Annotated in this window: 211 protein-coding genes and 1 pseudogene (2 of these 212 only partly in view); 101 read left to right on the top strand and 111 right to left on the bottom strand. The window is 60.7% G+C overall.

Features of this window, described 5'->3' with window-relative positions; translation table 11 throughout:
• The 3 genes in view from pcaF to MRBLRC7O_RS21865 are tightly spaced (at most 10 nt apart) and all read right to left on the bottom strand, a layout consistent with a single transcriptional unit that may run on beyond the window.
• Positions 1 to 367 carry the 5' end (the start) of a 3-oxoadipyl-CoA thiolase gene (gene pcaF, locus MRBLRC7O_RS21875; RefSeq protein ID WP_020810194.1) on the bottom strand. 839 nt of this gene lie to the left of the window's left edge, so only the first 367 of its 1206 coding nucleotides appear in the window; the start codon lies at positions 365 to 367; its stop codon lies off the left edge, out of view.
• 10 nt (positions 368 to 377) lie between these two features.
• Positions 378 to 1073 carry a CoA transferase subunit B gene (locus MRBLRC7O_RS21870; protein WP_003505518.1) on the bottom strand — a complete coding sequence of 232 codons (696 nt, stop codon included), beginning with the start codon at positions 1071 to 1073 and terminating at the stop codon, positions 378 to 380.
• A complete protein-coding gene (locus MRBLRC7O_RS21865) occupies positions 1070 to 1777 on the bottom strand; it encodes a 3-oxoacid CoA-transferase subunit A (protein ID WP_223569069.1) in 708 nt (235 codons plus the stop codon). Before MRBLRC7O_RS21865 ends, MRBLRC7O_RS21870 begins: the two co-directional genes overlap by 4 nt.
• Positions 1778 to 1913: 136 nt before the next feature.
• Here MRBLRC7O_RS21865 and MRBLRC7O_RS21860 point away from each other — a divergent pair, with 136 nt between their 5' ends.
• Positions 1914 to 2675 (top strand): IclR family transcriptional regulator, encoded by a 762-nt coding sequence (locus MRBLRC7O_RS21860; protein WP_003505516.1) that lies wholly within the window; start codon positions 1914 to 1916, stop codon positions 2673 to 2675.
• Here MRBLRC7O_RS21860 and MRBLRC7O_RS21855 read toward each other — a convergent pair.
• A complete protein-coding gene (locus tag MRBLRC7O_RS21855) occupies positions 2645 to 3568 on the bottom strand; it encodes a helix-turn-helix domain-containing protein (RefSeq protein ID WP_367727623.1) in 924 nt (307 codons plus the stop codon). The genes MRBLRC7O_RS21860 and MRBLRC7O_RS21855 overlap by 31 nt on opposite strands.
• A gap of 117 nt (positions 3569 to 3685) precedes the next feature.
• On the opposite strand from MRBLRC7O_RS21855, the gene pobA reads away from it, so the two are divergent.
• Positions 3686 to 4858: a 4-hydroxybenzoate 3-monooxygenase gene (pobA, locus tag MRBLRC7O_RS21850; protein WP_080864503.1), complete on the top strand. Its 1173-nt coding sequence runs from the start codon at positions 3686 to 3688 to the stop codon at positions 4856 to 4858.
• A gap of 128 nt (positions 4859 to 4986) precedes the next feature.
• Here the strand turns inward: pobA and pcaQ are convergent, their stop codons facing one another.
• The gene (gene pcaQ, locus MRBLRC7O_RS21845) at positions 4987 to 5928 is read right to left on the bottom strand and encodes a pca operon transcription factor PcaQ (RefSeq protein WP_080864504.1); all 942 of its coding nucleotides are present in this window, start codon (positions 5926 to 5928) and stop codon (positions 4987 to 4989) included.
• 94 nt (positions 5929 to 6022) lie between these two features.
• On the opposite strand from pcaQ, the gene pcaD reads away from it, so the two are divergent.
• The 12 genes from pcaD (at position 6023) to aroQ (ending at position 15291) form a co-directional block, all read left to right on the top strand.
• On the top strand, positions 6023 to 6820 hold the full coding sequence (pcaD, locus tag MRBLRC7O_RS21840; RefSeq protein ID WP_111798243.1) for a 3-oxoadipate enol-lactonase: 798 nt from the start codon (positions 6023 to 6025) through the stop codon (positions 6818 to 6820).
• 3 nt (positions 6821 to 6823) lie between these two features.
• Positions 6824 to 7243 (top strand): 4-carboxymuconolactone decarboxylase, encoded by a 420-nt coding sequence (pcaC, locus tag MRBLRC7O_RS21835; RefSeq protein ID WP_003505509.1) that lies wholly within the window; start codon positions 6824 to 6826, stop codon positions 7241 to 7243.
• Positions 7240 to 7980 (top strand): protocatechuate 3,4-dioxygenase subunit beta, encoded by a 741-nt coding sequence (pcaH, locus tag MRBLRC7O_RS21830; protein ID WP_003505508.1) that lies wholly within the window; start codon positions 7240 to 7242, stop codon positions 7978 to 7980. Before pcaC ends, pcaH begins: the two co-directional genes overlap by 4 nt.
• 2 nt (positions 7981 to 7982) lie before the next feature.
• On the top strand, positions 7983 to 8603 hold the full coding sequence (gene pcaG / locus MRBLRC7O_RS21825; RefSeq protein ID WP_080864506.1) for a protocatechuate 3,4-dioxygenase subunit alpha: 621 nt from the start codon (positions 7983 to 7985) through the stop codon (positions 8601 to 8603).
• A gap of 12 nt (positions 8604 to 8615) precedes the next feature.
• On the top strand, positions 8616 to 9677 hold the full coding sequence (locus tag MRBLRC7O_RS21820) for a 3-carboxy-cis,cis-muconate cycloisomerase (RefSeq protein ID WP_112960029.1): 1062 nt from the start codon (positions 8616 to 8618) through the stop codon (positions 9675 to 9677).
• 364 nt (positions 9678 to 10041) lie between these two features.
• The gene (locus tag MRBLRC7O_RS21815; protein ID WP_003505505.1) at positions 10042 to 10710 is read left to right on the top strand and encodes an amino acid ABC transporter permease; all 669 of its coding nucleotides are present in this window, start codon (positions 10042 to 10044) and stop codon (positions 10708 to 10710) included.
• 10 nt (positions 10711 to 10720) lie between these two features.
• Positions 10721 to 11371, top strand: coding sequence for an amino acid ABC transporter permease (locus tag MRBLRC7O_RS21810; protein ID WP_020009039.1), 651 nt, complete (start codon positions 10721 to 10723; stop codon positions 11369 to 11371).
• 40 nt (positions 11372 to 11411) lie between these two features.
• On the top strand, positions 11412 to 12251 hold the full coding sequence (locus MRBLRC7O_RS21805) for a transporter substrate-binding domain-containing protein (RefSeq protein ID WP_003505503.1): 840 nt from the start codon (positions 11412 to 11414) through the stop codon (positions 12249 to 12251).
• A 30-nt stretch (positions 12252 to 12281) separates the two neighbouring features.
• Positions 12282 to 13121: a transporter substrate-binding domain-containing protein gene (locus MRBLRC7O_RS21800; RefSeq protein WP_111791401.1), complete on the top strand. Its 840-nt coding sequence runs from the start codon at positions 12282 to 12284 to the stop codon at positions 13119 to 13121.
• 29 nt (positions 13122 to 13150) lie between these two features.
• Entirely contained in the window at positions 13151 to 13909 is a 759-nt protein-coding gene (locus MRBLRC7O_RS21795) for an amino acid ABC transporter ATP-binding protein (RefSeq protein ID WP_026363367.1), read from the top strand.
• Between the two features lie 72 nt (positions 13910 to 13981).
• Positions 13982 to 14851 carry a shikimate dehydrogenase gene (locus tag MRBLRC7O_RS21790; protein ID WP_135521769.1) on the top strand — a complete coding sequence of 290 codons (870 nt, stop codon included), beginning with the start codon at positions 13982 to 13984 and terminating at the stop codon, positions 14849 to 14851.
• A complete protein-coding gene (aroQ, locus tag MRBLRC7O_RS21785) occupies positions 14848 to 15291 on the top strand; it encodes a type II 3-dehydroquinate dehydratase (protein WP_367727620.1) in 444 nt (147 codons plus the stop codon). The genes MRBLRC7O_RS21790 and aroQ overlap by 4 nt, the downstream gene beginning before the upstream one ends.
• On the opposite strand, the gene MRBLRC7O_RS21780 is transcribed toward aroQ, so the two are convergent.
• On the bottom strand, positions 15263 to 15958 hold the full coding sequence (locus tag MRBLRC7O_RS21780; protein WP_367727619.1) for a TetR/AcrR family transcriptional regulator: 696 nt from the start codon (positions 15956 to 15958) through the stop codon (positions 15263 to 15265). The two genes, aroQ and MRBLRC7O_RS21780, sit on opposite strands and share 29 nt — an antisense overlap.
• A 119-nt stretch (positions 15959 to 16077) precedes the next feature.
• Between MRBLRC7O_RS21780 and MRBLRC7O_RS21775 the strand changes: the two genes are divergently transcribed.
• Positions 16078 to 17979, top strand: a complete 1902-nt coding sequence (locus MRBLRC7O_RS21775) for a bifunctional sugar phosphate isomerase/epimerase/4-hydroxyphenylpyruvate dioxygenase family protein (RefSeq protein WP_080865047.1) — start codon at positions 16078 to 16080, stop codon at positions 17977 to 17979.
• Positions 17980 to 18041: 62 nt separating this feature from the next.
• Here the strand turns inward: MRBLRC7O_RS21775 and MRBLRC7O_RS21770 are convergent, their stop codons facing one another.
• Entirely contained in the window at positions 18042 to 18344 is a 303-nt protein-coding gene (locus MRBLRC7O_RS21770) for a putative quinol monooxygenase (RefSeq protein ID WP_111791398.1), read from the bottom strand.
• A gap of 327 nt (positions 18345 to 18671) precedes the next feature.
• Here MRBLRC7O_RS21770 and MRBLRC7O_RS21765 point away from each other — a divergent pair, with 327 nt between their 5' ends.
• From MRBLRC7O_RS21765 to MRBLRC7O_RS21740, 6 genes are all read left to right on the top strand, one after another.
• Entirely contained in the window at positions 18672 to 18809 is a 138-nt protein-coding gene (locus tag MRBLRC7O_RS21765) for a hypothetical protein (RefSeq protein WP_162993086.1), read from the top strand.
• Positions 18810 to 18947: 138 nt separating this feature from the next.
• Positions 18948 to 20768, top strand: a complete 1821-nt coding sequence (locus tag MRBLRC7O_RS21760) for an ABC transporter ATP-binding protein (protein ID WP_111835005.1) — start codon at positions 18948 to 18950, stop codon at positions 20766 to 20768.
• A 41-nt stretch (positions 20769 to 20809) separates the two neighbouring features.
• Positions 20810 to 22345 carry an ABC transporter substrate-binding protein gene (locus MRBLRC7O_RS21755; RefSeq protein WP_367727618.1) on the top strand — a complete coding sequence of 512 codons (1536 nt, stop codon included), beginning with the start codon at positions 20810 to 20812 and terminating at the stop codon, positions 22343 to 22345.
• 88 nt (positions 22346 to 22433) lie between these two features.
• On the top strand, positions 22434 to 23357 hold the full coding sequence (locus MRBLRC7O_RS21750) for an ABC transporter permease (RefSeq protein WP_003505487.1): 924 nt from the start codon (positions 22434 to 22436) through the stop codon (positions 23355 to 23357).
• Between the two features lie 6 nt (positions 23358 to 23363).
• Positions 23364 to 24212, top strand: coding sequence for an ABC transporter permease (locus MRBLRC7O_RS21745; RefSeq protein ID WP_112539310.1), 849 nt, complete (start codon positions 23364 to 23366; stop codon positions 24210 to 24212).
• A 5-nt stretch (positions 24213 to 24217) separates the two neighbouring features.
• Entirely contained in the window at positions 24218 to 25951 is a 1734-nt protein-coding gene (locus MRBLRC7O_RS21740) for a M14 family metallopeptidase (RefSeq protein WP_367727617.1), read from the top strand.
• A 27-nt stretch (positions 25952 to 25978) separates the two neighbouring features.
• On the opposite strand, the gene MRBLRC7O_RS21735 is transcribed toward MRBLRC7O_RS21740, so the two are convergent.
• On the bottom strand, positions 25979 to 26350 hold the full coding sequence (locus tag MRBLRC7O_RS21735; protein ID WP_112539306.1) for a hypothetical protein: 372 nt from the start codon (positions 26348 to 26350) through the stop codon (positions 25979 to 25981).
• Between the two features lie 377 nt (positions 26351 to 26727).
• Between MRBLRC7O_RS21735 and MRBLRC7O_RS21730 the strand changes: the two genes are divergently transcribed.
• From MRBLRC7O_RS21730 to MRBLRC7O_RS21680, 11 genes are all read left to right on the top strand, one after another.
• Positions 26728 to 27900: an ABC transporter substrate-binding protein gene (locus MRBLRC7O_RS21730; protein ID WP_060727298.1), complete on the top strand. Its 1173-nt coding sequence runs from the start codon at positions 26728 to 26730 to the stop codon at positions 27898 to 27900.
• Positions 27901 to 27988: 88 nt separating this feature from the next.
• Positions 27989 to 28852: a branched-chain amino acid ABC transporter permease gene (locus MRBLRC7O_RS21725; RefSeq protein ID WP_087746786.1), complete on the top strand. Its 864-nt coding sequence runs from the start codon at positions 27989 to 27991 to the stop codon at positions 28850 to 28852.
• 1 nt (position 28853) lies between these two features.
• A complete protein-coding gene (locus MRBLRC7O_RS21720) occupies positions 28854 to 29861 on the top strand; it encodes a branched-chain amino acid ABC transporter permease (protein WP_111791786.1) in 1008 nt (335 codons plus the stop codon).
• Positions 29858 to 30622, top strand: coding sequence for an ABC transporter ATP-binding protein (locus tag MRBLRC7O_RS21715; RefSeq protein ID WP_367727616.1), 765 nt, complete (start codon positions 29858 to 29860; stop codon positions 30620 to 30622). Before MRBLRC7O_RS21720 ends, MRBLRC7O_RS21715 begins: the two co-directional genes overlap by 4 nt.
• Positions 30603 to 31319, top strand: a complete 717-nt coding sequence (locus MRBLRC7O_RS21710; RefSeq protein WP_111791785.1) for an ABC transporter ATP-binding protein — start codon at positions 30603 to 30605, stop codon at positions 31317 to 31319. The genes MRBLRC7O_RS21715 and MRBLRC7O_RS21710 overlap by 20 nt, the downstream gene beginning before the upstream one ends.
• 253 nt (positions 31320 to 31572) lie before the next feature.
• The gene (locus tag MRBLRC7O_RS21705) at positions 31573 to 32388 is read left to right on the top strand and encodes a MurR/RpiR family transcriptional regulator (RefSeq protein WP_003505477.1); all 816 of its coding nucleotides are present in this window, start codon (positions 31573 to 31575) and stop codon (positions 32386 to 32388) included.
• 203 nt (positions 32389 to 32591) lie between these two features.
• Positions 32592 to 34508: a bifunctional 5-dehydro-2-deoxygluconokinase/5-dehydro-2-deoxyphosphogluconate aldolase gene (locus tag MRBLRC7O_RS21700; RefSeq protein WP_080864515.1), complete on the top strand. Its 1917-nt coding sequence runs from the start codon at positions 32592 to 32594 to the stop codon at positions 34506 to 34508.
• A complete protein-coding gene (gene iolD / locus MRBLRC7O_RS21695; protein WP_223569072.1) occupies positions 34505 to 36331 on the top strand; it encodes a 3D-(3,5/4)-trihydroxycyclohexane-1,2-dione acylhydrolase (decyclizing) in 1827 nt (608 codons plus the stop codon). The genes MRBLRC7O_RS21700 and iolD overlap by 4 nt, the downstream gene beginning before the upstream one ends.
• A 1-nt stretch (position 36332) precedes the next feature.
• Complete coding sequence (gene iolE / locus MRBLRC7O_RS21690) at positions 36333 to 37241, top strand: myo-inosose-2 dehydratase (protein ID WP_112278616.1); 909 nt, start codon at positions 36333 to 36335, stop codon at positions 37239 to 37241.
• A 95-nt stretch (positions 37242 to 37336) separates the two neighbouring features.
• Positions 37337 to 38149: a 5-deoxy-glucuronate isomerase gene (iolB, locus tag MRBLRC7O_RS21685; protein WP_111791387.1), complete on the top strand. Its 813-nt coding sequence runs from the start codon at positions 37337 to 37339 to the stop codon at positions 38147 to 38149.
• A gap of 237 nt (positions 38150 to 38386) precedes the next feature.
• Positions 38387 to 39517 (top strand): Gfo/Idh/MocA family protein, encoded by a 1131-nt coding sequence (locus MRBLRC7O_RS21680; protein ID WP_111791780.1) that lies wholly within the window; start codon positions 38387 to 38389, stop codon positions 39515 to 39517.
• A 232-nt stretch (positions 39518 to 39749) separates the two neighbouring features.
• Here the strand turns inward: MRBLRC7O_RS21680 and MRBLRC7O_RS21675 are convergent, their stop codons facing one another.
• From MRBLRC7O_RS21675 to MRBLRC7O_RS21665, 3 genes are all read right to left on the bottom strand, one after another.
• Complete coding sequence (locus tag MRBLRC7O_RS21675) at positions 39750 to 40712, bottom strand: 2-hydroxyacid dehydrogenase (protein WP_111791779.1); 963 nt, start codon at positions 40710 to 40712, stop codon at positions 39750 to 39752.
• A 498-nt stretch (positions 40713 to 41210) separates the two neighbouring features.
• Positions 41211 to 42233 (bottom strand): LacI family DNA-binding transcriptional regulator, encoded by a 1023-nt coding sequence (locus MRBLRC7O_RS21670; RefSeq protein WP_003505469.1) that lies wholly within the window; start codon positions 42231 to 42233, stop codon positions 41211 to 41213.
• Positions 42234 to 42366: 133 nt separating this feature from the next.
• The gene (locus MRBLRC7O_RS21665) at positions 42367 to 42876 is read right to left on the bottom strand and encodes a MarR family winged helix-turn-helix transcriptional regulator (RefSeq protein ID WP_003505467.1); all 510 of its coding nucleotides are present in this window, start codon (positions 42874 to 42876) and stop codon (positions 42367 to 42369) included.
• A 79-nt stretch (positions 42877 to 42955) separates the two neighbouring features.
• Here MRBLRC7O_RS21665 and MRBLRC7O_RS21660 point away from each other — a divergent pair, with 79 nt between their 5' ends.
• The 3 genes from MRBLRC7O_RS21660 to MRBLRC7O_RS21650 all read left to right on the top strand — a co-directional run bounded on the left by MRBLRC7O_RS21660 (position 42956) and on the right by MRBLRC7O_RS21650 (position 46226).
• Entirely contained in the window at positions 42956 to 43756 is an 801-nt protein-coding gene (locus MRBLRC7O_RS21660; protein WP_223569073.1) for a creatininase family protein, read from the top strand.
• A gap of 113 nt (positions 43757 to 43869) precedes the next feature.
• Entirely contained in the window at positions 43870 to 44985 is a 1116-nt protein-coding gene (locus tag MRBLRC7O_RS21655; protein WP_080864522.1) for a CobW family GTP-binding protein, read from the top strand.
• Positions 44986 to 45233: 248 nt separating this feature from the next.
• Positions 45234 to 46226 (top strand): WD40 repeat domain-containing protein, encoded by a 993-nt coding sequence (locus tag MRBLRC7O_RS21650; protein WP_080864523.1) that lies wholly within the window; start codon positions 45234 to 45236, stop codon positions 46224 to 46226.
• 188 nt (positions 46227 to 46414) lie between these two features.
• On the opposite strand, the gene MRBLRC7O_RS21645 is transcribed toward MRBLRC7O_RS21650, so the two are convergent.
• From MRBLRC7O_RS21645 to MRBLRC7O_RS21635, 3 genes are all read right to left on the bottom strand, one after another.
• On the bottom strand, positions 46415 to 47596 hold the full coding sequence (locus MRBLRC7O_RS21645) for an MFS transporter (protein ID WP_223569074.1): 1182 nt from the start codon (positions 47594 to 47596) through the stop codon (positions 46415 to 46417).
• Between the two features lie 323 nt (positions 47597 to 47919).
• A complete protein-coding gene (locus tag MRBLRC7O_RS21640; RefSeq protein ID WP_003505461.1) occupies positions 47920 to 48567 on the bottom strand; it encodes an outer membrane protein in 648 nt (215 codons plus the stop codon).
• A gap of 523 nt (positions 48568 to 49090) precedes the next feature.
• Positions 49091 to 49378, bottom strand: a complete 288-nt coding sequence (locus tag MRBLRC7O_RS21635; protein ID WP_003505460.1) for a hypothetical protein — start codon at positions 49376 to 49378, stop codon at positions 49091 to 49093.
• A gap of 269 nt (positions 49379 to 49647) precedes the next feature.
• Between MRBLRC7O_RS21635 and MRBLRC7O_RS21630 the strand changes: the two genes are divergently transcribed.
• The 3 genes from MRBLRC7O_RS21630 (at position 49648) to MRBLRC7O_RS21620 (ending at position 52618) form a co-directional block, all read left to right on the top strand.
• Positions 49648 to 50826 (top strand): hypothetical protein, encoded by a 1179-nt coding sequence (locus tag MRBLRC7O_RS21630; protein WP_112495364.1) that lies wholly within the window; start codon positions 49648 to 49650, stop codon positions 50824 to 50826.
• A gap of 107 nt (positions 50827 to 50933) precedes the next feature.
• On the top strand, positions 50934 to 51575 hold the full coding sequence (locus MRBLRC7O_RS21625; RefSeq protein ID WP_003505458.1) for a DUF1007 family protein: 642 nt from the start codon (positions 50934 to 50936) through the stop codon (positions 51573 to 51575).
• On the top strand, positions 51569 to 52618 hold the full coding sequence (locus tag MRBLRC7O_RS21620) for a nickel/cobalt transporter (protein WP_111821020.1): 1050 nt from the start codon (positions 51569 to 51571) through the stop codon (positions 52616 to 52618). Before MRBLRC7O_RS21625 ends, MRBLRC7O_RS21620 begins: the two co-directional genes overlap by 7 nt.
• Here MRBLRC7O_RS21620 and MRBLRC7O_RS21615 read toward each other — a convergent pair.
• From MRBLRC7O_RS21615 to MRBLRC7O_RS21600, 4 genes are all read right to left on the bottom strand, one after another.
• Positions 52609 to 52839 (bottom strand): hypothetical protein, encoded by a 231-nt coding sequence (locus MRBLRC7O_RS21615; RefSeq protein ID WP_112495365.1) that lies wholly within the window; start codon positions 52837 to 52839, stop codon positions 52609 to 52611. The genes MRBLRC7O_RS21620 and MRBLRC7O_RS21615 overlap by 10 nt on opposite strands.
• Entirely contained in the window at positions 52832 to 53518 is a 687-nt protein-coding gene (locus tag MRBLRC7O_RS21610) for a GNAT family N-acetyltransferase (protein ID WP_003505455.1), read from the bottom strand. The genes MRBLRC7O_RS21615 and MRBLRC7O_RS21610 overlap by 8 nt, the downstream gene beginning before the upstream one ends.
• A gap of 296 nt (positions 53519 to 53814) precedes the next feature.
• Positions 53815 to 54510, bottom strand: a complete 696-nt coding sequence (locus MRBLRC7O_RS21605) for a tellurite resistance TerB family protein (protein ID WP_020812108.1) — start codon at positions 54508 to 54510, stop codon at positions 53815 to 53817.
• Positions 54511 to 54618: 108 nt separating this feature from the next.
• On the bottom strand, positions 54619 to 55257 hold the full coding sequence (locus MRBLRC7O_RS21600) for a 2-dehydro-3-deoxy-phosphogluconate aldolase (protein ID WP_003505453.1): 639 nt from the start codon (positions 55255 to 55257) through the stop codon (positions 54619 to 54621).
• Positions 55258 to 55427: 170 nt separating this feature from the next.
• Between MRBLRC7O_RS21600 and MRBLRC7O_RS21595 the strand changes: the two genes are divergently transcribed.
• The 3 genes from MRBLRC7O_RS21595 to trhO all read left to right on the top strand — a co-directional run bounded on the left by MRBLRC7O_RS21595 (position 55428) and on the right by trhO (position 57967).
• Entirely contained in the window at positions 55428 to 55916 is a 489-nt protein-coding gene (locus tag MRBLRC7O_RS21595) for a CYTH domain-containing protein (RefSeq protein WP_020812106.1), read from the top strand.
• A complete protein-coding gene (locus tag MRBLRC7O_RS21590; protein WP_087746769.1) occupies positions 55900 to 56808 on the top strand; it encodes a CHAD domain-containing protein in 909 nt (302 codons plus the stop codon). The genes MRBLRC7O_RS21595 and MRBLRC7O_RS21590 overlap by 17 nt, the downstream gene beginning before the upstream one ends.
• A 214-nt stretch (positions 56809 to 57022) precedes the next feature.
• Positions 57023 to 57967 (top strand): oxygen-dependent tRNA uridine(34) hydroxylase TrhO, encoded by a 945-nt coding sequence (gene trhO / locus MRBLRC7O_RS21585; protein ID WP_111794687.1) that lies wholly within the window; start codon positions 57023 to 57025, stop codon positions 57965 to 57967.
• 118 nt (positions 57968 to 58085) lie between these two features.
• Here the strand turns inward: trhO and MRBLRC7O_RS21580 are convergent, their stop codons facing one another.
• The 12 genes from MRBLRC7O_RS21580 to MRBLRC7O_RS21525 form a co-directional block, all read right to left on the bottom strand.
• Positions 58086 to 60329, bottom strand: coding sequence for a bifunctional diguanylate cyclase/phosphodiesterase (locus MRBLRC7O_RS21580; RefSeq protein ID WP_162696745.1), 2244 nt, complete (start codon positions 60327 to 60329; stop codon positions 58086 to 58088).
• A 197-nt stretch (positions 60330 to 60526) separates the two neighbouring features.
• A complete protein-coding gene (locus MRBLRC7O_RS21575; RefSeq protein ID WP_003505446.1) occupies positions 60527 to 61306 on the bottom strand; it encodes a MetQ/NlpA family ABC transporter substrate-binding protein in 780 nt (259 codons plus the stop codon).
• 33 nt (positions 61307 to 61339) lie between these two features.
• Complete coding sequence (locus MRBLRC7O_RS21570; RefSeq protein WP_003505445.1) at positions 61340 to 62008, bottom strand: methionine ABC transporter permease; 669 nt, start codon at positions 62006 to 62008, stop codon at positions 61340 to 61342.
• Entirely contained in the window at positions 61998 to 63038 is a 1041-nt protein-coding gene (locus tag MRBLRC7O_RS21565) for a methionine ABC transporter ATP-binding protein (RefSeq protein WP_111817987.1), read from the bottom strand. The genes MRBLRC7O_RS21570 and MRBLRC7O_RS21565 overlap by 11 nt, the downstream gene beginning before the upstream one ends.
• 368 nt (positions 63039 to 63406) lie before the next feature.
• A complete protein-coding gene (locus MRBLRC7O_RS21560) occupies positions 63407 to 64036 on the bottom strand; it encodes an NAD(P)H-dependent oxidoreductase (protein ID WP_020009083.1) in 630 nt (209 codons plus the stop codon).
• A gap of 364 nt (positions 64037 to 64400) precedes the next feature.
• Entirely contained in the window at positions 64401 to 65780 is a 1380-nt protein-coding gene (locus MRBLRC7O_RS21555; protein WP_111782072.1) for a GH1 family beta-glucosidase, read from the bottom strand.
• 710 nt (positions 65781 to 66490) lie between these two features.
• Positions 66491 to 67801 carry a xylose isomerase gene (gene xylA, locus MRBLRC7O_RS21550; RefSeq protein WP_060724546.1) on the bottom strand — a complete coding sequence of 437 codons (1311 nt, stop codon included), beginning with the start codon at positions 67799 to 67801 and terminating at the stop codon, positions 66491 to 66493.
• A gap of 238 nt (positions 67802 to 68039) precedes the next feature.
• Positions 68040 to 69494, bottom strand: a complete 1455-nt coding sequence (xylB, locus tag MRBLRC7O_RS21545; protein ID WP_112495461.1) for a xylulokinase — start codon at positions 69492 to 69494, stop codon at positions 68040 to 68042.
• 105 nt (positions 69495 to 69599) lie between these two features.
• Positions 69600 to 70622: a LacI family DNA-binding transcriptional regulator gene (locus MRBLRC7O_RS21540; RefSeq protein ID WP_020812095.1), complete on the bottom strand. Its 1023-nt coding sequence runs from the start codon at positions 70620 to 70622 to the stop codon at positions 69600 to 69602.
• Positions 70623 to 70739: 117 nt separating this feature from the next.
• Entirely contained in the window at positions 70740 to 71390 is a 651-nt protein-coding gene (locus MRBLRC7O_RS21535; RefSeq protein ID WP_162697685.1) for a pyridoxamine 5'-phosphate oxidase family protein, read from the bottom strand.
• 232 nt (positions 71391 to 71622) lie between these two features.
• The gene (locus tag MRBLRC7O_RS21530) at positions 71623 to 73206 is read right to left on the bottom strand and encodes a DHA2 family efflux MFS transporter permease subunit (protein WP_003505432.1); all 1584 of its coding nucleotides are present in this window, start codon (positions 73204 to 73206) and stop codon (positions 71623 to 71625) included.
• Between the two features lie 34 nt (positions 73207 to 73240).
• Positions 73241 to 74455 (bottom strand): HlyD family secretion protein, encoded by a 1215-nt coding sequence (locus tag MRBLRC7O_RS21525; protein WP_111792703.1) that lies wholly within the window; start codon positions 74453 to 74455, stop codon positions 73241 to 73243.
• A gap of 159 nt (positions 74456 to 74614) precedes the next feature.
• On the opposite strand from MRBLRC7O_RS21525, the gene MRBLRC7O_RS21520 reads away from it, so the two are divergent.
• The 6 genes from MRBLRC7O_RS21520 (at position 74615) to MRBLRC7O_RS21495 (ending at position 83886) form a co-directional block, all read left to right on the top strand.
• On the top strand, positions 74615 to 75295 hold the full coding sequence (locus MRBLRC7O_RS21520) for a TetR/AcrR family transcriptional regulator (RefSeq protein ID WP_111834945.1): 681 nt from the start codon (positions 74615 to 74617) through the stop codon (positions 75293 to 75295).
• Between the two features lie 182 nt (positions 75296 to 75477).
• On the top strand, positions 75478 to 76239 hold the full coding sequence (locus MRBLRC7O_RS21515) for a TerC family protein (protein ID WP_112495459.1): 762 nt from the start codon (positions 75478 to 75480) through the stop codon (positions 76237 to 76239).
• Between the two features lie 287 nt (positions 76240 to 76526).
• Positions 76527 to 78299, top strand: a complete 1773-nt coding sequence (locus MRBLRC7O_RS21510) for an SLC13 family permease (protein ID WP_099087096.1) — start codon at positions 76527 to 76529, stop codon at positions 78297 to 78299.
• Positions 78300 to 78544: 245 nt separating this feature from the next.
• Positions 78545 to 80002, top strand: a complete 1458-nt coding sequence (gene gltX, locus MRBLRC7O_RS21505) for a glutamate--tRNA ligase (RefSeq protein ID WP_080865049.1) — start codon at positions 78545 to 78547, stop codon at positions 80000 to 80002.
• A gap of 252 nt (positions 80003 to 80254) precedes the next feature.
• A complete protein-coding gene (gene lysS / locus MRBLRC7O_RS21500; protein WP_112495428.1) occupies positions 80255 to 81754 on the top strand; it encodes a lysine--tRNA ligase in 1500 nt (499 codons plus the stop codon).
• Between the two features lie 428 nt (positions 81755 to 82182).
• Complete coding sequence (locus MRBLRC7O_RS21495; RefSeq protein WP_409338806.1) at positions 82183 to 83886, top strand: patatin-like phospholipase family protein; 1704 nt, start codon at positions 82183 to 82185, stop codon at positions 83884 to 83886.
• 53 nt (positions 83887 to 83939) lie between these two features.
• Here the strand turns inward: MRBLRC7O_RS21495 and MRBLRC7O_RS21490 are convergent, their stop codons facing one another.
• On the bottom strand, positions 83940 to 84851 hold the full coding sequence (locus MRBLRC7O_RS21490; protein WP_162696747.1) for a hypothetical protein: 912 nt from the start codon (positions 84849 to 84851) through the stop codon (positions 83940 to 83942).
• 314 nt (positions 84852 to 85165) lie between these two features.
• On the opposite strand from MRBLRC7O_RS21490, the gene MRBLRC7O_RS21485 reads away from it, so the two are divergent.
• From MRBLRC7O_RS21485 to MRBLRC7O_RS21465, 5 genes are all read left to right on the top strand, one after another.
• The gene (locus MRBLRC7O_RS21485; protein WP_162696743.1) at positions 85166 to 86056 is read left to right on the top strand and encodes a metal ABC transporter substrate-binding protein; all 891 of its coding nucleotides are present in this window, start codon (positions 85166 to 85168) and stop codon (positions 86054 to 86056) included.
• On the top strand, positions 86053 to 86961 hold the full coding sequence (locus MRBLRC7O_RS21480) for a manganese/iron ABC transporter ATP-binding protein (protein ID WP_162696742.1): 909 nt from the start codon (positions 86053 to 86055) through the stop codon (positions 86959 to 86961). The genes MRBLRC7O_RS21485 and MRBLRC7O_RS21480 overlap by 4 nt, the downstream gene beginning before the upstream one ends.
• Positions 86942 to 87802, top strand: coding sequence for a metal ABC transporter permease (locus MRBLRC7O_RS21475; RefSeq protein ID WP_003505419.1), 861 nt, complete (start codon positions 86942 to 86944; stop codon positions 87800 to 87802). The genes MRBLRC7O_RS21480 and MRBLRC7O_RS21475 overlap by 20 nt, the downstream gene beginning before the upstream one ends.
• Positions 87799 to 88653 (top strand): metal ABC transporter permease, encoded by an 855-nt coding sequence (locus MRBLRC7O_RS21470; RefSeq protein ID WP_112489091.1) that lies wholly within the window; start codon positions 87799 to 87801, stop codon positions 88651 to 88653. The genes MRBLRC7O_RS21475 and MRBLRC7O_RS21470 overlap by 4 nt, the downstream gene beginning before the upstream one ends.
• A 109-nt stretch (positions 88654 to 88762) precedes the next feature.
• Positions 88763 to 88936, top strand: coding sequence for a DUF1328 domain-containing protein (locus MRBLRC7O_RS21465; protein WP_003499086.1), 174 nt, complete (start codon positions 88763 to 88765; stop codon positions 88934 to 88936).
• A gap of 57 nt (positions 88937 to 88993) precedes the next feature.
• Here the strand turns inward: MRBLRC7O_RS21465 and MRBLRC7O_RS21460 are convergent, their stop codons facing one another.
• Positions 88994 to 89725 (bottom strand): SDR family oxidoreductase, encoded by a 732-nt coding sequence (locus MRBLRC7O_RS21460; RefSeq protein WP_003499083.1) that lies wholly within the window; start codon positions 89723 to 89725, stop codon positions 88994 to 88996.
• Between the two features lie 199 nt (positions 89726 to 89924).
• Between MRBLRC7O_RS21460 and MRBLRC7O_RS21455 the strand changes: the two genes are divergently transcribed.
• Positions 89925 to 90698 (top strand): IclR family transcriptional regulator, encoded by a 774-nt coding sequence (locus MRBLRC7O_RS21455; RefSeq protein WP_087746748.1) that lies wholly within the window; start codon positions 89925 to 89927, stop codon positions 90696 to 90698.
• A 106-nt stretch (positions 90699 to 90804) separates the two neighbouring features.
• Here the strand turns inward: MRBLRC7O_RS21455 and tal are convergent, their stop codons facing one another.
• Positions 90805 to 91770 carry a transaldolase gene (gene tal, locus MRBLRC7O_RS21450; protein ID WP_003505415.1) on the bottom strand — a complete coding sequence of 322 codons (966 nt, stop codon included), beginning with the start codon at positions 91768 to 91770 and terminating at the stop codon, positions 90805 to 90807.
• A gap of 205 nt (positions 91771 to 91975) precedes the next feature.
• Between tal and MRBLRC7O_RS21445 the strand changes: the two genes are divergently transcribed.
• Positions 91976 to 92950 (top strand): sugar-binding transcriptional regulator, encoded by a 975-nt coding sequence (locus MRBLRC7O_RS21445; protein ID WP_367727613.1) that lies wholly within the window; start codon positions 91976 to 91978, stop codon positions 92948 to 92950.
• Between the two features lie 264 nt (positions 92951 to 93214).
• Here the strand turns inward: MRBLRC7O_RS21445 and MRBLRC7O_RS21440 are convergent, their stop codons facing one another.
• Positions 93215 to 94087 (bottom strand): methylated-DNA--[protein]-cysteine S-methyltransferase, encoded by an 873-nt coding sequence (locus MRBLRC7O_RS21440; RefSeq protein WP_003505411.1) that lies wholly within the window; start codon positions 94085 to 94087, stop codon positions 93215 to 93217.
• 94 nt (positions 94088 to 94181) lie between these two features.
• On the bottom strand, positions 94182 to 94664 hold the full coding sequence (locus MRBLRC7O_RS21435) for a DUF2244 domain-containing protein (RefSeq protein WP_060724565.1): 483 nt from the start codon (positions 94662 to 94664) through the stop codon (positions 94182 to 94184).
• 37 nt (positions 94665 to 94701) lie between these two features.
• On the opposite strand from MRBLRC7O_RS21435, the gene nth reads away from it, so the two are divergent.
• A complete protein-coding gene (nth, locus tag MRBLRC7O_RS21430) occupies positions 94702 to 95484 on the top strand; it encodes an endonuclease III (protein WP_080864545.1) in 783 nt (260 codons plus the stop codon).
• Here nth and MRBLRC7O_RS21425 read toward each other — a convergent pair.
• A complete protein-coding gene (locus MRBLRC7O_RS21425) occupies positions 95446 to 96183 on the bottom strand; it encodes a sulfate transporter family protein (protein WP_020809871.1) in 738 nt (245 codons plus the stop codon). The genes nth and MRBLRC7O_RS21425 overlap by 39 nt on opposite strands.
• A 298-nt stretch (positions 96184 to 96481) precedes the next feature.
• Between MRBLRC7O_RS21425 and MRBLRC7O_RS21420 the strand changes: the two genes are divergently transcribed.
• Positions 96482 to 97315: a MurR/RpiR family transcriptional regulator gene (locus MRBLRC7O_RS21420; RefSeq protein ID WP_031233768.1), complete on the top strand. Its 834-nt coding sequence runs from the start codon at positions 96482 to 96484 to the stop codon at positions 97313 to 97315.
• 211 nt (positions 97316 to 97526) lie between these two features.
• Here the strand turns inward: MRBLRC7O_RS21420 and MRBLRC7O_RS21415 are convergent, their stop codons facing one another.
• The 11 genes from MRBLRC7O_RS21415 to MRBLRC7O_RS21365 all read right to left on the bottom strand — a co-directional run bounded on the left by MRBLRC7O_RS21415 (position 97527) and on the right by MRBLRC7O_RS21365 (position 110836).
• Complete coding sequence (locus tag MRBLRC7O_RS21415) at positions 97527 to 99101, bottom strand: FGGY-family carbohydrate kinase (RefSeq protein WP_162697679.1); 1575 nt, start codon at positions 99099 to 99101, stop codon at positions 97527 to 97529.
• 60 nt (positions 99102 to 99161) lie between these two features.
• Positions 99162 to 99881: an HAD family hydrolase gene (locus MRBLRC7O_RS21410; RefSeq protein WP_020811795.1), complete on the bottom strand. Its 720-nt coding sequence runs from the start codon at positions 99879 to 99881 to the stop codon at positions 99162 to 99164.
• A gap of 7 nt (positions 99882 to 99888) precedes the next feature.
• Positions 99889 to 101373: a mannitol dehydrogenase family protein gene (locus MRBLRC7O_RS21405; RefSeq protein ID WP_111821126.1), complete on the bottom strand. Its 1485-nt coding sequence runs from the start codon at positions 101371 to 101373 to the stop codon at positions 99889 to 99891.
• Positions 101374 to 101434: 61 nt separating this feature from the next.
• Positions 101435 to 102211, bottom strand: a complete 777-nt coding sequence (locus MRBLRC7O_RS21400) for an L-iditol 2-dehydrogenase (RefSeq protein ID WP_003510470.1) — start codon at positions 102209 to 102211, stop codon at positions 101435 to 101437.
• On the bottom strand, positions 102208 to 103206 hold the full coding sequence (locus tag MRBLRC7O_RS21395) for an ABC transporter ATP-binding protein (protein WP_367727610.1): 999 nt from the start codon (positions 103204 to 103206) through the stop codon (positions 102208 to 102210). Before MRBLRC7O_RS21395 ends, MRBLRC7O_RS21400 begins: the two co-directional genes overlap by 4 nt.
• A 12-nt stretch (positions 103207 to 103218) precedes the next feature.
• The gene (locus MRBLRC7O_RS21390) at positions 103219 to 104043 is read right to left on the bottom strand and encodes a carbohydrate ABC transporter permease (protein ID WP_111782392.1); all 825 of its coding nucleotides are present in this window, start codon (positions 104041 to 104043) and stop codon (positions 103219 to 103221) included.
• Between the two features lie 12 nt (positions 104044 to 104055).
• Positions 104056 to 104928, bottom strand: coding sequence for a carbohydrate ABC transporter permease (locus tag MRBLRC7O_RS21385; protein ID WP_111791367.1), 873 nt, complete (start codon positions 104926 to 104928; stop codon positions 104056 to 104058).
• A gap of 172 nt (positions 104929 to 105100) precedes the next feature.
• Entirely contained in the window at positions 105101 to 106414 is a 1314-nt protein-coding gene (locus MRBLRC7O_RS21380) for an ABC transporter substrate-binding protein (protein ID WP_003518078.1), read from the bottom strand.
• Positions 106415 to 106558: 144 nt separating this feature from the next.
• The gene (locus tag MRBLRC7O_RS21375) at positions 106559 to 107512 is read right to left on the bottom strand and encodes a sugar-binding transcriptional regulator (protein WP_020813245.1); all 954 of its coding nucleotides are present in this window, start codon (positions 107510 to 107512) and stop codon (positions 106559 to 106561) included.
• Between the two features lie 261 nt (positions 107513 to 107773).
• Positions 107774 to 109624 carry an ABC transporter ATP-binding protein gene (locus tag MRBLRC7O_RS21370; RefSeq protein WP_367727609.1) on the bottom strand — a complete coding sequence of 617 codons (1851 nt, stop codon included), beginning with the start codon at positions 109622 to 109624 and terminating at the stop codon, positions 107774 to 107776.
• A 48-nt stretch (positions 109625 to 109672) separates the two neighbouring features.
• Positions 109673 to 110836, bottom strand: coding sequence for a M20 aminoacylase family protein (locus tag MRBLRC7O_RS21365; RefSeq protein WP_020813243.1), 1164 nt, complete (start codon positions 110834 to 110836; stop codon positions 109673 to 109675).
• Between the two features lie 305 nt (positions 110837 to 111141).
• Here MRBLRC7O_RS21365 and MRBLRC7O_RS21360 point away from each other — a divergent pair, with 305 nt between their 5' ends.
• The 3 genes from MRBLRC7O_RS21360 to MRBLRC7O_RS21350 all read left to right on the top strand — a co-directional run bounded on the left by MRBLRC7O_RS21360 (position 111142) and on the right by MRBLRC7O_RS21350 (position 114851).
• Positions 111142 to 112851 carry a peptide ABC transporter substrate-binding protein gene (locus tag MRBLRC7O_RS21360; protein WP_003504788.1) on the top strand — a complete coding sequence of 570 codons (1710 nt, stop codon included), beginning with the start codon at positions 111142 to 111144 and terminating at the stop codon, positions 112849 to 112851.
• A gap of 76 nt (positions 112852 to 112927) precedes the next feature.
• Positions 112928 to 113938 carry an ABC transporter permease gene (locus MRBLRC7O_RS21355; RefSeq protein WP_003504786.1) on the top strand — a complete coding sequence of 337 codons (1011 nt, stop codon included), beginning with the start codon at positions 112928 to 112930 and terminating at the stop codon, positions 113936 to 113938.
• Positions 113931 to 114851 (top strand): ABC transporter permease, encoded by a 921-nt coding sequence (locus MRBLRC7O_RS21350; protein WP_060724435.1) that lies wholly within the window; start codon positions 113931 to 113933, stop codon positions 114849 to 114851. Before MRBLRC7O_RS21355 ends, MRBLRC7O_RS21350 begins: the two co-directional genes overlap by 8 nt.
• A 130-nt stretch (positions 114852 to 114981) precedes the next feature.
• Here MRBLRC7O_RS21350 and MRBLRC7O_RS21345 read toward each other — a convergent pair whose 3' ends face one another.
• The 14 genes from MRBLRC7O_RS21345 to MRBLRC7O_RS21280 form a co-directional block, all read right to left on the bottom strand.
• Positions 114982 to 115332 carry a ribbon-helix-helix domain-containing protein gene (locus MRBLRC7O_RS21345; RefSeq protein ID WP_003504781.1) on the bottom strand — a complete coding sequence of 117 codons (351 nt, stop codon included), beginning with the start codon at positions 115330 to 115332 and terminating at the stop codon, positions 114982 to 114984.
• Between the two features lie 70 nt (positions 115333 to 115402).
• The gene (locus tag MRBLRC7O_RS21340) at positions 115403 to 115969 is read right to left on the bottom strand and encodes a DJ-1/PfpI family protein (RefSeq protein WP_162686199.1); all 567 of its coding nucleotides are present in this window, start codon (positions 115967 to 115969) and stop codon (positions 115403 to 115405) included.
• Between the two features lie 97 nt (positions 115970 to 116066).
• Entirely contained in the window at positions 116067 to 117464 is a 1398-nt protein-coding gene (locus tag MRBLRC7O_RS21335; protein WP_080864552.1) for an amidase, read from the bottom strand.
• Positions 117465 to 117517: 53 nt separating this feature from the next.
• Complete coding sequence (locus MRBLRC7O_RS21330; RefSeq protein WP_020813237.1) at positions 117518 to 118339, bottom strand: ABC transporter permease; 822 nt, start codon at positions 118337 to 118339, stop codon at positions 117518 to 117520.
• Positions 118336 to 119286, bottom strand: coding sequence for an ABC transporter permease (locus MRBLRC7O_RS21325; protein ID WP_080864553.1), 951 nt, complete (start codon positions 119284 to 119286; stop codon positions 118336 to 118338). Before MRBLRC7O_RS21325 ends, MRBLRC7O_RS21330 begins: the two co-directional genes overlap by 4 nt.
• A gap of 194 nt (positions 119287 to 119480) precedes the next feature.
• On the bottom strand, positions 119481 to 121016 hold the full coding sequence (locus tag MRBLRC7O_RS21320) for an ABC transporter substrate-binding protein (protein WP_367727608.1): 1536 nt from the start codon (positions 121014 to 121016) through the stop codon (positions 119481 to 119483).
• Between the two features lie 183 nt (positions 121017 to 121199).
• On the bottom strand, positions 121200 to 122102 hold the full coding sequence (locus tag MRBLRC7O_RS21315; RefSeq protein ID WP_035212791.1) for a LysR family transcriptional regulator: 903 nt from the start codon (positions 122100 to 122102) through the stop codon (positions 121200 to 121202).
• 162 nt (positions 122103 to 122264) lie between these two features.
• On the bottom strand, positions 122265 to 123014 hold the full coding sequence (locus MRBLRC7O_RS21310; RefSeq protein WP_111821089.1) for an ABC transporter ATP-binding protein: 750 nt from the start codon (positions 123012 to 123014) through the stop codon (positions 122265 to 122267).
• A complete protein-coding gene (locus MRBLRC7O_RS21305) occupies positions 123011 to 123847 on the bottom strand; it encodes an ABC transporter ATP-binding protein (RefSeq protein WP_112495725.1) in 837 nt (278 codons plus the stop codon). The genes MRBLRC7O_RS21310 and MRBLRC7O_RS21305 overlap by 4 nt, the downstream gene beginning before the upstream one ends.
• Positions 123844 to 124776, bottom strand: a complete 933-nt coding sequence (locus tag MRBLRC7O_RS21300; protein ID WP_003504757.1) for an ABC transporter permease — start codon at positions 124774 to 124776, stop codon at positions 123844 to 123846. Before MRBLRC7O_RS21300 ends, MRBLRC7O_RS21305 begins: the two co-directional genes overlap by 4 nt.
• Complete coding sequence (locus MRBLRC7O_RS21295) at positions 124773 to 125840, bottom strand: ABC transporter permease (RefSeq protein WP_003518099.1); 1068 nt, start codon at positions 125838 to 125840, stop codon at positions 124773 to 124775. The genes MRBLRC7O_RS21300 and MRBLRC7O_RS21295 overlap by 4 nt, the downstream gene beginning before the upstream one ends.
• An 18-nt stretch (positions 125841 to 125858) precedes the next feature.
• The gene (locus tag MRBLRC7O_RS21290; RefSeq protein ID WP_020813230.1) at positions 125859 to 127499 is read right to left on the bottom strand and encodes an ABC transporter substrate-binding protein; all 1641 of its coding nucleotides are present in this window, start codon (positions 127497 to 127499) and stop codon (positions 125859 to 125861) included.
• Between the two features lie 50 nt (positions 127500 to 127549).
• Positions 127550 to 128605 carry a dipeptidase gene (locus tag MRBLRC7O_RS21285; protein WP_060726726.1) on the bottom strand — a complete coding sequence of 352 codons (1056 nt, stop codon included), beginning with the start codon at positions 128603 to 128605 and terminating at the stop codon, positions 127550 to 127552.
• A gap of 207 nt (positions 128606 to 128812) precedes the next feature.
• Positions 128813 to 129520 (bottom strand): phosphoribosyltransferase, encoded by a 708-nt coding sequence (locus MRBLRC7O_RS21280; RefSeq protein WP_020810855.1) that lies wholly within the window; start codon positions 129518 to 129520, stop codon positions 128813 to 128815.
• 210 nt (positions 129521 to 129730) lie between these two features.
• Between MRBLRC7O_RS21280 and MRBLRC7O_RS21275 the strand changes: the two genes are divergently transcribed.
• Entirely contained in the window at positions 129731 to 130903 is a 1173-nt protein-coding gene (locus tag MRBLRC7O_RS21275) for a M20 aminoacylase family protein (RefSeq protein WP_367727607.1), read from the top strand.
• A gap of 29 nt (positions 130904 to 130932) precedes the next feature.
• On the opposite strand, the gene MRBLRC7O_RS21270 is transcribed toward MRBLRC7O_RS21275, so the two are convergent.
• Entirely contained in the window at positions 130933 to 132180 is a 1248-nt protein-coding gene (locus MRBLRC7O_RS21270; RefSeq protein ID WP_003504745.1) for an MFS transporter, read from the bottom strand.
• 92 nt (positions 132181 to 132272) lie between these two features.
• On the opposite strand from MRBLRC7O_RS21270, the gene MRBLRC7O_RS21265 reads away from it, so the two are divergent.
• Positions 132273 to 133196 carry a LysR family transcriptional regulator gene (locus tag MRBLRC7O_RS21265; RefSeq protein WP_003504744.1) on the top strand — a complete coding sequence of 308 codons (924 nt, stop codon included), beginning with the start codon at positions 132273 to 132275 and terminating at the stop codon, positions 133194 to 133196.
• Between the two features lie 27 nt (positions 133197 to 133223).
• Here the strand turns inward: MRBLRC7O_RS21265 and MRBLRC7O_RS21260 are convergent, their stop codons facing one another.
• The 8 genes from MRBLRC7O_RS21260 to MRBLRC7O_RS21225 form a co-directional block, all read right to left on the bottom strand.
• Entirely contained in the window at positions 133224 to 135017 is a 1794-nt protein-coding gene (locus tag MRBLRC7O_RS21260; protein WP_020810853.1) for an adenine deaminase, read from the bottom strand.
• The gene (locus tag MRBLRC7O_RS21255) at positions 135014 to 135934 is read right to left on the bottom strand and encodes a nucleoside hydrolase (RefSeq protein WP_020810852.1); all 921 of its coding nucleotides are present in this window, start codon (positions 135932 to 135934) and stop codon (positions 135014 to 135016) included. The genes MRBLRC7O_RS21260 and MRBLRC7O_RS21255 overlap by 4 nt, the downstream gene beginning before the upstream one ends.
• Before the next feature lie 2 nt (positions 135935 to 135936).
• Positions 135937 to 136962, bottom strand: coding sequence for an ABC transporter ATP-binding protein (locus MRBLRC7O_RS21250; RefSeq protein WP_003504741.1), 1026 nt, complete (start codon positions 136960 to 136962; stop codon positions 135937 to 135939).
• The gene (locus MRBLRC7O_RS21245) at positions 136955 to 137734 is read right to left on the bottom strand and encodes an ABC transporter permease (protein ID WP_003504740.1); all 780 of its coding nucleotides are present in this window, start codon (positions 137732 to 137734) and stop codon (positions 136955 to 136957) included. Before MRBLRC7O_RS21245 ends, MRBLRC7O_RS21250 begins: the two co-directional genes overlap by 8 nt.
• On the bottom strand, positions 137731 to 138558 hold the full coding sequence (locus MRBLRC7O_RS21240; protein ID WP_003504739.1) for an ABC transporter permease: 828 nt from the start codon (positions 138556 to 138558) through the stop codon (positions 137731 to 137733). Before MRBLRC7O_RS21240 ends, MRBLRC7O_RS21245 begins: the two co-directional genes overlap by 4 nt.
• Positions 138559 to 138727: 169 nt before the next feature.
• Positions 138728 to 139750 carry an ABC transporter substrate-binding protein gene (locus tag MRBLRC7O_RS21235; RefSeq protein ID WP_020809003.1) on the bottom strand — a complete coding sequence of 341 codons (1023 nt, stop codon included), beginning with the start codon at positions 139748 to 139750 and terminating at the stop codon, positions 138728 to 138730.
• Positions 139747 to 140808, bottom strand: a complete 1062-nt coding sequence (locus MRBLRC7O_RS21230) for a LacI family DNA-binding transcriptional regulator (protein WP_080864557.1) — start codon at positions 140806 to 140808, stop codon at positions 139747 to 139749. Before MRBLRC7O_RS21230 ends, MRBLRC7O_RS21235 begins: the two co-directional genes overlap by 4 nt.
• A 135-nt stretch (positions 140809 to 140943) precedes the next feature.
• Positions 140944 to 141864: a LysR family transcriptional regulator gene (locus MRBLRC7O_RS21225; RefSeq protein ID WP_020809004.1), complete on the bottom strand. Its 921-nt coding sequence runs from the start codon at positions 141862 to 141864 to the stop codon at positions 140944 to 140946.
• Positions 141865 to 141960: 96 nt separating this feature from the next.
• On the opposite strand from MRBLRC7O_RS21225, the gene MRBLRC7O_RS21220 reads away from it, so the two are divergent.
• On the top strand, positions 141961 to 143148 hold the full coding sequence (locus MRBLRC7O_RS21220; protein WP_020809005.1) for an acyl-CoA dehydrogenase: 1188 nt from the start codon (positions 141961 to 141963) through the stop codon (positions 143146 to 143148).
• A 222-nt stretch (positions 143149 to 143370) separates the two neighbouring features.
• On the opposite strand, the gene MRBLRC7O_RS21215 is transcribed toward MRBLRC7O_RS21220, so the two are convergent.
• A complete protein-coding gene (locus tag MRBLRC7O_RS21215; RefSeq protein ID WP_077998773.1) occupies positions 143371 to 145437 on the bottom strand; it encodes a TonB-dependent receptor in 2067 nt (688 codons plus the stop codon).
• Between the two features lie 295 nt (positions 145438 to 145732).
• Here MRBLRC7O_RS21215 and MRBLRC7O_RS21210 point away from each other — a divergent pair, with 295 nt between their 5' ends.
• Positions 145733 to 146509 (top strand): IclR family transcriptional regulator, encoded by a 777-nt coding sequence (locus tag MRBLRC7O_RS21210; protein ID WP_020809007.1) that lies wholly within the window; start codon positions 145733 to 145735, stop codon positions 146507 to 146509.
• A 2-nt stretch (positions 146510 to 146511) separates the two neighbouring features.
• On the opposite strand, the gene MRBLRC7O_RS21205 is transcribed toward MRBLRC7O_RS21210, so the two are convergent.
• The gene (locus tag MRBLRC7O_RS21205) at positions 146512 to 147813 is read right to left on the bottom strand and encodes an NtaA/DmoA family FMN-dependent monooxygenase (RefSeq protein WP_020809008.1); all 1302 of its coding nucleotides are present in this window, start codon (positions 147811 to 147813) and stop codon (positions 146512 to 146514) included.
• A 214-nt stretch (positions 147814 to 148027) separates the two neighbouring features.
• Between MRBLRC7O_RS21205 and MRBLRC7O_RS21200 the strand changes: the two genes are divergently transcribed.
• The 7 genes from MRBLRC7O_RS21200 to MRBLRC7O_RS21170 all read left to right on the top strand — a co-directional run bounded on the left by MRBLRC7O_RS21200 (position 148028) and on the right by MRBLRC7O_RS21170 (position 156100).
• The gene (locus tag MRBLRC7O_RS21200) at positions 148028 to 148828 is read left to right on the top strand and encodes an ABC transporter ATP-binding protein (RefSeq protein ID WP_367727606.1); all 801 of its coding nucleotides are present in this window, start codon (positions 148028 to 148030) and stop codon (positions 148826 to 148828) included.
• Positions 148825 to 149838: a FecCD family ABC transporter permease gene (locus tag MRBLRC7O_RS21195; protein ID WP_367727605.1), complete on the top strand. Its 1014-nt coding sequence runs from the start codon at positions 148825 to 148827 to the stop codon at positions 149836 to 149838. The genes MRBLRC7O_RS21200 and MRBLRC7O_RS21195 overlap by 4 nt, the downstream gene beginning before the upstream one ends.
• Entirely contained in the window at positions 149835 to 150899 is a 1065-nt protein-coding gene (locus MRBLRC7O_RS21190) for a FecCD family ABC transporter permease (protein WP_020809011.1), read from the top strand. The genes MRBLRC7O_RS21195 and MRBLRC7O_RS21190 overlap by 4 nt, the downstream gene beginning before the upstream one ends.
• 23 nt (positions 150900 to 150922) lie before the next feature.
• Entirely contained in the window at positions 150923 to 151876 is a 954-nt protein-coding gene (locus MRBLRC7O_RS21185; RefSeq protein ID WP_020809012.1) for an ABC transporter substrate-binding protein, read from the top strand.
• Positions 151877 to 152098: 222 nt separating this feature from the next.
• Entirely contained in the window at positions 152099 to 152938 is an 840-nt protein-coding gene (locus MRBLRC7O_RS21180) for a siderophore-interacting protein (RefSeq protein ID WP_020809013.1), read from the top strand.
• Entirely contained in the window at positions 152931 to 153209 is a 279-nt protein-coding gene (locus MRBLRC7O_RS21175) for a phosphopantetheine-binding protein (RefSeq protein WP_020809014.1), read from the top strand. Before MRBLRC7O_RS21180 ends, MRBLRC7O_RS21175 begins: the two co-directional genes overlap by 8 nt.
• A gap of 62 nt (positions 153210 to 153271) precedes the next feature.
• Entirely contained in the window at positions 153272 to 156100 is a 2829-nt protein-coding gene (locus MRBLRC7O_RS21170; protein WP_111821091.1) for a condensation domain-containing protein, read from the top strand.
• Positions 156101 to 156401: 301 nt separating this feature from the next.
• On the opposite strand, the gene MRBLRC7O_RS21165 is transcribed toward MRBLRC7O_RS21170, so the two are convergent.
• Positions 156402 to 157748, bottom strand: a complete 1347-nt coding sequence (locus MRBLRC7O_RS21165; protein WP_111821092.1) for a condensation domain-containing protein — start codon at positions 157746 to 157748, stop codon at positions 156402 to 156404.
• Positions 157749 to 157809: 61 nt separating this feature from the next.
• Positions 157810 to 162267 carry an amino acid adenylation domain-containing protein gene (locus MRBLRC7O_RS21160; protein ID WP_111821093.1) on the bottom strand — a complete coding sequence of 1486 codons (4458 nt, stop codon included), beginning with the start codon at positions 162265 to 162267 and terminating at the stop codon, positions 157810 to 157812.
• Positions 162268 to 162348: 81 nt separating this feature from the next.
• On the opposite strand from MRBLRC7O_RS21160, the gene MRBLRC7O_RS21155 reads away from it, so the two are divergent.
• The 6 genes from MRBLRC7O_RS21155 (at position 162349) to MRBLRC7O_RS21130 (ending at position 169684) form a co-directional block, all read left to right on the top strand.
• A complete protein-coding gene (locus tag MRBLRC7O_RS21155; RefSeq protein WP_020809018.1) occupies positions 162349 to 163524 on the top strand; it encodes an isochorismate synthase in 1176 nt (391 codons plus the stop codon).
• A gap of 18 nt (positions 163525 to 163542) precedes the next feature.
• Positions 163543 to 165168 carry a (2,3-dihydroxybenzoyl)adenylate synthase gene (locus tag MRBLRC7O_RS21150; protein ID WP_020809019.1) on the top strand — a complete coding sequence of 542 codons (1626 nt, stop codon included), beginning with the start codon at positions 163543 to 163545 and terminating at the stop codon, positions 165166 to 165168.
• Between the two features lie 90 nt (positions 165169 to 165258).
• Positions 165259 to 166128 carry an isochorismatase gene (locus MRBLRC7O_RS21145; protein WP_367727604.1) on the top strand — a complete coding sequence of 290 codons (870 nt, stop codon included), beginning with the start codon at positions 165259 to 165261 and terminating at the stop codon, positions 166126 to 166128.
• A 13-nt stretch (positions 166129 to 166141) separates the two neighbouring features.
• The gene (dhbA, locus tag MRBLRC7O_RS21140; protein WP_020809021.1) at positions 166142 to 166897 is read left to right on the top strand and encodes a 2,3-dihydro-2,3-dihydroxybenzoate dehydrogenase; all 756 of its coding nucleotides are present in this window, start codon (positions 166142 to 166144) and stop codon (positions 166895 to 166897) included.
• Between the two features lie 30 nt (positions 166898 to 166927).
• Positions 166928 to 167641, top strand: a complete 714-nt coding sequence (locus tag MRBLRC7O_RS21135; protein WP_020809022.1) for a 4'-phosphopantetheinyl transferase family protein — start codon at positions 166928 to 166930, stop codon at positions 167639 to 167641.
• 129 nt (positions 167642 to 167770) lie between these two features.
• A complete protein-coding gene (locus tag MRBLRC7O_RS21130) occupies positions 167771 to 169684 on the top strand; it encodes a PhoX family protein (RefSeq protein WP_060726724.1) in 1914 nt (637 codons plus the stop codon).
• A 106-nt stretch (positions 169685 to 169790) separates the two neighbouring features.
• Here the strand turns inward: MRBLRC7O_RS21130 and MRBLRC7O_RS21125 are convergent, their stop codons facing one another.
• The 14 genes from MRBLRC7O_RS21125 to ubiT form a co-directional block, all read right to left on the bottom strand.
• Positions 169791 to 170486: a cytochrome c3 family protein gene (locus tag MRBLRC7O_RS21125; RefSeq protein ID WP_031233457.1), complete on the bottom strand. Its 696-nt coding sequence runs from the start codon at positions 170484 to 170486 to the stop codon at positions 169791 to 169793.
• 2 nt (positions 170487 to 170488) lie between these two features.
• Positions 170489 to 170980: a nitrate reductase cytochrome c-type subunit gene (locus MRBLRC7O_RS21120; protein WP_077998774.1), complete on the bottom strand. Its 492-nt coding sequence runs from the start codon at positions 170978 to 170980 to the stop codon at positions 170489 to 170491.
• Entirely contained in the window at positions 170950 to 173454 is a 2505-nt protein-coding gene (gene napA / locus MRBLRC7O_RS21115) for a periplasmic nitrate reductase subunit alpha (RefSeq protein WP_020809024.1), read from the bottom strand. Before napA ends, MRBLRC7O_RS21120 begins: the two co-directional genes overlap by 31 nt.
• Positions 173429 to 173716, bottom strand: coding sequence for a chaperone NapD (locus MRBLRC7O_RS21110; protein WP_003504694.1), 288 nt, complete (start codon positions 173714 to 173716; stop codon positions 173429 to 173431). The genes napA and MRBLRC7O_RS21110 overlap by 26 nt, the downstream gene beginning before the upstream one ends.
• A complete protein-coding gene (locus MRBLRC7O_RS21105; protein WP_031233459.1) occupies positions 173709 to 174209 on the bottom strand; it encodes a ferredoxin-type protein NapF in 501 nt (166 codons plus the stop codon). The genes MRBLRC7O_RS21110 and MRBLRC7O_RS21105 overlap by 8 nt, the downstream gene beginning before the upstream one ends.
• 7 nt (positions 174210 to 174216) lie before the next feature.
• Positions 174217 to 174402: a periplasmic nitrate reductase, NapE protein gene (napE, locus tag MRBLRC7O_RS21100; RefSeq protein ID WP_003504689.1), complete on the bottom strand. Its 186-nt coding sequence runs from the start codon at positions 174400 to 174402 to the stop codon at positions 174217 to 174219.
• 201 nt (positions 174403 to 174603) lie between these two features.
• A complete protein-coding gene (locus MRBLRC7O_RS21095) occupies positions 174604 to 175791 on the bottom strand; it encodes an NnrS family protein (RefSeq protein ID WP_367727603.1) in 1188 nt (395 codons plus the stop codon).
• On the bottom strand, positions 175788 to 176540 hold the full coding sequence (locus tag MRBLRC7O_RS21090) for an ATP-binding cassette domain-containing protein (protein ID WP_020809027.1): 753 nt from the start codon (positions 176538 to 176540) through the stop codon (positions 175788 to 175790). The genes MRBLRC7O_RS21095 and MRBLRC7O_RS21090 overlap by 4 nt, the downstream gene beginning before the upstream one ends.
• Positions 176537 to 177346 carry an ABC transporter permease gene (locus MRBLRC7O_RS21085; RefSeq protein WP_020809028.1) on the bottom strand — a complete coding sequence of 270 codons (810 nt, stop codon included), beginning with the start codon at positions 177344 to 177346 and terminating at the stop codon, positions 176537 to 176539. The genes MRBLRC7O_RS21090 and MRBLRC7O_RS21085 overlap by 4 nt, the downstream gene beginning before the upstream one ends.
• 5 nt (positions 177347 to 177351) lie before the next feature.
• A complete protein-coding gene (locus MRBLRC7O_RS21080) occupies positions 177352 to 178338 on the bottom strand; it encodes an ABC transporter substrate-binding protein (RefSeq protein ID WP_020809029.1) in 987 nt (328 codons plus the stop codon).
• Between the two features lie 139 nt (positions 178339 to 178477).
• Positions 178478 to 178861: a hypothetical protein gene (locus MRBLRC7O_RS21075; protein WP_020809030.1), complete on the bottom strand. Its 384-nt coding sequence runs from the start codon at positions 178859 to 178861 to the stop codon at positions 178478 to 178480.
• The gene (gene ubiV / locus MRBLRC7O_RS21070) at positions 178858 to 179796 is read right to left on the bottom strand and encodes a ubiquinone anaerobic biosynthesis protein UbiV (RefSeq protein WP_080865053.1); all 939 of its coding nucleotides are present in this window, start codon (positions 179794 to 179796) and stop codon (positions 178858 to 178860) included. Before ubiV ends, MRBLRC7O_RS21075 begins: the two co-directional genes overlap by 4 nt.
• A 5-nt stretch (positions 179797 to 179801) precedes the next feature.
• Positions 179802 to 180779, bottom strand: coding sequence for a ubiquinone anaerobic biosynthesis protein UbiU (ubiU, locus tag MRBLRC7O_RS21065; RefSeq protein WP_003504676.1), 978 nt, complete (start codon positions 180777 to 180779; stop codon positions 179802 to 179804).
• A complete protein-coding gene (gene ubiT, locus MRBLRC7O_RS21060) occupies positions 180770 to 181285 on the bottom strand; it encodes a ubiquinone anaerobic biosynthesis accessory factor UbiT (RefSeq protein WP_020809032.1) in 516 nt (171 codons plus the stop codon). Before ubiT ends, ubiU begins: the two co-directional genes overlap by 10 nt.
• Before the next feature lie 149 nt (positions 181286 to 181434).
• On the opposite strand from ubiT, the gene MRBLRC7O_RS21055 reads away from it, so the two are divergent.
• Genes MRBLRC7O_RS21055 through MRBLRC7O_RS21045 form a run of 3 tightly spaced genes read left to right on the top strand, consistent with a single transcriptional unit; the run spans position 181435 to position 183955 of the window.
• A complete protein-coding gene (locus tag MRBLRC7O_RS21055; RefSeq protein WP_367727602.1) occupies positions 181435 to 181785 on the top strand; it encodes a DUF488 domain-containing protein in 351 nt (116 codons plus the stop codon).
• A 56-nt stretch (positions 181786 to 181841) separates the two neighbouring features.
• Positions 181842 to 183368 (top strand): UbiD family decarboxylase, encoded by a 1527-nt coding sequence (locus MRBLRC7O_RS21050; protein ID WP_020809034.1) that lies wholly within the window; start codon positions 181842 to 181844, stop codon positions 183366 to 183368.
• Positions 183365 to 183955 (top strand): UbiX family flavin prenyltransferase, encoded by a 591-nt coding sequence (locus MRBLRC7O_RS21045; protein ID WP_031233462.1) that lies wholly within the window; start codon positions 183365 to 183367, stop codon positions 183953 to 183955. Before MRBLRC7O_RS21050 ends, MRBLRC7O_RS21045 begins: the two co-directional genes overlap by 4 nt.
• A 4-nt stretch (positions 183956 to 183959) precedes the next feature.
• Here the strand turns inward: MRBLRC7O_RS21045 and MRBLRC7O_RS21040 are convergent, their stop codons facing one another.
• Positions 183960 to 184637, bottom strand: a complete 678-nt coding sequence (locus tag MRBLRC7O_RS21040; RefSeq protein ID WP_020809036.1) for an NnrU family protein — start codon at positions 184635 to 184637, stop codon at positions 183960 to 183962.
• A gap of 12 nt (positions 184638 to 184649) precedes the next feature.
• Positions 184650 to 184805 (bottom strand): hypothetical protein, encoded by a 156-nt coding sequence (locus MRBLRC7O_RS21035; RefSeq protein WP_003504656.1) that lies wholly within the window; start codon positions 184803 to 184805, stop codon positions 184650 to 184652.
• A 137-nt stretch (positions 184806 to 184942) separates the two neighbouring features.
• Here MRBLRC7O_RS21035 and MRBLRC7O_RS21030 point away from each other — a divergent pair, with 137 nt between their 5' ends.
• The 8 genes from MRBLRC7O_RS21030 (at position 184943) to MRBLRC7O_RS20995 (ending at position 191687) form a co-directional block, all read left to right on the top strand.
• Entirely contained in the window at positions 184943 to 185476 is a 534-nt protein-coding gene (locus MRBLRC7O_RS21030) for a cytochrome c oxidase subunit 3 (protein WP_020809037.1), read from the top strand.
• A gap of 4 nt (positions 185477 to 185480) precedes the next feature.
• A complete protein-coding gene (locus MRBLRC7O_RS21025) occupies positions 185481 to 185771 on the top strand; it encodes a hypothetical protein (protein WP_020809038.1) in 291 nt (96 codons plus the stop codon).
• A gap of 178 nt (positions 185772 to 185949) precedes the next feature.
• Entirely contained in the window at positions 185950 to 186402 is a 453-nt protein-coding gene (locus MRBLRC7O_RS21020) for a c-type cytochrome (RefSeq protein WP_003504650.1), read from the top strand.
• Positions 186403 to 186426: 24 nt separating this feature from the next.
• Positions 186427 to 187773: a nitric-oxide reductase large subunit gene (locus tag MRBLRC7O_RS21015; RefSeq protein ID WP_003504648.1), complete on the top strand. Its 1347-nt coding sequence runs from the start codon at positions 186427 to 186429 to the stop codon at positions 187771 to 187773.
• 66 nt (positions 187774 to 187839) lie between these two features.
• A complete protein-coding gene (locus MRBLRC7O_RS21010; RefSeq protein WP_031233464.1) occupies positions 187840 to 188652 on the top strand; it encodes a CbbQ/NirQ/NorQ/GpvN family protein in 813 nt (270 codons plus the stop codon).
• A 72-nt stretch (positions 188653 to 188724) separates the two neighbouring features.
• The gene (locus MRBLRC7O_RS21005) at positions 188725 to 190623 is read left to right on the top strand and encodes a nitric oxide reductase activation protein NorD (protein ID WP_020809040.1); all 1899 of its coding nucleotides are present in this window, start codon (positions 188725 to 188727) and stop codon (positions 190621 to 190623) included.
• A gap of 146 nt (positions 190624 to 190769) precedes the next feature.
• Positions 190770 to 191075: a DUF2249 domain-containing protein gene (locus MRBLRC7O_RS21000; protein ID WP_020809041.1), complete on the top strand. Its 306-nt coding sequence runs from the start codon at positions 190770 to 190772 to the stop codon at positions 191073 to 191075.
• Between the two features lie 78 nt (positions 191076 to 191153).
• The gene (locus MRBLRC7O_RS20995) at positions 191154 to 191687 is read left to right on the top strand and encodes a DUF2249 domain-containing protein (protein ID WP_020809042.1); all 534 of its coding nucleotides are present in this window, start codon (positions 191154 to 191156) and stop codon (positions 191685 to 191687) included.
• Between the two features lie 82 nt (positions 191688 to 191769).
• Here MRBLRC7O_RS20995 and MRBLRC7O_RS20990 read toward each other — a convergent pair whose 3' ends face one another.
• The gene (locus tag MRBLRC7O_RS20990) at positions 191770 to 193002 is read right to left on the bottom strand and encodes an NnrS family protein (protein WP_020809043.1); all 1233 of its coding nucleotides are present in this window, start codon (positions 193000 to 193002) and stop codon (positions 191770 to 191772) included.
• A gap of 236 nt (positions 193003 to 193238) precedes the next feature.
• On the opposite strand from MRBLRC7O_RS20990, the gene nirK reads away from it, so the two are divergent.
• The 3 genes from nirK (at position 193239) to MRBLRC7O_RS20975 (ending at position 196261) form a co-directional block, all read left to right on the top strand.
• On the top strand, positions 193239 to 194381 hold the full coding sequence (gene nirK / locus MRBLRC7O_RS20985) for a copper-containing nitrite reductase (protein ID WP_020809044.1): 1143 nt from the start codon (positions 193239 to 193241) through the stop codon (positions 194379 to 194381).
• A 111-nt stretch (positions 194382 to 194492) separates the two neighbouring features.
• Positions 194493 to 195410 (top strand): SUMF1/EgtB/PvdO family nonheme iron enzyme, encoded by a 918-nt coding sequence (locus MRBLRC7O_RS20980; RefSeq protein ID WP_003504636.1) that lies wholly within the window; start codon positions 194493 to 194495, stop codon positions 195408 to 195410.
• A gap of 149 nt (positions 195411 to 195559) precedes the next feature.
• Entirely contained in the window at positions 195560 to 196261 is a 702-nt protein-coding gene (locus MRBLRC7O_RS20975; RefSeq protein WP_020809046.1) for a Crp/Fnr family transcriptional regulator, read from the top strand.
• A gap of 70 nt (positions 196262 to 196331) precedes the next feature.
• Here MRBLRC7O_RS20975 and MRBLRC7O_RS20970 read toward each other — a convergent pair whose 3' ends face one another.
• The 11 genes from MRBLRC7O_RS20970 to MRBLRC7O_RS20920 form a co-directional block, all read right to left on the bottom strand.
• Positions 196332 to 196727, bottom strand: coding sequence for a c-type cytochrome (locus MRBLRC7O_RS20970; RefSeq protein ID WP_031233466.1), 396 nt, complete (start codon positions 196725 to 196727; stop codon positions 196332 to 196334).
• Between the two features lie 69 nt (positions 196728 to 196796).
• Positions 196797 to 197357 (bottom strand): gluconate 2-dehydrogenase subunit 3 family protein, encoded by a 561-nt coding sequence (locus MRBLRC7O_RS20965; protein WP_031233468.1) that lies wholly within the window; start codon positions 197355 to 197357, stop codon positions 196797 to 196799.
• Positions 197357 to 199042 carry a GMC oxidoreductase gene (locus MRBLRC7O_RS20960; RefSeq protein ID WP_060726721.1) on the bottom strand — a complete coding sequence of 562 codons (1686 nt, stop codon included), beginning with the start codon at positions 199040 to 199042 and terminating at the stop codon, positions 197357 to 197359. The genes MRBLRC7O_RS20965 and MRBLRC7O_RS20960 overlap by 1 nt, the downstream gene beginning before the upstream one ends.
• A gap of 148 nt (positions 199043 to 199190) precedes the next feature.
• Positions 199191 to 200045: a sugar phosphate isomerase/epimerase family protein gene (locus MRBLRC7O_RS20955; RefSeq protein ID WP_060726720.1), complete on the bottom strand. Its 855-nt coding sequence runs from the start codon at positions 200043 to 200045 to the stop codon at positions 199191 to 199193.
• 124 nt (positions 200046 to 200169) lie between these two features.
• Positions 200170 to 201339 (bottom strand): Gfo/Idh/MocA family protein, encoded by a 1170-nt coding sequence (locus tag MRBLRC7O_RS20950; RefSeq protein WP_060726719.1) that lies wholly within the window; start codon positions 201337 to 201339, stop codon positions 200170 to 200172.
• 11 nt (positions 201340 to 201350) lie between these two features.
• Positions 201351 to 202400 carry a sugar phosphate isomerase/epimerase family protein gene (locus MRBLRC7O_RS20945; protein ID WP_060726718.1) on the bottom strand — a complete coding sequence of 350 codons (1050 nt, stop codon included), beginning with the start codon at positions 202398 to 202400 and terminating at the stop codon, positions 201351 to 201353.
• Between the two features lie 38 nt (positions 202401 to 202438).
• The gene (locus MRBLRC7O_RS20940) at positions 202439 to 203461 is read right to left on the bottom strand and encodes a LacI family DNA-binding transcriptional regulator (protein WP_060726717.1); all 1023 of its coding nucleotides are present in this window, start codon (positions 203459 to 203461) and stop codon (positions 202439 to 202441) included.
• A 3-nt stretch (positions 203462 to 203464) separates the two neighbouring features.
• A complete protein-coding gene (locus tag MRBLRC7O_RS20935; protein ID WP_003504616.1) occupies positions 203465 to 204433 on the bottom strand; it encodes an ABC transporter permease in 969 nt (322 codons plus the stop codon).
• Position 204434: 1 nt separating this feature from the next.
• Positions 204435 to 205379 carry an ABC transporter permease gene (locus tag MRBLRC7O_RS20930; protein WP_077998776.1) on the bottom strand — a complete coding sequence of 315 codons (945 nt, stop codon included), beginning with the start codon at positions 205377 to 205379 and terminating at the stop codon, positions 204435 to 204437.
• Positions 205376 to 206869, bottom strand: a complete 1494-nt coding sequence (locus MRBLRC7O_RS20925; RefSeq protein ID WP_077998777.1) for a sugar ABC transporter ATP-binding protein — start codon at positions 206867 to 206869, stop codon at positions 205376 to 205378. The genes MRBLRC7O_RS20930 and MRBLRC7O_RS20925 overlap by 4 nt, the downstream gene beginning before the upstream one ends.
• Positions 206870 to 206972: 103 nt before the next feature.
• Positions 206973 to 207995 carry a substrate-binding domain-containing protein gene (locus tag MRBLRC7O_RS20920; RefSeq protein WP_035212759.1) on the bottom strand — a complete coding sequence of 341 codons (1023 nt, stop codon included), beginning with the start codon at positions 207993 to 207995 and terminating at the stop codon, positions 206973 to 206975.
• Between the two features lie 307 nt (positions 207996 to 208302).
• Here MRBLRC7O_RS20920 and MRBLRC7O_RS20915 point away from each other — a divergent pair, with 307 nt between their 5' ends.
• From MRBLRC7O_RS20915 to MRBLRC7O_RS20895, 5 genes and pseudogenes are all read left to right on the top strand, one after another.
• The gene (locus MRBLRC7O_RS20915) at positions 208303 to 208698 is read left to right on the top strand and encodes a (R)-mandelonitrile lyase (RefSeq protein ID WP_060726714.1); all 396 of its coding nucleotides are present in this window, start codon (positions 208303 to 208305) and stop codon (positions 208696 to 208698) included.
• 146 nt (positions 208699 to 208844) lie between these two features.
• Positions 208845 to 209327: a hypothetical protein gene (locus tag MRBLRC7O_RS20910; protein ID WP_223565235.1), complete on the top strand. Its 483-nt coding sequence runs from the start codon at positions 208845 to 208847 to the stop codon at positions 209325 to 209327.
• Positions 209328 to 209393: 66 nt separating this feature from the next.
• Positions 209394 to 209576: a glucoamylase family protein gene (locus MRBLRC7O_RS20905; RefSeq protein ID WP_223565234.1), complete on the top strand. Its 183-nt coding sequence runs from the start codon at positions 209394 to 209396 to the stop codon at positions 209574 to 209576.
• A 56-nt stretch (positions 209577 to 209632) separates the two neighbouring features.
• Positions 209633 to 209972, top strand: a pseudogene (locus tag MRBLRC7O_RS20900) (helix-turn-helix domain-containing protein); the annotation flags it as partial.
• Between the two features lie 39 nt (positions 209973 to 210011).
• A complete protein-coding gene (locus tag MRBLRC7O_RS20895) occupies positions 210012 to 210386 on the top strand; it encodes a VOC family protein (RefSeq protein ID WP_367727599.1) in 375 nt (124 codons plus the stop codon).
• A 68-nt stretch (positions 210387 to 210454) separates the two neighbouring features.
• On the opposite strand, the gene MRBLRC7O_RS20890 is transcribed toward MRBLRC7O_RS20895, so the two are convergent.
• Positions 210455 to 211351 carry a LysR family transcriptional regulator gene (locus MRBLRC7O_RS20890; RefSeq protein ID WP_060726712.1) on the bottom strand — a complete coding sequence of 299 codons (897 nt, stop codon included), beginning with the start codon at positions 211349 to 211351 and terminating at the stop codon, positions 210455 to 210457.
• A gap of 125 nt (positions 211352 to 211476) precedes the next feature.
• Here MRBLRC7O_RS20890 and MRBLRC7O_RS20885 point away from each other — a divergent pair, with 125 nt between their 5' ends.
• The 4 genes from MRBLRC7O_RS20885 (at position 211477) to MRBLRC7O_RS20870 (ending at position 215903) form a co-directional block, all read left to right on the top strand.
• Positions 211477 to 212448, top strand: a complete 972-nt coding sequence (locus MRBLRC7O_RS20885; protein WP_060726711.1) for an MBL fold metallo-hydrolase — start codon at positions 211477 to 211479, stop codon at positions 212446 to 212448.
• A gap of 35 nt (positions 212449 to 212483) precedes the next feature.
• Positions 212484 to 213053 carry a pyridoxamine 5'-phosphate oxidase family protein gene (locus MRBLRC7O_RS20880; RefSeq protein ID WP_060726710.1) on the top strand — a complete coding sequence of 190 codons (570 nt, stop codon included), beginning with the start codon at positions 212484 to 212486 and terminating at the stop codon, positions 213051 to 213053.
• Positions 213054 to 213397: 344 nt separating this feature from the next.
• Positions 213398 to 214642 (top strand): MFS transporter, encoded by a 1245-nt coding sequence (locus MRBLRC7O_RS20875; RefSeq protein ID WP_020010259.1) that lies wholly within the window; start codon positions 213398 to 213400, stop codon positions 214640 to 214642.
• Positions 214643 to 214994: 352 nt separating this feature from the next.
• Positions 214995 to 215903: a helix-turn-helix domain-containing protein gene (locus MRBLRC7O_RS20870; protein WP_060726709.1), complete on the top strand. Its 909-nt coding sequence runs from the start codon at positions 214995 to 214997 to the stop codon at positions 215901 to 215903.
• Between the two features lie 199 nt (positions 215904 to 216102).
• Here MRBLRC7O_RS20870 and pyrF (MRBLRC7O_RS20865) read toward each other — a convergent pair whose 3' ends face one another.
• From pyrF (MRBLRC7O_RS20865) to pyrF (MRBLRC7O_RS20835), 7 genes are read right to left on the bottom strand one after another with little or no spacing between them, the layout of a single operon-like run.
• Positions 216103 to 216756 (bottom strand): orotidine-5'-phosphate decarboxylase, encoded by a 654-nt coding sequence (gene pyrF / locus MRBLRC7O_RS20865; protein WP_020010257.1) that lies wholly within the window; start codon positions 216754 to 216756, stop codon positions 216103 to 216105.
• On the bottom strand, positions 216753 to 217061 hold the full coding sequence (locus MRBLRC7O_RS20860; RefSeq protein WP_060726708.1) for a hypothetical protein: 309 nt from the start codon (positions 217059 to 217061) through the stop codon (positions 216753 to 216755). The genes pyrF (MRBLRC7O_RS20865) and MRBLRC7O_RS20860 overlap by 4 nt, the downstream gene beginning before the upstream one ends.
• Positions 217058 to 218182: an aminotransferase class V-fold PLP-dependent enzyme gene (locus MRBLRC7O_RS20855; protein WP_060726707.1), complete on the bottom strand. Its 1125-nt coding sequence runs from the start codon at positions 218180 to 218182 to the stop codon at positions 217058 to 217060. Before MRBLRC7O_RS20855 ends, MRBLRC7O_RS20860 begins: the two co-directional genes overlap by 4 nt.
• Positions 218166 to 219101, bottom strand: a complete 936-nt coding sequence (locus MRBLRC7O_RS20850) for a radical SAM family protein (RefSeq protein WP_060726706.1) — start codon at positions 219099 to 219101, stop codon at positions 218166 to 218168. The genes MRBLRC7O_RS20855 and MRBLRC7O_RS20850 overlap by 17 nt, the downstream gene beginning before the upstream one ends.
• Positions 219102 to 219155: 54 nt before the next feature.
• Positions 219156 to 220382, bottom strand: a complete 1227-nt coding sequence (locus tag MRBLRC7O_RS20845) for an aminotransferase class III-fold pyridoxal phosphate-dependent enzyme (RefSeq protein WP_060726705.1) — start codon at positions 220380 to 220382, stop codon at positions 219156 to 219158.
• Position 220383: 1 nt separating this feature from the next.
• Positions 220384 to 220944, bottom strand: a complete 561-nt coding sequence (locus MRBLRC7O_RS20840; RefSeq protein ID WP_060726704.1) for an NUDIX hydrolase — start codon at positions 220942 to 220944, stop codon at positions 220384 to 220386.
• Entirely contained in the window at positions 220944 to 221801 is an 858-nt protein-coding gene (gene pyrF / locus MRBLRC7O_RS20835) for an orotidine-5'-phosphate decarboxylase (protein ID WP_223565233.1), read from the bottom strand. Before pyrF (MRBLRC7O_RS20835) ends, MRBLRC7O_RS20840 begins: the two co-directional genes overlap by 1 nt.
• Before the next feature lie 369 nt (positions 221802 to 222170).
• Between pyrF (MRBLRC7O_RS20835) and MRBLRC7O_RS20830 the strand changes: the two genes are divergently transcribed.
• Positions 222171 to 223361, top strand: coding sequence for an ATP-grasp domain-containing protein (locus MRBLRC7O_RS20830; RefSeq protein ID WP_162266709.1), 1191 nt, complete (start codon positions 222171 to 222173; stop codon positions 223359 to 223361).
• A gap of 14 nt (positions 223362 to 223375) precedes the next feature.
• Positions 223376 to 224662: an aminotransferase-like domain-containing protein gene (locus tag MRBLRC7O_RS20825; protein WP_060726702.1), complete on the top strand. Its 1287-nt coding sequence runs from the start codon at positions 223376 to 223378 to the stop codon at positions 224660 to 224662.
• A gap of 299 nt (positions 224663 to 224961) precedes the next feature.
• On the opposite strand, the gene tmk is transcribed toward MRBLRC7O_RS20825, so the two are convergent.
• Positions 224962 to 225524 carry the 3' portion of a dTMP kinase gene (tmk, locus tag MRBLRC7O_RS20820; protein ID WP_129565275.1) on the bottom strand. Its footprint extends 199 nt past the window's final position, so only the last 563 of its 762 coding nucleotides appear in the window; its start codon lies beyond the right edge, outside the window; the stop codon is at positions 224962 to 224964.

The following is a 225524-nucleotide window of genomic DNA, read 5'->3' as shown; positions in this document are numbered from 1 at the left end:
CGCGGCTCATGCTTTCGACGCCGCCGGCGATCATCAGTTCCGCCTCGCCGGATTTCACGGCGCGCGCGGCCGCGATGAGGGCGTCCATGCCCGAACCGCAAAGGCGATTGATGGTGGTTCCGGTCACCGAAACCGGCAGGCCAGCCAAGAGCAACGACATGCGTGCAACGTTGCGGTTATCCTCACCCGCCTGGTTGGCGCAGCCGAAGATCACGTCTTCGACGGCTTCCCAGTCAACGGACGGGTTGCGCTCAACAAGCGCCTTCAGGGGAATTGCACCGAGATCGTCGGCCCGCACCGGGGAAAGCGCGCCGCCGAAGCGGCCGATCGGCGTGCGGATATAGTCGCAGATGAATGCATCGGTCATCGGTTTTTCCTCACAGTTCCGGGGCGACGAGATCAACGACCTCGCCATCGACCGCCAAAGGCGCGCCGGTCATGGCCTGCAATTCCTCAAACGTCATAGACGGCAGTTTTTCACGCAGCACGAAACGGCCATCCACCACGTCGATGACGGCATGGCTGGTATAAATGCGGGTGATGCAGCCGACGCCGGTCAGCGGGAAGGCGCATTTTTCAACGAGCTTCGGCTCGCCGTTCTTGGTCACATGTTCCGTAATGACGAAGACCTGCTTGGCGCCATGCACCAGATCCATCGCCCCGCCGACGGCCGGCACACCCTTGGAGCCGACACGCCAATTGGCGAGATCGCCATTCTGCGCCACCTGGTAGGCGCCGAGGATCGCCACATCCAGATGCCCGCCGCGCACCATGGCGAAGCTGTCGGCATGGTGGAAGAAGGCGGCGCCGGGCTTCAGCGTCACGGCCTTCTTGCCGGCATTGATGAGGTTCCAGTCCTCTTCGCCTTCCGGCGGCGCTTCGCCGAAATTCAGGATGCCGTTTTCAGTGTGGAAAATCGCCTGACGGCCGGGCGGCTGGTAACGCGCCACCATTTCCGGAAAGCCTATGCCGAGATTGACGTAAGCACCGTCCTCGATGTCCTGCGCCGCACGCCAGGCGATCTGGGCGTTGGAAAGCTTGATGTCTTCGCGGGTGTCGATGGTCGTGGTCATGCGTAGGCTACTCCCGCGCGAATGAGGACTTCTTCCTGTTGCGGATCGGGGATTTCCACGACGCCGTTCACGAAAATACCGGGCGTGACGACCTGCTCCGGATCGATCTCGCCGGCGGCGACGATCTTCGAGACCTGCGCGATGGTGGTCTTCGCGGCCATGCACATCAGCGGGTTAAAATTGCGGCCAGCCTTGTTGTAGGTGAGGTTGCCATAGGTATCGCCAAGCTCGGCCTTCACAATCGCGAAATCCGCCTTCAGCCAGCGCTCCTGTACGTAGGATCGCCCGTCGAATTCCGCGATGACCTTGCCTTCAGCCAATTCCGTGCCGAAGCCGGTGGGGGTGTAGAAGGCCGGAATGCCGGCACCGCCGGCGCGGATGCGCTCGGCAAGCGTGCCCTGCGGCACCAGTTCCAGCTCGATTTCGCCTGCCAGATAGCGGTCGGTGAAGGCGCGCGGATCGGACGAGCGCGGGAAGGAGCAGATCATCTTCCTGACCATGCCCGCGTCGATCATCGCGGCGATGCCGATACGACCGTTGCCGGCATTGTTGTTGATGACCGTCAGGTTCTTCGGGCCCTTGTCGATCAGCGAATGGATCAGCTCGATGGGCGCGCCGGAGCCGCCGAAACCGCCGATCATGATCGTCGCACCATCACCGATGCCGGAAAGCGCCTCTTCAGCGCTCTTGATTGTCTTGTCCATTAAAACCTCCATCCAGCCGGACGGATGGAACCCGCAAGGCTGCCTGACCGTGAGGTAAATCCGAAACCACCTCGACGGCAAGGATTTTGTGCGTTATATGATTTTTGTTCGTATATCGCACAAATGGAGCCGAGACATGGCCGTCAACGAAAGAGACATGATGGGCGGTCTCGCCAAGGGATTGCGGGTTATCGAGGCCTTCAGCGCCGAGCGGCCGCGCCTGTCGATTTCCGATGCCGCAGAGATTGCCGGACTGGACCGCGCCACGACGCGGCGCTGCCTGCTCACGCTTTCTGAACTCGGTTATGCGGCTTACGACGGCAAGTTCTTTACCGTGACGCCGAAGGTGCTGCGGCTCGGCACCGGCTGTCTTGCCACCATGCCGCTGCCGCGCATCGTGCAGCCGCTGCTCGACCGACTGTCGGAAGAGATCGGCCAGAGCACTTCCGTCTCCATTCTGGACGAGACCGAAATCGTTTATGTGGCCCGCGCCGCGCAGCAGCGGGTGATGTCGATTGCGCTGATGCCGGGTTCGCGCCTGCCCGCCTATTGCACCTCCATGGGCCGCGTTCTGCTTTCGGCGCAGACAGCCGAGCGGCAGCGCGACATTCTCGAAGCCTCCCGGCTGGTGGCGCGCACGGAAAAGACCATTACCGGCATGGACGCCCTGCTCGCCGAAATCGAGGCCACCGGCCATCGCGGTTATGCGCTGATCGATCAGGAGGTCGAGATCGGCCTTCGCTCCATCGCCGTGCCGCTGAAAAGCGTGCGTGGCCAGACGGTTGCCGCGCTCAATGTCGGGCTTGCCGCCTCGGTCGCCTCAATGGAGGATCTGGTGGAGCGATACCTGCCCGCCCTTCTTGCCGTTCAGCGCGAACTGGCAAGAATGCTGGTCTGAGACGGCACCTGCCGAACGCCGGAATCCCCCATTTTCCGCTGCTCCGCCAGCCGCCAGGCGCGCGGCGTCATGCCGGTCTCGCGCTTGAAGAACCGGTTGAAATAGGCCGGATCGGCAAAGCCCAGTCCCTCGGCAATCATCTGCACGCTCGAGACCGTGAAGATCAGTTCCTGCTGGGCAATCTCGATCTGGCGTCTGGCGATCAGCCGCTGCAGGCTGAGGCCGGAAACGGAACGGACGAGGCGATTGAGATGCGTCTCGGAAAGACCGAGCTTTTTCGCATAAAACTCCGCTTTTTGCGGCTCGCGAATATGGCGCGCAATCAGTGACAGCAGCAATTCGAAACGCTGTTCCGCAAGACCTTCGCCGGTTCCCTCAAGCAGAGGCCGCACCGCCCGCGCCAGAAGCGCCGTCACGATGGCCAGCTGACCTTCGATGATGGCATCCCGGCCTGTTTCACGGGTTTCATATTCGGCGGAAATCTGTTCGAACCCGCTGCGCAGGCGTTCACCATCGGTAAAATCCCGCAGGGGAAACAGGACCGGCCGCTGAAAATTCCGCAGCAACAGCGCCTGCACCGATGCCGGCAACGCGCCCGGCAGCACGGTGACGATCACCCCGCCAATATCACGAGAAAACCGGAAGCCGTGTTCGAAACCCGGCGGGACGACAATGGCGACCGGCGGGTGGATCGCCTCGATGCGACCATCCAGCAGCGCATCGCCCTCACCACCCCAAATGTACAAGATTTGTTGAAAGGCAGCGTGACGGTGCAGGCCGATTTCAAACCGGTGAAGGCTGCTTCTGGAAAAAAGCGTCTCGCAATGAAAGCGGAAATCAGTGCCTTGCACCGCTTCTTCGCCATACAAACCCTCACTTGCAGCAAGCCGCATGTTCCTTCGCTCCTCCTCACAATGGTCGGATTGTGCAATTTGCGGATCAGAAAGTCCATTGAGCTTTCCGCATCCCCTCGGCAATTTGTTGATAGGAGACAAGTTCGGGAGGAAACAATGCGCACCCAGGTCGTCATCATCGGCTCCGGCCCATCAGGGCTTCTGCTTGGCCAGCTTCTGGCCAGAGAAGGCGTCGAGACCGTCATTCTCGACCGGGTCAGCAAGGAGTACATCCTCGGCCGTGTCCGCGCCGGCGTGCTGGAAGAAGGCACGGTGCAGCTCATGGAAAAGGTCAGCGCGGATAAGCGCCTGCGCCGCGAAGGCCTGCCGCATGACGGTTTTTCTCTCACCTTCGACGGCCGCGACCACCGTATCGATCTCTTCGACCTGACCGGCGGCAGCCATGTGATGGTCTATGGCCAGACCGAGGTGACCCATGACCTGATGGATGTGCGCGACGCAGCCGGCCTCGTGACCATTTACGATGCATCTGATGTCGAGCCGCATGATTTCGATGGCGCCAGCCCCTATGTCACCTATCAGAAAGACGGCGTAACCCACCGTATCGATTGCGATTTCATCGCCGGCTGCGACGGTTTTCACGGGGTCAGCCGCAAATCGGTGCCTCAGGGCGCGATCAAGGAATTCGAGAAGGTCTATCCTTTCGGCTGGCTCGGCATTCTCGCTGACGTGCCCCCCGTCAACCACGAACTCATCTACGCCAACCATCCGCGTGGTTTTGCGCTCTGTTCCATGCGGTCGCACACGCGCAGCCGTTATTACATCCAATGCTCGCTGGACGACCGGCCGGAGGACTGGAGCGACGAGCGTTTCTGGGACGAAATCCGCCGCCGCCTGCCGGAAAACCATGCGGACGCGATGGTGACGGGCCCGTCCTTTGAAAAGTCCATCGCGCCGCTCCGCTCCTTCGTCTGCGAACCGATGCGGTTCGGCCGACTGTTCCTTGCCGGAGACGCCGCCCACATCGTGCCGCCCACCGGCGCCAAGGGCCTCAACCTCGCCGCCAGCGACGTGCATTATCTGAGCGAGGCGCTGATCGAATTTTACCGCGACCGGTCAGAGGCCGGCATCGACGGCTATTCGCAGAAGGCGCTGTCCCGCGTCTGGAAGGCCGTGCGTTTCTCGTGGTGGATGACGACGATGATGCATCGTTTCCCCGATACCGGAGATTTCGGCCAGCGCATACAGGAGGCGGAGCTGGATTACCTCGTGCAATCGCGCGCGGCGTCGACCGCGCTTGCGGAGAATTATGTCGGGCTTCCCTATTAGGAGGTCCACCAGACACGCGGCTTTTTATCTGCACCGTTTCCACACCCGTCACGCCGGGGCTGGATGCCGGATCAAGTCCGGCATGACGGAGGAAAGCTTCTCAGACTTTTCCACCCCCGCCCCTCGTATCAGGAACCAGCCTCCGGCCTCCCATCCAGCAACTCGCCCGCCGCCTCGCGGATGGCCTGCATCAGCAGCGAAAGCGGCAGCGTGGGCTGCGTATCGGCCCTCACCGTCAGCCCCACCGGGCCGCTGGTATCGCCGGTCTCAACAGGCAGGATTGCGAGAATACCATCCGCCACATCCGCCGCCACCACACCCTCCGAGATGATCCAGATCGCATCGCTGGTGCGCAGGAAGGCGCGGCCGAAGGCGTCCGATACGGTTTCGATGCGGATCGGCAGGGCCGGAACGCCGTTGGCGATCAGGAACTGCTCGACGACGGGGCCGATGACCGATTGCCGTGTCGGCATCAGCACCGGATATTCATGCAGGTGATCGAACACCGAAAGGCCGGGCGATAACAGCGGGTGGCCGGTGCGCACCACGAAGCGGACCTTTTCCGAATAGAGATGCTCAAAGGAAAAGCCCGCCATTTTCTGCGGCGCGGCCAGACGGCCGACAACAAGATCGAGATCGCCGACCCGCAACTGTTCCAGCAGCACGGCGTTTTCACCCGTGACGATCTTCACCGGGCTGCCGGTTTTCTCCGCCAGAAACCCGGCCATCGCCTTCGGCATGATTCGCACCGAAACCGTAGGCAGAGCGCCGACCCGCACCGGCGGACCGGCGCGCGCCGCCTCCTGCGAAACGGAATCAACCGCCTGCCGCAGCGCCGTCATTGTCGCACCGGCATGGCGCAGGAAGACCTCGCCATAACGGCTGATGCGGATGCCGCGCCCCTCCCGGTCGAACAGCGAGACACCGAGAATATCTTCCAGCTCACGGATCGTCTTCGTCACCGCCGGCTGGCTGACATGCAGGATTTCCGCAGCCCGGATGACGCTTTTCTGCCGCGCCACCTCCACGAAAGTCTGCAGGTGGCGGAACTTGATACGCTGATCGACCATCGCTCATATAATCCACAGGTTATGATTTTCATCGATAATGTCATTTTACTTAACCGGAACACGCTTGCAATATCCCTGACAGGAGGAGCACATCATGCATTTTCTGCGCTGCGGCGAGACCGTGATCCATTATCGCGTCAAGGGATTGGACACAGGCAAGCCGGTCATCGCCTTCATCAATTCGCTCGGCACCGATTTCCGCATCTGGGATGCGGTAATCGAAGCGCTCGGTGATGATTATGCCTATGTGCTGCATGACAAGCGCGGCCACGGGCTTTCCGATGTCGGGCACGCTCCCTATTCAATCGACGATCATGCCGGTGACCTGATTGCGCTGCTCGATCATCTCGGTGTGAAAAACACCGTCATCTGGGGCCTGTCCGTCGGCGGCCTGATTGCGCAGGGGCTTTATGCCCGCCGTCCCGATCTCGTCCACGCGCTTGTACTCAGCAACACCGCTCACAAGATCGGCACGGCCGAGATGTGGAATGCCCGCATTGAGAAGATCGCCGCAGACGGCCTTGCTTCGCTTATCGATCCTGTCATGGAACGCTGGTTCACACCCGCCTTCCGCCAGCCTGAGAATGCCGCCTATGCCGGCGCGCGTAACATGCTTTCGCAACAGCCGGAGGCCGGTTACAGCGGCACCTGCGCCGCCATCCGCGATGCGGATTTTACCGAAGAGGCCGGGCGCATCGCCGTGCCGACGCTTTGTGTGGCGGGCGATCAGGACGGCTCGACACCGCCGGAACTGGTGCAATCGCTGGCGGGTCTCATTCCCGCAAGCCGCTTCGTCACCATCGCCGGCTGCGGCCACATTCCCTGCCTTGAACAGCCGCTGGCCTACGCGCAGGCGGCCTGCATTTTTCTCAAGACCTTGCCGGAGCATTGACCGATGGCGGACCATATCGACAAGAACGAACGTTTCGAACAGGGCATGAAAACCCGCCGCTCCGTGCTCGGCGACGCCCATGTCGACCGGGCGCAGACCATGACGTCCGGCTTCGACCAGCCTTTCCAGCAGCTCATCACCGAAGCCGCCTGGGGAACGGTGTGGTCCGGCAACCACTGGACGAAGCGCGAGCGCTCGATGGTCACCATCGCCCTGCTCGCTACGCTCGGTCAGGATGAGGAGCTGGCCATGCATGTGCGCGCCACCGCCAATACCGGCGCCACCGAGGCGGATATTCGCGAGGCGCTGCTGCATGTGGCGATCTATGCCGGCGTGCCCGCCGCCAACCACGCTTTCAAGATCGCCAAGCTTGCCCTGGCCGGTATGAAAGCCGATAGTTCCAGCGAGGAGGAGACGAAATGAGCAACCAGCCGCCCGAAACCGGGCCGTTCTTCGCACGCAACCGCGATATTCACCCGCTGGCCTATGCGCCCGGATACAAGACCTCCATCCTGCGTTCGCCGCAACGCGCGCTGATTTCGCTTGAGGGCACCAAGAGCGAGATCACCGGGCCGGTCTTCGGCCATGGCATGCTGAACCCGCTGGATAACGATCTCATCCTCAACTATGCCCGCCCCGGCGAGATGCCTGTTGGCCCCCGCATTCTGGTGCACGGCCGGGTGCTGGACGAACGCGGCCGCGGCGTGGATGGCGCACTGGTGGAATTCTGGCAGGCCAATGCCGGCGGCCGCTACCGCCACAAGAAGGAAAGCTACCTCGCCGCCATCGATCCGAATTTCGGCGGCGTCGGCCGCACGATCACCGATGAAAACGGCTATTACTGGTTCAAGACCATCCAGCCGGGCGCTTATCCTTGGCCGAACGGCGTCAATGACTGGCGGCCGGCCCACATCCATTTCTCGGTCTTCGGCCACGGTTTCGCCCAGCGTCTGATTACCCAGATGTATTTCGAAGGCGATCCGCTGATCTGGAAATGTCCGATCGTCAAGACCATTCCGGATGAGGACGCGATCAGAAGACTGATCGCGCCGCTGGACATGAATGCGACGCTGCCGATGGATATGCTCGCCTACAAGTTCGATATCGTCCTGCGCGGCCGCCGCTCGACCCTTTTCGAAAACCGCATGGAGGGCAACTGACCATGGTTCAGCCGCTCAACTATTTCAAGGAAACCGCCTCGCAGACGGCCGGCCCCTATGTGCATATCGGCTGCACGCCCAACTTCGTCGGCATCGAAGGCGTGTTCGAAAAAGATCTCGGTTCCGGCCCGCTTTATAACGACAAGGCGCGCGGCGAACGCATCAGCGTGCGCGGCACGGTCTATGACGGCGCGGGAATGCCGCTCAAAGACGCGCTGATCGAAATCTGGCAGGCCGATACCGATGGGTATTACAACAGCCCCAGCGAAACGCGCGGCAAGGCCGACCCGAATTTCATTGGCTGGGGCCGCTCGCCCGGCGACATGGATACCGGCGAATTCGTTTTCGAGACGATCAAGCCTGGTGCGGTGCCGTTCCGCGACGGCCGGCCGATGGCGCCGCACATCACCTTCTGGATCGTCGCACGCGGCATCAATATCGGCCTTCAGACCCGCATGTATTTCCCGGAAGAACAGGAGGCCAACGCCGCCGATCCGGTTCTTGCCCGTGTTGAGCAGAAGAGCCGCATCGCCACGCTTGTCGCCCAGAAGGAGCAAGGTAACGTCTATCGTTTCGATATCCGCCTTCAGGGCGAAGGCGAAACCGTGTTCTTCGATATTTGAGCGAGACGGAAGATGAGCCTTTCCCCCTTCGAGCATCCGTTTCTGTCCGGCCTTTTCGGCGACAGTGAAATCGTCGAACTGTTTTCGGCAAGAGCGGATATCGACGCCATGGTCCGTTTCGAGACGGGGCTGGCGCAGGCGGAAGCGGAGGCAGGCATCATCTCCGAGGATGTGACGGAAGCGATCGTCTCGGGGCTTTCCGACTTTGCCGCCGATATGACCGGGCTTCGCAACGGCGTCGCAAAGGACGGCGTTGTGGTTCCCGAACTCATCCGGCAGATGCGGGCCGCGGTCGCCGGTCAGGCGGCGGACAAGGTGCATTTCGGTGCAACGAGCCAGGATGTCATCGATACCAGCCTGATGCTGCGGCTGAAAATGGCGGCGGAAGTCATTACTGCCCGGCTCGGTCACCTCATCGATACGCTGGGAGATCTCGCCTCCCGCGACGGCCATAACCCGTTGACGGGCTATACCCGCATGCAGGCCGCCATCGGCATCACCGTGGCCGACCGGGCGGCAAGCTGGATCGCGCCGCTGGAACGTCACCTGCTGCGTCTGGAAACCTTCACGCAGGGCGGTTTTTCCCTGCAGTTCGGCGGGGCTGCCGGCACGCTGGAAAAGCTCGGCGACAGTGCCGCAGCCGTGCGCGCCGATCTTGCAAAACGGCTCGGCCTTGCCGACAGACAGCAATGGCAAAGCCAGCGCGACGGCATCGCCGAATTCGGCAATATTCTCTCGCTTATCACCGGTACGCTCGGCAAGTTCGGGCAGGATATCGCGCTGATGGCCGAACTCGGTGGGGAAATCCTTCTCTCCGGCGGCGGCGGCTCCTCTGCCATGCCGCACAAACAGAACCCGGTCAATGCCGAAACGCTGGTAACGCTCGCACGCTTTAATGCCGTGCAGATATCGGCGCTGCACCAGTCGCTGGTGCACGAACAGGAAAGGTCGGGCGCAGGCTGGATGCTGGAATGGCTGTCGCTTCCGCAAATGGTGACGGCAACGGGCGCCTCGCTGCTGATCGCCGAGCGATTGGCGGGGCAGATAGACAGGCTGGGCGCAGGCAAAAACTAGCCGCAAGGCGGTCGATTTGGTGTGCAGACAGGGCTTCCGGGTGCTGCCGAACGGCAGGCCGGAGGCGGCGCGACGACGCGTGGAAAGCGCTTGCGCTTTCTCGCATTAGTCATTGATAAAAAAGACTTTATTCAGAAATACAGAGAATGAAAAAACAGCGCGGAAGCTGCTTTTTAACCGGACATATCGCTTGACACAAAAATGAACTAACTGGTACAAACATTAAGATTAAGAGGACGCCGCCGACAAGGGTTTGAAGCCTGCAGCGGCACCGACAAATGGAGGGCTTTGGCACCGTAAGGTTTCCAAAGCGATGCGGACAAGGCGAAACGCCTGTCCGGACCCGAACGGGTTGGGAGGAAGAATGTCTTACAGTCTCGATTTTTCGGCGGTCATAGACCGCCTGCCCGAGCTGCTTTTGGCGTGTCTGGCGACGATCGGCCTTGCGATTGCGGGCATGTCACTCGCCACCGTCATCGGCGTTCTGGGCGTCGTTGCCCGCCGTTCGCGGTTCAAGCTGCTGCGCGGGCTCGTCATCGGCTTTGTGGAAGCCATCCGCAACACGCCGTTTCTGGTGCAGATATTCTTCATCTTCTTCGCCCTGCCGCAGATCGGTATCAAGCTCAACCCGACGGTGACGGCCATCATCGCGCTGGCTCTGAACGGCGGCGCCTATGCGATTGAAATCATTCGCGGCGGTGTCGATTCCATTCCCAAGGGCCAGGTTGAAGCGGGACTGGCGCTCGGTCTTCACCGCACGCAGATCTTCCGCCATATCATCCTGAAGCCGGCGCTGCGGGCAGTCTACCCGTCGCTCACCAGCCAGTTCATCATGCTGACGCTGACCACCTCGGTCTGCACCTCGATCGCGGCTTACGAACTGACCTCGGTGGCGCAGAAGATCGAGGCGGATACGTTCCGGTCCTTCGAGGTCTATTTCTCGATCACGCTGCTTTATCTGGTCATTTCCTCGCTGATGATGGGCATTTTCTCGCTCATCTCCCGTGCATCCTTCAGCTATCCGGTCAAGTGAGGAAAAGACAATGGCATCCATCGGCCCCAACGAACTCTTCTTCCTGCTGCAAGGCCTGAAATGGACGCTTGCGCTGACCATCATCGGCTTTATCGGCGGCGGCGTTTTCGGCCTTTGCGTGGCGCTTGCCCGCGTCGCCGACAGCCCGGCAATCCAGCGCGCCAGCACCGGTTACATCGCCGTTTTCCAAGGCACGCCGCTCCTGATGCAGCTTTTCGTGGTTTATTACGGCGTGGCGCTTGCGGGCTTTAATGTCGATGCCTGGATTGCGGTCGCCATCGCCTTCACGCTGCATGCCAGCGCCTTTCTTGGCGAAATCTGGCGCGGCGGCATCCAGGCGGTGCCGAAGGGCCAGACGGAAGCCGCCAATGCGCTTGGCCTGCATTATATATCGCGCATGAAGGACGTGGTCCTGCCGCAGGCATTCAAGATTTCGCTGCCGGCCACCATCGGTTTCCTCGTGCAGCTCATCAAGGGCACCTCGCTTGCGGCCATTGTCGGCTTCGTCGAGCTGTCGCGTGCCGGCCAGATCGTCTCCAACCAGACGTTCCGCCCGCTCACCGTCTTCGCCCTCGTCGGCATCATCTATTTCCTGATCTGCTGGCCGCTTTCCCTGTGGGGCGCCAGCGTTGAAAAGCGGCTGCAGACCGCAACCCGCTAAGTCGTGAAGAACTCATCAGCTTTGTAAGGAGGAGCCAAAGATGAAAACCACCAGCATGAAACTCTCTCGTCGCGCCCTGCTCGCGCTCGCCGCGGCAACGGTTGCCCTGCCCTTCGTCGTACCGGTCGATGCTTTCGCCGGCACGGTGGAAGAGGCCAAGGCCAAGGGCAAGGTCGTCATCGGCATTCAGGGCGACAACTCGCCGTGGGGCTTCGTCAATTCCAGCGGCGTGCAGGACGGCCTCGATGCCGATATCGGCAAGGCCTTTGCCGACTATCTCGGCGTCAAGGTGGAATTCGTGCCGCTCGCCGTGGCCAACCGCATTCCCGCACTTCTGACCGGCAAGGTCGACCTCCTGTTTGCGACCATGGGCATGACGGCCGAACGCGCGAAGACCATTCAATATTCCAAGCCCTATGCCGGCAACGTGCTCTCCGTCTACGGCCCCAAGGACAAGAAAATCGGCGGCTATGACGATCTGACCGGTATTGACGTCGGCGTGCCGAAATCCAGCGCCATGGATACGGCGATTACCGCCGGCGCCGGCTCCAAAGCCAATATCCTGCGCTTCGATGATGACGCCGCCAATATTCAGGCGCTGATTTCAGGCCAGGTCGAGGTCGTCGGCGGCAACCAGTTCTACGGCGACCGCCTGAACAAGGCTGCCGAAGGCAAATACGAACCGAAGTTCGACCTGACGACGCTTTACAACGGCGCCGGCACCCGCCCGGGTGAAAAGGACTGGAACGAAACCGTCAACGCCTTCCTCGACAAGATCAAGTCCGACGGCCAGCTCGCCAAGATCTACGACAAGTGGATGAAGCGCGAAGTTCCGGCCTTCCCGGACAGCCTGCCCGACATCCCATTCACCGTGAAGTAACGGCTGTCTGGATTTGGGAGGAGAAAAGCAATGAGGATCTTGAAAGCCCTCACGGGTTGGCGAGCAACCGTTGCGGCGGGACTGGCGGCAGCTTTGCTGCCGGTTCTGACGCCCGCAGCGGCGGATGCCAGAACCCTTGACGAGGCAAAAGCCAGCGGCAAGGTCGTAATCGGTATCCAGGGCGATAATTCGCCCTGGGGTTTCATCAATTCCACCGGCGTTCAGGAAGGCTATGATGCCGATCTGGCGAGGGGGTTTGCAGATTATCTGGGGCTGAAGGTGGAATTCGTGCCGCTCGCAGTCGCCAACCGCATTCCTTCGCTGCGCACCGGCAAGGTCGACGCCCTGTTCGCATCGATGGGGATGACGCCGGAGCGCGCGAAGAACGTGCAATATGCGCAGCCTTACGCGCATAATGTCATGTCGGTCTATGCCACCAAGGACAAGAAGATCGCCAGTTTCGACGACCTGACGGGCATGACCGTCGGTGCGCCGAAATCCAGCCCGATGGACACGGCCTTGACCGCCGGCGCGGGTTCGAAAGCGAATATCCTTCGTTTCGATGACGACGCCGCCACCATTCAGGCGATCCTGTCGGGCCAGATCGAGGCGATCGGCGGCAACCAGTTCTATGGCGACCGGCTTTCGGCCGCCGGCGGGAAGGATTACGAGGTGAAGTTCGACCTCGTGACCCTCTATAACAGCGCCGCCACGCGCCCCGGCGAAAAGGACTGGAACGAAGCGCTGAACGCCTATCTGGACAAGATCAAGGCCAATGGCGACCTCGCGAAAGTCTACGCCAAATGGATGAAGCGCCCGGTGCCGCAGTTTCCGGCCTCGCTTCCCGACATTCCCTACACCGTCAACTAAAACTGATGCCAAGCATGAAGGAAAGTTCCATGCCGCAATCCGCCGCTCAGGCTCCGCTGATCGCCCTTGAAGGGGTAGGAAAGTGGTATGGAGCCTTCCACGCGCTTAAAAGCGTCAATATGACGGTTCGCAAAGGCGAAAAAATCGTCCTTTGCGGCCCGTCCGGTTCGGGTAAATCCACGCTCATCCGCTGTATCAACCATCTGGAGGAGATCCAGGAGGGCAAGATCACGGTCGAGGGAACGACGCTGTCGGATTCCAGCCGCGCCATCGATGCGGTTCGCCGCGAAGTGGGCATGGTGTTCCAGAGCTTCAATCTCTTTCCGCACAAGACCATCATGGAAAACTGCACGCTGGCACCCATGCGGGTGAAGGGTCTTTCCAAGGCCGATGCGGAGGCGACGGCGCGCAAATATCTGGAACGCGTTCGCATTCTCAACCAGGCCGACAAGTACCCGGCCCAGCTTTCCGGCGGCCAGCAGCAGCGCGCGGCAATCGCCCGGGCGCTGTGCATGGAACCGAAGGCCATGCTGTTCGATGAGCCGACCTCGGCGCTCGACCCGGAAATGGTGAAAGAAGTGCTCGACACCATGATCGGCCTTGCCCGCGACGGCATGACGATGATCTGCGTGACCCATGAAATGGGCTTCGCACGGCAGGTGGCCGATCGGGTGATCTTCATGTCGGAAGGAGAGATCATCGAGGAAGGCCCGCCGGAGGAATTCTTCCGCGATCCCAAGCACCAGCGCACGCGCACGTTCCTCGGCGAAATTCTCGCCCACCACTGAGGTTCGCGCGCTCTTAAGGCGGGCGGGAATAATCCCGCCTCTCCCACACCGTCCGATGAGCGACACGTGATCATGACAGAGAAAACATCCTTCAAGGTCGGCCTGATAGGCGCCGATATACAACTTTCCAAATCGCCCGCGCTGCACATGCGCGAAGGGGCGGCCCATGGTCTCGACTATTCCTACGAGCTTGTCGATGTCACCGCCCGCAAACTGCCGGCCAGCGCCCTTCCCGACCTGCTGGACGAGCTGGAGGCGTGCGGTTTTGCCGGCACCAACATCACCCATCCCTTCAAGCAGGCCGTCATACCGCATCTGCACGAACTGTCGGACGATGCCCGCATGCTGGGCGCGGTCAACACCGTCGTCTTTAAGGATGGACGCCGCATCGGCCACAATACCGACTGGTACGGCTTTTACGAAAGCTTCGTTCGCGGCCTGCCGGATGCCAAGCGTGACCGGGCGCTTCTGGTCGGCGCCGGTGGCGCGGGTGTGGCGGTCGCCCATGCCGCGTTGAAGCTCGATATTATCAGTCTCGACATTTTCGACCGGGATTTCCCGCGGGCGCAACAACTGGCCCGGGAGCTCAATGCCCGTTTCGGCGAGGGCCGCGCGCATGCCGTGAACGATCCCGCCGCCTCGCTGCCCTTTGCCGATGGCCTGATTCACGCCACGCCTATGGGCATGCCCGCCCATCCCGGCATGCCGGTCGCGGCCGATCTCATCGAACAGCGGCACTGGGTGGCCGATATAGTCTATATGCCGCTCGTCACCGAGCTGCTGGCGACGGCGGCGAAAAAGGGCTGTCGCACCCTGCCCGGCGGCGGCATGACGGTGTTTCAGGCCGTCGGTGCGTTCCGCCTCTTCTGCGGCCGCGAACCGGATGCCGGGCGCATGACCGCGCATTTCACCGAGCTTTGCATGGCGGAGGGCGTAGCATGAGCCTTTTCACCATCCTCAACGGCCCAAACCTCAATCTGCTCGGCCAGCGCCAGCCGGAAATCTACGGCTACGAGACGCTCGCGGATATCGAGGCCAACTGCCGCAGTATCGCCGAAGCCGCCGGTCACACGCTGTTTTTTGCCCAGAGCAATCGGGAATATGAGCTGATCGACTGGATTCATGAAGCCCGCGGCAAGTCCGCGGGCATTGTCATCAATCCCGGGGCCTTCACCCACACTTCGGTGGCCATCCTCGATGCGCTCAATGCCTTTGAGGGGCCGGTGATCGAGGTTCACATTTCCAACATCCACAAACGCGAGGTCTTCCGGCACCATTCCTATATCTCGACCCGCGCCGAAGGCGTGATCGCCGGTCTCGGCATCGAAGGTTATGACGTGGCGCTGCGCCACCTCATCGGCAGTCTTTCGCATCCGTCGTGATATGGCCGGGCGTCAGCACATAACGCAACACCATGTCGCTGACATGCCGCGACAATGTCTCCTGACCCTTGTCCGTATAAAGGCTGTCGCCGAAGATGAACGAGAAGGTCGCGACGTTCGACACGTTGAAAAAGGACAGCGCGCTGATCTGCCAGTGCAGTTCCAGCGCATCGATGCCCTCACGAAAGATGCCGCGCTTCTGGCCGCGCAGCAGCACGCCTTCCAGCGCGACGATGGCCGGGCGGTTCAACTGGCGGATCGTTTCGGAAGACTGCATGTGCCGGCCGTGATGGATGTTCTCGATCATCACCATGCGGATGAAGGCCGGATTACGCCTGTGGTGATCGAAGGTGAACCGACAGAGCTTGTCGAGCGCCGCCGCCGGCTCCAGATCGTCCAGCTCCAGATCGCTTTCGCCGCCGCGCACCTTGGCATAAGCCTCCTCCAGCACGCGCTGGTAAAGGCTCTCCTTGTCGCTGAAATAATAATAGATCATGCGCTTGGAGGTTCGCGTGCGGGCCGCGATCTCGTCAATGCGCGCGCCCGACAGGCCGTTTTGCGAAAACTCTTCCATCGCGACCGAAAGAATGTCCCGGCGCACCCCTTCCGGGTCACGCTTCGCCTGCCGGGTATCGCGGGCGCCGCTCAAGGTCGTGCTTTTGCTCATGCTTCATTCCCTGGACGGGGCTGCCATCCGGCGGCGTCCCCTTTATTAACCAATTAGTACATAAGGCTGAAAAGGAAGGCAATATGGCGAGCTATGACACAACAGGACACGGCATGCCAATGCGCACATCCATCGCAACCGTGTCGATCAGCGGAGAGTTCCCGGAAAAACTGGCGGCCATCGCCAAGGCGGGCTTTTCCGGCGTGGAAATTTTCGAAAATGATTTCCTGACCTATGACGCCTCGCCGCGCGAGGTGAAGGCGCTGGCCGCCGATCATGGTCTGGATATCACCCTTTTCCAGCCTTTCCGCGATTTCGAGGGCATGCCGGAACCACACCGCGCCCGCGCCTTCGAGAGAGCACAGCGCAAGTTCGATATCATGGGCGAACTCGGCACCGATCTGATGCTGATCTGCTCGAATGTCTCGCCGGTCTCGCTCGGCGGCATCGACCGCGCCGCCGCCGATTTCCATCAACTGGGGGAGCTTGCGGCGAAACACGGCGTGCGCGTCGGTTACGAGGCGCTGGCCTGGGGCCGCCATATCAGCGATCACCGCGATGCCTGGGAAGTGGTGCGCCGCGCCGACCACGCCAATGTCGGCATCATCCTCGACAGTTTCCATACGCTGTCGCGCAAGATCGACCCGAATTCGATCCGCTCCATTCCCGGCGACAAGATATTCATCGTGCAGCTGGCCGATGCGCCGCTGATCGACATGGACCTGCTCTATTGGAGCCGCCATTTCCGCAACATGCCGGGCGAAGGCGACCTGCCGGTCGTGGACTTCATGCGCGCCGTCGCCGCAACCGGCTATAGCGGCCCGCTGTCGCTCGAAATCTTCAACGACCAGTTCCGCGGCGGCTCCGCGCGCCTGCTCGCCGAAGACGGTCACCGCTCGCTCATCAACCTCATGGATCAGGTGCGGCGTCTCGAACCCGATATCCGCATCGATGTGCCCGCCATGCCGGAACGGGTTGAGACGCAAGGCGTGGAATTCGTGGAATTCACCACCGCGCCGGAAGAAAAGGCCAATCTGGAGGCTCTGCTTGCCACGCTTGGTTTTGAGAAAACCGCACGGCATCGCAACCGCAGTGTCGATCTTTATACGCAGGGTGACATCCGCATCGTCATCAATACCAGCGATGACGGCGACAGTTTCGCCGGTGCGTCCTATTCCATCCACGGCACCAATGCCTATGCCTTCGGCCTGAAGGTGGATGATGCCGGGGCGGCGCTTGCCCGGGCCGAAGCGCTCGGCGCACCCACCTTCGCCGAGCCGCGCAAATCAGGCGAAGTCGCCGTTCCCGCCATTCAGGGTGTGGGCAACGGCGTCATCTATTTCCTTGATGCTTCGCCGGCGCTCGCCTCCATCTGGGGCAAGGAATTCGTCTCCACGGGCATCCCGGAAGGGGAAAGCGATGCCGGATTAACGCGCATCGATCATCTCGCGCAAACAACGCATTATGATGAGATGCTGACCTGGCTTCTGTTTTACACCTCGCTGTTTTCCACCCGCCGCACGCCGATGGTCGATGTGGTCGATCCGGGCGGGCTGGTACGCAGCCAGGCCATCGAAAGCGTTCCCTCGCCGCATTTCCGCCTGACCATGAACGGTGCGGATAATCGCAAGACCTTCGCCGGCAAATTTCTGGCCGAAGGTTTCGGCACCAGTATCCAGCACATCGCCTTCGCCACCGACGATATTTTCGCGACGGCCAAGGCGATGCAGGCGCGCGGTTTCCACGCCCTGCCGATCTCACGCAATTATTACGACGATCTGGAAGCCCGTTTCGGGCTGGAGCCGGAGTTTTCCGATGCGCTCAGGGCGGCAAGCATTCTTTATGACCGCGACGACAATGGCGAATATTTCCAGATCTACAGCCGCACCTTCGGCGAGGGTTTCTTCTTCGAAATCATCGAAAGGCGCGGGGCCTATGGCGGTTATGGCGCGATGAACGCGCCCTTCCGTATTGCCGCACAACGACGGCTTGCCCCGCCGGTCGGCATGCCGAAGGAATAAGTCCCGGCGCAGAATCGGAACAGGCCGCAGCCGGCAGGAATGCCGCTGCGGCCTGTTTTCATTCACGCCAATGTCGTTATCTCGTAGTCGCGTGGAATGGCGGAAGTCATTGTGAACCACTCCGACGCCCGCGTCCGCTGCTGATGAAAATCGAAGGCGGCACGATCGGCAAAAAGCTCCTCCACCTCCCAGATCAAGGGATCGTCCGTCTCGGACACGTCGAAGGAGATACAGCCGGGTTCCGCTCTGGTCAGGCGAAGATGTTCGGGAAGATGGCGCCGGACAAGTTCGACATCATCCGTGGACAAACACCGTAGAAAACCCCTCAGCCTGACTGCGCCTGCCTTGTTGTTCACGCCCGGCATTTCATTCTCCGTTGCTCTTCATCCATTTTGTCAGCGGCGGCCGGCTCGTCACGATCGGCCGGGACGGCGCGCGAATACCGCCACACTCCCCAGCTTTGCAAGCTCACTATAGGTTTATCCGCCTGACTGCGCCTGGCCACACGGTTTTTAACGACAATTATCCTGGAATACACGCATCATTGCGAAGCATTCTTCAGGAACCCGCGCTCAAAATCGATGCAGCTGCGCATTTGTAGAGCAGTACACAAAAATTGTTCAACACTCTGGACATGATTGTTCGGTTTTGTTAGCTTTTTCGGCAAAACAAGGGTGGGGAATTTAAGTTTCATGCGCATCGTCGAATCTGCGGCCGACGCCAATCATCCGGCCGGTACTGATGAGGTTGCCTTCGGCGCTTCGGTGACATCGAATGTGCCGCGTCTGCGGGCGACGGCCTATGTGCATTCCGCCGACAAAACGGCCTGAAGACATGCAGCTCCTCGCGACATCCCCGTCCTTGCCCATGGCGTCGTCCAGCACCCGCCTGCCCGAGACATTTTACCCTTCCCCATTTTCAGATGGCCGCGCCAGCTTTGCCGCGTGCGCCACGCCGGAGACGCTGACATGACTGCCGCACACGCAAACGCCCTCCTCTCGGTCGAAGGCCTGAGCGTCGAGTTCGGCAATAGCCGCGTCGTGGACGATATCTCCTTCAGCGTGAAGCCCGGCCGCACGGTCGCGGTCGTCGGCGAATCCGGATCGGGAAAATCGGTCACATCGCTGTCCACCATGCGCCTTGCGGACATGATGGGCGCGACCTACCCCACCGGCAAAATCCTGTTTGAAGGCAAGGACTTGCTGAAGGCTTCGCAGAAAGAGATGCGCTCGATCCGCGGCAAGGAGATCGCCATGATCTTCCAGGAGCCGATGACCTCGCTCAATCCTGTCTTCACCATTGGCGACCAGATCTGCGAAGTGCTTGTCCTGCATGAGAAGATGGGCAAGCAGGCGGCGATGGCGCAGGCGCAGGAACTCCTCGAAATGGTGCGCCTGCCCGACGCGGCCGAACTTCTGAAACGTTATCCGCACCAGCTTTCCGGCGGCATGCGCCAGCGCGTGATGATCGCCATGGCGCTCGCCTGCCGGCCGAAGCTTCTGATCGCCGACGAGCCGACCACGGCGCTTGACGTCACCATTCAGGCGCAGATCCTCAACATCATGCGCGACCTGCAGAAAAAGCTCGGCATGGGCATGGTCTTCATCACCCATGATATGGGCGTGGTGGCGGAAATGGCCGACGACGTCGTCGTCATGTGGAAAGGCAAGAAGGTCGAGGAAGGTCCTGTAAAAGATATCTTCGCCAATCCGCAGCATCCTTACACGCGCGCCCTGCTTTCCGCCGTTCCGCGCCTCGGCAGCATGGAAGGCGAGGAGTTTCCAAAGCGCCTGCCCCTCACGGTGCTGCAGGACGGCCAGCCGATCGTGGTTGGTGAGGAGCGCGTGCAAAACACCGCGAAATACGACGCCAAGCCGCTGCTGTCGGTCAAGGACCTGTTTGTCCGTTTCGATATCCGCAAGAACCTGTTCGGCAAGGCGACCCACCGTTGCAGCGCCGTACAGAAGGTGAGCTTTGATATTCATGCCGGCGAAACGCTGGCGCTGGTCGGCGAATCCGGGTCGGGCAAATCCACCATCGGCCGCACCATCCAGCAGCTGCAATCGGCGGTGTCAGGCGAAATATCCTTCAACGGCCGCAGCTATTCGCAGATGTCGGCGGCGGAGCGCTTCCGCATGCGGCAGGAAGTGCAATATATCTTCCAGGACCCCTTCGCCTCGCTCGATCCACGCAAGACGGTCGGTTTTTCGATTGCCGAGCCGATCAACACCCATGGTTTGATCAATGATCAGAAGGCCGTAAGGCGGCGTGTGGATGAATTGCTGGAGCGTGTGGGCCTGAGCTCCGAGCACGCATCGCGTTATCCCCACGAGTTTTCCGGCGGTCAGCGCCAGCGTGTCTGTATTGCCCGTGCGCTGGCTTCCGATCCGAAGCTCATCATCGCCGACGAGGCGCTGTCGGCGCTCGACGTCTCCATTCAGGCGCAGATCATCAATCTGTTCATGGACCTGCAGGCCGAACGCGGCCTCGCCTATCTCTTCATCAGCCATGACATGGCTGTCGTGGAAAAGATGAGCCACCGCGTCGCCGTGCTTTATCTCGGCCAGATCATGGAAATGGGCAGCCGCCGGCAGGTGTTCGAAACGCCGACGCATGATTATACCCGCCGCCTGCTGTCGGCCGTGCCGGTCGCCGATCCGACCATCGAGCGCCGCATCGCCATGATCGAGGGCGAAATCCCCAATCCCGTGCGCCGTGTCGGCGACGAGCCGGCCATTCTCGCCCATGAGGAAATCAATCCGGGCCACTTCATCGCGAAGAGCGCCTGAATAACAACCAGAACCACAACCATCTGAAGAGGAACAGGTAGATGACAATAATCAAGAAGGGGATGACGACAACGTTCGTCGCGCTTGCCATGGCCGCCACGGCCTTCACCGCCGCACCGGCTCTTGCCGCCGGCAAGATGACCATTTCCAGCCCGCAGGATCCGGGCAGCTGGGATCCGATCGACACCTTCCTCGTGCAGTGGGCGGCTGTCGCCACCAACATCTTCGACGGCCTGACCTATCGCGGCCCGGATCTGAAGGTTGTGCCCGGCCTTGCCGAATCCTGGGAAGAGCTGGATGAAGGCAAGCGCATCCGCTTCAAACTGCGCCAGAACGTCAAGTTCCACAATGGCGAGCCCTTCAACGCCGCCGCCGTCAAGTTCACCTTCGAGCGCCTTCTCGGCGAACAGGGCGCCAAGGGCCCGCAGCGCTCCAACTATGTCGCCATCGAAAGCGTCGACGTCATCGACGACTACACCGTCGACATGAAGCTCAAGGCGCCCGATCCGGTGCTTCTGACCAAGCTTGCCGGTTATGGCGGCATGATCGTTCCGCCTGAATACATCAAGGAAAAGGGCGAGGATAATTTCAACCTCAACCCAGTCGGCACCGGTGCGTTCAAATTCGTTTCCTACGCACCGAAGACCAACATCAAGCTGGAAGCCAACCCGGATTACTGGGGCGGCGCGCCAAAGCTTTCCGAACTGGAATACCGCTTCATCGCCGAGCCGGCGACCGCCGTTGCCGAGTTGCAGGCCGGCCGCGTCGATCTCGTCATTCCGCCCACCATCCCGATCGGCATGATCCCGGTTATCGAGGGCGATTCCAAGCTTGAGATCGTCAGCGTGCCTGGCCCGACGGTCGATGCGCTGCGTTTCAACACCCGTGACGGCATCACCGCCGATCCGAAGGTGCGCAAGGCCATCATCATGGCCGTCGACCGCGGCACCATCGTCAAGTCGATCCTTGCCGGTCAGGCCTCGGAGATCGCAAGCTTCCAGAGCGCGCTGTCCTTCGGTTACGACGCCGATCTGAAACCGCTGCCTTACGATCCCGAAGGAGCAAAGAAGCTGCTCGCGGAAGCCGGCGTCAAGCCGGGTGCGGCGCTGCAGATCGATATCCGCGGCAATGACGCGACGATGAACGAAGTGGCGCAGGTCATTTCCAGCTATCTCTCCATGGTCGGCATCACCGCCACCATCAAGCCCTATGAAACCAACGTTCTCCTGAACGACATCATCCCGCAGGGCAAGACCGGCGCGATGTTCCAGCAGAAATGGGGCGGTTGGACCTTCGATTACGACAACACGGCCTATTCCATGTATCACTCGGGTGAAAAGTGGAACCCTTACGACAAGGACGAAAAGCTGGACAAGCTGCTGGAATCCCAGCGTCCGCTGACCGACCGTGCCGAGCGCGAAAAAATCCTCAAGGAAATCGGCAGCTATACCTCCGAACGCGCGCTGGAAATCCCGCTTTACAACACCAATGCCATTTACGGCATCAACAAGCGGGTCAAGGGTTTCGTCGCGCCGCCGGATAACCGCCTGAAGCTTACCGACGTGACAGTCGAATAAGCGGGTTGATCCTCTGACACGCCGCCTTGTCCGCCTCTCGCGGGCAAGGCGGGATTTCTCTTCCCCGTTTCCTCGCAAGGTAAAAAACGTGGCCGGTTTCCTCATCAAGCGATTGCTGCAGGCGATTTTTGTCGTCATAGCCATCACCCTTCTCGTTTCTTTCGCCATCCGCCTGACGGGCGATCCGGCTGTCACCATGTTCCAGGGCGGCGGCAGCATGACGGAAGACGATCTGGCGCGCATCCGCGCGGCGCTGGGCACCGACCGGCCGTTCTTCGTGCAATATTTCAGCTTCCTGAAGGGCCTTGTGACGCTGGATTTCGGCCGCAGCTTCACCGGCAGCACACCGGTCTCACGCCTCATCGCCGATGCCCTGCCCGCGACGCTGCTGCTCGCCTTCATCTCCATGGCGGTGTCGATTGCGCTTTCCATCCCGCTCGGCATCAAGGCCGCGACCTCGCGCGGCAAGACGGCCGATCAGGTAATCCGCATCTTTTCGCTCGTCGGCCTGTCCTTCCCGAATTTCTGGCTCGCCACCATGCTGGTGCTCTTGTTCTCCATCACGCTCGGCTGGCTGCCGCCCAGCGGCATGGGCGGTTTTGCCAGCTACATCATGCCGTCAGTCACCATGGGCGTGATCCTGACAGCCACCAATGTGCGTCTGGTGCGCACGGCCATGCTCGATACGCTGCGCTCGCAATATGTCATGGTGGCGCGCGCCAAGGGCCTGAGCGAAAGCAAGGTTCTCTACAAACACGCGCTGCGCAACTGCGCCATTCCGCTCATCACCTATTTCGGCCTGCAATTCGGCGGACTGCTCGGCGGTATCGTCGTCATTGAGCGTGTCTTCAACTGGCCGGGCCTCGGCACGCTCGCCTTCGATGCGGTGGGCGCGCGCGATTATCCCGTGCTTCAGGCCGTCATCACCGTGCTGTCGCTGATGATCGTCGGCATCAACCTTCTGGTCGATATCGCCTATGGGCTTGTCGATCCGCGCATTCGCACGGAGTAAGTGACGATGGCTGCCAAAACCTCGCGCCTGTCGCGCTTCACCAATCTCGAATTCGTTCTCGGCGCGTTCCTCACCACCGTCATCTGCCTTGCGGTCGTTTTTTCCGACGTGCTGTTTCCCGGCGGCGCGGACAAGATCGACCTGATGGCGCGCCTTGCCAAGCCCTTCGCCAATGCCGCCCATCCGCTCGGCACCGATCCGCTCGGGCGTGACGTGCTCGCCCGCGTCGTCGCCGGCGGCAAGATTTCGCTGCTTGTCGGTTTCACCTCGGTCATCGGCGCGGTCATCTTCGGCGTCGCGGTCGGCCTGGTGGCCGGATATTATCGCGGTTTCTGGGACATGCTGGTCATGCGCTTTGCCGATATCCAGCTCGCCATGCCTTTCATTCTGCTTGCCATCACCTTCATCGCCATTGTCGGCGGCAGCCTCACCAACACCATCATCCTGCTGATCGTGTCTCAATGGGTGCAATATGCCCGTCTCGTACGCGGCTCAGTGCTGACGCTACGGGAACGGGAATTCATCCTGTCCGCCCGCGCCATCGGCGTGAAGGACTGGCGCATCATTCTCCAGCACCTTCTGCCGAACCTCATCGGCCCGGTCATCGTGCTGATGACGCTCAATGTCGCCAACAATATCCTGCTGGAAAGCAGCCTCACCTTCCTCGGCCTCGGCGTTGATCCGACCATTCCGAGCTGGGGCGGCATGCTGGCGGATGGACGGACATATTTGCAGACGGCATGGTGGGTCAGCGTTTTCCCCGGCCTTGCCATTCTGCTCACCGTGCTTGGCCTCAACCTTCTTGGCGACTGGCTGCGCGACAGCCTCGACCCCACCGGCAGAACCTCGAGGTAACAGCGATGAGCCAGATTTTCGACCAGACCTTCGAACGCACTCTGGATGCGCTTCTCGCCAATGCCGAGCCCGGCCAGTCCTTCGAGGCATGGACCTTCGATGACGCCAAAAGCCGCCGCGACGCCGAAAACAGGCTGAAGAAAAAGGGGGTCAGCGCCCGCATCCGCAGCGCCTACAAGCCGCTCCTCTTCACCTTTCTGGAAGAGATCAATCTGGATGGCGTCGACACCATCGAGGTGCGTTACCCGGTGCACGCAAATGCACCCGCCAACCGCTTCCGGCTGGAAGCCTATCCGCTGGCGGCTCTGGTGGGCGATGCGAAGATCGATTTCATCGGCCGCGAGGACGACGCCTTCCACTACGACGTTACGCTGAGCCGCAACGGCAAGAAGGAAACCCTGAAGGTTCTCGCCCCAAACCGGGTTCACGCCGATATCGTCGGCGAAACCAATGTCTCGCCCACCGGCTGGTTCCGGCTTGCGGGCGATGCTGCGGGCGAGCGGCTGGAGACGGACTACGAGCGGTTGTTCGAAGCGGCGATCGATGCCGTCGCCAGCCACGGCTGGGGCGATGAAGAACCCTATTTCGAAGAGCTGAACATCCGCGTCGCACACCCGGCCGAAGATCTGCCCCTCTCCGTCGGCGATGAGGTCATCAGCCTGCGTGAAGCGCTGCATGAGGATTTCTATTTCTCGCTGCTGGAATTCTTCCAGAAGAAGTCCGGCCGGACGCTGGGTGACCGGGGCCTGAAGCCCGGCCAGATCGTGCCGGAAATCGTGAAAAGCCAGGGCGAAGTCTCCGTCCGCATCGAGACCCGCGCGCTGACCACCGCCTTTCTCGATGGTGGCGAGCAGCGGATCGATACGGCCCGCGAACCGGTCGCGGCAGGCCAGCTGGCGGCGCTGCTGGCGGATATCGGCGGCGAGGCCTTCGAGGCCCGCTCCCGCTCCGGTCGCATTCTTGCCGCCCGTTATCTCGCCGGCAGCGATGCCGCCGTGATGATCAGCGGCGGTCAGCACCCCAACGAGACGACAGGCATCGTTGGCGCCATCCGCGCCGCCCGCAGGCTTGCAGAGCGTAAGGGCGCGCATTTCACCATTTCGCCGCTGGAAAATCCTGACGGTTACGCGCTGCACCAGCGGTTGCGCGTCGATAATCCCCGCCATATGCACCATGCGGCGCGTTACACGGCGCTTGGCGACGATCTCGAATATCGCACGCAGGAAAATTCCGGCAGGCATATCAACGAGAAGGAAATCCGCTTCAAGGCGCAGGAGATGAGCGGCGCCAGCCTGCATGTGAACCTGCACGGTTATCCCTCGCATGAATGGACCCGGCCACTATCAGGTTATGTACCGCGCAATTTCGCCATGTGGACGCTGCCGAAGGGCTTTTTCCTCATCATCCGCCACCATGCGGACTGGGAAAGCCAGGCCGAAGCCCTGCTCGACCGGGTGACCCGCCATCTTGGCGCCATTCCCGGCCTGCTCGATTACAACAACCGCCGGATCGCACTTTACGGGACCCATGCCGGCGAAACCGGTTTCCGCATCATCAACGGCTTCCCGTGCCTGTCCTCGATCGACGACCGCCACACCGTGCCGATGACGCTGATCACCGAATATCCCGATGAAACGATCTATGGCGACGATTTCATCACCGGCCACACGGCGCAGATGGAAACGGTTCTTTCCGCCTATGAGGCATGGCAGGAGATTCTCGTCGGGGAAGTGGCCTGATATTGCAGGCCGCCCTCGATGGGCGGCCTATTTTCCCACCGTGCCGGCGAGTTTTTGGTCCCGCTGCTTCTGCAAAAGCCTCTTGCCCTTGCTCAGAATATGCAAATTAGCGGCGTCAAGCTTGTTGTACCCGGCCTGAATAATATCGAGATCGGCAACGTGACCGATTGCTGCCAGTTCATGCATTACGTCGCCAATAGCGACATCGACACTCGGCTTTTGCAGGTTGACCACATCCTCCACCGCAGCGTGCATGCCTTGCGCGTCTCCGCCCATGACGTGATACAGCGTCAGCGCCTTGCGAAGAAATACTTCGCGGCGCTCGATCTTATTGTTGAGTATACTTTCGCCAACGCGATCTCGCATCAACTCAACAACTCTATTTTGATATTCGCCCATCAGACACCAAATAAAGTTCACAATATGCTTCGCGAGGCTACAAACAATCCCCTTAGAACTGGTTAAGGCACGAGGCTTGCGCGGGTATGACCGTTATTTTCGAAACATGTTACAAAAGCTGGTTTTCATGAGGAAGCATTTCGATACCACCTGCCGCGAAAACACCGGTCATGATGGCTGGGGCGGCGCTATACATTGAGAATCACGGGATGATCACTATTGTGCGATCTCGCATGAGACAAACCCTGCGGGACGGGTATTGATAACCGTCAGGTTATTTATCACCCCCCTTATTTCATTTTACTTTGGCCACCGCACTCATCAATCTGGCAGCCTGGATCGGTGGATGGGAGCCACGGATCAATTGGGAGGAATTCATGAAATTACGGATCACCGCCGCCATCGCGGCCATTTGTTTTAGTTCCGTTGCCTATGCCGATACGATCAAGGTGGGCGTGGTCGGTCCGTTCTCCGGCCCCTTCGCGCTGCAGGGCAAGAACTTCAAGGCCGGCATAGACGCCTGGTTTGCGCTTCACGGCAACAAGATCGGCAACGACACGGTCGAAGTCGTTTATCGCGACGTGCCGCAGGCCGATCCGGCGCAGTCCAAGGCGCTGGCGCAGGAACTGGTGGTCAAGGAAGGCGTGCAATATCTCGCCGGCTTCTATTTCACCCCCGACGCCATGGCGGTTACGCCGCTTCTGAAGCAGGGCAATGTGCCGATGGTCATCATGAACGCCGCGACATCGGCCATCGTGACCAAGAGCCCCTATGTGGTGCGCACCTCATTCACCACCTGGCAGACCTCCACCCCCATCGCCAAGGTGGCCTTTGATGGCGGCGTGAAGAAGGTCATTTCGCTGGTCAGCGATTACGGCCCGGGCGTCGATGCGGAAAATGCCTTCAAGGCCGCCTTTACGGCCGCCGGCGGCGAAGTGGTGGAAACCATCCGCATGCCGCTTTCCACCAATGATTTCAGCCCGATCATGCAGCGCGTGAAGGATTCCGGCGCTCAGGGCGTCTTCGCCTTCCTGCCGTCGGGCCCGACGACGCTCGGCTTCGTCAAGGCCTTCAACGATAACGGCCTGAAATCTTCAGGCGTCAAGCTCTTCGCACCGGGTGATCTGACGCAGGAATCCGACCTGCCGGCGCTTGGCGAAGCCGCACTCGGCATGCAGACGACCTTCCATTACGCCGTCTCGCATGATTCGCCTGAGAACAAGACCTTCGTGGAAGCCGCCACCAAGGCGATCGGCAATCCGAAGGAACTGTCCTTCCCTTCCGTCGGCGCCTTTGACGGCATGTATGTCATCAGCAAGATGATCGAGGCCACCGGCGGCAAGCAGGATGCGGAAAAGGCAGTGGACGCGGTGAAGGGTCTTTCCTGGACAAGCCCGCGCGGCCCTGTCAGCATCGATCCGGAAAGCCGCCACATCACGCAGAACATCTATCTGCGCGAAGTGGCCAAGGCCGATGACGGCGCCTATTACAACAAGGAAGTCCAGACCTTCGAAAAGCAGGGCGATCCGGGCCTCGCCGCCGCGAAGTAAACGACAGCTTTGACGACGTTGTCGGGCCGCCAGTAGCGGCCCGTCTCCGGCCCGGATGGGCATTGCAGCACCGGGAGGGTTTTTCAGCATGCAGACGGTCTTCAGCATCCTCATCGATGCGCTTGCCTATGGCATGGTCCTGTTCATCATCTCCATCGGCCTTTCGGTCACGATGGGGCTGATGCGGGTGGTCAATCTGGCGCATGGCGCCTTCGCCATGATCGGCGGTTATCTCGCCTCTTATGCCGCCCACGGCCTCGGTCTCGGTTACGCCGTGGCGATCATCGTCGCCATTGTCGGCACCATCGTCATCGCCATTCCGCTCGAACGTTTCCTCTATCGCCGCATCTATGGCGCACCGGAGCTGACACAGGTGCTGATGACCATCGGCATCACCTTCTGCATCATCGGCATCGCCAATTTCGTCTTCGGCCCAACGCTGAAGACCATTCCGCTGCCGCAGCAGCTGGCTGGCCCCACCGATCTCGGCTTCCGCACCATCGCCACGCATCGCATCTTCGCCATTGCCTGTGGGCTGGCCGTGGCCGGCGCATTGTGGTTCACCTTCGAAAAAACGGCCTTCGGCATCAAGCTGCGCGCGGCCGTCGACAATGCCGCCATGGCGGCCGCACTCGGCGTGCGCACCGAAATCATCTATGCCGTCAGCTTCGCCATCGCCGTCGGCCTTGCCGCCATGGGCGGCGTCATCGGCGCGGAACTTTTGCCGGTCGAACCCTATTATGCGCTGCGCTACATGGTCACCTTCCTGGTGGTGGTTTCGGTTGGCGGCGCAGGCTCCATTCCCGGCGCGCTGATCGCCTGTCTGCTGCTCGGCGCGATCGACACGACCGGGCGGTATCTTGCCCCCGAATATGGCGAATTCTTCTTTTATCTGGCGGTCATCGTGATCATCACGCTGTTCCCGCGCGGCCTTCTCGGAAGGGCGAAATGAGATGGCGGTGCTCATGAACGACGTGACTGAAACGGCAGAAATCCCGAAGACGCGTTCGCCGCTGCGCGCGCTCGCAGGGCCGCTCCTCATCATCGCCGCCGCTGTCGCCGGTTATTACCTGTTTCCGGATAATCTGGCGCTGCTCACCCGCATCATCGCCATCGCGCTGCTGGTGCTGTCGATCGATCTCGTCACCGGTTATTGCGGCGTCGCGACACTTGGCCATGCCGCACTCTTCGGCGCGGGCGCCTATGCCGCCGGCATTGCCGCGGCCCATTTCGAGATCACCGATCCGCTGCTGATGACCGCCATCGGCGCGGCGGCGGGCGGTGTGGCCGGGCTGGTCTCCGGCACCGTTCTGCTGCGCGCCCACGGCCTGCCGCAGCTCGTTCTCTCCATCGCCGTCATCCACCTGTTCCACGAGGCCGCCAACAAGGCCTCCGGCTGGACCGGCGGCAGCGACGGGCTATCGGGCGTCTCCCCCGACGCCCTGTTCGGCACTTTCGAATTCGATCTTTTCGGCCGCACCGCCTATATCTATGGCGTCTGTCTGCTGCTTCTCGTCTTCCTCGCCCTTAAGGTGGTGGTCAATTCGCCCTTCGGCATGTTGTGCCGCGGCGTCAAGCAGGACAGCACTCGCATCCAGGCCATGGGCGGTTCGGTCAACGGCACTATTTTGAAGATGTTTGTCATATCAGGCATCGTGGCCGGTATTGGCGGCGCGCTGAACGCCATCTCCACCCAGGTCGTCGGTCTCGACAGCCTCAGCTTTACGCTCTCTGCCGAAGGGCTGGTCATGCTGGTGCTCGGCGGCGCGGGCGCGCTCTACGGCGCGCTGATCGGCACCGTCACCTTCATGTGGTTCGAGGACGTGGTTTCCGCCGCCAACCCGTTCCACTGGCTCACCATTGTCGGCCTGCTGCTGATCGCCGTCGTGCTTTTTGCGCCGCGAGGGCTTTATGGCGCGGGTGAGCAGATCATCACGCGCATCCGCGGAGGCCGCAAATGAGCGCCATTTTCGAAGTCTCCGGCCTGCAGAAGAATTTCGGCGGCCTCGTCGTTACCAATAATGTGTCGCTGTCGCTTTCGCCGGGAGACCGCACGGTGCTGATCGGCCCCAATGGCGCCGGCAAGACAACCTTCGTCAATCTCGTCACCGGCAACCTCAAGCCCTCGGCGGGCACAGTACGCATCGCCGGTGAGGACGTGACAGGCCTCAGTTCCAGCCAGCGGGTAAAGCGCGGCCTCGTCCGTTCGTTCCAGGTCACCCGGCTGTTTCAGAACATGACGCCGGAGGAACATGTGGCCCTCGCTATTCTCCAGCGTGAAGGCAAGACGGGCCGGATTTTCGGCCGATACCGCGCCATGCCCTCGGTGATGAGCGAAGCACGCGACATTCTCGGCACGCTGGGTCTGCTTGGCCTTGCCGAAACCCGGGTGCGCGAAATCGCCTATGGCCAGCAGCGGCTGATCGAGATCGCGCTCGCCATGGCGCTCCGCCCGAAAATCCTGCTGCTGGACGAACCGGCCGCCGGTGTGCCTTCCACGGAGACGGCGCGGATCGAACAGGCGCTCGACCGGCTGCCGGCCGATCTCGCCATATTGATGATCGAACACGACATGGATCTGGTCTTCCGTTTTGCCAAACGTGTGGTGGTGCTCGCCGCAGGCGCAGTCATCTTCGACGGTTCGCCGGATGAAGTGACCAGCAATGCGCAAGTCCGCCAAGCCTATCTGGGAAGTTACGCCGATGCCCGCAGCGCCGCTTGAAATCACCAATCTCACCGCCGGTTACGGCCCGACAAGGGTCATCGAGGGCCTGTCGCTTTCCGTGCCATCGGGCTCGCGTTTCGCCGTGCTCGGCCGCAACGGCGTCGGCAAGACCAGCCTCTTCGCCACACTGGCCGGCCAGACGAAACGCTTCGCCGGCGATATCCGCCTCGGCGGACAGGATATCGCCACCCTGTCGAGTGCCGCCCGCGCCAAAGCCGGTCTCGGTTACGTGCCGCAGACCCGCGATGTCTTCCCCACACTGACCGTTGAGGAAAACCTCTTCGTCGGCCTCAAGGGCAGGCCGAAATCGGCCATCGAGGAAGCCTACACGCTGTTTCCGCGCCTGAAGGAACGGCGCCGCAATCTCGGCTCGCAGCTCTCCGGCGGCGAACAGCAGATGCTTTCCACCGCCCGCACCATTCTCGGCCAGCCGCGCGTGCTGCTGCTCGACGAACCGCTCGAAGGCCTCGCCCCCGTCATCTGCGAAGAACTGATGGCGGCCTTCTCCAAGCTCGCCCAATCCGGCGAAATGACCATTCTTCTTGTCGAACAGCGCATCCAGATGGCCATCGACTTCGCCGACCACGCCATCATCATGGAACGCGGCCGCATCGTCTGGGAAGGGCCATCAAGCGATCTTGCGGAGAACCCTGGTATTATCGATACGCACCTTGGGGTTGGCGGGCTGCACTGAGTCCCCCTCACCACCCTCATTCCTGTGCTTGTCACAGGAATCCTTCCAGCCCAAGTCCTTGGCCTGGAAGGACTCTCTCGCCGCGCGGACGCGCGGCGGCTGGATCCCTGTGACGAGCACAGGGATGAGGAGAGTATGCTGCCCATTCCTGCCCCAAATCCCGTCCATCACTCATACCTTAAAAAACCCAATGGAATAAAAATTCCATTGCAGTTAAAGTGCACACGATTTCAGTCTGCATGAGGGAATGACAATGACGGCAATCGAGGCGCCAGACTCCGTAAAGGCTTTTGAGGAGCGGCTGCTCCAGGTCGCGGAGGGTTTGCCGAAACGATTGCGGCAATGCGCCGATTATGTCGCTTCCAATCAGGATCGCATCGCCGTTTCCACCGTTGCCGAAATGGCCGAAGGCGCCGGCGTACAGCCTTCAGCCTTCATGCGCTTCTGCCAGATCATGGGTTTTTCCGGTTTTTCGGAAATGCAGCGCCTGTTCCGTGATTCCTATGTCGGCGGCTGGCCGGATTATGCCACGCGGCTCGACCATCTGCGTGAAAAGGGTGATGAAAGCGCCTCCGGCCTGCTTGCGGAATTCGTGGAGGCCGGCCGTTCTTCTTTGGAAATGCTGCTGAAATCGGTCGATACGCGGCAGCTTGACGAGGCGGTTGCAGCACTGGCAAAGGCGCGTACCGTGCATATCATCGGTTTGCGGCGCTCTTTCCCCATCGCCAGCTATCTGGCCTATGCCTTCGAGAAGATGAAGGTGCCGGCGGTTCTGCACAGCGCCGTCGGCGGGCTTGGCAATATCAGCGCAATTTCCCGCGACGACGCCCTGATCGCGATCACCTTTTCCCCCTATTCCGCGGAAACGCTGGAACTGGCGGAGAACGCCCGCGCCAACGGCATTCCGGTTGTGGCGCTTTCCGATTCCGCCGTCAATCCGCTCCGGAAGTCGGGCGCAACGCTGCTGACCGTCACGGAGATCGATTTCGGCGCGTTCCGCTCGCTTTCCGCCACGCTCTGTCTCGCCATCACGCTGGCGGTTGCTGTGGGAACACGCAAGACGGCCTGAATATTTTTATTGAAAACGGAAAAAATAGAATTTATGATCCAAATCCATGAAACGGGCGTTCCATAATCGTCCGTCTCGTGACGGGATATGTGAGCGGAGGAGGCTCACCGAAACGGGATGGAGATAGGTGGCGGCATGATTGCCTGATCCGCCCGACACCATGAGGCACACCGCGCAAAAGCGCGGTGCTAAGGAGGAAGCTTTTGAAAAAACTTGATCTTATCACGATCGGGCGCTCGTCTGTCGATCTGTACGGCTCGCAGGTCGGCGGCCGTCTGGAGGACATGGCCTCCTTTGCCAAATATATCGGCGGCTCTCCCACCAATATTGCCGCCGGCGCTGCGCGCCTGGGACTCAACAGCGCCGTCATCACCCGTGTCGGCGACGAGCATATGGGCCGCTTCATCCGCGAACAGCTGGTGCGTGAAGGCGTCGACGTGCGCGGCGTGAAGACGGACCCGGAGCGACTGACCGCGCTGGTGCTGCTCGGCATTCGCGACCAGAACCAGTTCCCGTTGATCTTCTATCGTGAAAACTGTGCCGACATGGCGCTCAGCGAAGACGATATCGATCCCGCTTTCATTGCCGAGGCAGGCTGCATCTGCGCCACCGGCACGCATCTGTCGCATCCGAAAACGGAAGCGGCCGTGCTGAAAGCACTGAAACTCGCCCGCGAAAATGGCGCAAAGACCGCGCTCGATATCGATTACCGCCCCAATCTCTGGGGTGTGGCCGGCCATGGCGATGGCGAAAGCCGTTTCGTGGAATCGCAGAAGGTTACCGCCAAGCTGCAATCCACCCTGCATCTGTTCGATCTGATCGTCGGCACGGAAGAGGAATTCCACATCGCCGGCGGCTCCACCGATACGCTCACGGCACTCAACGCCGTGCGCAAGGTCTCGAATGCGACGCTGGTGTGCAAGCGCGGACCGATGGGCGCCGTCGTCTTCACCGGCGCTATTCCCGATAGCCTCGATGATGGCGAGACGGGCGAAGGATTCCCGATCGAGGTCTTCAACGTTCTGGGTGCGGGTGACGGTTTCATGGCCGGGCTGTTCCGCGGCTGGCTGCGCGGCGAAGACTGGCCGACGACGCTGAAATACGCCAATGCCTGCGGCGCTTTCGCCGTCTCCCGCCATGGCTGCACCCCGGCCTATCCGAGCTGGGAAGAACTGCAATATTTCTTCAAGGCCGGCATTCGCAACAGGGCGCTGCGCAAGGACGAGGCGCTGGAGCAGGTACACTGGTCCACCAACCGCAAGGGCGACTGGGAGACGATGCGCGTCTTCGCCTTCGATCATCGCATGCAGCTGGAGGCCATCGCCGACGAGCTTGGCGTCAAGCACGAGCAGATCGGCGCCTTCAAGAAACTCTGCCTTCAGGCCGCACAGCAGGTTGCCGGCGGTGAGGCGGGTTATGGTATACTCTGCGATGGCCGTCTTGGCCGCGATGCGCTGTTTGCCGCCAGCGGCTCCGGCCTGTGGATCGGCCGTCCGGTGGAATGGCCGGGCTCGCGCCCGCTCACGCTGGAACCCGATCTCGGCAAGGATTTCGGCGGCCTTTCGGAATGGCCGCTTGAAAATGTCGTCAAGGTTCTGTGTTTCTATCACCCCGATGATACCGAGGAGATGCGCGCCGCACAGGAAGAGACCGTGATGCGCCTGTTCGAGGCGGCACGTCGCAACCGGCTGGAAATGCTGCTGGAGGTCATTCCCTCCAAGGTTGGCCCGACCGACGATTTGACCGCCGCCCGCATCATCGAGCGCTTTTACGAGATCGGCGTCTATCCTGACTGGTGGAAGCTTGAGCCGATGAAGACCCGCGCCGCGTGGAAGAACGCCTGCGACGCCGTGCATCGCAACGATCCTTATGTGCGCGGCATCGTCGTTCTCGGCCTCGACGCACCGCAAAGCGAGCTGGAAGAAAGCTTCCGCCTTGCGGCCGGTTTCGATCTGGTCAAAGGTTTCGCCGTTGGCCGCACGATATTTGCTGACGCCGCCCGAGGCTGGCTTTCCGGCAAGATGACCGACGAGGATGCGGTCAGGGATATGGCGCAGCGTTACACCAGCCTGTGCCGTATTTGGGATGAGGCGCGCGCCAAAAAGGGAGAGGCAGCGTGAAGACAATCAGATTGACGGCTGCGCAGGCCATGGTTCGTTACCTGGCAGCGCAGATGAATGAACATGGCGAAACCTATATCGCCGGCATGTGGGCCATTTTCGGCCATGGCAATGTCGCCGGCATCGGCGAAGCGCTTTATGGCATCAGGTACGAACTGCCGACCTATCGCGGCCAGAACGAGCAATCCATGGCGCATGCAGCCATTGCCTACACCAAGCAGCTGCGCCGCCGTCGCGCCATGGCGGTCACTTCCTCCATCGGCCCGGGTGCGGCAAACATGGTGACGGCGGCAGCGCTCGCTCATGTCAACCGCCTGCCGGTTCTCTTGATCCCCGGCGATGTCTTTGCCAATCGCGGCCCCGACCCTGTGCTGCAGCAGCTCGAAGATTTCGGCGACGGCACCATGACGGTGAACGACTGCTTCCGCCCGGTCAGCCGTTATTTCGACCGCATCATGCGGCCGGAACAGTTGCTGACAGCCCTGCCCCGCGCCATGCGCACCATGACGGACCCGGCCGATTGCGGCCCGGTCACGCTCGCTTTCTGCCAGGATGTGCAGGCGGAAGCCTATGATTACCCTGAAAGTTTCTTCGAAAAGCGGGTCTGGCGTCAGCGCCGTCCTGAGCCGGATGTCGTGGAATTCGAAGAGGCAGTCGCCGCCCTGAAGGCGGCGAAGAACCCCATCATCGTTGCCGGCGGCGGCGTGCATTTTGCCGGCGCAACCGAGACACTGAAACGCTTTGCCGAAACCCACTCCATTCCCGTCGTTGAAACGCAGGCCGGCAAATCGGCGATTGCGTGGGACCATGATCTCAATTTCGGTCCCGTCGGCGTCACCGGTGCGGAAAGCGCCAATATCATCAGCGAGAAGGCCGATCTGGTCTTCGGCGTCGGCACGCGTTTTCAGGATTTCACCACCGGTTCCTGGGCGCTGTTCAAGAACCCCAACCGCAAGATCCTAGCGCTCAACGTTCAGCCCTATGACAGCGCCAAGCACGATGCGATCAGCCTGACGGCGGATGCGAAAATCGGGCTTGAAAAGCTCTCCGCCGCCCTCGGCAGCCACCGTTTTGCAGCGCCGGATGCCCGCCTCAAGGCTGCATGGTTCGAAAAGGCCGATGCCGATACGGCAGCGCCGGGCGAGGACAACGCCAACAGCCTGCCCACCGATATGCAGGTGATCGGCGCGGTGCAGCGCCAGTCGCGTGACAACACCGTCGTCATGTGCGCGGCCGGCACCATGCCGGGCGAGCTTCACCAGCTGTGGAAATCCAAGCTGCCGCTCTCCTATCACATGGAATACGGCTTCTCCTGCATGGGTTATGAAGTGGCCGGCGGCCTCGGCATCAAGATGGCGGAACCGGACCGCGACGTGATCGTCATGGTCGGCGACGGCTCCTATATGATGATGAATTCCGAGCTTGCCACATCGGTCGCCATGGGCGTCAAGATCACGCTCGTCATCACCGACAACAGGGGTTACGGCTGCATCAACCGGCTGCAGATGGAAACCGGCGGCGCGGAGTTCAACAATCTCTACGCCCACACCAACGTCAACCCGATCGCCATCGATTTCGTGGCCCATGCCGGCTCGATGGGGGCGGATGCTCGCAAGGTCTCCACCATTTCCGAGCTGGAAGCAGCGCTCGCCAGCGCCCGGGAATCCACCCGCACGACCGTGATCGTCATCGATACCGATCCCTATCCGACGCCGCAGGCCGGCGGTCACTGGTGGGATGTCGCGGTGCCGGAAGTGTCCGACCGCGCCGAAATCGGCCCGGCCCGCGCACGTTATGAAAACCATGTCAAGGAAAGACAGTAAGATGATCCGTTACGGAACCAACCCGATCGCCTGGTCGAACGACGACGACCGCACGCTGGGTGCGCATATCAGCCTCGAACAGTGCCTTGATGAAACCGCCAAAATCGGCTTCGACGGCATCGAGAAGGGCCACAAGTTCCCGACCGACCCGGAAGGCCTGAAGGGCGTGCTTTCGCCGCGCGGCCTCTCTTTCGTCTCCGGCTGGCATTCGCTGAACCTTCTGACCGACGACATCGAATCCGAAAAAAAGGCCATGCAGCCGGCGCTTGATCTCTTGAAGGCCATGGGCTCGAAGGTCATCATCGTCTGCGAGACCTCCAACGCCATCCACGGCGATGACGGGAAGGCGCTGGTCGACCGTCCGCGCCTTGCGACCGAGAACTGGGCGAAATTCGGCGCGGGCGTCGAGGCGCTGGCCGCCTTTGCCGCCGAACAGGGCATCACCCTCGTTTATCATCACCACATGGGAACGGTGGTGGAGAGCGAAGAGGAAATCGACCTGTTGATGAAACACACGGGTCCGAAGACTCACCTGCTGCTCGATACCGGCCATTGCCTGTTCGGCGGCGGCGATCCCGTGCGCGTCGCGCAGAAATACATGGGTCGCGTCGGCCATATCCATGCCAAGAACGTGCGCCCTGCCATTGCCGATCAGGTACGGGGCGAGCGGCTTTCCTTCCTCGAAGGCGTTCGCCGCGGCGTGTTCACCGTGCCGGGTGATAGCGAAGGCGGCGTGAACTTCCCGCCGGTGCTGAAAGTGGCAGCCGAGCATGGTTACAGCGGCTGGCTGGTCATCGAGGCAGAACAGGATCCTGATGTGCGCAACCCGTTCGAATATCAGAGCCTTGGACTGAAATCGCTGAAGGCGTTTGCGCGCGAGGCGGGGCTGGACAAGGCCGAGGCTGCCTGAAGCCTTTCCTCATTCCTGTTCCCCGGGACAGGAATGAGGGAACGTCGGAACAGCCGCCCGATAAATTGTACGACTGACCAAAAAGGAACACCACCATGACCTCACTTCTGCGCAAGCCGGTCGCGACCAGCGGCAAGGTGCACGATATCACGCCCCAAAGCGCGGATTGGGGTTATGTCGGTTTCGGCCTCTACCGCCTGAAGCCGGGCGAAACGGCGGCGGAGAAGACCGGCGATACGGAAGTCATCCTCGTGCTGGTCGAAGGCAAGGCGACGATTTCCGCAGGCGGCAAGGAGTTCGGCGAACTTGGCGACCGCATGAATGTGTTCGAGCGCAAGCCGCCGCATTGCGTTTATGTTCCCGCCGGCTCCGAATGGTCGCTGACGGCCACGACCGACTGCACCGTCGGCGTCTGCACCGCACCCGGCGAAAAAGGCAGCCGTGAGGCGCAGCAGATCGGCCCAACCGGTGTGCAGCTGACCGAACGCGGCAAGGGCGCCAATACCCGTTATATCTTCCCCATCGCCATGGAAGAACGCGACGTGGCCGACAGCCTGCTGGTAACGGAGGTCTTCACGCCATCAGGCAACTGGTCATCCTATCCGCCGCACCGGCATGACGAGGATAACTACCCCGACATGACCTATCTGGAAGAGACCTATTATCACCGGCTGAACCCGGCGCAGGGTTTCGGCTTCCAGCGCGTCTTTACCGAAGACGGCTCGCTGGACGAGACCATGGCGGTGTCGGATGGCGATGTCGTGCTCGTCCCGAAGGGCCATCACCCCTGCGGCGCGCCCTATGGTTACGAGATGTATTATCTGAACGTGATGGCGGGGCCGATGCGCAAATGGCGCTTCAAGAACCACCCGGATCATGACTGGATTTTCAAGCGGGATAACCCGTAAGGCATTTTAGGCAAAAACCGCAGCCTCCTCATCCCTGTGCCTGTCACAGGGATCCAGCCAGCCCAAGTCCTTTGGCTGAAGGGATTCTTTCCGTCGCGCAGACGCGCGTCGGCTGGATTCCTGTGACAGGCACAGGAATGAGGGAGTGCGCGAAGATACGTCTTGAGACTGTCTCGGCACACAACAAACGCAATTAACGAATTGAATTAATTAATATAATTTCGGGAGGAAAATACCATGGCCGCTCTTGGCGTGGGCCTTATCGGCACGGGATACATGGGCAAATGCCACGCGCTCGCGTGGAACAATGTCACCAGCGTCTTCGGCGATGTGGAGCGCCCGCGCCTCGTGACGCTGGCGGAAGTCAATTCCGAACTGGCAGCAAAAAAGGCGGCCGAGTTCGGTTTTGCCCGCTCCACCGGCAATTGGCGCGATCTGCTTTCCGATCCCGAGATCGACGTCATCTCGGTCACCACGCCGAATGCGTTCCACCCGGACATGGCGATTGCCGCCCTTGAGGCCGGCAAGCATGTCTGGTGCGAAAAGCCGATGGCGCCCGCCTTTGCCGATGCGGTAAAGATGCGCGATGCCGCCCGCCGTTCCGGCAAAGCGGCGGCCATGGGCTACAACTACATCCAGAACCCTGTCATCCGCCACATGCGCCGCCTGATCGACGAGGGCGCGATCGGCAGGGTCTATCACGTCCGCGCCGAAATGGACGAGGACTTCATGGCCGACGCCACCCAGCCCTTCTACTGGAAAAGCGAGGCGTCCTCGGGTTACGGCGCGCTGGACGATTTTGCCGTGCATCCGTTATCGCTGCTCTTTGCCCTGTTCGGCCATGCCGAAAGCGCCATCACCGATATGGTGAAACCCTATGAGACCCGCCCGCTTGCCGGCGGCGGCGGCGAGCGCGCCGTCGAGACGCATGATCTTGCCAGCGTTCTCTTGAAGCTTGAGGGCGGCATTTCCGCCGTGCTCATCGCCAACCGCTCCGCCTGGGGCCGCAAGGGCCGCATCGCCATCCAGATTTATGGCTCCACCGGCTCGATCCTGTTCGACCAGGAGCGGATGAACGAATTCCAGCTCTACACCACGGACGGACGCCCCGAGGAGCAGGGTTTCAGAACCATCCTCACCGCCCCCCACCACAAGCCCTATGACCGCTTCATCCCCGCCCCCGGCCACGGCCTCGGCTTCAATGATCTGAAGGTGATCGAATGCCGCGAACTGATAGCGGCGATCGAGGGAAAGAAGGCCCATATCATCGATTTCGAGGAAGGGCTGAAGATCGAGCGCAGCATCCACGCCATGGCCCGGTCGTTTGCCGAAGGGCGCTGGGTGACGGCGGAGGAGATTGCGGAATAGGGACGGGTATGAGGTGAGCGCCAAGTTTCACCTCTTTCGTCATGCTCGGGCCTGTCCCGAGCATCTGCAACGCCTTGATTTTATTCGACGTGATTAGATCCTCGGCACAGGGCCGAGTATGACGTCGAGAGAATGTGCACCCCTCACCACCGACTTCAAGGGGACTGCAGCCTGTCTGGAAATTTAAACCGGACAGCAGTGGGACAAGCCCGAGGATGACGCTGGAAAAGGATTACCCCTTGACCGGCGTTTCCGGCACCGGCGTCAGCACCTTGCCATCCCTGAACCAGCCGAGAATATTATCCGCAACCAGATCGGCCATCGCATTGCGCGTAGGAACCGAGGCGGAGGCGACGTGCGGCAGCAGGGAAACATTCGGCAGCGACAGGAAGGCTTCCGGCACCTTCGGCTCGGCATAGAACACGTCGAGGCCGGCAGCTCCCAAAGCACCGTTTTTAAGCGCCTCAAGCAGCGCATCCTCATCGACGCTGGAGCCGCGCCCGACATTGACGAATACGCCCTCAGGCCCAAGCGCCGTCAGGATTTCGGCGTTGATCGCCTTATGCGTTTCCGGCGTGCCGGGCACGATGCAGATCAGGATGTCGACAGCCTCCGCCATCTCCTTCAGCGAACCGTAATAGGTATAGGGTAGGCCATCCCGCTTGCTGCGGGTGTGGTATCCGATCTCCACCTTGAAGGGCTCCAGCCGCTTGGCGATTTCCTGGCCGATACGGCCCATGCCGAACAGACCCACCTTGCGGCCGCGCAGCGAGAAGGGAGAGAGGGCAAACGGCCCTTCGCCAACCCATTTGCCGTCACGCAGCCAGGTCTCGGCCTGGTAGAGCCGGCGCACGGTATTGATCAAAAGCGCAATCGTCGTATCCGCCACTTCATCGTTCAGCACGTCGGGCGTATTCGTCACCACGATGCCGCGTGTGGCGGCATGTTTGGCATCCACGCCATCATAACCCACACCGAAATTGGCGATGATCTCCAGCTTCGGCAACGCATCGATCCATTTGGCGTTGACGACGCCGGAAACGGCGACGGCATTGATGCGCTCCGCCGCACCTTCAGGCAGAACCGGCTCGGCACCGGCAGGCACTGTCACGATCTCGACCTTGCCTTCGAGGCGTTCAAGAACGCGCGGGTTTATCTTGCCGGGAACGAGAACGACGGCCTTTTTGTCAGACATGAGCGGATATTCCTCCTGATAACATTCCGATATCAGGAGTGGGTTTCAGGCGAACCGCTCGCCATCCCACTCCTATGGGCGGCGATCTTTTCAAACAACGGCGGCCATGAAAAGGGCAATAAGGGGATGCTATGGGGGCAGACGGAAGTTTCATGCTGATTTTTTTGCGACACATGCACGTCCGTCATGCCGACCTGATCTGCCGGTATTCGGTATAAATCTCGAGAGAGGTTGCGCCTGAATGGAGGTCAAGCGCGAAGGATATGGTTTCTCGCGACGTCATCCTTGGGCTTGTCCCAAGGATCTAATCACGTCGACAAAATCAAGACGTTGCAGATCCTCGGGACACGCCCGAGGATGACGTCGGCGCAGGTGGCGGGACCATCTTCCTAAAAAAGAGTCCTTTCCGCCGCGCGGACGCACCTCGGCTGGCTTTCGGGTCAAAGCGTGAGACGGGGAAGTGCGACGCCAAGACCACTTCTGCGCATCAGGTCAGGCTCACACCCGCGGCCGCACCGGCCCGGTCGATTGCCGGATACGCATTTCCGGCTTGATGAGGTGAATGCCGTCAGGCTCATGGCTGCCCGCCAGCCTGTCGAGCAATGCGCGGGCCGCTAAGCGCCCTACTTCGGCCTGGCCGTTGGAAACGGTGGTCAGCGCCGGGGTGGCGATCGCGGCTTCTTCCAGATCGTCGTAGCCGGTTACCGAGATATCGACACCCGGCACCAGACCCGCACGGGAAATGCCGTTCATAAGACCGATGGCGACGAGATCGTTCCAGCAGACGGCGGCGGTCGGCTTCTGCGGCAGCGACAGGAAATGCACCGCCGCCTCAAACCCGCCCTGCTTGGAGCGCGGGCCGGGAATGCGCAGGTTCGGATCAACCTCGATGCCCGCCTTGCGCAGCGCATTGACATAACCCTGGTAACGGTCACGGCCGGTCGAGGTCTGGTCCGTGCCGCCGACCATGGCGATGGTGCGGTGGCCGAGGCTGATCAGGTGGTTGGTGGCAAGCGAAATGCCGTAGCTGTCATCGCCGCGATAGGTCGGCATGTCGACGCCGTCCATCGAGCGCGCCACCAGAATGGCGGGCATGCCGTTTTCTTCGGCCAGCGTCATGTCCTCGATCGGCGTGCCGATGGCGGGCGACATGATGATGCCGTCGGAACCGAGCTGCAGCAGCGTCTCGATGAAGGTGCGCTGTTTTTCCACCGAATCATAATGGTTGGAAAGAATGAAGGTCTGGCGGCTGCGGTCCAGCTCGCTTTCGATGGCTTTGAGGATTTCCCCGTAAAACGGGTTCATCACATCATGGAATACCACGCCGACAATGCCGGAGCGCGAGGTGCGCAGGCTGGCGGCGCGGCGGTTATAGATATAACCCAGCGCCCGCGCCTGTTCCTTGATCTTGTCCCGCGTGTCGGCAGCGACCAGCGGGCTATCGCGCAATGCAAGGGAAATGGTGGCGGTCGAAAGACCGAGACTTTCGGCAATCGTAGACAGTTTGACCTTTTGGGCCACGGCATTCCTCCCCAAACGCGTGTCACTGACGGATGTCTCCGTTTAAATTGCAATTAAACAATTTAAACAAAATCCGCAACCCGTTTAAGGAATACCCGCAAAACAGATGGTTCTTTTAAAAATTTCAACAAAATTATTGAAGATTGGCGTCTATTGCCTTGAGAAGTTTAACAACGTTGCGAATATCCTTGGCCGAAAGCCCTTCAATCGCCCTCGCTCCGCAATCGGCTATCGAGGTGTTGATGTGGTCGACGCTTTTCAGGCCCGTTTCCGTCAGCTTCACCAGCGTCACGCGGCCATCCTCGTCGTCGCCGCTGCGTTCCACGAAACCCTGGGCTTCCATGCGGCCGATGGTGCGCGTCATGGTGGGCGCCTTGACGCCGAGTTTCTGGGCGATCTGCCCCGGCGTCAGGCTGCCTTCCTGCGCCAGCGCCAGGATGACGCCGTCCTGCCCGGCATAAAGCCCGCTTTCGGCAAGGCTGTGGCTCAGCGCCGTGCGCATGGAGCGGGCGGCCTGGGTAATGGATTGCGCCAGCTCCTCGGGGTTGAAGTTCTCATCCCTCTTTTTGGCGTCCTTTACCTTCTTGCCGCCCTTTTCCTTCTTGGCGCTTTTGTCCTTATGCCCGGATTTGTCCTTGCTCATATGCGAGTGCCTTTTACCCTGTGGCGGAACCGATATATGTTGCTGGAAATCCTTACCGAATACACGCGCGGACTGCCAGATGCCAAACTCATACACGCATTATCACGACGAAAACGTAACAGACCCTCATCTTCGCGCAACAGGTGCAATTTCCGTGCTGCCGCTCGGCGCACATGAACAGCACGGCCCCCACCTGCCCTTCGAGACCGATACGCTGATTGCCGAAGGCATTGTCGCCCGCCTCGCCGCCGCCCTGCCCCGCCATCTGCCCGTCTCCTTCCTGCCGGTGGAACCGGTCGGATATTCCATCGAACACATGAATGTGCCGGACACCAAGACCTTGCGTTACGATGAGGCCATCGAGCGCTGGCTCGGCATTGCCGAGGCGGAATATAAAAAGGGCGTGCGCAAATTCGTGATGCTGAACGCCCATGGCGGCAATTCACCGCTGATGACCATTGTCGCCACCGAGGCCCGCGCCCGTTTCGGCATGCTGGCGGTCGCCACAAGCTGGACCCGGTTCGGCGTGCCGGCCGATATCATGGAGCCGCAGGACAAGGCGATCGATATTCACGGCGGCGATATCGAGACATCCGTCATGCTGGCGCTTCACCCCGAGCGGGTGGCGATGCAAAAGGCCGCCAGCTTCGCCTCCCGCCAGAGCGATTTCGCCAGCCGCTTCAAACACCTGCGCGCCTATGGCCCACACGCCTTCGGCTGGCTGATGAGCGATCTCAACCCTGACGGGGCTGCCGGAAACGCCGCCGCCGCGACAGCGGAAAAGGGCGAAAGGCTGATTTCCCACGCTGTGAATGGCCTTGTCGAACTGCTTGAAGATATCCACGCTTTTGACATAACGTTATTTCATAACAAAATTTGAGTGACATGGCCGAATTCGGCCAAAATCTCTTTGAACTGCCAGGGCGTCGCGCCTATATGGACGACGACACATCTTCCTGAGGCTTGATAGCCTCTCTCCACGCGGGGTTTTCCATGACCGAAACAGCACCAGCCAAGCCCATTCCAGTCACCGTCCTGACGGGATATCTCGGCGCCGGCAAAACGACGCTTCTCAACCGCATTCTCTCCGAGAACCACGGCAAGAAATACGCTGTCATCGTCAATGAATTCGGCGAGATCGGCATCGACAACGATCTGATCGTCGAGTCTGATGAAGAAATCTACGAAATGAACAATGGCTGCGTGTGCTGCACGGTGCGCGGCGATTTGATCCGCGTCGTGGAAGGCCTGATGCGCCGGCCCGGCCGTTTCGACGGCATCATCGTCGAAACGACAGGCCTTGCCGATCCGGTGCCCGTCGCCCAGACCTTCTTCATGGATGACGATGTGCGCGCCAAGACCGAGCTTGACGCCGTTGTGGCGCTGGTCGATGCCAAGCACCTGCCGCTGCGCCTGAAGGACAGCCGCGAGGCTGAAGACCAGATCGCCTTTGCCGATGTCGTCGTCGTCAACAAGACCGACCTCGTTTCGCCTGAGGAAGTGGCCCGCATCGAGGATATCGTCCGCGCCATCAACCCGTCCGCGCGCATCTACAAGACCACCCGTTCCGGTGTTGATCTTGCCCGCGTTCTCGACCAGGGCGCCTTCAATCTGGAGCGCGCGCTGGAAAACGATCCGCATTTCCTCGAGCACGGCCATGACGACCACGTCTGCGGCCCCGATTGCGATCATCATCACCACGATCACGACCACCATCATCACGATCATGGCCATGATCACGGGCATCACCACCACGATCACGACCATGGGCACGATCACCACCACGGCGCGGTTTCGCCGATCCATGACGTGACGGTGCAGTCTGTCTCGCTGCGCGGCGGCGAGATGAACCCCGAACGCTTCTTCCCGTGGATCCAGAAGGTCACCCAGACAGACGGCCCCAACATTCTGCGCCTCAAGGGCATCATCGCCTTCAAGGGTGATGCGGAGCGTTACGTGGTGCAGGGCGTGCACATGATCATCGAGGGCGACCACCAGCGCCCGTGGAAGGAAGACGAAAAGCGCGAAAGCCGCCTCGTCTTCATCGGCCGCGAACTGGACCGTGAGAAGCTGGAAAAGAGCTTCAACGCCTGCCTCGCCACGGCTTGACACCTCTGACGGGGCACCGCGCCGCTCCTGGCGTTTTTGGTGCCCTTCCTCACTCTCGACGTCATCCTCGGGCTTGACCCGAGGACCCATTGCCGCCAGCATATGGATGGTCGGATCATCCACGGGCCTGCCCCCGGGGGGCCGACCATGACGCCACGGGTTGAAACCGCACCAACGGGTCCTCCCGACCTTGGTCAGCGACCGAAATCCATCAAACGAAAAACGCACATACGAAAGACCGATGCCCCATGCCGACTGTTGCCCCGCTTGATATCGAAGGCCACGTGGTCTCGACCCATTTTCTCGGCGACATTCCCCTGTTTGCCACCGCCGCCGGCACTATTCACCGCCTGGATGGCGGCGAGAAGGTGACGCAGGCGCATGACGGGCTTCTGACCTGCATTCGCGATCCCTACAGCGCCACGCTGCTTTCCGGCGGCGAAGACGGCCGTGTGCTGCGCATCGGCCATGATGGCACCATCAGTGAGCTCGCCAATGTGCCGCGCAAATGGGTCGGCGTCGTTGCCGGCGGGCCGCAGAAGGCGGTGGCTTATGGCGTCGGCAAGTCCAGTTTTGTCCGGCTATCCGACGGTACGGTCAAGGAATTCAAGGAAGAGCGCACAGTGGAGGCCATCGCGTTTGCGCCGAAGGGCCTGCGCATTGCTGTTGCCCGTTATAACGGCGTGACACTGCATTGGGTGGCAAGTGCGGGCGATCCGGTCGATCTGGAATGGAAGGGCGCGCATACCGGCGTCACCTTCTCGCCCGATGGCAAGTTCCTCGTCACCACCATGCAGGAAAATGCCCTGCATGGCTGGAAGATGGAAGCGACCAAGGGCGGCATGGAAGCCCGCCACATGCGCATGACCGGTTATCCCGCCAAGGTGAAATCCATCTCCTGGTCGGCAAAGGGCAAATGGCTCGCCTCATCAGGTGCGCCAGCCGCCATTGTCTGGCCATTTGCCGGCAAGGACGGCCCGATGGGCAAGGCTCCGGAAGAACTCGGCAGCCGCGCCAACATCATGGTCACCAATGTCGCCTTCCACCCCGTGGAAGACGTGCTCGCCATCGGCTTCATCGACGGTATGATTCTTGGTGTGCGCCTGGCCGACGGCAAGGAAGCCCTGCTTCGCCGCCCCGGCAAGGGCGCCATTACAGCCATGGACTGGAGCGCCACCGGCAAGCTGCTCGCCTTCGCCTCGGAAGCGGGCGATTGCGGGATCATCGATATTTCGGCGTGAGGGCCAACACCCTGCCCCTCATTCCTGTGCTTGTCACAGGAATCCAGCCGACGCGCGTCTGCGCGGCGAGAGACCTCTTTTTTCAGCCCAAGGACTTGGGCTGACTGGATTCCTGTGACAAGCACAGGAATGAGGGATGATCGGGCCGCAAGGCCAGATGAAATCCTCCCTACCCCCGCCCGAACACCCTAATCCGCCACCTGCCGCCGCGTCAGAAACAAGAGCAGCAGCGCAGCACCCGCACCGACCGAAGCAAGCCGGATCGAGGTGCCGAAGCTTGCATATTGCGACACGAACCCCATCAGCGGCACCGCAAAAAGTGCTGCAAGGAAGATCGAATTCATGTAGAGCGCCGTCGCCCGCGCCGTGCGCCCGCGGGCAAAGCCCTGCACGAAGGTGAGAGATGTGCCGGCGAAAAGGCCGTAATAGGAACCTTCCATGGCAGCCCCCACCAGCATGGCCGGCAGGGTCGTGACCGAAGCGATGATGTTGAAAGCAACGATCGCCGTCACCGCCGCGATGCTCAGAAGCAGCCGCGCGCTGATCCGGCGCATGATCCTCGGCGCGAGCAGGATAAGCAGGACTTCCATGGCGCATTTGACGCTGAGCGACAGGCCCGGCGCATAGTCCGGCAGGCCCACCTCACGCACCAGAAATACCGGCAGGGCCGAGGCGCAGAGAGCATGGGCGAAAGACATGCAGAAACTGGCCGTCGTCGCCATCAGCAGCGGCAGGTTGCGCCCCGCATCGGCTCCGCCCTCATCCCGCCGCTCCATGGGGCAAGTCTGCCCACGCGGCACGATGGCAAGCGCAAGCGCCCCCCAGATGGCCGCCATCAGCATCGCATTCACGAAGACAGCTTTTGCGCCGGCGAAATCGACGATCAGAAAGGCTGCGGCCGGCAGCAACATCCAGGCCAGCGACACCATCATTCTGAGGAAGGCGTTATAAGCAGTGGTATCGAGCGCCTCCACCCGGCCGTGATACCGGCCATAACTGAAGACGAGGGTGGTGGCGGCGTTGGAAAGCCCCATGCCCGTCGCCGTTACCGCCACCAGCAGCGCCAGATGCCCGAAACTCGCGGCCGCCGCCGCCACGAAAGCACCTGCAATGGAGAGCATGAGCAGCGGCTTGATCCGCACGCCGGCATCCACCCGCTCGCCATAAAGACGGCTGGCGGCGATCGAGGCCACCATCGCCGTCACGCTGTAGAGACCGAGCGTCGCCGGCGGATGGCCGAGCACCTGAATGATGTAAAAACCGATAAACGGTACGATGGCGGCATTGGTGCTGCCGGCGATGAAAACCAGCAACGCGATCAAATAGGCCTGACGGTCAAAAGCGCCCGGCGAAGTGCTTTTCTGTAGCATGGGAATCGACTGGAGACTGGCAAGCGGGAGTGGATTGGAACCCACCATCACACCAAAATGCTCTGCGGTTCAAGCCCGTTCGGAAAGCCGGATGCGGTTTCATTGCAGATGAAGACGAAACCGCTTCATTTACGCTGGGTGTGTCTATCGACCTGGGGTGGACGCCCCCCAACCGCAAGCCCTTGTCGCTCAATTAAAAGCACCCGCCCAGGGAATGTTCTCGCCGCCGGGCAGGTTATGGATCGATATTGTGCCGGACTGTCGCCCCCGATGCGGCCGTCGCAAAGACGGGCGCTCCCTCTCCGGAAACGAAAATCCGTCGATCAGAACTTCACGCCGAGACCGACGCTGACGACATGTTCGCTGAGCTTTCCATCGGCGGAAATGCCCTGGACAGTGTAGGTTTCCTTGCCGAAATCGTTGTAACGATATTCGAGACGGCCGAATACGTTGTCAGTGAAGGCGTAGTCGATACCGGCGCCAATCGTCCAGCCATTCAGCATCTTGCTGGCATTGCCGAAGGGAGTCTTGATCTCGCTGTCCGTCGCGGTGTAACCACCGGCGGTGTAGATCAGGGCGCGGTCGACGGCATAGCCGGCACGCAGGCGCGCGGAACCGTTCAGGCCCGAGGACACCTTGCTGAGGTCGATCGTCTTGTTGCCCCATGCATAACCGAGATCACCCTCGACACCGAGAATGACGGATGGCGCGACTTCGGCATTGTAACCGGCAAAGCCCGCAAAACGAGCACCATCGAAACTATGCTTGTCGGTCTCACCGTCTTCAGTCGTTTTCAACCGGTTCCAGCCATAACCGCCCGAAACACCGGCGTAAAAACCGTCCCAGGAGAAGGCAGGCGCGGCATCGTCGACGACAGGCGCCGCGGGAACGTCGCTGACGGCATCTGCAGCAAAGGCTGCGCCGGAAAGAACGCCGAGCGCGGCGAGTGCGAGAAATGATTGTTTCAACATGAAATAGCTCCTTCAAAACTTCCTTACCCGCCAAAATGCGGGCCGCGAACATACCCGCCACCGAAATCACAATCACAAATGGCGAGCCGGGGGCACGTGCTAATTGAAGCATCCAAAAGTTAAAAGCAAGTAACAACGACAGAAAAAATGAAAGCACTGAAAATATAATCAGATTTTTACTTTATAAATTTATTTATTATCTAAATACAAATTAGAATTTATAAATATAACTATATTTGCATGCACCGCTTTCCCCCAAAGTTGTCACGGATCGGCGAACACAACATGCTGATGGACCATCCTGAACAAAAAAAGAGGGCCGCAAAGCCCCCTTCCAGTCATGCGATGCGCCGTTTGTTCTTGCCGGAAATGCCATGCGTCAAACACACGCAACTCGAGGGTCATTGCCGGCTTATGCGCTGCGCATCGTCTGTGTCGAAAATCCCTGATGATTTTCGAGCTGTCCCGTTGGAGCGGGATGGAGAAAAGCCCGATGGTTTCGCCATCCCGTTCCAAATTTCAGTTAGTGCCGGCGCTTCTTGCCGCCGTCATTCTTGTTGTCGATGACATCGACTGACGTCTTGTTGCCGTTCAGCAGGCCGTTCAGGATGCCGGTCTTGTTGCCGTTCAGAATCCCGTTATTGGACAGGATGCCGCTGACGCCGAGATCGATGCTCGGCGAGACGACGACAAGGGCGCCGCCCTTGTTGCTGTTGCCGGACAGGATGCCACCCAGAAGACCGCCCGCATTGGCCTGACCAACGGAAGCGACAGTAAGAATAGCGGCTACACAAGCGAACTTTGCAATCATTTCTCTCTCCTCTTTTGTTTGATCACGCCATCTGGCGTAACTGAACTGTATATTTAGAGGATTCTAATTCAAGCAAAGGCTAATATTACAATAAACAGTTAACTTTAATATTGGTGATTTTAATAGAATTTTACATATCTTCTTATGGAATACGCTACCTCTATTCCGGTATTGGCGCACTGAATTTCGGTTACGAAAGTAAAACGGCGCGGAGACTTTATTAACCATCCAAATATAAGATATTGCTTAATTAGCGACCGGAGATGCGAATGCGGCTGGGGGGATATAACGCGCTTGTTCTCGGCCTTGCCTGCGCCTGCGGCGCGTGGGCGGGTGAAAAAGCCGATGAGCATAATGTCACCTATAAGTCCGGCATTGCTTATGACACCAATTATTTCGCCGACACCAACAGGCTGAGCGCAATTTCGCTGCGTGCCGGCTTCGGGCTCAACGGCAAGGTCGTGCTTGATGGTGCGGAGCTGCGTTATTCGCTCGAACACGAGGAGGTCCGCCTCCCCCGTTACCGCTTCGCCAATGAACACAACACCATCGCGGCGCTGGGACTGACGAAACGTTTTTCGGAAAAGCTGGAATGGGCCATCGAGCTGCGCGGCACCCGCAGCGATGCCGGCGACATCTTCCTGCATCTGCCCGAAGAAGAGATTGGTTACCGGCAGCTCGATCACAAGCTGGAGGCCTCTTCCCAGCTCGGCATCCTTGCGCTCGGCGGCAAGAGCACGCTGACGGCAAGCTTTGCCAGCCTGATGAAGGGCAAGGCGCGGTTCCGTCCGGCCTATTTCATGCCCACCCGGCTGGAGGCAAACGAGGCGCTTTTATCGCTGAAGGCCGAACATGCGCGGCCGCTGGCCGGCGGCGAGGCGGGCCTGACGCTTGCTTATGACCGTATCGTCGTGCCCGAGGGGCAACAGGAGAAATATGAACGTTTCCCTGCCAATACGCTGCGCGGCTCGCTGGCCTATGGTTACAAGTTCTCCGATCGTTTCGCGGTTCTGGCCGAGGCGGGCTTCACATCCATTTCCGGTGACGAGATCAGCGACCAGGTAAAGCGTACCCGGCCCTATCTCCGGGCTGAAGCCGAGGTGAAGGCCACCGAGCGCATCGCCTTCGGCGTCGGCTATTCACAGGACTATGCGCTTTTCGATCCGGATGATCCGATCGCCGAGTTTCACCGTCGCTGGCAACTCGTCGTGAAAAGCAGGCTCACCGAAAAGGTCGGGCTCGATCTTGCCCTGAACCGGGTCCACAAGGACTGGATCTATTATAATTACGATACCAGCGAGCGCAGGCTGGTCGCCACGCTATCCTTCGATACCGGCAAGAACAGCAAGCTGGAGCTGGAGTTCAACCGCCTGCTGCATGGCGAGCGCGAGACCGACCTCGCCTATAGCGGCTCCAGCATCACGTCGCGTTTCAGCGGCACCTTCTGAAATCCCTTGACGGCCCGCGCGAAGGATCAGACGCATCAGGTCGAAATTCGGTCCCAATTTCTGCTAGAGTCGGGTCTTCAAGATTCGAAGGCAGGACAGACCGGATAATGAACAGACGCTTTTTGCTCCTCGCGGCCGGCCTCGCCTGCGTTCCCGTCGCGGCTGCTGCGCATCCGCACATCTTTGCCGAAGCCCGCATGGAAATCGTCGAGGGGCCGAACGGCACCGTTCAGGAAGTGCGCAATATCTGGCGTTTCGACGAGATGTTTTCGGCAAGCGTGGTGATGGATTACGACAAGAACAGCGATCTGAAGCTGGACAAGGACGAGCTGGCCGAGATCGGCAATACGGTGCTGGAATCGCTCGCCGAATATTCCTATTACACCTTCATCACCGCCAATGGAAAACCGGTGGAGTTCTCCAAGCCCGACGCCATTCACGTGGACTACAAGGACCAGCAGATCCTGATGTTCTTCTCCGTGAAGCCGACCAAGCCGCTCGCCGTCAAGGGCAAGCTCAGCTTCGGCGCCTGGGATCCGACCATGTATACGGCGATCGATTTCGCCAAGGACAGCGATATCGCGACACAGGGCAAGGATCTGAATGCCTGCAAGCATCATATCGTCCGCCCTGATCCCGACGAGGTAATCTCGCAGAACCAGGGTTCGCTGACCGACGCCTTTTTCAACGATCCGACCGGCACCGACATGACCAAGCTCTTCGCCACCCGGCTGGAGGTCTCATGCTGAGCCGCAGGGCACGCCTTGCCGCCGTCGCCATCGGCCTCATCACCGTGGCCAGTGTCGCCCACGCGCAATCGCCGCTCGGCATCGGCTCGGCCGAGCCTTCCTTTTCCGTTGGTGGCCCCTTCGCACCGCTGATGCAATGGATCAACGTGCACCAGCAGATGTTTTACCGGGCGCTGACCGGGGCGCTGAAGGCCATGCGCGAGGACAGCTGGGCACTCGGCTCGCTGATCGGCCTCTCCTTTGCCTATGGCGTTTTCCATGCCGCCGGTCCCGGCCACGGCAAGGCGGTCATTTCGTCCTACATGATCGCCAATGAAACGCAGCTAAAGCGCGGCATTCTCATTTCCTTCGTCTCGGCCCTCATTCAGGGTTTGATGGCCATCGGCCTTGTTGGGGCCGCCTGGCTGGTGCTGCGCGGCACCTCCATCACCATGACCAAGGCGACGCAGGCGATGGAGATCGCCAGCTTCGCCATGGTGGCGCTGTTCGGCGCCTGGCTCCTGGTGCGGAAGCTTTGGTCACTGCGCATCCGGCGGGAACCCGTCCCCGTCTTTGCCACGGCGGGTGAAGCCACGGCCGGCAGAACCACCGGCATGGGCACGGGGCTGCGCTTTCAGGGCAAGCCGGTTTTCGCGGATCATGAGCATAACGGCAACGGTGATCTCTGCAACGCCTGCGGAAAATCCCATGCGCCCGACCCCATGCTGTTGAAGGGCAAGAACTTCAGCCTGCATGAAGCATGGTCGGCCATCATTGCGGTCGGCCTCAGGCCATGCTCGGGCGCGATCATCGTCATGAGCTTCGCGCTTTTGAACGGGCTTTATCTCGGCGGCGTGCTCTCCGTGCTCGCCATGTCGCTCGGCACCGCCATAACGGTGTCGGCTCTCGCCATCATGGCCGTCTCGGCCAAGGGGCTCGCCGTGCGTTTCGCCGGCCCCGGCAGCCGCAAGGCGGCCGGCATCAGCCACGCGATCGAAATCGCCGGCGCGCTTTTCGTGCTGATCATGGGACTACTGCTGCTCGGCGCTTCGCTTCAGCTCTGATCATCGCGGCTGCGCTGGTAACGGGCGCGCAGCCAGAACAGTAGGAAGAAACACAGCACGGCAACCGCGCCGAAGGCGGCGGCGAGCCACGGCGAATAATCGCCCAGCCACAGCATGATCTTCGGCATGACGAAGAACACGAGCCCGAAACCGACGATGATGAGGGCGGCGGCAATTGCCGGCGACCAGTCCTTTTTCCCCGATGTCGGTTTTTCAGGCATTGGCAAGCTCCGCGCGGATATCTTCAAGCTTGCGCTTCTGCGCCCCGTCGGCTGCAAAATTGTCAGGCGAAAGCCAGGCTTCAAAGGCCTTGCCGATCAGCGGCCATTCGCCGTCGATCATCGAAAACCACGCCGTATCGCGGTTCTGGCCTTTCGAGATCATATGCTGGCGGAAAACGCCCTCGAAGGTGAAGCCATAACGCTTCGCCGTGATCTTGGAGGGTTCGTTTTCATTGTGGCATTTCCACTCGTAACGGCGATACCCCAGATCCTCGAAAACATGTTTCGCCATCAGGTAATGCGCTTCGGTGGCAAGAGGCGAGCGCTTCATCTTCGCGCCATGGGCGACGGAGCCGACCTCGACCACGCCATTGGCCGGATCGGGCCGCATATAGCTCGCCATGCCGACGATATCGCCAGTGGCATTTTCCACGAAGACCAGCGTGACCCAGTTAAGTTTTTGCCCCGCGCCGATGAGCCAGTCGCCAAAGGCGTCGGCATCAGGGAAGGCGTTTTGCGGGAAATATTTGAGAAGCGCATTGGTGCCCTCGCCGCCAAGGGCTGACCAGAGCCTTGCGAGGTGTTTTTCGCGATCAAACGGCTCGGCCGTGACGTAACGGCCCTTTAGCACCACCGGCTGCGGCGGCGGACATCCCCTAAAATCACTCAGATCGCGCATTCTCTTCCCCATTTGCTGGGAGAAGGATTAGGGCAAGCGGGGCGGGATGACAACAGGGCATGTGGGGTGGGATGCGGTGGTCTCGGCGGGTGTGGCTCACCCCCTCTGCCCTGCCGGGCATCTCCCCCACAAGGGGGGAGATCTACCTGCGGTAAAGTCTCGCCCATCTCAACGTTCGAGAAGGAAGTGGCGAAAGAGCGTCTTGCCGATCTCCCCACCTGTGGGGGAGATGCCCGGCAGGGCAGAGGGGGTGAGCCACACGCTCAAACCTTCATGCCCAAGCCTAAAGCACTACCTCAAACCTTCGCAGCCACCACCGTCGCCTCGATATGGTCCACCAGCGCATCCGGCAACCCAAGCCGCCCGGCAAGAAGGTCGAGATACCCCCGCTCCGCCCGCGTATCGGCCTCGATGGCAAGGCGCGAGGCGGTGTAAAGCTCCACCTTCTGCTCCTCCGTGCGGGCGGCGGCCACCAGCGCGTCGATGTCGAGCGGATCGGCCAGTTCCTTTTCGAGGAACCGCTCCGCTTCGTCATCGATGCCGGAGACCTGCACCTTGTCCATGATATTGGCGCGCTCCTTCTCATCGATATGACCATCCGCCTTAGCGGCCGCGATCATCGCCTGGATGAGCTTCAGCGCAAAATCATTGGAAAGGGCCGGTGATTGCGGGTGGAAGGCGGAATCTGTGGGCGGGGCGAGAAGCTCCGGCTCGGGTTTCGGCGCAGCTTCCGGGGCCTGGCCAGACTTGTAATTCTTGTAGGCGAGATAGCCGAGGCCAGCGATGGCGGCGACACCGCCGATGGTGGCGACATTGCCGGCGAGCTTGCGGCCGGTCTTGGTGCCCAGAATTGCGGCGGCAAGGGCACCGGCCTTCAGGGGATTGTTCTTGGCGATATCGGCGGCCTGCCCGGCTCTGTCACGGACGCTTCCCGAAAGGCCCGGCACCTGAGAGCCGAGGAATTGTTCAAGAAGCTTCTTGGCGTCGAACATCAAAATCTCCTGTAAAGGTCAAATCTACAGGGGAGATAGGAAGTCGTGGGCCGAATACAAATGTCAAACCCGCTCACGCCTTCGTGAACGGGTTTGACGGGACGCAAATCAGGCGCGCAGTGCCGCGGCTTCGGCAGCAAGCTTGGTGATGCCCGCCCAGTCGCCGGTCGCCACCAGTTCGCGCGGGGCAACCCAGGAACCGCCAACGCAGACGACGTTCGGCAGGGAGAGATAATCATTGGCGTTCTTGAGCGAGACGCTGCCGGTCGGGCAGAACACGGTGCCGGCGAGCGGTGAAGACAGCGCCTTGAGGTAAGGTGCGCCGCCAGCCTGTTCGGCCGGGAAGAACTTCAGCACTTTATAACCCTCGTCGCGCAGCGCCATGACTTCGCTGGCTGTGGCCGCACCCGGAAGCAGCGGCACCTTGGAACCGCGCGCGGCTTCCAGCACGCTTTTATTGATGCCGGGGCTGACGATGAAGGTGGAGCCGGCTTCGGCCGCCGCTTCGAAATCCCGGGCGTTGAGAATGGTGCCGGCGCCGACATGCGCGCCTTCCACTTCCGCCGCAACCGCGCGGATGGCGTCGAGCGCCGCCGGCGTGCGCATGGTGATCTCGATCGCCTTCAGGCCGCCTGCGACCAAAGCGCGCGCCAAATGCACGGCGGAAGCGGCGTCATCCACGATCAGCACCGGCACGACCGGCTGGAGCTTGAGGATGGAGAGCAGTTTTTCGGAGTCCTGGGCCAAGATGAGCCTCCTTGCGCGTTTGAAACGATTGAAATTCCGTCTACGGATTAGCCTGCCTCGGCTTTCATGTCGAGGCGCGCCAGCCGCATTTTTATCCAGATACTTCAATCAATTCGCTTCATCATAATGTCATAGTGCGATAATCTGCAGCACCAGTTCGCGGAGACAGCATGGCCAAGGAAATTGAACGGAAGTTTCTGGTTGCAGGCGGTGAATGGCGTAATGAGGTAACGCATAGCATGGCTTTCCGGCAGGCCTATGTCGCCTCGATGGAAAACCGTTCGGTTCGGGTGAGGATCGTCGACCAGCGTGACGCGACCCTGACCATCAAGATCGGCGCCAGCGCCCTTGTCCGCGACGAATATGAATATTCCATACCCCTCAAGGATGCCGAAGAGCTGATGGCAAGCGCGCCGGGCGTGGTGATCGAGAAAACCCGCCACACCGTCGATCACGGCGGTTTCACCTGGGAGGTGGATGTTTTCGAAGGGAAATATCACGGGCTGGTCGTGGCGGAAGTGGAAATGCATGACGAAAATGCCGATCCCGCTCTGCCGTCCTGGCTTGGCCGGGAAGTGACCGGAGACAAGCGCTTCTCCAACCAGTCGCTCGCCATGGACTGTCCGAACGGAGACCTGTCGGATGCCCTTCAGAATTGATCCGAAAAAGCCCTTCGACGACGAAATCCGTCGCGCCGGGCTGGAACTGATCGACGATACGATCACGATCCTGCGCGACCAGCCGTCGGGATCGCACGAGGCGGTGCACGACGCCCGCAAGCGTTTCAAGCGGCTGCGCGCCCTCTACCGCCTGATCCGCGAGGCGGCGCCGGATTTCGGCCGCGAGGAAAATGCCCGTATTCGCGATATCGCCCGCTCCCTCGCCTTTGCGCGGGATGCGACGGCGCTGGTGGAGACGGCGGAATATCTCGAGACCTTCGCGCGCTCGGACGCGCAGGGCGAAGCGTTGCGATCGATCACCGCGATGCTGCGCAAGCGCCGCGACGACGCCATAGAACATGAGGCCGGCCTCGACGAGGCCATTGCCGCCGCCATCGCCGGCTGCGGGGAAGCGCGCAGGAAGCTCGAGGCCCTGTCGCTGCCGGATGAGTTGAAAGACACCGCCCGGCTGATAAGAACCGCCTGGGCGAAACAGCGAAAAAGGGCGCGCAAGGCGCTCACCGATTGCCACGAACAGGCCGACGTCGAACATTTCCACGAATTGCGCAAGGCCGGGCAGGCCTACTGGATGCATCTCGGCCTGATGCGCCGCCTCTGGCCTTCCGCCATGCGCGCCAAGCGGGCCGATACCAAGCGGCTGGTCGACATTCTTGGTCACGAGCACGATCTTTCGGTTCTCGCCGCCGTCGCCGACCGCGAGCCGGACCGTTTCGGCAATGGCGAGCGGCTGGCTCTGCTGCTCGACGCCATCATCCAGCGGCAGCAGGCGCTGCGCACGGAAGGGCTTGCGCTGGCAGGCGAGGTGTTTTCCGAATCCGCCCGCACCGAAAGCCGCATTATCGGCCTGCTGTGGCGGCGGGCGGCGAAGTAGCCCAAACTTCTCGTTCGGTGCTCACCACCTCCGTCATTCCGGCCTTGAGCCGGAATCCAGCCCGCCCAAGTCCTCGGGCTGAAAAGACTCTCTCCGCCGCGCAGACGCGCGTCGGCTGGAAGCCCCCAAACCCTCCCGATTTGACGATTTTCAAAATGACCGGACCCGTTGATAAATATTGCTTTGCGGCCGCCGTCGCTGTATTTCAGCGCCCATGACCGACACGACCATTCTCCCCCGCCCGGAAACCTCTGGTGATTTCCTTGTGGCCGCGCTTTATCATTTCGCCCGCCTGCCGCGGTTCGAGAGCCTGCGCGAGCCGTTGTTCGAGCTCTGCCAGAAGAACGGCGTCAAGGGCACGCTGCTGCTTGCCGCCGAAGGCATCAACGGCACCATTGCCGGGCCGGATGCGGGCATTCACGCCGTGCTTTCCTTCCTGCGCGCCCAGCCGGAATTTGCCGCGCTGGAGCACAAGGAAAGCCGCGCTTCGCACATGCCTTTCGTGCGGCTGAAGGTGAAGCTCAAGAAAGAGATCGTCACCATGGGCGTGCCTGATATCGATCCGAACCGCATCGTCGGCACCTATGTCGACCCGCGCGACTGGAACGAGCTGATCTCCGATCCGGATACAATCGTCATCGATACCCGCAACGATTATGAGACCGCCATCGGCGTCTTCAAGGGCGCGGTCGATCCGCAAACGAAAACCTTCCGCGAGTTTCCCGACTGGGTGAAGAACAATCCCGGCCTGCACAACAAGCCGAAGATCGCCATGTATTGCACCGGCGGCATTCGCTGCGAAAAGGCCACCGCCTTCATGAAGGAACAGGGGTTCGACGAGGTCTATCACCTCAAGGGCGGCATCCTGAAATATCTGGAAGAAGTGCCGCAAGAAGAAAGCCTGTGGGAAGGCGCCTGCTTCGTGTTCGACGAGCGCGTCTCCGTTGTCCACGGCCTTGCCGAAGGCGACCATCAACTCTGCCACGCCTGCCGCAACCCGATTACGCCGGAAGTGCGCCTGTCTCCCAAATTCGAGGAAGGCGTATCCTGCCCGAGCTGTTACGACGAGCGCAGCGACGAGGACCGCCAGCGGTTCCGCGACCGGCAGCAGCAGATCGAACTGGCAAAGAAGCGCGGCGAACAGCATCTGGGACGGTAAACCGGGTCAGCATCAGAATGCACAGGGGCCGGGTTTCGATTGAGCGGATGCCGCGTATTTCTTCTCCCCGCCGCAATCTCAGTTGATCAAGAATTGCTAAACGACATCGGCGCGCCTCTCACGCCCCCGCTCTCAGAGCAAATAACGGCGCATCCTGCCCATCCAGCATGTCGGTAATCTCCTCGGCTGCGACCGGCCTCGAGAACAGGTAACCCTGCAATTCATCACAGCCGCACAGATGCAGGATGGCCGCCTGCTCTTCCGTTTCCACGCCTTCGGCCGTGACCGGAATATCGAGCGACTTCGCCAGCGCCACGGTGGCCTGCAGCATTTCCAGCGACCGGCCGCCCTTATCGAGCGCCATGATCAACGAACGGTCGATCTTCATCCGGTCGAAACCGAAGCGGCGCAGATATCCGACGCTGGCGAAGCCGGCGCCAAAATCGTCGAGCGCAATATGCAGGCCGAGCTGTTTCAGCTTGTCGATCGCCGCACTCGCCCGTTCCGGATGCTGGATGAAATAACCTTCTGTCATTTCCAGCCTCAGCCTTTCGGGCGGTGTTTGCGTCGCGTCAAGAATATCCGCGATATGGCCGGAGAAGGCCGGATTGCGGAACTGCACGGGAGAGATATTCACCGAGAGCTTGATGGACGGCCATTGCTGCGCCGTCTCGCAGGCCTTGTGCAGGACGAGAAGGCCGAGCCGGTCGATCAGCCCGCTGGTTTCGGCAGCGGCAATGAAGATATCCGGCGGCACGAAGCCATATCCCGGCCTCTGCCAGCGGGCCAGCGCCTCCACCCCGGTAATGCAGCGCGTGGCGGCGCTGACGACCGGCTGATAAACCACCTGTATCTCGTCGTTCAGGATGGCGGAGCGAAGATCGGCTTCGAGCTGCAGCTTTTCCTCGCGCAGCGCATCCATCTTCAGTTCATAGGAAACGTAACGCCCGCGTCCGTTTTCCTTGGCCTGATACATGGCCATATCGGCACGCCGCAGCAGTTCCTCGCCATTGATATCGCCGGCGCGGGAAACCGAGGTGCCGATGCTGCAGCCGATGCTCGCCACCCTTTCACCGATGCTGAAAGGCTCGGTAAAGAGTTCGAGAAGCGCCAGACACAGTTTTCGGCCTTCAGACCAGACGTCGTTGCCCTGGATGGCAATGGCGAATTCGTCGCCGCCGAGCCGCGCCAGGACAGCGCCTTCCGGCACCAGCACCCTGAGCGCCGCGGCCACACCCTTGATCAGCCGGTCGCCGGCGGCATGGCCGTAGGAATCGTTGATTTCCTTGAAGCCGTCGAGATCGAGATAGAGAAGCTTGATATCCGTCTTGTCGTGGCGGCCGTTGTCGACCATGCGGTTCAGTTTCGCAAAGAGACCCGCGCGGTTGCTAAGCCCGCTCAACCGGTCGCGCAGCGCTTCCTCCCGCGCTGCCGCCTCATCCGCTTTCAGCCGGTCCAGCGTGGCCGAACCGATGATGAGCAGCACGAGGAAAAACGTGCCGGCAATGCCAAGCGCGGTGAAGACCACCGGCCGCGCCTCATGAAAGCTGACATCCCCCGGCAGGTGCGAGCGCCAGACGAGCCGCGCCAGCACCTCGCCTAAGGGATTGACGATATCCACATGGTTGGCGGCAGGTCCGTCGCCATATTGCAGTTCCAGCCCCTCGATGACGTAGTTGCGGGCAAGCTTGTCCACCGTCGCCTGCTTGAGGTGACGGGCAAAAACCAGATAACGCCGCTCCGCATCAACCGGCGGCAGCGCCCCGGATTTCAGCCGCACGAGCGCGACACCGGCTGCAGCGATGCCATCGCCGGTTTTGACGAAACCCGTGACCTGCGAGGTGATGCCGGGACGCATGGAACGCACGCGATCGATCATTTCCTTAAGGCCGCCGGCGAAATAGGCGTTTGGCCTCCATGTCGCCGGCTTGCCGTTCTGATAGGCCATGCGGACCCTGTCGTCCTCGTCGATGATCACGGCAGTATCGAAAAGATCGTTATTGATCGTCATCTCGCCGTAATTGCTCGCCACCCAGTCAAAACGATCAGGGGCATAGACATATTCGGCGGCATCATCCCAGGCGGCGTAATCATTCAGCGTTGCGCCGAGCTGTTCGCGAAAGGTGACGAGAGCACCCGCCGTCGTCTCGCGCGAACGGGCATTATCGAGCGAATTCGCCTTTTCACGCACCTGACTGAGGGCGGACAGGACCAGCGCGGTGACGATGAGAAGCACCAGCGCGAAGGTGGACAATACGACGCCCACGGCGGTTCTGCGCCCGACCGGCAAATAGTCCCCAATGTTGCGCGGCGCAATCCGCATAAAATCCCCTTCGAAAGCATCATCTTCCGAAGGAAACATTCAGAAGCCGTTAAACCGCATCGTGGCTCCGCCCCAAAAAAACACGGGTATAAAACGACAGTCCGGCAGCGACTCTGAAAAATTCTTCCCTGAAATGCCCAGGGTTTTTCATGGAACGCTGATTTGCGCCCGCCCGGAAACAAAAAACCTCCCCCGCGAACGGGAGAGATTGTCATTTTTTACAGTGCCGGAGCGGCTTACCAGGACGGGATGACCGTGCCGTTGTACTTTTCCAGAATGAAGGCCTTTACTTCCGGGCTCTGGTAGGATTCCACCAGCGTCTTCACCCAGGGCTTGTCCTTGTCCTGCGCACGAACGGCGATGACATTCGCGTAAGGGGACTTTTCGCTTTCGATGGCGATGGCGTCCTTCTTCGGGTTCAGGCCGGCTGCCGTCGCATAGTTGGTGTTGATGACCGAAGCGTCGGTGTCATCAAGCGAGCGCGGCAGCTGGGCGGCATCAAGTTCGACGATCTGGATGTTCTTCGGGTTTTCGGTGATGTCGGCAGGCGTCACCTTCAGGCCGGCTTCTTCCTTGACCTTGAGAACGCCCTTGGAAGCGAGAACCAGCAGTGCGCGGCCGCCATTGGTCGGGTCGTTCGGAATGCCGACGGTTGCGCCGTCCTTCAGCTCGTCAAGGCTCTTCACCTTCTTCGAATAAACGCCCATCGGGGTGGTGATGGTGGTGCCAACGCTGACGAGATCGAACTTGCGGTCAGCGATCTGGTTGTCGAGGTAAGGCTGGTGCTGGAAGGAGTTGGCCTGCAGCTCGCCATCGGCCAGCGCCTGGTTCGGCACGACATAGTCGGAGAATTCGATGATATCGATATCGAGGCCCTTGGCGGCCGCGATCTTCTTCACCTGCTCCATGATCTGCGCATGCTCGGCGGGGGTTACGCCGATCTTGATGGTCTCGGCCAGCGCCTGACCGGCGGTGAAGAGAGCGGCGAGCGAAGCCGCGAGGATGAGTTTCTTCATGGGTGTCTCCTTGGGTTGTTATTATGAACGCAGTTAATTCTTGCGGGTCCGCTTGTCGAAGCTGCGCGCCAGCCTGTCGCCGGCGCTCTGCACCAGCTGCACCAGCACGATCAGCACCAGAACCACCGCCAGCATCACGTCGGGCATGAAGCGCTGGTAACCATAGCGGATGCCGAGGTCGCCCAGCCCGCCGCCGCCGACCGCGCCAACCATGGCCGAATAACCGATGAGGCTGACCAGCGTGAGCGTGAGCGCCAGCGTGATACCGGGCTTGGCCTCCGCCAGTAGTACCTTGGTGACGATCTGCAGCGGGGTGGCGCCCATGGCGCGGGCAGCCTCGATCAGACCCTTGTCCACCTCGCGGATCGCCGCTTCCACCAGCCTTGCGATGAAGGGCACAGTTGCGACGGTCAGCGGCACGATGGCGGCGCTGGTGCCGATCGACGTGCCGGCAACGAGGCGGGTGAAGGGAATGATCGCCACGACAAGAATGATGAAGGGTGTGGAGCGCGCCGCATTCACGATGAGGCCGAGGATGCGGTTGGTCATCGGCGCGGGAAACAGTTCGCCCTTGCCGCTGGTGGCAAGGAAAACGCCCATGGGCACGCCGATCAGCGAGCCGACGATGCCGGCGACCGCGACCATGTGCAACGTCTGCCACAGGCCCTTGAAGAGAAGGTTGAACAGCATATCAGGCGACATAACCGAGCACCTCCGTGTGAAGACCGGTCTCAGCATAAAAGCGGCTAGCGCGGGCGGTGACGTCAGCCGAGGCCGGATAGGAAACGACGAGCGAGCCGAAGGGCTGGCCGGAAATCTCCTCGATGGTGCCGGCGAGAATATTCACATCAGGACCGATTTCAGCGACGAGGCGCGCCGTCAATGGCTGGAACGCCGTTTCGCCGAAGAACACCAGACGCACCAGCACACGATCGCCTTCCGCTGCCTGCGGCTTGAGACCCGAAGTGACCCAGTGCGGCAGCTTCACGCCAACCGAGGACGACAGCAGGCTGCGGGTCGTCTCGTGTTTCGGCGCGGTGAAGATATCGAAGGTCGTGCCTTCCTCGACGATCAGGCCCCTGTCGATGACAGCCACCTGCGAGGCGATGGTCTTCACCACCTCCATCTCATGGGTGATGAGCAGCACGGTCAGGCCCAGTTCGGCATTGATGCGCTTCAGAAGTTCAAGAATGGACTGGGTCGTTTCCGGATCAAGCGCCGATGTCGCCTCGTCGGAGAGGAGCAGCTTCGGCTGGGTGGCGAGCGCACGGGCAATGCCGACACGCTGCTTCTGGCCGCCGGAGAGTTCCGCCGGATAACGATTGGCCTTGTCGGAAAGCCCGACGAGATCGAGCAGCGGCGCAACGCGGGTTTCGATCTCCCTTTTGCCCATGCCGGCGATTTCGAGCGGCAGCGCCACATTGTCGAAAGCGGTACGCGACGACAAAAGGTTGAAGTGCTGGAAGATCATGCCGACGGAACGGCGCAGCGTGCGCAGGCTCTTTTCATCGAGCGCCGCGACATCGACGCCATCAACGACCACACGGCCGGTCGAGGGCTTCTCAAGGCCGTTGGCGAGGCGGATCAGCGTGGACTTGCCCGCACCCGAGCGGCCGATGATGCCGGTGATGGAGCCTTTCGGCACGATGTAATCGATACCGGCAAGGGCTGCGAAGCCGGGCTTGCCGTCGGCGCCGCCAAAGGTTTTGGTCACGCCTTCAAACGTGACCATCGGCTCCTTTGCCGCCCCTTCCGGGACCGCCTGTTCTGAACGCGCGGGCGATGCCGCACTGGATGGAAAACTCATTGTGAACTCTGGGAATGCGTGACGGATCGGGTCTCAAAAAATCCTGTTGCGGTGCTGAACCGCTCTCTTCATGCAGCCTTCGGGCACATTCGATTACAGCTGATTTTCCGGGTCATTTCGTCAGGCTTTCACTCAGAAATGCCGGGGATCGGCAATTCGATGGCGCATACTTGCCTGCACACGCCACCTTTTAACAGGGATGTTTTTTCAATTATCTGAAAAGAGAGAAAAAATCTACCGCAAAGCCGCCAAGGCGGCCCTGCGGCAGTCAAGATTTCACGACGATATGAAAATCACACGCGGCTGGTGAATTCCTCGAGCGGGCGGCGGACCTTTTTCAGGTTCACCAGCCAGTCGCCTTCCGGTTCACGGTAGCCGAGCGGCAGAATGGTGACGGAGCGCAGGCCCTTTTCACGCAGGCCGAGGATTTCATCGAGCTTCGCCGGGTCGAAGCCTTCCATCGGGGTGGAATCCACACCCTCGAAAGCGGCCTGCGCCACGGCCATGCCGAAGCCGATATAGGCCTGACGGGCGGCGTGTTCGAAATTCACCTGCTGCTCGCGCTGCGGATAGGTGGAGAGCAGCATCTGGCGATAGGCTTCCCAGCCTTCATTCTTGATGCCGCGTTCTTCATTGACCAGATCGAACATGTGGTTGATCCGCTCTTCGGTGTAATTGTCCCATGCTGCAAAGACCAGCAGATGCGAACCATCGGTCACCTGCGCCTGGTTCCAGGCGATCTCGCGGATCTTTGCGCGCACTTCAGGATCGGTAACAACGATCACTTCGAAGGGCTGCAGGCCGCTGGAGGTGGGCGCTAGCCGCGCCGCTTCCACGATCCGTTCAACCTTGTCTTCAGACACGGCCTTGGAAGGATCCATTTTCTTTGTGGCATAACGCCAGTTGAGTTTTTCGATAAGCATGTTCGTTTTCCCTGGGAGGACCATCCCGCCCTGCCCCTTGACCGGCAGAACGGACGCTACGCCGTCGTAGCCCGCCTGACATAGGAGACGGGACGGCGCGTGCAAGCAGGCACCGCGCGGTAACCGGTAAAAAAGTTGGGAAAACTGATAATAAGGGAGCAGAACTTTATTGCAGAGAGCGGTGACGCATCGCCTGCTACCGGATACGGCGCGTAAAGTTCATGCACGCCCGCCCCCAACCCTCATTCCTGTGCTCGTCACAGGAATCCAGCCGACACGCGTCTGCGTGGCGAAAAGACTCCTCTCAGTCCAAGGACTTGGGCTGGCTGGATCCCTGTGACGAGCACAGGGATGGGGGGAAGCCTCACCCCTTCGTCACGCCATGGTTCCCCTTCGGAAAACCCGAGGCCAGTGCGCTGTACCACTTGCCGCTGTTCTTCAGCGTGCGCACCTGCGTGTCGTAATCCACATGCACAAGGCCGAAACGCATGCGATAGCCCTCGGCCCATTCGAAATTATCCATCAGGCTCCAGGCGAAATAACCGCGCATCGGGTAACCGTCGCGGATGAGATCGGCAACGATGCCGAGGTGTTCGGCGTAATAATCAAGGCGCGGCTGGTCATTCACCTCGCCGTTTTCGACGTCCATATTGTAGCAGGCGCCGTTTTCGGTGATGTAGCATTCCGGCAGGTCGTAACGCTTGTAGAGCGTCTCCACCAGCGACTTGAGCGCCGGCGCGTAGACCTCCCAGCCGATATCGGTCTTCACATCGCTGACGGCGGGGGCCGCTGTAGTCGCGGGGAACTCCGCGCCCGGCGTCGCATCGTCGGCAACGCGCATCGGCGTGTAATAGTTCAGGCCCCACCAGTCGAGCTTCTGGCTGATGATGGCAAGGTCTTCCGCCTCCACCACAGGCATGCGGTCGCCCAGCGCTTCCATCATCTCGGCCGGATATTCGCCCTTGAAGACAGGGTCGAAAAACGCGCCGTTGTGGAACTGGAAGGCCCGTTCGGCCGCCTTGAGATCGGCGTCGCTATCGGAAGCCGGGATGACGGAATGGGCGTTGAGCACCAGCCCCACCGGCACCTTCGGCGCGACATGGCGGGATGCCTCCACACCGAAACCGTGGGCGAGGTTGATGTGGTGCATGGCGGCAAGGGCCGCCTCCATGTTGCGCTCACCCGGCGCATGAATGCCGTAGAGATGGCTGAGCCACACCGCGCACCAGGGTTCGTTGAAGGTCGCCACCGCATCCAGCCGGTCGCCGAGGCGGGCCATGACGGTCTTGGCGTAACGCTGGAAGGCGTGCGCAGTGGAACGCGAGGCCCAGCCGCCGTCGCCCATCAGCGTCAGCGGCAGGTCCCAATGATAAAGCGTCGCATAGGTCTTGATGCCGCGCGCCTTGCAGCCATCGACGAGGCGGTCGTAAAAATCCAGCCCCTTCTCGTTGATCGGACCGAAACCATCGGGAATGATGCGCGGCCAGGCGATCGAGAAACGATAGGCCTCGACACCCATGTCCTTGATGAGATCGAGATCCTGCTCCCAGCGATTGTAATGATCGCAGGCGACATCACCATTGTGACGCCCAAAGACATGGCCCGGCATGTTGCAGAAGGCATCCCAGATGGAGGGCTTGCGGCCATCAGCCCTGGTGGAGCCTTCGATCTGGAACGAGGCAGTCGCGACGCCGAACAGGAAGTCGCCGGGGAAACGGGCTGCTAGCGTTTTTGGATCGGTCATCGGAGGGCCCTTGTCGTCCATCGGGTGTGAAAAGATCAGCAGCGGTTTAGACCATGCCGCCTGCGAGGTACAGTCGGGCCGCAAAGAATCTACAACGTTTCAGGCTGCGCAGTTAACAAGTCCAAAGCGCTTTGCATGCGCCAATGCCGCCGCAGCGGTTAGCCGGCGGCGCAAGACATCGGCCCGGCGAATGCGGGGGAAATGGGAAGTGGTGGAAGTTGTTGCATTCACCGGGCCGCCGCATCGGGACCGCAATCGCGGCCCCTCGGTCACAGTCTTTTCACGACACCTATCCGATCAGCCCTTCCCGCCTCTGGCCCGGCGGGATGCCTTTCAAAAACACGGTCTGCCAGAACCATGCTTGTCGATGCCGGCAGCCGGTTCGCGAAAGGCGCCGCGCGTCTCGCCCTTCCGTTCCGGTTGCGGGAGAATGATGCGGCGGAAATGGCTGATGGGGACGGACGGGAACGTATTTTCTTGGAAACTGCTGAAAAGTGAAGAGCGGTGGCGGAAAGCCTTCCCCGCTTTGGGTGGATAACGGAGAGCATGTCCCCTCATACGATCCTTAGGGCCTGCCTTGCTCCACACTCGACGTCATCCTCGGGCTTGACCCGAGGATGACGTCGAGTGTGTCGTGACGGCGATCGTCAACCCGAAACGGCGAAAGCGGGAGATGTTCTCCCGCTTCCTTTTGAGAATCTATGACCCCGTCAAACGTAACGATTGACCACGTTTTCGAGATATTCCTGACGACCGGATTTCGGCTCGGGGTTGATATCCTGGCTCTCGACCAGCGCTGCGATTTCCTCGAGCTTCAGCTCGCCGCGCAGCATCTTCTGGGCTTCAGCCGAATCCCACTTGGCGTAACGCTCGGAAAGCGGCTTCGACAGCGCACCGTCCTCGATCATCTTCGCCGCCGCCTTCAGGCCGCGGGCGCAGCAATCCATGCCGCCGATATGGCCGATCAGCAGATCCTGCGGATCGAGCGACTGACGGCGCAGCTTGGAATCGAAGTTGGTGCCGCCATTCTTGAAGCCGCCGCCGGCCAGAACATGGTAATAGGCAAGCGCCATTTCCGGCACGTTGTTCGGGAACTGGTCGGTATCCCAGCCGGACTGGTAATCGTTGCGGTTCATGTCGATGGAGCCGAAAATGCCGAAGGCGTTGGCCATGGCCAGTTCGTGCTCGAAGGAGTGGCCCGCGAGGATGGCGTGGCCCTGCTCGATATTAACCTTCACTTCCTTATCGAGACCGTTCTTCTGCAGGAAGGCATAAACGGTCGCTACATCGTAGTCGTACTGGTGCTTGGTCGGCTCCTGCGGCTTCGGCTCGATCAGGATCGTGCCTTCAAAACCGATCTTGTACTTGTATTCCACCACCAGATTGAGGAAGCGGCCGAGCTGGTCGAGCTCACGCGAAAGATCGGTGTTGAGCAGGGTCTCGTAACCTTCACGGCCGCCCCACAGAACGTAGTTCGCGCCGCCAAGCTTCTTGGTGGCGTCCATGCAGGTCTTCACGGTTGCGGCGGAGAAGGCGAAGACATCCGGATCGGGATTGGTGGCGGCGCCGGACATGAAACGGCGGTTGGAGAAGAGGTTGGCCGTGCCCCACAGAAGCTTCACGCCGGTATCGGCCTGCTTCTGCGCGAAATAGTCGACGATCTCGTTGAGGTTCTTGGTGTTTTCGGCAAAGTTCTTGCCTTCCGGGCGCACATCGGCGTCGTGGAAGCAGTAAAACGGCGAACCGAGCAGCGAGAAGAATTCGAAAGCCACATCGGCTTTCAGTTTTGCCGCCTGCATGGTGTCTTCGAACCACGGACGCTCAAAGGTCTGGCCGCCGAAGGGGTCACCGCCCGGCCAGGTGAAGGTGTGCCAATAGGCGACCGCAAAACGCAGGTGATCTTCCATGCGCTTGCCGGCGACGACTTCGTCCGGGTTGTAATGGCGGAAGGCCAGCGGGTTGGTGCTGTCAGGGCCTTCATATTTGATCTTGGCGATATCGCCGAAAAAACCTGTGGTCATGGTGATCCTCCTCTGGGGTGGGTTTAGGTGGTGTTCAAAAATTCGAGGTCTGCGCGGGCCGTTTACCCCCCTCTGTCCTGCCGGACATCTCCCCCACAAGGAGGGAGATCAGCAAGATGCGCTCAACCGCTTCGATCGCGACCTCACAGGAGGACGTGACGTAGCCGCTTGTCGATCTCCCCCCTTGTGGGGGAGATGCCCGGCAGGACAGAGGGGGGTGAACGGCGCACGCAAAACCTCAATGTGAAAGCGACCGAATGGCCGGATAAAGCGCGTGGTAACGCCGATAGGCGGCCTCATAGGCATCGCCAAGTGCGGCCACCGGCTCAATGGTGCGCGCCGTTTCCGGCTGGGTGCAAACGGCAACCGGATCGGCCCCCGTCGCGGCGATGAGGCCGAGGCGGGCGGCGCCGAAGGCCGCGCCAAAATCGCCCTCGGCCGGAATATCCACGGGCACACCGAGCGACGTGGCGATCGAGGCCAGCCAATAGGCCGAGCGCGAGCCGCCGCCGATGGCGGTGACGCGGGAAATCGAGGTGCCGGCAGATTTCAGCGCTTCGAGATTGTCCCTGATCGCGAAGGTGACGCCTTCCAGCACAGCCTGCGTCAGCGCCTTGCAGTCGCTTTCATGCGAAAGGCCGATGAAGGAACCGCGGATGGCGGCGTCGTTATGCGGTGTGCGCTCACCGGAAAGGTAGGGCGCGAAGGTGACGCCGGTCGGCGCAAGCAGCGTCTCGCCCAGCTCACCGGTCAGATCGGCGGCGGATCGCCCGGTGAGGCGCGAATACCAGTTCAGCGCATCCGTCGCGGAAAGGATAACGCCCATCTGGTGCCAGGTGTTGGGCAGCGCGTGGCAGAAGGCGTGCACGGCGCTTTCCGGCTTCGGCAGGTATGATGCATTGGCGGCGAAAAGCACGCCCGATGTGCCGAGCGATACGAAGGCGTGGCCTTCCTTCACCGTGCCCATGCCGCAGGCCGAAGCGGCATTATCACCTGCGCCGCCGGCAACGACGGCACGGCCGGAAATGCCCCATTCGGAAGCAAGCTCGGCGCGCAGCACGCCCGCCTCATCCGTGCCTTCCACCAGCGACGGCATGTACTTTTCATCCAGCCCGGTGGCGGCGAGCAGTTCGGAAGACCATTTGCGCGCGCCGGTATCGAGCCAGGAGGTGCCGGCGGAGTCGGACATTTCAGAGATGTATTCGCCGGTCAGCCACAGACGCAGATAATCCTTCGGCAGCAGCACCTTGGCCACTTTCGCGAAGATATCGGGTTCGTTCTTCGCCACCCAGGCAAGCTTCGGCGCGGTGAAGCCGGGGAAAACGATGTTGCCGGTGATCTTGCGGAAACGCGGATCGGCATCCAGTGCGGCGGCCTCGGCATGGGAGCGCGTGTCGTTCCACAGGATGCAGGGGCGCAGCACCTTGCCATCGGCATCAACTAGCGTCGCACCATGCATCTGGCCGGAAAGGCCGATGCCCTTAACGGCGGCGAGTTCCCCAGGAAACTTCTGCTTCAGGCCGGCAACGGCGGTTTTCGTGGCAGCAATCCAGTCCGCCGGGTCCTGTTCGGACCAGCCATGATGCGGGCGCGAGACGTCCAGCGAGCCGTTGGCCGAGCCGATGATTTTCTGATCGCCGTCCATCAGCAGGGCTTTGACGCCTGACGTGCCAAGATCGAGACCGAGATACATGTATTTCTCCATTCCGGCGCGCCATGCGCCGCTTTCAGCGTTTTTTAAAAGTCGCCGCATTTCCGGACGGAAAACCAGCGGCCACTTTTCCTGGAAATGCTCTCGTCAGGGCAGATTGTCCCTGAGGAATATGTCGATACGGATCCGTTCCTGCGCGGCGATGACGGGCAGGCCATCGGCGCGCGCCTTCAACACGCGGATGGCGCTGCGCACCTCGTGGCCGGCATCCTGGTTGAGCACGGCATCAAGCAGCCCTTCCCGCAGCGCATTGGCGGTGTTTTCCGTCAGTTCATGGGCGATGACCGAAAGCGCTCTTTCGCCATCTGCGGCCCCAAGCGCCCGGATGAGGCCGCGATTACCCGCACCGAGACTGTAGATGCCTGACAGTGAGGCATTGCCGAGCGCCTCGCGCACCAGCGTCTCGACGGTCAGCGGATCGTCCCTGCCCTCCAGCACCGGCAACAGCCGCAGCTGGGGAAATTCGGATTCGATCACGGCGCGAAATCCTTCCAGACGCTCGCGGTGGTCGCGCACCAGCATGGAGCCGGCAACAACAGCGACATCGCCGCCGCGTCCGGAGAGGAAACGCCCCATCAGGCTGGCCGCCGTGCGCCCGGCCGCGACGTTGTCCACACCGGCATAATGATCGCGCCGCGAACCGGAGAGATCGGACACCAGCGTCACCGTGGCGATGCCGTCTTCCGCCAGCCGGTCGGCGGCCTCAGCCACATCCTCGGAATCGGTGGCGACGAAGGCGACGCCCGAGGGTTTTTCCCGGCGCGCAACTTCCAGAGCTTCCGTCAGTGCCCCGGCATTAAACGGCGGCACCTCGATGACACGGATGGCCGTGCGCTCCAGATGCGAGCGGCTGGCGGCAGCCCGCACTTCGGCGCGCAGGGTCGCCATGAAGGAATTGTCATTGCCGGGCAGGATGAAGATCATCGAGTAATTGCGGCCCTTGGCCAGATTGGCGGCCGCGATATCGCGCACATAACCCAGCTCGGCAATGGCCGCTTCCACCCGTGCCCGCGTTGCGGCATGCACACCGGGGCGCATGTTCAGCACCCGGTCGATGGTGGCGAGACTGACGCCCGCGCGCTCGGCGATATCGTGAACTGTAGGCTTCATGGCTCCTCCCTCCCCCTTGCATATCCAGCTTTGCAGCCGTCGTAAATCGAAAAATGATGTACGTACCTCACAATTCATCAAATGGCTGCGGAATATCAAGAGCGGCATGCGCTGCGGCTAATAAAGGGTCCGCCGGTAGTCCTGCTCCAGCTGCTCGTCCATCTTCTGCATCTCATCCCCATTCGTCGGCGCACCTGTCGTCTCATCAAAAATGATCTTGATAAGCGAGGGCATTTCCGACCGGACCTGGAAATGTGCGGGATCCCACAGGTGGGAGCGCCTGAACGCCTTGGCGCAATGCATGAAAACCTCGTCCACCTTTACGACGATAGCGAGTTTTGGGGTGCGATCCGCAATGCTCATAAGCTTCAGGATCTCGGGATCATTGCTCAGTGTCGCGCGCCCGTTCACCCGCAGGGTGTCGTCGAAACCGGGCACGATGAACAACAGCCCGACAACAGGATTGGCGATGATATTGCTGAGGGTATCAAGGCGATTATTGCCCGGCCGGTCCGGGATCGCCAGGGTGCGGCCGTCGAGAACCTTTACAAAGCCCGCCGGATCGCCGCGGGGGCTGACATCGGCCTTTCCTTCGAGATTCTGGGTGCCGATGCAGAGAAACGGCGAACGCCTTATGAATTCCTGCGCATGTTCGCCGAGCCTGTCCTGACACTTCTGTACCGCCAGGGCATGTGTCGGCTCGAACAGCCCGCGAAGCGACTGCTCATCCGTGATCGCAAAGTCTGGATTGAGTTCCAAGGCCATCATGATCTCCCCCTCTGAACTGCCCCCGCCCAAGCGGCCGAAATCCGGGTCAGCCGTCCTCCCGGCCCCGTTTTCGCTCCCTCTCAAGCGTATTTGAGGTACGTACCTCAAGAATTGATATACATGGCTTGCCCGCTGCGATCAACAGGAGGAATCGGGATTTTCGGTAGGATATAAAAAAGGGGCCGTCATTTCCGACGGCCCCAGCTCTGCGGTGGATGGGAGGGGATTGTTATCAGTGCGCCGCGTCCGGCGGCGGCGCTGCCTTGGGTTTCTGGATCAGCACGGTCATGAAGATCAGGCTGGAGAACAAAATCGTCAGTGCGAAGAACACATCCGCGAAGGCCAAGATCCAGGCCTGCTGCGAGACCATGCCGACCATTTTCTTGACGGCGACGGAAGCGCCGTCCAGCCCGTAGGAATCATAGTTGGCGCCGACATTGTTCAGCCATTCCAGCGCCTGCGGGTTGGAGTAGCTGATATGTTCGGCCAGCCGCACATAATGGTCGTCGGTGCGCTGCGACAGCATGGTGTTGATGACGGCAAGACCGACGGCGCCGCCGAGGTTACGGGTGAGGTTGAACAGGCCGGACGCGTTGCGGATACGGGCCGGCGGCAAGGTGCCGAGCGCGATGTTGTTGATCGGCACCATGCACATCATCAGGCCGAAACCGCGCAGGATCTGTGGGATCAGCAGCTCGTAAAAGTCCCAGTCTGTCGTCACATGCGTCATGATCCATGTGCCGCAGCCGAAGCTGATGAAGCCGATCGCCATCATCGCCCGCGGATCGAGCTTGGTCGAAACCTTGCCGGCAATCGGCGCGGTGAAGAACATCGCAAGACCTGAGACGAACATGGTCTCGCCGATCATCAGCGCATCGTAACCCCTCACCCGGCCAAGATAGAGCGGGTAGAGATAGGTCAGCCCGTAAAGCCCGATGCCCATGACGAAGGAGAAAAGCGAGCCGATGGAGAAGTTGCGATCCGCAAAGGCGCGGATGTCAACCACGGGGAATTCCACCTTGAAGGCACGCCAGAAGAAGACCACCGCGCCGATGACCATGGCCACCGATCCAAGGACGATATGCTCGTCGTTGAACCAGTCCTTGTTGTTGCCCTCTTCCAGCACATATTCCAGCGAGCCGAGGAAGACCGCCATGGAGATCAGCCCCCACCAGTCGAACTTCTTCCAGAGCGAGTGCTCCGGCTTGTCGAAATCAATGAGGCTCCAGGTGAGGATGGTGACGATGATGCCGGGAATGATGTTGACGAGGAACAGCCAGTGCCAGGAAAAGGCATTGGAGAGATAACCGCCGACCGTCGGGCCAATGGTGGGTGCAAGCGTCGCGACCAGACCGATGATCGGCGAGACGACCGAACGCTTGGACGGCGGGAAGATCGTGAAGGCGGCCGCGAAGACGGACGGGATCATGCCGCCGCCGATAAAGCCCTGGATCGCGCGATAGACGATCATCTGGTCGATATTGGTGGCGGTGGCGCAGAGAGCGCTCGAAATCGTGAAGCCCGCAGCACAGGTGGCGAAGAGCACACGCGTGGAGAGAATGCGCGCCAGCGTGCCCGAAAGCGGGATCATGATCACTTCGGCGATCAGATAGGAAGTCTGCACCCAGGCGATCTCGTCCGAGCCGGCGCCGAGGCCGGCCTGGATTTCCGCCAGCGAGGCGGAGACGATCTGAATGTCGAGAATGGACATGAACATGCCGAAGACCATCGCGAAGAACGCGATGAGCCTGCGCCTGTCCATCGGGGGATCGGCGGGGATGGACGCCCCGCCCGTACCGACAACCGTAGCCGCCATGATCTTGCCCTCAACGGTGCGTCAAAGACGCGCCTTACTTGGCTTCCGGGTTGACTTGCGCCGTTCTGGTGGTTTCCGGCGCCGTGCGGGTATCGACATCAACAACGACGCTGAGGCCGGCGCGGAGATTGTGCTTTTCAAGGTCTTCCTTGGAGAAGACGATACGAACAGGCACACGCTGGATGACCTTGGTGAAGTTACCCGTCGCATTTTCCGGCGGCAGCATGGAGAAGACCGAGCCCGAACCGGGCGAGATCGACTGCACTGTGCCTTCGATCGTCGCGTCGTCAAAAGCGTCGACATGCACGCGCACCTTCGAACCGGGCACGACGCGGGCAAGCTGCGTTTCCTTGAAATTGGCGTCGATATAAAGCTCGTTCATCGGCACCAACGAAGCCAGACGCTTGCCGACCGACACCAGATCACCGTTCTGCACACCGAGATTGCCGATGACGCCGTCATAAGGCGCCTTCAGAACCGTGAAGGCCAGATCGCGGGCAGCCTTGTCCTTGGAGAGCTGCAGCGAGCGGATGGTGCTTTCAGCTTCCTCGCGCTGGGCGCGCAGAAGCTCGACATTGGCCTTGGCCGACGCAATCGCCGCCTCGCCCGCCACGACATTCGCCCTGGCCTGATCGAGCGCTACCTGGGCGCTGTCGGAAGCGGCAACTGTGCCGACATCCTTCGCCTGCAGCTCGCTGGCGCGCTTCTGGGTGATTTCCGCGCCGCGAAGGGCGGCATCCAGCGCACCCTTCTGGGCAACGGCCTGTTCCTGCGCGGCTTCGCCGCCGATGATCTGCGCGTCGATACGCTTCAGCGAAAGTTCCTCGGTGCGGATCTGGGCTTCGGCCTGTTCCAGAGCGATGCGATAATCGCCATCATCAAGCGTCACCAGCGGGTCACCCGCCTTGACTTCCTGGTTCTCGACCACGTTCACCTTGGCGACGTAACCCGAAACCTTCGGCGCTATGACGGCGATATCACCTTCGATATAGGCGTCATCCGTCGACACCATGAAACGGCCATCGACCCACCAGTTGTAACCATACCAGCCGGCGCCGGCGAGAATGGCAAGGGCGAAGACCGGCAGAAGCGGCGAACGCTTCTTGGCCTTCGGCGCTGCAACGGTCTGGGACGGCTGCTGCGGCGCGGCCTCGGCCGGCTTTGCGGGAGAGGTCTCGGCCTTGGCAGAGATATCCGCCTCTTCCGCATCGTTGACGGCGCGAACCGCGCTATTCTTCTGGGCCGACATGAGAATGTACCGTGATAAATTGAAGAAAGTTTTTCGAACTGAACCGTTCGGTTCGATTGACATAATCTCTTTCCTGACACATATCAAGTGTCATCGAACCGATTGGTTCGACGTTCGGTTAATTTTTTTACGTCATTACGATGCTAAGAGGCGGCAGTGATGGCAGGTGAAGACAGGGATATGGAGACGGAAACGGGCTGTCCGGGCAATACCGCTGGGCGTTTTGCGGCGGGCGAAGACCCGGCCAAACGCGACCAGATTCTGGCCGGCGCCTGGCGCGTGTTCAAGCGCAAGGGCTTCGATGCGGCCAGCATGAACGACATCACCCGGGAAGCGGGCGTTTCCAAGGGCACGATCTATGTCTACTTCTCCAACAAGGAAGATTTGTTCGTTGCGCTCGTCGACCATCACCGCAACGAATTCGCCACCTCCATGCGCCATATTCTTGAGGGCACCGAGGAGGTACGCGAGGGGCTGGAACAGTTCGGCAAGGCTTTTGCCAACAAGATGATCTGTTCCGACATGATCCCCGCCATGCGCTCGGTGATCGGTGTCATCGATCGTATGCCGAAGCTGGCGCAGCGTTTTTTCCTCTCTGCGCCGAACAATGTGCGCACGGTGCTCCTGGATTTCATCGAGCATCAGGTCAAGATCGGCCATCTGAAGGTGGATGACCCCGAGTTGGCCGCCCGGCAATATATCGAGCTTTCCACCGGCACCTTCTTCAAACTGCGCCTGTTCGGGGAACTCGAAGGTCCAGTTCCCGAAGAGGAACTGGACCGGATAATCGGCAGCGCCGTCAATGTGTTTATGGCGGCTTACGGAACCGACAAGGCCTGAAATCATTCAGCAACGGGCGACCGGACCGGCAACGGGACAGTGCCCGATGCGCGGTTTGCGCGAAATTTCGATGAAATCTTGCCCATCACAGGGGCGGTCTCCTTGTTTCTCGCGTATTGCGCTATAAATTCCACCCACCGAATGTTTCGGGTGACCTTGTTGCTGAAAGGAAAAATTCCCTGATGGAGTCCGTTCTCCCTCTTCTGTCCGACCCCGCCGCCTGGGTGGCGCTCGTCACCCTGATCGTCATGGAGGTCGTGCTTGGTATCGACAACCTGATCTTCATCTCGATCCTCACCAACAAGCTGCCGCCTGAACAGCGCGAAAAAGCCCGCAAGATCGGCATCGGTCTTGCGCTCGTCATGCGGCTTGGCCTGCTCGGCACCGTCGCGTGGATCGTGCAGCTCACCACGCCGGTCTTCGAGCTCTTCGGCCACGCCTTCTCATGGAAGGACATGATCCTCATCGCCGGCGGTCTTTTCCTGATGTGGAAGGCCACCAAGGAAATCCACCACAATGTCGACCCGGAAGACCACAAGGAAGACATGGTCGGCGGCCCTGTAGGCATGAATTTCGGCGCCGCCATCGGCCAGATCCTGCTGCTCGACCTCGTCTTCTCGGTGGACAGCATCATCACTGCCGTTGGCATGACGCCGCATCTGCCGATCATGATCGTCGCTGTCATCGTCGCCGTCACCGTCATGCTTTTGGCCGCAACGCCGCTTGCCAACTTCATCGAGCGCAACCCCACCATCGTCATGCTGGCGCTCGCCTTCCTGATGATGATCGGCACGACACTGATTGCCGAAGGCATGGGCTTCCATGTTCCGAAGGGCTACGTTTATGCCGCCATGGCGTTTTCGGCGCTGGTGGAACTGCTCAATATGCTGGCCCGCAACGCGCGGCGTCGAAAGAAGGCGGAGGCCGCCGGCAACGTGCATTGACGTTGCCGTAACGTTTCCCTGATTTTCCGAGGCCCGTTTGCAGACGGGTCTCGGATTGAGGAAGGACCGCTCCTCATACTCCACGTCATCCTCGGCTCAAGGCCGAGGATGACGGAAAGCTTTAGGCCGATAGGCGGCCATCCAAAGCCTTCTGCGCGAAGCAGGCTTCCACCAATCGGACTCTTTATTTCCGTCCGGAACCTCAAAGCCGCGGCTTGCGTTTCAATGCATCCTCGCCTTACGCCCGGCGACGGCGCGTTTTTCTCCTTCGAAAGCAAACAGGCAGCATGACAACCGACCAGATCCTCGCCTTCACCGTGATCGCCGGCATGATGGTCGCGTTCATCTGGGACAGGCTGCGTTACGATGTCGTCGCCTGCAGCGCATTGCTGGTGGCGGTGGCGGTGGGGGTTGTGCCTTTCGAGAAGGCTTTCTCCGGTTTTTCGGATGATATCGTCATCATCGTCGGCAGCGCGCTGATCGTCAGTTCGGCCGTGGCGCGCTCCGGCATCGTGGATATGACGATCAAGAAATATTTTCCCGAAATGCACTCCAAGAGCCTGCAGCTTGCCTTCCTGATGATCGTCGTCGCCGTCATGTCGGCCTTCATCAAGAATATCGGCGCGCTCGCCATCATGATGCCGGTCGCTTTCCAGTTTGCCCGCAAATCCGGCAGCCCCGTTTCCTATTATCTGATGCCCATGGCCTTTGCCGCACTTCTGGGCGGGCTGATGACGCAGATCGGCACCTCGCCCAACATCGTCATCTCGCGGCTGCGCGAGGAGATGACCGGGCAGAGCTTTTCGATGTTCGACTTCACCCCCGTCGGCGCGGGACTGACAGTCATCGGCATCATCTTCCTGACTTTCGGTTATCGCCTTCTGCCGGTCCGCAACCGCCAGCAGGCATCGGTGGAGGATATTCTCGACCAGTCGGCCTATACCGCCGAAGCGACGCTGCCCGCCGACAGCACCTATGCGGACAAGCCGCTGCGCGAATTGCTCAAACAGGCCGATGGCGACGTCATCGCCAGCACCATCCTGCGCGGGCCGAGACGCATCTCCCCCTTCCCCGATGTGAAGCTCAAGGCCGGGGACACCGTGCTTCTCGAAGGTAGCCCGGAAGGGCTTGACCGCATCGTCTCGCAAGCAAAGCTGCTGCTGTCAGGCAAGCCGCTGATGGAGAACGGCCAGAAGACCGTCGATCTCATTTCCATGGAAGCGGTCATCAGCAATGAATCGGTGCTGAGCGGCATTTCGGCGCGCGAGCTTTCGCTCTCCTATACGCGCGGCGTCAATCTGATCGCCGTCAACCGCCGCGGCCAGCGCGTCAGCCAGCGGCTCTCCGAGCTGACATTGCAGGCGGGGGACGTCATTCTCTTGCAGGGCAGCCGCAAGAACCTGCCGCAGGTCCTGCAGGAATTTTCGCTCTTGCCACTGGCGCAGCGGGAAATCCTGCTTGGAGTGCAGCGCCGCGCGCTGCTACCCGTCATCGTGCTCGCCGCCGCCATGATCGCCGCCGGCAGCGGACTGGTGCCGGTCTCAGTCGCATTCTTCGCCGCCGCCTTCCTGATGATCCTCGTCGGCGCGATCCCGCTCACAGAGGTCTATAAATCCATCGACGGGCCGATCCTCGTCATGCTCGCCGCCCTCATTCCCGTCAGCGACAGTCTGCGCACCAGCGGGGCGAGCGAACTGATCGCCGCCTGGCTCGGCCATGCCGCACAGGGATTGCCGCCGTTTGCGGCGCTCGGCATGATCCTGCTCACCGCCATGGCGGTCACGCCCTTTCTCAACAATGCCGCAACCGTGCTGGTCATGGCCCCCATCGCCGCAGGTTTCGCCACCACACTCGGCTTCAGGCCGGAAGCCTTCCTGATGGCGGTGGCGATCGGCGCGGGCTGCGATTTTCTCACGCCCATCGGCCACCAGTGCAACACGCTGGTGATGGGCCCCGGCGGTTACCGCTTCAGCGACTACCCGCGCCTCGGCCTGCCGCTGTCGATCATGATCGTCATCGCCAGCATTCCGATGCTGCTTTACGTCTGGCCGGTTTCCTGAAACTTTTCGGGGAAAAGCGCGGCATCCTTGCATCGCAGCAATGCGTTGAGGCAAGACGGTAAATATCCTTATTTCCTTGACGCCTGCGGCATAATATGGCCTAAGCCGATGCCGAACGGGAATGTGCAAAAGCGCGCGTGACACGCGCCTTTCCGCATGATTTCCTGCCGCATTCAAACGAAAACTCCGTGATATAAGGGCGACTTCGCCCCCATGTCACTGCCACGTCACGACGAGTGAATTTCATGACCACTTCCGGCGTTCGCGTCCGCATTGCACCTTCCCCCACCGGCGAGCCCCATGTCGGCACCGCTTACATCGCGCTGTTCAATTACCTCTTCGCCAAGAAACATGGCGGCGAGTTCATCCTGCGCATCGAGGATACCGACGCCACCCGCTCGACGCTGGAATATGAGCAGAAGGTGCTCGAGGCGCTGCGCTGGACCGGCCTCACCTGGTCGGAAGGCCCTGACGTCGGCGGTCCTTACGGTCCCTATCGCCAGTCCGAGCGCAAGCCGATGTACTGGCCCTATGCTGAAGAGCTGCTGGAAAAAGGCCATGCCTTCCGCTGTTTCTGCACGCCCGAGCGGCTGGAGCAGATGCGCGAGGCCCAGCGCGCGGCCGGCAAGCCGCCGAAATATGACGGCCTTTGCCTCCACCTGAAGGCCGAGGAAGTGACCGCCCGCGTCGCCGCCGGCGAAGCCAACGTCGTGCGCATGAAGATCCCGACCGAAGGTTCGTGCGATTTCCATGACGGCGTTTACGGCGATGTCTCGATCCCCTGGGATTCGGTTGACATGCAGGTGCTGATCAAGGCCGACGGCATGCCGACCTATCACATGGCAAATGTCATCGATGACCATCTGATGAAGATCACTCATGTGGCGCGCGGCGAGGAATGGCTGGCATCCGTGCCGAAGCACATCCTGCTTTACCGTTATTTCGGCTGGGAACAGCCGGTGTTCATGCATCTTTCGCTGATGCGCAACGCCGACAAGTCGAAGCTCTCCAAGCGCAAGAACCCGACCTCGATCTCCTATTACTCCGCTCTCGGCTACCTGCCGGAAGCGCTGATGAACTTCCTCGGCCTGTTCTTCATCCAGATCGCTGAAGGCGAAGAGCTTTTGACCATGGAAGAACTGGCGGCGAAGTTCGACCCGGAAGCGTTGTCCAAGGCCGGCGCCATCTTCGATATCCAGAAGCTGGACTGGCTGAACGGCCGCTGGCTGCGCGAGAAGCTCACACCGGAAGAATTCATTGCCCGCACGCTGGAATGGGCGATGGAGAATGCACGCCTGACCGAAGGCCTGAAGCTTGCGCAGAGCCGTATTTCCAAGCTCGGCGAATTGCCCAACCTTGCAGGCTTCCTGCTTTCAAGCGACGTTGGCCTCACGCCCGCGTCGTTTGCCGGTCTCAAAAGCAAACCGGAGGAAATCCACGAGATCCTCACCACGGTTGCCACCGACCTTGAAAAAATGCCGGACTGGAACGTGGAAGCGATCGAGGCCGAGCTGCGCGACATTGCCGAACGCACCGGCAAGAAGCTGCGCATCGTCACGCCGCCGCTCTTCGTTGCCGTGTCCGGTTCCTCGCGCTCGCTGCCGCTGTTCGATAGCATGGCGCTGCTCGGCCGCTCCGTGGTGCGCCAGCGGCTGAAGATGGCGATTGCTGTCGTGGCCACGATGGTTGGCAGCGGAAGCTGATAGTTTAATGCTGCCGGGTAACGGCAGCATTCTGAAATATACCCCTCTGCTCGGGGCACCCCCTCCGCCCTGCCGGGCATCTCCCCCTCAAGGGGGGAGATCAGATGGCGCACCCGCCCGTTCCATGGGCAAGGTGTACGCCGCTTGTCGATCTCCCCCCTTGAGGGGGAGATGTCCGGCAGGACAGAGGGGGGTAAACCCAGAGTGGGATGGGTAACCGTAACAAGCAAAGCCCGCTAAAGGCGAAGAACAATGAACGACAAGACAACCGAAACCACCGCCCTTTCCTCCGACGCGACAGAAGTGCGCCGCCAGAAACTTGCGCTGCTGCGCGAGCAGATCGGCGACGTTTATCCGGCGCATTTCCACCGCACGCTGACCAATGCGGAGCTGGCGGAAAAATATGCCGATATCGAAGCCGACGTCGAAACCGGCGACACGGTGACGGTGGCGGGCCGCGTTTATTCCTCGCGCAATTCCGGCATGTTCATGGATATCCATGACGCCTCCGGCAAGGTGCAGATCTTCTCCCACAAGGATACGACGCCGGAAGTGGCGCGCAATCTGCTGCCGATGATCGACATCGGCGACATCATCGGCGTGACCGGCAAGGTGCGCCGCACCAAGCGCGGCGAGCTGACGATCAACGCCGAAGAAATCACCATGCTCACCAAGTCGCTGCTGCCGATGCCGGAAAAATGGCACGGTGTCTCCGATATTGAGCTGCGTTACCGCAAGCGCCATCTCGATATTCTGGCGAACGAGGACTCCAAGCTGCGCTTCCTGCAGCGCTCGAAGATCCTGTCCGGCATCCGTCGCTTCATGGAGGCCGAAGGCTTCCTCGAAGTGGAAACGCCGATGCTGCAGACAGTTTATGGCGGTGCGACGGCCGATCCGTTCAAGACCTTCCACAACACGCTGAAGATGGACATGTATCTGCGCATCGCGCCGGAACTGTTCCTGAAGCGCACGCTGGTATCCGGCCTTTCCGACAAGGTCTTTGAAATCAACCGCAACTTCCGCAATGAAGGCGTTTCCACAAGGCACAATCCTGAATTCACCATGATGGAGTGCTATTGGGCCTATGCCGACTACGAAGACATCATGGGTCTCGTGGAGCGGCTGTTCGAGACGCTGGCGATTGCCCTGCACGGCACGACCGAGGTTGAATTCCAGGGCCAGACGATTTCCTTCAAGGGTCCGTTCAAGCGCGTGCCTATGCCTGACGCGGTAAAGGAAGCGACCGGTATCGACTTCCTCGCCATCAAGACCGACGAAGAAGCCCGCGCCGCCGCCAAGGCCGCCGGTTTTGCCGTCGAGAAGGACTGGACCTGGGGCGAATGCCTTGCCTTCATCTTCGAGGAGAAGGTGGAAGGCACGCTGATCCAGCCGAGCCACGTCACGCATTTCCCGAAGGACATCTCGCCCTTCGCCAAGGAAGTGCCGGGCGAACCGCGCCTCGTGGAGCGTTTCGAAAGCTATTGCAATGCCTGGGAAGTGGGCAACGCCTTCTCCGAACTCAACGATCCGGAAGAACAGCGCCGCCGCATGGTGGAGCAGCTGGAGCAGGCGCATGCCCGCGGCGAAAAGGACAAGCAGCTGGACGACGAGTTCCTCGACGCCATCGACCAGGGCATGCCGCCCGCCGGTGGTCTGGGTATCGGCGTCGATCGCCTGATCATGCTCTTGACCAACGCTCCGTCGATCCGCGACGTCATCCTCTTCCCGGCCCGCCGCAACAAGGCGGACTGATCGGACGAAACCCGGGGGCGGCCTCGCGGCCGCCTGCCGCTCCCCGATTGTCTCGCTGGTGGCGAAGGGGACGTATTTTTTCAGCGTCATCCTCGGGCCTGTGCCGAGGACCTAATCACGTCCAATAAAGTCAATCCGTTGCAGATCCTCGGGACAGGCCCGAGGATGACGCCGGAGTGTGTGGCGAGATTTCGCTCCGTTTGCCTGTCGGTTTTCCTCTCCATACATAGACACGGCAAGTAACTATCCGGCCATCTGTGAGCGGATCGAATAAATTCATATAACTTTTAGTAGAATATACTGGCGACATCGCCTCAACTTGTGATACCCATTCCGCATCATTCGCATTGTGTTTGACGGCTTTCGATCAAGGGCCGCCGGGGGAGATACGCATGCCCGAGAATGAGCTTCCCAGATACCAGCCCGATATGTTCGCAACACCTGAAAAGGAATGCGACGTGGTGATGAAGGGCGGCATCACCTCCGGTGTCGTTTATCCCTATGCGGTTCTGGAACTGGCGCGCCGATACCGTTTCCGCTCGATTGGCGGCACATCGGCCGGGGCGATTGCCGCCGCTTTCGCGGCTGCGGCGGAATATTCCCGCACAGTCAGGAAAGATCCTGACGGGTTCACCCGCCTGCAGGCCCATTGCGACACGATACCCACTATTCTGGACAGGCTTTTCCAGCCGGAGCGCCGTTTTCGCCCCCTGATGCGTTATCTGCTGTGGGCGCAGGCCGGTGGCTGGCCGGGCAAGGTTTTGGGCTTGCCCATGGCTTTTCCGCTGGCAGCCATAGCAGGCATTGTCATCGGCGCCGGCATCTTGTGGGCTCTGGGTGGCGGTTGCGCCGGGTCCATTCTCGGCGGGTTGGTGGGCATGCTGGCCGGCATCCTTGGCCAGATCCTGTGGCTGGTTTTTCATCGGTTGCCGAAGGACGGCTTCGGCTTCTGTTCAGGACTGACGGTTTCCGATCGGGAGGTTCCGGGCCTGACGGAATGGCTGCATGCCTCGATCCAGGACATTGCTTTCGGCAGCGACGCTGCGACAGCGCCGCCGCTGACCTTCGGCGATCTCATTGGCGCGGAGCCGGAGAAGCCGGTCATAAACCTGAAGATGGTCACGACGAACCTGTCGATGCGGCGGCCGCACACGCTTCCGACCACGAATCTCATGGTGGCTTACGACCCGAAGGAATGGAGCCAGCTGTTCCCCGCTGGCGTGATGGACTGGCTAAAGCAGATCGCGACACCGGGCGGCCCCTTTCCCGAACTCAAGGCCTTTCCGGAGCCCGCCCAGCTGCCCGTCATCATCGCAACGCGCATGAGCCTGAGTTTCCCGGTCCTGTTCAAGGCCATTCCGGCCTATACCAATGATCGCGGCACGCTGGATATAGTGCGACGCATCAGCGGCGACGCTCGGCCCGTCATGAAGGCGAAAATCTGGTTCTCCGATGGCGGCATCAGCAGCAACTTTCCAATTCATCTTTTCGACGCCCTGCTTCCGTCGCGTCCGACTTTCGCCCTCAGCCTTGATGAATTGCCGAAATCCATCGCCGGCAGCAAGAAGCGCGTCACTATCCCGCAGGCGGCCGGCGAAGGGATAGGCGTGCCCGTTCACAAGATGGAAAAAATGAGCGGCTTCCTGGGCAGCATCCTCAGTTCGGCGAAGGACTGGCAGGATCAATCCCTTGCCACCATGCCCGGCCAAAGGGGGCGCATTGCCCGCGTTTTCCTCAATGAGGAGGAAGGCGGGCTAAACCTCACCATGCCGCCGGAACGCTCGGCAAAACTGATGAGCTACGGCCTCGAGGTCGGATCGCTTTTTGCAAATGGCGCGCTGGATTTCGACGAGCATCGCTGGCGACGGACGCTTGTTGCCTATGACCGGCTGGAAGACGCGGTGTTTGCGACTGGGCGCCTGTGGAGCGAAGGCAAATATGAAGAATGGCTGACGGGTTACATTGACGAGATCAAAAGCTACGAAGCCGTGACGAAGGGTGAACGGGAAAAGCTGATCGCCCGAATTGCCGCCTTTGCCGCCCTGTCGCAGAGTTTCTCTCCGGCAATCGTCAACAAGCGCAAGAAATTTCCAAATCCGGCTGGCCGTCTGCGGATCGGACCCGATATCTGACGCACCGGGGGCAAGGTCGCCGGAAGGTTTCTCCGAGAACCGCCCTCGCCCCCTTAGTGACTTCCGGCCTTCTTCTCCGCACCCGGTTCTTCCGCAGGCGCATTTTCGGTCGCCGGCTTCTCTTCCGCCGCCTGTGCGGTCGTCGAGCCTTTTCCGAAGATCAGCGATTTCAGGTAGGACAGGCTGAAGATGCTGCCGCCATCGGCTTCCGGTGTCGAGGTCAGAAGTTCATCGGTGGTGGGTTCGCCATGCGCTTCGGGAGACGGGGTTTCGCCATGGGTTTCCGCACCGGCGCCGCCTTCCTTGGTTTCCGCCGGCGCGCCGCCGTGGCCGCCTGCGCCATCATCCTTGGTTTCGCCGTGGCCCGTCGCGCTCTTTGCGGGTTTTGCGTCGTGGCCTTCAGAGCCGGCATCCAGAGCCGGGGTCGCACAATCTGCTGAATCGCTGAGGCTTGCCGCCAGCGCTTCGGTATCTTCCAGCGGCAAATCGATGCGCAGCCCGTAAAATTGCCCGGCGCCGTTTGCCACGCCATCGTAATAAAAAGCCGAATAACGCCGCGCCTCCGCACCCTCAGGGATTTTGGCGAGGTCCGGAATGAAAACCACCTGTGCGGCAATGGCGCGGCCGCGCATTTCCGAGCGCAGCTGCGGACCGTTCTTGTCGAGCACGGAGACCTGAACCAGATCGGGTTTCTGCTTGTCGTAAACCGCCCTGGCGACGCGAAGCGCGGTCTTCAGCCGCTCGGTACCATCACCGCCCTGGGTACGAATGAATTTGCGGACCCATAAAGAACCGTTCTTGCGAATGTTGACTGTCTGGACCGCGTCGCAGGAGAGCCCGTTGGTGGAAGCGTAGGATGGACCAAGCAGCCGATCGCTGCCGATGAATACGGCAGCAGAACCGGTCGCACCCGCCAAAAGCAGGATCCCGCCTCCAATCATAACGAGCTTGCGCGAAAACCGCATTCGTCCGAATACAGCTTTCACCCGCAACATCCTGACATCAAGTACCCCGTCTTACGCCCTCATCCCAAAACGTGGCTCGATGGATGAGGAACACACGCGGGACAAGCTACGGACCACGCTGTCCGAGCCCTGCGATAGTGCCGCTTTCTCATTGAAAAAAGTTTAATCCCACTGGCGCGTCGCCGGCAAAAACGCACCATTTTCAGACATTCTTGAAATCCACTAATTTGCGAATGATTTGCAATAGCGTTGACAAGGGTGATTTTATAACAGATGGTATTGCGAATTAATCGCAACAAAATCTGGTGAGCCCCGTGAACTTTCAAAAAATCCGGCATGCAGTTTTCGCCCTCTCGCTTTTTCTCCCCGGTGCGGCCCTTGCCCAGGAAAAACCTGTTGTCGTGACGACCTTCACCATCATCGCGGATATGGCGCGCAACGTGGCGGGCGATGCGGCCGAGGTGGAAAGCATCACCAAGCCGGGTGCGGAAATTCACAATTACCAGCCGACGCCGCGCGATATTCTCAAAGCCCGCAAGGCCGATCTGGTGCTTCGCAACGGCCTCAATCTGGAATTGTGGTTCGAGAAGTTCCTGGTCAACCTTTCCGGCGTGCCGAGCGTGACGGTGAGCGAGGGCGTGAAACCCATGGCGATCAGCGGCGGTGCGTACCAAGGAAAACCCAATCCGCACGCCTGGATGTCCCCTGATAACGCCTTGATCTACGTGGAAAATATCCGCAAGGGCCTGACGGATATCGACCCTGCCCATGCCGATGTCTATGCCGCCAATGCCAAGGTCTATTCGGACAAGATCAAGGCCACCGTGCAGCCGATCCGCGACACGCTTTCCGTCCTGCCTGAAAACAAGCGCTGGTTGGTAACGAGCGAAGGCGCTTTTTCTTATCTCGCCCGTGATTTCGGCCTGAAGGAACTGTTCCTGTGGCCGGTCAATGCCGACAGCCAGGGCACACCGCAGCAGGTTCGCGGCGTGATCGACGCCATGCGCGAGCACAATATCAACGTCATCTTCAGCGAAAGCACGGTTTCCGCCGATCCCGCCCAGCAGGTGGCCAAGGAAACCGGTGCGGCCTATGGCGGCATTCTTTATGTGGATTCGCTGAGCGAAGCCGATGGTCCGGTTCCGACCTATCTCGACCTCCTGCGCGTGACGAGCGAAACCATCGCCAAGGGGCTGTCTTCATGAGAATGGGCAGTAAAAAATCAGGCGGCGGCCTGACGGTTCAAAATGCGACAGTGACCTATCGAAACGGCCACACCGCATTAAGAAATGCCAGCTTTTCCATCCCCCGCGGAACGATCACTGCACTTGTCGGCGTCAATGGCGCCGGCAAGTCCACGATTTTCAAGGCGATCATGGGTTTCGTGCCTTTGGCCGCCGGTTCCGTCTCTATCTTCGACCTGCCGGTGAAGGAAGCGCTCAGGAAAAACCTTGTCGCCTACGTGCCGCAGGCCGAGGAGGTGGACTGGAGTTTTCCGGTGCTGGTGGAGGATGTGGTGATGATGGGCCGTTATGGCCATATGAATTTCCTGCGCATCCCCTCGAAAAGCGACCACCAGATGGTGGAAGAGGCGCTGAAACGCGTCAACATGCTCGATTATCGCAAGCGCCAGATCGGTGAGCTCTCGGGCGGGCAGAAGAAGCGGGTGTTTCTGGCCCGCGCGCTGGCGCAGGAGGGTCAGGTGATCCTGCTGGACGAGCCTTTTACCGGTGTCGATGTGACAACGGAAGAGCAGATCGTCACGCTTCTGAAGGCGCTGCGAGACGAGGGCCGGGTCATGCTGGTCTCCACCCATAATCTCGGCAGCGTGCCGGAATTCTGTGACCGCGCCGTCTTCGTCAAGGGCACGGTTCTGGCATCGGGCAAGACGGCGGATACCTTCAACGAGGAGAACCTGCAAAAGGCCTTTGGCGGCAGCCTTCGCCACTTCGTGCTTGGCGGGGCCGACCTGCATAACGACGCCGATCCGCGGCGGGTGAAGGTCATTACCGATGATGAGCGGCCCTTTGTGATCTACGGCAAGAACGGCCAGAACGGGCACGATCCTGAGGCTCCGAAAGAAAAAGTCGATGATAAACAGCCTTCTTGAGCCCTTCACCTATGGTTATATGCTGAACGCCATCTGGGTCAGCGCGCTGGTAGGCGGCGTCTGCGGTTTCCTCTCGGCCTATCTGATGCTGAAGGGCTGGTCGCTGATCGGCGATGCTCTTTCCCATGCCATCGTTCCCGGCGTTGCGGGCGCCTATATGCTGGGCCTGCCCTTTTCGCTCGGTGCGTTCCTTTCCGGCGGGCTTGCGGCCGGCTCCATGCTGTTCCTGAACCAGAAGACGCGACTGAAGGAAGACGCGATCATCGGGCTGATCTTTACCTCGTTTTTCGGGCTCGGGCTGTTCATGGTGTCGCTCTCGCCCACCTCGGTGAATATCCAGACCATCGTGCTCGGCAATATTCTCGCGATCACCACCGAAGACACGATCCAGCTGGCGCTGATCGGCGGTATCAGCCTCATCGTGCTGGCGCTGAAATGGCGTGACTTCATGGTGGTGTTCTTCGATGAGAACCACGCCCGCACCGTGGGGCTGAAACCGGAAGTGCTGAAGGTGATCTTCTTCACCCTGCTGGCCGCCTCCACGGTTGCCGCCCTTCAGACGGTCGGGGCCTTCCTCGTCGTTGCCATGGTGGTGACGCCGGGCGCCACCGCCTATCTCTTGACCGACCGTTTCGAGCGACTGATCCTGATGAGCCTGATCATCGGCGCGGCCACCAGCTTCGTCGGTGCTTACCTCAGCTATTTCCTCGATGGTGCGACCGGCGGCGTCATCGTCGTGCTGCAGACGGCAATCTTCCTTGCCGCCTTCGTTTTTGCGCCCAAACACGGGCTTCTCGCTTCCAGGGCCAAGGCCCGCAAGGCGCTGGAGGAAACGCCATGAGCGACTATCTCGAACTCGCCATCCTGCCGTTTCAGCTGCCCTTCATGCAATATGCTTTCGTGATCACGCTGATGATCGCGGTGCCGATGGCGATGCTGTCCTGTTTTCTGGTGCTGAAGGGCTGGTCGCTGATGGGCGATGCGGTTTCCCACGCCGTGCTGCCCGGCGTGGTGGTGGCCTATATTGTCGGCATCCCGCTGTCCATCGGTGCGTTCATCGCCGGCATGATCTGTGCGCTCGGCACCGGTTTCATCAAGGAAAACAGCCGCATCAAGGAAGACACGGTGCTCGGCATCGTCTTTTCCGGCATGTTCGGGCTGGGGCTGGTGCTTTATGTGAAGGTGCAGAGCGACGTGCATCTCGATCACATCCTCTTCGGCGACATGCTGGGCATTACGCCCTCAGACATGCTGGAGACGGGCCTGATCGCGCTTTTCGCCACGCTGTTCCTCGGCATCCTGCGCAAGGACCTGCTGGTCAACGCCTTCGATGCGCAGCACGCCAAAGCCATCGGCCTGCCGGTGCGTATCCTGCATTACGGTCTGCTGATGGTTTTGTCGCTGACCGTGGTTGGCGCGCTGAAGGCGGTGGGCATCATCCTCTCGGTCGCCATGCTGGTGGCGCCGGGCGCTATCGCCTTCCTGCTGACCCGGCGTTTCTCCGCCATGCTGCTGGTGGCGATTACGGTAGCGGTCGCCTCATCGCTTTCGGGCATATGGCTGAGCTTCCTGATCGACAGTGCGCCGGCCCCCACCATCGTCATGTTCATGAGCCTTGCTTTCGTTGCCACCTTCATCCGCACCACCTGGAAGGCCCGGCGGATCGACGCGGCGGGGGAAACAGGCTTCTAAAACAACGATTTTTGCGGGCGTGTGGAACATTTTCCCCTTTTGCGCGTCATTTTACTGAGCCAGTCGCGGGGCGGCTGGCTCGGGAAAATTATGCAAAAGGGGAAGCACCATGCTGAAGTGGGCTCTTATTTTCTTTGTCATTTCTTTGATCGCAGGCGTGTTCGGCTTTACCGGCATTTCGGCAGCTGCGGCGGGCGTGGCCCGAATCCTGTTCTTCATCGCCGTGGTGATCTTCCTGGTCTTCCTCGTGCTTGCACTGATGGCCGGAAGCGCCGTCGTCTGAATGAAAAAGGCGACCGGGTTTTACGCCGGTCGCCTCTCCTCTCTCCCGTAATGGAATTCAGCCTGTCCAACCGCCGTCGATCACATGGATCTGGCCGGTGGTGAAGCCCGCTTCATCCGAAGCAAGATAGGTGACGAGCGCGGCGATTTCTTCCGGCGTGGCGATACGGCCCATCGGCTGGCGGGCGATGAAATCGGCCAGCGCCTGTTCGTAGTTGCCGGTGGCGCGCAGTCGGTCATGCAAGGACGGGCTGTCGACCGTGCCGGGGCAGATGGCGTTGCAGCGGATGCCCTTGGTGACGAAGTCAGCGGCAATCGCCTTTGTCAGGCCCACCACGGCAGCTTTCGAGGCGGTATAGGCGAAACGATTCGGCACGCCCTTCACGCTTGATGCAACCGAGGACATGTTGACGATCGCGCCCTTGCCCTTTTCCAGCATGCCGGGCAGGAAGGCGCGGCAGGTGCGATACATGGCCTTGGCGTTGAGATCGAAGGAGAAATCCCAGTCCTTCTCTTCGCAGTCCAGAATGGTGCCGGAATGAACGAAGCCGGCGCAGTTGAACAGCACATCCGCATGGCCGATATCGGCAGCGAAATCCTTGACGCCATCGCCATCAAGCACGTTCAGAACCCGGGTTTCCGCGCCCTTGAGCGTGGAAAGCGCCTGCTCGTTGATATCAGTGGCGATGACGCGCGCGCCGAGCGAGATGAACCGCTCCGCCGTCGCCCGGCCGATACCCTGACCGGCGGCGGTGATCACCACTGTCCGGCCGTTAAAATCCTGCACCATGAATAGCCTCCCGCTAAGGCGCGCCCGCCCTTCGGGGACCGGACCGCTGAATTTCGATGATCTCAAATATGGATCGACAATTCATATGTAAACGCGGTATTCATATGGCGTCAAGCAAACTTGCGCGGATGTCGGGTATCGGGCAACCATATTTTATGGCGCCTCCACCGGGCACTCATAGAAAACACATCGAGGCCAGATGACCGACGACGACAGCGAAAGATATCGCGCTCCCGCCCTCGACAAGGGTCTCGACATTCTCGAGCTTCTGGCCCGCACCGATGGCGGGCTGACGCAGATTGAGATCGCCAAGTCTATCGGTAAAAGCCCGAACGAGCTTTATCGCATGCTGGACCGGCTGGTGCGCCGCGGCTACGTGCAGCGACTTGACGGCGACCGGTTTTCGCTGACGCTGAAGATGTTCGGGCTGGCGCATTTCCATGCACCGATACGCCGGCTGGTCTCTTTTGCCGCACCTGTCATGCGCGATTTTTCGGCCAGCGCTGAGCAGGCCTGTCATCTGGCCGTTTATGACCGCGGCAGCGTCGTCGTCATCGCCCAGCAGGAATCCGCCACCTATTGGGCCATGTCCATGCGGGTCGGCGCGCAGATGAGTCTGTTCCACACCGGCTCCGGCCATGTGCTCTTGGCCTTCCAGACCGAGGCGCAACGTGAGATCATGATAACCGAGCAGGTGCGCGGCAGCGGCGAAACCGTGCCGCCCTCCCTCGCCGAGCGGCTGGCGGAGGTGCGCAAAAACGGTTTCGAATCCATGGACAGCCTTCAGACCGCCGGCGTGCGCAATATTTCCGCGCCGGTGCTGACGCTCGATGGCACGGCGCTCGCCGTTATCACCTGCCCCTATATCACACCGCTTGGCGGCAAGGCGCCGACACGTGAGGCCTGCGAAGCACTGATCCGCGAGGCGGCAAAGCGGATTTCCGAAGTGGCGACCGGAAACGGAAATTCCTGAAACGCACAAAAAAACGCGACCGGCAGGGACCCGATCGCGTTTTGAGTGACTGGAGATTATATCTCTTAAACGTCGGGGGAACGTGGATGGTTCCCCCTTTTTTGTATCAGGCCGCAGCCAGCGTCAGCTCCTTGCGGACCATCTCGCGCAGCGTCACCAGATCCTTGGCGAACAAACGGATGCCTTCCGAGAGCTTTTCCGTGGCCATCGCGTCTTCGTTGAGCGCCCAGCGGAATGCCTTCTCGTCGAGCGACTGCAGCGGCTCTGCCTTGACGTTGTCAGCCGAAAGCTTGCGCTCCAGCTTGCCGCTGTCCTTGTCCAGCTCTTCCAGCAGCGCCGGGCTGATCGTCAGGCGGTCGCAACCGGCCAGCGCTTCGATTTCGCCGACATTGCGGAAGGACGCACCCATGACGACGGTGCTGATGCCATTGGCCTTGTAATAGTTGTAGATGCTGCGCACCGAGACGACACCCGGATCGGTCTCGGCGGTGTAGTTCTCGCCGGTCGACTTCTTGTACCAGTCAAGGATACGGCCAACGAAGGGCGAGATGAGGAACACCTTGGCTTCGGCGCAGGCAATCGCCTGGGCCTGCGAGAACAGGAGCGTCAGATTGCAGTCAATGCCTTCGGACTGCAGCACTTCGGCAGCCTTGATGCCTTCCCAAGTGGAGGCAAGCTTGATGAGGATGCGTTCACGCTCGATGCCGCGCTCCTTGTAGGCCGCGATGATGTGGCGCGCCTTGGTGATGGAGGCTTCCGTATCGAAGGAAAGGTCGGCATCGACTTCGGTCGAAACGCGGCCCGGAACGAGGCCGGCAAGCGCCGCACCGACAGAAATGGCCAGACGATCGGCAACGGCGGCAACAACGGCGTCGGACTGGCCGCCCTGCTTCTTGCCCCATGCGACGGCTTCCTTCACCGCATCCGCAAAGGCAGGCGTGCCGAGTGCTTTCAGAACGATGGTGGGATTGGTGGTGCAATCCACCGGCTTCAGGCGCGCAACCGCCTCGATATCGCCGGTGTCGGCAACAACCGTGGTGATGGCGCGAAGTTGTTCGAGTTTGGACGTCATATCGAATGATCCTTCATGATCTCTTGAAAACTTGCTCACCCGTCTTTTCGTTCCCGCACCATGGGTGCGCCCAAGGCCGAAATCGCGGTTTGTCCGGCTCCGACTATCGCAAGCGGCACGGCCCAAAGTCAAGACATTTGCGCATCGCAATTGACATAAGTTTCACGCCTGCGATACTCCGCCGACATAAAGAATGGCGGAAACCGTGGCGAAACTGAGAAGAGAAACCCATACGGCCTATTCGGAAGCGGCTTCGCTGAGGCTGCGCGCCGCATGGCTTTATTATAATCAGGGCATGACGCAGAAAGACGTCGCCGAGAAGCTCGGCATTAGCCGCTCCACCGTCATCCGCCTTCTGGACGAGGCGATGAAGCGCTCCGAGGTGCAGATCTGGATCAACGAGGGCATCGAGGATTTCGTTGAACTGGCCGGCCGGCTGGAGGCGGCTTACGGGCTGGATGAGGCCGTCATCATTCCCTCCCCCGATAAAGCAAGCGTCGAGGGCACGGCCAAGGCCGTGGGTCTGGCGCTCGGGCAATTTCTCTCCGAAGCGGTGCCGAACGGCGCCACCATCGGCGTCGGCTGGGGCCGCACCATGACCGCTTCGCTTTCCAGCTTCCGCCCGCCGCGCCGGGAAAACTGCAAGGTCGTCTCGCTGCTCGGCGGTATCGTCGCCGTGCACCAGACCAACCCGCTCGATTACACCTGGCGGCTGGCAAGCGCGCTCGGGGCGGAATGTTACATGTTCCTCGCGCCGCTTTTGGTGGATTCCGTCGAGACCAAACGGGCGCTGATCGAAAAATGCGGGCTGGCGACGCTTTATGATCTGGCCGAAACGCTCGACCTCGCTATCGTCTCCTGCGGCGATATCGGCCCGCATTCGACCTCGCTGTCGGAGGGTTTCATTTCCAAGGCGACGCTGCAGGAACTCATCGACGCCGGCTGCGTCTGCGACACCATGTTCAACTTCATCGATGCGGAAGGCCGCTCCGTCGATCACCCGATCAATCAGCGCGCCATGGCCATCGATCTCGATACGCTGCGCAAGGCCAAACACATCGTGCTGGCCTCCGGCGGCGCCCACCGCGCCATCGCCATCCGCTCCACGATCAAGCGCATCGGGTGCAATACGCTGATAACGGACGAAGCAGCGGCCCGGGCGTTGATGGAATTGGTTTAAGCCTCGTCGGGCCATTCGCGGGCAGTCATCCAACCTCCACCGTCATCCTCGGGCTTGTCTCGAGGATCTGCAACCGATTGATTTTATTCTACGTGATTAGATCCTCGGCACAGGGCCGAGGATGACGATACGCGAGAACTCCGGGCATTTCATGCCTTGGCATATTTGCTCAAAACAACGCCGATCTCTTCTGCAGTAACGAACTCTCCGGCAACGCATCTTCTTTAGTGCGTTTTGTTGCGGGGCTCAAACGGTCGACCAAACTCACACCTTCCCCGTTTCCCAGCCGAGCATCGCCCGCTTGCGGGTCAGGCCCCAGTGATAACCCGTCAGCGCCCCGCTTTTGCCGACGGCACGGTGGCAGGGAACGACGAAGGACACCGGATTGGCGCCGACTGCTGCACCCACGGCGCGGGAAGCCGTGGGCTGGCCGATATCGCAGGCGATGTGCGAATAGGTGACGGCGCGGCCCATCGGGATTTTGAGAAGACTTTCCCAGACCCGCACCTGAAAATCCGTGCCGAGCAGCACGACGCGCAGCGGCCTGTCCGCCGACCACATGGACGGATCGAAGATACGCGCGGCATAAGGCGCGGTCGCTTCGCGATCCTCGACATAGTCAGCATTCGGCCAGCGGCCGGCCATATCTTCGAAACAGGCTCTTTCCTCGCCCGGATCGGCAAAGGCGCAACCGGCAAGGCCACGATCGGTCACCATGACCAGCGCAAGGCCGAAGGGCGAGGTGTGGAAACCGTAACGGATCGTCAGCCCGCCGCCCTTGGCCTTCCATTCACCGGGTGACATGGCCTCATGGGTGACGAACAGATCGTGCAGGCGTCCTGGCCCCGACATGCCGACCTCGATCGAGGTTTCCAGCAGCGGCAGATCCTCTTCACGCAACAGCCTCTTGGCATGATCGAGCGTCACGGCCTGCAGGAATGCCTTGGGCGAAAGACCGGCCCAGCGGGTGAAGGTCTTCTGCAATTGCGTCGGCGACTGGCCGAGCTCTGCGGCGATGGCTTCGAGGGAGGGCTGCTCGCGATAATCCAGCGTCAAAAGCTCGATAACCCCGCGCACCGTGTCGTAGTCCGATCCGATGGGGGTAATGTCCTCGTTCAGCGTAATATTGGCGTTCATCGCAAATCTCCTAACGGGTAAGAGAAAACCATTAAAGCGACTTCGTCTCCACCCGTTTCTTGCGCGGTATCACGATACGCAAGGAATGTTCGTTTCACATCCGCCGCCGCACAGTCGCCAGCGCACCGCCAAACGCCTTCGCAAAGCTTTCCCTGTCATCGGGATTGAGAAACGATCCGATATCGGTCGCCCGGCCTTCACCCGTCACATGCATGGAGACGATGCCGATCTCGTCATGCCGCCTGACCCTGAAGCGCGCCCAGAAGGGATTGAAGCGATGCTCCACCATACGCCCGGCCGGAGAAAATTTGCGGATCGACAGGCTGGTGCGCGAGACGCTGACCTCTTCCCGCGCCTTCGCAGCCCGGTAATTGGCGCGGAAGGCGACATAAAGCAGCAGAAAATCCAGCCCGAAGAACAGGCCGACGGGCCAGGCCCCGGTGGCGAGGAAGAAGCCGCCATAGACAAGGCAGGCCAGACCGGAGACAAGCAGGAGCAGCCGGAAGCCCCTTCTGCCAAGCGAACGGTGCGGAACGAGTTCCGCCGCGAAAATCGGCTGGTCGTTGAGCGTATCCACGTTGCTTTCCTTTGGGCGGGCTGGCTATAGATAGTCCATGACAGTCGCCAAAAAACGATCCAGCACCCAAACATTGAAAAAGTCAAATCCGGCATCCGTCCGCAAGCCGGCGCGGGTGAAAACGGTCTATTCGAAGGATGAGCTGACCGAAATCTTTCGCCGCTTTTCCATTCAGCGGCCGGAGCCGAAAGGCGAGCTGGAACATACCAATCCCTTCACCCTGCTGGTGGCCGTGGCGCTTTCCGCACAGGCGACCGATGTGGGCGTGAACCGCGCCACGCGCGCACTGTTCAAGGTGGCCGATACGCCGGAAAAGATGCTGGCGCTCGGCGAGGAACAGCTGATCGGCCATATCAAGACCATCGGGCTTTACCGCAACAAGGCCAAAAACGTCATTGCCCTGTCGCAGATGCTGATCGACAATTTCGGCGGTGAGGTGCCGAAGACCCGCGAAGAGCTGGTGACGCTGCCCGGCGTCGGCCGCAAGACCGCCAATGTGGTGATGTCGATGGCTTTCGGCGTGCCCACCCTTGCGGTGGATACCCACGTCTTCCGCATTGCCAATCGGCTCTGTCTTGCGCCGGGCAAAACCCCTGACGAGGTTGAAGACCGGCTGATCCGCATCATTCCCGAACAATATCTGTTCCACGCCCATCACTGGCTGATCCTGCACGGGCGTTATTGCTGCAAGGCGCGCAAGCCGGAATGCGAGCGCTGCGTGATTGCCGATATCTGCAAGTCGCCGGAAAAGACCTTCGATATTCCGGCGCCGCTGGTGGAATTACCCGCGCAGCTGTTCGGTGCGGCCGGCGGCGAATGAGGGATCGCGCCGGCTGACGGCCTTGTGCAGATGCACCATCATCGAGGCGGCAAAAAGCGGCGTCAGCAGATTGAGGAACGGCACCGCCAGAAAGGCCGCGATCACCAGCCCGGCCATGAAGACGGTAGCGCGGTGCTTTGAGCGGAACTGCCTAGCTTCCAGGGGTGTTCGGAAACGCATCGCCGCAAATTCGAAGAATTCCCGGCCGAGCAGATAGCCGTTCACCAGGAAAAACGCGATGAGGTTGACGCCCGGCACCAGAAGCAGCAACAGCGCGACGAGGTTGCCGGCAATGACGACACCAAAAAACTTGATGGACGACAGCACGGCCTCGCCGATCGGCATCGCCTCGCCGGGCGGATCGTTCGGATAGCTCTTTTTTTCAACCACTTCGGCGACATCATCGAGAAACAGGCCGGCAATGACGGCGGTGACCGGCGAAATGAGCAGCGCGAGCGCCAGTGCAAGGCCTATTCCGGCGAAAATGGCGAAAACGAAGCTCAGCCAGCCCGCCCAATCAGGCACGCCGGGTATCAGCGTATCCACCCACGGCAGGGCGAAATAAATGAAGATCGAGCGGATGGCGAACCAGAGCGCCGCCAGCACGAGAAGCGTGAGCCCCAGAACCTTCCAGAACACCGACCGGGTTTCGGCGGCAAAGAGATTGTGAAAGGCAAGCCTCGCCGCATCAAAAATCATTCGGAACTCCTCGACGCCTTTAGCGTTGAAACACTCTTATCAGGCGAGAGATAAGCGTTGCCCGTCCGCTCTGCAAGACGGGCGAAAAGACACCAGATGTCTGGATTTAAACCGCAGATGGAATTTCTCTTGAATAAAAGGTATCTCTAAAATATAATAATCTATCTATTATAATTCGCATTCCGGTCCGGTGGAGGACAAGGCCGGAGAAGCTATCCCCCACCGTCAAATTGCGGTTCGCACGCTCGTTTGCGCGCGCGCATGCATCATCGTTCAATAAAGATAAAAGAATGAGGCGTTGGTGGAAAAGCTGCTGTTGAACCTTACGCGCGCCATGAAGGCAGGGACGCCTTCCGAGCGCAAGATCGCTAAATATCTGATCGAACATCTGGACGAATTACCGTTCGAGACGGCGCAGACACTGGCTGTCAAGCTCAGTCTCAGCCCGATGACGGTCGGACGTTTCCTGCGTTCGCTGGGATACCGGCAATTCAGCGACATCCGCGCCGATCTGCGCCATGCCGAAGAAACCGCCGGTGCGGACGAGCCAGCAACGGCAGAAGGCGGCGAACGCCAGTCCAACCCGTTTTCGCAGCTTCTGTCCCAGCAGATCCAGGCCATCCAGACCGCCTTCGACATGACGACCCAGTCGATCTGGCGGCTTGCCATGAACGAGATCGCCACGGCGGGCGATGTCTTTCTGGCAACCTCCCCGGAAGGTCTCGACGCCGGGCGTCATTTTTACGGGCGGCTTCTGGAGAGCCGGGGCCACATCCATTATCTCGGCAGCGACAGCGCGGCCTATGTCGCCCTGTGGGATTTCGACCCCGCTCACACCCTGCTCGTCATCATGGATTGCGGCGGCAGCCTGTCGCCGCTGCAGCGCCTGTCGGCAATGGCGCGCAAGAGCGGTTACAGGACATTGCTGATCACCACACGCTTTTATGAATGGGGGCCGGAAAGCACCGATCTCTGTCTTGCCATGCCGCAGGCGCAGAATGGCGGCCAGGGCCTGCTTCAGCTGGTTTCCCTGCTGGAATTCACCCTCTGTGCGCTTGGCGCCAGCGCCGATGACAGCGGCAGGACAAGGGCAAAGAACCTAACAGCCCTGAAACGCTCACTGCGCGGCTGATTGCGGCTAGCAGCAGCGGCAGCATATGGATCGAGCGGTTGCCGCTCGTTTCTTCTCCCCGCCGGGGAGAAGTCCGCGGCAGCGGGATGAGGGGGCTAGGGTGCGTTCATCGCTGGCGTTCCCCCTCATCCGGCCCTTCGGGCCACCTTCTCCCCGGCGGGGAGAAGAAACGCGCGGCACCCACTCGGCCATGCCATTTGCCTTCAGACAATCAAAGGCTCTCCAGTTCCTGCCGATGCCGGTACATGGCAAGGAAACGACGATAATCCCGCTCATAACGGGGTGCGAGCGCCGGGTTGCCTGTTATTTCCGCATTACCCGGATACATGGCGGCCCCTGCAGCAGCAAGGCTCGCATGCACCCCGCCGGCCGTCGCCGCCGTCATTGCCGTTCCGAGAAGCACCGCGTCAGCGGTTGCGGGAACCACGATGCGCTTGCCCGTCACATCGGCGTAAAGCTCCATCAGCAGCGGGTTCTTCACATGACCGCCGGTGACATGCAGGGTTTCCACCGCATAACCGAAACGCTCCATCGCATCGAGCACATGGCGGGCGCCAAGCGCAATCGCGACGGCTGTGCGCCAGTAAAGACGGCAGAGACTGTCGAAAGACGTATCCAAAGTCAGGCCGCTGATGACGCCGACGGCATGCGGATCGGCAAGCGGCGAGCGGTTGCCGTGGAAATCCGGCAGCACGTGCAGCCGCTCGGCGAAGGCCTCGCCCTCAAGCGCGCGCAACTCCGTTACCCGCGCAACGATGCGGGCATGCAGCGCCGTATCCGGCTCACCGCCTGCCGCATGCATGCGCACGATATGGTCGAGCAGCGCACCGGTGGCCGATTGCCCGCCTTCCACCAGCCAGTGCCCGGGCAGGATCGCCTGCCAATAGGGGCCCCAGAGGCTGTGACCGGGCATCTGCCGCTCCGACATGGCGACAAGGCAGCTCGAAGTCCCGGCGATCAGGGCCACATGCCGGCCGACATCTGCAGACAGGCAGCCGCCAAGCGCGCCAAGCGCGCCGGCATAGGCGTCGATCATGCCCGCCGCCACCTCACAGCCGGTATCGAGACCGAGCTCGTCGGCTGCTTCGGGCGAAAGCGGGCCGATGCCTTCCCCCGGCATCACGGTGGTTTCGGGAAGGCCTGCCCGCTCCTTCAGGTCGGCAAGGCCCGCCAGTTCCAGATAATCCGCCTGCCAGCCGGGATTTTCCTGCGCCAGAAAATTCCACTTCGCCGTCTGCGTGCAATTTGAACGCTGCGCTGAACCGGTCGCCTTCCATGTCAGGAAATCCGCCAGATCGAAAGCGAATGACATGCGCGACCAGCTTGCCGGCATATGTGCCTTCAGCCACATCAGCTTCGGTATCTGCATTTCCGGCGAGACGCTGTTGCCGGCAAAATCCAGCACCCGGTGGCCGGATGCCGTCAGCCGGTCGGCCTCACCTATCGCCCGGTGGTCGAGCCAGACGATGGTGTCGAACCGGTCTTCACCGGTAACGGAAACCGAAACGGGATCACCCCGCCCATCACGGATGACGAGCGAGCAAGTGGCGTCAAAACCGATGGCGGCAATGCTTTGCGGCGAAACACCGGCCTCGGCAAGCGCTGCTTTGACCGCAATGCAGACGGCGTTCCATATATCGGTGGAATCGTGTTCGGCGTGGTTTTCCTGCGGCCTCTGCATCAGGATCGGATGGGTGGAACGGGCGAGTAGCCGGCCGGCCGGATCAAAAATTCCGGCCCGGGCGCTGGCGGTGCCGACATCGACAGCGACGAGATTTTGACGCATCAAGACTGCAATTCCATCCCTTGCGCAACGACCTCCGGACGGCAGCAGGCAGAGTCCCGCTCAGCCTGCATCGCGTTCCGCCCGCCTGTCAAAACCGCCCTTCCCCACATAATTGCCGACAAGTTGGACCAAATCCGGCATCGCGTCAAACACGGCATCCGCCCCAAGCCCGGTGATCTTTTCGCGGAATGCGGGAAAGCGGGCATGCGAACCGCCGGTAAAGGCAAAAACGCCCATGCCGGCTGCCTTTGCGGCGGCAATGCCCGCCGGGCTGTCTTCGATCACGATGCAGTGACGCGGATCAGCTCCCATTTGGCGCGCCGCGTGCAAGAAAAGATCAGGCGCCGGCTTGCCGTTCTTCACCATGGTGGCGCTGAAGACATGGGGCTCGAATTTATCGATGAGGCCGGTCAGCCCCAGCGAATAACGGATGCGCTCCGGCTGGCTGGAGGAGGCGACGCAGCGACGCAGCGGCAGGAGCCTGTCCAGCGTTTCGGATATGCCGTCAATCGGCCGAAGCTCGGTGCGGAAGCGCTCGAACAGCGTCGCGCGCATATGATCAAGAAAATCGATGTCGGTCTCGACGCCGTAATCCTCAAACAGCGTCGCGGTCATGCTGGCGACGCTGCGGCCGAGAAAGCGCTCATAGGCCTCCTCCTCTCCCATCGTCACACCGAGATGGGAGAGCATATCGAGAAGGACGGAGATGGAGACCGGCTCGCTGTCGACGAGAACGCCGTCACAATCGAAAATCAAAAGGGGCCCGGTCTCGTCTTCCATCTCATGGTCACTTTTCAGCCAGCTTGTCATCCAGATAACACTGCAAGGTCTTCGCCGTGCCTTCTTGCCACAACGTCTTCAATGCATGGGCAAAGCGTTTACGGAAAAGCTCCGATTCGGCAACCTCCCCGAAAATGTCGTCAAGCGCGAGGAAGGCCATCGGATCATCCTTGGCCTTGATGGCCGCCGCCTGAAGGCGCTCGGCGCTGGCGTCGTTGAAGGTGATTTGTTTGCCGCTATCGGAGGTACCGTAGAAATAACGGCACCACAGAGCCGAAACCAGCGACAGGCCGACAATATCCTCACCACGCGCCAGACGGTCAGCGGTGGAGGGGAGGATGAATTTCGGCTGGCGGTTGGAGCCGTCCTGCGCCAAGCGCGGAATGGTGTCACCGATCTTCGGGTTGAGGAAACGCCGTTCGATCAGCCCGAAATAGTCGGCGAGATTCGTGTCGGGAACCGGCGGAATGACCGGGATGATTTCTTCTTTTTCGAGCTTTGCCAGAAACGCCCTGATCAGCGGATGCTCCATCGCCTCATGCACGAAATGAATGTCGAGCAGCGCGGCCGGATAAGCGATTGCCGCGTGGCCGCCGTTGAGGATGCGGATTTTCATATGCTCATAGGGCGCGACATCCTTGACGAACTGTACGCCCGCCTTTTCGAGCGCCGGGCGACCTGCGGGGAAATTATCCTCCATCACCCATTGCTTGAATTCCTCGCAGAAGACCGGCCAGTTGTCCTCGATGCCGAAATCGTCGCGGGCAATATTGCGTTCGCGCTCGCCGGTAGCAGGCGTAATACGGTCGACCATGGAATTCGGGAAAGCGACATTTTCGCCGATCCAGTTGGCAAAGGCTGGATCGGACAAGGCCGCCAGGCCGACCACGGCATTTTTCGTGACCTTGCCATTATGCGGAATGTTGTCGCAGGACATGACGGTAAAGGGTTGCAGCCCCCTGTCGCGCCGCGCCTTCAGCCCGGCGACGATGAAGCCGAACACGGTTTTCGGCGTCGCCGGGTTGTGCCCGTCTTCGGCAATTGCCGGGTGCTGCGGATTGAAGGAACCGGAAGCGTCGATGAAATAACCGCCCTCGGTAATCGTCATCGAGACGATGCGGATTTTCGGATCGGCGAGCGTATCGATGATGGCCTTTGTGTCGCCGACCTTCAGAATGTCGATCATCGGCCCGGTAACACGCGCACCGGTGCGGTTATTGTCCTGCTCCACCACCGTCGTCAGGAAATCCTGCGCGGCAAGCTTTTCACGCATCACCGCATCGGAGGGCAGAACACCCGCACCGATGATAGCGAAGTCATGGTCCGCACCCGTGTTGAAGAGGTCATCCAGATAAACCGCCTGATGCGCGCGATGGAAATTGCCAACGCCGAAATGCACGATGCCGGCTGAAAGATCGGTCCGGGAATAGGCCGGAACCGCCGCGGTTTTTCTGGCTTCGTCAAGCGTTGCGAGGGAGAGTTTGCATGTCATGTCACGATCCTCGAAGGGGAAACGTTGTTCGTGCCAAGGCCGGGCGGCAAGCGCCCGATACTCAGCTCATCCAGTTGCCGCCATCGACATTATAGGTCTGGGCGACGATGTATTCGGCCTCATCGGAGGCAAGGAAGATCGCCATGCCGGTCAGGTCTTCGGCACGGCCCATGCGGCCGAAGGGCACGGCCTCCCCGACCAGCCGCTTCTTTTCACCGGCCGGGCGGTTTTCATATTTCGCAAACAGCGCATCCACGCCGTCCCAGTGCTCGCCATCGACCACGCCGGGTGCAATCGCATTGACGTTGATACCGTGCTTGATGAGATCGAGCCCGGCCGATTGGGTGAGGCTGATGACGGCGGCCTTGGTGGCGCAATAGATCGCCACCAGTCCCTCGCCGCGCCGGCCCGCCTGGCTTGCCATATTGATGATCTTGCCGCCTTTTCCCCGAGCAATCATTGTTTTTGCGGCGGCCTGCATCATGAACAGTGTGCCTGATACGTTGATTGAAAACAGTCTTTCGTAGCTTTCGCGTTTGATCTCGACAATCGGTGCGAGGTCGAAGAGCGCGGCATTGTTGATGAGGATATCGAGGCCACCGGTCTGGCCCTCTACCGTGCGGATGGCCGTGTCGATGGAATGCTGCTTGGTCACGTCGAGTTCGACTGCATAGGCGTTCTCGCCGATTTCACGGGCGGTTTTGCTGGCGCGTTCGAAATCGATATCGGCGATGGCGACGGTTGCGCCCTCGCGTATGTAGGCCTCCGCAAAGGCGCGGCCAATGCCACGCGCCGAACCTGTTATCAGCGCGGATTTGCCTTCCAGTCTTCCCGTCATATCGCGATGCCCTTTTCATCGAACCTGTGGATCTTTGTGTCATCCGGCGTGATGAAGACGGTATCGCCATGCCTGCATTCGAACTCACCATCGGTTCTGGCGGTGATCGGGCCGATGCCTTGGACCTCGAGATGCAGGAAGGTATCGGAGCCGAGATGTTCGGCAACCGTGACCTTGCCCTGCCACAGCCCGCTCTCTTTCGACAGCACCAGATGCTCCGGCCGCACACCGGCGGTAGTCGCACCCTTTTGCCGGGCGTAATCGCCGGTCACCAGGTTCATGCGCGGCGAGCCGATGAAGCCGGCGACGAAGAGGTTGGCGGGCGAGCGGTAAAGCTCCATTGGTGAGCCGACCTGCTCGATATTGCCGCGGTTGAGGACCACGATCTTGTCGGCCATGGTCATGGCTTCCACCTGGTCGTGGGTGACGTAGATCATCGTCGTCTTCAGCGTGTTGTGCAGCTCGGAGATTTCCAGCCGCATGGTGCCACGCAGCGCCGCATCGAGGTTGGAAAGCGGTTCGTCGAACAGAAACGCTTTCGGTTCGCGCACGATGGCGCGGCCGATGGCGACGCGCTGGCGCTGGCCGCCTGAGAGCTGCGAGGGCCGGCGCTCGAGATAATCGGTGAGGTTGAGGATGCGGGCGGCATCGTCGACCTTCTTGTCGATGACGGCCTTGTCGAGCTTGGCCATCTTCAGCGGGAAGGCAATGTTGTTGCGCACGCTCATATGCGGATAAAGCGCATAGGACTGGAACACCATGGCAAGACCACGCTCGGCCGGGGCCTTTTCGGTGGCGTCCTTGCCGTCGATGACTATTCTGCCGCCGGAGACGTCTTCCAGCCCGGCAATCAGGCGTAGCAGGGTGGACTTGCCGCAGCCGGACGGGCCGACGAAGACGACGAACTCGCCGTCATGGATATCGAGATCGATCGACGGGATGACTTTTGCCTCGCCGAAGAGCTTGGACACGTTCTGAAGGGAAATGCTGCCCATTATTGTCGTTCCTTATTTCACGGCGCCAAAGGTGAGGCCACGCACGAGTTGTTTCTGCGAGAACCAGCCGATGACGAGAATGGGGGCGATCGCCATCATCGAGGCGGCCGACAGTTTTGCCCAGAACAGCCCCTGCGGTGAGGAGAAGGAGGCGATGAAGGCGGTCAGCGGTGCTGCATTGGTGGTCGTCAGCCGGATGGTCCAGAAGGATTCGTTCCAGGCAAGAATGACGTTCAGGAGCAGCGTCGAGGCAATGCCCGGAACCGCCATTGGGGTCAGCACATGCACGATCTCGTTCCACAGCGATGCGCCATCCATGCGGGCTGCCTCAAGAATCTCGCCGGGGATTTCGCGGAAGTAGGTGTAAAGCATCCACACCACGATCGGCAGGTTGATGAAGGTGAGCATGACGGTGAGGCCAATGCGGGTATCGAGCAGGCCGGCATTGCGGAAGATCAGGTAGATCGGCACCAGCACGGCAACCGCCGGCATCATTTTGGTGGACAGCATCCACATCAGGATGTCCTTGGTGCGCTTGGTCGGCGAGAACGCCATGGCCCAGGCGGCGGGAATGGCGATGATGAGCGCGATGATCGTCGAGCCGAGCGACAGCACCACCGAGTTCATGAACGGCTTGAAGTAATCGCGCTGGGTCTGGACGGTGATGTAGTTTTCGAGCGTGCCCGAGGGAATGAGGCTGAAGCCTGCGATTGCCTCCGGCTCGGTCTTGATCGAGGTGAGGAAGGCGTAGAGGATCGGGAAGAACAGCAGAAGCGCCACGGCCCATGCCGCGATGGAAAAGCCGATCTTTGCGCGTGTGGTTGTCTTGCGGGCCATGATCGCTTCTCCTTAACGGTCGAGGTTCTTGCCGACGGCGCGCATCAGGAAGATGGCGACGATATTGGCGAGCACGACGGCGATGATGCCACCGGCCGATGCGCCGCCGACGTCGTAACCCAGAAGCGCCGTGCGATAGATGAGGAAGGCAAGGTTGGTCGAGGCATAACCCGGGCCGCCATTGGTGGTGACGAGGATTTCCGCATAAACGCCGAGCAGGAAGATCGTCTGGATGAGGATGACGACCGTGATGGCGCGCGACAGATGCGGCAGGGTCAGATAGACGAAACGATTGATGAAGTTGGCGCCGTCCATCTCGGCCGCTTCCTTCTGCTCGCCGTCAAGCGACTGGAGGGCGGTGAGCAGGATCAGCGTTGCAAAGGGCAGCCATTGCCAGGCAACGATGATGATGATGGAGAGCAGCGGAAACTGCGCGAACCAGTCGACCGGCTGCAGGCCGAAGAAGCGGGACAGATCGGCGAGCACGCCGTAACCGGGATGCATGATCATGTTCTTCCACACCAGTGCGGCCACCGGCGGCATGACGAAGAACGGCGAGATGATCATGATACGCACGATACCCTGACCGAAGATGTCATTGTCGAGCAGGAGCGCAATGGCGATGCCGCCGATGACGGTGATCAGAAGTACGCCGCCGACGATCAGCAGCGTGTTCCAGATCGACTGGAAGAAGGCCGGGTCGGTGTAGAAATACTGGTAATTGAACAGGCCGGCGAAGCTGACATTGGCGGGGTTGAGGAGATTGTAGTTCTGGAACGAAAACCACAGCGTCATCGCCAGGGGCACGATCATCCACACCAGCAAAAGCAGCACCGAAGGCGCAAGCATAACCCGCGCCAGACCGCTCGTGTTCCGTGTTGCCATTGCACTAACCTCCCCATGGGCTCGGGCATCACGAAATGCCCCCGGCATATCCGGAAGAACCGGCTCATTCCAGTTTTGATTTGAAAGGCTTAAAGGCCACCGCGCAGCTCGCGGCTTGCGCCCCCAAGGTTCGCTGCCCGGCATTGGCGCCGGACAGCGATCTTCAGGAGGATTACTTGATGTAACCGGCGCGGGTCATTTCACGCGTCGCTGTCGACTGGGCGCTGGCAAGCGCATCGTCGACACTGGACTGGCCGGCAACGACCGCCGAGAACAGCTGACCGACCGTGGTGCCGAGCGCCTGGAACTCAGGGATCGCCACGAACTGACCGCCGGTGTAAGGCACGGGCTTTACGGTCGGCTTGGTGATGTCGGCGGCATCCATCGCAGCAAGCGTCGGCTTGGCGAAGGCGGCTGCTTTTTCATAGTCAGCATTTTTGTAAAGCGAGGTGCGGGTACCCGGAGGCACGTTTGCCCAGCCTTCCTTGGCAGCGACGAGTTGGGTATATTCCTTGCTGGTTGCCCAGGAGATGAACTTCTCGGCGGCATCCGCCTTCTGCGAGCTCTTCGGGATAGCAAGGTTCCATGACCACAACCAGTTGCCGTGGTTCTTCAGTTCGCCATGCGTCGGGAAGAGCGCATAACCGACCTTGTCGGCAACGGTCGAATCCTTCGGGTTTGAAACGAAGGAAGCAGCCACCGTGGCGTCGATCCACATGCCGCATTTGCCCTGCTGGAACAGCGTCAGGTTTTCGTTGAAGCCGTTGGAGGAAGCACCCGACGGACCGGCATCCTTCATCAGATCGACGTAGAACTGAAGAGCACTCTTCCATTCCGGCTGATCGAACTGCGGTTTCCAGTTCTCATCGAACCAGCGGCCGCCAAAGGAGTTGGTGAGCGCACTGATGAAGGCCATGTTCTCGCCCCAGCCAGCTTTGCCGCGCAGGCACATGCCGTTGATATCCGCCTTGCGATCGGTAATCTTGCGGGCAGCGTCACCGATGAATTCCCAGGTCGGGTTTTCAGGCATCTTCAGGCCGGCTTTTTCAAACAGGTCCTTGCGATACATGATCATGGCGGATTCGCCGTAGAACGGCGCCGCATAAAGCTTGCCTTCGCTGGAAAGACCACCACGGATCGCCGGCAGAATATCATCCACGTCGTATTTGTCGCCAAGCTTTTCGAGCGGCAGCAGCCAGCCCTGCTTGGCCCAGATCGGCACTTCATAGTTGCCGATGGTCATGATGTCGTACTGACCGCCATTGGTGGCGATATCGGTCGTCACGCGCTCGCGCAGGACGTTTTCTTCAAGCGTGACCCATTCCACCTTGATGTCGGGGTTCTTGGTGGTGAAGTCGGAGGTCAGCCCCTGCATGCGGATCATATCGCCGTTATTAACGGTGGCGATGGTCAGCGTTTCGGCGGAGGCAAGGGTCGAAAAGGCGAGTGCCGAGCATGCGCCCAGCAAAATGGTCTTCAATGTCATATCTTCCTCCCAGAAGAAAAATGATGAGCATTCGCTTTGCTCTAGGGCATTTACTCACCCGCAGAGCAAAAATGTCAAGCGACATCCTGTGCTGCGGCGCACATGGAAAAATCAAGTCTTTGATTTTAATGAATTAATTTTTGCTCAGTGAGTGAGCAAATATTCGCTTGTCACTTCGTCGGTAATGAGGCCGTTCAACAGACCACCCCTCAACGCCGCCAGAATCGAGGCATTTTTGCGCGTGCCCTGCGCCATTCCGATGACCGTGCAGGTCTCTCGTGATGGGATGGGAACGGAGGCGACGCGCTCGTTGACGGAATGGTCGAGAATGTGGCCATTGGCATCATACATCCAGCCACAGATCTCGCCGACCGCACCGCTTGCCATCAGGGCCTTCATCTCGTCGACACCGAGGAAACCATCAACGCAGAGCGGTGCGTTTTCACCGAGTTCGCCGACACCGACGAAGGTGACATTGGCCGCAGAACCCAGCGCCAGCGTCGAGCGCACCATGGACTGGTCATGCAGCAATTCACGTTCTTCCGCCGAGGAGCACAGGACTGGCAGCGGCATGGGAAAATGCCGCGCCTTGATGGCATCGGCCATGCTGAAGATGACGTTGTAATAGGCAGCCGAGCCATCCGGGCCGATATTGCCTGTCAGTGACACGATGCGGTGCTGCGGACATTCCATCGGCGGCAGTTGGTCCACAGCCGCCTTCAGCGTACGGCCGGTGCCGATGGCAAGCACGATGGGATCGGCATTTTTCAGCCAGCGCTCGATTTCCGCCGCACCGGCCTCGGCAATGCCGACCGTGGAGGAAACGCCAGCGGGATCGCTCGGCACCACCTCGATATATCTAAGGTCGAATTTCTGCTTCAGCCGCTCCGCCTTTTCGAGACAGGCGGCGATGGGATGATCGAGCCGGACCTTGATCAACCGCTCGGCGACGGCCAGCGATACCAGCCGCTGCGCCGATTGCCGGGATATGCCCATGGCAGCGGCGATCTCGTCCTGCGTGCGGCCCGCGACATAATAAAGCCAGCCAGCACGCGCCGCATCATCAAGCCGTCCATGTGCGTCGTTCCGTCTGGCCATGCCGCCGCCCTCTAAGAATTATGCTCGAGCATTTGCTGGCATTTTTTCAGGCCGCCTGTCAAACGGCGCAGCGACTGAGCGAAGCGTTTGGCGGCACCGGGCACCTCTAAAGAAGATGCAAAACATTTCCTCCGTCATGCTCGGGCCTGTCCCGAGCATCTGCAATGCACCGATTTACGAGACATTGGCAGATCCTCGGCACAAGACCGAGGATGACGTCGTGAACACAGAGGCACCTATCCCTGCGCAGTTTCCTCTATATCAAGCCGCTTCCTGCACCAGATGCCCTGCCGAAACCTCGCGGTAATGGCGTTGCGGCGGAACATAGTTCACAGGACGGATCGGGCTTTTGATCTCGTCCGTTGCCATGTTGCGCCTGATCTGGCGCCGGGCCGGATCCGGCACCGGAACGGCGGACATGAGCTTTTTCGTATAGGGGTGCTGCGGATTATCGAAGACGGCGGCGCGTGGGCCGATTTCGACGATCTCGCCGAGATACATCACCGCGACACGATGACTGACACGCTCCACCACAGCCATATCGTGGGAAATGAACAGGAAGGCGAGGTTGAGGCTCTGTTGCAGATCGAGCAGCAGGTTACAGACCTGCGCCTTGATGGAGACATCAAGCGCCGACACCGCTTCATCGGCAACGATGACCTTGGGGTCAAGCATCAGCGAACGGGCAATGGCGATGCGCTGGCGCTGGCCGCCGGAAAACTCATGCGGGAAGCGCCGCATCATATCCGGGCTGAGGCCAACCTTCTCCATCAGGTCCGCCGCCTTTTCACGCGCCTGCGCCTTCGGTCCAAGCCGGTGTTCGATGAAGGGCTCCATGATCGCCGTGCCGATGCTCATGCGCGGATCGAGACTGGCGAAGGGGTCCTGAAAGATCATCTGCACGCTGCGGCGCATGGTGCGCAACGTCGTCTTGTCGAGTTTCATCACCTCGTAACCGTCGAGAGTCACGTTACCGGAGGTCGGTTCGATCAGCCGGGTGATCGACCGCCCCGTGGTGGACTTGCCGCAGCCGGATTCACCGACCAGCGATAGTGTCTCGCCCTCAGCCAGGTCGAAGGAGACCTTCTCCACCGCATGCACGGCACCGGACTTGCGACCAAGAAGACCGGAGCGGATATCGAAGCGGGTCGTCAGGTCCCGGACCGAAAGAATGGGCGTGCGACCACCGGAAACCGTGTTCCTGACCTCTTCGACCGGTTGGCTTTCGCCGGTCTTGATATCGATGATCGGAAAGCGGGCGGGCAGCACCCGCTCTTTCATCGAACCGAGCTTCGGCACCGCCGAAAGCAGGGCGCGCGTATAGGGATGGTTTCCGCGATGGAAGATATCGTCCGTCGGGCCGGTTTCCACCACGTCGCCGCGGAACATGACGATGGTGCGGTCAGCCACTTCCGCCACCACGCCCATATCATGGGTGATGAACAGGACCGACATGCCCTCCTCTTCCTGCAATTGCTTGATAAGGTCGAGAATCTGGCCCTGAATGGTCACGTCGAGCGCCGTCGTCGGCTCGTCTGCAATCAGGAGCTTTGGTTTCGAGGCAAGTGCCATGGCGATCATAACGCGCTGGCGCATGCCGCCGGAAAACTGGTGCGGATAATCGTCGAACCGGTTCTTCGCATTGGGAATGCGGACCTTTTCGAGCAGGCGGATAACTTCGGCTTTTGCAGCGGAGGAGGAAATATCCTGATGTACGGTGAGTGCTTCGGCGATCTGCTTGCCGATCGGGAAGATCGGGTTGAGGCTCGTCATCGGCTCCTGGAAGATCATAGAGATGTCCTTGCCGCGAACCTTGCGCATCTCCTCTTCCGGCAGCGCCAGCAGGTCGCGGCCGCCGAGCATGACCTTGCCCTCGATGCGACTCGTCTTTTTATCGAGAAGCCGCATGATCGACAGCGACGTCACGCTCTTGCCCGAGCCGCTTTCGCCGACGATCGCCACCGTTTCGCGCGGTGCAATCTCGAAACTCATATTGCGCACCACGGATTTCCAGCCGTCATCGACGCGGAAGGAGGTGGTGAGATTCTGAACCGAAAGAACCGGGCTTACCGAACCGCCGGTCTGTTCCATTGATGTCGCCGCCAAAAGCATGCCGATCTCCTGAAAAGCAGAAGGCGGCCATGAAGGCCGCCGGGTGTCTTATGCAGCAAGTGCGGTTTCGGCCATCGAAACCCAGTAGCTGATGCCGTAAGGCAGGGCTTCGTCGTTGAAATCGTAAGCGGCGTTGTGCAGCCCGGCGGTATCGCCGTTGCCGATGAAGATGAAGGCGCCGGGGCGGGCTTCCAGCATGTAGGAAAAATCTTCCGCACCCATATGCGGGTTGGGATTGGTGTTGACGGCGTTCGCACCGGCCACGCCCATCGCCACACCGGTCGCGAATTCGGTTTCGTCACTGTGGTTGAAGGTGACGGGATATCCGCGATGGTATTTCACCTCCACGCTGGCGCCATGCGCCATTGCCGTGGCGGTGGCCACTTCCTTCAGCCGCTTTTCGGCAAAATCGCGGGTTTCCGGCAGCAGGGTCCTCACCGTGCCGGTCAGCGTCACCGAACCCGGAATGACATTGACCGCCGTGCCGCCATGGGTGGTGGCGACGGTGACGACCAGCGACTTCAACGGATCAGTCTCGCGCGAGACGATGGATTGCAGCGCGATGATGATATGCGCCGAGGTCAGCACCGGATCGATGGAAAGATGCGGCGCGGCCGCGTGGCTGCCCTTGCCGGTGATGACAATCTCGAAACTATCCGCCGCCGCCATGGTGGAACCCTTGCGGATGGCGAATTGGCCGACCGGAATGCCTGGCTCGTTATGCATGCCATAGACCTGCGAAATGCCGAATTTCTCCATCATGCCGTCGTTCAGCATGGCGAGCGCGCCTGCCCCGCCCTCTTCCGCCGGCTGGAAGATGACCGCGACGGAGCCTTTGAAATTGCGGGTCTCGGCCAGATACTGCGCCGCCCCCAGAAGCATGGCCGTGTGCCCGTCATGGCCGCAGGAATGGGCCTTGCCGGGCGTCTTCGAGGCCCAGGGCTTGCCGCTGGTCTCAAGAATCGGCAGCGCGTCCATGTCGGAGCGGAAACCGATGGTCGGACCATCCCCGTGCCGCCCCTTGATGATGCCGACCACGCCGGTCTTGCCGATGCCGGTCTCGACGATATCGCAGCCGAAGGACTTCAGTTTTTCGGCCACGAATTTCGATGTTTCGAAGACATCATAGAGCAGTTCCGGGTGCTCATGCAGATGGCGTCTCCAGCCGGCAACGTCTTCCTGCATTTCAGCCACACGGTTCAATATCGGCATTCTCTTTATTCCCTTTTTTGTTCCCCGCCGGGTTGTCGGAAAACATATTGCGTTTGGAATTTCTCCTTTTGCAAGTGTGAAATTTGCTGAATGAGCGAAAAATAGGCCGGAAGGCGAATGGCTCAAATTTTGTTCATCAATAAGACTTTGGGGCTTGCTTTTCAAAAACACTGACAATAGCATCATCTGGAACGAATGGATATTATTCAGCAAAGTCAAATACTTACAATAAAATACCTTGCGCATGACGACAGGAAAAGCGTCAAACATTCAAATAGATAAAATCCAAAAAAGGGGAAAACATAATGAAGAAGCGCAGCATTCTCTTTGCCAGCACGGTGGCGGCGATGGCCTTGGCAGGATCTGCCGCCCATGCCGAACGCGGCAGTGACGGTGAACTGAAAATCCTGTTCTGGCAGGCTGTATCGACACTCAACCCTTATCTTTCCGGCGGCACCAAAGAGATCTACAGCTCGTCCATGGTGATTGAGCCTCTGGCCCGCTACGACGAAAAGGGCGAGCTGGTGCCGATGCTGGTGAGCGAGATCCCGACGGTCGACAATGGCGGCGTCGCGAAGGATCTGCTCAGCATGACGTGGAAGCTGAAAAGTGACGTCAAATGGTCCGACGGCACGCCGCTTACCGCTGACGACGTCATCTTCACGTGGAAATATTGCACCGCACCCGACGGCGGCTGCGCGCAGGCGGCACAATATGAAGGCGTGAAAAACGTTGAGGCTATCGACGCCCATACCGTCAAGATCAGCTTCACTGAACCCAAGCCCTACCCCTACTCGGCATTTGTCGGCGCGCAATCGCCCGTCATCCAGAAGAAGCAGTTCGAAAAATGCGTCGGCGCCGCGGCTCCCGGCTGCACATCCGCCAATTTCGGCCCCATCGGCACCGGCCCCTTTGTGGTCAAGGAGTTCAAGCCGAACGACGTCATCAGCTATGTCGCCAACCCCAATTATCGTGATCCGGCCAAGCCCGCTTTCGCCACGGCGACCCTGAAGGGCGGCGGTGACGCGGCATCCGCTGCGCGTGCCGTGCTTGAAACGGGTGAATTCGACTACGCCTGGAACATGCAGGTGGAGCCGGAAATTCTGGCGACCATGGTGGCCGCCGGCAAGGGCAAGCTGGAAACCGCCTTCGGCACGCAGGTCGAGCGTATCAATCTCAACTGGTACAATGCCGATCCTGCGCTGGGTGACAAGCGCTCCACCAAGGAGGGCGGTCCCCATCCGGCCCTTTCCGACCCGGCCGTGCGCCGTGCGCTCTCGCTCGCCATCGATCGCGACATTATCGATGAGACGGGGTATGGCGAGGCGGGCAAGCCGACCTGCAACATCGTGCCGGCCCCGGCGGCTGTCGCTTCGACGAAAAACGACAGCTGGTGCCTGAAGCAGGATTTGGAAGGCGCAAATAAGCTGCTTGATGATGCGGGCTGGGTGAAGGGCGCCGATGGCATCCGCGCCAAAAACGGCGTGAAGCTTTCCTTCCTCTACCAGACCTCCACCAACTCCGTTCGCCAGGCAGCGCAGGAACTGGTGAAGGACATGTGGTCGCAGATCGGCGTTGCGTCCGAACTGCGCAATGTCAGCGCCTCGGTGTTCTTCGGCGGCGATCCGGCAAGCCCGGATACCTTCCAGAAATTTTATGCCGACGTTGAAATGTACACCAACAATTTCGACGGCACCGACCCGGAAAAATACCTGGCGGAATGGCTGTGCGACAAGATCCCCGCCCCCGCAAACGGCTGGCAGGGTCAGAATATTCCGCGTTATTGCAACCCGGAATTCGACAAGCTGGTGGGCGTCCTTTCCAAGACGACCGATTTCGCCAAGCGTGGGGAAATCGCAAAACAGCTGAACGACATGCTGACGGAAGAAGGCGCACATATTCCGCTGATCCACCGTGGCAACGTCTCCTCGCATTCGCTGACACTCGAAGGCGTTCGCATGAATGCCTGGGATTCGGAACTCTGGAACGTCGCGGACTGGTCCCGCAAAAAGTAACACGCAAATGCGCGGTCGCCCCTGAAAGGGCGGCCGCGCTCGTTTTGCGAGACCCTGACGGTCTGGAGACTTTCCGATGTTTACCTTTACGCTCCGGCGGCTTGCCTTTGCCGTACCGACGTTGCTCGTCATCAGCTTCGTCATCTTCGCCCTGCTCGATCTCGCGCCGAACGATCCGACCGGCGACCTGCCGCTGACCATTCCGCCCGAAGTGCGCGAGCAGATCCGCGCCTCCCTCGGCCTCGACCAGCCTTTCTTCATCCGTTACCTGATGTGGCTGCAGCAATTCTTCATCAACGAGCCGCTGAACCTCTTCGAAAAGCTGACCGGCTGGCAGATCGGCGATGGCAGCCGCATGCGCGTGCTCTCCTGGGCAACGCGCAGCCCGGTGGTCGATCTTGTCATCCAGCGCATGCCGCAGACGCTTTGGGTAGTGGGCCTTGCCTATCTTTTCGGCGCGCTTCTGGCGATCCCGATCGGCGTCATTTCCGCCTACAAGCAATATTCGATCTTCGACCAGATCGGCACTTTCGTCTCGATGGTCGGTTATTCGGTGCCGACCTTCTTCACCGGCGTGCTGCTGGTCGTCATCTTCAGCTCTTACCTGCAATGGTTCCCTTCCGTCTATGACACCAATCTGCAGGTGACGGACTGGGGAAGCTTTGTGGCGCAGATCAAACAGATGTTCCTGCCGGTGCTGGTATTGACCCTCTACAATGTCTCGCAGATCAGCCGCTTCGTGCGCGCCTCAATGCTCGACAATCTGCATCAGGACTATGTGCGCACCGCCCGCGCCAAGGGCGTGAAGGAAAAATCCGTTCTGCTCGTCCACGTGCTGCGCAACAGCCTGATCCCGGTCGTGACGGTGATTGCACTCGGCGTGCCGACGATCTTTTCCGGCGCCATCATCACCGAGCAGATATTCCGCGTGAACGGGCTTGGCCAATTGCTGATAACCGCCGTTCAGGGCGCGGATATTCCGCTGGTGCAGACGCTGACCTTCATTTTTGCGGTGCTTATCGTGCTCTTCAACCTGATTGCCGACGTGCTTTACGGCATTCTCGACCCGAGGATCCGCTATGACTGACGCCACCATTGCAGCGCCGACGGTTGCGGCCACCCCAACACAATCCGCCCTTGCCGATATCTGGAAACAGTTCCGCGTCCACAAGGGCGGGGTGGCCGGGCTTTTTGTCTTCATCTTCATCCTGCTTGCGGTCTATGTCGGCCCCTATATCCACACCGTTGCGCCCAACGCCATAAACGTGAAGGCACGTAACCAGTGGCCGTCGCTGGCGCATCCCTTCGGCACCGATAATCTCGGCAAGGACATGCTGGCGCAGGTTCTGGCCGGTGGGCGCATCTCGCTTGCCGTCGGCATCACTGCCATGCTTTTGGCCCTGTTTCTCGGCACGCTGGTGGGTGTGCTTTCAGGTTATTTCCGGAATCTGGACGGGCCGCTGATGCGGTTGACGGACCTGTTTCTGGCGCTGCCGCTTTTGCCGCTGCTGCTCGTCATCCTGATGCTGTTTCGCGATACGCTGCGCGCCGCCTTCGGGCCGGAAACCGGCATCTTCATCCTGATTGTCTTCGTGATCGGGATCACCAGCTGGATGCATACCGCGCGCATTGTGCGCGGCGATGTGCTGACGATCAAAAGCCAGGAATTCATCATGGCGGCGAAATCGAGCGGCATGCGTGAGTATCGCATCATCCTGCGCCATATCCTGCCGAATGTGCTGAGTTCGATCATGGTCTCGGCCACGCTCGGCATCGCCTCGGCCATCATCACGGAATCGGCGCTGTCCTTCCTCGGCCTCGGTTTCCCGTCCGACTTCCCCACCTGGGGACGGCTGCTGTTCGATGGCGCCAACTTCCTGCAGCTGACGCCCTCGCGTGTGCTGTGGCCGGGACTGGCTATCTCGCTGACGGTTCTGAGCGTCAATTACATTGGTGATGCCGTGCGCGATGCGCTCGACCCACGGGCGCTGAAGAGTTGAGGAGACGCGTTCTCTGCGTCACAACAACCTCTCCACCGTCATCCTCGGGTCAAGCCCGAGGATCCACAAATCACGCGCATCAATGGATCCTCGGGTCAAGCCCGAGGATGCCGTCGAGTAAGGCTGCCGACTAGTGATAATTCACCTTTTCCGCATCAAGGATGCTGTCGGCATCCAGCGCGGCAATCGGAATATCGCTGCGCGCGGGAATATCGCCGGAAAGCTGAAGCGCAAGATAACGCCCGCAGCAGACCCGCAGGAACGAGGTGAAATTTCCGAGATCATGCCCGGCATCGATCGATTCATTATAAAGCTTGGCGATAAGCTGCACGCTGTTCATGCCATCCCGCCGCGCGATCTCGTCCAGCGTCGTCCAGAAGAAATTCTCGAGCCGGACGCTGGTGACCATGCCATCGATCCTGAGCGACCGCGTATGGCTTTCCCAAAGCGCCGGGTCTGCCTTGATGAAAAGCTTGCACATGGTTTCCTCCCTCACCACGTCTGAAAGATAGGCGGAAAACGGGGCCGAAAAAAGCCCCCTTTCGCAGGTCTTATTTGCCGAGCACCGCCATGAATTGCGAAAGCCATGCCGGATGTGCCGGCCATGCAGGGGCGGTCACCAGCTTGCCATCGGTAACCGCCGCATCGATGGCGATATCGGCATAGGTGCCGCCGGCAAGCTCGACCTCGGGACGGCAGGCCGGATAGGCCGAGCAGGTGCGGCCCTTCAAAACACCAGCAGCCGCGAGCAGTTGCGCACCGTGGCAGACGGCCGCCACCGGCTTGTCAGCCTCGAAAAAATGTTTCACCGCCGCAAGCACATCCGCATTAAGCCGCAGATATTCCGGCGCGCGGCCGCCGGGAATGACCAGCGCATCATAATCCGCAACCTTGATATCGGCGAAGGTGGCGTTGAGCGCGAAATTATGGCCGCGTTTTTCCGAATAGGTCTGGTCGCCCTCGAAATCATGGATGGCCGTAGCGATGGTCTGGCCCGCTTTCTTGCCGGGGCAGACGGCATGGACCGTGTGGCCGACAGCGAGCAACGTCTGGAACGGCACCATGGTCTCGTAATCCTCGGCGAAATCGCCGGCGATCATCAAAATCTTCTTCGGCATGTTTGCTCCTCCCGTTTTCGAATGCCTTTGGGCACTCTAGCAGTGTGGGCCGAAGCACGGGTATTATGGCTATACTACAAGGCCGATAAAGGCGGCATCACCGGCCCCGCGGCGGCTCCGGCCAGCGACGCACGCCGCCGCCCCAGGTCTCAAAGGCTCTGGAAAGCTTCAGCACGAACAGATCCTCGTAACGCGGGCCGACGATCTGCAAGCCGATGGGCATACCCGATTTCGAAAAACCGCAATTGATCGAGGATGCGGGCTGTTCCGACATGTTCCACGGCACGGTGAAGGCGATATGTTCGAAGGGCCGTGCGGGATCATTGGTGGGCGAGGCCCAGTCGGCCGGATAGGACACGATGGGATTGACGGGTGAAATCACCGCATCGACGGACTGCATCAACCGGCCGCAAAGCTTACGCATTTCCATGGTCTGGTTGAAACCGAAAACGGCGCGTGCGCCGGAAATATCCGCCCCCTTCTGTGCCCATTCATGAATATATGGAAGGATCGCGGCGCGGCGGTCTGCGCTCAGCGCCGCCATGTCGCCCCAGAATTTCGCGCGCCAGAAGTCGTCCAGCCCATCCAGCATCTCCCGCGTCAGCACCGGCTCGACAGGGATGACAATGGCGCCCGCCGCCTCGAACAGTTTCGCGGCGGAAAGCACGGCGTCGCGCACCTCATCCTCCAACGGCAGGCCGCAGCCGGCATCCAGCATCAGGCCGATCTTCAGGCCCTTCACGTCGATATCGAGGTCCATCCAGTCGATGTCATTCGGCGGCAGCGATGTGCCGTCGCGCCAGTCGGGCCGTGAAAGCGTGGCCATCGCATAGGCCGTATCGATAACGGTGCGGGTCATCGGCCCGGCGCAGCGGCCGGTATAATAGGGATCGACCGGGATGCGGCCCTGGCTCGGCTTGAAACCGAACAATCCCGTCCACCCCGCCGGCAGCCGCACCGAGCCGCCAATATCCGTGCCGATATGCAGCGTGCCATAACCAGCGGCCCCGGCCGAGGCCGCACCGGCGCTGGAGCCGCCGGGGTTCTGTGTCGGGTCCCAAGGATTGCGGCTGAGCTTGTGAAAACTGGAAAGGCCTGAGGAGAGCATGCCGTAATCCGGGCAGGTCGTCTTGGCGTAAAGGATCGCGCCATCCTCGCGGCAGCGGGCCGCCACCGGCGCATCTTCAACCGCAGGCACCAGTTCTACCGCTTTGGTGCCAAGCGGAACGGGATGGCCTTTCGTGGCGATCAATTCCTTGAGCGAGACGGGAATTCCATCAAGGGGCCCGAGCGTTTCACCCTTTTGCCAGCGCTCCGTCGAGGCCAGCGCCTGCCGGCGTGCATCCTCCGGATCATAGGCGTAAAGCGCGTTCACGACCGGCTCGAATGCATCGATACGCGCCTCCACCGCCTGCCAATATTCCGATGGCGAAAGCCTCTTACCCCGGTAAAGCGACAGGATTTCGAGCGTGTTGAGGTCTATGAGATCGGTCATGGCATCGTCTCGTCAGAAAAACAGGAAATATGGGCGACAGCTTTCCAGAGCGGTCAGCTTGTATCGCGCGGGTCCAGCAGGTCGCGCAGGCCGTCGCCGAGAAGGTTGAGACCAAAGACGGCAAGTGCAATCGCAAGGCCGGGCATGATGGCAAGCCAGGGCGCCACGCCAAGATAGGTCTGGGCGTCCGCGAGCATTCGCCCCCAGGTGGCGGCGGGCGGCGGCATGCCGAGACCGAGGAAGGAAAGGCCTGCTTCCGTCAATATCGCAAGGCCGAGCTGGATCGTCACCTGCACGATGATCTGGTTGGAAATATTCGGCACGATATGGAAAAGCGTGATCCGGGCGCGGTTCTGGCCGATGCTTGTAGCGGCGGTGACATATTCCCGCGACCATATCTGCAGCGCCGCCCCCAGCGTCAGCCGGGCGAAGACAGGCACCATGAAGGTGGCGATGGCGATGATGGCGGTAAAGCGCCCCGTGCCGATGAAGGCGCCGAGCATCATAGCCGACAGGATCGGCGGCACCGCAAAGATGATATCGCAGACGCGCATGACCACGGTTTCGGTGAAACCGCGCAGCGCCGCAACCGCAACGCCGATGGCCGTGCCGATAGATGCGCCGATGGCGACGGCAGCGATGGAGGTGGACAGCGAGTTCCACGCACCCGCCATCAGCATGGACAACACGTCGCGGCCGAAATGATCCGTACCGAGGCCGCCATAGACGAATGGCGATTTCAGCTTCTGGACGATCTGCATCTTTGTGGGGGACACCGGTGTCCAGACCAGCGACAGCAGGGCGACTGCGACCAGAAAGATCGTAACGGCGATGCCGACGGCAAAGGCAGGGCGGCGGCGGATCAATCGCATCATCGCGCACCTGCCCGCAGTCTGGGGTCGATGAGGAGATAGGCGATATCGACCACGAAATTCATGATGATCACGAGCGCCGAAAAGAACAGCACGACGGATTGCATGACGACGATATCGCGCTGGGTCAGCGCCTGATAGGCAAGCCGCCCGAGGCCCGGAAGATTGAAGACATTCTCGACAAGCACCGCGCCTGCGATAAGGAAGGTGAATTGCAGGCCGATCATGGTGACAACAGGGATCATCGCGTTCGGCACCGCGTGCCGCCACAGTGCCACCCGCTCGCTCAAACCCTTGGCGCGGGCGGTGCGCACGAAATCCTCGTTCATCACCTCAAGCACGGCGGAGCGGCAGACGCGGGTGAGAACGCCGGCCTGCGACAGCGCCAGCGCGACCGCCGGAAGGATGAGCGCCATAAGACCCGCTGAAAAACTCGGCGTCCAGCCGGGAAATCCGCCCGCCGGCATCCAGCCGAGCGTGGTGGAAAAGACGATGATGAGCAGCAGCCCGACCCAGAAACCGGGCACGGCGATGCCCACATGGGAAAACAGCCCGGCCACAAAATCCAGCGCCCCGTTACGGTTCCGCGCCGCCGCCACGCCGAGTGGAATGGCGATGGCGACAGACAGGCAGACTGCCAGCAGCGCAAGCGGCAGGGTGACGGCCAGCCGCTCGAGGATCAGCCCCGCCACCGGCACGCCATAGGTATAGGATTGCCCGAAATCACCCCGGAATACGCCCGCAAGCCAGTGGAGATAACGCAGCGGCAGCGGCTGATCGAGACCCATCTGCTTCTGCAGCGCGGCGAGCGTATCAGGGCTCGCCGAGGTTCCAAGCATGATCGCCGCGGGATCGCCCGGCAGCAGGCCCATGACGACATAGATGATGAGGGAAACGGCAAACAGCGTGATGACGAGGCTGACGAGACGCCGGATGAGGACGGCTAACATCTGGCATCTTCTCCTTGCTTTGTTTCACCTGCGGTCGAGCGTCCAGTCACCTCTCTCCCGTCATTCCGGCCCCGAGCAGGAATCCAGCCGGCGCGCGTCTGCGCGGCGGAGAGAGCCCTTTCAGCCGAAGGACTTGGGCTGGCTGGATGCCGGATCAAGTCCGGCATGACGGAAGAAACCGGTATCGACAAACGTCACTCTTCCCAATGCACATCCGTCAGCACATTCGAGGGAATGGGTTCGTTTTCCCAAAGCCCCTTCACCTTCTTGTCCCACACGCCGAGCTTCGGCATGACGAAAAGGTAAAGTGCCGGCACATCTTCTGCGAGGATTTTCTGGGCGTCGCCGTAAAGCGCTTCCTGCTGGGCCGCATCCGCCGTCTTTTCAACGTTGCCGACGACCTCGTTGAAGGCCGGGTTCCTGTAATTGAAATAATAGGGATCGCGCGCATAGATATCGATATCCATCGGCTCCGCATGGGCAACGATGGTCATGTCGTAATCCGCGCCCTTCAAGACATCCGCCACCCATTTCGCCGGAAATTCGGTCGTCTCGATGGTCATCGTCACGCCGATTTCGGCAAACATCGCCTGCAGGATTTGCGAGGTCCGCTGGGCATAGGCCATCTGCGGCGCCTTGATGGTGAAGCTGAACCCGTCAGGATAACCCGCTTCGGCAAGCAGCGCCCTCGCCTTGTCGACATCGTAGGGGTGCACTCCTGTCGTATCGATGTAACCGCGGTCATTCGGGGTGTAATGGCTGCCGATGGCCGTGCCGAAGCCGGACCATGCGCCTTCGATGACGGTGCCGCGATCCACCGCCATCATCAGCGCCTGGCGCACGCGCTTGTCATCAAAGGGCTTGCGGGCGTTGTTCATGCCGGCCACGACCTTCAGTTCGGTATTGCCGACGAAGGTGCCAAGGCGTTTGTCGCCCTCAAAGGAGGTCATCAGCTCCGGCGCGCCGAATTCCGGAAAGGCATCGATATCGCCTGACTTCAGCGCCGCCGCCTGCGCCTGCGGGTCGGAGACGAAACGGAAGGTCGCCTTGTCCAGCTTGACCGCCACGGCCTTGTCCCAATAGCCGTCGTTCTTCTGCAGCTCGACCCTGTCGCCCTTGGCCCAGTTCACGAATTTGAACGGGCCGGTGCCGACGGGCGTGGTGCGGTTATTCTCAGCGCTTTTCGGCGCCACCATCACGGATGCCGGCCAGCCGAGCCAGTAGAGAAGGCTGCCGGCCGGCTGCTTCAGCTTCAGCACCAGCGTGGCGGCATCCGGGGTCTCGATACTGTCGATGGCCGCGAAGAAGCGCTTCTGCGGATTGACAGAGCTTTCGCCACGCGCCCGATCCAGCGAAAATTTGGCGACAGAGGAATCGAAAGCCTCGCCGTCATGGAAGGTGACGCCCTCGCGCAGCTTGAAGGTGTAGGTCTTGCCATCAGGGGAAATTTCCCAGCTTTCGGCAAGCTGCGGCCTAACCTTGCCTTCGCGGTCGATCGTCACCAGACCTTCGAAGATATTCTGCCAGGTGACCTGGCCGATGGCGACGGGGGCGGCAATGGTCGGATCGAGCCCGGCGGGCTCAACGGCCATGCCAAGCGTCAGCGCGGTTTTCGGCGCGGCATCCGCCGCCGTTATCGAAAGCGGCAGCCAAAGCGCCGTGCCCAGTGCGAGGCTCAGCGCGGCGCGGCGCGAAAGCGTTGCCGCCTGCGAAAGATAAATGCGTGGCATCATTGTCCCCTGTCTGGCGGCCGGGGCATTTTTGCCCTTCCAAAGACCACCCGTTGCAAAAAGAGTGTCATGTTGCAGGCGCACACACAATCTCGATTTTTGTGTGCTCCGTGTAGCTGAAATGGCTACACGGAAATGCGGATGGAAATCAACCTTCCGGGCGGAAAGGCCAAACCGTCTCGCTTATCCCGCCGTCGCCTCGCGCATGAAGCGCTCGATGAAATCGGCAAGCTTGGAGGCGGCGAAGGACAATTGCCGGTCGGGAGCAACACAAAGATCGATCTGGGTGTGGATGCCCTTCTTGCCGGAGAGCGGAACGGCGACCATCTGGCCACTGCGGATTTCACGCGCCACCGAAAGCGCCGGCAACAGCGTGGCGGCGGCGTGGCCCAGCACCAGTTCCTTCAGCATTTCCAGCGAGCTGGTGATGAAGACAGGGTCAAGTTCGATGCCCGCATCAGCAAACAGCGTATCGAATGCCTGACGCGCAGCAAAACTCTTGTCCGGCAGCGCAAGCGGCAGGCCCGCCAGTTCCTTCAGCGAGACTTCCGGCTGGGCGGCGAGCGCATGGCCAGCGGGGAAGATGACATCATAACTGATGCGGGTGCGCGAACGCACCTTGACGCCTGATAGTTTTGGCGCAAACAGGCTGACGACAAGGTCCGCTTCCGCCGCACCCAGCGCCTCCATCGCCTGCCGGGCGCTGGTAATATGCACCTCGAAACGCAGTTTTGGATATTTCAGGCTGAACTGCGCCAGCACCGGCGCCAGAAGGTTCGCCACCGTGGCGCCATTGGCATAGACAGTGACCCGGCCACGCTGCAGACCTTTGAGATCGTCTATCAGCTGGTGCACATGGTCGAGTTCGCGCAGCGTCTTGCCGGCGCGGGCGGCGAGCAGCTCCCCCGCTGCCGTCAGCTTCACGCCCCGGCTGGAGCGCTCCACCAGCGGCGAACCGAAATAATATTCGAGGTTTTCAATCTGCCGGCTCACCGCCGTCGGCGCGACATTCAGGTTTTCCGCAGCGGCGCGCATGGAATTTGTGCGGACGAGTTCGTCGAAATACATCAAGGCGCGCAATTGCATGGGGTGGGTACCTGTTGCGGAAATGCCGGTGTGGCGGTTCACCATATCATCGCAGCGCGATGAGAGAATACTTCGCCCGGGAAGATCACCTGTGGAACGAAAGCGCGCCGCCTGTTTCTTCTCCCAGGCGGGGAGAAGAAACGGGCCGCACCGTCTCGCCAATCAAACGCGCTTGAAACCCTCGCTCGCCACCAACAGCTGGCGGGTATAATCCGCGCTGAATTCCCGGCTTTCCAGCGCTTCCGCCTCCAGCATTTCCACCACCTTGCCGCTCTTCATCACCGCCAGGCGATCACACATATGGCTGATGACGCCGAGATCGTGGCTGACCATGACGAAGGTAAGGTTACGATCCTTGCGGGCCTGTTCCAGAAGGTTCAGGATTTCCGCCTGAATGGAGGCGTCGAGAGCCGAAGTCGGCTCATCCAGCAGCAAGATTTTAGGCTCGACGATCAGCGCACGGGCAATGGCAATGCGCTGCCGCTGGCCGCCGGAAAGCTGGTGCGAATACCGGAAACGGAAGCCTGAACCGAGGCCGACTTCATCCAGCGCGCGGGCAATACGCTGCTCGCGATTGTCGAGACCGTGGATGACCAGCGGTTCAAGCAGCAGCGCATCCACCGTCTGGCGCGGATGAAGGGAGCCATAAGGGTCCTGAAACACCATCTGCACGTCGCTGTAGAAGCTCTTGTCGCGGTGCTTGCTGGAATAGGAGCGCCCCGCCACCATCAACGAACCTTCGTCGAAATGGTTGAGGCCGGCAATGGCGCGCAGCAGGGTCGACTTGCCGGAACCGGACTCGCCGACGATGCCGAAGGATTCACCCTCGGCCACATCGACGCTGACGCTGTCGAGCGCGATGTAACCGTCGAAATCGACCACCATGTCTCTGATAGAAAGAACCATGCTCATGCGCGCCACTCCGCCTTGCGTTCCAGAACCGGCAGCGGATGCCGGTGGCCGCCAATTTCCGGCAGGCAGTTCAGCAGGCCTTGCGTATAGGGGTGCTTCGCCTCTTTCAGATTGGCGAAAGAAAGCTCCTCCACCACCTTGCCCGCATACATGACCAGAACCCGGTCGCAGAAGGAGGAAACAAGTCTCAGATCATGGCTGACGAAGATAAGCCCCATGCCTCGGTCCCGCACCAGCTTGTCGAGAATGTCGAGCACTTCGAGCTGCACCGTAACGTCGAGCGCCGATGTCGGCTCGTCGGCAATCAGCAGTTCCGGGCCGCAGACCAGCATCATGGCGATCATCACGCGCTGACCCATGCCGCCGGAGACCTCATGCGGATAGAGATCGAAGACGCGCTCGGGATCGCGGATCTGCACCGCTTCGAGCATGGCGAGGGTGCGCTGACGCGCCTCGCTGCCGCCGATCTTTTCATGGGTGCGCAAGGTTTCCATGATCTGACGGCCGATGGTCATGACCGGGTTCAACGAATATTTTGGGTCCTGCAGGATCATGGCCATGCGCTTGCCGCGCATGATCCGCCGCTCCTTTGCGGACGCCTTGAGCAGGTCGATATCGCCGAAACGCAGGGCATCAGCCTCGATGCGCGCGCTTTTCGGCGTCAGCCCCATGATGGCGCGGCCGGTCTGCGACTTGCCGGAGCCGGATTCGCCGACGATGCCGAGACGCTCACGCCCGAGCGTGAAGGACACGCCGCGCACGGCTTCCACCAGCCCGGTGCGGGTGGGGAAGGAAACGCGGAGATTCTGAACGGTCAGAAGCGGCGCACTCATTGGCCCGCCTCCTTGGGATCAAGCGCATCGCGCAACCCGTCGCCCAGCAGGTTAAACCCGAGGCTGACGATGAGGATCGCCACGCCGGGCATGGCCGCGACCCACCATTGGTCGAGAATGAAACGACGCCCCGAAGCGATCATCGCGCCCCATTCCGGCAGCGGCGGCTGCGCGCCAAGGCCGAGGAAGCCGAGACCGGCGGCAGTGAGGATGATGCCCGCCATATCGAGCGTGACGCGCACGATGAGCGACGACATGCAAAGCGGCATGACGTGTTTCAGGACGATGCGGAAGGGCGAGGCCCCCATGAGCTTCACCGCCGCGATGAAATCGGAATTGCGGAAGGTCATGGTTTCAGCGCGCGCGATACGCGCATAGGGCGGCCATGACGTCACCGCGATGGCGAGCACCGCGTTTTCAATGCCCGGCCCCAGTGCGGCCACCAGCGCCAGCGCCAGAACCAGCTTCGGAAAGGCCAGAAAGATATCGGTGATGCGCATCAGAACGGCATCCACCCAGCCGCCGGCATAACCCGAGACGGTGCCGACGATGAGCCCGATGGGCGCCGCGATGATGGCCACCAGCAGCACCACGAACAGGGTCAGCCGCGAACCGTGGATGAGGCGCGAGAGAATATCGCGCCCCTGATCGTCGGTGCCGAGCAAGTATCCCGCCGTACCGGGCGGCAGAAGCCGGGCATTGCGCAGATCGCCCTGCACCGGATTATGCGGCGCCAGCACATTGGCAAACAGCGCGACGAACAGCAGCGCAACAATGATGCCGAGGCCGAGCAACGCCAGCCGGTTTTCCGAAAACCGCCGCCAGATGACATAAGCACGGCCAAGACGCGCCTGCTTGCGCGAGGCCGGCCGGTCGGAGAGCAGCCATTCGCGGCTATAGGGTTTGAGTGTGTCGGTCGAAATCGTCATCGGCTGCGCGTCCTTGGGTCGAGCGTCCGGTAAAGCAGATCGGAAAAGAGATTGATGCCGACGAAGATGGCGCCGATCACGATCGTGCCGCCAAGAACGGCATTCATATCCGCATTCTGCAGGGAATTGGTGATGTAGAGGCCAAGCCCCGGCCAGGCGAAGATGGTTTCGGTCAGCACCGAACCTTCCAGCAGACCGGCATAGGACAGCGCAATCACCGTCACCAGCGGCACGGCGGCGTTGCGCAGAGCGTGAAACCAGATGATGCGCGTTTCCGAAAGCCCCTTGGCGCGCGCCGCAACGATATATTCCTGGGCGAGCTCATTCAGCATGAACGAACGCGTCATGCGGCTGATATAGGCCAGCGAAAAATAGCCGAGCAGCGAGGCGGGCAGGATGATGTGGCGGAACAGATCCCACAATACGTCCCATTGCCGTTGCCAGATCGCGTCGATCAGGAAGAAACCCGTGACCGGCGTAAAGGTGAATTCGTAGACGATATCCATCCGGCCGGGATAGGCGACCCATTGCAACCTGGCGTAAAACACCAGCAGCGCCAGGAGGCCAAGCCAGAAAATCGGCACGGAATAGCCGATAAGGCCGATGACGCGCACGACCTGGTCGGCAAAGCTGCCGCGCTTGACCGCGGCAAGCACGCCGAGCGGAATGCCAAAAACGGCGCCGATGATGGTGCCAAGCGTGGCAAGCTCTATGGTTGCCGGGAAAACCCGCTTGATATCCTCCATCACCGGGTTGGTGGTGAGGACTGAGATGCCGAAATCACCCGACAGCGCCTGCTTCAGATAGATGAAGAACTGCTGCCAGAGCGGCAGGTTGAGGCCGAGCTGCTCACGCACGCGCTCGACCACATGCGCAGGAGCGCGGTCGCCGACAATCGCCAGTGCGGGATCGATCGGCACAACGCGGCCAATGAAAAATGTGACCGCCATCAGCCCCAGAAAGGTGGTGATGACGGTGACGGCGAAGCCGAGAATGGCCTTCGCGCGGGCGTTGGCACGGCGTTTGCCCTGCCTCGCCCGGCTGTTTGCTTCAACGATGCTCAAGAGACCGATCCTTCCGGATCATTCCTTGGAGATCGTATAGACGTAGTTGGTGTCGAAGCTCGGTCCGAGCTTCAGGCCCTTGAGCTTGTTCGAGTAACCGGCCACTTCGGTCTGCTGGAAGATGATGACGAAGGGACCCTTCGCCAGAACTTCCTTCTGCAGGTTTTCATAGATGGCGGCGCGCTTGGCGCTATCCTTCTCCAAAAGCGCCGACTGGGTTTCCTTGGTCAGATCAGGAACGTCCCAGGCATTGCGCCAGGCGAGCGTCTTGTTCTTGCCCTCATCGGAATTGTCGTAGTTGATGGTGAAGGTTTCCGCATTCGAGTTCGGGTCGAAATAGTCCGAACCCCACTGGCCGATATAGATATCATGGGTGCGGGCGCGGTATTTGGTCAGCGTCTGCTTGCCGTCGCCCGGGATGATTTCGAGCTTGATGCCAGCCTGCGCCAGCGTCTGCTGTACGCTTTCGGCAATGCCGGTTACCGGCTGCGTGTTGCGCACATCCATGGTCACGGTGAAGCCGTCCTTCAGGCCGGCCTTGGCGAGAAGCTCTTTCGCCTTGGCGACGTCGAGCTTGTAGGGGTTCTCATCAAGCGCGCCGAGCTGGCCCTTCGGCAGGAAGGTCTGGTGAACTTCGCCGATGCCCTTGATGATCGTCTCACCGATCGCGTCATAATCGACGAGATATTTGAAGGCTTCGATGACCTCGGGCTTCTTCAGGTTCTCGTTCTTCTGGTTGAGGCTGAAGTAATAGACGGTGCCCTTGGGCGCAGACGTGACGGCGAGGCCTTCCTTCTTGGAAACGGCTTCCATGTCACCGGGCTCAAGGTTGCGGGCAACATCGATATCGCCATTTTCAAGCGCCAGACGCTGGCCGGAGCTTTCCTTCATGTGGCGATAGACCACACGCTTCAGCTTCGGCTTCTCACCGTAATAATTCGGGTTGGCTTCCAGAATGACCGCTTCGTTGGCCTTCCAGCCGAGGATCTTGTAGGGGCCGGAACCCGCATAACCCGTCTTCAGGAACTCGTTGCCGAAATCCGTGTCGTATTTGTAATCGGCGCTCGGCGTTACCGACTTCGCCTTTTCGGTGATGAGCTTCTTGTCGACCACCGAAGCGACGGTCGCGGTCAGCACGTTCAGCACGAAGCTCGGCGCATAGGGTTTGTCGACCGTCAGCACGAAGGTGTTCGCATCCGCAGCCTTCGCCTTTTCGGTGACGTTATCGCTCTTGAGGCCGAACTGCGTCAGCAGGAATGCGGGCGACTTGTCGAGCTTCACGGCGCGTTCAAAGGAGAAGGCGACGTCGTCAGCGGTGACCGGATTGCCGGAGGCGAATTTCAGGCCGGATTTCAGCTTGAACGTATAGGTCAGGCCGTCCTCGGAGGTCGTCCAGCTTTCGGCGAGATCGCCGATAACCTTGGACGTGTCGTTGAGATCGATGGAAACCAGCTTGCTATAGGTGTTGCCGGTGACTTCGGCGGCGGAGAGTTCGAAAGCCTCACCCGGATCGAGCGTGATGATGTCGTCGATGGCGAAACCTTCAACCAGCGTATCGGCCGGCGTGGCGGCAAAAGCGTGCGGCGCAGACAGCATCATCAGCGACAGAGCAGCGCTGGTGCTGAGGATACGCATGGACTTGTTGAGCGATTTGATCATAGGATCTCCCCTTTTGTTATGAGATTGATTTAGTTCGCTTTTATTTGCCTTCAGGCCGGCTCGTGCCAGGCCTGGGATAGGACGCGCAGCCAGTTTTCCCGGCATATTTTAGCAAGTTCTCCATCACCGTAGCCCGCCGATTTCAGCGCCGCAACCAGATTGTGGTTGCCGCTGGCATCGGCAACGCCAACGGGTACCGTCGCACCGTCGAAATCCGATCCCAGCGCCACGCAATCGATGCCCATGCGCTCCACCATGTAGTCGATATGGCGCACCATGTCGGAAAGCGGCGTATCGGCAATGTCGCGCGCATCTGCCCTGAGCATGGTCACGGCATAGTTGAGACCCACCAGACCACGGCTTTCCTTGATGGCATCCATCTGCCTGTCGGTGAGATTGCGGGCGACGGGGGTGAGCGCATGCGCATTGGAATGGCTGGCGATCAAAGGCTGGTTGGTGGTCTTGGCCACATCCCAGAAGCCCTTTTCGGTGATATGCGCGAGATCGATGAGAATGCCGAGCCGGTTGCACTCCTTCACCAGCGCAAAACCGGCATCGGTGAGGCCGGGCGCCGTATCTGGCGACATGGGGTAAGAGAAAGGAACGCCGTGGCCGAAAATATTGTGCCGGCTCCAGACCGGGCCGAGCGACCGCAGGCCGGCGGCGTAAAACACCTCCAGCGCGTCGAGATCGGCGCCGATCGCCTCGCAGCCTTCCATATGCAGCACCGCGGCGAAAATATCCTCGGCAAAGGCCTTGCGAATATCGGCCGTGGAGCGGCACAGCCGCCAGGCGCCGGCACGATCGAGCCTCAGCGCAATCGCCGCCTTCTCCATGGCGATATCCAGCGAAGGCAGCCGCTCCAGCGGAGCGGCGAGCGGCGTGTTGTAGTGGCCGCTTTCATCCGGTTCCTGCAGAATAAGGTCGCCGGAAGGAATATAGATGGCGCAGATGCCGCCGCCGAGGCCGCCTGCCCTTGCCCGGGGGCCATCGATATGACCCTCACGTGTGCCGCTTTTAAATTCGGCCACCGGATCGGCACCGGCCTTGCTGTTGCGCCACAACCGAAGCAGCACATCATTATGACCGTCGAACACTGCATGCATGGGAAGAAATTCCAGTCATCGGAAAGAACAAAACGGGGGCGGGCAGACGCCGGGATGACACCGCGCGAAAGCAAACCGGCGCATTGTTCGCCGACCGCTATTGTCTGTCGGAAGTGATCTTAGGACGATCTCTTCGAGCTTCGCAAGACACAAATTAGGCAGCGGTGAAATTATCACCACTTGCCTTTTGCCGGAATTTGCGCTTCGTCAGGCGCGCCAGCCGTCTTCCGCTTTGGTGAGCAGCGGCGTGGCGAAAACGCCCCTCACCCGCTCCGGCCATTCCGGCCCGAAAGCGGCGATTTTTTCCCGCCAGCGATCCGATTGCAGCATGGCCGCACCGATGACAGCGGGCCGGATGCCGGAGGCGGCGAGAAGCGCAAGACCTGATACGATGGAGCTGCCGCTGGAGATCACATCATCCACCAGCGCCACCCGCCTGTTTTCGATGAGCGGCAGCATGCGGGGATCGATATAGAGCCGTTTTTCCTGCCGGGTGGTGATGGAGGACATCGGCACCGACAGTTCCTCCAGATACCAGAATTTGCGCGAGGTGCCGAGCGGCACGTAACGGGAATGGCCGAGATGCCGGGCAACGGCGGCGGCGAGCGTCAAGCCCAGCGTCGGCAGGCCGATAACGACATCCGGATTGAAGGGCGCGAGCTTGGCGGCGAGATCGGCGGCCAGCGCCTCCAGCACCGCGAACGACGCCTGATTGACGATGAGCGATGCCAGCGCGTGCTCCCCATCCGCAAGCGGCCGGACGGGCAGGCAGATCTGCCTTCCATCATCCAGTTCCGCCGGAAAAAAGCTGGAATGCGGACCCGCCGTACCGAAGGTGGCCGGCGGAAGAATATCCTGCCAGAACTCATGCGGCGCGGCGGGAGAATGGGCGGCGGGCGATGCGGATGGCGGCATCGGTTTTCCTTTCAGGATCGGGATCGCGCAAGGCGGACGCGGTTTTCGGCCGCGCCGATCCCGTTCGGCGCATCAGGCATTTCAACAACCGCGAATACGCGGCGGGTTCATTTCATTGGCTTTTTCCGCTAGAACGGAAACAAAGCAACAGGCATTCGGACAAACCCACCTATGACGCGGGTTTTTCCCATATTCAAGGACAAGCTTCCCATGAGACTGCTGGATCGCATCGGCGAGGATCTGCCATTCCTGACGGAGCTTCGTCATGATCTGCACGCGCATCCGGAACTGGGTTTCGAAGAGGAGAGAACCAGCGCCATCGTCGCCGATCTTCTCGAGCGCGCCGGGCTGAAGGTACATCGCGGTCTTGGCGGCACCGGTGTGGTCGGCACGCTGCAGGTGGGTAATGGCACCCGCCGCATTGGCCTGCGCGCCGATATGGATGCGCTTGCCATGCCTGAGGTGCCCGACCGGCCCTATAAATCGAAATTTCCCGGCAAGATGCATGCCTGCGGACATGACGGCCACACCGCCATGCTGCTTGGCGCCGCGCGTTACCTCGCAAAGACCCGCGACTTCTCAGGCACCGTGCATTTCATCTTCCAGCCGGCCGAAGAAGGCCGAGGCGGCGCGAAGAAAATGGTGGAGGACGGGCTTTTCACGCTGTTCCCATGCGATGCGGTCTATGGCCTGCACAATATGCCGGGGCTTGGGCTCGACGAGATGGCCGTGGTGGAAGGCCCACAGCTGGCCTCGTCCGACAGCTGGCGCGTCACCTTCAAGGGCATCGGCACCCATGGCGCCAAGCCGCATCTCGGCCGCGATCCGGTAACGGCGGCGGGCACCTTCCTCGCTTCGCTGCAAACCATCGTCGGCCGCGTCGTCGATCCGCTGCAACCTGCCGTCGTCAGCGCCTGCTCGGTGCAGGCGGGTGACCCCAAGGCGCTCAACGTCATTCCCGATCTCGTCGAAATCGGCGGCACCGCACGCGCCTACGCGCCTGAGGTGCGCAGCCAGCTTGAAACGGAAATCGGCAGGCTCGCCAAGGGTACGGCGGCGATGTTCGGCATCGAGGCAAGCTATGAATTCATCCGCCGCATTCCGCCCGTCATCAACGATGCCGATGCGACGAAACGGGCGCTCCGAGCCGCCAAGACCGTCTTCGGCAACAAATCCCGCACCGCCTTCCCGCCCTCGACCGCCGGCGACGACTTCGCCTTTTTCGCGGGCGAGGCCCCCGGCTGCTACGTCTGGCTCGGCAACGGCCCCGCGGTGGATGGCGCGCTGCACCACAACACCTCCTACGACTTCAACGACGCGGCAATCGTTCCCGGCGTCGCTTTCTGGGCAACACTGGTGGAGCAGGAACTGGCGGCGGAGTAAAAACGGCCGGATGCATCGGCGATGGCCGCTCAGACGCGCCGCGCGCTCGGACCGGCAAGGCTGGCGAAAATTCCGGCAAGCGCGCAGCCGGCGGTGATCGCCATGATGCCGGGCCAGCCGGCATGGATCCAGAACCAGCCACCGATCCAACCGGTGATGCTCGCTCCGCAATAATAAAACAGCAGATAAAGCGCGGAAGCATGGCTTTTGGCGCCTCCCGCATTGGCACCCACACCACTGCTGGCAGCCGAATGCCCAATGAAAAATCCGACGGTTATCGCCGCAATCCCCGCCACGATGAGGATGATGCTTGAGGCGAAGGTCAGCAGGATACCGGCAAGGATGGTGGAAAAGGCAACCACCAGCATGATCCGCCGGCTGAACCGGTCGACCAGAGCACCGCCATAGGAGGAAGCGACGATACCCAGGGCAAAGGTCAGGAAGATCATGCTGACGGCGGTGCGGCCCAATTCGTAAGGCGGCGCGACGAGGCGAAAGGCGCAATAGTTGAAAACGGTGGTGAACACGCTCGTCAGCATCGCGCCAAGGAAATAGAACCGCCGAAGTTCAGGATTTCCAAGATGTTGCGCCCATATTCTCAGATGATTTTTCAGCGGCATGTGCTGCGGCCGGAAATTCCGCGAGGGCGGAAGAAGCAGCAGGAAGCCGATGGCCGCAAGGATGCAGACCGCCCCCAGCGCATACATTGCGACCTGCCAGGACGTATAGGCGGACACCAGCCCCATGCCGACACGCCCGGCCATGGAGCCGAAGGCCGTGCCGCCGACATAAAGCCCCATCGCCTTGCCGAGACTGGAAGGTTCGATCTCCTCGGCAAGATAAGCCATGGCGACGGCGGGAACGCCGCCGAGCACGAACCCTTCCAGCGCGCGGGCGGCAAGCAGCCATGCCCAACCTTCCGTGCTTGCTGCAATGATATTGGCGATAGCGGCCAGCATCATCGAAACGAACATCAGATTTCGGCGGGTGAAGAGCTGGGCAAAAGCACCGCTGAGAAGAATGGCGAAGGCCAGCGTTCCCGTCGTCAGCGACAGGGCGAGCGATGCGGTTGCGGGGTTTATGCCGAATTCCGCCGGAAATTCCGGCAGCAGCGGCTGCACGCAATAAATCAGCGAAAAGCTGGCGAAGCCGGCCAGAAAGAGCGCCCAACTCGCCCGGCGAAACTGGCGGCTTCCCTGCCGGATCCAGAGCACATCCGGCGGCTCCTCCGTCATGACGATCGGCGGGGCGAAATCCTGTTTTTTGAGCTGGCGCATCGGGTTTGTCCTTTTCGCTCCCAGCTATAGCGCAGCTCCGTCTTTCATTCTAATATATGGAATGCGTTCCTGTCATATCTGGATCTAATATCATGGAACTCAGGCACATCCGCTATTTTCTGGCCATCGCCAATGAAGGCAGTTTTACGCGGGCGGCAGAACATCTGGGAATCGCGCAGCCGCCGCTCAGCCAGCAGATAAAGGTTCTGGAACAGGAAATCGGCGTGCGGCTATTCCGGCGTCTCGCGCATGGCGCGGAACTAACGCCGGCGGGTCATGCGTTTCGCATCGCGGTGACCCATATTCCGCATCAGGTGAGCGAAGGTATCCGGCTTGCACGCAGGGCGGCGGCCGGTGAAACCGGTATCCTGAGAATAGGCGTTACCGGCACGGCGGCGCTCAACCCTCTGGTTCCGGCCTGCATCCGCACTTACAGACGCAAATACCCTGACGTAGAACTTCAGGTGATGGAGGCAGCTGCTCTCGCACTGACGCCGGCCCTACTTGAAGATCGGCTGGACGTGGCGCTGCTGCGCCCCTCACAATCCGACCCTGATACGTTGCTCGAGGAAGTGCTCACTGACGAACCGCTTCTGGTCGCCCTGCCGGCATCCCATCCACTCGCGCGGCGCGGAACCGCCATAGACCTGATGGAACTGCGCGACGACCCTTTCATTCTGACGCCACGCAGCATCGGCACCAGCCTTCACGATGCATCGATAAAAGCCTGCGAGGAGGCTGGATTCACGCCGCGTCTCGGGCCGGCTGCACCGCAAATCGTCTCGATATTGTCGCTGGTCGCGGCCGAACTCGGGGTTTCCCTCGTTCCGGAATCCGTCGCACAAGTCAAAATGCACAACATCGTCCTGCTGCCCTCCAGCGGTCCGCCGCCACAGCTTTCCATATCGCTCGCCTATCGGCGCGGAACGACATCGCCCGTGGTGAAGAATTTCGTGATGGCAGCGCGCATTGCCGCGCGTGAAACACAGACGCCTGACGGGCCCAAGGTGGAATAAATCGCAGCCCGCAGATGCGAACCGCCGCTATTCGAGAACCGCAAGCACCGGGCTTTCCATCACCCGTCCCGTAAGCACATCGGCAATGCCCATATCCGTCTGGTGAGGACCGATATTGCAGGCGAGCGTGGCACCGAAACAGGCCTTGAAAACGAGATAGGGCGGTTGCCATTCGACCACCTTGCCGACAGCGGCGCGCAATTCCTCGAAAGCCTGTGCTACGTCTTCAAGCGGCGCATCGGAAACGAGGCCGGAGAGCGCCAGGGGTAGAAGCGCGGTCACCTTACCCTCAGAGGCGACAGCCATGCCGCCGCCTGTCGCAATCACCGCATTGGCGGCCAGCGCCATGTCTTCGGCATTACCGCCGACGACAGTGAGGTTGTGGCTGTCATGCGAGACGGTGGTGGCGAAGGCGCCGTTCCAGCGTCCCCAGCCGGTAAGGAAGCCGGTCCTGGTAATTGGCTCGGCCTTGCCGTGGCGGTGGGTGACGGAAATCATCGTGGCGCCTTCGGGGGGAACGACAAAACCATCCTTCACCTCGGCTTCCGCCTCGCCCCATTGCGTGAAGCGTGGGCGGTCGATGGTGGCAAGGCGCACCCTTGCGCCCTCGCAGGCAACCCTGAAATCATGGGCTGCGCGCAGCGGCAGCTTCATCGAGCCTTCGAGCGCCGTCGCATCGCAGGCTGGAATGTCGACGAGCATATGCCCGGCTTCCGCAACCGCCCTGCCACCGGCCAAGACATGACGGGTTGAAAAACCACTCAAATCCTCGAAGACGACGATATCGGCGCGGCGACCGGCGGCGATGAGGCCGAGATCGGCACGGCCAAGCCTTTGCGCAGCATTCAGTGTTGCGGCGCGCAGCGCCCATTCCGGTTTCAGGCCATAACGGACAAGGCGGCGCACCACATCATCCAGCCCGCCGCCCCGCAACAGATCGTCCGGGAAAACATCGTCAGTGCAGAGCGTCAGCGTCTGCGGCAGGTGGCCGAGCGCATTCAGCGCCTCCACAAATTCCGGCAGCAGATGATCGTGCGAGCCGCGCAGCTCGATGGTCAACCCCGCCCGAAGCTTCGCCATCAGGTCTTCAGCCGAGACCAGCTCGTGATCGGAAGAAACACCGGCCACCATGAAGGCGTTGAGATCGGCGTCCTTCAGGCCGCGCGCATGGCCACAGATCAGCTTTTCCGAGACGAGACCGGCCTGTACGATGCCGCTCATGCGCGGATCGCGGTCGATGACGCCGCGCATGTTCATGATTTCCGCAACCCCGCCAATCTGCGGCCATGACAGGATATCAGCGAGAATTCCGGCATCGAAATCAGCGCCGCCGCGCTCCAGCCCCGGTGCTGATGGCACTGAAGAGGGTGCAAGCAGAATGGCGCGCAGCGGCAGGTTTTCGATGGATTTCGCCGCCCAGCGCACCCCTTCGACACCATGGACATTGCCGAATTCATGCGGGTCCCAGACGATAGTGGTGACGCCGCGGGCAACCACGGCTGCCGCATAGGCAGCGGGCGTTATCATCGAGCTTTCGATGTGCATATGCGTGTCGATCAGGCCGGGCGAGACAAAGGCGCCCAACGCGTCGACGAGCTGCGCAGCATCGCTGCGGCTTGCCGGTTCGTGAACGCTGGCAATTAGCGGACCGACAATGCCGATATCAGCGGCGCGAAGCTCCCCCGTCACCACATCCACCAGCGTTCCGCCGGTAATGAGAACATCGAAAGCCGCATCGCCGCGCGCAGCGGCAACCGCGCGGGCGCGCAGCGCATCGTCGTTGAGATCGACCGGCTCGCGTATCGGGGATTGTGCACTCATCGGGCAGCCTCGCGGCGCAACGCCTCGAGAACCGCAGCCTTTGCCGCTTCGGCATTCACGGTGTCGGCGAAATGCGCGTTGAAGGCGGCAACCTTGTCGGCGCGCGGCTCAACCACCGTTCGCCCGCGCGTTAGCGCCGCGTGAAGCTCGACATCGATCCGCGTATAGCGCCAGCCAAGCAGCTCGGAGGTGAAGCCGACAGCGGCAACGGGATCGTAAAGCGCCATGGCCGGTCTGCCGCGTCTCGTGGCGATGCCGATGAAACCTTCCAGCAGGTCGGCAATCAGGCCGGCGTTTTTGCCGCCAGCATTTCGGATCGGCAGCACATCGGCTGGCGAGGCGGTGACCTTGCGGCAGGCGTCCAGATCGACCATGCGCAGCGGCAGGCCGTGAGAAAGCACGATGGCCAGCGCTTCCGGATCGGCAAAGGCGTTGAATTCGGCAGATGCGGTGTGGTTGCCGCTCGTCACGCCGCCACCCATCCAGGTCAGATCGGAAATTTTCGCGGCAAGATCGGGCCGGGCAAGGCAAAGGGCGGCGATATTGGTAAGCGGGCCGAGCGCGAGGATGCGCTTTTCGCCTGCCCCCTCAAGCCAGCCGCACAGCGCAGTGAAAGCGTCGCTTTGCGGCAGAGCGGGCGCATCCGGCAGGCTACGGCCGACGGTCGGAATGCCGCTGTTACCCAGAATGCATTGTGCGGTTTCGAGCGCGCCAAGGACGGGTTTGGCACGGCCCTGATGGAGGGGCATGGACCAGCCGAAGGCGGCGACCGCGCCTGCGGCGTTGCTGCAGACAACATCCAGCGTCGCATTGCCGAAGACCAGCGAAATGCCGTCTATGGCAAGGCCTGCCGATTGCACCACCATGATGGCGGCGATATCGTCAAAGCCCATATCGGTATCGATCCACACACCCATGATCAGCCAAACACCTTGAGGCTTGCCGCCTTTTCGACCGGAAGGTCGAAGGCGAGCGTATCACCGATCGTATGGGCGGTCAGCGCAGCATCGGTCTCCGCCTTGATGGGACCAAGCAGCGTATCCAGCAGGTACTCACGGGTATTTCCGGCAAAGGATGTGCCGCGCACGGTTCCCTGGAAAGGACCTGAACCAAGGGTGACCATGCGCGGCCGCCAGGCCAGTCCAGATGCTGAAGGGACTGGTCCGGTAAGCGGTGTTGTGCCGTTTTCGGTTTTCAACGCGCCGCCTTCCAGCGCGAAGATGTTTTCAAAGCCGACGAAATCCGCCACGAAGGCGGAAACCGGCGCATTATAGATCTCTTCCGGTGTACCGATCTGCTCAATCTTGCCGCCCTTCATGACGACAATACGGTCGGCCAGTGCGAGCGCCTCGATCTGGTCATGGGTGACGAAGATCATCGTCACACCGGTTTCCTTCTGCACGCGCTGCAATTCGGTGCGCATTTCAAGCCTGAGGCGCGCATCAAGGTTGGAGAGCGGCTCATCGAGCAGCAGCACCTTCGGCTCCATGACCATGGAGCGCGCCAGCGCCACGCGCTGCTGCTGGCCGCCGGAAAGCTCGGCCGGCTTGCGCGATGCGAAGTTCGACAATCCCACGGACTTCAGACCGGAGGCGACCTTGTCATCAAGCGCCTTGCCGTTCATGCCCTTGAGTTTCAGGCCGAATGCGACGTTTTCGTAAACCGTCAGGTGAGGAAACAGCGCATAGGACTGAAACACCAGCCCGACGGCGCGCTTGTTGGCGGCGACGCGGGTGATATCGGCGCCGTCGAGATCGATGCGCCCGCCCGCCACCGGCATCAGCCCGGCAATGGCGCGCATCGTGGTGGTCTTGCCACAGCCGGAAGGACCGAGCAGCGCGAGAAGTTCACCCTTGCGGATATCGAGGTCGAGATCCTTGACGGCGATGCTGTTGCCGTAGGCGAGCGAGACTTTTTGGAGCGAAAGGTAATTTGCGTCAGACATAACGGGAGAACCCCAGAAAACGTTCGGCCAGGAAGACGATGCCGATGGAAAGGAAGGCGAGCAGCGATGAGAGTGCAGCGACAGACGGATCGAAGACGATTTCCATGTAGCCCAGCATGTCGATGGGCAGCGTGCGCACGCCCGGACCCGACAGGAACAGCGACACGGGCACCTGATTGAAACTCGTCACGAAACCGAGGATGAAGGCCGACAGGATGCCGCCGCGAATATTGGGCAGCACCACACGGAAAAATGCGCCAAACCGCGACGAGCCGAGCAGCACCGCCGCCTCCTCGATATCCGAACGCAGATTGTTGAGGCTGGCCGAAACCACCCGTACCGCATAGGGCAGGATGAGCGCCGTGTGCGCGAGAAACAGGGCAAGCGTGATGCCGATGCCGAAGGGAACGACGAAATAGCGCAGCAGTGCCAGACCGACGATGATACCCGGCACGATGATCGGCGCCGAAACGATCGTGCGCACGGTTTCCGCAAAGGGCAGCTTGTAGCGCGACATGGCGTAGGAAGCGGGAATACCGAGGACGAGCGCCGTGAATGTGCCGCCAATGGCGAGGAACATCGACATCGCGAAGCTTTCACGGAAACTTTCGACGGTGAAGACCTTCGCGATCCATTTCAGTGAAAAGCCCTGCGGCGGAAAGGCGAGCGTGTCGCCGGCCGAAAACGAGGCCGCAACGATGATGAGGAACGGCCCGATCAGAAAGCCGACAACGAGCAGGAGCGTGAGCGGAATGAAGAGCTGCCGGGTCATTTCTTGTTCCTTGCGGTGGCGATGCGCTTCAGCAGGATATTGGCGGCAAAGCTCATGACGATCAGGATGAAGGCGATGACGCTGGCGGCGACGAAATTGTTGGAGACCGTCACCTGCTGATAGAGCAGGGTTTCCAGCATCAGCACCTTGGAGCCGCCGAGAATGGCCGGCGTGATATAGGCCGTGAGCGAACCGGTGAAGACCAGCGTGCCGCCGACAACAAGCCCCTCCTTGGTGAGCGGCAGGATGACCTTCCAGAACACCTGCAGCCAGTTTGCGCCGAGAACGCGGGCGGCTGCGATCGTATCCTTGGGCATATTCTCCAGCGCACTGATGAGGGAAATGATCATCAATGGCAGGAACAATTGCAGAAGGCCGATGAAAACAGCCGTTTCGGAAAACAGTATACGGATCGGCGCATCGCTCAGTCCTACCGCCTGAAGCGCCTGGTTGACGATGCCGGTTCTGCCGAGAATGACGATCCAGGCATAGGTGCGGGCAACCGGCGAGATCATCAGCGGCAAGACGACCAGATTGACGACATGTCCTTTCGCGCCCTGCGACAGATTGACGATGGCGAAAGCCGCCGCATAACCCACCACCGCAGATACAATGGTGACGAGCGCGCCAAGCTTCAGGGTGCGCAGGAAAACCGCCCTGTTCAGCGGATCGGAGAAGAAATCGGCGTAAGCGGACAATGTCCAGCCGTCAGTGGTGTGAAAGCCTTCCGACAGGAGCATGAAGACCGGCACAAGAAAGACCGCCGCCGCGAAAATAGCGGCGGGCAATGCAAGCGCCAGCGCTTCGGCCCGGTTCTGAAACATCGCTTTATTCCCCGAACGGCCCGCGGCCGATTGTTACTGCAAGCGGTCATGGCCAGCTTGCGGAATTGAGAGGTGGAAAAGCGGTCAGGGGACGACCAAACCGCTTTTCCGGGAATGGAGCCGCCCTTTCGGACGTTTTAAATGCCCCATTCCAAACCTTGATAAGGACTTACTGGCCGACCTTGGCGTTCCACTCCGACAGCCACTTGTCACGGTTGTCGAGCGTCACGGCGGAAGGAATGAGCTGCAGGCTTTTTGCGGTTTCGTCGCCATAGGTGATGTTGTTCGCCACCTCGTCGGACACCTTGACTTCCTTGTTGGTCGGGCTGTCCACGAGCTTTTCGGCCAGCGCCTTCTGAACGTCGGTCGAGAGCCAGAAATCCATGAACTGCAGCGCCAGATCTTCGTTCTTCGTGCCCTTCGGCACCACGAGCACGTTCATGCCGCCGGTCTGGCCTTCCTTGGGGGTTGCCCAGGCAAGCGGCAGATCGAGCTTGGTAAAGGGCGCCCAGGAGAAGCGGCCGATGGGGGCGGCCCAGATTTCTTCCTGCTGCATGAGCTGCACCAGCTGCGACGATTTCACGTAGAACGTGACGAGATCGTCCTTCTTTTCGCCCACGGCTTCGATAGCGCCGGAGAGATCAGGCGTATCCTTGCCGATGGCCTTGCCCAGCATGTAAAGCGCCGGCGGGCCCTGATTGGTAGTGACATTCGGGAAAGCGACGTGGTCAACGATACCGTCCTTCAAAAGATCGGCCCAGCTATCGATCTTCATCTTGTCTGTGCGGTAAACGATTGACGTGGCGTAGAAATTGACGCCGACGCTCATGCCGTCGCCATTCGGATCCTTGGCGATGTCATAGAGCTTGCCGATATTCGGCACCTTGGCGGCATCGATCTTCTGGATCAGGTCCTTGCGGGTGGCGGAGAGCGCATCCGCCATGGAGACGATGGCGAGATCGACCACCGGATTGGCCTTGTTGGCCTCCATCTTGGCCAGCCGCTCGACACTGTTGCCGGTCTCGACGACCAGCTTGCAGCCGCATTGCTTCTCGAACGGCGTATAGACCAATTCCTTGAATTCGTCCTGCGCGAAGGCGTAGACCGAGATCGTCAGCGTCTTGTCCTGCGCCTGCGCGGCGCCCATCGTCAGCATCAGGGCGGTGCCCGATGCAAGAATGATTTTTTTCATGGTGTGAGTTCTCCTGCTGTCGTGTTTTTGGCTTCAATCGCATCATGCTTTTTTTCGCCGGTGGAGCCGCGCATGATCAGCGCCATCGGTACTTTCGTTATATCCGCGGTGACATCGACGGCGACGCCGCCTTCGCCGGCACCGTCAATCGCCCGCAGCAACGCCCCGACGGCAAGATCGGCGATACGGCCCATATCCATCCGCATCGTCGTCAAAGGCGGGGTGACCACGGCCGAAAAAATGAGATCGTCGAAGCCGGTGACACTGGCCTCCTCCGGCACATCGATGCCCTCGCGCTGCAATTCGGTGAGCGCGCGCAACGCATGCAGGTCGGAAACGGCGGCAAAGGCGGTAAAACCCTCGGCAACTTTTTCGGCAAGCCCGAGCCGGCAGCCCGCGCCGCCGGTCTTTTCGATGCCGTCTATCCAGAGCGTCTGTGTCATGCAGGCCTTGCCGAGACCGTCGCGGATACCGCCGAGGCGGTCGTTCTGCACATTGGAATCCCGGTTCTTGCCCACCAGCGCCACCTTGCGATGGCCAAGACCCGCCAGATATTCGCCAACCTGCCGGCCGCCATCCCAATGGTCGGCGGCGACCGTGTTGCCAGGCGTCGAGGGGCTGTCGATCACCGCGACAGGGCAATCGACATCGGCGATGCGCGTGCCACGGCGAGGAACGATGACCATGCCGTCCACCCCACGCTCGATCAGCCGGTTGATGGCATCCGTCTGCATGGCGATCTCACCGCGCGAGTCGGCAATCAGCACGCCGTAACCGGCATTAACGGCCGCCTTTTCGATGGCCTGCGCGATCTGCGGGAAGAGAGGATTGGCGATATCGGGCAGAACCAGCCCGAGAACACCGCTTTTGCCGGTGCGCAGCGCCCTGCCCGCCGAACTCGGCACATAACCAAGTTCGCTTGCGGTCTTGCGGATGCGCTCCACCAGTTCAGGCGAAACACGACCCTTGCCGGAGAGCGCATTGGACACGGTTGCCACCGACACGCCGAGTGCCGCTGCTATCGCGCTCAGATTGGTGGCAGGCCGTGAAGACGCCATGATGGTCCGAAGGGGCTGATTAAACGTTTAATCACGATAGTCCAGCTAAGCTCTCCTGTCGAGTCCGCAAGACGGCAAAACACGGCGAAAACCTGGGCATAAAGTCTAAATGCCCGAAAAAAAGTGCGATTATTTTTATGAGGCTGTCATGCTCGCCGCACGATAGGCCTCAACCTGCCGCACCAGCCAGTCGCGAAAAAGCACGACCGGAACGTGATTGGCGCGCGAGAGCGGCGCTACCGCATAATAGGAGCTTGGACTTTTGGCCTGATGATCGAAGGCTTTTACCAGTTGCTTCGATTTCAGCTCGTTATCGATCAGGAAAAGCGGCATCAGCGCCACGCCGAGGCCGGCTATACAGGCCTGCGCCACGCTGGAAAACTGCTCGAAGCGCATGCCTTGCGGCAAGGCAAGCGACAGGCCGAGGCTTTCGAACCAATGGCCCCACGCTCCCGGCCGCGAGGCCATGTGCAGCAACGGCAGGGCGGCGATGTCCTCTCCCTTTTCGACGGGATGAGCGCTGAGGAATTGCGGGCTGCACACCGGCGCAACCATTTCATGCATCAGAAAGGTGCTTTCCGCCCCCGGCCAGTCCGCCTGGCCGATATGGATCGCCATATCCAGCTGCTCGCGCTCGAAATCGAATTGCCCGATGCGGGTGGCGAAATTGATGGTGATTTCGGGGTGGTTTGCGACGAAATCCGGGATACGCGGCAAAAGCCAGCGGGTGCCGAAGGTGGGCAGCATGGCAAGGTTCAGCGTATTGCCATGCGTTTTGGTCATGATCTGCAGCGATGCAGACCGTATCTCGCCGAGGGCGGAGGCAATCGATTTCGCATAAGCGCGCCCCTCGGTCGTCAACGCCACGCCGCGCGCGCCGCGTTCGAACAGGCGCACGCCAAGCTGTTCTTCCAGTGACATAACCTGCCGGCTGATCGCCCCTTGCGTGAGGGCGAGCTCCTCCGCGGCAGCGGAAAAGCTGCCGAGCCGGGCAACGGAATCAAAGGCGGCAAGCGCACTGGTGGACGGCAGGAGTTTGCGGCTGAGAGACGTCATGAGCCATTACTATATGTAATGCAAAAATGAGTAAACATGGCTTGTGCGGGCGGGCTTCGATACGAATAATCCGGCCAGCAAATCCGGAGGCATAAAGTGAGCGAACACGCAGCATTCAATTGGCAGGACCCTTTTCTGCTCGAAGACCAACTGACCGATGACGAGCGGATGATCCGCGACGCCGCCGCCGCCTTCGGCAAGTCGGAACTTTTGCCGCGTGTCTCCGAGGCCTATCTTTCTGAGACCACCGAACCGGAACTGTTCCGCCTGATGGGCCGGACCGGCCTTCTCGGCATTACGCTTCCGGAAGAATATGGCGCGGCCAATGCGAGCTACGTCGCCTATGGCCTCGTCGCCCGCGAGGTGGAGCGGATCGACAGCGGTTACCGCTCGATGATGAGCGTGCAGTCCTCGCTCGTCATCCACCCGATCTTCGCTTATGGCTCGGACGAGCAGAAGAAGAAATACCTGCCCGGCCTCGTTTCCGGCGAATTGATCGGCTGTTTCGGCCTGACCGAGCCGGATGCCGGCTCCGATCCCGGCGGCATGAAGACCCGTGCTGAAAAGATCGCCGGCGGCTATCGCCTGCGCGGTTCGAAGATGTGGATTTCCAACGCGCCGATCGCCGATGTCTTCGTCGTCTGGGCGAAATCGGAAGCCCATGACAACCAGATCAGGGGCTTCGTGCTGGAAAAGGGCATGAAGGGTCTTTCCGCCCCGAAGATCGGCGGCAAGCTTTCGCTGCGCGCCTCCATTACTGGCGAAATCGTCATGGATGGTGTGGAAGTGGGCGAAGACGCGCTGTTGCCCAATGTTTCAGGCCTGAAAGGCCCGTTCGGCTGCCTCAACCGCGCCCGTTACGGCATTTCCTGGGGTGTGATGGGTGCTGCCGAAGATTGCTGGTTCCGCGCCCTGCAATATGGTCTCGACCGCAAGCAGTTCGGCAAGCCGCTGGCCGGCATGCAGCTTTACCAGAAGAAGCTCGCCGACATGCAGACCGAGATCGCTCTCGGCCTTCAGGCTTCCTTGCGCGTCGGCCGGCTGATGGACGAGCATAAAATGGCGCCGGAAATGATCTCCATCATCAAGCGCAACAATTGCGGCAAGGCGCTGGATATCGCCCGCCAGGCCCGCGACATGCATGGCGGTAACGGCATCCAGATCGAATACCATGTGATGCGCCACGCCCAGAACCTCGAAACGGTCAATACCTATGAGGGCACGCACGACGTCCACGCGCTTATCCTCGGCCGGGCGCAGACGGGCATTCAGGCGTTTTTCTGAGGCTTTCTCGGCGTCGAGGAGTTAGGTTTTACAGAGGCCTGAAACCTCTCCTTCGTCATGCTCGGGCCTGTCCCGAGCATCTGCAACCGATTGATCTAACGCTACGTGGTTGGATCCTCGGGACAAGCCCGAGGATGACGGCGAGTGTGAAGGATTCTGCATCAAAAAAAGGCCTTCGAAGATCGCTTCGAAGGCCTTTTGCTTTTCAACTCAGGTGACGGCTCAGAACGTGCCGCGCACGCCGATGCCGAACATGCGCGGTTCGGTCATGCTGGCCTCGATGCCGCCAATGCCGCGGTTTTCCTTCATCAGCGTCGGGGCGCGCTCATCGAAGACGTTCTTGACGTAGGCGTAGAACTCAAGCTCGTCCTGGAACTTGTAGCTCGCCCGCACATCCGCGATCGTATAGGGATCGATCGCATAAACGGCCTTGTTGTCCGTGTCGGAATAATAACCGTCGAGATGGCGCACCTGGCCTGAAACGGTGAACTTGTCCGTCACATCCCAGCTTGCGCCGATGGTGAAGCTGTAACCCGGCGACTTGGCGAATTCCTTGCCGACATAGGCGGCGTTGCTGGAAATCTCGTCGATTTTCGTCTTCAGCAGACCGGCGCTGGCCTTCAGCGTCAGATTGTCGAGAACCCGGTAATCAGCCCCGATTTCCAGACCGTAAGCATGAGCCTCTTCGGCATTGACGGTGTAGGATTCGCTGATACCCGTGGAGACGACGACCGGCACGTTAAACTGGGCGTTCTTCATGTCCATGTAGAACAGGTTGCCGTTCACCGTCAGCGTATCGTCCAGCAGGCTGGCGCGGGTGAAGAGCTCGTAGTTCCAGATTGTTTCCTTGTCGAAGCTCCGCCATTTGCTGGTGGTCAGGTCGAATGCGACGCCGCCGGGGTTATAACCACGGCTGACGAGGCCGCCGACTGTCCAGTCGTCGTTGATGGCATAGGCCAGCGACGCCTTGGGCAGGATTTCCGAGAAGGTTTCGTCATAATTGACCGAGCTTCTGCTGGTGGCGCTCAGCGTCCGGTAACCGGCGCGCTGGATCTGGTCCTGCTGGTAGCGCAGGCCGCCCGTCAGGGTCCACTGGTCGGTCAGGCGATAGCTCAACTCGCTGAAGAGGCCGAGATTATCTTTGGTGTCGTTGAAGCGCGATGTTCCGCGCAGATAAAGCACCTCGTCGGCTTTCGTATGCGCGTAATAAATGCCCGCGACACCGCTCAGCACATCCTCTTGATCGCCAAAGGTGACGCGCGTTTCGTGCGAGGTGTTCTTGAGATCGACATCCGCATCGCCGTTATTTGCAATACCAACCCGGCGTTTGGCGGTGGAGGCGGAAAACTGCGTCTGGTTGAACAGTTTCACGCCGTTCTCGAAATCGTAATTGATATCGAGAATGCCGGTATTGGTGTACTGCCTGAAATTCGGCATCGTGGTGGTGATGTGGTTGAGATCCTCGAAGGGACGCGACGCCGCCTCCTGGCTCGGCCGGTTCGAAGCATTATAGGAATAGGTCAGCTTCGTCGAAAGGCCGGGGATTTCCGACGGCTCCCACAGCAGCTTGAAGCGGCCGTTGAATTCCTTGAAATCCTGATCGGTGCCGTCATGGGCAAATGCGGAATTGATATAATCGATGAAGGTATCGCGGCCGGAATAATCGATCGCCATGCGCGCCGCCAGCTCATCCTCGATCAACGGTCCGGAAAAGGCAAATGACGCCCGCTTCTGGTGATAATTGCCTATTTCGGCCTGATAGGAAGCCTCAGGCGTAAAGGTCGGGTCCTTGGTGTTGACGAGGATCGCGCCGGCGATGGCGTTGGCGCCCTGCGAGGTGGTCTGCGGGCCGCGGAAGACCTCGATGCTGTCGACATCCCAGATGGAGCTCGCGCCATAGATGAACTCGTTATAACCGAGATAATGGCCGTCGACATTGATCGTGGCGCGCGGCACCGTGCCGGTGAAGAAGGCGATGGAGCCGGTATTCGGTCCCTGTGTATCCTGTCCGCGGATGATGGGAGCGCTGACATTATCGGTATAAACGATGTTCGGGATATCCTTGATCGCTTCCGACACGGTCGGGTCGCCGGTCTTTTCCTTCCTGATTTCCTCGGCGGTTTTGACCGAAACGGACGAAGCCGTGTTCTTCATGTCGCGCGCCACTTTTTCACCGGTCACGACGATCGGTTTCAACACGGTCGTGCCCGCCGCCTCAGCCTGCTGATCCTGACCGAGAACCGGCGTCACAAACATCGTCGCCAGCGTCAGAGCGCTGACCCCGCTCATCAAACGACCGCTAGAGCTAAACCCCATCACACACCCCTAAAAAACATGAGTATTAAAGTCATATTCAAGTAACGGAAGCGTTATCCGTTTCGCAATAGAGAATGCGTTCTGTATTGCGGACAAAAAGGCTTCCGTAACGGGATGTGCCATATTTACAACAAAGTTTAATCAGCGCCTCGTCGGCAATCACGGCGTTGCGAATGAAAGCCACTGAAAAGTCCGCAGAAATCGATTCCGATTTTCACCCGGATGCGTTAGGCATTTCTCGATACACGGGGGAACAAGCTTGAACGCCATGGATGACGAAGCGGACGAAGCGCCCGAAAACGAGGGCGAAAAGCGCTCGGCGCTTATTCAATCCGTATCGATCGCGGCGCGTTTTCTCAACCTTCTCGCCAGATCGGATACGGCGCTTGCGCTTAGCGAACTGGCCAAACGCGCCGGCACCGGCCGTTCCACCGCCCATCGTTATATGCAGAGCCTGGTGCGGGAGGGACTGGTGACGCAGGACCCCGCAAGCGGCAGTTACGATCTTGGACCGGCGGCGCTGGGGATCGGCATCAGTGCGCTCCGGCGAATCAATCCGGTCGAAACCGCCGGTCGCCAGATGAAAGCGCTCGCCGCCCAAATCGGCGCCAGTTGCGGCGTGGCGATCTGGACCGAACGCGGCCCGACCGTGGTGCGATGGGCAAGAAGCGCCAGTTTTTCCATCAGCACCGTGGCGCTCGGCGATGTTCTGCCGCTGGATAACAGCGCCTGCGGGCTGGTCTTCCAGTCTTACCTGCCGCCGGAGAGGATAGCCGCGGTGCGCAAGCTGCAACCGGCGGCCTTTCGTGGCTCCCGCCCGGATGCCAGAGTTCTGGAAACCATTCGCGAGGTGGGTGGTGCGGAACTCAATGAACATCTGTTCTCCGCCCTGACGGGCAAGGCCGCGCCGGTCTTTGACGCCCAGGGCGAACTCTGTTGCGTCGTCACCACCGTATCCTTCGTGGCCAACGCCGAGGCCGAACAGCATTTTTCCCGACTGATCGAGGCGGCCAGACAGGCGACGGCCGAATCCGGCGGCGCATAAGCCTATTCGGCCAGATGTTCCGCGAAGGTGCAGCCGGAATAGGCCGTGCGGAACAGCCCGGCATCGGCGAGTTTCGGCAGCAACCGCTCCAGCACCAGCCGCATGGATGCCACCGAACCGCCGGGCACCGCGACAAAACCGTCACAGGCGCCGGCCGCCGCCCATTCGCGGATGGTCTCGAAAGCATCGTCAACCGTGCCGATGATCTGCCAATGGCCGGAACCCATCACCTCTGGCCGTCGCAGCAAATCGGCGACGCTCAGCGTCTCCCGTTCGATCAGCCGGCGCAGCAGATTTGCGTGGGTACGGCTTCTCGGTGTCTCCGGTGGCGGCGGCAGGTCAGATGCAGTCACGACCCGCTGCAATGGCCAGTCCGAAAGATCGAGGCCGGTCATATCGCGGATGGAGGCAACGGCGCGGCCGCGGTTGGCGCGGGCATGGGTTTCCGCAAAGAGCTCCAGCGCCTCCTTGCCGCTATCCGCCAGATAAAGGCTGAGGCCCGGCATCAGCTTCACACCGTCGGGGTTGCGGCCATGGCCCTCAGCACGCCGCCGCAAATCCGCCCGGAGCTCGATGGCAGCCTGCATATCCGGCGTTGAGGCAAAGACGGCGTCCGCCACCGACGAGGCGAAATCACGGCCTTCGGGCGAAGCGCCCGCCTGCACCAGCGGAATACGGCTGGCATGGGCCGGCAGGTTGAGCGGGCCTTTGACACTGAAATGCCTGCCCTCATGCGCGACCGGATGCACCAGCGAGGAATCGGCGAACCGCCCGCTTTCCCTGTCGAGTTTAAGAGCTTCGTTTGGAAAACTCGCCCAGAGCTGCTGTACGACCTGCGTGAATTCGGCGGCGCGCTCATAGCGCTCCTGCGGTGAAGGCATCTCTCTCAGGCCGAAATTTTCGTGCCCCTCCAACGCCGTAACGATGTTCCACCCCGCCCTGCCGCTGCTCAGCCAGTTCAGCGACTGTATCTGGCGGGCGACCACATAGGGCGGCAGAAACGTGGTCGATACGGTGGATAACAGGCCGACATGGCTGGTTTCCCGGGCGATGGCGGAAAGAAGCATGGTTGGGTCCATGCTGGCAAATCCGCCGCCGGTTTCCAGCCCCTCGGTGCGCAGGAAAAGCGTATCCGGCCTAAACACGAAATCCACATGCGCGGCCTCCGCACGCTGCGCCAGATCGACGAAATAATCGCTGGAAAACACCCCGTTTATACCGCTGTCGGCACGCCGCCACGCCTCGCCGCTGAGCCAGGTTGGGGCCAGCGACATGCCGACATGAAGCTTGGTCGCGACTGACATGATGCACCTCGACTGAAATAACCGGTAAGAAATTCACGCCCTGAATCGGCAAATTTCGATTTGTGGAGAGTTTTACTATAGTTTAGTGTCGCTTCAAGACCACACCATCGCCCTTGCCGGAAAGAAACACGTTTTCTGCTAGTTCGATGTTTAAATTCAAATAGTTATAACGGCCGTGCGGCGTCTCGACGCATGGCCGCATGAATAACAGGAGTTGTATCCGGTGCTTGACGCCACGGACCTTCACGCCAGTTATGGCCATGTTCCCGTCTTGAGAGGACTGTCCGCCCGCTTCCGAGCCGGTCGCGTTACCGCGCTGGTCGGCCCCAATGGCTGCGGCAAGTCGACGCTGTTGAAGACCATCATGGGTTTCCTGCCTTTGTCATCAGGCAGGATAAGCCTGGGCGAGCGTTTGATCGGCGAGATCGGACGCCGGGACCTCGCCCGCCGCATCGCCTATCTGCCGCAGGAATGCCATTGCCCTGACTATATGACGCTTGGCGAGCTGATCGAGCTTGCCGGTTACGCCCGTTACGGTCTTGCAGGCGGCCCGACCGAACGCGACCGGGCGCTTTTTGCCGAGGCGCTGAAGACCGTCGGGCTGGAAGACAAGGCGAAAGCACAGGTCAACACGCTGTCCGGCGGCCAGCGCCAGCGCGCCTTCATCGCCATGGTGCTGGCGCAGGACACGGACGTGATCCTGATGGACGAGCCGGTCAACCATCTCGACATGAAGTACCAATATGCCGTTCTCGGCCTCGTGCGCGAACTGAGCGACAGGCACGGCAAGACGGTTATCGTCGTGCTGCACGATCTCAACCTCGCCGCCACTTTCGCCGATGATGTCATCATGCTGAAGGCCGGGCGGGTTCTGGCGTCCGGGCCGGTGACGAGTACGGTCACATCAGCCAATGTCACCGAGGTCTTCGATCTCGAAGCCGATATCTTCTCCCGTCAGGGACGGCTCATCTGCGTGCCCCGGCTGGAGCGGCAGGAACAGGCCATTCCGGCATGACCTCTAAAATAACGCTGATTTTTGCCGCCGCGCTGCTGCTGGCCGCCATCCTCATCTTCAATCTGGTGGTGATGGCTGCCGCGATGCCGCTTGCCGAAATCGCGGCGACGCTCTGGCGTGGCGAGGCCGATACCTATCAGCAGTCGGTGCTTCTCTATCAGCAAATCCCGCGGTCGCTGATTGCGATTTATGTGGGCGCCACCACCGCCGTCAGCGGCTGCGTGCTGCAGGGGCTTGTCCGCAATCCCCTCGCCTCGCCCTCCACGCTGGGGCTGAATGCCGGGGCGACGCTTTTTGTGATCGCCGGCGCACTGGTGTTCGATTTCTCTCCCGAGGTGCAGGGGCTTGTGGCGCTCGCGGGCGCCGGTTTCGGCTTTGCCGCCTGCTTTTTCGTCGCGCGCCTCGCCGGACGATCAAACGATCCGCGCGGCCTGTCGCTCATCCTTTCCGGCGCGCTGGTTTCGATGCTGCTGATCGGCGTGACGAATGCCCTGCTTCTCTCCAACCCCACGCGGCGCGCCGAATTCCTGAGCTGGGTGGGTGGCAATATCAACCACGTCTATGCCGAGCGCCTGTTCGATTTCTGGTGGATCGGCGCCATTGCGCTGGTGATATTGTGGGCGGTCGCCCGGCCGCTGACGCTTGTTCTGCTGGGCGCGGAAAAGGCCGCTTCCGCCGGTGTGAATGTCACGCGCATTTCCCGGATCGCGCTTTTTGCCACCATGCTGGCCTCAGGCTCGGCGGTGGCGATCTGCGGCCCGATCGGTTTCGTCGGCCTCATCGTGCCGCATATGATCAGGCCGCTGGTGGGTGTGAATTTCACGCTCGCCTTGCCGGCGTCCGCCCTTGTCGGGGCAGGCCTCTGCGTGCTGGCCGATCTTGGCGCGCAAACCCTGTTTGCGCCCTATGTGGTCAATACCGGGCTGTTCATGGACCTGCTTGGAGGCCTCGTTTTCATCGTCATCGTCAAACGCTTCTATCTTTCGCCCTCGGCAAGGGGGCTTTCATGAAGCGGCATTTCGCCACCGACGGCAAAGCGGTGCTGCGGCTGCCAAGCGGCCTGCAGATCGGCATCGGCAATCTGAAAGCCGGCCTTGTCTTGATTGCGCTGGTGCTGGTGCTCGCCGCCCTGTCCGCCAGCCTCGGCAATACCGAAACCGGCCTCATCGATCTACTCCGCGGCCTCGCCGGCGGGCATCTCAGCGACGATCAGGCCTATGCGCTGTGGACGGTGCGGCTGCCGCGCATCCTGCTCGGTTTCATGGCCGGCTGGAGCGTGGCGCTGGCAGGCGCGATGCTGCAATCCGTCGCCCGCAATCCGCTGGCCGATCCCGGGCTCTTCGGACTGAGCCAGGGGTCAATGACCACCATCATGCTGCTTCTGGTGCTGGTGCCGGCCGCCGCCAAGACCCTGGTGGCGCTTGCGGCTATCGGCGGCGGTCTTGCCGTGGCCTTTCTTCTCATCGCGCTCGTCGGGCGCGAACGCTCGAGCGGTCTAGCCATATTGCTGATGGGGATCGCAATCGAATCAGCGCTTTCCTCCGTCTCATCGGTGCTTCTGCTCTATACGCCGGCCGAAACCTCGCTGGCCCTGGCGGACTGGATGGCGGGTTCGCTGTTTCAGGCAAGCTGGCCGACCATCCTCGTTTTCGCGCCCCTCTTCGGTGCAAGTCTTTTGGGTATTTTTCTCATCGGCCGGGCGCTCGCCGTTTTCGATCTCGGCAATGAAATGGCCATGGCGCTTGGCGAAACGGTCAGGCATTCGCGCCCGCTCGTCATTGTTTTTGCGGTGATCCTCAGCGCCGCTTCCGTCACGGCTGTCGGTCCTTTGACTTTTCTCGGCGTCATCGCCCCACATCTCGCCACCTTCGTTTCGCCGGCAGTCGGCCGCGCCAGACTTTTCCTCTCGGGTCTCACCGGCGGTATTCTGGTGGTAACCGCCGATACGCTGTCGCGCGGGCTGGTGGCCGATACGCCGATGCCGATCGGCCTTGCGCTGACGCTGATCGGCGTGCCGCTTTTCATCCTCACGCTGCGCCTGCAGGCGCTGCGCAGAACCAACAGCCACTGAAGATATCGAATAAAGGGAATGCCATGCGAATTGCCATCCTCATCGCCGCCATTCTGGCCGCCGGAACAAGCCTCGCCGCCGAGCGCAGTGTAACCGATGCCGCCGGCCGCAGCGTCTCCGTTCCGGAAAAGCCGCGACGCATCGTCGTCATGCACGAGCCGCTCTTGGGAGTGCCGCTGATGGATCTCGGCGCCAATGTGGTCGGCGCCTATGGCCGCAACAGCGACGGCAAATTCGCAACCGCCGTCGATTTCATCGATACGGTTCTGGGTGAAGGCCACGCAAAACCGAAAGGTTTCGGCGCCGTCGGCCAGATCGACCTTGAAAAGCTGCGGGCGCTGCAACCGGACCTGATCGTTGCCACCGAAATGGACAGTGGCAAGGCCGCGCAGCTTTCCACCGTCGCACCCGTCTATCTGCAAAAGGCAAGCGCCGGCAAAGCCTATGGCTTCAGCGTGGAGGAGGATCTTGCCGCTCTGGTCGGGCGAAGCGACGTCTACGCCGAGCGCCATAAGACCTATGACACCAGGCTTGCCGCGGTCAAAAAGGCGCTGGGCGAAGAGGCGAAAGGCAAGACCTATCTGGCGATCCTGCTGACCGACCAGATCAATGCGGTGGGCGACATGTCCGGCGCGGTGCAGGCGCTGGAGGATCTGGGATATGCCCGGCTGAAAATCGACAGCGCCGCCTCTTCGGGCGGAATGGGCTCGACCCTGGTGATGCCGCTCAGCGCCGATGCCTTCGGCAAGCTCAATCCCGATCTGCTTGTCGTGATGAACAGCTATACCAGCCCCGTCCGCGGCGAGGCAGGAACGCGCGCTGCACTTGAAAAGATCATTCCCGGCTGGGAGCGTTTCGTAAAACCGGCGCGCGAGAAAAGGATCGTCTTCCTCGATTCCACCAGGGTCACGACGCCTTCCATTCCGAGCGCCTTGCACACGTTGGACGAGGTCGAAAGCTGGGCCGGTCGCCGCTGATCAGTCGGCGGCAATGCAGTTTGAATCCGCAGCGATATAAACTTGAGTTTTTGAAGAAAGTTATATTGCGACAGCGGAAACCGCCTGTTATGGTTCGCGCATCTTGACGCAACGACGCCGGATCGCGTGCCGGAAAAATCCCGACGCGCGATTGTCCGGCCCGCCGATCCGGGACTGCGACACCGCCGACCCCATCGGCAATATCCCAGGAAAGACAACAGCATGAGCATGCCAGAAACGATAGGTTCCGCAACACCGGATCGCACTCCCAAACGCCATCGCCACGCCGTCGCGCTGCGCGCGCTCAATGTCGCGCGCGTCGAAAAGCTCAGCCGGTCCATGGTCCGCATCGTCCTGACCGGACCGGAACTGGAGGGCTTTGCGAGCCTCGGTTTTGACGACCACGTCAAGATGTTCTTCCCCCAGCCCGGCGAAACCGAACCGAGCCTGCCGGTGATCGGCCCGAACGGCATTGAATTCCCGGAAGGCGCGCCGCGCCCGCTGGCGCGCGACTACACGCCGCGCAGCTTCGATGCCGAAAAAGGCGAACTCGCCATCGATTTCGCCACCCATCATGACGGCCCCGCCAGCAACTGGGCGAAAGCCGCAAAGGTGGGTGACAAGGCATGGATCGCCGGTCCACGCGGCTCCTTCACCGTTCCCTTCACCTATGACTGGCATCTGCTGATTACCGACGATACCGGCCTTCCCGCGCTGGCGCGGCGGCTGGAGGAAATGCCCGAGGGTACCCGTGTCGTGGCGCTGATCGAGGTCGAGACGGATGCGGATCGGCTGGAACTTACGACGAAGGCGGACGCCTCGATTGTCTGGGTAACGCAAAAGACGGAAAACGGAACCGATCACGATGCATTGGCGGGCGCGCTGCGCAAGCTGGAGCTGCCGAAGGGCGACTTCTTCAGCTGGGTCGCCTGCGAATCGAGGACCGCAAAGGAGGTTCGCGCCCTTCTGGTCGAGGAGTTCGGCGCCAACCCCAAATGGACTCGCGCTTCCGGTTACTGGCGTCGCGGCGCCAGCGGCGTTCACGATCATTTCGATGAATGAACCGGTAATCGCGGCGGGTGCCATGCTGGAAGCGAAAACGATGATGACGGAACTCAAGGCCCTTCTCGCCAGGGTTCTGGATGATGAGGTGCGCGATATCGAACCGGGGGACAACCTGTTCGGCCGCGGGCTTCATTCGCTTGCCCTCATGCGCCTGATGCCGCCGCTTTCACAGCTTGCCGGGACGCGGCTCGATTATGACGATCTGGCCCGGCAGCCCACGCTTGCCGCCTGGCAGGCGCTCATCGAACGGTCGCGCGCGGGACATTGATCCCGCGAGAAAGATCAGCCGCTTTCCCAGGGCGGCCGCCGAATATTTCCAAGGAGAGGACCATGGCAGCAGACAATACACGTGTGCTCGCACGTCGCATCGAAGAAACCTTCGACAAGGGAAACGCAGCCCCGCCGAGCCAATACGAAGAACGGGTCTGGTTCGAGCAGTTTCAGGATCCTGATCAGGTCTTCCGGCAGCTTCTCGCCTATCGCATCGGTGAAGAATGCGATCTGCTGCGCCTGACCTCGGCGCTGAAGACGGTTTGCGAGGTCTGGCCCGAGCTGCGTGCGCGCTTTGCCTTCGGCGAGGACGGCACTCTTGCCAAGAGCATCGAAGCCCCGTCCGCATCCATCGTGCAATTGCTGCATGTTCCCTCGGCAGACGAGGCCCTCACCTTGCTGCACGCCCTCCAGGCAAGACCCTTCGATGCCGAAACCGACCCGCCGTTTCAGGCCGTCGTGCTTTTGAGCGAAGGAGAAATCCTGCTGGCATTTCTGGTCCACGGCTTGCTCCGCGAAGTCCTCTCGCCACAGATCCTGCTGGAAGGTATCACGGCGGCCTATGCCGGTGAGACGCCAAAGCCGCTTTCGCCGCGCGCGGTCGAAAACGGCAGCGTCGACCCACTTCCGCTCAGCTGGCTGCAACGGCCGGCCTCCGGCTCGACCGTCGTGGCGCTGCGGCAAAACGGGATCGACAGGCCGGCGAGCCACAGCCACGGTGTCGATCTTCCCGCACCCCTGCTCGGCCTCAACAGTTCCACGGCGGGGAATGCGCTTCTCGCCCGCGCCGGCTCGCGTTTCGCCCTTTTCCTCACAAAAAACGGTGGTCCAGAGACCGTAACCCTGCGCCTGCAGCCCGGCGTTGCCATGCCGATTTCAGCTGAAGCCGCAGCACGGGTAGCGATCTCCCGCGGCCAATCGCCCGAACAGGCTGAAAAGGCCGTGCTGGCGGGGCTGGAACAGCGAAACGACAATGAAGGTGGAACGGCCACCTTCACGCTGCAGGCGCTTGCGACACCCGTTCAGGCCATATCGGAGCATGGCCTCCAGTTTGAGCACCTGCCCCTGCCCTCCCTGCAATCCGGTCTCGGCCTGACCCTTGCTACCGGTCCGACCTCAACTGGCGATATCCGCCTAGAACTGACGGGTGGCAAGGAGACATCGCCACATGCGACGGCCTTCCTGCTGGAGCGCTTCGTCAGCCATCTTGAAGGCGGCGCGGATTTTTCCGGCATCGTCCCTCAAAACGCCGCGGCAGCATCGGAACAGGCAGCCCTTTCGCCCGCCGCTTCCGGTCAGAACGACGACACCGCCGCGACAATCCTTACCGAATTCCGTGAAGCGCTCGTCTCGCCCGACATGGGACCGGATGACGATTTCTTCGATTTCGGCGGCCATTCGCTGATCGCCACCCGTATCATCGGGCGTCTTCTCGCCAATCACGGCATCGAGCTGCGCTTCAACGATCTCTTCAGCTACCCGACCGCCGCCTCGCTCGCAAAACAGGCGACCCGGCTTGAAACCGCCGCACCTGCGCAGGCCGAGGCTACGGCGAACGGCTCTCTGACTGCGCCGCTCTCGCTGGCGCAGATGTCGCTCTGGAAGGCCTATGCCGCCTTCGGTTTCGGCGAAATCTTCAACATTCCCTTCGCGCTCGATTTCCGCGATCCCGTGGATGAGAATGCCTTCGAATGTGCCTTCCTCGATATCATCGAGCGCCATCCCGGCCTGCGGACCCATTTCTACGTCGAAAACGATACGGTTCTGCAGAAGATCGTGCCGATGCATGATCTGCCCGGTTACAAATGGTTCTGGACCAGCGAGGAAAGCCAAGGTGTCGACCGGCACGCGGAGGCCGGCTGGCGATTCGATCTTGCGCGTGAACTGCCGATGCGCCTACGCTTCCTGCGGGATGCGCAGACCGGCCGCCAGGTGCTTTCCTTCCTCTTCCATCACATCGTGCTGGACGAATGGTCGGTGAACCTGATGATGGACGAGCTGACCGAGGCCTACAGGGCAAGGGCTGCGGGCAAGGCCCCGGTCTTTGCGACCAGGCCGGCGCCCTTCCATGAATTTGCGAGAAAACAGGTCGCGTCAGGTGTGAATGCCGGCCATCTTGCCTACTGGACGGACATGCTGCGGGATGCGCCGAAAGGCCTTACCCTCAACGGACAGGATGGCACGCCGCACGAGGCGTCGCAGGATGAAGCCCCGGCAGGCGGCTGGATCGAGTTCAAGCTGGAAAAACATGTCAGCGACGGGCTTTACGCCATTGCCAGGCAGAACAGCGCCTCGCTGTTCAACGTGGTCTATGCCGCAATTGCCGCATCGCTGCGCCATCTCGGCGGGTTGAGCGATCTTGTGGTCGGCACCTCGGCTTCGGGCCGCACGGACAGCGGTTATTTCGATACGATCGGTTATTTCACCACTGTCGTCGCCCATCGTGTGCGTTTCGGCGAGACCATGACCATCGGCGAACTGATTTCTTCGGTGAAGAACACCATCAACGGTTCGCTGGAACACAGCGAAATCCCGATCGATCTCGTCGAGGAAGCGCTGGGCATGACGCCGGGCCGTGATCATCTGTTCGAGGTCTTCATCCAGATCCACGCCAAGAACAAGCTGAACGGCACCCTCGCCGGGCCGGATGGCAAGCCGGTGGAGTTCCGCCAGATCGACCCTGACAAGCACGAATCCATGCTGGGACTGCAATTCGAGGTGATGGAAGAGACGATAGGCGGCGAGCGCTCCATTCGCGTGCTGATGAGCTATCGCTCCGATCGTTACGGCCCTGACGATGTCGAGCGGCTGCGCAACACCACCAGCGGTGTCTTCAGCCGTTTTGCCGAAGCCGGCGCTTCGAGCCGCGTGCTGACGACACTCGCCTGAACCGGACTTGGGCAAGGAAAATCCGGCTTCGCCTGGCGGAGCCGGGTTATTTTTACCTATGAGTGCTGCTGAGAATGTATTGGCGCGCGCCCTGCATCCGCACGCCGTTACCCCGGGCGTGGTCCGGGGTCCAGTGCGATCAAGTCCTGATCGCCAAAAAGTCCTTTCACGGCGCAGACGCGCCGTGGCTGGATGCCGGATCTAGTCCGGCATGACGGAACACGGATTTTTCGTCATTATCGATAACGCATGTCCAGCCTCACACCCCGAAGCCGGCCTGGCATCCGCCCACAGTCCCCCCTCAGACCGCCAGACGGAATGCCGTGGACGCCTCCGCCGCCGCAAGCGTCAGCGCCTCCTCGCGCAGCATGGCATCGAGGAACAATGGCAGTTCCTCACGGTAGCGGGCGAAATCCTCCTCTTGCGTCAGCGCCGAATCCGCATCGATATGCAGGTTCAGTTCGCTGCCGTCATCTTCGCCGCGGAAGGTAAGATTGAACCCGTCGCCGGGACCATTGGCAAGAATGTGCCTGATAACGACGAGCCCGGCAAAGACCGGTGCGCTGAAGGGAAGGACATTGATGAGCGGCGAGAAGAAGAAGCGCCGGCCCTTAGGGATTTCCCGATCGGCGGCGATCTGCTCGATGCGGTAGCGGCCATGCAGACGCTGCTTGCGCAGATTGGTGGCGTTGCGCCTCAGAAATGCACCGAGGCTCTCGCCCGACTCGATGGTGAGATGGAAGGGGAGGATATTGACAAGCATCGCCGGCATATGCGCGCCGACGCTGCCCCAGCGGCTCATGAAAGGCAGCCACAAGGTCAGCACATTGCGATCCGGACGCGGCAGGACACGGTGGAGATAAAGGCCTGAGAGCAGCACCAGAAGATCCGGCCAGCCGATCTCCATTGCACCCGCCACCTGCTGCAACCGCGTGCTGAACCCCTGCGGCAAGGCCGCATCGGCATGCAGGCCGCCGCCGCCATAGTCCTCGCAATCCTTGTCCAGCACCGGCAGATCGGCGGGTGCGGCGAGATAGGCCGCCCAGAAATCACGGTCCTTCTCGAAACGCCGGCTTTGCTTATAGGCATCCTCTTCGGCAAGGAAATCACCGAAGGGGTGGAAATCCGGACCCGCTTCGCCCTTGCCGCAATAGTGCCCGTAAAGCTGTCCGCAGCGCTGCTCGACCAGCGTCAGGCCATAACCATCCACGACGATATGATGGGCGCGGATGTACCAGAGATAGCGGTCATCCGCGATGCGATAGAGCAGCTGCGCAGAGAGCCTGTCGGTTCTGAGATCGAGCCTTGTTTCCACATCCGCGTTCATGCGCCGCAGCGCCTCTTCCAGGGGAGCGGGACTGGTGCGCAGGTCGATTAGTTCCACCACCGGGGCATGGCTTGGATCGCAGCATTGCTGCGGTGTCTCGCCATCGTCGCCGATACGAAAACGGATCGACAGGACTTCGGACTCGCGCACGGTGCGTGTAATTGCCTGAAGGAGCGCGCTTTCGTTCACCGCACCGGAAAGATCGATGTAATGGGCGACGGTGGAAACCGGCTCGTCGGGATGGAAGGAAAACTCCTCCCAGAAATCGAGTTGCGGCTGCGTCAGTGGAAGCCAGTCGCCGGCAGGATCGATATGCGCCATCTGTTTTTCCTTGAACAATTCCTGTTATCGGGCGCGAAATCCCGCCCGAAATGATTTGGGTTCACGCCGCCCGGGCGGCCAAAAGCGAGGTCACCTGTCTGGCATTGCGGCACCGCAGAAGCTGCTGCGGCGTCAGTTCCACGCCGAAGGCAGTGCGGATTTCAGCCGAAACGATCTTCAGATGCGAAGGCAAAAGACCGAGCGCCAGCAGGTCGCTGTTCGCATCCACATTCGCCGGTTTTTTACCCAGCACGCCAAGATAGATATCCAGCACCCGGCGGTCGCCCTGATCGGCGGCGGGAGCCACAGGGGCGGAGATTTTTGCCGGTTCCACACCACCCGTCGCGCCGGTCAGCAATTCGCGGGCGCGACGGCGATCCGGCTTGCCATTGGCCGAGAGCGGCAGATCGTCGACCTTGAGAAACCGGCCGGGCACATGCGATTCCGGCAGATGGCCCCGGGCAAAATTGCGCAGATCGGCGGTGGAGAGCTCGAGGCCGGACGAAACGACGTAGAGCACACCGATGGCCGCCTCGCCCTTTTGCTCGACACCGTAATCCACCACCAGAACGCGCTGGATGGAAGGATGGCGGATCAGCTCGTTTTCCACATCCGGCAGCGAAACGCGCACGCCGCGCACCTTGACGTAGCCATTGACGCGGCTTGCAAACATGATCTTGCCATCCGGCCGGTAGCGGCCACGGTCTCCGGTGCGGAAGGCGCGCACCGGCTTTCCCTCGGGATCGTTGACCGTCACGAAATCCGTCTGGGTAATCGCGCCATCTTCGAGATAGCCGATCGCCACATTCACGCCCGCCGTGTGGATGCGGCCAACGACACCGGCCGGGCAATGCTCGCCCTGATCGTTAAGGACGAAATATCGATTGGCGGGCAGCGGGTGGCCATAGGGCACGGCCGCGATATCTTCCGCAACGATCTCGTGCCAGATGCTCCAGATCGTCGTTTCCGTCGGCCCGCCGAGCGATATCAGCCGCAGATCGGACTTCAGCCTGCGAAGCTCTTCGATAATCACGGGCTTGATGTAATCGCCGCCCTGCGCCACGAGCCGGAGCGAAGAGAGCTGGTCACCACGGCGGCAGGAGAGAAGCATTTCGAGGATGGCCGGCACCGAGCACCAGAGCGTGACGCCATGTTCAGCCACCAACTCATTCCAGCGCACCGCATCCTTTTCCTCGCCGGGTTCCGGCAGCACCAGCGTCGCCCCGGCGACAAGCGCGCCGAAAACATCGAAGACGGACATGTCGTGATGCAGCGGGGTGACTGACATGAACACGTCACCCTCCGTCACCGCCCATTCCGCAAGCGTGCTGCCGATGACATTGGCCGTGGCGCGGTTGGAAAGCACGACGCATTTCGGTTTGCCTGTCGTGCCCGACGTGTAGAGATAATAGGCAGGCTCCTCGCTTCCGGAGAGTGCTGCTACGTCAGCCATGGTAACTGGCGCACCAGCCGGTGCGGGCACGGACAGAAGCTCCGCCGGATCGACAGCGTCGAAACCTTGCGGGACGCTGCGGGCGACGATGACGGCCGGGCGGCAATTGGTCAGCAGGTAGCGCAGGCGATCTTCCGGCGAGCCGGCATCGACCGGCGCCCAGACCGCTCCCATAAATGCTGCGGCGAGCGTGATGGCCGTATGTTCGGGACTGCGCGGCAGGCATACGGCCACGACATCGCCCCGGCCGATGCCGCGCGCCTTGAGGCCCGCCATCGCCCCTGCCACCATCTGACCGAGTTCGCCATAAGCGATGCGCCGTTTGCCGCTGACAAGTGCCGTGCGTGCTGGGTCACCCTCGAAAAGATGGCCGGCAATCCGCTCCAGAAATGGCGGGCAGACGAAGCTGCGCTCGTCACCATTCAGCCTGTAATGGGACAGGTCGACAATATCGCGTCTATTGAAGGAGAAAGCGCCGCTATCCGCGATCCCGGCAATCGCACGCTCGATGGCTGCGAGAATATCCGCCACCATCGCCGCATCGATCGCCTGCTCCGCATAGTCTATATCGAGGACAAGATCGCCCTGCGGATTCTGCGAAAAGCGGAAATCCATCGCCACCTGCGGCGTCTGCGTAAGCCCACCCACCCATCGCATCTCCGATTCGGGTGAGAGCGTCGGCCAGGTAAGGCCGTTGGTAATCACGACGGGCAAAGCAAGCCCGCCCGGATTGGCATTCAGAAGCACGCGATTGAGATCGATGCCCGAAAAAGCCAGATGGTTCAGCCCATCAAGCACATCCGTCTGCAGGCCTGCCGCCCGCTCCGCAAAGCTGCCCTTGGCTGCATCCCATTGGACGGCGATGAAGCTCGAGCGGTTGGCGAAGGCCCCTTCCACCTGCGGCGCAACGGGAATGCCGACGACAAGAGCGCCCTCATTGAGCCAGAGTGAGAGCACATCGAGGATCACCGCCGTCAGCGCCGAATTCTTGAACAGCCGCTCTTTCGCGCCGATCCGCGAAAAGGCGATGAAGCGCTGCTTTTCGACGAGCAGGCTCTGGCGGCTGTAACGCGATGCGGGAATGGTTTCGAGCGGTGCTTTCCACGGCAGTTGCGAGGGCACCTCGGCATCTTTCAGCTTGTCCGCCCAATAGGCAGCGTCCCCGGCGTGGGCCGCCGCGATGTCCTCCTTCGGCGTTCCGATCGTGGCGGCGGTTTCTGGCGGCAGGACGCCATCGAAGAGTTCCGCCGCAAGGCTGGCAATGGCCCGCCCATCAAGGATAAGCGCGTCGAAACGCAGGAAGACGACAACTTTATGCCCCGCCGTCCCGGTATCCGGCATATGGAAGATCGTGACCTGCCATGGCGAGGCTGCGAGATCGAAATGTGCATGGGAAAAATCCCGTTGCGCCGCCTCGATCCTTGCCTCGGCTTCCGGAACAGACAGGGCCGAAAGATCGACACGATCGAGATTGATCTTCGGCTCGTCGGAGACGATCTGCACCAGACGCCGCTCATCGATGCGGGTACGCAGGCTTTCATGTCTCCCGACCATTGCGGCAAGGCGCGACTGCAACAGTTCCGGGTCGATATTGCCGCGATATTCGCGGAACTCCTGCATCGCCACACCGCTGAGCGGCAGATGGGTGCCGCGCCCGAGCAGATAGGCCTGTTGCAGGGGTGAGAGTGGACGTTCCATGGGTTTTCCTTTTGCCTCGGCTGCCGCTTCCGGCTGCCGTGCGACCAATCGCTTCACCCTTGCAGAAGTAAGATCGGGGCTTTCCGCGAGCCGGCGGAGAAGAGCGACGTAGGTTTCGAACAAAGCGCGCAGCCAGCTCTCCGGCAGCGCATCGAGCCGCACGTCCCAGTTGATCAGCAGGCCGCCATCCACAGCCGCCACCTGCGCATCCAGCGCGACGCCCGGCCCCTGCGAGACGGTGTGGACCATCGGGCCGAACAACCGCCCGACGCGTTCCGAAAACAGCTCTCCGCCCGGAAGATCGACTCCGGCGGTAAAGACTACCGGCGAGGTCTGCAAATCACCGCGCTGGCGGGAAAGATCGCGCATGACGCTGACGCCCGGATAGGACTGGTGCGCGAGAAGGCCGTTCATTTCATCGAACAGCCGGCCGAGCAGCGCCTCGACGCTTTCTTCAGGCCTGATTTCCACGCCGAGCACGAGCACGTTGGAAAATTCGCCGACGATCTCATCGACCCCTTCCACCAACGGCGCGCGCCAGAAACCCGGCACGGAAAGCCGGAATTTCTCCGCCCCCGCCGCCTGCGACAGAGCCACCGCGAAAACGCCGAGCAGAAGGGTCGATGGCGTCACGGAGCAGCGCCGCGCCGTCCGCTCCAGACTGCCGCGCTCAGCCGCTGAAAGCAGCGTGGCGAGCCGGTCCGTGTGAACGGCGCGCGAGGGGTCATCGGGCAGAAACGGCAGCGGCGGAGCGTCCGGAACATCGGCAAGCCGTTGCCGCCACCATAAACGGTCCCTTTCGCGCCGGCCCCTCAAGTCAGGATCGGACGCAAGCCGTTCCGCCCAGTCGACAAACGACGGGGGGACTGATTCGAACGTCTGTGTTTTGTCTACGCCTGCCGCCGTCTCGTAGAAGCGGGCAAGGTCTTCCATCACGATCCGCACGCTGGCCGGATCGATGGCCAGCATATCGGTGTCCACATGCAGACGGCAACGCCCTTCCGGCAACAGGCTGAGCGAAATCGCCGCCGGTGCGGCAGCACGAAGATCAGCCCCGCGATGGCTCCACTTCTCGCGTTTCGTCTCAAGACGGCGCGCAAGCGCCTCCGAATCAAGCGCGGTCATGTCCTCCACATCCAGGCGGAGCGGCCGGCCGACAGGATCGACGGACTGACGCCCTTCCGCGTCGATACGGAGGCTCAGCATGGGATGACGCCGGCAGAGACTTTCGACGGCAACGGCCAGTTTTTCCGCATCCACCGCCTGCCCCTCGAATTCGAGGTAAAGATGGGGCGTAACTTTCCCGAGTATTCCATCCGCCTCGCGGCCGACCCAATAGGCCACCTGCATCGGGGTTAAATTTAGCATGTGAGTTTGAACCGGTTGACAAAACATGATTAGCATACTCAAGTATAAGCCATCGTCAACCACTCGCACAGGAGGCATCCCATGAAAACGGGAGCACTCAGGACGAATGACGTCGAATCCGACGAAATTACTGAATTTAATAGAGAATTTCTGTTTACTTCCGGCAGCGGGCAACTACGCGCCAGGGGCATTCGCGAAAGGATCGCGATTCCCGCCCGTGGCGGCGAAGACATATCGAGCCCGCTGCAGCAGGCACTGGCCGGCGCCTTCGAGCGTGCGCGCCGGGACGGCGAGCAGAACCCCATCGCCATCGGCGCAATCCCCTTCGATGTCAGTGAACCTTCATGCCTGTATATTCCATACAACCATGAATGGAATTCAAGGGATGCCGCGCCGATCGTCGCCGATTCGGCCATGCCGGCGCTTATCGGTCAGAACAGCCTGCCGGACGAGACCGGTTTCAAGCGTGCCGTCGAGCATGCCATCGTCAATTTCCGTCATTCCGAAGTCCGCAAGGCGGTGCTTTCGGTCATGCGCGAACTGACTTTCGCCTCCGAGGTGGATGTCGAAAGATTGCTGGCGAGCCTCGCCAAGCAGAACCGCGAAGGTTACCAGTTCCGCATTCCGCTTCCCGATGGCGGCGACCTGATCGGCGTCAGCCCGGAACTCCTGATCCGCAAGCAGGGCGAGAAAATCATCTCGAACCCGCTGGCGGGATCCGCAAAACGCATGGTTGATCCGGCGGCGGACAAAGCCAATGCGGATCGGCTCTCGGCATCCGAAAAGGACCATTACGAGCACAGCCTGGTGATCGAGGATATCCGCTCGCTGCTTTCACCGGTCTGCGTCGAACTCGATGTTCCTGAAAAACCCTCCCTCATCAACACCGCTGCACTCTGGCATCTTTCAACGCGTATCGAAGGCCGCCTTGCCGATCCCGAGACCAATGCGCTGCAGCTTGCTTGCCTGCTGCACCCCACACCGGCCGTCTGCGGCTTCCCCACCGAGCGCGCCCATCGCCTCATCCGCTTCGTCGAGCCTTTCGAGCGCGGGCTCTTCACCGGCATGGTCGGCTGGACGGATTCTGAAGGCAATGGCGAATGGGTGGTGACCATCCGTTGCGGCACCGTGCAGCGGGAAACAGTGCGGCTCTTCGCCGGCGCCGGCATCGTGGAGGCCTCGGAGCCCGAATCCGAATGGGCCGAGGTGCAGACCAAACTCAAGACCATGCTGAACGCCTGCGGTCTTTCTGCCTAATTTTCCCAGGAACGAACCATGACAATCGAATTTGAACGCTGGCCCGAGGATTTCGTTCGCCGATACCGCGAACGCGGCTACTGGACCGACCGGCCGCTGAGCGGCATCCTCACCGAACAGGTGGAGCGCCGGCCGGATGCGACGGCGCTGATCTGCGGCGACCGCCGCTTCAGCTATGCCGATCTCGACCGGCAATCCTCCAATCTTGCCGGACATCTCTCCGCCGCGGGCGTTGGCAAAGGTGACACTGCGCTAGTGCAATTGCCTAACATCGCCGAGTTTTATCTCGTCTTTTTCGCGCTGATGAAAATCGGCGCAGCCCCCGTCAACGCACTTTTCAGCCATCGCCGGCTGGAAATGACCTCCTATGCGGAGCAGATTGCACCGAAGCTGGTGATTGCCTCGCGCAGCCACGAGCTTTTCGCCGATGACGCATTTGTGGAGACGCTGAAAGCAGTCTCCCCGAAGCTTGCGGTGACCCTGCTGCTCGGCGAAGCGGATCCGCAGCGCAGCCTTGAGCGGATGCTTGCCAATTCCGCCGAAAACCCGCCCGCCTACGCCCCTTCGGCGTCAGACGAGGTGGCGTTGTTCCAGCTTTCCGGCGGCAGCACCGGAACCCCGAAACTGATCCCGAGGACGCACAACGACTATGATTACAGCGCCCGGGCCAGCGCGGAGATTTGCGAACTCTCGCCTGAGACCCGTTTCCTTTGCGCCATTCCGGTGGCGCATAATTACCCGATGAGCTCGCCCGGCGCGCTCGGCGTTTTCCACGCCGGCGGCACCGTGGTCATGGCCGCCAATCCGGAGCCGCTTGCCTGCTTCGATCTCATCGAAAAACACGAGATCGACATGGTGCCGCTGGTGCCGCCGGCCGTGGCGCTGTGGCTGCAGGCTGCACCCGCCCATCGTGAACGGCTGAAATCCCTCAAGCTCCTGCAGGTCGGCGGCGCAAGCTTTGCCGAAGCCCTGGCCCGCCAGGTGCCAGAAGTGCTGGGCTGCGACCTGCAGCAGGTATTCGGCATGGCGGAAGGGCTGGTGAACTACACCCGCGCCGGTGATCCCGACCATATCGTTTTCACCACGCAAGGGAGGCCGATCAGCCCGGATGACGAGATCCGCATCGTCGACGAGGACGGCAACGACGTGCCCGAGGGCGAAGCCGGCATGCTGGCGACCCGTGGCCCCTATACGTTCCGGGGCTATTACCGCGCGCCCGAACATAGCGCCCGGGTCTTCGACAGGGATGGGTTCTATTATTCCGGCGATGTCGTGCAGCGCACGCCCGAAGGTTATCTCCGGGTCGTCGGCCGGGTGAAGGACCAGATCAATCGCGGTGGCGAAAAGGTCGCTTCGGAGGAGGTCGAAAACCTTATCCTGCGGCATCCGGACGTCACCCATGCAGCACTCGTGGCGATGCACGACGAGCTTCTAGGTGAGAAAAGCTGCGTCTTCGTCGTTTCACGCAATCCCGCGCTCAAGGCGCCGGCCATCCGCCAGCATCTCGCCGGTCTCGGCGTCGCCGATTACAAGTTGCCGGATCGCGTCCGTTTCATCGAGGCCATGCCGCTCACCGCCGTTGGCAAGATCGACAAGAAACGTCTGCGCGACCTGCTTGTGACACCCGCCGCCATCAGCGCCTGACACGCGGCACAAACAAAGGGGGACGCTCAAAAAGAGCGTCCCGAAACCCGAGATTAAGCGCCCCTGGCGCAGCAAACCACCGAGGTCATCATGACAATCCCCAGCATTTCCGACTATCCGATGCCGGTCGCCGCAAGCTTTCCGGCCAACAAGACAAAATGGCAGCCCGATGCGAAACGCGCCGTACTCCTCATCCACGACATGCAGCGTTATTTCCTGCGGTTTTATGAGGCCGAAGGCAAGCTGATGACCACCCTCATCGACAATCTCGCAAAGGTGAAGGCTTGGGCGGTTCAGAACGGCGTACCTGTTATCTGTACCGCCCAGCCGCATGACCAGCCGCCTGGCGACCGTGCGCTCCTCAATGATATGTGGGGACCGGGCCTCACCGTCGTCGACCCCGAACTGCAGAAGGTCGTGGATAAGCTCGCCCCGACGCCTGACGACGTGGTGCTGACCAAATGGCGCTACAGCGCCTTCCAGCGTTCCGACCTTACTGAGCGCATGAAGGGCTGGGGCCGCGACCAGATCATCGTCGGTGGCGTTTACGCCCATATCGGCTGCATGATGACGGCGGTGGAAGCCTTCATGAAGGATATTCAGCCCTTCATGATCGGTGACGGCGTTGCCGATTTCTCGGAAGCCGAACACCGCATGGCGCTGCAATATGTGGCGACACGCTGCGGCGTGGTGATCGACACCGCAAGCCTTGTCGGCGCGGGAGAAGCCACCGATATCAGCGAATGGCTGAAAGCCCGCGTCCTGCAAATGGTGGAGGATGAAAGCGATATCGACCCCGACGAGAACCTGATCTTCTACGGGCTGGATTCGCTGCAGGTGATGAAGCTTGCCGGCGAGCTGAAGGAACGCGGTGTCACCGTCGGTTTTGACGAGCTTGCGCGTGTACCCACACTTTCCGCCTGGTGGGCGCTGATCGAAGAAAAGCGGCTCGCAGCCTGAGCGGACGAAAAAGATGACGCAACAGAGATTTACCGGGCGGCGTGTGCTGGTGACGGGCACGGCCCAGGGCATCGGCCGCCGCATCGCCGAACGTTTCATCGAGGAAGGGGCCGAGGTCATCGGCCTCGACCTTCTGGCAAGAACGACGGAAGCGCCCTTCCGCCAGATCGCACTCGACATCACCGACGCGAGGGCGGTGGAGAAGGCCTGCAAGGCAATCGAAAGCGAATGGGGCGGGCTCGATATCCTGGTCAACGCCGCCGGCATCTTGCGGCTCGGCGACAGCGAAAGCCTGACGCCTGCGGACTGGAAAGCCTGCATGGACGTCAATGCAGCGGGACCGTTTTATATGCTGCGGCAATGGAGCAGCATCTTCAAACGGCAGCGGCGCGGTGCGATCGTCAATGTCGGCTCCAATGCCGCCGTCGTGCCGCGCATCGGCATGATGGCCTATTGCGCCTCCAAGGCGGCGCTGGTCAGCCTCAGCCATTGCGCCGCCCTTGAGCTTGCACCCTATGGCGTGCGCTGCAACGTCGTTTCACCGGGCTCCACCGATACGCCGATGCTTGCCGGCATGTTGAGCGATCCCGCCGGCAAGGAACGGCTGGTCGCCGGCCTGCCCGAGCAGTTCAAGCTCGGCATTCCGCTCGGCAAGATCGCAAGGCCTGATGATATCGCCGATACGGTGCTGTTTCTCGCCTCCGATCAGGCCGGGCATGTGACGATGCAGCAGATCGTGGTTGATGGCGGCGCCACGCTTGCGGCTTAAATTCGCGCCGTTGGATTGAAGGTGAAGAATATGGCCGTCGCAACGGCGTTTCATCGCGAAGCCGTCTCCGGCGATCCACCGGAGGCCATCTGGCCTTGGCCGGACGACAGCGGCGATTGCCATTGCCTCACCCTTCGTTACAGCGCCGAAGAAGGCGGCGGCGGCGATGTCCCTCCCTTGCCGCCGCAGCTTTTAAACGCCGCGCAGAGACGCAAGGCGGAATTCATCGCCGGCCGCAGATGCGCGGCGGAAGCCACGCGCCGCCTCACCGGCTACGCCGTCTTTCCCGGTATGGGTGAGGATCGCGCCCCGATCTGGCCCGAGGGCATCATCGGTGCGATTTCCCACAGCCATGGGCGGGCGATTGCGCTCGCCGGCTCTTCCCAGCGATTTCGCGGCATCGGCATCGATATCGAAAGGCTGCTGACCGAAGAGGAGGCCCGCGATATCGCCCCGCAGGCCTTGACCGCGAATGAGCGCCACAACCTCGGCAACGATATCGATCCCTTCATGACCGGGTTGATTTTTTCGGCCAAGGAAAGCCTGTTCAAGGCGCTTTATCCGACAGTGAAACGGCTGTTCTTTTTCGAGGCGGCCGAATTATCCGGCTTTGACGCAAACGGCTCCGCATCATTGCGCCTGACGGCCGACCTCGGCGAAGACTGGCGCCGCGGAACGGAGGTTCCCTTCCGCTTCTGCCGCTTCGAAGGCCTGCTGCTCACTCGCATCCTTCTCCCGCATTGAGGGAAAAATAGTAGATTCATAACTGAGAAGATCATATTTTAAACCCGTCTTCCCGTCATCCGAGTGAAACACTCGGAAGGTACGCAGCCTGTTGGAATGATTCCAAACATTGAACGGTGGAGACAGACTATGACCGACATCGATACGAGCAAATTGTCCTGGGACGAGTGGGACGAACTGCAGAACCCGCCGCCGGCCGAAACCGATTTCGACCGCGTGGTTGAAACCGCGATTTCCCGCCGCGGCTTTCTCGGCGGCGTGCTGGCCTTCGGTTCGGCCGCGGCCGCCATGGGCACGCTCGGCAACCTGTTGAGCAGCACTTCGGCGGAGGCGCAGGAAGCCGCCGCCGGCCGTTTCCCGTTCAAGCCGGTTGCCGCCGCAACCGACCACACCATCCATGTCCCGGAAGGCTATAACTGGAAGCCGCTGGCGAAATGGGGCCAGCCGCTGTTCTCCAACGTTCCCGATCTCGACCCCGCCAAGGGCGTCAGCGTTGAAAATTCCGACAAGGTCTTCGGCGAAAACACCGACGGTATGGAACTTTTCGTGGTCGGCAGCCATCAGCTGATCGCCGTCAACCACGAATATGTGAACCCGGAAACCAACCTGCCGCACGCTGAAAAAGGCAACCCGAAGACGGCCGACGATGTGAAGATCCTGCAGAACATGCAGGGCGTCACCGTCATGGAAGTTGCGGAAGACAAGGACGGCTGGAAAATCGTTCTCGACAGCCCCTTCAACCGCCGTATCCACCACAACACACCAATGAAGCTTTCCGGCCCGGCTGCAGGCTCCGATCTCGTCAAGACCGCCGCCGACCCTGATGGTATCGACTGTCTCGGGACCTTCAACAATTGCGGCGCCGGCCGCACACCGTGGGGCACCTACCTCACCTGCGAAGAGAACTTCAACGGCTATTTCGGCACCACCGACGCCACCTTCAAGCTGCCTGATGATTACAAGCGTTATGGCATCGTGGCCGAGACGCGTTATGCCTATGAGAAGTTTGACGAGCGTTTCGACGTCGCCAAGAACCCCAACGAACCGCGCCGCGCCGGTTATGTGGTCGAGATCGATCCTTCGGACGCCAAGTCCACCCCGATCAAGCGCACCGCGCTTGGCCGCATCAAGCATGAAAACGCCGCCGTGGTGATTGCCCGTGACGGCCGTGTCGTTGTTTACATGGGTGACGACGAGCGTGGCGAATTCCTCTATAAATTCGTCTCCAACGGCATCTACGTGCCGGGCGGCGACACCTCCAAGCTGCTTGACGAAGGCACGCTTTACGTCGCCAAGTTCTCCGATGACGGCGCCGGCGAGTGGCTGGCCCTGACCCCTGAAACCACGGGCATGAAGATCGACGAAATCTGCGTCTTCACCCGACAGGCCGCTTCCAAGGTCGGTGCAACGACGATGGACCGCCCGGAATGGGTCGCCATCAACCCGGTCGCCATCGAAGCCTATTGCGCGCTGACCAACAACAGCCGCCGCGGCGAAATGAAGGACGGCAAGCTGCGCGCCAATGCCGGCGGCGATGCCATGGCGACCAATGCCGCCAACCCGCGCGAGAAGAACGAATACGGCCAGATCGTGCGCTGGTATCCGGAAAATGACGACCATGCGGACGGCAAGTTCAAGTGGGACCTGTTCTGCATGGCCGGCAACCCCACCGTCCACAAGGACGCCTATGCGGGTTCTTCGAACATCAACGAAGGCAACATGTTCAACTCGCCTGACGGCATGATGTTCGATAGCACTGGTCTGCTCTGGATCCAGACCGACGGCGAGGATAGCAATGAAGGCAACTTCGCCGGCCAGGGCAACAACCAGATGCTGGCGGGCGACCCGGCCACCGGCCGCATCGAGCGCTTCCTGACTGCCCCGAAGGGTTCCGAAGTCACCGGCCAGACCTGGTCCGGCGACAAGCGCACCCACTTCGTCGGCATCCAGCACCCCGACGCCCCCTTCCCGGATGGGGAAGGCAAGCTGCCACGCTCGGCCCTCATCGCCATCAAGCGCGACGACAATGTGAAGATCGGCTGACGCATGGCTGAAGCAAACCCGGCCGCGGCTAACCCCCGGTCCGGTTTAATAAATGGAAACGCCGTGCATCCGGAAGGCTGCACGGCGTTTTGTTTTGCCAGACAGATCAGAAAACGTTCCGATGCACATCCGTCATCGCGCGCCTCAGGTCGTCCACAGCAGAGGCCGTCGGGCCCGGTTGGTCGTCTAGTGCCGGCGGCATTTTCCAGCCGGGGTCGATGCCTTCCATATTCGGCAATTCATGGGCGATGCCCTTGTGGCAATCGATGCAGGTGGCCTTGCCCGTCAGCAGATATCTGGAATGGATATCGGCGGCGCGCTGCGTCTGTTTGGTAAAATCCATGGCGGCGGAAGAATGGCAGTTGCGGCATTCCAGGCTGTCATTGGCCTTCAGGCGCGACCATTCGTGCTGGGCAAGCTCCAGCCGCTTGTCGAGGAACTTCTTGCGCGTATCGATGGTGCCGAAAATCTTGCCCCAGACCTCCTTGGAGGCCTGCATCTTGCGGGCGATCTTGTCCGTCCATTCATGCGGCACATGGCAATCCGGACAGGAGGCGCGCACGCCGGAACGGTTGGAGAAATGCACCGTCCGCGTCAGTTCCTCATAAACATTCGCGCGCATCTCATGACAGGAAATGCAGAAGGCTTCCTTGTTGGTCATCTCAAGCGCGGTGTTGAAGGCGCCCCAGAACATCACCCCGCCGACGAAGCCGCCAAGCGTCAGGAAGGCAAGGCTGAGCGTACCGGCCGGCGTCGTCAGAATAGCCCAGAGCCAGGCGAGAAGTTTTTTCACTCGGGCGATCATCATTCGCTACCCGCCGGTTTGACGCCCATTTCGCTCATGTCCTGAAACGTGTTGGGCACGAGCGGTCGCGTATCAGCCTGCGGCACATGGCAGGCTGTGCAGAAATAACGGCGCGGCGAAACATCCGCCAGCATCTGGCCTTCGCGCGTCATGTAATGCGTCACGCTGATCATCGGCGCGCCGGAATCCTGCGTGAATTCGCGCTTATGACAGGACAGGCAACGGTTGGCATTGACCGAAAGCTGGTAGCCGTCGATGGAATGGGGAATGACCGGCGGCTGTTCCGGATAGGCGCGCATGCGCCTGAAGTCGTCGATCACCCATTTCGGCAGAGGTTTGGCGGGCTCGGTGCGCATGGCGTCACCGCGCGGGCCGGACAATTCCGGCACCATCTGCGCAGCGGCACCCGTCGCCACCGCGACCACCAGAAGCGTGGCGACCATCCATCCGTGTTTCCTGATCATGCGACTGGCTCTATCTTGACTGCGCATTTCTTGAAATCCGTCTGCTTGGAGATGGGATCGGTTGCGTCGAGCGTCACCTTGTTGATGAGCTGGCTGGCATCGAACCAGGGAACGAAGATGACACCGGGCGGCATGCGGTTGCGTCCGCGCGTTTCCACGCGGGAGCGGATTTCGCCGCGGCGCGAGACGATGCGGATTTCCGCTCCCTGATTGAGCCCGCGCTTGCGCGCATCATCGGCATTCATGAAACAGCGGGCGCCGGGGAAAGCCTTGTAGAGTTCCGGCACGCGCATGGTCATGGAACCGGAATGCCAGTGCTCCAGCACGCGGCCCGTCACCAGCCAGGTATCGAATTCGTCGTCGGGGGATTCGGCCGGCGGCTCATAGGGCACGGCGATGATGACCGCCTTGCCGTCCTTGTTGCCGTAGAATTTCACGCCCTCGCCGGGTTTGACATAGGGGTCGTAACCCTCGCGGTAACGCCACAGCGTTTCCTTGCCGTCCACCACAGGCCAGCGCATGCCGCGCACCTCGTGATAGGCATCGTAAGGCGCAAGATCATGGCCGTGGCCGCGCCCGAAGGCGGCATATTCCTCGAAGAGGCCCTTCTGCAGATAGAAACCGAAATCCTTGGATTCCTGGTTCTGGTAATCCGCGTTGATCTCGCTCAGCGGGAACTTGCCGACATCGCTGTCCTTGAAGAGAACCTCATAAAGCGTCTTGCCGCGATAGGCGGGATTGGCGTCGAGTATCTCCGCCGGCCACACTTCATCGGTGGTGAAGCGCTTGGAAAATTCCACCAGCTGCCAGAGATCGGAACGCGCCTCACCCGAGGCCTCGACCAGCTGGTGCCAGACATGGGTGCGCCGCTCGGCATTGCCATAGGCCCCTTCCTTTTCCACCCACATGGCGGCGGGCAGAATGAGGTCGGCGCTCATGGCCGTGATGGTCGGATAGGCATCCGAGACCACGATGAAGTTTTCGGGATTTCGATAGCCCTGATAGGTCTCGTTCTTGGTGTTGGGACCTGCCTGTACGTTGTTATTGACCTGCACCCAGTAAAAATTCAGCTTGCCGTCGTGCAGCATGCGGTCCTGCTGCACGGCGTGATAACCCGGCTTTTCCGGGATAATGCCGTGCGGGATGCGCCAGATTTCTTCCGCATGTTTGCGGTGTTCGGGGTTGGTCACCGTCATGTCGGCCGGCAGGCGATGGGCGAAGGTTCCGACCTCACGCGCCGTGCCGCAGGCCGAGGGCTGGCCGGTGAGCGAGAACGGGCTGTTGCCCGGCTCGGAAATCTTTCCCGTCAGCAGATGAATGTTATAGACCATCTGGTTGGCCCAGACGCCGCGAACATGCTGGTTGAACCCCATGGTCCAGAGCGACATGACCTTGCGTTTCGGGTCGGCATAAAGCTCGGCCAGTTCTTCCAGAAAACCGGCTTCCACGCCGGTCATGGCGGCGGTTTTTTCCAGCGTGTATTCGGAGACGAACTCCTTGAAGGTCTCGAAATCGATCGCTTCCGTCTTGGTCGGATCAGCGGAATTGGCGGCATTCACCTCCACCGGGTTGTCCGGCCGCAGGCCGTAACCGATATCGGTGACGCCGCGCACGAATTTCGTGTGGTTCTTCACGAAATCCTCGTTGACGCGTCCGGTCTTGATAATGTGGTTGGCGATATAATTGAGGATGACGAGATCCGTACCCGGCTTGAAGACCATCGGGATATCGGCAAGGTCCATGCTGCGATGGGTGAAGGTCGAAAGCACCGCCACCTTCACATGGTCGAACCCCAGGCGCCGGTCGGCGATACGCGTCCACAAAATGGGGTGCATTTCCGCCATGTTCGAACCCCAGAGCACAAAGGCATCGGCATGTTCGAAATCGTCGTAACAGCCCATCGGCTCATCCATGCCGAAGGTGCGCATGAAGGCATAGGCAGCAGACGCCATGCAGTGACGGGCATTGGGATCGAGATTGTTGGAGCGGAAGCCGGCGCGCATCAGCTTGGTCGCGGCATAACCCTCGAAGATCGTCCACTGGCCGGAACCGAACATGCCCACCGCCGTCGGTCCCTTTTCCTTCAGCACCCGCTTGCACTGCGCGGCCATCACGTCGAAGGCCTCGTCCCAGCTTACCGGCTCGAACTCGCCATCCTTGGCGTAGACGCCGTTCTTCTTGCGCAGCAACGGGGTCTGCAGGCGGTCCTTGCCATACATGATCTTGGACAGGAAATAGCCCTTGATGCAGTTGAGGCCACGATTGACCTCCGCCTGCATGTCGCCATGGGTGGCGACGACCTTGCCTTCCTTGACGCCGACCATGACGCCGCAGCCCGTGCCGCAGAAACGACAGGGCGCCTTCGACCATTTGATCTGCAAGGCGGAAACGCCGCCCGGCACCGGCTGTGCGGCCGCCGGAAGCGCAATGCCCGCCGTTGCCGCCGCAATGCCGGCGGCATGCGCCTTCAATAGATCACGCCGCGTCAGTTCGCTGCTCATCGCCGCCTGTCTCCTCTGTATCGACGTGTTCGAAAACCATGTTGGCGGCAATCACACCGTCGAGTGTCGAAATATAAGTGAGCGTATCGCCCAGCATGCCGGTGCTCGTGCCATCGATGACGATGACGATCTTGCCGTTGCCCTCGCCATGAACCTCGACATTATCGAGCGTTAAAAGCGTTGCGAGCACGGCGTCGCGCATCTGCGGCATCACCGCCACCACGGCGCTTGAAACATGATACCGCCCTGTATTTTCAGGCATATTGCATCTCCGTGGCTGTTTCCTTGATCTCGATCACACCGGCCGGGCAGACGGACACGCAGGCCCCGCAGCCGGTGCAGGCTTGTTCGATAAGTTCAGGCACGAAGGGACCGCCGCGGCGCGGGCGAAACCGGATGGCCTCGGTCGGGCAGGCATCGCGGCAGGCCTGGCAATCAATATTGCCGAAGGCGAGACAGCCTTTACCGATCGCCATGACATGATCGAAGCGTTGGGCAGCAGGGACGGCAAACACCGGTTCCGGACAGGCTTCGGCGCATTTGCCGCAAAAGGTGCATTCCCCGACGGAAAAATCCACCGAAGGCAAACCGCCCACCATGGCAATGATGCCGGTGGGACAGGCTTCGACACATTTTGCGCAACCGCTACAAGCGGTGAGGTCGCTCAACGCGACCCCGGGGGGACAGATGCGTGGTCTATGTTTTTGCCCGCCGCGCAGCAAATCGCGCCGGCTGAGGGAGGCTTCCATCATCATGGCGCCCTCAATGACCGGGCGGCCCCGGAGGGCCGTAAATGATCTGGAACATCCAGACGATAAAGCCATAAGCCCCGACAAATCCGACCGCCAGAACGGGCCAAATTCCAAAGGCCAGAACGGCGAAGGTCACAAGTTCCCTCGTCCGGCCAGGCTTTTCATCTGTGTGTTGAGGCGCGACTATTTTAGGCATATTCGCGTTTCCTATTCGTTTCGAGTCATCATCGGCTAAAAGACGGAAATATTCAACCACTTGATTTTATTGATTATTTATCAAAACTAACATTCATCAAGACGGCTCACCTAAGTCACTGATTTCGCATTGTGCTTTTGCTGAAAAAATAAACAGTCGACGTAAAAACGGTTGAATGCGCCTGCTGCGGGAATCTCGCTCTCATCCGCAGGCTCCCGTATCGTCCATTCCCGGCGCGCGCATGAAGGGCAGAAAACCCTGCAGCCAGATGCCGAAACTCGCCGCCCAGAGCATTGCACTGAGACCATGATGATAGGGTGACAGGATCGCGGCGAAATCGAACTCAGACAGGATGCGGATCAGCCCGGCCGCCACCATCAGGGCCGCCGCCGCATGGGCCTGCCAAGGCAGAGACGCCAGATTGCGGCCCGTGTGCCGAAGCCCGGCGATGATGAAAACCGCCATGACAGCGCATCCAAGCGCCCCGACAGACAGGAGATGCAGCCCTGCGGCGGGCGTGACGGAAAAACCGAGCCGTGTCGCCCCGAGCGCCAGAAATCCCGCGCCGGCAAAGGCGTTGCCAAGGCCGAGCAGCAGCACCTCGGTCCTGAAGACCGCACGCCCGATGAACCATTCGGCCAGCCGGTCGAAAAACGCCGCACCGGCCGCAAGCGCTAGCCAGGCGCAGACATCGCTTTGCGGAAAGGCGAGCCTCGCCGCCATATAAATCGTCACCATGGCGCCCGCCATGTGCTGGCGGCCGGGATGCGGCCGGTAAGGCGTGGTCTCTCCGCTTGGATCGAGCGCCAGATTGATGACGACCACATTGATGCGGGCTGCCGAGAGCGAAAACAGCACGATGAAGATGCACAGCGCCACTTCCAGGCAGCGGGATGCGAATGCGAGATCGCCGGCCCACCAGCCATAACGCACACCCGCTTCCGTCGCCGCGAAAAGAAGAAGCCAGATGAGAAATGTCAGGTGCTTCACCGTGCGCCGCGCCAGCATTGCCCTGCCGATGAGGGCAGAGAGCGCCAGCAGAAAAGCCATATCAAAAAAGCCGGCCAGCAGGCTCCACGCATCAGCCCCCAAGACACCGATGATGCGGCCCGGCAGCCAGAGGCAGGCAAGATGGACCAGCGCTCTCCCCTGCGCCGGTTTCGTATCCGTCCATTCCGGCGCCGCCGACCCGAGGAAACTCGCAAGCGCCATGCCATAGGTGCCAAAAATCATCTCATGGGCGTGCCATTGCGAGGCAGGCACGGCATCGGCGAAAGGCAGGCCATAACCGCCGATAACCACCCACAAAAACGGCCAGACCGCGCCATGCATGGCGGCCAGAGGAAAAAACAGCCGCAGGGCTTCGGAAAGGATCGGCGGCGGCCTCATCTGACCCGCTCCCTCGCCGAAAACAGTTCGGCAAAGGCCGGGCTCTCGGCCAGGCGTTCCGCTTCATCGAACACCGCCCGCGCCATGCGCCCGCCCGGCGAGCCGGAAGGCTTGTGAGCGGCAACCACGCGGCCGTCCATGCCTGAAAGCACGATCAGCCTGTCGGCCACCATCAGCGCTTCATGAAGATCATGGGTGACAAGAAGGGTGGAGAAACCGCGCCTGCGGGCGGTACCCACCAGAAGCTCCTGCAAATGGCGTCGCAGGCCGACATCGACGGCGCTGAAAGGTTCGTCCAGAAACAGCATGTCCGGCTCCACCGCCAGCGCCCGCGCCACACCGGCGCGCTGGCGCATGCCGCCGGAAAGCTCGACCGGATATTTGCCGAAATCCGCTTCTTCCAGCCCAACTTCGAGCGCAAAACACCCAGCCCTTTCACGGCGTTCCCGTTTCGGCATGCCGGTGGCCGCAAGGCCGTAGGCTATATTGTCGATCAGCGTCATCCATGGCAGCAGCCGCGGTTCCTGAAAGACCAGACCCTGCCGGCGATATCGACGATGCACGCGGCCGCGAACGGGATCGATGATGCCAGCCGCGATCTGCAGGATCGTCGTCTTGCCGCTGCCGGAAGGGCCAAGCAGCGCCACGGTTTCCCCCAGCGCTATGCTCAGGTCGAAATTCTCGAACAGGCTGCGACCTAAAAAGGCGTGGCCGACATGTTCAAAACGCAGGTTGGAATGATCGCTCATCGTTTGACACCCCATGGCAGCCCGGCGGCGCGCCAGCGTTCCAGCGCTTCGCGCAGCAGATGCAGCAGGCCGTAATCGGTGAGCAGCGCCAGCGCGACGGTGATGGTGAGCCAGGCGCTGACCTGCGCGATATCGAACAGCGCGCGTGCGGTGGCCAGTTCGCCGCCAATGCCGCCGGAATTCGACAGAAGCTCGGCCATGACAGTGACTTTCCACGCACTGCCGGCCGTCGTGGTCCAGGCGGGAAAGAGATAGGAAAGCACATGCGGCATGGTGACGGTGCGCAACCGGTAAAACCATGGAGCACCGAAGGCCTGCGCCATCACCTCCAGCTGACGATCCCGCTTGGCGACACCTTCCAATGCACCGGCAAAGGAAACGGGAGCCGATGCGATGACAACGGTCATGACGGCAGTGCCGCCGGAGGAACCGAACCAGATCAGCGCCAGCACGATCCAGCCTATGGGCGGAACGCCGAGCAGGACGGTGACAACAGGCTTCATCAGCCGCATGGCCGCGAAGGAGTAACCCGCCATCACGCCGGCGACGGTGCCGATGCCCGCCGCAATGGTGAAACCGGTCAGGGCCCTGACCGCGCTCTGCGACAGGATCGCGAAGAAATCCGGCCTCGCCGCAAGCACTCCGATAGCCGCGAAGGTCTCACCCGGCGAAGGCAGGATGAAGGAGCCATAAATTTCATGCCCGGCCTGCCAGGCGGCGAGAAAGCAGAAAATACCCGAAAGCCCCGCCCAGCCCGCCCAGAGATAGCGGCCCATCCAGCCAAGACTTTCGAGAATGCGGTTCATGCCTGCTACACCAGATAAAAACCGTCATCCGGCCGCCGACCGCCGATGATCGCGGGGCCGGCCTTGGCGAGTTCATCGTAAAACGCCTCAAGATCGGTACGCGCAGCACTCGCCTTCAGCGCACATAGATGGCTAGTCGGGAAGGAGGCAGCGATGATGTCAGGCGGAAAGCCCAGGGCTTCGGCGACGGCATCGGCCGCCGTCTTCGGGTCGGCGATGGCGCTGGCGAGCGCCGCCTCCATGGCGGCCTGTAGAGCCTCTATGCCGGACTTGCCGAGCTTTTGCTGAACCTGCGACGTCAAGGCGAGACCGGCCTGCGGGATTTCGGCCTTGCCGGCCACCTTCGCCCATTCCTGCTGGATATCGATGGTGCGGTGGACGGTCATGAAAAACGACTTCGCCTTGATCAGCACAGCGGTTGCGGCCGGTTCGCTGAGCAGCGCCGCATCCACCCTGCCCGTCAGCAGCAATTGCACAGCTTCCGGCGGCGAGGCGGCATATTCCAGCTTGATGTCGCCGGACTTCAAGCCGTTTTCGGCAACAAGGCGATGCAGCACGAAATCGGGCATATCATTCTTGAACGGCAAAGCGAGCGTCTTGCCGGAAAGGCTTTTCAGGGAGTTCAGCGTCTCGTCTTTCGAAACGATATAGAGCAGACCCGTGGTCAGCACGTTGAGCAGCCCGAGGCCGAGGCCGCGATTATGGAGATTGGCGGCGCCATAACTCGGCATCACCACCGCCCCCATGGAGCCGGAGGCAACGGCCGCGCGCATTTCATCCGGCGTTTTCCAGGCCTTGAAGACGGCTTCAGGCGCAACGTCCTTCAGGAACCCGCCTTTTACGGCATGGGCCAGCACGGCGGACGGCGCGGCGGGAGGCCCGTAAAAGGTGAGCGGTGTCTCGGCTTTCAGAATATGCGGTGCGGCAAGCGTCGCCACCGTGAAACCGGAAAGGGCCGAAAGAGCCTGACGACGGGTGAGATGATGGGCCATGGTCCTGATCCTTGTTCGCGCCGGAAGCGCCCCGATGCCGCACAACCAGCCTTGCGGCCCGGAGCGTCACCAACCCGGAAATGACATTTTGCAAGCGGGTGCTCTTTGCGCAGGATCAAACAGCACCGGAAGCAAGGGGCTATTTGCATGTTTTAAGAGACCGGGCCTCTCGCAGAATGCGCGAACCCTCCTGCGCGGCGGCGGCGATATCGAGAAACATCAGGCTCGCCGTTTCGACGACGCCTTCATCGACCGTATCGTCCTCGGCAAAATCCGACAGCATATCGGCTAGAAGCCCGATCTTGCGCCGCTCCTCGCGGGCGGCGGCAAGGAGCTTGACGACATTGCGCTGGCGCTCGAAATCCTCAAGCTCGCGCAGCGCCTCGTGCACCTTGTCACGGCAGTCGCAATCGAGCGCGCTTTGCAAAACCACGTTACGCACGAGATGGATCGCCGCCGCGATATCCGCCCCGCCCGGCGCTGCCGCAGACTGTGGTTGCGCGTTTTTTCCGTTCGTCGTCATGCATTCACCCCATGCGCCGTGTTGCGGGCGCGGGCGATCCAGGCCGCCCCTTCCTGCCCGTGGTGAAAACCATTGGAAAAAGGCACGTCCGGATAGATTTGGCTGAGACGGGCAAGACCATCTTCCGCACCCCGCCTGCCGGTCAGAACGTCGTCATGGATCTGCGCCACCGCCACCATGTCGCAATCCTGCGGCGAGAGGCGGAAGCGGGCGATGCCGGCAGCGGCCAGATCCTGCAATTCGCCAAGCAGCGACTGGCAGGTGTGCGACACTGTCTGCACTCCGTTCAGCGCCAGAAATGATTGCCGGTCAAGCGTGCGGACCGGCAATCCATCCGGATCGTCGCCGCAGACGAACTGGCAATTATCCTTGATATTGCCCCTGGCGCGGGCATGGGCGCAGCGCGCCGAAATGGCGAGCGGCAGGCGGCCGAAGGCGAAGATTTCGAAGTCCACATCAGGCGTCTCCGCCACGATGCGCTCCACCGAGATCATCGGCAGTTCCGGCGGCAGGCAGATGGCGCTTGCCCCGCGCGAGGAGAGCAGCCGCGCGGTCGCGGCATTATAGACATTCACCATCGGCCCGACGACGTGCGGCGCGCCATGCAGCATGCCAAGGGCGGAAAGGTCATTCGCCTCGACGGGATAGGGACTATCGGCGATCAGGCCGCGCAGCTGGCGGCTTTCCCGTTCCAGCGTCACCAGTGAAAGCGTCGAGAGGACCACCTGTTTTCCGGCGTTCTCCAGCCGCTCGATCACCTCTGCCAGATGCGGCTCGGTGAAATGAAACCGTTTGGAACAGACGGTCTCGCCGAGATAGACATGGCTGACGGGCGCCTCATCGGCGATGCGGAAATAGAAATCTCGCCATTTCTCGCCCTGCCAGAGATAAAGGACCGGGCCGAGCGCCAGAGTGGCCTTTGCGGGTTTTACCATCGCCTTCATCTCCAGCGTTTCTCATAAGCGCCAACGGTGGTGCGCTGGCCTTCACTTAAGAGCCGCAGGCGTGAGAGCAGCCTGCCGCGCTCTTCGGCACCGGCGGAAAGCGCCCGGTGCAGGGTGGAAACCACTTCCGCCACATAGGCCTTGCCGCGCTGGCGACCCTCGATCTTCAGCGCGCTGACCCCCGCCTCGCGCAGCGCATCGATCTGGTCCATCACGTCAAGCGATACCGGATCCTCGAAGGCATAGGACTTGTCATCGGCAATCTCGAAACGGCCCTTGCACAGCGTCGGGTAACCCGCCGCCTCCCCCGCCGGAAAGCGGTTGATGGTGTAATCACCGAGTTCCGACACCAGCTCCTGCCCATCCTGCCGGTAATGCACATGGCTTGCCGGCGAGCAGACGCCGTTCATGTTGGGTGATTTGCCTGTGGCATAGGAGGACAGCGAGCACCGCCCTTCTGCCATGACGCAGAGACCGCCGAACACGAAGATTTCGATTTCGCAGCGGATTTGCCGCGCCAGCCGGGCGATGTCGGAAATCGTCAGGGTGCGCGGCAGCACCACCCGTTTCGCGCCGAAGGCATCGACGAGAAAATTGACCGCATCGGCATTGGAGGCGGAGGCCTGTACCGAGACGTGGATGCGCTGCTGCGGATGGTTTTCCGCCACATGCGCCATCAGGCCGAAATCGGCGAGGATAAGCGCGTCAGCCCCCGCCTTCACGGCATCGGCCGCGCCGCGATACCAGATATCCTCATTACCGGCGCGCATGAAGGTGTTGAGCGCCACAAAGGTCTGGACACCGCGTTTCTTCGCGTAAGTGATGGCGTCGGCCAGCTCTTCGCGGGAAAAATTGAGGCCGGGAAAATTGCGGGCGTTGGTTTCATCACGAAAGCCGCAATAGACGGCGTCCGCCCCGGCATCCACGGCCTCACGAAAGGCGGCGGGCGTTCCCGCAGGACAGATCAGTTCCATGCCTGCTCTCCCCGCGTTTCGGACAGAACGTGGCCGCGCAGACGGTTCGCGACACGCGTTACCACGGGCGCGAAAGGCCCGGCAAATGCACCGAGGTCACGCGGCAGATCGATACCGCTGTCATCAAGCGCATTGCGCAGCGCCAGCATCGCCTCCATGTCGCCGGTGACGCTCAGATCACGCGAAAAGAACAGCGCATCGGCATCCTGCCGCCCCTCCATCAGCGCAAGCAGCATGAAAAGCGGTCCCTCGACCGCCGCGTCCGTCTTGGGCAGGCGGCCCTTTCGGCTGACGGTGATGGCAGGACTTGCGGGTTCGACCATGAAGGCGAAGGGGAGATCGACAGGCAGAAAAGCGTAGCGCTTGTTGCGATGTTCGCCGAGCCGGACGAACATATTCGGATGCCGCTTCATGATCTGCGCCAGCATCGCCGCCGTCGCTCGCTGCACCACGGCAATCGGCAGAAAATTCAAGGGGGTGGCGATGGCGGCGGGAAAAGGTCTCATGAAGGGTCCTGTCGGCTCTGTTGCGGGCGGCAACCTAACCGTGGCGCACGGATGGCGGTTTGAGCGAACGCAAAGACAGGGTAATTTTCCGGCGTGAAACCGTGAAAAGCGCTATAGATCACGGACTTGCCAAGCGAAGGAGGTCGCCCATGTCCGATATAAGGGTCAAACGGGTTTACGAACCCGCCAGCGACGATGACGGCACGCGCGTTCTGGTGGACCGGCTCTGGCCGCGCGGCATGCGTAAGGAAGATGCAAAACTGTCGCTATGGCTGAAGGCGATCGCGCCCAGCAACGAATTGCGAAAGAACTTCTCCCATATGCCATCGCGCTTTGCCGAATTCACCCGGCACTATCATGAGGAACTGGCGGCCAACCCCGATGCCGTGGCCCAGATGAAGGAGCTGATGACGAAAGGCCGGGTCACACTGCTTTATGCCGCCCACGATACCGAACACAACCACGCCCTCGTTCTCGCCGACAATCTTCGTTCGCACTGAACCCGCATTTGCGGCAGCGCAAGGACATGCCCCACTGCCACCGGCAAACAAGCGGCATGAGAGACGAACCGACAGACACAAAGACAGAAGAGAAACCCGCCCGCGCTGCCGATCTGCGCGGTTTCGTCCGGCTGCTGGAAGAGCGTGGGCAGCTGCGGCGAATCCGCCAGCCGGTCTCGCTGGTGCACGAGATCACCGAAATCCACCACCGCGTGCTCGCCGAGGGCGGGCCGGCGCTGCTGTTCGAGCAACCCGTCGACCACGAGGGCAAGGTGCGGGAGATGCCGCTGCTTGCCAATCTGTTCGGCACGCGTCAACGCATCGAATGGGGGCTCGGGCTGGAAACGGGCGGCCTGCCCACGCTTGGCGCGAAGCTGGCAGAATTGCGCGAGCCGCGGCCGCCGAAAACCATGGCAGAGGCCTGGAGCAAGCTGCCTTTGCTCCGGGCAGCACTTTCCATGCGGCCACGCAACGTCTCCCGCGCGCCGGTGCAGGAAAGGGTGCTGACGGGAGATGCAGTCGACCTTGCCCACCTGCCGGTGCAATGGTGCTGGCCGGGCGAACCGGCCCCGCTCATCACCTGGCCGCTGGTCATCACCCGTTCGCCTGATGATCCCGACGATATCAATGTCGGCATCTACCGCATGCAGACGCTTGGGCCGGACAGGGTGATCATGCGCTGGCTGGCTCATCGTGGCGGGGCACATCACCACCGGCTGTGGCAGGCGCGCGGGCTGGATATGCCCATCACCATCGCCATCGGCACTGATCCCGCCACCATTCTCGCCGCCGTCATGCCGCTTCCCGAACATATCAGCGAGCTTGGCTTTTCCGGCCTGCTGCGCGGCATGAAAAGCCGCATCGCCAGAGCCTTGACCGTGCCGATGCCGGTGCCCGCCAATGCCGAGATCGTGCTGGAAGGCACCGTCTCAGTAAAGGAAACGGCGCTGGAAGGCCCTTACGGCGACCATACCGGCTATTATAATTCCGTCGAAGCCTTTCCGGTCATGACGCTATCGGCAATCACCATGCGCCGCAATCCGATCTATCTTTCCACCTATACCGGCCGGCCGCCGGATGAACCCTCGGTTCTCGGCGAAGCCATGCTCGAGATTTTCCTGCCGCTCGTCAAAAGACAATTTGCGGAAATCGTTGATCTGTGGATGCCGCCGGAGGCCTGTTCCTATCGCGTGATGGTCGCTTCGATCGACAAACGATATCCGGGGCAGGCAAAACGGGTGATGATGGGCCTTTGGTCGATGCTGCCGCAGTTCAGCTATGTAAAACTCATCATTCTGGTCGATCCCGATATTGATGTGCGCAACTGGGCGGATGTGGTCTGGGCGCTCTCCACCCGTTTCGACGCCTCGCGCGATACAACGATCATCGACGACACGCCGATTGATTATCTCGACTTCGCCTCGCCGAAAGCCGGGCTCGGCGGCAAGATGGGGCTGGATGCCACCCGCAAGCTGCCGCCGGAGACGGAGCGTGAATGGGGCCGCGTGCTATCAATGACACCTGACGTGATCGCGAAAGTCGATGTGATGTGGCGTGATCTCGGCCTTGGAGAACGGCCATGACCCCGTGTCGTGTGGTGGTGGGCGTCAGTGGCGCATCGGGTGCCGGCATAGCCCTGCGCATCGTTGAACGCCTCGCCGGGATGAAAAGCGTCGAAATCCATCTTGTCCTGTCGCAATCGGCCAGACGCACCGTGCTGCATGAGGAAGGTGCGCAAGCCATGGGGCGGATGTTGTCGCTCGCCAGTGTCAATCACGCCGTCGATGACATCGGCGCGGCAATTGCCAGCGGCTCTTTCCCGACAGCCGGCATGATCGTTGCACCCTGCTCCATGCGCACACTTGCGGCCATTGCAACCGGGTTTTCGGACAATCTTCTCACCCGCGCCGCCGATGTGCATCTGAAGGAGCGCCGGAAGCTGATCCTGATGACACGCGAGACGCCGCTGCATCTCATCCATCTGCGCAACATGTGCGCTGTGACGGAAGCGGGCGCCACCGTCATGCCGCCGGTTCCGGCCTTTTACAACAGACCGCAAAGCATCGCCGATATTGTCGACCAGATGGCCGCTCGCGCCATTGATCAGCTCGGTATCGCTTCCGCGCCGCAGGCTACTATATGGCAGCCACATGTTGTGAAAGCGCCCTGAGCGATCAGAGATAGGCCATAGGGTCCGCGCCGAAGAGCGCAGCATGGCCACCTGCCAGCAGCCACCAGATCGTCAACGCCGTCAGCGCCGCAGCAAGCAGCATCGGCCCGTCCACGGCGAGGCGCGTTTTGCCGGAGAGGATTGCTGCGAAGGGAACCGTTGCGCTGCCGGCAGCCGTCGCGCCCCACGCATCGCCCAGTCTTTTCCGGGCGCGTTTTTCGGTCATGGCCATTCCACCGAACGAAAACAACGCAAAACCGCCGAACAGGATGACCGAGCGCAGGTCGCCATTCGGCACGACATGGCCAAGCGACCAGAACAGAAAACCGACAAGCACCGGGTGCCGCGTGATGCGCACGATTGCCCCCGGCTCCTGCCCCTGCCGCACGGAAATGGAGAGCGGATTGACGCTGAAGAGGCCTGCCAGCACGAAAAACAGACCAGTCGGAGCAGCGAGAAACGTGACGTGCGCCTGCCAGGGCGCGACATCCCAGAGCGGAATGTAATCGACGGACAGCGCGGCGTAAAAAACCCAGGCCAGCGTCAGAAGCGAGACGACCGAATAAGCGCCGAAATAAGCGGGCCCGCCGATGGCCGCAATCAGCCGGCCGCGCACGGCCGGCACGGCGGGAATGGAATGCAGCGCCACGAAAAGCGAAAGAGCGGCGACAAGTTCAAGCATCCGACTGCCTTCTCATTGGTTCAGGAACAGCACCGACGCAATCGCCACGGAGGCAAGAACGGCGGAAACCGCGCCCATGCGCTGTAATACTCCCATACGGTACAACAGTACCGCAAAGCCAATGATAACAGGGGTTGCGACAATCAGCCCGACCTGTGCGTCGTTCATGGGAAGCTCCATTTTCCAGAGTTGCGCTTTGTCAGGACAATAGGGCTTTGCGCGCTCCCTTCTTTGACCGACCGCAAAGAAGCGGGGTTTGAGGACGCCTAAGCGTGGCTTGCTGTTTTACAATTACGGACAAGGCCATGGCGATCAATACGGAAGAGGAAAGCGGAAATCTGCTCCTGTGGATTCTGGTCTGGAGCGAACTTGCCGCCTTCGGCGCGCTGATCGGGGCGTTCATCATCGCCTTCGCTCTCAATCCCGAGGGATTTGCCGCCGCACGCCAGCATCTGCAGCCGCAGCTTGCCGGTCTCAATACGCTGATATTGCTGGCAAGCGGCTGGCAGGCGGCCGTTGCGGCCAGCCGCTACACCGCGCTGCCGGGCAAAAGGCGGGCGCTTGTCCTTGCCGGCCTGCTGGGCTTCGCTTTCGTTGGTGTGAAGCTCTATGAATATTCCACCGAAATCGCCTTCGCCTCCGATCCCGCCTATGGCGCATTCTTTGAGCTTTATTTCCTGCTCACCGGCTTCCATCTGCTGCATGTCATCTTCGTCGCAATCCTGCTGTTCATCGTGGCCTGCTGGCCGAAAAACGAGAACATCACGCTGGTGACGACGCTGTGGCATGTCATCGATCTGGTCTGGATCGTCATCTTTCCCGTCGTTTATCTGGTTTGACATCATGATCCATCGCACCTCCCGCCAGCTTGCAAGAAGCTTCGCAGCACTCGCCATTCTCGTTCTCGCCGGCACGGCCGTCGTCATATCGTGGAAGGCGGCGTTTCTGCCGCCGGTCGCAGCCGCCTGCCTGATGCTGCTTTTCGCGCTCTTGAAATCCAGACGCGTCATCGACGACTTTCTGGGCTTTCGGAAAGAGCGCGGCCCGCTGCGCGCCGCCCTTCTGGCATGGCCCGCCATCTTCGCCGCCGCCGCGCTTTTGCGGGCGTTTCTCCAGGGCATTTTGTCACTCTGAAAAGCCCGGCGGCACCACCTCTCCCATTGTTTGCCAAAAGGCAAAGAACGCCCGCGGCCAACGGCTAGAAAGGGTTCAGGCCCCACCGCATTCCGCCAGCCAGCTGGCAAATCCCGGCATGAGGGTTCGATCAAGCCAGTCCGCATAAGCGGTCTTCCGGATGGAAAGGACCATTGGCATGGCAGAACGCCTGACCAAAACAGGAGCGCGAAACGTCTTTTACGGCGGCTCCATCTTCTTCTTTGTCATATTCGTCGGGCTGACCGCCCATAGCCATTATTACATGCGCACCACCTCGACGGATGAAAGCACGCTGACGGAAAGCGTCGCACGCGGCAAACACGTGTGGGAGAAAAATTCCTGCATCAACTGTCACACGCTGCTCGGCGAAGGCGCCTATTTCGCGCCTGAACTCGGCAACGTCTGGAAGCGCTATGGCGGCGTGGAAGACAAGCAAGCGGCGCGCGATTCCATCAAGGGCTGGATGGCCGCCCAGCCGACCGGCATCGAGGGCCGACGCCAGATGCCGCAGTTCAATCTCACCGAACAGGAGCTCGATGATCTCGTCGACTTCCTCGAATGGACGAGCCGGATCAAGACGCAGAACTGGCCGCCGAACGAGGCGGGTTGAGGTGGACGGCAAGGAGATGACGAGATGAAATACCAGACACAAAAAGTCGCCATGCTGTATTTTTACGGCGCAATCGGGCTGTTCGTGGCGCAGATCCTGTTCGGCGTCGTCGCCGCCACGATCTACGTACTGCCCAACACGCTTTCAGAGCTTCTGCCCTTCAATATCGTGCGCATGATCCACACCAACGCCCTTGTGGTGTGGCTGCTGATGGGCTTCATGGGCTCGACCTTCTACCTGCTGCCGGAAGAGACGGAAACGGAGCTTTACAGCCCGAAACTCGCCATCGCGCAGTTCTGGATCTTTCTGGTGGCCGCAGCCGTTGCGGTGGTCGGATATATGTTCCGCATCCACGAAGGCCGCGAATTCCTCGAGCAGCCCTTCGCCATCAAGGTCGGCATCGTCCTCGTCGTCCTGATGTTCCTGTTCAACATCACCATGACGGCGCTGAAGGGCCGCAAGACCACTGTTATCAACATCCTGCTCTTCGGTCTCTGGGGTCTGGCTATCTTCTTCCTCTTCGCCTTCTACAACCCCATGAACCTGGCGCTCGACAAGATGTACTGGTGGTACGTCATCCATCTGTGGGTGGAAGGCGTGTGGGAACTGATCATGGCCTCGATCCTCGCCTTCCTGATGATCAAGCTCAACGGCATCGACCGCGAAGTGGTGGAAAAATGGCTCTATGTCATCGTCGGCCTTGCCCTCTTCTCGGGCATTCTCGGCACCGGACACCACTATTACTGGATCGGCGCGCCGGGTTACTGGCAGTGGATCGGCTCACTCTTCTCGACGCTCGAAGTGGCCCCCTTCTTCACCATGGTCATCTTCACCTTCGTCATGACCTGGAAGGCCGGCCGCAAGCATGAGAACCGCGCGGCACTGCTCTGGTCGATCGGCTGCTCGGTCATGGCCTTCTTCGGTGCCGGCGTCTGGGGCTTCCTGCATACGCTGTCGTCGGTGAATTACTATAGCCACGGCACGCAGCTCACCGCAGCCCACGGACACCTCGCCTTCTTCGGCGCCTATGTGATGCTGAACCTCGCCATGATGGCCTATGCCGTGCCGGAAATGCGAAAGCGCGCGCCTTACAATCAGTGGCTTTCGATGACGAGCTTCTGGGTGATGTGCACGGCCATGTCGGTGATGACCTTCGCGCTGACCTTTGCCGGCGTGGTGCAGATCCAGCTACAGCGCGTCATGGGCGAAAGCTTCATGGATGTGCAGGACCATCTGGCGATCTTCTACTGGATCCGCCTCGGCTCGGGTTTCGCGGTTCTCATTTCGGCGGCCATGTTCATCTGGGCAATCCTGGTCCCGGGCAAAGAAAAACAGGGTGACGTTGCCCGCCTCGTGCAGCCCGCCGAATGAGAAAACGGACCGGCTCTCCTTTTCCCCCGGAGAGCCGGTTCCTTACCATCAAACATGGAGATGACCATGAATACCCTCTTCCGCCCGACACCGCCGCCCCTGCCGGATGCCCCCTTCTACACGCCGCTCGGCAATGAATGCGTGCTGTTCGAAAGCGCCTGGGTGCGGCAATTACCGCTTCTGCTGAAAGGCCCGACAGGCTGCGGCAAAACCCGTTTCGTCAGCCATATGGCGGCGAAACTCGGCCTGCCGCTTTCGACAGTTTCATGCCACGACGACCTTGCCGCCGCCGACCTGACCGGCCGTTACCTGCTGAAAGGCGGTGAAACCGTGTGGATGGACGGCCCGCTGACACGCTCGGTGCGCCAGGGCGGCATATGTTACCTCGACGAGATCGTCGAGGCGCGCAAGGATGTGGCCGTAGTGCTGCATCCGCTTACCGACGACCGCCGCATCCTGCCGCTGGAGCGCACCGGCGAGGTTCTGGAAGCGCCCTCCGGCTTCATGCTCGTCGTGTCCTACAATCCCGGCTACCAGAACCTTCTGAAAAGCCTGAAGCCCAGCACCCGCCAGCGTTTCGTCGCCATCGAATTCGATTTCCTGCCGAAGGAGCAGGAGATTGCCGTCGTTTCGCATGAAAGCGGGCTGGATGCGCGCGATGTCGAGCCGCTCGTCGATCTCGCCCACCGGCTGCGCGGCTTGAAAGGCCACGATCTGGAAGAGGGCGTCTCCACCCGCCTGCTCGTTTATTGCGCCAGCCTCATCGATACCGGCCTTCCCGCCCGCCAGGCCGTGCGCGCGGCGATGATCGAGCCGCTGACCGACGAGCCTGACGTAAAGGCCGCGCTGCATGAAGTCGCGGATGCGATCATCCGATAGGGCGCATTTATATCCATCTCGGAATGCGCGGCGAGGCCCGCGCATTCCGGCTCGATGCCATGAGGATAAACCATGCTGGACTTTCTGGAACTGGAAGAAACCGTCGGCCGCGCCTGGCACAGGCTGATCGGCGAAACCGGCACATGGCTGCGCTTTCCGGATCATGCCGTGAAGCTGGAGGATATGCAGGCCGTGCTGGCCATCTGTTTCCGCGGTTTTGGCGGTGAACATGCGGTGCAGATCGCCCCGGCCCGCGCCCGCACCTCCACGCACCGGCTGAGGCTTCGCCAACGCATGGGCCTTGGCGAAGAAAAATTGGCCCAGCCCGGCCGTGATCATGCCACGCTGATGCTGCCGCCGGTGCTCGATCTGTTTCCCGACCGCCGCCTCAACCGCGATCTTTATCTCTGGCTCGCTGCCGCCATGGCGCTGATGCCGATTCAACCGGTCGTGGCCGCCGACCCGCTGCGCAACGATCTTGTCCGGCTCGACCGCGCCGCAGAACTGGCGGAAGCCGTCATCCATGCCTTCCCCGGAATGAAGACCCGTTATCGCCGGCTTTGCGCTGCCCTGCTCGCGGTGCGCCAGAAGCGGCCGCTGCCGCAGGCCGAGCAGCAGGTGGAACAACGGGTGCTCTCCATGCTGGCGGAAGCGGCGGGGATCGAGGGCCACACACCACCCGCCGGCTTCCCGGCCAAGGCGCCGCCGCGCTACCTGCCCATCCTGCCGGTTCCGCTCTGGCCGGACACGCTGCTGCGCGAAACCTCCGAGGCGCGGCAGGGCGAAGACCAGCCGGCGGCGAGCGCCGCGCCGCAGGGGGCGGAAGCGGCCCGCCATATCGCCGTGCGTGAAAAGGCGGAGAACCGGCAGACCGAGCGAAGCCCCTTCATCCTCAACCGTTTCGAAAAAATCCTTGCCATGGCCGAGATGGTCAATGTCGACCGTCCCGGTGACGACAGCGACGATGCCGACGGCAGTGCGGCCGACGAGTTGGACGACATGACGCTGGGAGAAAGAAAGGGACGGCCTTCCGCCCGCTTCCGCTTCGATCTCGACCTGCCGCCCGAAGCGCTGGATCATACGCCGCTGACGGCGGAACTGACCTATCCCGAATGGGATTATCGCAGTGGCACCTACCTCGCCGACCATTGCCGGGTCATCGCCTCCCCTGCGAAGGGTGCCGAGACGGCGTCGGAACCCGACCCGGACACCAAGAGCCTTATCCGCCGGGTCAGGCGGCAGTTCGAGGTGCTGAGGCCACGTCACGAGATGCTGCGAGCCCAGCTTGACGGCAACGATCTCGATCTTGACGCGGTGGTGCGCGCCAGAAGCGACATCGCCGCCGGCGGACAGGGCAGCGACCGCATTCATATGGCAAGCCGCCCGCAGGCGCATGATCTTGCCGTGACGATCCTCGTCGACGTATCGCTGTCGACCGACGCCTGGTTCGACAATCGCCGAGTGCTGGACGTGGAAAAGGAAGCGCTGCTGGTGCTTGCCCACGGGCTTTCCGCCTGCGGCGACAGTCACTCGATCCTGACCTTCACCTCACGCCGCCGCTCCTGGGTGCGAGTGGAGACAGTGAAGGATTTCGATGAACCGATGGGCCACACTATCGAGCGTCGCATCGCGGCGCTGAAGCCCGGCTTCTACACCCGCATCGGTCCCGCCATCCGCCACGCCAGCGCCAAGCTGCATGAAAGACCGGAGCGCCGCAAGCTGCTTCTGTTGCTGACGGATGGCAAGCCGAATGATGTCGATCATTATGAAGGTCGCTTCGCCATCGAGGACAGCCGCCGCGCCGTTTCCGAGGCAAGGCGCTCGGGCGTCAGCGTCTTCGGGGTGACTGTCGACAGCAAGGCGCAATCCTATATTCCGGCCATGTTCGGCCAGAACGGTTATGCCATCGTCAGCAGGATAGCGAAGCTGCCATCGGCGCTGCCGGCAATCTATCGCAGCCTTGCCGGCTGAAGCGTGTCGCGCAAACAGACCTGACGAATCTCAGGTTTATTTGCGCGGCGACAATGTCTCCCAACCGCACGGCGGATAGGTTTTTCCAGTCCGCCGGCCGGCCGCACCGCCGGACATAGTTTCATCCGCGGCCGTGGAGCCAGCCTATGTCCGAAGCCCAAACTGCAACCAATATCGATGTGCGCATCATTCCGCACCGCGAACGCCATCCGCGCATTTTCGGCGCGCTTAGCGCATTGGCTCAAGGGCAATCGCTGCAGATCACCAGCGATCACGATCCCCGTCCGCTGCTTTACCAGCTTGCCACCAATTTCCCCGGTGAATTCGGCTGGGAATATCTCGAACAGGGTCCGGAAGTCTGGCGTCTCGATATCAGCCGGCTGGAAGAACAGGCCGAAGGCTCCGAGGACGATATGTCCGGTTGCGAATGCTGCTGCGGATCCGAGCATTGACCCCAGCGCCTGCGGCATGGTGAAAAGACCTCTGGCGGACGGCTCGTGCCGCCGCCAGCCGACTAACGAGGTGAAGCAATGACGGAAATGATCAGGGAACTCGATGTCCGGCCGCTTTTGCAGAGCGGCGGCGAGCCCTTTCCGGCAATCATGGAAGCCGTGGCCGGGCTTGCGCCGGGTGAGGCGCTGCGATTATTGGCCACCTTCCGGCCCGTTCCGCTGTTCAAGGTGATGGCCGAGCGCGGTTTTAACCATCAGGTCCGGGAAATCGGCGGCGGCGACTGGGAAGTGCTGTTTACGCCGCAATCCAGTGAAGCCGAGCAGATTTCCGTTTCACCGGCGCTTGCGGGCAACGCAGAGGAGCCGCAGATATGGCCCGACCCGGTCACCTATCTCGATCTCAGCGACGAGGCGACCGAGGGTCAGACGAGCCGTACGCTTGCCGCACTTGACCGTCTTCCCCCGGGTGCCGTGATCTTCGTGCTGATGCCGCAGGAACCGACCTTCCTCTACCCGGAGCTTCTGGCCCGGGGCCATCAATGGGCCGGTAATTTCGACGAGGCGCGCACGGCGTTTCGCATCTTCATCCGCGCCGGGGCCGGTGCACATTAAACCATCGGGTATCCTCGATAGCGAAACGCCCCGGAAATTGCTTCCGGGGCGTTTCGTTTTGGCGGTTTAGCAACGAACCCGACTACGCTTTCAGCGGTTTGCGCTCACGCATCAGTATCGGCCCGTATTCAACGCAGAAGAGACCGAAACCCACGATCCAGAGAAGCGCCGAGCAGGCGTAAAGATGCATCATGGCGCCGGGGAAGAACTCGGCTGTAGGTCTCAGCAGCGCGCAGGTGATCAGCGCCACATAAGCGGCAATAGTGACCCTGCTGGCCGCAAGCTTGCGTCCGGTGTGGCCAAGGCTTGCTCTCGTCATGACCGCAAGCATCATGCAGCCGATGACGCCGACAGTGAAGATGTGCAGGACGGACCGCGTGTCCATGACATCGAGAGCCGCCAGCGCAATGGCGATGAAACCGGCGGGGATGAAGGCATAGGCCACATGCAGCACTACTAGCACCTGCTCAGGCCAGGTTGTCCAGCCGCGCCAGCGGATGAGACGCACGGCGTGCATGAAAGCTGCCAGAAGTGCCGTGGGCACGGCCACCATGCTCTCGGGCTCTACCGTCCAGACGGCCAGCGCCGCGATGCCGGTGAGGATGGCGGCGGTGTCGAAGCCATTATAGGGCACGGGGAAATCCGTGCGGCCGAAACGGTTCAGCCAGTTGCGGGTAAAACTCGGCACGATCCGGCCGCCGACGATAATGACGAGCACGGTGTAGGCCGAAACGGCAAGGCGGGTCGCCATCTGGCTCAGGTCGCCTTCGATCGCCGCCACATGGAAAATGATATTGGCGACGGAAAGCGCCAATAGCCCGCCCAGCACTTTGAGGTCCTTCCACTTGCGCCCGGCAATGACCTCGCGCGCGCAGATCGTGAGAAGTGCCGGCAGGAAAAGTCCGTCAACGGCTGCGGCGGTGACCACGCCCACCGTGTCCGGCACGAGCAGGAAAATCCGGCCCGCGCACCAGAGCGCAAACAGCCAGACCAGCGGTTTGCCCGACACCGGCAGCCGCCCCGTCCAGTTCGGCACAGCCGTCAGTAGAAAGCCGGCCAGCACCGCCGAAGCGAAACCAAACAGCATCTCATGGGCATGCCAGTTCGGCGCACCGTAATCTCCGCCGATGTCGACAAGGCCGGAAAGGGCTGCGATCCACAACACCATCGCCACGATGGCCCAGATGGCGCCGCCGAGGAAAAATGGCCGGAAGCCGTAAGAAAAGATAACCGGGCCGGTGCGTGCCAGCCCCCTTGGAATGCCGCCCTTTGGCCGGCTGCGCCCTTCGGTGAGAACGGTTTGGCTACCACTCATTATAATGCTCCTCGTTTGGTCTTGACATATGTCTAGACGCAAGCCCGTCTCGCTTCTTTGCGAACAGGCAAAGAGGAGGTGTGACGCCTCCGCATGAAGCCGTAACCGCCTGCCAAAATGTCGCAGGTGGCCCGACGCGCAGTTTGCTCCATCTCAAATTGTATTTCCGCCCCTCCGCTACAAATGCTGTGACAGAGCGAAACATGCTCTGCCCTAAGAGGGACAGGAGAAATATGATGACGGAAACCTTCCACATCACACGGCGTAATATTCTCGCAGGCGCAGCATTTGCAGGGGCTGTAGCCCCCATGGTCATACCATCGGCGGCGAGCGCGGCAGAGGAAAAGAAGGCCGCAGCCAAGCCATTGACGAGCGCGGAGATTGCAGCGCTTCCTCGCGTAAAGGTTGATCTCGTCAAGCCGCCCTTCGTGCACGCCCATACGCAGAAAGCCGAAGGCGGACCGAAGATCGTCGAGTTCACCTTGACGATCAAGGAACAGAAAATGGTCCTCGACGACAAGGGCACCGAGGTCCACGCCATGACGTTCAACGGCTCGGTTCCCGGCCCCTTGATGGTGGTGCATCAGGACGACTATGTCGAACTGACCCTCATCAACCCCGATACCAATGAGCTGCAGCACAATATCGATTTCCACTCGGCCACCGGCGCGCTCGGCGGCGGCGGGCTCACCATCGTCAACCCCGGTGAAAAGGCGATCCTGCGGTTCAAGGCCACCAAGGCCGGCGTCTTCGTCTATCACTGCGCACCTCCCGGCATGGTGCCGTGGCACGTTACCTCGGGCATGAATGGCGCGATCATGGTGCTGCCGCGCGAGGGCCTGACGGACGGCCACGGCAAGGAGCTTGTTTATGACAAGGTCTATTATGTCGGCGAACAGGACTTCTACATCCCCCGCGACGAGAACGGCAGTTTCAAGAAATATGAAAGCGCCGGCGACGCCATGGCCGATACGCTGGAAGTCATGCGCAAGCTGACGCCAAGCCACATCGTCTTTAACGGCGCAGTCGGCGCCCTGACGGGGGAACACGCCCTTCAGGCCGCCGTGGGCGAAAAGGTGCTGATCGTGCATTCGCAGGCGAACCGCGATACCCGCCCGCACCTCATCGGCGGCCATGGCGATTATGTCTGGGCGACGGGCAAATTCCGCAACCCGCCGGATCTCGACCAGGAAACCTGGTTCATCCCCGGCGGCACGGCGGGCGCGGCCTTCTATACCTTCGAGCAGCCCGGCATCTATGCCTATGTCAACCACAACCTCATTGAAGCCTTCGAGCTGGGCGCGGCGGCCCACTTCAAGGTGACGGGTGAGTGGAACAATAGCCTGATGCAAGCGGTGCTCGCTCCGTCGAGCATCTAACGCGCCCGGAAGCGCGCCGCCGCCAACAGAGTGCGGCGCGCTTCCTTTCTGCTCTCTACGGCCTGAAGGCAGGCCCGAACTTTGGCGTTCCCAAAACGCAGGCAGGTTCCCATGGGCATTCCCGGCAACAGCCATTTTCCAAATGCCGTCTCGCTCCTTTTGCCGCTCTCGCTTGCCACGCTGCTGGCAACGGCGATCGGTTTCCAGTCGGGGATCATCCGCAGCGGCACTGATCCGCGCGCAGCCATGGCGCCGCCGCAGGTCGTTACCGTGCCTGCTGGCAGTTTCACCTACCGGGCGGAAGGCGAATATTTCCGCAATGGTTATGCCGTCGATGGGCCGATGGTCGACGTAACGATGCGGCAAAATCTGACGATCATGAAATATCAGGTGTCGAGCGCGGATTATGCGCGCTGCGTCGCCGAAGGCGGCTGCCAGCAGCCGGAACCCGGCTTTGCCGCTGCGGTCGGCGGCGAGATACCGGCAACCGGCATCAGCCAGGATGATGCCCATGCCTATGCCGCATGGCTGAGCGAGCGGACGGGCACCACCTGGCGCTTGCCGAGTGATACTGAACTGGCCTTTGCCGCCGGCTCGCTTTTTCCGGACGAGACGCTTGGCGTAGCTGCCGATAGTGAAAACCCGGCCTTGCGCTGGCTGGCGGATTATGAGCGGCAGACCAGCCGCAAGGCCTCGGGCAATCCCGTTCCGCAATCCTATGGCAGCTTCGGCGAAAACGAATATGGCCTTGCCGATTTCGGCGGCAATGTCTGGGAATGGACCTCGAGCTGCAGCCGGCGTGTGACGCTTGGCAAGGATGGCGAAATGCTGGATACCGTCGCCTCCTGCGGTATTCCCGTCGCTTCGGGAAAACACCGTGCGGCGATGAGCGCCTTCGTCAAAAACCCGAAAAGCGGCGGCTGCGCGGTCGGCGTGCCGCCTGATAATCTCGGTTTCCGGCTCGTGAAGGATACGCGCTGGTATGCACCGCTTCTCGAAAAGCTTCGCGCAGCCGCTCTCATTTCTTGATAATCGTCAATTAAAACAATTAGTTGATTTATATCATTTGATCTTCTTCCACCGGTGATAGTGCTGTATTGTGAAGATACAGAAAAGGCCGATACCCGATTGCCCATTGCGGGAACCGTGGCGGCGGCCGACCACCGGAGAGGGTGCAAGTGAAGATTGACCGAAGCGTCATCCGGTCGCTGGCCTTGTTTGCCAAGATGGCCGACGATGAGCTGGACGGACTGCTGACCCACGCCACATCCCGGCTAGTGCCGGCGGGCGAAGCCATTTTCGAGCAGGGCCGGCCGGCCACGCATTTCTTCCTGCTCATCCACGGCCGCCTGAAGGTAACGCAGGTGACCCATGACGGTCAGCAGATCATCGTGCGCGTGGTGCATCCCGGCGATCTCTTCGGTTTCGCAAGGGCGCTGCAGCGGGCCGATTATCCCGGTACCGCAACGACGGCTGCCGAAAGCGTGATCCTGTCCTGGCAAACCGATCTCTGGCCGCAATTCGTCGAGCAGAACCCGCATCTTGCCGTCTCAGCCATGCAGACAATCGGCCAGCGTCTCGAGGAAGCCCATACGCGCATCCGCGAAATGTCGACGCAGGAAGTGGAGCGCCGGGTGGCCCATGCCGTGCTGCGCCTTTCGCAGCAGGCGGGCCGCAAGGAGCTGGACGGCATCCGCATCGACTTCCCGATTTCGCGTCAGGATATCGCCGAAATGACCGGCACGACGCTGCACACCGTTTCGCGCATTCTCAGCAGCTGGGAGACCAAGGGGCTGGTGCAGGGCGGGCGGCAGAAGCTTCTGGTCTGCAATCTGCCGGGCCTTGCCCAGCTGGCGGAAGGCGAAGCCAGCCAGGTGTAGAGTGGAGGCGCCTGCCTCCATGTGCTTGGCCTTCGCCAAGGGCGGGCCTCGACCGGGTAGCCCCCGGCTCTCACTCAACCGGCTTTGAGGCCGCGCTTTCAATATAGGCGATGAGATTGTCCAGATCTTCCGGCTTGCTGATGCCGGCCAGCGCCATCTTGTTTCCGGGTATTTTCTTTTTTGGCGCGCTCAGGAAATCCCGCAATTCCTCCGGCGTCCAGACGAGACCGTCCTCGCCCGCTTTTTTCATCGCACTCGAATAAGTATAGTCAGGCACGCCGCCCGCCGCACGGCCAATGATGCCGTTAAGCTGTGGGCCGACCCTGTTTTTCGCGCCCCCGCCTATGGCGTGACAGGCGGAACAGCGCTTGAAGACCGCCTCCCCCTTGGCAACATCGCCCTCCGAAAGAGCGGGAACGGTGCTTGCGGTCAGCATAGCCGCCGCGATGATGAGTGTCTTGCGCATCATGTCATCCTTGTCTTGCCGTATGAATGCGGCCCGCCCGCAAATGCGGACGGGCCAACAGCTCTCTCTTCAGGTCGTGCCCCAGGCAGGCGTGCCCCTCTTGTAGGAAATGCGGTCTTCGAAACCACCGGGAATCTCGTCGTAGACGAGAACTTCCGTGGCCCCGATCTTCGAGGTGAAGAAGCCGAGCAGCGTCAGTTGCTTGACCAGCGTGAAGGCGTGCGGTTTCGCCGGTGTCTGTTCAGCCTTGGCCTGCTTGTCCAGCGCCGAAAGCAGCGCCTGTCGCTCTCCCGCCGTCAGCTCCAGAAAGGCCTTCTTGTGTTCGGTCTGGCTGCGCTTCTCGATGTCCGAAATTGCCGAAAGGAAGAGCGCCCGCTGCTCGTCGGTGTAGCAATCGGCTGCATAGACGGCCATGAATGCACCCACTTCGGCATCCTTCGCACCGGGCGTGGAAGTGCGGGGAATGATGGTCTCCGCCACTTCGTCCAGAAAGCGGATTTCCTCCGGTGTAAAGACATGGCCAGCGCCGGCAGGCTTGGCAGCATTTTCCGCGGCCGTCAGGACATCCGCGCCGATCAGCGGAAGGCCGGTGGCAATGGCTATCAGTTTCAGCAGTTCGCGTCTGTTCATCATAGGTTCCCCTTCTTGCGTTCGGAAACGGCAAATTCGGCGGCACGCGCCGTCAGCGCCATGTAGGTCAAAGACGGGTTGACGCAGGAAGCCGAGGTCATGCAGGCACCATCAGTCACGAAGACGTTCTGTGCATCCCAGACCTGGTTGTTGCCGTTGAGGACGGAGGTTTTCGGGTCGCGCCCCATGCGGGCCGTTCCCATTTCGTGAATGCCCATGCCGGGTGCATAGCTGCCCCTGGAGGGTTTGACGTTCTTGATGCCGACCGCCTCGAACATCTCGACGGCGTCATTGACCATGTCTTCGCGCATGTCGAGTTCGTTCTGCTTCATCTCGACATTCATGGAGAGGACCGGAAGGCCCCATTTGTCCTTCTTCTCATGATCGAGCTTCACGCGGTTCTCATGGTAGGGCAGCATTTCGCCGAAAGCGGTCATGCCGATGGTCCAGCCGCCCGGCTCGGTCAGCGCTTCCTTGTAATCGGCTCCGATATTGAGCTCGGCGATTTCCCGTTCCCAGCGCGAACGGCTGGCCGAGCCCTGATACCCGAAACCACGCAGATATTTGCGCTTGTCGTCGCCGGTATTGCGGAAACGCGGAATGTAGAAACCCGCGGGACGGCGGCCCTTGAAGTAGAAGTCCTCGAAACCTTCCACCTGGCCTGTCGCGCCCATGCGGAAATGGTGGTCCATCACGTTGTGGCCGAGTTCGCCTGAGCTGCTGCCAAGCCCGCCTTCCCAGACATCGGTGGCCGAATTCATCAGCACCCAGGTCGAGTTCAGCGTCGAGGCGTTCAGGAAAATGATGTCGGCGGTGTATTCATAGGTCAGGTTGGTTTCTGCATCGATGATCTCGACGCCGCGCGCCTTCTTCCTGTCCTTGTCGTAGAGGATTTCCTTGACGATGGAGAAAGGCCGCAAAGTGAGATTGCCGGTGGCGACCGCCGCAGGCAGGGTGGATGCCTGCGTGCTGAAATAGCCGCCGAAGGGACAGCCCAGCCGGCACTTGTTGCGGAACTGACAGCGCGTGCGCTCCTGATCGGGAAGTTCCTGGGTAATGTTGGCGCAGCGCGAATTGATGAGGTGGCGCGTGCCCTTGAACGCCTTCTTCAGCCGGCTGGCCACATCCTGCTCCACGAAATTGAGCGGAATGGGCGGCAGGAATTCGCCGTCAGGGAGAATGTCCAGCCCCTCGCGGCTGCCGGAAATGCCGGCGAAGCGCTCGACATAATCATACCAGGGGGAGACGTCTTCATAACGGATCGGCCAGTCGACGGCGATGCCTTCTTTCGCATTGGCCTCGAAATCGGTCTGCGACCAGCGATAGGTCTGACGGCCCCAGAGCAGCGAGCGGCCGCCGACATGATAACCGCGGAACCAGTCGAACCGCTTTTCCTCGACATAGGGCGTTTCCTGCTCATCGGCCCACATGCCGAGCGTTGCCTCTTCCAGCAGATAATCGCGGCTGAGAACGGGATATTTCGCCTTCATTTCCTGCGTGGCGCGGTTGCGATGGGGGTAATCCCAGGCTTCCTTGTCGGCATTCTGATAGTCGGTGATGTGCTCGATGTTGCGGCCGCGCTCCAGCATCAGGACCTTCAGGCCCTTTTGCGTGAGTTCCTTTGCGGCCCAGCCTCCACTGATGCCCGAGCCGACAACAATCGCATCATAATGATTGTTTGCCATGATAACTCCTCCGATGTGAGCTTGGAAAAAACGACAGGACAAAACGCTTCCCGTCGCGACGCGGCGGAAACTGGTTATGTGTCTGTCGAACCTCATGCGCCCCGGCGAACCGGCCGCCGGGGAGCGGTTCTGGTTTTACTGGCAGTGTTTACTGAATGGTCGGCAGGCGTTCGCTCAGGAACGCATTGCCCTTGGTCACGACGGCTTCGGCATCGAGCGGAAGGTCGTGCTCAAGGATGAACCATTTTGCGCCGGCCTGTTTTGCCGCCGGCAGGATCGTCTTCCAGTCGAGAGTGCCGGTGCCGAGTGTGGCGAAGCCGCGCTCGTTTTCCGCCGTTCCCGCAGGCGCATTGTCCTTGGCATGGATGGCAAAAACCTTGCCCTTCAATGTGCCGAGGAACTCTGCCGGATCATTGCCGCTGCGCGCCACCCAGGCGACGTCGACTTCGGCCTGCAGTTTCGGGCCTGCCGCATCGAGCAGCAGTTCAAGCGCCGTCTTGCCGTCGAACTTGACCATTTCAAAGTCGTGATTGTGGTAGGCCATGGAGAGGCCTGCCGCAGACAGTTTGTCCGCATATCCGCCGAGCTCCTTGCCCAAGGCGGTCCAGCCTGCGGCGTCCTTCGGACGGTCTTCCGGCTTCAGGAAAGGCACGGTCACGACCGGATTGCCGACGGCCTTCTGCTCCGTGATGACCTCGTCGAGATTGCCGCGCAGCTTGTCGATCGGCACGTGCGAAGAAATGACCTTGATCTTGTGCTTTTCGAGAAGCGTGTTCAGTTCGCTGGCGCTGACCTTCTGCATGTCCACCGTTTCCACGGCGGAAACGCCTGCGCGGTTGAGGATGGCAAGCTGCTCTTCCAGCGTTCCGGAATTGCGCAGGGTATACATCTGCGCGGCGATCGGCAGCGTCTTGCTGTCATCGGCAAAAACCGGATTTGCGAAACCGGCCGCCAGTCCGACGACGAATGCCATGCCTGCAAGTTTTGACTTGAACGTTTTCAAACGCGTAACTCCCTTTCCGTTTGATCAATGTGACGACACGCCCACCCTTCCCTGTCTCCTTGACCGGGCAGGTGCCGGGCACAGCCTCCGGTGCCCTGCGTCGTCTCCTCCGATAGGCTGCGACCTAGATGTCGATTTTGACCCAGGTCGAGGTCTGGCTGGAGCGAACGGCGGCATCGATGAATGCGAGACCCGCAAGGCCGTCCTCCATGCCGGGGTAAATCACCTCCCCGGCGGCTGTTTTTCCCTCCCTTTTGGCGATGATTGCATCTGCGGCTTCGCGGTAGATCGTCGCAAAACCCTCGAGATATCCTTCCGGGTGCCCTGACGGCACGCGGCTGACGCGGTTGGCGGCAGCTCCCGCGCCCGCACCGTTGCGGGTGATCAGCCGCTTCGGCTCCCCATAAGGCGTGAACCACAGCTCATCCGGCACCCGGTGGTGCCATTCAAGCCCGCCTTTATTGCCATAGACCCGGAGCGACAGGGCGTTTTCATTACCGACCGCGATCTGGCTTGCCCAGAGCATGCCCTTGGCGCCGCTTTCATAACGCAAGAGAATATTGGCGCTGTCATCCAGCTGCCGACCCGGCACGAAGGAGGTCAGATCCGCATAAAGGCTGCTGGGGATTTCGCCCGTGACGAAGGCGGCAGCGTTGAAAGCGTGCGTGCCGATATCGCCGATTGCCCCGCCCGCGCCGGAGCGGCTGGGGTCCGTGCGCCATTCCGCACCCTTCGCCCCGGTCTTTTCAACCGCTTCGGTCAGCCAGTCCTGCGCATATTCGGCCTGGACGTGACGCAGCTTGCCGATATCGCCACTGGCAATCATCTCCCGCATCTGCCGCAGCATGGCATAGCCGGTGTAATTATGCGTCAGAATGAACAGCCTGTCGGATGCCCCGACGATTTTGGCCAGTTCCTTCGCCTCCTCCAGTGTCGCGGTCACCGGCTTGTCGCAGATGACGTGGATCCCGGCCTCGAGAAAGGCCTTGGACGGGGCGAAATGAAGGTGGTTGGGGGTCACGATGGCGACCGCCTCGATTCCGTCTTCACGACCGGCCTCAACCGCCGCCATCTCCTCGAACGAGGCATAGGAGCGCTCCGGCGCGATGCCGAGCAGCGTTGCCGAAGCGGCAGCACGCGTCGCATCGGAGGAAAGTGCGCCGGCCACGAGTTCGTAACGGTCATCCAGCCGGGCGGCGATGCGGTGCACTGCGCCGATGAAAGCGCCCTGACCGCCGCCGACCATTCCGAGACGGATGCGGCGGCCATCGAATTTTTTTGTAACGGAGGACATGGCTATCCCTTTCAAAGTCCGAGAAGGCGGCGATTGGCGGCATCATCGACGCCGCTTTTGGCGAAATCGTCGAAAGCCCGCTCGGTCACGCGGATGATGTGGTTTTCAATGAAGGCTACGCCCTCACGCGCGCCGTCTTCCGGGTGCTTCAGCGCGCATTCCCATTCCAGCACCGCCCAGCCGTCGAAGTCATATTGGGTGAGCTTGGAAAAGACTGCGCCGAAATCCACGTGCCCGTCGCCCAGCGAACGGAAACGCCCCGGCCGGTCGACCCAGCTCTGATAACCGCCATAGACGCCCGAGCGGCCCGTCGGATTGAACTCGGCATCCTTGACGTGAAAGGCGCGGATACGCTCGTGATAGATGTCGATGAAATCGAGATAATCCATTGCCTGCAGCACGAAATGCGAGGGATCGTAGAGGATGTTGGCGCGTGCATGATTGCCGGTGGCGTCAAGAAAACGCTCGAAGGTGACGCCGTCGTGCAGATCCTCACCCGGATGCAGTTCATAGCAGAGATCGACACCATTCTCCTCGAAAGCATCGAGAATGGGTGTCCAGCGCTTGCCGAGTTCAGCAAAGGCCATTTCGACAAGACCAGCCGGACGCTGCGGCCACGGATAAACGAACGGCCATGCGAGCGCACCGGAGAAAGTCGCATGGCTTTTGAGGCCAAGATGCTGCGACGCCTTCGCCGCACACTTCAGCTGGTTGACCGCCCATTCCCGCCGCGCCTGCGGTTTGCCGCGCAGTTCGGCCGGTGCAAAACCGTCGAACATTTCATCATAGGCCGGGTGAACGGCCACAAGCTGACCCTGAATATGGGTCGAAAGCTCCGTGATTTCGACGCCAATCTCGGCCAGACGGCCCTTGATATCGTCGCAATAGCCCTTGGAGGCGGCGGCTTTCTCGAGATCGAAGAGCTTGGGATCGGTCGGCACCTGAATGCCCTTGTAACCGAGGGAAGCCGCCCATTGGCCGAGATTGTCGAGCGTGTCGAAGGGAGCTTTATCCCCGACAAATTGCGCGAGGAAAATCGCCGGGCCTCTGATCGTCTTCATGTCCTTACACTCCTTGCATTCACAATTCCGACTGGCCGCTACCGGTGCGGCGGGTGGCAGGGCGCGACCGAGCCGCGCACCACCAGTTCCGTATCCAGCACGATGGTTTCGGCCGTGCGTTTGCCGTTCAGCCGGTCGACCATCAGCGCCATGGCCTTACGGCCCATCTCCTGCCGGGGCTGGCGCACCGTCGTCAGCGGCGGTTCGAAGGCATTGGCGAAGATGATGTCGTCGAAGCCGATGACGGAGACATCGGACGGAACCGACAGGTCCCTGCCCCGCAACTCGCTGATCGCGCCGATCGCCATCTGGTCGCTCGATGCAAAGATCGCGGTGAAGGCAATGCCATTTTCAAGAAGACCTGCAATAGCCTGACGGCCGGCCTCGATGCTGTAATCGCCCGTCACAACAAGTTCGTCGGCATAAGCAATATCGGCCTCGGCAAGTGCATCACGGTAACCGTCGAAACGTTCCTGCGCCAGACTTTCCGGCACGGGACCGGCCAGATGCACTATCCTTTTGTGTCCGGCCTCTATGAGGTGGCGCATGGCGTTGATGGAGGCGGCGCGGTTATCGACCTTGACGGTCGGCAGCGCGAGGCCGGGCACCGTTTCCGACGCGATGACGATGGGCGGCAGCGCATCGCCCTGATCGAGAAGCTCGGACGGGAACTGGCCAGTCATCAGGATCAGGCCGTCGGCATGTTTCTGCCGCACCATGTCGATATGGGTCGCCACACGGTGCTCGTCGTTGCGGGCGTCACCCATCAGCACCTTGAAACCCGCTTCGCCGGCCGCTTCCTCAACGCCCTTGTAGATTTCGAGATAAAACGGGTTACCGATATCGCGAACGAGAAGGATGACGGTGTTGTTGGATTGACGCCGGAAGCTCGCCGCCTGCGCATTGGGAACGAAGTTCGCCTGCCGGACGGCGTCGAAAACCTTCTTCCGGGTTTCCGGGCGAACCTTGTCGGGTTGCTGCAGCGCCCGCGATACGGTCGCGATCGAAACGCCCGCGAGAGCTGCAACTTCCCTGATATTCGAACCTTGGTCTTTGCTCATCTGTCACACACGCAACTGCTTTTGGCGGCCATAAAGCAGCATCAGCGCTAGCAACGTGACACCGAATATGATCTGCCGTGCCCATACATCGAGGTTGAGCGTTATCAGTACGCTTTGCAGAATGGTGAGCGCAACTGCCCCGGCCATGGTTCCGACATATCCGCCCGCACCGCCCGCAAGCGAGGTGCCTCCGATGACAACAGCGATGATCGACGGAAGCACATATTGGTCACCGACGGAGATGAAGGACGTGCCTGTGTAACCGATGACGCAGACCCCGGTCAGCCCGGCAAACAGGCCGGAAAGGCCATAAAGTAGCGTGCGGATCAGGGAGACGGGCAATCCGGTGAGCGTCGCCGCTCTCTCATTCGAGCCGATGGCATAGATGGCGAAACCGAAGGCCGTGCGGCGCAGCACGAACAGCATGATCGCGGCGATGCCCAGCCAGACGAAGAGCACGCCGGGAATGCCGAAGACGAGCGGGCGGTTGATGAAGCCCGCCAGCAGCGGTGCCGCCGCACCTGATGGAACGCCCTGCGAATAAACCACCAGACCGCCCTGAATGACCGCCGTCATGCCGAGCGTCATCACCAGCGGCGGAATACGCACGAAGGTGATGCCGAGGCCGTTGATGAGGCCGATCAGGAAAGGAATGCCGCCCGCAACGAGAATGGCAAGCGGAATGCCGGCATTCTGGCCGTTCATCATGTTGCCGGCAAGGACCGCGCCGAGCGAGATCATCGCACCAACGGAAAGATCGATGCCTTCGCGTCCGCCGAGGATGACGAGGTTCTGCCCCGCCGCGACGATGCCGAGAATGGCGGCGATCGTCAGCAACCGCACGATCTGCGAGCCCTGTGCAAAACCGGGCGAGAGCAATTCCCCGACCAGCAAAAGGAAGGCGGACGCGCCAATGGCAATGGTCAGAGGATCGGTGAGAAGGGTTTTGAGTTGCAAGCCGGGATTGGTCATATCAACGCCTCGTCACCAGAACACCGCCGGCAAGAGCCGTCAGCACGATCAACCCCTGCACCAGTGTCTGGTACTCAAAGGGCAAGCCCGCAAAGAAAATCACATTACCGATCATGCCGAGCACCAGCGCGCCGGCAATCGACCCGGTCGAACTGCCGAAGCCGCCGGAAAGTGCGGTGCCGCCCAAGACCACCGCCGAGATGGAAGAGAGCGCGAGACTTGCGCCCAGAAGCGGATCGCCCGAGGCCGTCTCGCCGGTGAGGCAGAGCGCTGCCAGCGCCGAAAACAGCCCGGAGATCATGTAGGCGCCAATGCGGATGCCGGAGAGGCGCAGGCCCGTCTGGAAGGCTCCGGTGCGATTGCCGCCGACCGCCAGGAGATGCGTGTTAAACGGAATGCGCGATACGATCAGCGTGAAGGCGATGCCGGCCACGAGCACCCACAGCACGAAGGGCACGCCGATGAAGCTGCCGGAATAGGTCTGCCAAAAGGCTTCCGGCACCGGAAGACCCGCCTGCGGCAGCACCCAGATCGCCGTCCCGGCGAAGATGATGCCTGTCGCAAAAGTCGTGACAATCGGCTGGAAACGCAGGCCGGAGATGAAGAGGCCATTGACCAGTCCACAGAGCAGCCCGACAGCCGCACCCGCCGCCATGCCGGCAAAGACGGCGCCCGTCGTACCACCCAGCGCCGCGATGACACTGACGGTGACGACATTGGCGAGCGCCACGATGCTGCCGACCGACAAATCGATATCTCCCGCCAGAATGACATAGGTCTGGCCGATGGCCACCAGGATCAGGGGCAGAAATGTGGTCAGGTTCGACTGCAGCACGGAGGGCTGAACGAAAGACGGCTGCAGAAACGTGTTGACGGCAACGAGAACGGCCAGAACCACGAGGGTGATGATCCAGGGTTGCCTGCGCAGAAAACCGGAAGAGCTCATGCGGCGTCTCCATAAGCGGCGCGGGTCATGTTTACGGATGTCATGTCGGCTCCGGTCAGTTCCGCGGAGATGCGCCCGCCATTGAAGACGAGAATGCGGTCGGCATATTCGAGGATTTCCGCATCTTCCGAGGAATAGAGAAGAATGGTCGCGCCGGCATCGGCCTGCTGCCGCATCAGCGCGAAGAGATCGGCCTTCGCGCCGAGATCGATGCCCTTGGTCGGATCATCGAGCAGCAGCAGTTTTGGTGCGGTGGCAAGCCAGCGGGAAATGAAGATCTTCTGCTGGTTGCCGCCGGACAGCGTGCCGATCGGCATATCCAGGCCGGCGAACTTCGTCTTCATGTCATCCGCGACCTTCTGCACGCGCGGCTTCAGCGTCGCGGGCCGGACCAGCCGCATCTTTTCGCGCACCATGAGGGCCGCGACGAGATTTTCAAAGATCGACCGGCCCTGAAGCGACGCGTCACGCCCGCGGTCACCCGAGACATAGGCAAAACCACTATGAACGGCCTGAGAAGGCTTGCCGATGGTGATGTCACTGCCCTCGAACCGGATTTGCCCCGTTGCAAACGGGCTGGCGCCAAACAAGCCCTTCAGCAAGGCCGATTGTCCCTGCCCCTGCAGACCGGCCAGACCGACGATTTCGCCCGGATAGGCTTCAAGACTGACGCCACGCACGCCCTCGCCCGCAACATCCGTTACCTTGAGGCTGGGGACTGCGGCGGCACGCCCCTGCTGGCGAGCCGGTGCTGCGCGGACATCGCCGACCATATCGTGCACGACGGCCTCGCGGCTGGTGGTGGCCGTATCCAGTTCGGAAATCGTCGCGCCATTGCGCATCACGGTGATGCGGTCGCAGACGGCAAAGACCTCATCGAGACGGTGGGAAATCATGATGGTGGAGACGCCGTCGGCCTTCTTGGCCCGAAGTATCTCAAAAAAGCGCTGCGACTGGCGGCCATCGAGCGCCGCCGTCGCCTCGTCCATGATCATCAGGCTGGCATTCTGGGCGAATACCTTGAGGATTTCGACTAGCTGGCGCTGATCCGGCGGCAGCGTGCCGACGATCGCATCCGGCTCCAGCCCTTCGCCAGCCACGCCTTCAAACAGCGCGATCAGTCTGCCCGCTTCGGCCTTCAGCGCCTTGCTGTCGACAAAGACGCCGCGTTTCGGCTCACGCCCTAGGAAAATATTATCAGCGACGGAAAGCTGCGGAATGAGGCTCAGTTCCTGATAAAACAGCGCGACACCGGCATTTTCGGCGTCCCGCGGGCTTTTGAAGCGCACGTCCTCACCGTTGAACCTGATGGTGCCGCTGGTCGGCGCGACCGCGCCCGCAACGATCTTGCAGAGCGTGCTCTTGCCGCAGCCATTGGCGCCCAGGAGCGCGTGAATTTCACCGCGGCCCACGGTCAGCCTGCCGTCCGAAAGCGCACGCACGGCGCCAAAATTCTTCGTTATGCCGGCCGCTTCCAAAGCGTTCGCCATCGCATGTCCCCGAATTGTGTCTGTCGCAGGCGGATGGCCAAGGCCCGGTCCGCGCTCGAATTTCTGGTTCGGGCCGGCGTTCGCCGCCGGCCCGAGACGGATATTACTTGAAGAACTCGCCCGCCTGTTCCGGCGTCACGGTTGCCGTAACGGACCAGTAGCCGGGTTTGCCTTCTGCAGTCTTGATGTTGTCGGCAAGATTGTCGTTGCTGACGAAGGGGATCGGAATGTAGATGGCGTTGCCATAGGTGCCGCCAAAAATGCCGTCCTTGAATTCCTTGCCCTGCAGCTTCAGGACAGCAACGTTGAGCGCGCTGGCCATGACGCCGGGAGGATTGACCGAAGCGCCGGAATTGAACTTTTCCTTTTCCCAACGGGTCATGAAGTCCTTGCGGATCTCACCGGTTGCGGCAATGTCCTTGGTCTTGCCGGCGGCTTCGATGGCGCGCCATGCGCCGTCTGCCATGCCGTCCTGAACCCAGACGCCGCTAATATCGGGATAGGTTGCAAGCAGGTTCTGCATGGCCTGCTGGCCCTGCGCCTGATCCCAGCTCGCATTGGCTTCGTTCAGCACCTTGATGTCAGGGTATTTCTTGAACACTTCGCGGTAACCGGCGACGCGGGCTTCGTTGGCGGGGTTGCCGGCGATGCCGTTGATGGCGACGACACTTCCCTTGCCCTTCAACGCATCAGCAAGCCATTGTGCGGACTGGGCCGCCCATGCCTTCTGGTCGATGCCGACATAGATCGCATCCTTGGAAGACACTTCCGCATCGGTGGCGATGACGAGAATGTTGCGCGCCTTGGCCTGCGCAAAGATCGGGTCGAAGGCCGTCGGGCTGCCGGGATTGATGAGGATCGCATCAACGCCCTGGTTCATGAAGTTGCGGATGTGACCGATCTGCCCCTGCACATCGACATTGCCGCTCTGAACGACGACTTCGACCTTGACGCCCTTTTCGCCCCACGCTTTTGCGGCAGCCTGAGCCTCTTCGATCATCTGCGTGCGCCATTCGCTGCCGACGAAGGAATTGGAAAGACCGATCTTGAAGCTCTGCTCCTGGGCGTGCGCGGACGTGCCGGCCGCCAGCACCAAAGCGGCGGCAGCCATCAAATGTCTAAACATGAAATTTGCTCCTCCAAGCACGGTTTTCAACTGATGAAACCGTTTACATCGGTGAATGTAACCGGTTTCATAACTGAGTCAATCCCGAGAATGATTTTTGTTGCGGCGTGCAGAAAGAAGGAAAATGACGGTTGGCAGCGTTCGAAAACCCATATGGAAGAGCGGGATAACCACGCGAGAACGGTCGTGTCATCGGGTTTTCGAGAGGCATATAACCGTTTCCGATCGGGCAGATTTTCACTCGGCTGTGGACAAGCGGGGAATTCCCACATCAAATCGCCGCTCGAGACCAGTCAGGAGAACAACCATGGAAATACTGCGCGCGGGAACACGAGCGTCCGGTAAAGGCCCGGATGCCTGGTTCACCGGTTCGGTCCGTATCGATCCGCTCTTTAACCCCTTCGATGCCGAACGGGTACAGGGTGCTCAGGTGACTTTCGAACCCGGCGCCCGCACCGCCTGGCACACCCATCCCCTCGGCCAGACCCTGATCGTAGTATCCGGCCTTGGCCGCGCGCAGCGTGAGGGCGGGCCGGTGGAGGAGATTCGCCCCGGTGATATCGTCTGGTTTGAACCGGGTGAACGACACTGGCACGGCGCCGCACCTGATGTGGCGATGACCCATATTGCGCTTCAGGAGGTCAAGGACGGCAAGGCGGTAGGCTGGATGGAGCATGTGACGGATGAGCAATACGGCGCATGACGCTGCTCCGCAGATCTGGCGGATGAACGGCCCGTAGCAGCGTGCGGGAGCGCCGGCATCCGCAGCCAATCCGCTGCGCCTGCGAGCCGGATAAGCCTGTTTGCGGGTCTGCTTCTGGTTTTGCTGCGGATCATCCGAGGTTGGAAGTGACGGACGAATTTCCTGCTCAACTTGATGGCCTGCATCACAGTACCTTCGATTATTTCTGGTCCGGCAGCCATCCTGAGAGCGGCCTTCCGAGGGACAGCATGGGATCGGAGGGTCGGCCGATCCACGACATCACGTCCATATCGGGTGTTGGCTTCGGATTTCTTACACTGATCGTCGGCGTTTACCGTTCCTGGATCACAAGGCAGGCGGCGGTCGACCGGGCAAACCGCATGCTGCGATCTCTCGGCGCGGTGAAACTATTTCACGGTGCCTTTCCGCATTTTGTCCATACGTCTGGCGGCAAGACAATCCCATGTGCAAAGTTCGACGACGGCGGCGATCTCGTCGAGACTGCGCTTCTGGTTCAGGCGCTGATCTGCGCCCGCGAGTTCTTTGGTGAGCAATCATCAGGCGAAATCGATCTGCGCCGGTCCGTTAACGACATCGTGGAGGCGGTGGTGTGGGACTGGTTTACGTAGGGAAAGCCTGGGCCCCTTTTCTAGCATTGGAGCCCCCGGTTCGGCTGGGCGAAGAACCTGCCGATTGTGGGATGGAACGAGGCACTGGTGTGTTATGTGCTTGCGGCGGAATCAGCCGCACACGCGATAGACACGGCATCTTACCACTCCGTTTGGGCGCGCAAGGGCGAAATCAGGAACGGCGAGACTTATCTCGGTGTCAGGTTGCCGCATGCCGAGCCTTTTGGAGGTCCGCTCTTCCTGTCGTAGTTTTCGTTCTGCACTCTCGATCCGCGCGGTCTGGGTGATGCCTATTGCAGCGATTTCTTCATCTGCCGCTGACGGATGAATCGCGGCTTATACAGATTGCGTCGGAACTGGTGAATAATCCGTCCGATCGCAGTACGATGGCGCAGTGGGCAACGCGAGTGGCAATGAGCAAGAATTCGCTCGCACGTCTCTTTCAGCGGGAGACCGGCCTTACCTTTGGCCGTTGGCGCCAACAGTTGCAATTAATCGTCGCAATCCGAAGCCTTGGCAGCAGGGGCGACAGTAAAGGACGTTTCGGGCGACCTCGGATATGAATCGGTGTCGGCGTTCATTACCATGTTCAAGAAGGCTCTCGGAACGTCAACATCAAGATATCTAAGAAACTTCGACCGCTAAAAGTCACGAAAACGGACGGGCAGTCCAGAGGAGATAAGCATGTTCACCCACGTCATGATCGGCAGCAACGACCTGGAGCGCGCGAGAGATTTCTACGATGCCACCTTCGTCGCTCTGGGCGGCAAGCCTGGCGAGATGGACGCCAGAGGCCGACTGATCTACGCCCATGAAGGAGGACGACTGATGATCACGACACCCATTGACGGCAAACCGGCGACCGCTGCCAACGGTGGAACAATCGGTATCGCGGCCACGACCCCCGACCATGTCCTGGCGTGGCATTCCGCAGGTGTCGCACACGGCGGAACGGCAATCGAGAGCCCGCCCACGGCACGTCCGAACGGGGTGTTCGTTGCATATCTTCGCGACCCCGACGGAAATAAACTGACTGCAAGGACGCCTCAGACGAAATGAGGCAGACAGCCCCGTACACGGTTGGTTTCATGAAATAGAGTCAATCGGTGGTGGGTCCTGATGGGAATTTAATGGGCCAGTCGATCGCGCAAGCGGGGCGTAATCCAATCCAGGAAGCATCGAACCTTCGTTGGCAATGGATCGGCTGGTCCGTAGACGACATTCACGGGTAGCGGTTCCGGCGCAAATTCCACAAGTACTTCCTGCAGGGCGCCAGAACGTAACTGGTCTGCAATCTGGTAGGAGAGCACGCGGATGATGCCGATACCCGATACGGCCGCCTGAATTGCGGCCTCTGTCGTGTTGACCGCAAGCCTTGGGCGGGGTTCGACATTGAAGGTCACCCCGTCGCGGCGGTAACGCACTTCAGGCGCGGTCGCGAAGCCCTGAAAGCTTATACCGTCGTGCCGGACGAGGTCGTCGGGGTCAAGCGGAACGCCCCGCCGGGTGAGATAGTCAGGGCTGGCGCACACGACCCGGCGGACTGCGCCAACACGTGTTACGATCAGTGCGCTATCGGTGAGATGTCCAATGCGAAGGGCGACATCAACATGTTCATCCGACAGACTTATCTGGCGGTCCGTCAGCGTCAGCCGCATATCGATTTCGGGTTGCTCCTTGAGGAATTCCAGTGCAAGTGGCAAAACGTGACGCTCGCCGAAAGTAATTGGCGCGGTTACATGCAGCCCTCCGCGCAGCGCGCCGTAGTCGCCGCTGGCCTGCCGCTCTGCCGCCTCCAGTTCCTCCAAAATACGCCGTGACGCGGCGACGTAATTTCGTCCTTCATCCGTCAAGGTCAGGCCGCGGCGCGTCCGCAGCATCAGACGGGCGCCAAGGTGCTTTTCGAGGTCGGCGACCTTGCGGCTGACGGTGGCGAGCGGGGCCTGCAAACGCCGTGCCCCCGCCGAGAGGCTGCCGGCGTCGACCACCGCGAGCAGGACTGACATCGCTTCGAACCGATCCATTCTATCCTTCCGTAAAATGAGAGGGAATCTCCCGGAATCGTAGGATACCGTATCGGTTTTGGATATCCTAGTTTTCATGATGTCGAGGGGCCTTCCCTCATTGCCAGAATAAGGAGAAAGACGTCATGCCCAATCTTTCGCGTCGTGCCTTTGCCAGCGCTCTTCCTTTTGGCCTCCTCGGGGGCGGACTGATCCATGGCGCGCAGGCCCTTGCCGCAACACCGGAACCGGTTACGACGCTGGCCAGCGTAACGCCGCTGGCGCAGATCCGCGTCGGCCGCTTTACGGTGACCGCGCTGACGGACGGCCATGCAGATATGCCCTACACCTTTTTTCCCGGCCGTGACCCGGCCGAGGTGGAACGGCAGGCAGTCGCCCAGTTCACCGCCAGGCCAAGCGGCGTGCGGTTTCTGTTCAACCAGTATCTTGTCGACGATGGCCAACGTCGCATCCTGATTGATGCAGGCGCAGCGGGCTCCATCGGGCAAACCGGCAATCTGCCGCAAGCCCTCGCCAGGCTTGGTCTGCAGCTTGATCAGATCGATGCGGTCATCGTGACGCACATGCATCAGGACCACATGGGCGGCCTGATCGCCGGCGGCAAGAACAATTACCCGAATGCGGAGGTCTATATCGATCGGCGCGACGTCAGGCATTGGACCGACCCCGCCAAGCGCAGCGGCGCACCCGAATTCCTCCAGACGAGCTTCCAGATGGCGGAAGAAGTGGTGCGCCTCTACCCCAGACTTCAGGCGATCGATGGAGAGCGTGAAATTGTACCCGGCGTAACGATTGTCGACCTGACCGGCCACACGCCCGGCCATATCGGCGTTCGGGTGGAAGATGAGGGAAAGAGCCTTATCATGGTCTCAGACATGATCTTCCCGGTCGTACATCCAGGAGCGACCGACGTGTTCTTTCTGTTCGAGCAGGACCAGGCAGCCGCCAAGGCAATGCGTGATCGCTTTTTCCCTCGCGCCGCGTCGGAAGGCGCACTGATTGCCGCCACGCACATGCCGTTTCCGGGGTTAGGCCATGTCGTTGCCGACCGTGGACAAATCCGTTGGCAGGTTGCGGATTGGGCTTTGCAAGACTGAGGCCGGTTTCGGCCGCCTGGAGAGGCAGATGGAAAATGAGAAAATATCTTGATATTGCAACAACGTCCTCCGTGGCGGCCGCACAGGATCACTATGGAAGTGCCGAGCGATGGGCGCGCATTGCCGCGCGCGGCGGCGCCGATGAGACGCCCGGAAGCCAGCGCCTCGGCCCCGCAGAAGCAGCCTTCATTCGGGAACGCGACGGTTTTTATCTCGCCAGTGTTTCAGAAACGGGCTGGCCTTACGTCCAGTACCGGGGCGGGCCGGCCGGCTTCCTCACCACACTCGACCCGACACTGCTCGGCTTTGCCGACTTTCGCGGTAACCGGCAATATATCACGACAGGCAATGTGCAGGTGAACGATCGCGTCTCGCTGTTTCTGATGGATTACGCGCATCAGCGCCGCCTGAAGATTTTCGCCCGTATGCGGATCATCGACGCAGCAGATGATCCATTGCTGGCAAAGAGGTTGACCATGCCAGACTATCCTGCCCGGGTGGAACGTCTTGTCCTCATCGCCGTGGAGGCATTCGACTGGAACTGCCCCCAGCATATAACGCCGCGCTTCACACTTGCCGAGCTGGAACGTTGGCGCATGGACTGACCAACGCCCCGTTTTCAGGGCTTCGGGAACTTTGTCGAGCCGACGGGGACGGGACATAACCCGCTTCGTCCATCCCCGCGTGCATGTAGGACGATCTGGTCAGGATTGGACTCATTGGTTTTCCGGAGTTCATGCTGCAGCCTTTGTTACGAACGGGAATTCTCTACCGTTCCCCGGACATTCGAGGGCGCATTTGTTGCCTCGTGCGACATTGAATATTGGTCATGCGCGTCTCGCCCAAGACGTTTTCAAGCGACTGTCTAAATACTGAGATAAATATTGACGATTGAGACATTGATGTGGTCTATTCTTCTTTTCGTCGTCAGGTCAAAAAGGGGAACAAAATGACCATTGACACTGCGTATCGTGAGGAAGTGACTTCATCGAGTCCGAGTGAAGTGGATGGAAAGGCCAAGAAGGCGATGCTGGGCGCCGCTATCGGTTATGCGATGGACGGGTTCGATCTGCTGATCCTCGGGTTTATGTTGAAAGCAATTTCGAGCGACCTCTCCCTGAGCCCGGGTCAGGCGGCATCGCTCGTTACCGCGACGCTCATTGGCGCCGTCATCGGGGGCGTTCTGTTTGGCATGCTCTCCGACAGACTGGGCCGTGTCAAAGTTCTGACCTGGACCATCGTACTTTTTGCCGTCTTCACTGGACTTTGCGCCCTTGCACAGGGCTATTGGGACCTTCTTTTCTACCGGACGATGGCCGGCCTCGGCCTTGGCGGTGAGTTCGGCATCGGGATGGCCTTGGTGGCCGAGGCCTGGCCGGCAAACAAACGCGCCAGAGCGTCATCCTATGTCGGTCTGGGGTGGCAACTTGGTGTCCTGGCAGCGGCGATTGTGACGCCAATGCTCTTGCCTGTGATCGGGTGGCGGGGGATGTTCGCGATCGGGATTTTCCCGGCTGTCGTTGCCTACTTCATTCGAAACTCCTTGCACGAGCCCGAGGTTTTTGTCGCAAACAAAGCCGGAAAATCTACCAAATCCTCGCTGCGACTTCTTGTAAAAGACTGGGACACCACAAAACTCAGTATCGGGATGGCTATTCTCTGCTCGGTTCAGAATTTCGGCTATTACGGCGTGATGATCTGGCTCCCGAATTATCTTGCTACCCGGTTTGGCTTTGCACTGACACAATCGGCGATCTGGACGACCGTGACGATTGCGGGGATGGCACTGGGCATTTTTATGTTTGGTCACATTGCAGACCGGATCGGTCGTCGTCCTGCCTTCTTCGGGTACATGTTCATGGCCGCTGTTATGGTCGTGATCTACTCGCAACTGACCGACCCATACGAATTGCTGGTGGCAGGTGCAGTTATGGGATTCTTCGTCAACGGAATGCTTGGCGGTTACGGCGCCCTTATCAGCGAGCTTTTTCCGACCGCGGCCCGCGCTACCGCACAAAATGTCCTCTTTAATGTCGGACGCGGTGTCGGTGGATTTGGTCCCGTCGTGGTTGGCACTATTGCTTCGTTCTACGGATTTGAACTGGCGATCGCGCTGTTGGCGACGTTGTATATTCTCGACATGGTCGCCATGTGGCTCCTGATCCCGGAACGGCGCGGACGTGAGCTTTCCTGACGATTGAGCGAGCATCAACGGCTGCAAATTCGACACCCTGCCGCAGAACGCGGCAGGGTGAACCCGACTGGCAAGCGGAGCGAAATGTTGAAATGATGCCGCCCATGCGGCGTTTTCGGCGCAACAGGAAGATGCATTGATTTTTCGCAGCATAATTTCCGCCTGCCCGTCACTGCAAGGTTCAACGGTCGTCCCATCGAGCGATTGCTTGGCGGTATTTTATCGGGGGGGGTCTAGAAGTTTAGATTTGTATAAATACCATGCAGGCATTGTGGCATGTTGCCCCGATCCTTCCGGTATGCGAACGGTATCGCTCATGTATTAGTCTTTGAAAGTTGGCGGCGGCATCAGGATGACTGACGAAACTGCATATGATGATGTAATTCGGATCGACGAGATTGGTGCGCGATTGCAGGCCTATCGTATCGGTCACGGTCTTTCGCCGGAGGAAATGGCGAAACGTCTCGGCATTTCCCGTGCCGCCCTTTATCGCGCGGAGAAAGGGGAGATTCTCAAGATAGAGCTGCTCGTCAGCATCACCAAGGTGTTGGGCGTTTCTATCCAGAGCCTCCTTGGCGTTGACATCGAATATATTGACACCGCCGGCTCCTTCTTTGAGCGCATGCGTCAGCTCGAGGAGAAGAGCGAGCAGATCATTGGTTTTTTTGGCCCGATCTCTTATCTGCTGACCTCCGAAGTCTACGATGAGATGCTTCAGGAGGTCTTCCTCGATACAGCTCCCATGGATGACGCGACCAAAGACGCAATCCGCCGGTTGATCGATACGTTGAAGGGACGAAAGAAAAACTACCGATTGCGCCGGCCTTTGCTCGTTAGCCTGATCGCCTCCTCAGATCTTGAGCGTTTCCTTCTCCATGGCCTGATTGGTCGCCAGGATTTGCCGGAAGAAGTTCAGAGGCGCCGCCGTGTCATGGCATGCCGGGAAGTGCGCCACATCAGCAGCCTGTTTCGAAAGCAGCCCCTGGGGGTGCAACTGGGGATTCTTCCGCAATCCGTCCCCTCTACCAGCTTCCAGATTTTTCGTCAGGCCGATCACTCGGTGTTGGCTATCAGTCCGTTCCGTTTGGGAGAGCAGCCAAATATTCGCGTCGGGGTCGGTCTGATAACCACCTCCCAGGACGGCGTGCGACTGCATGAGGACATTTCACGTCAAATGTGGGAGCAGGCGCTGAAGGCGACCGAAGCGGCGGACTTCATTGATAATCTGATAGCCAAATACGGTGTGGACGACGACCGGTAGGGTCGAGTGGAACCTCCGGTCTTTCGACGACGCCGCGTCCCGCGCGGCTTACTGTCGCGGAGTAGTTTGCATCAGCCATTTTGACTGACATCAGCCACTGTAGTTCTCCGGCGGCTGATGGTCTGTGGACAGATCCGGTAACTGCCGGAGCGCGCAGTTAACGGGAGAAGCCGTCCCCAAATGGAGACGGCCTCCAGGGTCAGTTCAGCACAGCCGTGACCGCCTGGACGGGATCCTCGGCGTTATAGATCGCGCGCCCGACGATGGAATAGGTGCCCCCGGCTTGCATAACCTCGTTGTGCTTGCCGCCCTGGGCTCCGACGCCGCAGCAAACGATGACCGGGTCGGGACCAATAATGTCTCTGATTTCTGCGATCCTGTTGGGTCTGTTGCCAGGTGCCTGGGTGCCGTAGACCCCCATGTCAGCTGCAAGCCGGGCCATGTCGTTGGCAATTGGAGCGGTAAATAATTTCCCACCCGGATTCGTCAGTTCCAACTGGACAATGATGCCCACGTTATCGCCGGCGGCCTCCATGCATTCCGAAATCCCGTCGGGACCGACAAAGCCGTGCACCATTACGGCTGAACCGCCGTTGTCCGCCACGATTTTCACGATCTGGGCACTCGTATGCGGAACGTCGGCGACCTTGAGGTCAGCAAAGACAGGCTTCCCGTAACGGTCTGCCAGTTTGCGGATCGTTGCAGCGCCCTCCCGCATTACCAGAGGGTTACAGACCTTGATAACATCGACATATTCACTGATGACATCGAGTACCCGGGCATTCTCATCGAAAGAGGGCAAATCCGCCGCGAATATAAGACCGGTGCGTTTTTCTCCCAGAAACTTGCTCATTGTTGCAACTCCATTCTCGTGATCAGATCGTGAAAAAATGCAAGGCCGGATTGCGCGTCGATCAGCCGCGAGAGCGAGAATTCGCATTCCGCGTTCAGCGTGAGCAATTCTCCGTCCGGGCCGTGCGCCACCAGTGCGGCGGGCTGCCTCAGTCGCAAGGTTCGCCAGCGGTCCTCAAGCAGCAGCGTGGCGATCTCGTCGAGTGTCGTCGACCTTAGATGGCCTACCAGGTGGACACGGTCGGGCTCCTCTGCGCAGGGGCGTGGTTCTTCGATTACAAGGCGATCGGATCGATATAGCGTCATGGCCGACCCGTCTCCTCTGCGACAAAGTCCGCAAATATCTGCACAGCCTCTACAGCGCTACGGATCTCGTCTTCACGAGTGAACCGGCTGATGCTGAAGCGGAGGGTGCCGACGTTTCCCAGACCTAGTTCTTCGTGAATTGTCGGGGCGCAGTGAAGCCCTCCCCTAGCGATTATGTCCTGGCTGCGCAGAAAGGGAATCCAGTCAGCTTCCGGTGAGCCCGGCAGCTTGCAGGCGACAACGCCTGAACGCTTCTGATAGGGTCGCCGCCCGAGAGGCTGGATGCCGGGAACCGACTGAAGTCCGCTCCAGAGCATCTCGGTGAGGTTTTCGATCCGACGGCGAATGTCGTGAGCACCGTCATTCTGCTCTTCAAGTGCGGCGCCCAGTGCAAGTATCGCCGGTAAATTCGGTGTGCCAACCTCGACGAAATTCCCGCCAGTATCGCCGAGCGCGAGTTCAGCTGAATTGCTGCCGGTACCGCCAAGAATAAACGGAACAAGCCTGCGGCGCGCTACAAGCACGGCCGCACCAGGCATTGAATGCAGATGCTTGTGAGCCGGAAATACGATGAAGTCAGCGTCATCCAGATCGTCAATGGGGCAAAAGCCGACCGATTGTGACGCATCCACGAGCACAGCCGCTTTCGGAAATCGCGAGCGGATGCGCCTGATGAGCGTCGTCACATCATAAACAGAACCGGTGACGTTACTGGTGTGGGTCAGGCAAACCAGTTTCGGCTCGTCAATGACGTCGAGGAAGGAAAAGTCGGGTTCCTCGTGAAGATCATGAACCCGAGCAACCTGCCAACTGACGCCCGGTATTCCGTTGAGTGTTCTCAGAACCGCGTTGTGCGACCGGTTGTCGGTGACGCAATGGTCTCCCAGACCGACATATCCCCGGATTACGGCATTAAGCGCCAGCGTCGCATCCGAAAGGAAGAAGAGATGCGTGTGGTCCACGCCCAGCAGCGAGGCTATGCGCCCCCGCACCAGTTCGATTTGCGGCTCAGCGCTGTGACGCACATCCGATGGTATCGATTGCAGCGCCGCGGAATAGGCCTCTACCGCAGAGATGGCCTTTGGATATCCTGTGGTGGCATTGTTAAGGTAGACTGACATGATACACCGGCTGCGGAGAGGTGAAGGAGGGAACAGCTGACTGTGAAAAACGGTCCTGTAGATCACGCTCACAGTTGCGGCAGTTGACGCACAGCGCCGGATATTCCTTCCATATGTGCGGCATAGGGATGCGATCCAGCGCCCAAGCGGTGACGCACACGGATGAATGGAAAAGCGGCACGAGGCCCTGTGCCTTTACGGCGGCGACGAAGGTATTGAAATCGTCATCCAGCGGGCGCGCAGTGAGACTGGCGTGCACAGGATGAGTATAGGCCGAATCCTGCTGCTGCGTCGTTGTGTAGAGCATCCCGACACAGATCGCATCGGGTCGTTCCGCTTCCAGAACCTGGAGGACATGATCCAGGTCCTTCAGCGTGGCAGGCAGGAATGGCTTCAGATACATGCAGACGAACACACCGTGCTTGCGCGCCAAGGCGAAATTACGAATTCGATCGGCGACAGGGGCAGCCCGTGGCTCGATTTTGCCGGCCTTGGCGAGTGACGAGAAAGAGGTGAAGAGCACGACCTGATTAGGGTAGGCATGGGTGCTGATCACCTCCAGCGCAGCCTCCGGAACCTTTTCCTTCGTCGGAATCTGCACCGGATTGCCAAGCGAGAGCACTGCGCGCAGCACACAGAGAACCTTCTCTGTCGATCGTTCGTCCTTGAAGGGTTCGGAATCCGGGCAGAGCGAGACAATCGTGCCGTTGCGACCCGGCCGGAAATAGGGGGACTGAAGCAAGGCTTCGGCGCTGTTGGAAAGTGCGGCATCATCGACGAACACCTGGGGTCCCGCCGGGGAGATGATATAGCAATAGGAACAACCGCTACCGCAGCCCCGCCTCGTGATATTGATGAACACCCGGTCGCCCGGCTCATCGCCCTGATTGAGAAAATGGATGTGGTCTGGAAAAGGCATTCGCAACTCCTACGAGGCAGATGACCGACTAGCGGTCTGCAAGCGGTTCTTGGATCAGGCGAATAATGGCAAAGATGCCCTCAGAGCCCGCTCGATGCGTGCGGACAGGTCGGACCAGTCAATCTCCGCGTGGGAAAGACAGAAGAAGGATGGGTGCCCCTGAAGGAGCAATATGCCGTGATCGGCAAAGATGCGGGGTATCTTCGCCCGCAGACCGAGATTGTTTTCTATGTCTTCGCTGAAGCGTAATTCAAACAGCGATCCCCCGAGTATCAGCTCGACATAGATCTGGTCTCCAAGGCCGACGTTTGCTGCAGCGTTGGTGAATACATTGACGAAGCGCTCGGAAATTTCTCCAAACATCGAATATCCATGCAGCTCTTCCATGAGCTGATGCGTCGCCGAGGCGGCGAAAACGCCCAAAAGCTCCTTGCAATAGGTTCCGCTTATCTTCGCCTCGAGGTAATCACTGGACATGGATGGCGGGCCGACAAGCAAAGAGACCGGGGCGCCGTTTCCGATTGCCTTGCCAAGCACGACGTAGTCCGCGTCAAGACCGACTGCGGCGAGCGCTCCCATAGGTGAGACCCGTCCTGCGGTTTTTGTTTCATCCGCCACGACCTGAACACCACGATCGCGGCAGAGTGCAATCGCTTCGGAGAGATCCGCCGGCGACATCAATGACAACTGATAGGCGTCAAATAACAACGCGGCATAGGTATCGGGCGCATCGTCAAGAATCTGTCTCAGGCTGTCAATCCGCAGATCAATCCAGTTGACCACGGGTTCGCTCTCGCTCATCCCGCGAGTGAAAGAATTGGGGCGGATTTCACTGCGGTGCGGCGATGAAAGCCGCTCGTGCCATCGTGGACTGTTGCCGATCTGTGCGTCGTGCCAGCCTATATAGCCGCATCGGATCAGACCTTTACGGCCGGTTTTCTTGCACGCCAGCCGAGCGGCTGCAGTCATGGCGTCAGAGGAGTGCTTGAAGTAGCCGACGCTGTGATTTTGATAGGCCTCAGGCAGAAAGGCTTCGAGAAAATCGACGTGTTGTCCGGCATAACCCGGGAAGTGTATTGCGCCAGCCGCTTTCTGCCGGAAAATACTTGTGAAATCAGGCCGCGCATGACCCAGCACAACCGGCCCAAAACCCAGGATGAAGTCGTAATAATTGCGGCCCTTGGTATCTGTAACGAGCGCACCGCTGCCCTCCCTGAAGAGGATTTCCTCCCCGTTTGACAGAAAAAATTGACAAACACCCGATGTTGCAAGCCTTACCATGTCACTCCCTCAATGTGAGTAAATCTCTTGTCGCGTCATCAGGCGAAACTTGCCTGGCGGACGCGCGGTAAATGTTCAGCGAGAATCTTGCGGAAGGTGCGAGATCCGCGGCGCTGAATGCGTGCGGATCAACCAGATGGAAGCCACTATTTTTTGCCGGTTCGGTAACGGTCAGGGGACCGGAGCGCCAGCGGCAGATATAAGACACGACAATCCACTTCGCAGATGCTCCCGACGCTCCTTCCCGTTCATGCTGGAGGCGCATGTGAGAAAACCGCTCGATTTCAATTATGGCCGCTGTTCCGACTTCTTCTGCAATTTCCCGGTGCAATGCGTCCCGAAATCGCTCTGAGTCGTGGCATTGCCCCCCAATCCCCTCAAGGAGGCCAATATTGTCGCGGCACATCGGTCCCCTCTTGATGAGAACCACTTGCCCTTCATCGTTCAGAACAAGTCCTTCAACGGCAAAATTGGTTGTATTGATATCGATGCCCAGCCGTGAGCGGGCCACAAAGAGTTCAGCAATATCCGTGGGTTCCGGGAAGGATAAAAGTGTAGGCATCAGCGCCCCTGCTCTTGCAGCAAGCGAGCTGAACGGGCAAAGCCCGCGATTGTCTCGCGAAGCCGGTCTCTGTCAGGTCCTGCCGAAAGGATTGACCGGGAGACTGTTGGGATTACACGCGATGCACTTGACCCGAACATTTTATGCGCGTCCTGCATCGTTGCCCCCTGTGCGCCGATACCCGGAGAAAGGAAGAGGGATCGGGGCATCGCATCCAGAAGTGTTGCGCTTTCGGCTCCGCCCGTAGCGCCGACGACTGCGCCAACCGGCCCGATATCGCCCTCATTTTCCAGGGCGTCGTTCCAGGCCGTGATGGATGTTGCGACATCAAGAGCGACGCTGCGCCCCTGCGTCATGGCGGATTGAACGGATGCGCCCTCTGGATTGGACGAGCGGACCACCACAAATACCGCCGTCTCCGTCGAAGCCGCTCGCCGAAACAGGGGCGATAGCGCCGAGGGTCCCAGATAAGGACTGGCGGTGACTGCGTCGGCACCGAAGGCGCTTTCGGGCCCAAGCCATGCGCTCGCATAAGCTTCCATGCTCGAACCAATATCGCCGCGCTTTGCATCAGCGATAACCAGCAGGTCCCGCGACTTCGCCTCGCTTATGAAACGAGCAAGCAATTGCATGCCTTCGGGCCCAAAGGATTCAAAGAAAGCCACTTGCGGCTTAACGATGCCGGCCAGCCCGTCAAGGGCGTCAAGAAGCACGCGACAGAGCTGTGCCGCTCCCTGTGCATCGGGCGCAAGCCCCCACGATTGAAGAACCGTGGTTGACGGGTCGAACCCGACGCAGAGTGGTGACACCTTTTGAGCGGTTCGCATAAAGCGCGAGGAAAAGTTGGCGGATGACATGAATACCCTTTTTCGTCATTTCGTCTTAATAATGAGATTATGTTCATAAAAAACTCAAGCCAAAATTGTTGTTTTTAAATCCGAACACCGGATGGTGCTTGCGGGCTTTATATCTAAGTAAATGTTAAATATAGATATTATTGAAAGTTTTATTTTCCGCCTGACGGCATTTTTGGCGCCGTCAACGCTATATTTAGCATCTTGCTTGTCTCAATAAATGTACTAATGTCAGAAAACATCACGATCAAGTTCGCCATCGAGCGACGGCTGCGGAGGAAGTGCGGCTCTTTCGCCATTCCGCCCCGTGGATCAGGGAGATCGAAGAGCAGCCCTTTGGAAGCAGGCGTCCGAAAACATTCGGATCGGTGTTTGAGCAAAGAACAGGAGCGGGCATTGGCAAGAATTGTAATACTCAACCGGGTTGATCCGGAGCGCGTCCGGTACAATCAGGTAATCGACCACGATATGCATGAGGTGACCTATATCGGTCAGTTCCTCGACGGGGTGTCGCCTGCGCGAGCACGGATCATCACCGCCAAACTGTCCGACCTTGATCCGGATGCGCTACCGGCGCTGATAGAAGAGGCATGCGCGAATTGCGACTGCCTGGTTGCACGCGGTGAGCGTGACCTCATTCTCGCCGCCCAAATCCGTGAACGGTTCAATATTCCCGGCGACACGGTCGCAAAGGTGCTCCCGATCCGCGACAAACTGACAATGCGAATGTCAGTCCGTGGATCAACCGTCAGGCAGCCCGCATTCTGGTCGCTTGCACAATACAAGCGCGCGAGTGGCCGGATACCGCTCCATCAGACACTGGTGCTCAAGCCGCGACTGGATGCAGCCAGCAACGGTATCTGGATCGGTTCACGAAATGAACTTGATGCCCGCGTCGAAACCCTTCGTGAGACAGACTGGCTCGTCGAAGAATATATCCCCGGCGACATCCTTCATCTTGACGGGCTTTTGCAGGGGGGAAAGCTGGACATCCTGCAAGCGTCGAAATACGTCAATACGTGTTTTTCCTATGCGGCTGGCTCAGCCCTCGGCTCAACGCAAATCGAAAATCCCGAATGGGCGAGCACGGCTGTAACGGAGCTTTCCCGCCTGCTCAACTATTCCGACGGCGGGTTTCATCTCGAAATGATTGTTGACGGCAATGGTCAACCACATTTTCTGGAATTCGCAGGGCGCATCGGCGGCGCCTATATCGCCGAAGCCTTCGAGTTAAAGACCGGAGTCAATCTCCACCACGCGGATTTGCGTTGCGCGATTGGCGAAACTGCAAACGTTGTCCTCGGCCGGGGCGCCCAAGACATGTTCGGGTGGTTCCTCTTTCCTTATGGCGCGAACCTCGATTGCGGCTCGGTCAGGCAGACCTTTGACGACCAGTTCGTCCGGTGCCTGATCAACGCGCAACCCACCAGACCGGACGTTCCTTCCTATAGCGAAATCCATTCGCCGTTTTGCGGGATCGTGCGGAAACCGTCGTCTTGCGAGGACGTCATTCATGAAATTGTCCGTCACGTGACCGCAGTACCCGTGGCCAGCGCATCCTGAACCGGGAGAAATTTATGACGAACGAAAAATCGATATCCCCTCAAACACAAACCTGGGAAAAGCGGTTCGCGGACCGAGCCAGGAACATGCATGCATCGGAAATTCGGGATCTGTTTGCTTTGCTGGGAAATCCCGATATCATTTCCTTCGCGGGTGGATTTCCTGACGCTGATCTTTTTGCCTCTCCGCAGTTTCTTGACGGCTATCAGAAATACCTTCGGGATTGCCCGCAGGTCTCCCTGCAATACTGCGCCAGTGAAGGCTATCTGCCGCTACGACGCTGGATCGCCGGTTTCATGCACCGACAGGGCGTCATCTGCAGTTCAGACAACATCCTGATTACGTCGGGAGCGCAGCAGGCCATCGAATTTCTTTCTCGTCTCTTTCTCGAAAAAGGCAGCTCTGTTGCGATCTCAAAGCCGAGCTACCTCGGTGCGCTGCAAATCTTCGACGCTTATGAACCCGACTACCGCTTTTTCGACGCGAAAGGGAAAGCTGCAGGGCGCCCGAGCCCAGACACCGACGACGCCAGTCCATTGAAGCTCATCTATGCCAATCCGGACTTCTCGAACCCGACGGGTGAAACGATGGGAACATGCGCGCGGCGTCGGCTGCTTGCCCTTGCACGCGATAATGACATCCCCCTGGTCGAGGACGCGGCCTACAGCGCGTTACGATACGAAGGAAGCACGCTTCCTTCAATCATGCAGCTCGATATCGAGGAATGTGGCTCGATCGAAAACTCTCTTGTTGTCTATTGCGGCAGTTTCTCCAAGACAATGACTCCCGGCATGCGGATCGGCTGGATATGTGCTGCAACCCCCCTCATCCAGAAGCTGGTGTTGCTGAAGCAGTCCAGCGACCTCAACAGTTCAACGATCAACCAGATGGTAATGCACCGCGTTGCAGCTGAAATGTTTGACGAGCGTGTGCTTGCCTCGCGGCAGGCCTATCGGCAGAGACGCGACAATCTGATCAGTGCGCTCGAGCAATACATGCCCGACAAGGTCTGCTGGCAGAAACCGGAGGGCGGGATGTTCGTCTGGCTGACGCTGCCGGACGGTCTCGACGCCAATGCTCTGCTTGCCAAGGCTATTGCTCTCGAAGGCGTCGCTTTTGTTCCTGGTCGCCCCTTCCACCCCGATGGTTCGGGCCGGAATACGCTTCGCCTCTGCTTCACCTCCTGCCCACCGGAGCGCGCGCGGGAAGGCATCAAGCGACTGAGCCGCCTGATCATCGATGAAATGGCGGATCTCCGTTCAGTCGCGCCGCCGGAAATGGTACCGGTTCCCGGTCTCTGAGAGAGATTTTTCAAGCCTTGTGTGCTGTATGCGGGGCGTTGCAGTGCAGTCTGGCGCTTGCCGTGATTTCTGACGGTTGGGAAGCGTACTGTCCCGCACGAGGGCGGCGGGAGAACCATGCCGCCAGGGCGGGAGACCAGGCGCGCGAAGGCATGGATATCATGCCTCTCGACTTTCAGGCCGCTCCTCCAGACGGGGTCGCTGCGTCTCAGGTACGTTTGTCTACAGAAAATGCGGGCAGGACGCCGCGGTTGTGTATGACGAACGTTGGGAGCGAGAGGCGTTTTCCGGGAAGTGCTTCAAATGCGCAAACCGGTGGCGCCGGCAGGCGCGGGGCGTCTTGTCGTCACGTCTGAAGCGGGCGCAACCAGCTGCCATATCTCACGGAACACCTCTTCCCTTTCCGCTTGGGCCGCCACTATGTTCAGCTCGGGTGCCAGGCTCCTGAAGTTATCCATAACGCGGTTGATGGTCTCGATTGAATTTTCTTCGTGCTTCAGCTTGTCGCCATCGCGCGCCAGCAGCCGTTCCCTGACAATCTCTGCTTTGACGTCGAGATAGATCGCACAGTCTGGCCGGGGAATCCCCTGATTGATCGTCCGGATGAACTCCGGGTCGATCCCCCTGCTCCGAAAAAAGGCGACAGAAGAGAATACATAGCGGTCGCTGATGACTGTCTGGCCACGCGCAAGTGCAGGTATTATGACGTTGCTGCAGTGCCGCACCCTGTCTGCTGCCGCAAACAATGCAAGTGCGCGGACGGTTTCCGGCGTGCCGCCACTGTTCAGGAACTGCTGGACAAGTTCGCTCTGGCGATACCAGTCCGATGGCTGTCGGGTCAGGACGACATTATGGCCGAGTT

Source organism: Agrobacterium radiobacter (assembly GCF_040801995.1).
Classification (GTDB): domain Bacteria; phylum Pseudomonadota; class Alphaproteobacteria; order Rhizobiales; family Rhizobiaceae; genus Agrobacterium; species Agrobacterium radiobacter.
The sequence above is the reverse complement of the archived record's forward strand: the minus strand, read 5'-3'. Positions and strand labels throughout refer to the sequence as shown.

Bases quoted from the DNA above. Each gene is read 5' to 3' on its own strand.
- pyrF (WP_020010257.1), bottom strand. From the start codon at position 216,756: ATGAGCAAGTTTCTGGGAGAAAAACGCACCGGTCTTATATTCGCGGCG.
- MRBLRC7O_RS21410 (WP_020811795.1), bottom strand. From the start codon at position 99,881: ATGGAAGACGAGACCGGGCCCCTTTTGATTTTCGATTGTGACGGCGTT.
- MRBLRC7O_RS20990 (WP_020809043.1), bottom strand. From the start codon at position 193,002: ATGAGTGGTAGCCAAACCGTTCTCACCGAAGGGCGCAGCCGGCCAAAG.
- MRBLRC7O_RS21055 (WP_367727602.1), top strand. From the start codon at position 181,435: ATGTCCGATATAAGGGTCAAACGGGTTTACGAACCCGCCAGCGACGAT.
- MRBLRC7O_RS21205 (WP_020809008.1), bottom strand. From the start codon at position 147,813: ATGTCAGTCGCGACCAAGCTTCATGTCGGCATGTCGCTGGCCCCAACC.
- MRBLRC7O_RS21865 (WP_223569069.1), bottom strand. From the start codon at position 1,777: ATGGACAAGACAATCAAGAGCGCTGAAGAGGCGCTTTCCGGCATCGGT.
- MRBLRC7O_RS21800 (WP_111791401.1), top strand. From the start codon at position 12,282: ATGAGGATCTTGAAAGCCCTCACGGGTTGGCGAGCAACCGTTGCGGCG.
- MRBLRC7O_RS21705 (WP_003505477.1), top strand. From the start codon at position 31,573: ATGACGGCAATCGAGGCGCCAGACTCCGTAAAGGCTTTTGAGGAGCGG.
- pyrF (WP_223565233.1), bottom strand. From the start codon at position 221,801: ATGTCATCCGCCAACTTTTCCTCGCGCTTTATGCGAACCGCTCAAAAG.
- trhO (WP_111794687.1), top strand. From the start codon at position 57,023: ATGACCGACACGACCATTCTCCCCCGCCCGGAAACCTCTGGTGATTTC.
- MRBLRC7O_RS21650 (WP_080864523.1), top strand. From the start codon at position 45,234: ATGCCGACTGTTGCCCCGCTTGATATCGAAGGCCACGTGGTCTCGACC.
- ubiU (WP_003504676.1), bottom strand. From the start codon at position 180,779: ATGGAACTGATCTGTCCTGCGGGAACGCCCGCCGCCTTTCGTGAGGCC.
- MRBLRC7O_RS21540 (WP_020812095.1), bottom strand. From the start codon at position 70,622: ATGAAGCCTACAGTTCACGATATCGCCGAGCGCGCGGGCGTCAGTCTC.
- MRBLRC7O_RS20950 (WP_060726719.1), bottom strand. From the start codon at position 201,339: ATGTCCTCCGTTACAAAAAAATTCGATGGCCGCCGCATCCGTCTCGGA.
- MRBLRC7O_RS21075 (WP_020809030.1), bottom strand. From the start codon at position 178,861: ATGACGACGAACGGAAAAAACGCGCAACCACAGTCTGCGGCAGCGCCG.
- MRBLRC7O_RS21565 (WP_111817987.1), bottom strand. From the start codon at position 63,038: ATGGTCACGTTTGAAGGCGTGACCAAAACCTTTGGCGGCGCCGACGGC.
- MRBLRC7O_RS21645 (WP_223569074.1), bottom strand. From the start codon at position 47,596: ATGCTACAGAAAAGCACTTCGCCGGGCGCTTTTGACCGTCAGGCCTAT.
- MRBLRC7O_RS21720 (WP_111791786.1), top strand. From the start codon at position 28,854: ATGGCGGTGCTCATGAACGACGTGACTGAAACGGCAGAAATCCCGAAG.
- MRBLRC7O_RS21440 (WP_003505411.1), bottom strand. From the start codon at position 94,087: ATGAACGCCAATATTACGCTGAACGAGGACATTACCCCCATCGGATCG.
- MRBLRC7O_RS21605 (WP_020812108.1), bottom strand. From the start codon at position 54,510: ATGTTCGACGCCAAGAAGCTTCTTGAACAATTCCTCGGCTCTCAGGTG.
- MRBLRC7O_RS21000 (WP_020809041.1), top strand. From the start codon at position 190,770: ATGTCCGAAGCCCAAACTGCAACCAATATCGATGTGCGCATCATTCCG.
- MRBLRC7O_RS21080 (WP_020809029.1), bottom strand. From the start codon at position 178,338: ATGGCCCATCATCTCACCCGTCGTCAGGCTCTTTCGGCCCTTTCCGGT.
- MRBLRC7O_RS21765 (WP_162993086.1), top strand. From the start codon at position 18,672: ATGCGCATCGTCGAATCTGCGGCCGACGCCAATCATCCGGCCGGTACT.
- MRBLRC7O_RS21175 (WP_020809014.1), top strand. From the start codon at position 152,931: ATGAATGAACCGGTAATCGCGGCGGGTGCCATGCTGGAAGCGAAAACG.
- MRBLRC7O_RS21195 (WP_367727605.1), top strand. From the start codon at position 148,825: ATGACCTCTAAAATAACGCTGATTTTTGCCGCCGCGCTGCTGCTGGCC.
- MRBLRC7O_RS21090 (WP_020809027.1), bottom strand. From the start codon at position 176,540: ATGAGCGATCATTCCAACCTGCGTTTTGAACATGTCGGCCACGCCTTT.
- MRBLRC7O_RS21190 (WP_020809011.1), top strand. From the start codon at position 149,835: ATGAAGCGGCATTTCGCCACCGACGGCAAAGCGGTGCTGCGGCTGCCA.
- pcaC (WP_003505509.1), top strand. From the start codon at position 6,824: ATGGCGGACCATATCGACAAGAACGAACGTTTCGAACAGGGCATGAAA.
- MRBLRC7O_RS21320 (WP_367727608.1), bottom strand. From the start codon at position 121,016: ATGCCACGCATTTATCTTTCGCAGGCGGCAACGCTTTCGCGCCGCGCC.
- MRBLRC7O_RS21740 (WP_367727617.1), top strand. From the start codon at position 24,218: ATGAGCCAGATTTTCGACCAGACCTTCGAACGCACTCTGGATGCGCTT.
- pcaD (WP_111798243.1), top strand. From the start codon at position 6,023: ATGCATTTTCTGCGCTGCGGCGAGACCGTGATCCATTATCGCGTCAAG.
- MRBLRC7O_RS20920 (WP_035212759.1), bottom strand. From the start codon at position 207,995: ATGTTTAGACATTTGATGGCTGCCGCCGCTTTGGTGCTGGCGGCCGGC.
- MRBLRC7O_RS21575 (WP_003505446.1), bottom strand. From the start codon at position 61,306: ATGAAGAAACTCATCCTCGCGGCTTCGCTCGCCGCTCTCTTCACCGCC.
- MRBLRC7O_RS21630 (WP_112495364.1), top strand. From the start codon at position 49,648: ATGCGGCTGGGGGGATATAACGCGCTTGTTCTCGGCCTTGCCTGCGCC.
- MRBLRC7O_RS21725 (WP_087746786.1), top strand. From the start codon at position 27,989: ATGCAGACGGTCTTCAGCATCCTCATCGATGCGCTTGCCTATGGCATG.
- MRBLRC7O_RS21235 (WP_020809003.1), bottom strand. From the start codon at position 139,750: ATGAAAAAAATCATTCTTGCATCGGGCACCGCCCTGATGCTGACGATG.
- MRBLRC7O_RS21495 (WP_409338806.1), top strand. From the start codon at position 82,183: ATGTTCGCAACACCTGAAAAGGAATGCGACGTGGTGATGAAGGGCGGC.
- MRBLRC7O_RS20935 (WP_003504616.1), bottom strand. From the start codon at position 204,433: ATGACCAATCCCGGCTTGCAACTCAAAACCCTTCTCACCGATCCTCTG.
- MRBLRC7O_RS21460 (WP_003499083.1), bottom strand. From the start codon at position 89,725: ATGGTGCAGGATTTTAACGGCCGGACAGTGGTGATCACCGCCGCCGGT.
- MRBLRC7O_RS21535 (WP_162697685.1), bottom strand. From the start codon at position 71,390: ATGATGGCCTTGGAACTCAATCCAGACTTTGCGATCACGGATGAGCAG.
- MRBLRC7O_RS21415 (WP_162697679.1), bottom strand. From the start codon at position 99,101: ATGCGTCAAAATCTCGTCGCTGTCGATGTCGGCACCGCCAGCGCCCGG.
- MRBLRC7O_RS20895 (WP_367727599.1), top strand. From the start codon at position 210,012: ATGTTCACCCACGTCATGATCGGCAGCAACGACCTGGAGCGCGCGAGA.
- pobA (WP_080864503.1), top strand. From the start codon at position 3,686: ATGCGCACCCAGGTCGTCATCATCGGCTCCGGCCCATCAGGGCTTCTG.
- MRBLRC7O_RS21815 (WP_003505505.1), top strand. From the start codon at position 10,042: ATGTCTTACAGTCTCGATTTTTCGGCGGTCATAGACCGCCTGCCCGAG.
- dhbA (WP_020809021.1), top strand. From the start codon at position 166,142: ATGACGCAACAGAGATTTACCGGGCGGCGTGTGCTGGTGACGGGCACG.
- MRBLRC7O_RS21595 (WP_020812106.1), top strand. From the start codon at position 55,428: ATGGCCAAGGAAATTGAACGGAAGTTTCTGGTTGCAGGCGGTGAATGG.
- MRBLRC7O_RS21335 (WP_080864552.1), bottom strand. From the start codon at position 117,464: ATGACCGATCTCATAGACCTCAACACGCTCGAAATCCTGTCGCTTTAC.
- MRBLRC7O_RS21675 (WP_111791779.1), bottom strand. From the start codon at position 40,712: ATGTCTGACAAAAAGGCCGTCGTTCTCGTTCCCGGCAAGATAAACCCG.
- MRBLRC7O_RS21095 (WP_367727603.1), bottom strand. From the start codon at position 175,791: ATGAGGCCGCCGCCGATCCTTTCCGAAGCCCTGCGGCTGTTTTTTCCT.
- MRBLRC7O_RS21580 (WP_162696745.1), bottom strand. From the start codon at position 60,329: ATGTTTCCTTCGGAAGATGATGCTTTCGAAGGGGATTTTATGCGGATT.
- MRBLRC7O_RS20870 (WP_060726709.1), top strand. From the start codon at position 214,995: ATGACTGACGAAACTGCATATGATGATGTAATTCGGATCGACGAGATT.
- MRBLRC7O_RS21230 (WP_080864557.1), bottom strand. From the start codon at position 140,808: ATGGCGTCTTCACGGCCTGCCACCAATCTGAGCGCGATAGCAGCGGCA.
- MRBLRC7O_RS21395 (WP_367727610.1), bottom strand. From the start codon at position 103,206: ATGGGCAGCATTTCCCTTCAGAACGTGTCCAAGCTCTTCGGCGAGGCA.
- MRBLRC7O_RS21385 (WP_111791367.1), bottom strand. From the start codon at position 104,928: ATGGCAACACGGAACACGAGCGGTCTGGCGCGGGTTATGCTTGCGCCT.
- MRBLRC7O_RS21245 (WP_003504740.1), bottom strand. From the start codon at position 137,734: ATGACCCGGCAGCTCTTCATTCCGCTCACGCTCCTGCTCGTTGTCGGC.
- MRBLRC7O_RS21315 (WP_035212791.1), bottom strand. From the start codon at position 122,102: ATGCAATTGCGCGCCTTGATGTATTTCGACGAACTCGTCCGCACAAAT.
- MRBLRC7O_RS21400 (WP_003510470.1), bottom strand. From the start codon at position 102,211: ATGACGGGAAGACTGGAAGGCAAATCCGCGCTGATAACAGGTTCGGCG.
- MRBLRC7O_RS21625 (WP_003505458.1), top strand. From the start codon at position 50,934: ATGAACAGACGCTTTTTGCTCCTCGCGGCCGGCCTCGCCTGCGTTCCC.
- MRBLRC7O_RS20930 (WP_077998776.1), bottom strand. From the start codon at position 205,379: ATGAGCTCTTCCGGTTTTCTGCGCAGGCAACCCTGGATCATCACCCTC.
- pcaG (WP_080864506.1), top strand. From the start codon at position 7,983: ATGGTTCAGCCGCTCAACTATTTCAAGGAAACCGCCTCGCAGACGGCC.
- MRBLRC7O_RS21345 (WP_003504781.1), bottom strand. From the start codon at position 115,332: ATGTGCAAGCTTTTCATCAAGGCAGACCCGGCGCTTTGGGAAAGCCAT.
- MRBLRC7O_RS21130 (WP_060726724.1), top strand. From the start codon at position 167,771: ATGACCGACATCGATACGAGCAAATTGTCCTGGGACGAGTGGGACGAA.
- MRBLRC7O_RS21790 (WP_135521769.1), top strand. From the start codon at position 13,982: ATGACAGAGAAAACATCCTTCAAGGTCGGCCTGATAGGCGCCGATATA.
- MRBLRC7O_RS20925 (WP_077998777.1), bottom strand. From the start codon at position 206,869: ATGGCGAACGCTTTGGAAGCGGCCGGCATAACGAAGAATTTTGGCGCC.
- MRBLRC7O_RS21085 (WP_020809028.1), bottom strand. From the start codon at position 177,346: ATGAACCGCATTCTCGAAAGTCTTGGCTGGATGGGCCGCTATCTCTGG.
- MRBLRC7O_RS21555 (WP_111782072.1), bottom strand. From the start codon at position 65,780: ATGACCGATCCAAAAACGCTAGCAGCCCGTTTCCCCGGCGACTTCCTG.
- MRBLRC7O_RS21010 (WP_031233464.1), top strand. From the start codon at position 187,840: ATGAATACCCTCTTCCGCCCGACACCGCCGCCCCTGCCGGATGCCCCC.
- nirK (WP_020809044.1), top strand. From the start codon at position 193,239: ATGACGGAAACCTTCCACATCACACGGCGTAATATTCTCGCAGGCGCA.
- MRBLRC7O_RS21250 (WP_003504741.1), bottom strand. From the start codon at position 136,962: ATGTCTGACGCAAATTACCTTTCGCTCCAAAAAGTCTCGCTCGCCTAC.
- MRBLRC7O_RS21795 (WP_026363367.1), top strand. From the start codon at position 13,151: ATGCCGCAATCCGCCGCTCAGGCTCCGCTGATCGCCCTTGAAGGGGTA.
- iolE (WP_112278616.1), top strand. From the start codon at position 36,333: ATGATCCGTTACGGAACCAACCCGATCGCCTGGTCGAACGACGACGAC.
- MRBLRC7O_RS21610 (WP_003505455.1), bottom strand. From the start codon at position 53,518: ATGCGCGATCTGAGTGATTTTAGGGGATGTCCGCCGCCGCAGCCGGTG.
- MRBLRC7O_RS20860 (WP_060726708.1), bottom strand. From the start codon at position 217,061: ATGACGCTATATCGATCCGATCGCCTTGTAATCGAAGAACCACGCCCC.
- MRBLRC7O_RS21240 (WP_003504739.1), bottom strand. From the start codon at position 138,558: ATGTTTCAGAACCGGGCCGAAGCGCTGGCGCTTGCATTGCCCGCCGCT.
- MRBLRC7O_RS21355 (WP_003504786.1), top strand. From the start codon at position 112,928: ATGTTTACCTTTACGCTCCGGCGGCTTGCCTTTGCCGTACCGACGTTG.
- MRBLRC7O_RS21615 (WP_112495365.1), bottom strand. From the start codon at position 52,839: ATGCCTGAAAAACCGACATCGGGGAAAAAGGACTGGTCGCCGGCAATT.
- MRBLRC7O_RS20890 (WP_060726712.1), bottom strand. From the start codon at position 211,351: ATGGATCGGTTCGAAGCGATGTCAGTCCTGCTCGCGGTGGTCGACGCC.
- MRBLRC7O_RS21710 (WP_111791785.1), top strand. From the start codon at position 30,603: ATGCCCGCAGCGCCGCTTGAAATCACCAATCTCACCGCCGGTTACGGC.
- MRBLRC7O_RS21030 (WP_020809037.1), top strand. From the start codon at position 184,943: ATGGCGATCAATACGGAAGAGGAAAGCGGAAATCTGCTCCTGTGGATT.
- MRBLRC7O_RS21570 (WP_003505445.1), bottom strand. From the start codon at position 62,008: ATGTCGCCTGATATGCTGTTCAACCTTCTCTTCAAGGGCCTGTGGCAG.
- MRBLRC7O_RS21745 (WP_112539310.1), top strand. From the start codon at position 23,364: ATGGCTGCCAAAACCTCGCGCCTGTCGCGCTTCACCAATCTCGAATTC.
- MRBLRC7O_RS20965 (WP_031233468.1), bottom strand. From the start codon at position 197,357: ATGAACAGACGCGAACTGCTGAAACTGATAGCCATTGCCACCGGCCTT.
- MRBLRC7O_RS21045 (WP_031233462.1), top strand. From the start codon at position 183,365: ATGACCCCGTGTCGTGTGGTGGTGGGCGTCAGTGGCGCATCGGGTGCC.
- MRBLRC7O_RS21655 (WP_080864522.1), top strand. From the start codon at position 43,870: ATGACCGAAACAGCACCAGCCAAGCCCATTCCAGTCACCGTCCTGACG.
- MRBLRC7O_RS21170 (WP_111821091.1), top strand. From the start codon at position 153,272: ATGGCAGCAGACAATACACGTGTGCTCGCACGTCGCATCGAAGAAACC.
- gltX (WP_080865049.1), top strand. From the start codon at position 78,545: ATGACCACTTCCGGCGTTCGCGTCCGCATTGCACCTTCCCCCACCGGC.
- MRBLRC7O_RS20875 (WP_020010259.1), top strand. From the start codon at position 213,398: ATGACCATTGACACTGCGTATCGTGAGGAAGTGACTTCATCGAGTCCG.
- MRBLRC7O_RS20940 (WP_060726717.1), bottom strand. From the start codon at position 203,461: ATGAGCAAAGACCAAGGTTCGAATATCAGGGAAGTTGCAGCTCTCGCG.
- MRBLRC7O_RS21755 (WP_367727618.1), top strand. From the start codon at position 20,810: ATGACAATAATCAAGAAGGGGATGACGACAACGTTCGTCGCGCTTGCC.
- pcaQ (WP_080864504.1), bottom strand. From the start codon at position 5,928: ATGGTCGATCAGCGTATCAAGTTCCGCCACCTGCAGACTTTCGTGGAG.
- MRBLRC7O_RS21660 (WP_223569073.1), top strand. From the start codon at position 42,956: ATGCCAAACTCATACACGCATTATCACGACGAAAACGTAACAGACCCT.
- ubiV (WP_080865053.1), bottom strand. From the start codon at position 179,796: ATGGTAAAACCCGCAAAGGCCACTCTGGCGCTCGGCCCGGTCCTTTAT.
- MRBLRC7O_RS21475 (WP_003505419.1), top strand. From the start codon at position 86,942: ATGATAAACAGCCTTCTTGAGCCCTTCACCTATGGTTATATGCTGAAC.
- MRBLRC7O_RS21370 (WP_367727609.1), bottom strand. From the start codon at position 109,624: ATGCTTTTGGCGGCGACATCAATGGAACAGACCGGCGGTTCGGTAAGC.
- MRBLRC7O_RS21275 (WP_367727607.1), top strand. From the start codon at position 129,731: ATGAGACTGCTGGATCGCATCGGCGAGGATCTGCCATTCCTGACGGAG.
- MRBLRC7O_RS21105 (WP_031233459.1), bottom strand. From the start codon at position 174,209: ATGATGATGGAAGCCTCCCTCAGCCGGCGCGATTTGCTGCGCGGCGGG.
- MRBLRC7O_RS21820 (WP_112960029.1), top strand. From the start codon at position 8,616: ATGAGCCTTTCCCCCTTCGAGCATCCGTTTCTGTCCGGCCTTTTCGGC.
- MRBLRC7O_RS21305 (WP_112495725.1), bottom strand. From the start codon at position 123,847: ATGAGTGCGCCGCTTCTGACCGTTCAGAATCTCCGCGTTTCCTTCCCC.
- MRBLRC7O_RS20825 (WP_060726702.1), top strand. From the start codon at position 223,376: ATGACGAACGAAAAATCGATATCCCCTCAAACACAAACCTGGGAAAAG.
- MRBLRC7O_RS21135 (WP_020809022.1), top strand. From the start codon at position 166,928: ATGGCCGTCGCAACGGCGTTTCATCGCGAAGCCGTCTCCGGCGATCCA.
- MRBLRC7O_RS21775 (WP_080865047.1), top strand. From the start codon at position 16,078: ATGCGCACATCCATCGCAACCGTGTCGATCAGCGGAGAGTTCCCGGAA.
- MRBLRC7O_RS21325 (WP_080864553.1), bottom strand. From the start codon at position 119,286: ATGTTAGCCGTCCTCATCCGGCGTCTCGTCAGCCTCGTCATCACGCTG.
- MRBLRC7O_RS21490 (WP_162696747.1), bottom strand. From the start codon at position 84,851: ATGCGGTTTTCGCGCAAGCTCGTTATGATTGGAGGCGGGATCCTGCTT.
- MRBLRC7O_RS21520 (WP_111834945.1), top strand. From the start codon at position 74,615: ATGGCAGGTGAAGACAGGGATATGGAGACGGAAACGGGCTGTCCGGGC.
- MRBLRC7O_RS21350 (WP_060724435.1), top strand. From the start codon at position 113,931: ATGACTGACGCCACCATTGCAGCGCCGACGGTTGCGGCCACCCCAACA.
- MRBLRC7O_RS20880 (WP_060726710.1), top strand. From the start codon at position 212,484: ATGAGAAAATATCTTGATATTGCAACAACGTCCTCCGTGGCGGCCGCA.
- napE (WP_003504689.1), bottom strand. From the start codon at position 174,402: ATGCCTAAAATAGTCGCGCCTCAACACACAGATGAAAAGCCTGGCCGG.
- iolB (WP_111791387.1), top strand. From the start codon at position 37,337: ATGACCTCACTTCTGCGCAAGCCGGTCGCGACCAGCGGCAAGGTGCAC.
- xylA (WP_060724546.1), bottom strand. From the start codon at position 67,801: ATGACCACAGGTTTTTTCGGCGATATCGCCAAGATCAAATATGAAGGC.
- lysS (WP_112495428.1), top strand. From the start codon at position 80,255: ATGAACGACAAGACAACCGAAACCACCGCCCTTTCCTCCGACGCGACA.
- MRBLRC7O_RS21870 (WP_003505518.1), bottom strand. From the start codon at position 1,073: ATGACCACGACCATCGACACCCGCGAAGACATCAAGCTTTCCAACGCC.
- MRBLRC7O_RS21270 (WP_003504745.1), bottom strand. From the start codon at position 132,180: ATGCGCCAGCTCAAAAAACAGGATTTCGCCCCGCCGATCGTCATGACG.
- MRBLRC7O_RS20855 (WP_060726707.1), bottom strand. From the start codon at position 218,182: ATGTCAGTCTACCTTAACAATGCCACCACAGGATATCCAAAGGCCATC.
- MRBLRC7O_RS21425 (WP_020809871.1), bottom strand. From the start codon at position 96,183: ATGATTTTTGATGCGGCGAGGCTTGCCTTTCACAATCTCTTTGCCGCC.
- MRBLRC7O_RS21715 (WP_367727616.1), top strand. From the start codon at position 29,858: ATGAGCGCCATTTTCGAAGTCTCCGGCCTGCAGAAGAATTTCGGCGGC.
- MRBLRC7O_RS21780 (WP_367727619.1), bottom strand. From the start codon at position 15,958: ATGAGCAAAAGCACGACCTTGAGCGGCGCCCGCGATACCCGGCAGGCG.
- MRBLRC7O_RS21210 (WP_020809007.1), top strand. From the start codon at position 145,733: ATGGATGACGAAGCGGACGAAGCGCCCGAAAACGAGGGCGAAAAGCGC.
- MRBLRC7O_RS21665 (WP_003505467.1), bottom strand. From the start codon at position 42,876: ATGAGCAAGGACAAATCCGGGCATAAGGACAAAAGCGCCAAGAAGGAA.
- MRBLRC7O_RS21180 (WP_020809013.1), top strand. From the start codon at position 152,099: ATGAGCATGCCAGAAACGATAGGTTCCGCAACACCGGATCGCACTCCC.
- MRBLRC7O_RS21340 (WP_162686199.1), bottom strand. From the start codon at position 115,969: ATGCCGAAGAAGATTTTGATGATCGCCGGCGATTTCGCCGAGGATTAC.
- ubiT (WP_020809032.1), bottom strand. From the start codon at position 181,285: ATGAGACCTTTTCCCGCCGCCATCGCCACCCCCTTGAATTTTCTGCCG.
- MRBLRC7O_RS21855 (WP_367727623.1), bottom strand. From the start codon at position 3,568: ATGCGGCTTGCTGCAAGTGAGGGTTTGTATGGCGAAGAAGCGGTGCAA.
- MRBLRC7O_RS20995 (WP_020809042.1), top strand. From the start codon at position 191,154: ATGACGGAAATGATCAGGGAACTCGATGTCCGGCCGCTTTTGCAGAGC.
- aroQ (WP_367727620.1), top strand. From the start codon at position 14,848: ATGAGCCTTTTCACCATCCTCAACGGCCCAAACCTCAATCTGCTCGGC.
- MRBLRC7O_RS21455 (WP_087746748.1), top strand. From the start codon at position 89,925: ATGACCGACGACGACAGCGAAAGATATCGCGCTCCCGCCCTCGACAAG.
- MRBLRC7O_RS20945 (WP_060726718.1), bottom strand. From the start codon at position 202,400: ATGAAGACGATCAGAGGCCCGGCGATTTTCCTCGCGCAATTTGTCGGG.
- MRBLRC7O_RS21160 (WP_111821093.1), bottom strand. From the start codon at position 162,267: ATGCTAAATTTAACCCCGATGCAGGTGGCCTATTGGGTCGGCCGCGAG.
- MRBLRC7O_RS21560 (WP_020009083.1), bottom strand. From the start codon at position 64,036: ATGCTTATCGAAAAACTCAACTGGCGTTATGCCACAAAGAAAATGGAT.
- MRBLRC7O_RS21155 (WP_020809018.1), top strand. From the start codon at position 162,349: ATGAAAACGGGAGCACTCAGGACGAATGACGTCGAATCCGACGAAATT.
- MRBLRC7O_RS20915 (WP_060726714.1), top strand. From the start codon at position 208,303: ATGGAAATACTGCGCGCGGGAACACGAGCGTCCGGTAAAGGCCCGGAT.
- MRBLRC7O_RS21680 (WP_111791780.1), top strand. From the start codon at position 38,387: ATGGCCGCTCTTGGCGTGGGCCTTATCGGCACGGGATACATGGGCAAA.
- MRBLRC7O_RS21515 (WP_112495459.1), top strand. From the start codon at position 75,478: ATGGAGTCCGTTCTCCCTCTTCTGTCCGACCCCGCCGCCTGGGTGGCG.
- MRBLRC7O_RS20885 (WP_060726711.1), top strand. From the start codon at position 211,477: ATGCCCAATCTTTCGCGTCGTGCCTTTGCCAGCGCTCTTCCTTTTGGC.
- xylB (WP_112495461.1), bottom strand. From the start codon at position 69,494: ATGTATCTCGGTCTCGATCTTGGCACGTCAGGCGTCAAAGCCCTGCTG.
- MRBLRC7O_RS21185 (WP_020809012.1), top strand. From the start codon at position 150,923: ATGCGAATTGCCATCCTCATCGCCGCCATTCTGGCCGCCGGAACAAGC.
- MRBLRC7O_RS21285 (WP_060726726.1), bottom strand. From the start codon at position 128,605: ATGCATGCAGTGTTCGACGGTCATAATGATGTGCTGCTTCGGTTGTGG.
- MRBLRC7O_RS21110 (WP_003504694.1), bottom strand. From the start codon at position 173,716: ATGCCTGAAAATACAGGGCGGTATCATGTTTCAAGCGCCGTGGTGGCG.
- MRBLRC7O_RS21465 (WP_003499086.1), top strand. From the start codon at position 88,763: ATGCTGAAGTGGGCTCTTATTTTCTTTGTCATTTCTTTGATCGCAGGC.
- MRBLRC7O_RS21805 (WP_003505503.1), top strand. From the start codon at position 11,412: ATGAAAACCACCAGCATGAAACTCTCTCGTCGCGCCCTGCTCGCGCTC.
- MRBLRC7O_RS21590 (WP_087746769.1), top strand. From the start codon at position 55,900: ATGCCCTTCAGAATTGATCCGAAAAAGCCCTTCGACGACGAAATCCGT.
- MRBLRC7O_RS21480 (WP_162696742.1), top strand. From the start codon at position 86,053: ATGAGAATGGGCAGTAAAAAATCAGGCGGCGGCCTGACGGTTCAAAAT.
- MRBLRC7O_RS21145 (WP_367727604.1), top strand. From the start codon at position 165,259: ATGACAATCCCCAGCATTTCCGACTATCCGATGCCGGTCGCCGCAAGC.
- MRBLRC7O_RS21375 (WP_020813245.1), bottom strand. From the start codon at position 107,512: ATGGCCAGACGGAACGACGCACATGGACGGCTTGATGATGCGGCGCGT.
- tal (WP_003505415.1), bottom strand. From the start codon at position 91,770: ATGACGTCCAAACTCGAACAACTTCGCGCCATCACCACGGTTGTTGCC.
- MRBLRC7O_RS21860 (WP_003505516.1), top strand. From the start codon at position 1,914: ATGGCCGTCAACGAAAGAGACATGATGGGCGGTCTCGCCAAGGGATTG.
- napA (WP_020809024.1), bottom strand. From the start codon at position 173,454: ATGAGCAGCGAACTGACGCGGCGTGATCTATTGAAGGCGCATGCCGCC.
- MRBLRC7O_RS21280 (WP_020810855.1), bottom strand. From the start codon at position 129,520: ATGCCGCCATCCGCATCGCCCGCCGCCCATTCTCCCGCCGCGCCGCAT.
- MRBLRC7O_RS21330 (WP_020813237.1), bottom strand. From the start codon at position 118,339: ATGATGCGATTGATCCGCCGCCGCCCTGCCTTTGCCGTCGGCATCGCC.
- MRBLRC7O_RS21035 (WP_003504656.1), bottom strand. From the start codon at position 184,805: ATGAACGACGCACAGGTCGGGCTGATTGTCGCAACCCCTGTTATCATT.
- MRBLRC7O_RS21380 (WP_003518078.1), bottom strand. From the start codon at position 106,414: ATGACATTGAAGACCATTTTGCTGGGCGCATGCTCGGCACTCGCCTTT.
- MRBLRC7O_RS21120 (WP_077998774.1), bottom strand. From the start codon at position 170,980: ATGCGCAGTCAAGATAGAGCCAGTCGCATGATCAGGAAACACGGATGG.
- MRBLRC7O_RS21300 (WP_003504757.1), bottom strand. From the start codon at position 124,776: ATGACGATTTCGACCGACACACTCAAACCCTATAGCCGCGAATGGCTG.
- MRBLRC7O_RS21005 (WP_020809040.1), top strand. From the start codon at position 188,725: ATGCTGGACTTTCTGGAACTGGAAGAAACCGTCGGCCGCGCCTGGCAC.
- pcaH (WP_003505508.1), top strand. From the start codon at position 7,240: ATGAGCAACCAGCCGCCCGAAACCGGGCCGTTCTTCGCACGCAACCGC.
- MRBLRC7O_RS21365 (WP_020813243.1), bottom strand. From the start codon at position 110,836: ATGCCGATATTGAACCGTGTGGCTGAAATGCAGGAAGACGTTGCCGGC.
- MRBLRC7O_RS21810 (WP_020009039.1), top strand. From the start codon at position 10,721: ATGGCATCCATCGGCCCCAACGAACTCTTCTTCCTGCTGCAAGGCCTG.
- MRBLRC7O_RS21390 (WP_111782392.1), bottom strand. From the start codon at position 104,043: ATGGCCCGCAAGACAACCACACGCGCAAAGATCGGCTTTTCCATCGCG.
- MRBLRC7O_RS21260 (WP_020810853.1), bottom strand. From the start codon at position 135,017: ATGAGTGCACAATCCCCGATACGCGAGCCGGTCGATCTCAACGACGAT.
- MRBLRC7O_RS21050 (WP_020809034.1), top strand. From the start codon at position 181,842: ATGAGAGACGAACCGACAGACACAAAGACAGAAGAGAAACCCGCCCGC.
- MRBLRC7O_RS21255 (WP_020810852.1), bottom strand. From the start codon at position 135,934: ATGGGTGTGTGGATCGATACCGATATGGGCTTTGACGATATCGCCGCC.
- MRBLRC7O_RS21735 (WP_112539306.1), bottom strand. From the start codon at position 26,350: ATGGGCGAATATCAAAATAGAGTTGTTGAGTTGATGCGAGATCGCGTT.
- MRBLRC7O_RS20960 (WP_060726721.1), bottom strand. From the start codon at position 199,042: ATGGCAAACAATCATTATGATGCGATTGTTGTCGGCTCGGGCATCAGT.
- MRBLRC7O_RS21770 (WP_111791398.1), bottom strand. From the start codon at position 18,344: ATGCCGGGCGTGAACAACAAGGCAGGCGCAGTCAGGCTGAGGGGTTTT.
- MRBLRC7O_RS21025 (WP_020809038.1), top strand. From the start codon at position 185,481: ATGATCCATCGCACCTCCCGCCAGCTTGCAAGAAGCTTCGCAGCACTC.
- MRBLRC7O_RS21215 (WP_077998773.1), bottom strand. From the start codon at position 145,437: ATGAGCGGGGTCAGCGCTCTGACGCTGGCGACGATGTTTGTGACGCCG.
- MRBLRC7O_RS21405 (WP_111821126.1), bottom strand. From the start codon at position 101,373: ATGACATGCAAACTCTCCCTCGCAACGCTTGACGAAGCCAGAAAAACC.
- MRBLRC7O_RS21040 (WP_020809036.1), bottom strand. From the start codon at position 184,637: ATGCTTGAACTTGTCGCCGCTCTTTCGCTTTTCGTGGCGCTGCATTCC.
- MRBLRC7O_RS21620 (WP_111821020.1), top strand. From the start codon at position 51,569: ATGCTGAGCCGCAGGGCACGCCTTGCCGCCGTCGCCATCGGCCTCATC.
- MRBLRC7O_RS21635 (WP_003505460.1), bottom strand. From the start codon at position 49,378: ATGATTGCAAAGTTCGCTTGTGTAGCCGCTATTCTTACTGTCGCTTCC.
- MRBLRC7O_RS20845 (WP_060726705.1), bottom strand. From the start codon at position 220,382: ATGGTAAGGCTTGCAACATCGGGTGTTTGTCAATTTTTTCTGTCAAAC.
- MRBLRC7O_RS21265 (WP_003504744.1), top strand. From the start codon at position 132,273: ATGGAACTCAGGCACATCCGCTATTTTCTGGCCATCGCCAATGAAGGC.
- MRBLRC7O_RS21150 (WP_020809019.1), top strand. From the start codon at position 163,543: ATGACAATCGAATTTGAACGCTGGCCCGAGGATTTCGTTCGCCGATAC.
- MRBLRC7O_RS21640 (WP_003505461.1), bottom strand. From the start codon at position 48,567: ATGTTGAAACAATCATTTCTCGCACTCGCCGCGCTCGGCGTTCTTTCC.
- MRBLRC7O_RS21510 (WP_099087096.1), top strand. From the start codon at position 76,527: ATGACAACCGACCAGATCCTCGCCTTCACCGTGATCGCCGGCATGATG.
- MRBLRC7O_RS20980 (WP_003504636.1), top strand. From the start codon at position 194,493: ATGGGCATTCCCGGCAACAGCCATTTTCCAAATGCCGTCTCGCTCCTT.
- MRBLRC7O_RS21470 (WP_112489091.1), top strand. From the start codon at position 87,799: ATGAGCGACTATCTCGAACTCGCCATCCTGCCGTTTCAGCTGCCCTTC.
- MRBLRC7O_RS21015 (WP_003504648.1), top strand. From the start codon at position 186,427: ATGAAATACCAGACACAAAAAGTCGCCATGCTGTATTTTTACGGCGCA.
- MRBLRC7O_RS21020 (WP_003504650.1), top strand. From the start codon at position 185,950: ATGGCAGAACGCCTGACCAAAACAGGAGCGCGAAACGTCTTTTACGGC.
- MRBLRC7O_RS21730 (WP_060727298.1), top strand. From the start codon at position 26,728: ATGAAATTACGGATCACCGCCGCCATCGCGGCCATTTGTTTTAGTTCC.
- MRBLRC7O_RS20840 (WP_060726704.1), bottom strand. From the start codon at position 220,944: ATGCCTACACTTTTATCCTTCCCGGAACCCACGGATATTGCTGAACTC.
- MRBLRC7O_RS21225 (WP_020809004.1), bottom strand. From the start codon at position 141,864: ATGACGTCTCTCAGCCGCAAACTCCTGCCGTCCACCAGTGCGCTTGCC.
- nth (WP_080864545.1), top strand. From the start codon at position 94,702: ATGACAGTCGCCAAAAAACGATCCAGCACCCAAACATTGAAAAAGTCA.
- MRBLRC7O_RS21525 (WP_111792703.1), bottom strand. From the start codon at position 74,455: ATGTCGGCCCAGAAGAATAGCGCGGTTCGCGCCGTCAACGATGCGGAA.
- MRBLRC7O_RS21530 (WP_003505432.1), bottom strand. From the start codon at position 73,206: ATGGCGGCTACGGTTGTCGGTACGGGCGGGGCGTCCATCCCCGCCGAT.
- MRBLRC7O_RS20850 (WP_060726706.1), bottom strand. From the start codon at position 219,101: ATGCCTTTTCCAGACCACATCCATTTTCTCAATCAGGGCGATGAGCCG.
- MRBLRC7O_RS21310 (WP_111821089.1), bottom strand. From the start codon at position 123,014: ATGAGCATGGTTCTTTCTATCAGAGACATGGTGGTCGATTTCGACGGT.
- MRBLRC7O_RS21360 (WP_003504788.1), top strand. From the start codon at position 111,142: ATGAAGAAGCGCAGCATTCTCTTTGCCAGCACGGTGGCGGCGATGGCC.
- MRBLRC7O_RS20970 (WP_031233466.1), bottom strand. From the start codon at position 196,727: ATGCGCAAGACACTCATCATCGCGGCGGCTATGCTGACCGCAAGCACC.
- MRBLRC7O_RS21165 (WP_111821092.1), bottom strand. From the start codon at position 157,748: ATGGCGCATATCGATCCTGCCGGCGACTGGCTTCCACTGACGCAGCCG.
- MRBLRC7O_RS21760 (WP_111835005.1), top strand. From the start codon at position 18,948: ATGACTGCCGCACACGCAAACGCCCTCCTCTCGGTCGAAGGCCTGAGC.
- MRBLRC7O_RS21290 (WP_020813230.1), bottom strand. From the start codon at position 127,499: ATGATCAAATCGCTCAACAAGTCCATGCGTATCCTCAGCACCAGCGCT.